This window comes from Flagellimonas sp. 2504JD1-5 (assembly GCF_053618295.1).
Genome location: NZ_JBSIOU010000002.1, coordinates 1,035,566 through 1,266,251, shown reverse-complemented (window position 1 = coordinate 1,266,251; position 230,686 = coordinate 1,035,566). Strand labels below are relative to the sequence as shown.

The window sequence follows — 230,686 nt, the reverse complement described above, 5'->3', positions numbered from 1 at the left end:
TAGGATATTATGGACTGATTTATCTTCCCTCTGGGAAAAATTTGGAAGAGGCTGCTGAAGGTGCTTATCTATTCACTCAAGACAATCCAAACACCAATGTGATTGGCGGGCTTGAAAATATCTTTCAAAAAAGATTGCGTCAACAGCGGTTAGAGGGATTAGGGGTTTCATCCAAAGAATTTTCAAATATTGAAAAGCCATTCGAGCTCAATTTATCCAGTTTTGATGGAGAAAAAAGTGTAAAGGGCATCAATGAGATAAAAGCATTTATCGGTGGAGTTTTTGGATATGCTATAATGATGTTCATTATTATATATGGCGGTTTTGTAATGCGCAGTGTAATTGAGGAAAAGACCAGTAGAATTATTGAAGTGATCATTGCCTCAGTAAAGCCCTTTCAATTAATGTTGGGAAAGATCATTGGAACTTCTTTGGCCGGAATTACACAATTTGCCATATGGATTGTTTCTGCCTCCTTGTTACTATTTATTTCCACCCTTGTTTTTAAAATTGATTTGGGTGCCCTTTCAAGTGAAGCTAATCTTACGCAGGGTATTCAGGGTATGCCACAATTGGATAGTGAAATGATGTTGTACGCCAAAGAAATATTGAACATCCCCTGGGCACTTTTAATAAGTTCCTTTTTGGTATATTTTATTTTGGGCTATTTGATCTATAGCTCCATTTATGCGGCAATAGGAGCCGCTGTTGATAACGAAACGGACACCCAACAATTCATATTTCCCATTATTTTACCATTGATGTTGGCCATTTATGTTGGCTTTTTCTCGGTTTTTAGCAATCCCCATGGACCTATAGCCGTTGGCTTTTCGTTGTTTCCACTTACATCCCCCATAGTGATGTTAATGCGTTTGCCCGGCGGTATTGGCGAAGGTGGCGTACCTTTGTGGCAATTGTTGCTGTCTATTACACTTTTAATAATCACTTTTTTAGGGATTGTTTCGTTGGCGGCAAAAATTTATAGGATTGGAATTTTGATGTACGGCAAACGGCCAACTTACAAGGAACTGTTCAAGTGGCTACGATATTAAATAACAATGCAGGACAATAACAGCGAAATAAAAGAAATCATTCAAGAAGATATTTGGGGTTCCATCAAGGAATTTCTGAATTGGGGAATCCATGTAGGGCAAGGGGAAAAATCCATCCACCTAACTATTGGATTGCTCTTGTTGTTGGTAGTGGCGTTTGTGGTCACCAAATTTCTATTAAAATGGCTTCGGCATCTGCTTACCCGTAAAATGGAAACTGAGGATAAGCAGAAATTCACTAGTGTCTTTAAGTTTACCAACTATTTGGTTTATTTGGTGGTGGTCATGATTACCCTGAGCGCCGCTGGAATTGATATTACCTTGGTCATTACGGCCTCAGCGGCACTTTTTGTTGGTTTAGGACTCGCTTTGCAGGAGTTGTTCCAGGATATTTTAGGTGGAATTTTTATCATTGTCGATAAATCACTCCAAGTAGGTGATATTGTCAAGGTGGATGGTAAGGTGGGAAAGGTATTTGAGATAAAACTCCGTACCGCTAGGGCCATTACCAGAGATGATAAGGTTATAATTATTCCCAATCACAAATTTATAAGTGATATCGTTTACAACTATACCCAAAACCATAAAACCACTCGGGAAAGTGTTAGCGTTGGTGTGGCTTATGGAAGCGATGTGCAATTAGTGACCCAATTGTTGGAACAGGTGGCTGACGAACAAAGAAGAGTGCTGAAAAACCCAAAGCCCTTTGTGCTTTTTGATGATTTTGGCGATTCTGCACTTTTGTTTTCATTGCATTATTTTACCAACGACATTTTTGGCGACCTTAAAATAAAAAGTGAGATACGATATAACATCAATTCAAAATTTAAAGACAATGGTGTTAGCATCCCGTTCCCGCAGCGCGATGTGCATTTAATTCCACCACAAAAACCTCAGTAGTATAAAAACCTCGACATGCCATACTGCTTTTAGGATGCTTATCGCTTCCATGGGATTCTTTTATGCCTCCCTGTCATATGCGCAAAGCTCTGATGTTTTTAGGATTGATTACCTGAATATCCCTGAGAACGATACAGGTATCAAAACCCAGCGATATAAATTCCTGTTCAATCTACCGATAAAGGTCAATGCCAAAAAGGACTACCTCATTACTGGTATTGAATACAATAGGTTTGATATTGGTTATTCGCAGGATTTCCCGTTTGATAAAAGAGACCTTATTCGGTTTCATGTGGTCGATCTGAATCTTGGATTTATTACAAAATGGAACCAAAATTGGAATTTGGTTACCATTCTTACCCCTAGATTGGCTTCAAATTTCACACATGGAACGGTGTCCGATGATTTCTTCATGAATGCCACCGCTACCTTTTGGAAAGAAAACACCAAAGCGGATAAACCCTATCGTATTGTTCTAGGGTTATCCTATAATAGTACCACAGGATTACCTGTTCCCTTACCGTTGGTAAGTTACTACCGGAGGTTCCATCCCAAATGGTCATTTACATTAGGAATCCCCCGATCTAACTTCAAACATCACATAACCAAAAAACATACTTTTGAAATGGCACTATTCTTGGATGGGTATTTTCTGAACATTCAGGATGATATCGCATTGCCAGCAAATCAGATTGGGTCCAAAATTTCGTTATCAGCGTTGGTAGGAGCAGTAGGTTATCAATATAATATCTCGAAACGGATGGCCCTCTATGCATTTTTCGGACGTACGTTTGAACAAGAAGGGAAGTTGAGAAATGATGATCGCGGAGATGTTTTTTTATTGAATGATGAATCAAATCTTTATATTAGGACTGGGTTCAAAATTGGAATCTTTTAAATAACAGACTATGTCAAAAATATTGGTGATTGAAGATGAATCTGCCATCAGAAGAGTATTGGTAAAGATATTGGGTGAAGAAAATGAAGCTTATGAGGTTCATGAAGCAGAAGATGGCCTAAAAGGCGTTGAATCCATAAAGAAGGACGATTTTGACTTAGTTCTCTGTGATATAAAGATGCCCAAAATGGATGGGGTGGAAGTTTTGGAAGCAGCAAAAAAAATCAAGCCCGAAGTACCGTTCATAATGATATCTGGCCATGGTGATTTGGATACAGCGGTCAATACCATGCGGTTGGGGGCTTTTGATTACATCTCCAAACCCCCAGATTTAAATCGACTTTTGACCACCGTAAGAAACGCATTGGACCGTAAAGAATTGGTTGTGGAGAACAAAATTCTGAAGAAGAAAGTCTCCAAAAACTATGAAATGGTCGGGGAAAGCAAGGAAATTGGTGTTATCAAGGACATGATCGAGAAAGTTGCTCCTACAGATGCAAGAGTGCTTATAACCGGTCCAAACGGTACAGGAAAAGAGTTGGTGGCACATTGGCTGCATGAAAAGAGTCAGCGTTCTTCAGCACCTTTTATTGAGGTGAATTGTGCCGCAATTCCCTCAGAATTGATAGAAAGTGAACTTTTTGGACACGTGAAAGGGGCTTTTACCTCTGCAGTCAAGGACAGAGCTGGAAAGTTTGAGGCAGCCAACAAAGGCACTATTTTTTTGGATGAGATTGGCGATATGAGTCTATCGGCACAAGCCAAAGTGCTGCGTGCACTCCAGGAAAACAAAATTTCCCGGGTAGGAACCGACAAAGACATTAAAGTAGATGTGCGGGTTTTGGCAGCAACCAACAAAGACCTCAAAAAGGAAATAGCGGATGGAAAGTTCCGGGAGGATCTGTACCATAGATTGGCAGTGATTTTAATTAAAGTACCTTCCCTTAACGATAGAAGAGATGATATCCCGATATTGATTGACCATTTTGCAACGAAAATAGCATCAGAACAGGGTACAGCCCAAAAAGGCTTCTCCAAAAAAGCCATTGAACTTTTAAAAGGCTATGATTGGACTGGAAATGTTAGGGAACTTCGTAATGTTGTGGAACGCCTGATTATTCTTGGAGGCAAAGAGGTCTCAGAAGATGATGTAAAATTGTTTGCGAGTAAATAAGCTTATTCTTCGGTACATTCACCAAGTCTGTTTAATGCTTCTTTGGCAATGGTTTTCACCCGTTGATGATATGTCTTTTTTGCTACGGTCAGTTCTGTTTTGAGCAATGTATTTTGGGCCTCCTCATGGATTTTGGTGATAAATCTACTCGCTTCTTTGCAGTCTACTTCTGTGACTACTTTGTCCAATGAGGTCTCAAATCCCAAAAGGCAATTGTGCACCATTTTCTTAAGATCACCTTGAGGTAAAAGTATACCCACTTCATTTTCCACAGATTCCCTGGTATTTAAAACCAAGAGGTCATTGCCATAAGTACTTGAAATATCCTGTTCAAAAACCCGAAGAACCTTAACTCCGATAATGGTGTTCTCCAATGCCAAGTGCAACCACTCCTTGGAATCCTCAAAAGATTTGGTGACAGTGGCACTTTTTAGGTGCATCGATGCCTTTTCTAGACTTTCTATTGCCGCAGAACAACCACAATCCAAAAAGTTCAATCGCGTTTTTTCAATACCATTGAGTGCTTTAAATGAGTGGTATTTGGACATTTCAAACTCATCGGCAATAATTGCCCTTTGGAGCTCATCCTTTATATATTCGATGTTGGAACTTGCATATTCGCAAGCATTTCGTGTGGCAAAGGAAGACATTAATAATAAGCCCAGAAGACCTATTATAAAGACTATAAGTAGGATAATCTTTCTTGATTTCATAGCACTGGATTTGGGACAATGCGTCTGTTGACAATCACTAAGTTACGCTGGTAGCTGGGCGAGGGACGAAAAAAATCGATAAAAAACGGTCTAAAACTATGAAACGTAAAAACGATCGTTGAACGGTTGTTTTTAGGCGATGGTTGAAGGAATGATCAAAAAAAACTATATTCAGACCTATGGAAAAAGTAGATATAAACACATATCGGGTAGAAAATACTATAAAACTGGCGGAAAAAGCCACTTTAGCTGATTTTGGAGCTTCAGATAAAGAATTAAAAAAGGAACTGGAAAATATCCGGGAGAAATTAGGGAAATTTCAAGACATATTATATGCCCATGGTAAATATGGGGTCTTGGTATGCCTTCAGGGCATGGATACCTCTGGAAAAGACAGCTTGATCAGGGAAGTATTCAAAGATTTCAACGTTAGGGGAGTGGAAGTCCATAGTTTCAAGGTTCCCACCGAACTGGAACTTAAGCACGATTACCTCTGGAGGCATTACATTGCTTTACCGGCAAGAGGTAAATTCAGTGTTTTTAATCGTACCCATTATGAAAATGTGTTGGTGACCAAAGTACATCCTGAGTATATTTTGGGCGAGAATATCCCCGGAATTGGGTCCGTGGAGGATATCAATGCAACTTTCTGGGAACACCGGTACCGTCAGATCAATGATTTTGAACGACATATTGCCGAGAACGGGACTTTGATATTCAAATTTTTTCTGCATTTGTCCAAAGAAGAACAGCGTCAACGACTGCTGCGGAGATTGCGATTAAAGGAAAAAAACTGGAAGTTTTCCCCCGGCGACCTTAAAGAGCGAAAATTATGGGACAAGTATCAGGCTTGTTATGAAGAGGCAATCAACAAAACCTCAAAAGAACACGCCCCGTGGTTTGTGATTCCGGCAGATAACAAAAGGGCCGCTAGGGTCATTGTGGCATCCATACTGTTGAAAGCGTTAAAAAAACATAAAGATATAGAGGAACCGGAGTTGAGTGATAAAATAAAAAGTAACTTAGAAAACTTTAAACAAGAATTGGAAAAAGAAATTGAATGAGAACAATCTTACTTTTAGCCTTTTTACTGATATCTACCCCATTTCTAGCACAATCGGAAGATGAAAAACAAATAAGGGCTATTTACGATCAAGCCCTTACAAATGGAAAAGCCTATGATTGGCTGAACCACCTTTCCAATCAAATTGGGGGACGACTTTCTGGTTCCGTGCAGGCCCAACAGGCCATTGACTATACGAAAAGGCAGTTGGATTCCCTTGGTTTGGACAGAGTTTGGTTGCAACCGGTGATGGTCCCAAAATGGGTGAGAGGCACTCCAGAATTTGCTTATTTTGAAACTAAACCCGGGCTCACTACCAATGTTCCCATTTGCGCCCTTGGTGGTTCGGTGGCAACACCCGATGGAGGATTAAAAGCCAATATCGTTGAAGTTGGGGGTATTGAAGATTTGGAAAAGTTGGGAAGGGAAAAAATTGAAGGAAAGATTGTTTTTTACAATCGGCCCATGGATCCTAAACTGATCAGCACCTTTGCATCGTACTCAGGATGCGTGGATCAACGGTATTCAGGTGCTGCCGAAGCTGGGAAATATGGTGCTGCAGGTATTATTGTGCGGTCCATGACGCTTCGATTGGATAATTATCCGCATACCGGTTCCATGAGTTATGGAGACACTCCGGTTTCCAGTAGAATTCCGGCTGCGGCAATCAGCACCAAAGGAGCTGAATTATTGAGTACCACTCTAAAGCTCGATCCAGATATCAAATTCTACTTCAAACAAAACTGCAAGCAATTTGACGATGTAGAATCTTATAATGTTATAGGCGAAATTAAGGGCACCACCCATCCAAATGAGGTAATGGTAGTCGGAGGGCACTTGGATTCTTGGGATTTGGGAGATGGCTCTCATGACGATGGTGCTGGCTGCGTACAGAGTATGGACGTATTAAGGTTGTTAAAAGAAACGGGATATAAACCAAAGCGTACCCTTCGGGTAGTATTGTTCATGAATGAGGAAAACGGTCTTAGAGGAGGTAATAAATATGCCGAAGTTGCCCGAAATAAGAATGAGAAACATGTCTTTGCCTTGGAAAGTGATTCCGGCGGATTTACGCCAAGAGGCTTTTCTTTTGACTGTTCCGAAGAAAATTTGGAACAAGTACAGAGTTGGAAGGGTCTATTTGAACCCTATTTGGTACATATGTTTGTTAAAGGATATAGTGGAGCGGACATAGGCCCATTGAAGAATGAAGATTTGGTTTTGGCTGGTTTACGACCTGATTCACAACGGTATTTTGACCATCATCATGCGGAAAATGATACTTTTGAGCATGTAAACAAGCGCGAATTGGAACTGGGGGCTGCAACCATGGCCAGTTTGGTCTATTTAATGGACAAATATGGTACCATTCCCAATAAGAAAATAAAAGGATAAACTTTTAGATTAGGGAACGTCCATTGCTGCTCAATTCAATAGATGTTCCACAATGACATCTGCAGCAACCTCACTCCCTTTTACCGAAGGATGGAACCCATCCGGGCCGTAATAATCCAAATTATTGGTGGTGTCAATGTATTCTTTCCAAACTTCACCCACGGGCAGTAAAATAGCATTGTTCATGGCGGCCGCATCGGTGTGGTTTTTAATTACCCCATCAAAGGTACCGTAGTTGGCTATTGAAGGCCAAACCATAAAATAGCAGAGTTTGGCATTGTTTGCTTTACAAAGGTCGCTATACAATTTTCCAGATTCAATAAGCATTTGTCTTCCCTCACTTTGTGAGGATGGCCCTTGTTGGATAATTACAAAATCGTATGCCTTGCTTGAAATGAGTTGTTGCACCTCCCCGTCAGCCCAATGATCAACTATGGCATAGTTGGGATAGGCAACCATTTTAACCACAACCTCCTTGCCTTGGGCTTCTATTCTGTTCTTCACGAGTATAGGGAGATCATTAAAGTAAGTTAGGCTATTACCTATAAACAAAATACCAATGTTTTCATCGGTTGCTGTGTTTTCTTGGTCGTTTGAGCATGAAAAGATACTCAGGACGATGAGTAGCAGTGCTGTCAGTTTATTCATATACTAAAAGATGTGGTTGATCTTCCAATATAACCAACTTCCAACAATTTTGCACCACAAATCCATTTACGCAAAAACCTATGTCAATTGAATTTCCAAATATTTGGTCCCATCTATTGGATTAAATCTGTATGGTGGAATTTCATAAAATCCGAATTTCTTATACAGCCCAAGAGCAGGGAGCATTGAAGGCAACGTATCCAATCTCATTTTGGAATACCCCAGTTCTTTGCCCAGACTTATGGCTTTTTTCATGAATATTTTACCTAACCCTTTACCTCTTGCCTCTTTTTTTAAATACATTCTTTTAAGTTCACAGATGGTGTCGTTAAGCCTTCGTATACCAAAACAACCCATTGGAAATTCTTGTTCGGAATAGGCAATAAAGAGAATCCCATCTGGTCTCGAATATTGTTTTTTCAAATTTTTTAACTCATCGTTAAAATTTTGAAATTCCAGGTCCAACCCGATATGAAGGGCGTATTCTTGGAACAATTCTGCTCCAATATCAAAATGTTCTGTTGAAAGGGCTTCTCTTAAGGTAGTCATTTCATCAATCCTTTAACCAATCAAGGGATTTTTAATACATCGTATTTGGATTTGCAGATTCTTTTGGAACCTGTTGAATGGCATCCCAGTGTTCACAGATTTTACCTTTTTCATCAAACCGAAAGAAATCCATAGTGACATATTGGTCATTTTCTGGCCAAACTTGATGGGTGTGCAAAGCAACCAAATCTCCTTCGGCAATACAGCGCACAAATTCAATGGATTTATCGGGATACTCTTGTTGCATTCGTTCAAAATAATCTATAAATCCATTTGTGCCATCGGCCACATCGGGATTATGCTGAATATATTCCTTCCCAACAAAAAGCTCCACCGCCTGTTTTGCTAGGCCTTCATAAGCCATTTTATAAAAAGCTATGGCATTTTCCTTGTTTCTTTGTAAGCTCATGTCAGTGTTTTTTTATTTTGCGCTAGGTTCAGTTGATGATGCTTCGGAGGTCAACCAATCCAAAGAAAAATGGGTAAAAACATTTCTTTGATAGTTGTCGGTTTCATAGAGCAATCCAATTTTTCCATCTCGTAAAACACATAAGGTGGAGTATGCAGACATTCCAGAGGTAATAGATTTGCCATGTTCCCAGTTTTTGCCCTCATCATAGCTGATTTTTACGGTTAGATTTTCACGTTTGTTGGTTGAACTGGGATTACTGAACAACAAGCGATTTTTGTCACTGTCTTTTACCGAACTATACCTGATGATACTAGCATTACATGCGGGGTCAACCAAAGTGGAATCTGCCCGTGTTTCCCAGCTAAGTCCATCATTGCTGGTGGTATGCACATATCTTAATCCGCCTTTGTTCACACGGCTGTTTACCATCCACCTTCCGTCCGTAAGCTCCACTATTTTTGATTCATCACCTGGAACTATCGCAGTGTTGATAAGATGCCAATTTTTGCCATGGTCGTCACTTCCAAAAATAAAAAGGCCCTTATCCAAGTTCACCAAAGTGTGCAACAAAGTTCCCGAACTGGTCTGGATACCTCTTCCAGAGGTAATAAATTGAAAATCATTCAACGAGTTTTCTGGTGCAATTTGGGAAGTGATATCCACTGGTGGAGACCAACTTTTCCCATGATCAGTGCTTTTTATTACCTTAAATAGGTATTGATTGGGTGCGATTTCCAAATTCATATAATTATACAAAAGAAAAACCTCTCCCGTATCCCTGTCCAGAATCATGGAAGGGTCAGAGGCCGACTCCCCAATGGGATAATCCACAACCGTTTCAATGGCCGACCACGTAAGGCCGTTATCTTCACTTCTGCGAATAACTATATTGATATTTTTGTTATCCCTTAGATCATTACAAGATTCCACCCGTTCATCAATAGCTGCGATTAAAGTGCCGTTGACGGTTGTGATGATCGCGGGGATACGATAACAGGCCACATTTTCATTGGTTTGAGAATCAAAGAGTACCACGGAGTGGGGTTCTTTCGTTGGAACTGATTTATTATTGGTCTTACAGCCAAGGCAAAGTGCGAGCAGGGGAATTGTAAGCACGAGTTTTGGTTTCATAGTACGCTGATTACTTTTCATAGCTTTTTCCCAACCCATGCAAAATTTTTTCCCATACTGTGTTGAAATAATCATAGATCTCGTCGCATTGTTGACCCTCCAACCACCCAATATGATAGAGGGTAACCTGTGTTCTGTTCTTTTCTGCGAAATCAAAATTGACCACGACCCAAGTTTTGTCAATCTTTTCTAATTGTAAAATAAATTAATCTTAGAAAAAGGTATATGTTCATAACAAAAAACACGAAGAGCAAAATTAGATAGTTGGTTTTATAATTGTTACCAAGAAAATTCAACGAGCCAAGCAAAGAAAATAATAGCCAGAATATTCCAATTGATAATATTATTATGGTTGATGTTCCACCAATAGCAAATTTGCCTGAGTAACGTTTGTTACGCTTTGTTCCATAGATATAATACAAAGAGGTAATTACGAAGCAAAATCCAAATGATGATCTAAAAGTAATTTCGGTATCGAAGTAACCAATTAGAATTATCGGAAGGAAACTGAATATTGAAATTAGACAAGCAACTTCAATCATCATATAAAATCGTACCAGATTGAGTTTGTCAAGGTCAGTCCATTGGCTTTCACGTGGTCTGAGAATAGAGAATAAAGCTGCGAATCCTGCGATGGTAATCGTAACTTGACTTAATGCATAAAACTCGTCCATTTTTAAAATTTGTTACAACGGTTTCGTATATGAGCCGTTTCCCTAAGAGTATGATTTATATACATTGTTAGCATTTGTTTCATTCTCTTGGTTATATTTTGTTTATGGCCATTTCCATTTATTCTGGTTTTGAATATTCGATTAATTCCTCTTCGTACATAAAATCACCTTGATTCTGAGTAAGCTTTATGAAATTTTTTATTTCAGGTGCATATAACCAAACTTCTGTTTCATTTGCATTATATCCTCTGGAATTGGTGGTTTTACCAGTGTATTTAATTGTGTAGGCCATAAATGTTCCAGCTTCTACCGTTTCTTCTTGGTACGATAGTATTTCGGCATCTTGACTTTGGTTTCCCGTTGTTCCGTCTTGACTTGTCCAATTGTTTTCATATCTCCACTTTTTGCCCACTTCCAGGGGCCAGTCGTACTTAGGTGTTTCGCTTTCTTCCGGTCTCACAATGTCGGTAACGGGAATGGTGTCCTTTCCGATGGTCATCCCTAAAACTCCTTCAGTACTGACTATTTCTCTTGTATCTTTACCATCCGAGCGGACTTCTCCTTCCGAAGTTACACCTTTATATTTCCAGACCCATTTCTCTCCAACTTGATAATCTGCTAAAGTTGGTTGTTTAGCAATATCAGACTTTTTTGGTGTGCAAGCTCCTAGTACTAAAAGTATTAACAATATTTCTATTTTAAATTTCATTTAAAGAATATTTTGAATGTTCCTATTTCTGTTTGACGTTTTTTTAAAGCTTTGGAAAGACCTTTTTAATATACGCCAACTGTTCGCGTAATGATAGTTGCGTGAACTAGTAACTAACTTAACAAAAATGGAACGAACCAGTTGAAAATCCAAAGGATTTTCCAAATAACACTAACCCAAGCAATTAATTATGCAAGGTGTTGGCAACTGTGCTTTTAATTTTTTTTATTCCACTTTCCAGTTAGAAATTCGAGTGACGCCCTTTTAAATTCTGCTTGAAAATCATCATTTAGGTGTGGTGTATGTCCTCCGTTTGGAACAACCCAAAGCCAACTGTTAGGGATACCTTGATGCATTTCCATGCCAAGTCGCAAAGGAACATGAGGGTCATTATCGCCCAATACCACTAACCAATTAGCCTTGATCGTATTCAATTGATCTGGAGTAAAGGAAGGATCACTATCAGAAAGCTCTCTAAATTCCCTGAAAGCCTTTGCCAAATATTCTTGCTTTGCGGGACCATGGTTTTTAGCAACATTCATAAAAACTTCTATTCCTGTCCTTGCAATATTCTCTCGGGACTCTGTGCTAAAGTAAATATGCCCTCCAATAGTTATAACAGATTTGAATCTATCCGGTTGCATAACATTTAGATGATGTAGTGTGAGTCCTCCAGCACTTGCCCCTATGGCACTAACTTTTTCCATCTTTAAGGAGTCAAGTAATGCAATAATCATCTTTGCATATTCTTCATGTTTAAAATTCAAATCGTTTTTATTATAAATGTCCGACCTTCCATGTCCCATCATATCAACGGCGATTGTCCTGAATTGCTTTGAATAAGCTTCCACATAAGGTTTCCAATTGTCAGCAGTGCCAAAAAATTTATGGAGAAGTAAAAGGGGCTCTCCAGTTCCTATATCTTCATAATAGATTTGTGTTCCGTTGTAGTCAAAAAACTTTCCGTTAGGATTAACTTTCATTTGCCCGTATGAGGTGTGACAAGTAATGAAAACTAAAATCAAGATTGCAAATCGTCTCATAATTTCAATGTTTAATTTATTACTGCATTGGCGCCAAAGGTCTCGGCTATGATTTCGTTGTGACGGTGTCTGAGAAGCAATGAGCGGGTTGACACGTAGGCACCGCAGGATTATTTCGGTTAGAAATCAGCCGTTGATTAATACTTTTATTTTGGTGTGGCACAAAACCGCAGTGAATTATGCCATAGTTGGCGGTGGTTATTTTTATTTTGATAGTTTGCTTATAATTAGTTATTCAGTGAGTATAAATTGCCACGATATACCGTATTTGTCTTGACACCATCCAAATTTCTTCCCAAATCCGTAATCTCCCTCACCTTTGTAGCTATCTAAGGGAACCATCACCTGACCACCATTTGAAGAAAGCTTTTCGAAAAGGGTTTGTATAACAGCATCAGAATTGTCACTTATTAAAAGTGAAATTGCAGGTGTAAATGACCAAGCGTGATTATAATTGCTTTCAGAAACCAAATAATCAGTTCCATTTAACTGAAATTCTCCATATTTAATAAGCTCGGGTGTACCTCCCGCTTCTCCTTTAGCGTATTTTTTTATGTTTTTAATTTCGGAATTTGGGAAGACGGAAGTGTAAAAGATTATCGCTTCCTCCGCCTTACCACATTGATCTCCCACAAATGTTAGAAAGGTTGTTGTTTTCATTTTTTGAAATTTGGTTTAAATGAAATGTTCGGTGTCGAATTATTGCCAGCAGTCTTGGCTATGAGTAGTTGTGTGGGTTAACACGAAACTTTACAAGTACGCACCAAACTGAAAATCCGCGAGGATTTTCAGAAGTAGGCGAGAACCAGCAATTACTTATAACCATTGTGGTGCCTTCGTTATTTATTCAATTGTATTGATTCAACTTCTAATAATTCAATTAGAGAAATTATATCTTCTTTTAACAGAACAGCTTGTCTTGTATAAAAATTAATATTATTAAACTGAATGCTCAAATCTGCCAAAATTAAACTATCATTAACTTTAACATTATTGGAATTGTATTTTCCGTATTTAAGTGTGTATGCGTATTTCCTTCTATACTCACCATATCCTCTATCAATTTCTTTCCCAATATCTTCTAAGCTTTTCATTTGTACATCGTATACATTCTGAATCAAATTGAATAGTTTACGGTTAGATATTAGGCTTGATTTACCTTCTGATATTAGTGATTTATAAGTTCCTATTTTTGATCTAAAATCTCTTTGATTGCGAAAAAAGTACGAAATATGATCTACTTTATCTGGCTCAGGTAATACTCCTATTATTTTGCTGAAACTATAGTTCAATGAACTGTCCAGGGCAATAAACCTAGAAATTCGAAGCTTACGAGCACTAATCACTTTGTTAAGTAATAATGTATCTTGAATTAGATTATTTCTAACCTCATTCAAATATGCTTTTTCAACGTTCCGTAGTTTTTTAGATTCATTCCAATTGTTAATCTGAAGTGCAATCAAAATTCCAATAACGACAAGAATGATTTCACCAATCGCATAAATCAGATACTTGCTGAGTTTATTTTCAGAGAGAAGCTTTTGTCTAATTTTCCTAAAGAATTTTAGCATTGGTCAGTGATATGTTATAATTAAGCACAACGGTTGTTTATCGAAAATAACCCTTTTTTTATTGATTGTCGGCTAACAAACAAAGTTGTGATCTACTTTTTGTTTACTATCAATCAGGCTTTTGGACTTTGGCATAAACCCGTACCTTTGCAACCTTGATTTCGAAATATCGATAATCGAATAATCCAAAAATCAAATAAGAATGCAAGAAGGAATCTACGCAAAATTCAATACCACCAAAGGCGAGATCTTGGTAAAACTTACCCACGATAAAACACCTGGAACAGTAGGCAACTTTGTGGCCTTGGCTGAAGGGAATATGGAAAATACTGCAAAACCACAGGGAAATCCGTATTATGATGGGCTCAAGTTTCATAGGGTCATTCCCGATTTTATGATTCAAGGCGGGTGCCCCCAAGGAACTGGAACAGGTGACCCAGGATACAAATTTGATGATGAGTTTCACCCTGAATTAACGCACGAAGCTCCGGGAGTACTTTCCATGGCCAACGCTGGCCCGGGAACCAACGGAAGTCAATTTTTTATCACCCACGTAGCCACGCCATGGTTGGATAATAAGCACACGGTATTTGGACATGTGGAGCAGGGACAGGAGGTTGTTGATGCCGTGGCCCAAGGAGATGCCATTGACAGTTTGGAAATTGTTAGGGTAGGAGCAGCCGCAGAAAGCTGGAACGCAATTGAGGCGTTTAGAACATTTGAAGGTGCTCGTGAAAAAAGAATAGCAGAGGCCAAAGCCAAAGCTGAGGCCGAAATGGAAAAATTAGCGGCCGGTTTTGATAAGACCGATAGCGGATTGCGATATAAAATGATACAAAATGGTAACGGTGTAAAGGCGGAAAAGGGGAAAACCGTTTCCGTACATTATGAAGGGAGCTTGACCAATGGCCAGGTTTTCGATTCTTCGTATAGTCGAAACCAACCTATTGATTTTACTTTGGGCATTGGACAAGTAATTAGTGGATGGGACGAAGGTATTGGGTTATTAAAAGTTGGCGACAAGGCACGCTTTGTAATACCTTCTGATTTGGCATATGGAAGCGCCGGCGCTGGTGGAGTCATTCCTCCAGATGCAACCTTGGTTTTTGACGTTGAATTAATGGAGGTTAAATAACAATATTTACCAGCCTAAGAAAAAGAAAGCCCCATTAAGGGGCTTTTTTATTTTGATCTATTCACACTTACCAGCAGTAAGCAGAGATTAAGAGCGAGCAGTAAAAGTAAAACTGTAAAAAAAGTACTCATTGATATGGAAATTTAGTTAGTGTTATTCGTTTAGTTACTTTGGTTTAATAACAACCGAACGCAGAAAAACCCTACTTATTGTTTCCAACGACTACAAATACAACGAAGTACAATGGATTTGTATGTGAAACTACTTTTTTGAGCTATTGACACTCACCAATAACAATAGTAAATTAATGACAAGCAAAACGGATAGAATTGCAAAAAAGGTACTCATAGTACAAGTTTATTTAGTGGTTACTGGGGGAACCTTAACTACAAATTATGTCCAATTAACTCAAATTGAGTTGCTTAATCGATAGTTGTTGTATTTGAATTGACAGATACAAGTTTTTGGTTCATAGAGAAGATTGTAAAAAGAAGATAGGTTGCGTTAAATCCGAAAAAATATTCCATAAAAAAACCCGGATGATTAAATCCGGGTTCGTTCTATAAAAAAGTGTGTTGTTGACTTAATCTGTAACTTGTACATTTACGGCGTTCAATCCTTTTTTACCTTGCTGTAGTTCGAATTCTACAACGTCACCTTCTCTAATTTCATCGATTAAACCTGAAACATGTACGAAGTGATCTGTGTTTGAACCTTCTTCAGTGATAAAGCCGTAGCCTTTAGAATCGTTGAAGAATTTTACTGTTCCTTTACTCATTATAAAAAAATTAAAAAATTAAATTGGTTGCAAAGATACAGCTAATTTGTTGGGAATTAGTGAATTTGTCATTTTTCTCTTAAAATCGGCTCCAATTAGGCAGTGGGATCAGGGGTTAAGCGCAAGTAAGGCTTTATTTCTTCCACTCCTCCCGCGAAAATACCTTTAGCTTCTTCGGTAGGAATTGCTGGGCTTACCACTACTTGGTCCCCATGTTCCCAATTGGCTGGGGTGGCAACCTTGTGATGCGCTGTGAGCTGTAAGGAATCCACCACGCGAAGCAATTCATAAAAATTACGTCCGGTGGAAGCCGGGTAGGTCAATGTTAATTTTACCTTCCTGTCAGGTCCGATAATAAAAACAGAACGTACGGTCAGTGTATCATCCGCATTTGGATGAATCATATCGTAAAGGTCAGAAACTTTTCGGTCTTCATCAGCAATAATCGGAAAGTTCACCACGGTGTTTTGTGTCTCGTTGATGTCTTTGATCCATTCGTTGTGGGATTCTGCACCATCAACACTCAATGCTATCATTTTTACGTTACGTTTCTCAAATTCTGCCTTGAATTTGGCAGCAGTTCCCAATTCGGTTGTGCAAACTGGAGTAAAGTCGGCTGGATGCGAGAATAAGATTCCCCATCCATCTCCCAGGTAATCATAAAAATTGAGGGTTCCCTGTGAAGTTTCAGCGGTAAAGTCGGGAGCGGTATCTCCCAATCGAATTGCCATAATATTGATTTTTAGGTTGACAAAATTAAAATTGATATAAAGTTAATCGATTGAAACAATCAATGATTTTTAAGACGTTAAAAGTCTATTAAACTTTCAATTTTTGCAATGACTTTGCTCATGTAAGTAGCCTTTGCAAAAGTAAAGTTCACTACTTTTATGCTATGGAAAAAGACACTTTGCAACGACTTCGATATCCTATTGGAACATACCAAATCCCAGAGACCATTTCCCAAGAACACTTGGATGAATGGATTGGGATATTGGAAAATTTACCACAACGACTTGAAGCAATGGTAGCTCCTCTGTCGGATGAGCAGTTGGAAACCCCTTATCGTCCTGATGGTTGGACGGTAAGGCAATTAGTGCACCACATATCAGACAGTCACCACCATAGTTATATTCGGTTTAAATGGGGATTGACGGAAGACAACCCCATTATTAAACCTTATTTGGAAAAAGAATGGTCCAAATTACTCGATGCGCGATCTGCTCCCATACAAATGTCGCTGGATCACCTAAAAGCGGTCCATGCCAAATTGGTTTATTTACTCAAAGGACTATCTAAGCAAGACCTAGAACGAAAATTTACCCATCCCGAAGGAAACGAAGAAACTACTTTGGCCGAAAATATTGGCCGATATGCCTGGCACGGTAGTCATCATTTTGCGCACATTGAGAATCTAATAAAAAGGGAAGGATGGTGATTTAAAGGGTCTTTGTAAGTACCCACATTGCCTTTTCAGAAGGTTTTGCACCTGGTAGGCTCAACTCGCTTTCTTTTTTTATGGTGAACCCATTTTTTAGATAAAAGTTAATTGGCCCTCCTTTTTGCATGGTATCCAACCATAATATCTGTTTACCCAAGCTTTTTGCATAACGCTCAATTTTTGATAGAACTTTTTTACCATATCCCATACCGGAAAATTCCTTTAATAGATAAATTTTCTCAGCAAGTAATGCATTTTTAGCAGAATGCATGTCAAGCTGGGCATCTTTGACCAACTTTACTATGCCTATGATATTGCTTTCGGTCTTTACCAGAAAATGGATGTTGTTTGGGTCTGATAACTCTCTTTCGACCACAGTAATGGTAAAACTCCCATTGATATACGCATCTGTATTTTCATTTTCCCATAAATGCGGATAATGCTGATCGTAAGATTTTCTACCTATTGAGATATAGGTTGTAGCGCTAGAAGAATCTACTGGTTCCAATTGGATTTCCCTTGCCATTTTATTCCTTTTCACCTCCTTCAGGACCATAAAAAATTACCCATGTGGAAAAATCGTCTGTAAAATTCTCAAATCGATGTTCCACCCCAGCAGGTACAAAAAGGAAATCCCCAGGCTCGAATTGTGTCCGAACCCCTCCATTTAAAAAGTCACCGGTACCAGAGACAACCACATAAACTTCATCTCGAGTGTGCGGTTGTTGTAGATCTACCTTTTCTGGTTTGTAGATTTCCACCGCCAATGTTCCGTGCTCAAACAGGGTTAAAAAAGGCGAATCTTGGGATGCCAATTTCTTTAAGGCGTCATGGGAATTTATCTTCATGCTATTATCAAAATAAGTGTGTCAACGTTGAATTTTAGCTTCTGTCTTGGAGCACCGCAAGGTATTTTGGCCAAGGACCTGCTTCAGTTTTGTAATTTTTTGCCATTACCCTTGTTATTTGGTTGATGTGTCCCAAATCATGCACCACCCAGGCTGCCAAAAGTTGTTTAAGTGTTACCGAACCAAACTCGGGATGTACTCCTGTTTTCATTAACGCCGGCTCATCAATTTGCAAAGCTTTTAATTTTTCAATGTTTTCTGCTCTCAATGTTTTAAATTCAAGGAGCAATTCATTTAAAGTCTTGCCATTGCTATTTGTGAACTGCGCAAATCTGTCAAAGGGCTCAAAGTCCTTGTTCATCTCATCATTAAGAATGATCTCGGCTCGAGGAATCCAATCAGTTTTCTCCCCATGGATTAAATGCCCCACAACATCATAAGGGCTCCAAGTATCCCCACCTTCGTTGGTTTTGACCCATGCCTCAGGTAGTTCCTTCAGTAAATTGGAAATTATGGAAGGGGTTTTATCAAGTATTTGAATGCTTTCTATTAGATTAAATTCCATTTGTTTGAGAGTTGGACTAATTCGGAATCCATTTTATGTTACAACCGATGCTCGGTTTTTGGTTTTTGTCAATCACATCGCCCTTCAAAAGTGAATCCATTGCATTTCGTAAATCAGTACCGGTCAAAGGAATACCATTTCCAGGTCTTGAATCATCCAATTGACCTCTATAAACAAGCTTCAAATTAGAATCAAATAGATAGAAATCAGGAGTACAGGCCGCATCGTATGCTTTAGCTACCTGCTGGGTTTCATCAAAGAGATAGGGAAAAGAATAATCCTCCTCATTTGCTTTTTGCTTCATTAAATGAGGTGCATCTTGTGGATAGTTAACAATATCATTGCTTGAAATACCAACAAAGCCAATACCTTTGGATTGATATGCTCTTGCCATTTTGGTAATCTCTGGATCTACGTGGATCACAAAAGGACAGTGGTTGCATATAAACATGACCACGGTACCTTTTTTACCTTTTACTTGACTAAGGGAGCGTTGTTCATCCGTAACAGTGTCCACTAAACTGAAATCTGGTGCACTTGTGCCCAATGGAAGCATATTGCTGGGAGTTCTGGCCATTTTTTAATTTTCTAATCTAAAATTAAGCTATTTATAGTGATTTCTGTTTTCGGAAATGTTACATCATCTGACCAAAGAATATAGCATTCATCAGTAGCTTATTGGTGCCGTACCAAAATGCCCGGAAGTTGGTGTTATCGGTAAATAGGATCACCCTTCCTTTACCCATTCGATTTACTTTAAATGGGACACTGTTCTTGATCAGTTCTGCATTTTCTTCGGAAATGTAACCGCTCAATAAGGGATTGTTGGTGTATTGAATGGGATTGTCATAGCTGTTCTTTTCAGGTTTTAGATAGATGTTGGTATTTCTGAAAAACGCCAGTTTGTTGTTCTTGTAACCATAATTAATAGGGTGAGAACGGTCTAGTTTTGCTTCAAAAATAGCACCTCCAGTGACTTGGGCTCCACTAAAACTACTTTTTTGGTCAAAGGAGATGTTTTTGGCCACCAATGTATCCGTCTTTAACTCCAAAGGCATCAATTCAGATGTTTTAAACCAATTGGCCACGGTACGATACCCGATGACGGTACCTCCTTTTTTTACCCAATCCTTTATTTTTTCGGCCCCTTTTTTGTTGAGAATATTGGCGCTCCAACCACTGGGTAAAATCAAGTCGGTGTATTTGTCCAGGTCGATAGAGTTAAAATACTCGGTATCCAATTTGGTGATTTTCATATCGTACCGTGTGTCGAACAAATGCCAAATTTCACCAGCGTCGTAAGAGCGTATACCATCACCCACCAGTATAGCGACTTTTTGTTTTTTGATAGGGTCAAAATCGTTACTTCCCAAATCAATTCCTTGAGTGAGGCCTGTGGACACCCCCGTAATTTGGATGTTACTTTCATTGGCCACTTTGGTTAAAAAACTGAATAATTTATCCGAATCCAGTTTCTGGTTTTGCACTGGGACCATGATCGTTCCATAATCATATCGTTTTCCTTCCAGCGTAAAAGGAGATTTGGCGGTTTTGGCTCGTAAACCTTTTTGCAAAATCTTGTTCAAAGCCTTTGGTGTGTAGTATTCGTGCCATTCAAAAAGGTAGGCATAGTTACTTTTTTTATCCACTGAACCCTTCGGTTGTTTGAATTCCGTAACCTCGACTCCAGCGTTCGACATGGAACTTAAATCAGCGTAATCCACGTTAAAGGCCAGAGGAAAGGTCCAGGCTGATACGTCATAAAAAAGGCTGTCTTTAAAAGTTGTCCGCTTTTCGAACATGGTATTGATCAGGCGTGGGTTTTTCTGATTCAAGGGTACGATATAGCCATATCCTTTTTTAAAGGTTTTCCCAGAAACAGAAATATCCGAAGCCAGCTCATGGAATTTTATTTTGTGCCTATTTAAAATTTCAGCCAGATGCCATGTTTTGGAAGCATCTTTACTATCACCAAAAATGATGGCTTTTGATTTATTCCTGGCACCTTCCGCACGCATATCGGCATAGAACTTTTGCTGATAGCCCAAAATCTTGGTACGCATATTTTGGGCAGCTTCAACGGTAGATAAGGCCGTGGTAAATTGATTTCTAATTGTGAACGGAAAGGTTAAAATGCCATTTTCGCTTTCTTGAATATGTCCGCGGGAACTAGCTTGTTCAAAAAGAATCCCAATACTGCCATTTACATCGGGAAAGGTGGATCCCTTTCCGTAGTAATAATCGTCAAAATTTTCTTCAGAATAATAAAGCGACCCAATTTTATCCAATGCCTTGGCATGATAAGTGGCAATTTCCCGGGTCAACTCCTGATTGATTTGCGGTGTGAGCGGGTTAACCCTTGAGGGCTCTCCGGGTTGAAAGAAAAAAGTGGAATTTGTGCCCATTTCGTGATGGTCCGTAAGAATGTTAGGCAGCCATTTATGGAATGTGGCTATACGGGCCCTACTTTCGGGCAGTTGTACGGGTAGCCAATCCCGGTTCATATCAAACCAATAATGATTGGTTCTACCTCCTGGCCAAACTTCATGGTACTCACGTTCATTGGGATCAGGATTTAGGTTTTGGCTTTTATTGGTGTTGGCCCAGTAAGCGAAACGCTGTAAACCATCCGGATTAAAACTTGGGTCTAAAAGAATGACCATATTTTTTAATAACTCATTTATTTTTGGCCCTTGAGCCGCTGCCAAATAATAGGCATAGGCCAAAGAGGCATTTGAACCACTGGGCTCATTGCCATGAATGGAAAAACCTTGGTAAACCACGATAGGCATATCTGAAGTGTTCGATGAAGCATTACCCTCGGATAAGTCCAAATGTTGCTCACGAATAGATTCAAGGTTTTGTTGGTTTTCTGGAGTGGTGATCGTGAGCAATAGAATGGGTCTGCCCTCATAGGTCTTTCCACGATCTTCTATGGTTATTCTGTCACTTGAAGCGGCAAGCTGTTGCATGTAATACACCAACTTATCGTGGGTAATATGCCATTCTCCCACTTCGTGACCGATTATTTCCGATGGTTTGGGAATATTTGGATTATAGCTTACATCGGTTGGTAGATAGTAGTCGAGTTTTACATTTTGAGCAGAAAGGCTGAAACCTAAAAAGGCAAGCCACAAAAGGCTGAGTTGCTTCATGTGATAGTTTTGAATGAATTAGTCTTTGCTAAAAATAAAAAACGGCCTGCTCAAAGCAGGCCGTTTTATCATTTTTTTAATGATCTTGATCTAAATATCGTCAAAATCAACATCAGTGAAATTCTCTGTAGTGGAGCCATTTTCGCTTGGCTTGGTTTCTTCATCCTTTTTAAAGTCTCTTTGGTGGCGTTCAGAAATTACTTCATGTCCTTTTTCATCAATGATGTAATCCATCATTTCTTCCATAATCTTTCTAAAGGAACTAAAATCTTCTTTGTATAAATAGATTTTGTGTTTTTTATAGTGAAAGGAACCATCGTCATGAGTGAACTTTTTGCTTTCTGTGATGGTCAAATAGTAGTCGCCAGCTTTAGTGCTTCTAACATCAAAAAAGTAGGTTCTTCTTCCGGCTCTTAAGACTTTGGAGTAAATCTCCTCTTGATCCATTATATCCTTATCGCTCATATGGTCTAGTGTATCTGTTTAGTGCAATGTTGTATAATTCTACCAAAAATGTAAAAAAAAAGCTAATCCAGCAACTTTTTTCCTATTCTTTCTCAGAGAGTTGGTTTAGGTAAAGTTCTTTATAGTAACCATCTATATTGTTCAGTTGTTCATGGGTTCCTTCTTGTATGATTTCCCCATTTTCCAGTACAATTATCTTATCTGCATTTTTGGCCGAAGATACACGATGGCTTACGATCAAAGTGGTTTTATTCTCCGAAACTTGTTTCAGGTTGTTCAATATTTCTTCTTCGGTTTCGGTGTCAACGGCAGAAAGACAATCATCAAAAAGATATATTCTTGGATTTTTTAATAATGCCCTGGCAATGGATACCCTTTGTTTTTGTCCACCACTCAAGGTAATTCCCCGTTCTCCCAAAATGGTATCATACTTTTTTGCGAAGCCTTCAATGTTTTCATGCACCACCGCCTTTTTGGCAACTTCGGTAATTTGGTCAAAAGACGCATTTTCATCCCCAAATCGGATATTGTTCTCAATGGTATCTGAAAATAGAAACGCATCTTGTGGTACAGCCCCAATAGAGCTACGAAGGCTGTTCAAATTAAGTTTTTGAACCGGTGTGCCATCTACAAGAACCTCACCCGATGTAACATCGTAAAGTCTTGCCACAAGATCTAAAATGGAGGATTTTCCCGAGCCTGTTTTTCCTAAAAAGGCAACGGTCTCGCCCGATTTTATGTTAAACGAAATATTTTTTAGTGCAGTAATATTGGTGTCGTCATAGGTAAAGGTCACATCTTTGAATTCGATGTTTCCGGTGATTGGCGTTTTTTGGGAAACCTCATTCTTTATAGCGGGTTCTTCCTTAAGGAATTCGTTGATGCGTTTTTGGGAAGCTTCGGCCCGCTGGATAATGGAAGTGAGCCAACCTACGATGGCCACTGGCCATGTAAGCATATTAACGTACAGTATAAATTCAGCAATAATCCCTATTGACGTGATTTCTCCATCTATATATTGCTTTCCTCCAATGTAAATGACAAAAATGTTGCTCACACCGATCAATAGAATCATTAATGGAAAAAACCAGGCATTGACCTTGGCAAGATCCATACTGGTGTCTTTTCCCTCAACCGCCAACTGCCCCAATTCACTATTGATTTTAGGCTCCAACGTATATGCCTTTATTACAGCAACTCCTGAGAATGATTCTTGGGTAAAAGTGGACAGTGTGGACAAAAACTCCTGGACTTTGGTACTTCTTTTATGTATGATTTTACTGATTTGATAAATCAAAACCGATAAAATAGGAAGCGGAATCAAGGTGTAAGCGGCCAAACTTGGGGCTTTGATGAACATGAGCGGAATTATGCAAACAAACATGGTCAAAGTGTTCATTCCGTACATGATGGCCGGACCCACATACATGCGCACCTGATTTATATCTTCGCTAATCCGGTTCATAAGATCCCCAATGCGATTCTTTTTGTAAAAGGCCAAATTGAGTAGTTGATAATGATCAAACACCTCATTTTTTAAATCGAATTCAATATATCGAGACACATTGATGATAGTCTGGCGCATTAAAAAGGTAAATAGGGCCGATAACAATGCCGCGCCCAAAATAATCAGAATGTACTCAAACAACTGTTGCTTGGCTTCCGAACCGGAAATCAGCTGAGCGAATGCATTCTCCGCGGTCTGTATGGACTTGCTCACATAAGAGGGCATGATCAGGGAAAATACACGTGCAATCACGGTGATCAGGATTCCCATGAACAGCTTGACCCAATATTTTTTAAAGTATTTGTTTAAATGTTTTAGTTCCTTCATGGAAAGAAAGGATGGGTTTTAGGGGTGGCTTTTGAATGACAATTCAGCAAATATATGCTATCGCTTACAAAGTAAATGTTATAAAACTGATAAGAAAGCAACTTTGGTAGGTTGGATTGAAATATAAGATTACTTTTGCGCAGTGAAAGCCAATCATAGACTTTAAAAGTTCTTTAAAATGCTTACCAGAAGGCATATCAGAGTAAAAGTGATGCAATGCATTTACGCATTGATCCAATCCAAGGATGATTCTTTGGAGAAGCAACAGAAGTTTCTAAAAGTCAGTATAGAGAATATGTATGTGCTCTATCTGCTGGTTTTGAGCCTATTGTCAGAATTGCATCAACTTGCTGAAAAGCACGCCAAACACGCTTCAAAAAAATATTTGGCCAGTGAAGAAGATGATTTCCCTGACCCAGAGAAATTTGTGAACAATCAATTACTTACCCAGATTTCCACCAACCAGTTGCTTCAAAAACAACTTTCCAAAAGAAAATTGAACAATTGGTACCTCAATGAAGAGTATGTAAAGATCATATACAAAGAGGTGGTTGCCAGTGATATCTACAAGAAGTACATGTACAATGGAAAAAAGGGATATGAAAATGACCAAGAAGTTATCCTTCAGCTTTATAAAGAAATCATAGCACCTAATGATAAGATCTATGAGTATTTTGAAGATGATAAACTTACCTGGGTCGATGACGTTCCAATTGTGAATACCTTTTTGGTAAAAAGGCTTCGAAAAGCCAAAGCATCATCTAATGACAGCTTCTTTTTGCCCTCTTTGCTCAAAGATGAACAAGATATGGAGTACGCAAATGAATTGCTTACAAAAACCTTGTTGAACGATGCGCAATGGGAAAAGGAAATTGAAGGCAAAACACCAAATTGGGACAATGATCGTATTGCAGAAATAGATTCCATCATCTTAAAAATGGCCATTTGTGAATTGCTGAATTTCTCATCCATTCCTGAGCGTGTTACGTTGAACGAATACTTGGAAATAGCCAAAGAATATTCAACCCCAAAAAGCAGCATTTTTATCAATGGCGTTTTGGATAAATTGGCAAAAGAATATAAGTCAACCGGAAGGTTGCAAAAAATTGGAAGGGGACTTCAATAAACAATATTTCTTTATTTTTGGAAAAATTAATTTTATCATGAAGAAAATAACAACAATTTTAAGTTTGATTATGGCAGTGGCGCTGGTAAGCGTATCCTGCAAAGACAAGGCCTCGAACAAAATAGTTGCAGACAACGTTGAAAATGCTACGGATAGGGATGAAGCTCAAAAGCAGCTTCCTATTATGAACTTTGAAAAATCTGAGCACGATTTCGGCACCATAACCCAAGGAACACCGCAGGAAACGGTGTTCAAATTTACCAATGCCGGTAATGCACCATTGATCATTACAGATGCCAAAAGTAGCTGTGGATGTACCGTTCCAGATTACCCAAAAAACACGCCGATTGCGCCAGGTGATTCCGGTGAGCTTTTGGTGAAATTTAATGGCTCTGGACAAAATCAAGTAACCAAAACCATAACGGTTACCGCCAACACCGAAAAGGGTACAGAATTGTTAAGAATCAAAGCATTTGTTAACCCAAAAGATGCAGCTCAGCAGGCTGGTCCTGTTAAATAAGAGTTAAAGTTTAAATGGAAAACCTCGGACAGTTTTTTCCGCTGATATTGATTTTTGTGGTGGCATATTTTTTTATGATCCGCCCACAAATGAAACGTCAGAAGGATGAGAAAAGATTTACTTCGGAGCTCAAAAAAGGTGATAAGGTTATCACCAAAAGTGGTCTTCATGGAAAGATAGTTGAATTGAACGACAAAGATTTTTCTTGCGTCATTGAAACTATGGCAGGTCGTTTAAAATTTGACCGTTCTGCAATCTCCATGGAGATGAGCAAAAAATTGGCAGCTCCAGCAAAAAAGTAAAAAATATTAAATAGTTGAAAAAAAGAGCACCCTAAAAGGGTGCTTTTTTGTTTTGGTCAAGAATGTAAAAAAGTAATACCTTGTTGGATATCAATTTTTATTATGGAAAACCGACGAAACTTCATTAAGAGAAATGCTTTGTTTATGGGTAGTTTGGCTGCCTCCACAGTATTCCCATTAGACCTTTTGGCAACAATTCGAAAACCCGTTGGGGCCAACGATAGAATTAATGTTGGCTTGATCGGTTGCAAAGGAATGGGTTTTGCGAATCTCACTTCCATGCTAAAAATGTCAGAGGTGAATGTTTTGGGTCTTTGTGATGTAGATAAAAATGTACTCAAACAACGCGTAGCGGATTTGGAAAAAGCCGAAATTAAAAAGCCTAAACTATATAAAGACTATCGGAAACTTTTGGAAAATAAAGATTTGGATATCGTAATTATAGGAACCCCTGATCATTGGCATTGCCTTCAATTAATTGATGCTATTGATGCCGGTAAAGATGTGTATTGCGAAAAACCCATTGCAAATTCTATCGTGGAATGTGATATGATGCTGAACAAGGTGAACGCAAATGACCGTATGGTGCAGATCGGGCAGTGGCAACGTAGTCAGCCGCACTTTGTGGATGCCATAAATTATGTCCACTCAGGAGCTTTAGGCAAAATACGTATGGCCAAAGCCTGGGCGTTCCAAGGTTGGATGAAACCAGTACCTGTGCTACCCAATGCACCAGTTCCAAAAGGTGTGGACTATAAAATGTGGTTGGGTCCCGCGCAAGAGCGCCCGTTCAATCAAAATAGATTTCACTTTAATTTCAGATGGTTTTGGGATTATGCGGGTGGATTGATGACGGATTGGGGGGTACATTTGGTGGATTACGCCCTTTATGGAATGAAAGCATCGACTCCAAAATCCGTGATGGCCTTAGGTGGAAAATTTGCATATCCCGATGATGCTTCCGAAACTCCAGATACTTTGCAAACGGTATATGAATTTGACGATTTCTCATTGTTATGGGAACATGCTACGGGCATTGATGGGGGCAATTACGGACGAAATCATGGAATCGCATTTATTGGGAACAACGGAACTTTGGTGCTTGACAGGGGAGGCTGGGAAGTGATTCCAGAAAAAAATCGTCCCAACTGGAGCGAGGATCTTGGGCCCAAAATTGAACCTGTCCCATTACAACCTAACACGGGAAACGGATTGGATTTGCATACCGCCAATTTTATTGAAGCCGTAAAACAGCGCGATAAAACCATATTAAGGGCACCTATAAAAGTAGGTTACGATGCAGCTAAAGTCTGTCATATGGGCAACATTGCCTATAAGACCGGGGAACGATTGTTTTGGGATGAAGCAAAAAACAGCTTTAGTAAATCGGATGCCGATGCCCTTTTAAAAACAACCTATCATAATGGCTGGAAACTACCAAAAATGGGGTAAGCAAAACGATGGAGATCATAGGTTGGTAAATGAAGTGAAGCATCTATATTTTCAATGAAAATTAACCTTCAAAATTTACCTGAATATGTGAACCATCACAATACGGTTTATTGTTTGATGCCCCACATCTGCAAAATGCCGTGGTTTTATTCTTCCGTTCAGATTTACCATCCTTGTCTTTTACGTTAAGTGTTCCATATACTAACAAAGGTCCGTTTTCCAAAACCTCCACTTTCGTCTCTAAAGAATGTTCTTCTTTGTTTTCTTCTCCATTCATAAAGTATGTCAGCGCTCCGGATGGACATTTATTTATCTGATTTTTTAAAGCTAAGGTATCTGCTCCTTCAGCTATTATCCATGGCTTTCTATTTGGATCGTAAACTTTTGGAAGAGCTTTTACGCATTCAGCAGCATGAATACATTTTTTTGGTTTCCAAACAATAGTTAATTCTCCATTGGTGTATTCTTTTTTAATTTCAGTCATAAATAGAATTTTTAGATTGATATTCTGTTTGTCGATTAGTGTTTGTAAAGAGTTTTTTTACCGCTACCCTTTAAGATATTGCTCGTTTTAATGAGTTCTGTCGACCGACTAGGGAAGTTACAAGTTTTAAGTTAAAAATTCCACCACAAACAAATAGGTGGGTTACACATTGATGGAACGAAAAATTAGCGCTTTCCCTTCCTTGAACAACAGTTCGATGGGCTTAGTGTGACGTAGGCTCTTATCTATATGCATCATTTAGACCAACCCCCTTTGCAATCATGGGAAGGATTTTTTCCAACCTTCGGACTTTTGTCTTTTCTTGTTTGGCGTCGGCTATATATTCGCAAAATTCTTTTTGCTTATGGGGTGAAAGTTTTTCAAATGCTTTTTTAGTTGCCTTATATTCGGTTAGCGCTTGCTCCAACAAGACAGGAACTTGTACCTCTTTGGAAGTCTTTTCAGGTACAATCGCAAGTCCTTTTTTCTGATTTTCGATGGCCTCACTTATATAGTTGAGCACTTCCTGGGAATCAATATCATCCATGGACCCCAGTTTCCAATGTCGCATGCCTTTGGTTTTTCCTTCTTGGGCATTGCTCAATAGTTTTTTTGGGTCGCTCAACAAAGCACCATTAAAGAACCAAACCCCAAAATGATTTTTGAATCTACAGATGCCAAATACATTTTTACCATTTACGGTGTACACCGGAAAGTTCCATTTGTAGGCTTCTTCACAATCAGTTTGCAAAGCCAATTTTCTTAAGGCATTAATTTCAGCCTTGAAACGATGCTCGGTTTGGTAATATGCTTCTAGTTTTTCAGCTTTTTCCATATTACTTTATTTGAATTGCGGTCAGTTCGCAGATTTTTACAATGACCTGTACAGCTTTTTCCATACTTTCTAGAGGAACATATTCATATTTTCCATGGAAATTATGTCCTCCAGCAAAAATATTTGGGCAAGGTAGGCCCATAAAACTCAATTGGGAGCCATCGGTGCCGCCACGGATGGGTTTGATAATCGGTTCTATCCCTAAAGATTCCATGGCTTCTTTAGCGATTTCTACAATATGAAAGACCGGCTCCACTTTTTCACGCATGTTTCGGTATTGGTCTTCTATTTGAAGGTCGATGCATTCGCCATATTTTTTGGTGAGCTTGTCGGCGATGTCATGCAACAACTCTTTTCGAGCTTTAAAATGTTCCTCGTCATGATCTCGAATGATCAACTCAATTTCAGCGTTTTCAATTTCACCGCTTGTTTTGTGCACGTGAAAAAAACCTTCTCTTTCGGTAGTATGCTCAGGGATCTCCCTTAAGGGAAGCAAACTCATAAATTCATTGGAAATACCAATGGCGTTTACCATTTTTCCCTTGGCATAGCCCGGATGTACACTTTTCCCTGCTATCGTGATTTTGGCACTTGCGGCATTAAAGTTCTCAAACTCCAGTTCGCCGACCTGACTTCCATCCATCGTATACGCCCATTCCGCACCAAATTTTTCCACATCAAACTTGTGTGCTCCACGTCCTATTTCTTCATCAGGAGTAAATGCAATTCTGATTTTTCCATGTTTGATCTCGGGATGTTTCACCAAATATTCCATAGCTGTGATGATTTCAGCAATTCCGGCCTTATCATCAGCACCCAATAATGTGGTACCATCCGTAGTGATCAAGGTTTGGCCCTGGTATTGCAAAAGGTCCTCAAAATAGTCCGGTGAAAGCACTATGTTTTTCTTTTTGTTGAGGATGATATCTTTTCCATCATAGTCCTTTACAATATTCGTCTTCACATTTTTACCACTAAAATCAGGAGTGGTATCAAAATGGGATATAAATCCAATAGTGGGAACGGATTTTTCTATGTTGCTGGGAAGTGTGGCCATGATATAGGCATGCTCGTCAATGGAAACTTCCTGCATTCCAATTTGATGCAGTTCCATAACCAATTTTTTGGCCAAATCCCACTGCTTTTCTGTGCTGGGTGTAGCTTTTGAGCAGGGGTCGCTTTGAGTGTCTATTGAAACATATTCCAGAAATCGGGGCAACAATTTTTCCATAATGTGCATTTCATCAAAAATAATGTTTATTCAATCGTGATTTTAGGAAAAAAATCGGTCTAAAAGGTATCTTTCCTTTCTTGAATACCAACCAAATTGAGAAAGATCTTTTTATACGTCATATTGATGTCGGGGATTTTTTGCTCCGCTCAGCAGGAATGCGCATTGGGAATAGGCGGAGGAAATGATGATGCTATAGCCGAAGTTTTCCAACTCAATGAGCTGCAACTGGAAAAACTTAAAAACTGGAGTGCGGAACTGAAGGTTAGGAATCAATATTTAAAGGATCAGGCAAAATTTCTACTAAAACGCAACGCGCAGAGTTCGCCAGAAGATCTACTTTCCATGTCCCATAAATATCGAGGCCTTTTGGACAGTATGCGACAAAATGTGAGAATGCTGGACAAACGCTTACTTTCCATTTTTAACAATAAACAATACAATCTTTATATGGAACTTTGTGAACAAATGATGTTGAGGCCTATTCATTTAGATAGGTTACTTGACGAAAAATAACCTATTTCTTACAATGTGAATTCAGAGTTTATATTTTTGTTCAAAATTTTTTAAATGTACAAGCTCCTTATCCGTCCAATGCTTTTTTTACTCGATGCTGAGGCTGCTCACCATTTTTCTTTTTGGGCAATTCGGACGCTTTCCAGATTTGGGTTTAATCGTCTTTTTAGAAAAATATGGGGCGTAAATGATCCCAAACTGGAACGAGAGGTTTTTGGATTGACATTTAAGAATCCGGTGGGATTGGCAGCTGGTTTTGACAAAGACGCCCGTTTGTACAATGAATTGTCTGATTTTGGTTTTGGTTTTGTTGAGATTGGAACTTTGACCCCCAAGCCACAAGAAGGAAATCCGAAGAAGCGGCTGTTCAGACTTTTGGATGATCAAGGAATTATCAATCGGATGGGTTTCAATAATAAAGGTGTTTTTGAAGCTGCCGAGCAATTGAAAAAGAAGCACCGCGTACTGATCGGGGGCAATATTGGTAAAAACAAGATCACCGCCAACAAGAATGCGATAAAGGATTACCTAATCTGTTTTGAGGCCCTCTTTGACCATGTAGATTACTTTGTAGTCAATGTGAGTTCTCCCAACACTCCAGGACTACGTGAACTGCAAGACAAGGAACCACTGACCAATTTGCTTGAAAAACTAAAGCGTCAAAACACCAAACAGGCTAATAAATCAGATCAGAAGGAGAAACCAATTCTTTTGAAAATTGCTCCAGATTTAAGTAATGACCAGTTAATGGATATCATTTCAATTGTCAAAGACACCGAAATAGATGGAATAATAGCCACAAATACCACAATTTCAAGGAAGGGGCTGAAATCACATCTCATTTTAACCGAAGAAAAAGGTGGACTTAGCGGAAAACCATTAACTGACCGAAGTACCGAAGTAATCCGATTCTTGGCGGAAAAAAGTAACAAAGCTTTTCCCATAATAGGAGTAGGGGGAATACACTCACCTGAAGATGCGCTTGAAAAACTGGATGCTGGTGCGGATTTAATTCAATTATATACTGGTTTTGTGTATGAAGGGCCAGCGCTAGTGAAAAATATTAACAAAGCTATTCTCCAAAGATCGTAACAGGGCGATGTGGTCATTGCCCTAGCGTTTTAAGGTAAAGTGACTTTTAAACTCCTTTCTAATACCCTCTTGATTGTCATAGGTTAATCTAAACCAATAATCTGTAGAAGGAGCTTTATTTCCTCGAAGTGTTCCATCCCAGCCCATTTCATTGTTGAATTGATGCTGGATTACCCCATATCGGTCAAAAATGGTTATTTCTGGATTTTCAATTTCAAATAGACTTACTATTTTCCAGGTATCGTTTACACCATCACCATTTGGAGTAAAGAATCGTGGATAATCCACAATAAAGAACTTTTTGGAGACGATACTGCATTCATTCGAATCTTGAACGTACGCAATATGCCCTCCTGGATCTAGATTTGAAAAAACGTTGTTTTCACTAAACGTAAATCCATCCAAACTGTACAAATAATTGCTAGGTCCTTCAACGTCGATGGATACCACATGGTTATCAGCAAATAGATCGCTTAACACATTCACTTCAAAAACTGATGGTGGTTCCGAGGTGATTACACTTGTGGCCAGCGATGTTTCGCAATTGAACGTACGATTTTCAATGACTACATGATAAATTCCCCGCTCAGATGGAATGTAAAAAGGTTGATCTTCATTTACAATGAGATTCTCCTCATTGATGGAGTTGTGATACCAACTAAAAGTATAATCTGCTATAGAAAGTCCTGTATCCAGTTGTGGACGTGGCTCAATAGGATTGCCACTACCATCTAAACATAAGACATACTCCTCTTGCAAGGTGGGTGAAAAATCAAGTTGACGCAGGTTGATGTTGAAAGAAGTTATTTCATAACAGCTTCTTCCTGAAGAAATTCGGGCATAAATTGTTTCAGTAGGCTGACTCATTAGATATTTGGCGGGTACACCAATGACATTTTGGAAGTTTTCAGCATCCTCCATAGATCTGTAATAATATACACGATAGATGCTTGGGTCTTGCAGTCCAACAATCCGAGCCGTATTTTCAGTAAGATCTACAAATCCTTGACCTTCGTTTTGAAAATCACATACATTAAGGTCAATAGGAGACTCTGCAATTTGTGGGGGAGCTACATATTCTATTTCCACCCTTCCTTCTGAAATACAAGTAGGGGAAAATTCCACCTCTACCTCGTAAACCCCACCCTCGGTAACAGAAACTATAGGAAGGTCGTCGAAGTGGTTTAAGCGAATATCATTTCTGAACCATCTATAATGTAATGCTCCAGAAGCGGTAGCATCCATTTCAAAAACTTCCCCTTCGCAAAGCGGATTACCATTCCTGACCGTTCTATTGTCCCCCAAGGATACATCTATCGAAAAACTACCTCCTTCAAGAAATACAGCAGAATCTAGTTGAGAGTCCAAATTGTCGGCGATAACCAATTTTATGGTATAGGTTTCACCGGGATTTACCTCAGATTCTGCAACCAAACTCTTGGTTTTTCCAGTCATTGAGATATTGGATGAAAGTCCGTTGATGCCTCCAAAAAAATCTCGATTTCGTGCATCGCACATATCTTGGACGCCTGGTCTGATGCTCGTGGCAGAAACACGATCTTCCGAGCCGGGAACTAGTGCCAGATTTGTCGAATTCCCGCTTGAATCTGTCAAAATAAATGCAAATACGTCGGAATAGATGCATTGATAGGCCTCTGAATATTCTTCTGAAGCAAACAGAAAGTTAAAACTTATACTATTGGTTTTGGGAACAAAATCGAATTCAATATAAGAGGCATTAAAAAGGCTTGCAACACGTGTAACCTCCGATAAATCATTATCACCCAACCATTCCAAATCACCCGATGATTTGATGTCGTTATTTGGACCTTCAGCATCCTTGGCGCTACCAGATGAAATAACAATACCTTCTTTATATGCAAACTTGCTTTCATTGGCATTGAAATAGCCAATACCATTAATTCCAAAAGCGGTACCCGTTGATGATCTGTAATTGGAGGTTTCAGCACAACTACTGTTGACCAAAACTTCGCGCACCAAGCGCTCTACAGTATAGTCAGGGTCTACCATAATTTGGCCAAAACATGGCAAACAAATGCAACAGAACAATAAATATAGGAATGAGGTTTTCTTCACAATATATTTGAACTAGCTATCCAATCATTTGCCCTACCAAAATGGGCAAGGATAAATATAATGGTTATTATTTAAAGGGAAGTCTGTGAAGAAAAGTTTGGCAGATTGTCTAAAAAATTGGCAATATACCGATGCCGCAAATGCATCGCATAAACCTTGAAAAGTGAGGGATGATGACCGTATTTATTTTGTACTTTTCAAGCTGCAAACTACTGATATTGAACTACGAAATTTTAATTGGATTTTCAATGGCCTCCGCTGCCTTGGCCATTGCACCCGGTCCCGACAATATTTTTGTTCTTGGACAAAGTATTTCAAATGGAGTGAAATCGGGACTGGCCACGGTTGCAGGCTTGGTCAGTGGGTGTTTGGTACATACTACGTTATTGGCTTTTGGCATTTCTGAAGTAATCAAAAGAAGCGATACGCTTTTTTGGGCGATCAAGTTATTCGGTGCTGCCTACCTTTTGTATTTAGCTGTAATGGTGTTGCGGAGCGATTCGGTAATTTCTGTGGATAAAAAAGAGACTTCTTCCCAAGGATTGGGTAAGTTGTTTTGGAAGGGATTTACCATGAACGTGCTTAATCCGAAGGTGACTATATTCTTCTTGGCTTTTTTTCCAGGTTTTCTGTTCAGTTCTGAACTGCACCCGGTTATTCAATTTTATGTGCTTGGTTTCCTTTTTATGTTGATTGCATTTGTCATTTTTGGGATCATAGCAATTTTGGCAGGAGCTATTTCAAACTATTTATTGAGAAACCCAAAAACTGGATTTTATCTAAAATGGGTTCAGATTTTTGTTTTTGTGGGAATAGCCATCTATTTAATTGTATCGGATAAATAGTGGTAATTTTATGCAGACTATGGCCAAAGTAAAGCTTATAGAATGTCCAAGGGACGCCATGCAGGGAATAAAGACCTTTATCCCAACGGAAGAAAAGGCAAGATATATTCAATCACTTTTGGGATGCGGATTTGATACCATTGATTTTGGCTCGTTTGTCTCGCCCAAGGCTATTCCCCAAATGGTGGATACTGCCAAAGTTTTGGAACAACTAGATCTGACCAAAACCAAAACCAAACTACTTGCAATTGTTGCCAATACCCGAGGGGCAAGTGATGCTTCCCAATACAAAGCAATTGACTATCTGGGCTATCCTTTTTCCATCTCCGAAAATTTTCAAATGCGGAATACTCATAAAACCATCGCGCAATCTGTAGAAACTTTGCAAAGTATTTTGGAAATAGCTAATGCGAACAATAAGGAGGTGGTAACTTATATTTCGATGGGATTTGGTAACCCTTACGGAGATCCATGGGATGTAGAGATTGTAGGGGAGTGGACGGAAAAGTTGGCAACGATGGGAACCAAAATACTATCCCTTTCCGATACCATTGGAAGCTCAACTCCTGAGGTCATCAACTATTTGTTTTCCAATTTGATTCCAAGCTATCCAGAGATTGAGTTTGGCGCACATTTGCATACCACTCCGACCAAATGGCACGAAAAAGTAGATGCTGCCTACAAAGCTGGTTGTAGACGGTTTGATGGTGCTGTACAAGGTTTTGGCGGGTGTCCAATGGCCAAAGATGAACTTACCGGCAACATGCCCACCGAAAAAATGCTCTCTTACTTCACTTCAGAAAAAGCAGATTCGGGCGTTAATTGGATGGTTTTTGAAGCTGCTTATAACAAGGCCACAGAACTTTTTTCTGCATATCACTAATCGCCTGAAACAGAAGGTTTCAAAGTACCCAGAATGTTAATTCTTAGACTTTATTTAAATTAAGTCTAAATAAATTTGGTCTATTCCTAAGGACGAAATATATTTGCTCCCATCAATTTATTTAAAATAAATCTAAATAATAATACCTAAACAAATGAGGAAGTACACCCTTCTTTTAGCACTGCTAATTTCGGCATCAATTTTTGCACAAACCCAAACTGATTCCATCACTTTAAACCCCCAAAAACAGATTAATGCGGCACAACGATTGCTGTCGGGAAATTATGCATCTGCGGTGACGGTGGGTGCATATGGTGAAATGCTATACAATCAACCTGAAGGTGAAAATGGCGAGATAGACGTTCAACGTTTGGTACTTCTTTTTGGATATCGATTTGATGATCGCACCCAGTTTGTAACTGAAATTGAATTTGAGCATGTGGAAGAAGTTTTTGTGGAACAAGCTTTCATTAACTATAATGCAGCACCAAATTTTAATGTCCGTGGTGGTTTGATGCTGGTTCCAATGGGAATTGTCAATGAATTTCATGAACCTACCACTTTCAACGGAACCGAAAGACCTGCGATTGACAATGTAATCGTTCCAACTACCTGGAGAGAACTTGGAGTGGGGGTGACAGGTAGATTCAATTCCATTTCCCTGGGTTACCAAGCCTATTTGTTCAATGGATTTAAATCGACAGAAGCCGATGGTGAAGGCGGAGTATCAGGTATATTAAAAGGTTCCAATGGATTGCGCAGCGGAAGACAAAAAGGGATTCGCTCCACCATTGATAGTCCAAATTTGGCCACTAAATTGGATTATTACGGAATTCCTGGTTTGCGACTTGGCTTTTCAACATACTTGGGCCGTACCCAAGCGGCAGATGATGTAGAACAGTTCGATGGTTCGGATATTGGAATGGCCATGTTTGGTTTGGACGCGAGATATGCCTACCAACGTTTTACAGCTCGTGGACAGTTTATACATGCTTCATTATCTGATACCGAGGCATACAACAATTTAACTGGCAGGGATTTAGGTAGCGCCTTGCAAGGATGGTATGTAGAAGGTGCGTACAACCTGCTTCCGACCGGAAAAAGGCAAAAACTATTTGCTTTTGCCCGCTACGAAAAATATGATACTCATGCCAATACAGATGGTACATTGGTGGAGAATGAGGCTTACGATCGTACAGATGTCACAACAGGACTTACCTACCATATTGCCCCAGGAGTGGTTATTAAAGGAGACTATCAGTTCAGGAGCAATGCTTTGGACGGTGATGACGTCACCGACCGACTTAATTTTGGAATAGGGGTGTGGTTTTAACCACACCTTTTTTATGCAGTTGAAAGATTCTTTGACTTATTTTTATTCATAATAAGTCTAAATTAATATATTTGAGGCATGAAATTGGTCAAACCATTAGCATCGCTATTTGTAGTATTACTTTTTTTTGGATTTAGCATTCCAAAAGGTGTACATAAAAAGGTGATAAAGGAGGTTGAGAAGACTTTTGAAGTGTCAGATTTTAACCTTTCATCCATGACAGTCACCAGGGAATTGAATGCGGTTCTTCCCACAAAGATTTCCGGTGATAATTTTTACAAGATTGACCTACAAGATTCAATTTTGGGCTATGCTTTTGTGGACCAGGCCCCTAGTAAGACTGCTAAATTTGATTATTTGGTAGTTTTTGATAGTGATTTAAAGGTGGTGAATTCGAAGGTTTTGATATATCGTGAAGAATATGGCGGAGAAATTGGGAGTAAGCGATGGCTCAAACAGTTTATTGGAAAAACAGGTGGTGATAGAGTAAGCCACGAGACGAATATCGATGCCATTTCAGGTGCCACCATCTCGGTGCGCTCCATGACCAAATCCATGGATAACCTATTGCAAACCATTGGCATTCTTCAGGAAAAAGGACAATTATAATGGTATATAATGGTCTTCTGACTACTTTCCCCAAGGAAATCCGACTTTTTATCGCCGTATTTGTTGTTGTGCTTTCCATTGGTTTTTTTACAGGACTGTTGTTTGTTGGGCAGACCGAATCTGTAACTCCAGCCGGATTGGAAGAAAATTACCTCGGTAATGAAGAAGATGAAAGTGCTACCGTAATGAAGTTTGAAAAAGGTGAGCGGGAGATGCTTACCATAATTCATACGCACATTTTGTCCATGTCATTTATTTTTTTCCTGTTGGGAGGATTGGTTTGGATTTGCAAGTTTCCGAAGAAATGGAAATTGTTTTTGACCATAGAACCTTTTCTTTCCGTTTTGTTGACCTTTGGTGGTATATATCTCATGTGGAAGGGAATGTTATGGATGAAATACGTCGTGATTTTTTCCGGTATACTTATGACGCTAACGTACACTTTTGCTGCCTTACTTGTTTTTTTACAGTGTATTAAACGACGTGATAAAAGGCTAAGTGCCTAGTTTTCAATAAACGTATAGTTAATATCATCGTATTCGAGAAACTCCACTCGTTTCAAATTAAAGGATAGCAACCGCTTGATTTCCAATATTTCTCGCTTGCTAACGATGATTATAAAGTGTTTTTGGCCTACAGAAATAGGTATTTTACGCTCATGAATCCAATTTTTGAACTCGTTTTCCCAGTATGAAATATCAAGTTGGGAAATGTAGGACTTGAAAGAGTCCAGCTCCCACTCGTACAATTCAAAACACAGATTATTGAAGACCAGTTGAAATAACTTGCTGTTGTTGCAAAAACTTAGGGTTCCATTCTTGGTTTGGTTTAGAATTTTTTGAGATTCGCACATAGGTCGTAAGTTTGGTGTAAATGTATTCATTATTTATAATAAGTCTAAATAAAAATAAATTAAAATTAACCGAAAAACCCAAAGAACATACACTTGAATTAAAAGTGGTATATTTGCACGCAATTAATCCGTAATTGCAATGGAAGCCCACCTAAATAAAATTGTTGGCGAAGGACTTACTTATGATGACGTCCTACTTGTGCCAGCATTTTCCGAAGTACTACCCAGAGAAGTTAACATCCAAACAAAATTTACGAGAAACATTACCATTAATGTTCCCATTGTTTCGGCTGCTATGGATACCGTTACCGAGTCGCAAATGGCCATTGCCATGGCTCGTGAAGGTGGTATTGGCGTTTTGCACAAGAATATGACCGTAGAGCAACAAGCAGTTAAAGTACGTAAGGTTAAGCGGGCGGAAAGTGGTATGATTATGGATCCCGTTACCCTTCCGAAGGATGCATTGGTTCGGGATGCCAAAGCAAGCATGAGGGAACATAGCATTGGTGGAATTCCCATAGTAAATGGGAGCAAAAAACTGATAGGGATAGTCACCAATAGGGATTTGAGGTTTGAAAAAAATGAAAATAGGCCAATTGGGGAGGTTATGACCTCTAAGAATTTGGTCACCGTAGGTGAGGGAACATCCTTGGAGCAAGCTGAAGTAATATTACAGGAAAATAAAATTGAAAAACTTCCCGTTGTCAACAAAAATGACGAGTTGGTTGGACTTATAACCTTTAGGGACATCACCAAATTGACCCAAAAACCCATTGCCAATAAGGATCAATATGGTCGGCTTAGAGTGGCCGCAGCTATAGGAGTTACCGCAGACGCTGTGGGTAGAGCAGGAGCCTTGGTCAACGCAGGAGTCGATGCCATTGTAATCGATACAGCTCATGGACATACCAAAGGTGTTGTTGGAGTGCTCAAAGAGGTGAAAAAGAATTTCCCTCAGTTGGAAGTGATCGTTGGCAACATAGCTACTGGCGAAGCAGCAAAATATTTGGTGGAAGCAGGTGCCGATGCCGTTAAAGTCGGAATCGGTCCAGGATCTATCTGTACTACACGTGTTGTTGCGGGCGTTGGATTTCCGCAATTTTCTGCGGTGTTGGAAGTGGCGGCTGCCATAAAAGGAAGTGGCGTTCCGGTAATTGCAGACGGTGGAATTCGGTATACCGGAGATATTCCAAAGGCAATTGCCGCCGGAGCCGATACTGTAATGCTAGGTTCCTTATTGGCCGGAACTAAAGAATCTCCAGGAGAGACCATTATTTATGAAGGAAGAAAGTTTAAATCGTATCGTGGAATGGGCTCTGTTGAGGCTATGAAAGAAGGTAGTAAGGATCGTTATTTCCAAGATGTTGAGGACGACATCAAAAAATTGGTACCTGAGGGTATTGTTGGTCGTGTTCCCTACAAAGGCGAATTGTATGAAAGTATACACCAATTTGTTGGTGGACTGCGTGCTGGAATGGGGTATTGTGGCGCCAAGGATATTGAAACCTTAAAAGAATCCGGTAGGTTCGTTAAAATTACGGCCAGCGGCATCAACGAAAGTCACCCGCACGATGTGACCATCACAAAAGAAAGTCCAAATTATAGTAGATAACCTTATTTACCTGCGTAGGCTTGCCAATCTTTGGTTTTGTAAATATCATCTCCAAAATAACGGGCAATTTCTAAAAAAGGCTTTGCTTTTTGATATCCGGGAACCGGGGATAACATATTCAACTTTTCATCAAGAAAAACTACCGTGGGATAGCTCATTTTTCCCTGAAGAAGTGCTGCTGCAAATTCATGGTAGCCTCTTCTGCCCGAAGGGACGAACTTAAAGGTGTTTCCTTTGAATTCAATCGGGTCTTTGCCTTCTGCATCCAACTTTACCATATAAAAATTGTCCTGCATATAGGCTGCCACTTCCGGGTTTTGAAAGGTATCCTTGTCCATTTTTTTACACCATCCACACCAATCTGTGTAAACGTCGATAAACATTTTCTTGGGATTGGAATCGGTTTGTGATAATGTAACAGCTTCGTTCCAACTGAGCCACTTTACATTTTGGGCATGGGATTGAACTCCGACAAAAAACAAAAGAAAAAAACTAATCTGGGTTAAGTAGGTAAAAACTGCACGCATCGCTCTTTATTTTGAGGGTTTAGTCAGCTGACTATAACAAAACTAACGAAAATTATGCCAAAATAGTGTTCAGTCAATGAGCTCAAGGATAAGCACAAGAATGCCCATAAGCAAACATAACGGAGAGTAGTACCTTGTGTCGAGGGCGGAAAATTTGCTGTTCCTCGCCGTTTTAAAGAAGCCTACATATTTAAAGTCACCGAATGCACGGACAATAAAAATAACTCCAATCCCTATGGAAACATAGCGCAACCAAGCAAAATCGACGTAATTAATAATTTTATTAATGAAGACAAAGGCAAAGCCAAGCAAAATTACGCCTACAAGGGCCGCCATGATTTTATTTGGTGTTTTTACTTGATTGTTTCCCACTGGGGTCGGAATTACTGCTTCGGGTTCCTTGATACCAAACAAAGCCCAAAAAAAATGAAGTATGGCCAAAATAATCAAAACAATTGAAATCAATATGGCCAATACATCCATGTTATTTTATTGCAGCTGCTTTAGGTTTTTTAAATAAATCCTTTACGTCAACTTGATTTCTGAGAATATCATCAAATGTTTCCCTTTCACGTATAAGATATGCTTTTCCCTTGTTCCAAAGTACCTCAGCGGGTCTATATCTTGAATTATAATTACTGGACATGGTAAAGCAATAGGCACCAGCATTTTTAAAACAAAGGATGTCACCTTCTGAAATCTCGTTGATTCTGCGGTTACTTCCAAAAGTATCCGTCTCACAAATATAACCAACAACGGAGTAATAACGTTCTTTGCCCTTCGGATTTGATACATTGACAATCTCATGTGAAGAGCCATAGAGCATTGGACGAATAAGATGGTTGAAACCTGAATCTACACTGGCAAACACCGTGGAAGTCGTTTGTTTTACAACATTCACCTTTGCCAAAAAATGACCTGCTTCACTTACCAAAAACTTACCGGGTTCAAAAGCTAGGGTCAATTCTTTGCCATATTCTTTGCAGAACTCATTGAATCTACGAGTCAGTTTTTTACCCAATTCCTCAATATTGGTTTCAATGTCCCCAGCCTTATAAGGCACTTTAAACCCACTGCCGAAATCAATAAACTCAAGATTTTTAAAGTTTCTGGCGGTTTCAAACAAAATTTCGGAGGCATATAGGAATACATCAATATCCAAAATATCACTACCGGTGTGCATATGGATACCGTTGATGTTCATTTTGGTAAGCTCCACAATCCGCAACAAATGTGGAATTTGATGGATGCTAATGCCAAATTTTGAATCGATATGGCCTACGGAAATTTTAGAATTACCACCCGCCATTACATGTGGATTGATTCTGATACAAACAGGAACGTCGGGATGCTTGCTCCCAAATTGTTCCAATACGGAAAGATTATCAATATTAATTTGGACTCCAAGAGCAGATGCCTCTTCTATTTCTTCCAGGGAAACACCGTTGGGTGTAAAAATGATGGACTCAGGTTTAAAACCCGCCATTAGTCCGAGCTTAACCTCTTGAATGGAAACTGTATCCAATCCACTCCCCAAACTGTTCATCAACCTTAAGATGGAAATATTGGACAACGCTTTGGCGGCATAATTCAATCGTAAACTTCCCACTCCTGCAAAAGCCTTGGTCAATCGTTGAAACTGGGAAGAAATCTTTTCAGCATCATATACATATAAAGGAGCACCGAATTGGGAGGCGAGCTTCAATAAATTTTGGGAGTTCATAAGCTATATTTGTTTCCAGCAAATCTAAACTTTGAAAGCAAGTTTGGCAAGAATATGACATCAAATCATATTAATATAACAATTTGTTTTAAAAATAACATTTATCAATTTGACAAGCTTGTTCTTTTAAAGTCCACATCGTACATTTAATCCAAATTCGCAGCATGAAATTACCCCTATTTCCGTTACAGACGGTGTTCTTTCCTGGTGAAACTGTACCGCTCCATATTTTTGAAGAGCGGTATAAGCAATTGATTCGTGATTGCAGACAGGAGGCTATTACTTTCGGAATACCTGTATTTATTGATAATACCATTGCGTACGGTACTGAAGTGCAGTTGGCAGAGGTGGTTACCACCTATGAAAATGGTGAGATGGATGTGGTTTGTGTAGCAAGGCAGGTATTTAGAATTCTATCTTTCGAAAATCAACTTGAAGGAAAGCTCTATGCTGGTGGAGATGTGGAATTTTTGGATTCTGAAAACAATACCGATGAAGAATTAAAACTGGATGTCATGCAAAAGATTGAGGGCTTGTACGAACTAATGGATGTGCCCTTCACAAAAATTCCGGAAAAACAATTCAACAGTTATATTCTTGCGCATAAAATGGGGCTCTCATTTGAGCAAGAATACCAATTACTTCAAATATCCAGCGAAAAGGACAGATTGTTATTTATTAAAAAGCATTTGGAAACTACAGCTTCGGTATTGAGCGAGGTAAACCGAACAAAGGATATTATTGAAATGAACGGTCATTTTAAAAATTTTGACCCGTTGGATTTTGAGGATTTTGGAATGTAATACACGTTGTGGATGTATATTGTACAGCTTCTGTTTTGCGGCGTACAACTTTCAATCCTAATTAATCCTTTTTCATCTTCAATTTGTCAATGTCGTTTTCTATTTTTGTCCCCAATTAAAAGTCAATTCACAAATGAATCTTCACGAATATCAAGGAAAAGAAATTTTAGCCAGTTTTGGGGTTAGAATCCAACGAGGTATTGTAGCACGCAACGCCAAACAAGCAGTTGATGCTGCCAAACAACTTACCCAAGAAACCGGAACAGGGTGGCATGTGATAAAAGCACAAGTACATGCTGGAGGACGTGGTAAAGGCGGAGGTGTGAAATTGGCCAAAAACTTGAAAGAAGTTGAAGAGATTGCTGGTAACATAATCGGAATGAACCTGATTACTCCACAAACATCCGCAGAAGGTAAAAAGGTACATCAAGTGCTTATTGCTGAAGATGTATACTACCCTGGCGATAGTGAAACCAATGAATTTTATATGTCGGTTTTGCTGAACAGGGCTACCGGGAGAAACATGGTAATGTACTCTACTGAGGGAGGAATGGATATTGAAGAAGTTGCGGAAAAGACTCCACATCTGATTTTTACCGAGGAGATTGATCCTGCGACAGGATTATTGCCTTTTCAGGCTAGAAGAATTGCTTTTAACCTTGGTTTGTCGGGAGCTTCCTTTAAGGAAATGGTAAAATTTGTATCCGCACTTTACAAAGCCTATGAAGAAAGCGATGCTAGTTTGTTTGAGATTAATCCTGTTTTAAAAACTTCTGATGATAAAATCATGGCGGTTGATGCCAAGGTCTCCATTGATGATAATGCTTTGTATCGAAGAAAGACCTATGCAGAAATGCGTGACCTTCGAGAAGAAAACCCAATTGAGGTAGAAGCTCGAGAGGTAGGTCTCAACTATGTCGATTTGGATGGAAATGTTGGATGTATGGTAAATGGTGCGGGACTTGCCATGGCGACCATGGATTTGATTAAGATGGCTGGCGGAGAACCGGCAAACTTTTTGGATGTAGGTGGTACGGCAGATGCGAAACGTGTGGAAGAGGCATTTCGAATTATTTTAAAAGATCCTAATGTAAAAGCGATTCTCATCAATATTTTTGGTGGAATTGTGCGCTGTGATCGTGTTGCACAAGGTGTTGTTGATGCCTATAAAAACATGGGCGACGCCATTCAAGTGCCTATTATTGTTAGACTACAGGGTACCAATGCCGAATTGGCCAAAGAAATTATAGATAATTCTGGATTGGCGGTTCATTCAGCCGTTCAATTCCAAGAAGCAGCGGATAAAGTAAAAGAGGTGTTGAGTTAAATTGCACCTCAATAAATGTTCAAAAGGCAGCGCATATAACGTTGCCTTTTTTATTTTGGAACAATACCTCACGTTCTATACACTAAAATGGGAGGTTTAAGAGTTATCTTATTAAGAATCAGCTCTAAACCGATATGGGAACCTTCGAGGAAAAATTAAGTATCCTTTCTGAAATGATAGCCTTTGCGAGAGTAGACCACACCTTGAAGGATTCTGAATATCAGTTTTTACTTGGGGTAGCGTCCAGTTTGGGAATTAAGGAGAAGACTTTTGAAAAACTTTTAAATCAAAAATCCCCCAAGGTTACCCTAAAGTCGCAAGCGGAACGGATTGTACAATTCCACAGGCTCCTACTTTTAATGAATATTGACGAGGAGCAACATCAAAAAGAGATTAATACCTTATATAACATTGGACTGACAATGGGACTTCCACCCTCCGCCATTGGACAAGTGCTAGAAGTGATGCACAAATACCCAAATAAGGTTGTTCCTGCCGAAGTGTTGATCAATATTTTCAAGGCGCATTACAATTAATGTCATAATGACAGCCAAAATTGTTAATAAAATGCCAAAATGGCATTAAATTCTTATTGGTATAGCGTTTGACTATATCAGGGTGATTTACATGTTTAATATAAAATTTGATCACCATGAGTTTAGTCAAAAGAAATAATTTGTTTTTCCCTTCATTAATGAACGATGTTCTAAACCCCGATTGGTTTGGAGGCGTTGATAATTGGAACAATTCGGTTCCCGCTGTAAATATAAAAGACAATGTCGATGGTTTTGAGCTGGAATTGGCGGTTCCGGGAGGAAAAAAAGAAGATTTCAAAGTTGAAGTTGACAAGGATGTGCTTACAATTTCAAGCGAAGTGAAATCTGAGAATAAGGAAAGTAAGGAAAACTACACACGAAAAGAATTTACTTATGCATCTTTCAAAAGAGCATTTACCCTGCCCGAAACCGTTGATGGTTCTAAAATCGATGCAAAATATGAAGATGGGATTTTAAAAGTGGCACTTCCCAAAAAAGAAGAAGCCTTACCTGCTCCCAAAAGATTGATTAAGATAGGATAGTTTAACTTTTATGAAGAACACCTTCCCAGGTGTTTCATGATGGTTGGTTTAGTTGGTTAGTTGAGGAAAGCCCTGCCACTCGGTGGGGCTTTCTTTTATTCTTGTTCTTGCAACATTTTTATTTCGTCCCGAAGTTTGGCGGCCTCCATAAAATTCAGCTCTTTCGCTGCTTTTTCCATTGCTTTTCGCTTTTCACGAATAAGTTTTTCCTTTTGCCCCGAGGTTAGATATTCTAAATCAGGCTCTGCCGCTCTTAGTTCTTCCTTTTGAAAATGATAGGTAGAAACTGAATTTCTTGCCAGGGCACTGTCCAGGTTTTTGTTCAATGCCTTTGGAACAATGTTGTTTTCCTTGTTGTAGTTCAACTGTTTTTCCCTTCGGTAATTGGTCTCATCTATGGTTTTTTGCATACTTTCCGTAATAGTGTCGGCATACATGATTGCTTTTCCATTCAAATTACGGGCGGCCCTACCTACCGTTTGGGTCAAGGAACGATTACTTCGTAAAAAACCTTCTTTGTCGGCATCTAAAATGGCTACAAGCGAAACTTCGGGAAGGTCTAGGCCCTCTCGAAGTAGATTGACCCCAATAAGAACATCAAATATACCCTTTCTTAAATCTTGCATTATTTCAACCCGTTCCAAGGTGTCAACATCGCTATGGATATACCTGCAACGTACATCAATTCTAGAGAGATATTTTGTCAACTCCTCTGCCATGCGTTTGGTCAAGGTGGTTACCAAGGTGCGTTCATCCAATTCGACCCTTTGTTGAATTTCCTCAACCAAATCATCAATCTGATTTTGGCTAGGTCGTACTTCTATTATCGGGTCCAACAATCCTGTGGGTCTAATTACCTGCTCCACATAAACCCCTTGACTCAATTGCAATTCGTAATCTGCCGGAGTGGCACTTACATAAATCACTTGGTTTTGAAGTGCTTCAAATTCTTCAAACTTTAAAGGCCGGTTGTCCATCGCGGCAGGCAGTCGGAATCCGTAATCCACCAGATTTTCCTTTCTGGAGCGATCACCTCCATACATGGCATGTACCTGCGGAATGGTAACATGGCTTTCGTCGATAATCATTAAATAATCATCAGGAAAATAATCCAACAGGCAGAAAGGGCGTGTGCCTGGTTCCCTGCCATCCAAATAGCGTGAGTAATTTTCAATTCCGGAGCAATACCCAAGTTCACGAATCATTTCCAAGTCAAAATTTGTACGCTCTTCCAATCTTTTGGCCTCCAAAGGCCTGCCAATTTCCTTGAAATAATCTATTTGCTTGACCAAGTCATCCTGAATTAGGTGAATTGCATTTTGAAGAATATCGGGTGAGGTGACAAACATATTGGCTGGATAGATATTTAATGAATCGTATACCTCGATTACCTTGTTATTGAATGGGTCCAATGCCTCAATTTCCTCAATCTCATCTCCAAAAAAATGAATCCTGAACGCATGATCGGCGTACCCTGGAAATACATCGACCACATCACCCTTGACTCTGAAATTCCCATTTCTGAAATCAGCAGTTGTTCTGGAATATAGGCTTTGCACCAGTTGTTTCAAGAATTTTGTTCTTGAGATTACCTGATCTCTTTTGATGGAAATGACATTTTTCTGAAATTCAATGGGATTTCCAATACCGTACAAACACGAAACAGAAGCAACAACTATAACATCCCTACGACCGGAGAGAAGGGAAGAGGTCGCACTTAATCTTAGCTTTTCAATATCCTCATTTATAGAGAGGTCCTTTTCAATGTACAGCCCGCTTGTTGGAATATAGGCTTCCGGTTGGTAATAATCATAATAGGATACGAAGTATTCCACCGCATTATTGGGAAAAAACTGCTTGAATTCAGAATAAAGTTGAGCAGCTAAGGTCTTGTTATGGGCCAAAACCAAAGTTGGGCGTTGCACTCTTTCCACTACATTGGCAACTGTAAATGTTTTCCCTGACCCAGTTACCCCCAGCAGCGTTTGATGCGGTTCATTTTCATTGATTCCATTGACCAATTCTGTAATGGCTTGGGGCTGGTCACCGGTGGGGCTAAAATCTGAAACGACTTGAAATTTCATCCCATAAAAATACTAAAGGGAGATTCCAAAACGAAGTAAAAAAAGGTATTATCTTTTAAGGGCGAAAAACCCTTTTATTTCGCGATTGGAAACATCTACTGCCTTGAACCAATAATTCCCAGAGGGCAGGGGCCGACCACTAAAATTACCATCCCACCCCCTTGAATTTTGGGAGATTTCTTTTAATAACATCCCATAACGGTTAAAAATCCGAATGGATTGAAATACAACAACTTCTGAATTTCGAGGCTGAATAAACTGCCAAAAGTCGTTCACACTGTCCCCGTTTGGAGTGAAAAATTTTGGAAATCCCTCAACGGTCAGGTCTTGGGAAAAAGTTTTTTCCGCAATACCGCATCCATTTTTGTCGCGCGCATAAAAAGTATGTGTCCCAGGTTCTATATTGTTGAACACATTGTTATTTTGGTAAGGTCCGTTGATATTGTCCACTGCATATTCATAATCTCCTGCTCCTGAAGCGTCAACGGTCACTTGCAAATTCAATCCCGAATCTTGAACATTTAGGTTGTTGATTGTTGCTATTTCTGATGAAACCACCTCAAATTCCTTGGTGGACGAACATTCGATAAGCTGTCCCGTTTGGGTAATATTGGTATAAATTTCATAGCGATAGGTGCCATTTTCGCTCAACTCAACATCTGCAGTTTCCGAAATAAGACTTTCGTTTCCAAATGGGTCAATTTTATACCATCGATAGCCATCTGCCGTATCGGTGGCAGAAACCGTATAGGGCAATTCATTTGAACATAGCGATAAGGTATCGGGGAAGGTAATTTCTGGATTCAAAGAAACAAATTCCCCCGTAGTGGTATCCAGATAAGGGCCGCAACCCAAGAGTGTCGAAAAAGTTTCTTGTCCACAGCCAATAGCATCTCCGGCGGAATTAAAGGGAACAATGGTGATGAAAAATGTCCGATTCGGCTCAAATTCCAACACAAAAGTAGAATTCGATGGGAATGCAGTATTGTCTAAAATGTCCGCCGAATCAGGTGTTGTGCCAATAGTGATGCGGTAACCACTTGCACCCGATACGGGCACCCACTCCAACAATGGGGTGAGCGGTACGTTTGTCTCCCCGTTTAATGGATTGATAAGACTGGTACATCCAGGTATACTTGCAACAGCGCCTGTTGTGAAACTAGTTCCCGTGCATCCGGTGGCTGAGCCATTTTCATTTCTTGGAACTATGGTAACATAAATAACGGTATTGGAAGGAAGTTGACTTGGCGGGCTAAATGACAATCTGTTTCCGGTTAAAGTAGGAGGTAAAATTTCGCTTCCTCCAGGCGAGGTTCCCAGGCTAATGGAATAATCGGTAGCTGTGGGAGCATAATTCCATACGATATTTGAAAATACGCTTACATTGATCGCGCCATCAACAGGGTTTCTTATAGTTGTACAGCCCGGAGGGGTAGTGACATCTTCTGTTCTGAAAGATTGACCTGAACAAACAATATCTTCGCCTCCACTGAATAGAAAATCCAAAATAATCGTTACATGGATTTGGGTATTCTCCGGTAACCCCAAAGGTGGGGTATATGAGGTAGAGGTTCCCACAGAGCGTTCTAGAATTTCGGAGCCGCCAGGGGTTAGCCCCAGTCGGATACGATACCCTGGAACTCCATCGATCGACTCCCAAGAAATCGTGGTGTCAACAGGGGCATTGGTCGCACCATCCAAAGGACTTAACAAGTTTGGACATTCCTGTGCTGACCCAATTTCAGCAACACAGAGGAAGAGAATAAGGAGCAATTTTTTTAACATTTGACCAGAATCAAACATTTTAAGTTAGTCAAATTTCTTCAATACATCATCGTTTCAAGGCAAAATGACCTTTGAAAATACGGCCGTCTTCCAGCGCGACTTTAAACCAATAATCAGCTGCAGGAAGGATACTATTGTTAAATGTGCCATTCCAGCCACCTGTTTTAGGACTTATTTGTGCCATAAGTCTACCAAACCTATTGTAGATTGAAATAATACTTTCGGATTGAAATTGCTCATCGATACCTATGATCTGCCATGTATCGTTTATGTTGTCTCCATTTGGTGTGAAAAATTTGGGATAACCAATCACAGAGACCAATTCTGAGGATACACCACATCCGTTTTTATCACGCACAAAAACCGTAATAAATCCTGGAGGTACATTTTCAAAAGTTGGAGAGTCTTGATAATTGGTCTCATCAATGATGGCGTATTCGTAATTGCCATCTCCGGAAACCAATATTTCTATTTTGTTGTTATCGGAAATATCCTCGACCCCAACATTTTCAACAATTGCCCGATTTGATGGATTTACAACAAAACCTACTTCATTCATACAATCAAAAGTGCCTTCGCTAGTAACATACCTATAACCTGCTTCTAACACATAACTTCCAACCGCAGCTATCTCAGCCACTTGTTGAGAGCTGATTTCTTGTCTAGTACCACCTTCATTTGTATACCAGCGGTAAAGGTCGAAACCTACAGGGGCTTCCAACAAAATTGGTGGTCCATCGGTACACCAAAGTACCTCCCCATCGAATGTGAACAAAGGGGTTGGGTTCACAATAAGATTGATAACATCAACATCCTCGCATACGTTCGAATTTTCTATTCTGGCATAAATGGTAGTGGACTCTGTTCTATAGTTTCCACTGATAGGTTGCTGCTCCAAAGACGCATCATCCAATGAAGTATAAAGCGCAACATTGTCATTTGGATAATCTTGATTCAATAGGGTATCTAGGTCAAAAGTTCCATCCAAGACCAAGTCATCAGGGTTATCGTCACACACATAATAATTTTTCTCGTCGTTGGGGCTAAAAACCACTGATCTCACTTGTAAATCGAGTGTGGACAAATCTTCGCAGCCTTGATCATCTACAATTTTATAATAAATGGTTTGGTCAAAGGGGTTTGTATTGGTAAAACCAATTGGATTGATGATAGGATTATCGGCATTTAAATCTGCCAATGATTCATAAAAGAAATAAGTATAATCCTGCGAGGTTATTGCTTCTTCCAAATTGAATGGAGCTATCCCATCGGTTGAATTGGCTGTGGAAGCGTCACATTGTATCAAAACAAGAGGTTCCGCCTGAGGTAACGGACTTACCGAAATAAAGGCTTCGCCAATTATTGGGCATTCTCCCGGATCTGCCAAGATAATCTCCAGACTATATCTTCCAGAATCGGAGACATTCGCAGGATCTATAGTAAGGGTATTGGTCGCTATTGCCATCGGATTTCCATCCTTTTCCCAATTGTAAATTGCATTTGGAATATTTTCAGCTTCCAAGGTGAATTGTTCTCCTTCGCATAAAGCAAGCGATGAACCGGTGGACCCATCTGCATTTTTTATGATATCGATACGGTCAAAAAATGATTGGATAAAAGGAGGGAGTCCTTGTGTCGCATTTCTTCCATTCAGAAAAACGGCGTTGTGTACATAGTTAGCCGCATTGCCAAGTTCATTAGGATTCTCAATAACGCCTAAATATGGCGTTCCTCTCAAGTAGTTTTCAGCTATGGTCCTATATATTTTACCGTTTTGGCCTAGTTGAAGTGCACCTCTGTAGATTGCCCTTCGGTCAATTTCAATCTCTGAGGCTGCAATGTTGGGAGCGGTCAAGTCATATTGCAAAAGCGATGATGAATGGACTCCTACTTCACCCGCAGGCGCATTATTGGTGGCATGGGCGTATAGGAAGCGCTGATTGGGTGAAAACTCAATCCCATATGGGAATTTATTCGGCGCGGAAACCAAAAGTCGTTCTTGGTTGGACAAAACTCCAGTGTTAACATCAAAATCATATAAATATAGACCCGCTGAAGAATTGGCGCTGGCCAAAATGCTTCCATCAGCCGAAAATTTAAGATAGCCCCGTGGATCTACAACCCTTAAATTGTTAAAGGTGCTGGCAACGGGAGTTGTATTTACCCCTGTTGTGGTAATTTCAAAAGCGTAATAGGTGTCAAAAGGGTCATCTCCATTGTTTTCCCTTCCTAAGGTTACCACCCAAATTGACTTGTCAAAACAGTTTTTGACCACGGCAGAGACTTTTTCGGAGCAGTCCCTTAAAAGATTGACGTTTTTTTCAATAACTGCCCCATTTCCATTGTTCAGAGTAAGGTCCACGGTGGAATAGTTGAGGCCGTAATCAGGATCTTCCTCAAACGTTTTGGTATCCACGGTAAAAATATAAAGGATGTTGGGGTCGTTCGGCTTTTGCACAATAATGGCCGATTGCGTGCTGGAAGGGTCGCCGAATAGCCCACTGCCATTTTGCATTATGTTGTGATTTCGGTCAAAAACCCGAATGCCATCTGTATACAATATGAGATTACCTGCGGCGTCTGAAATGGAAGCGCAACCTTCAAAAGTACTAATACGACCATTGTTCAAAGGTGTAACAGTACCATCGTTATTAAAACTGACTCCAGCTCCATTTCCAAAATACCAGTTTGCCGTCTCTCCTTGTCCCAATAGGGCATGGGAAGACAGGCAAAGAATTAATATGAGACAATTTCTATATAGCATTCTGTGAGATACAGCACCTCACAAGATACTACAAATCGCGCTTTTTCAATAATACGTGGGATAAATAGATGAAAAGGGCCGTCCAGAAGATGACAATTATAAATTCATACCAATAAACTTGATAATCAAATTTCATGTTTTCTCCAATCTGCTGACCTATATTTTGTACGGCAGAAAGTCGGGTAAAGGGTTCTTTGATTAAGTTGGTCATTGACTCAAGAGGGAAAAAATCTTTAATTATTTTGGCGTTGTCCCAACTCATTACTTTCCAACCCAACAAACCGAAAATAACTTGTTCCAGAACTGCCCACAGAATCAGAAACCCTAAGGCAAATGCGGACCGTTTCACAAAAATGCCTAGAAAGAGGCAAAACGAGAAGAACCCCACCAATTTTATAAAAAATGCCAACAAAAACTCCATGTCAGAAAAAATAATCGACATTTCGTTGTAATCGGAATAAACCAGTCCCAAGATCATGGACACCACAAAGACAAAGACCGTGGAAACCAGTGAGAAGGAGATCACCGTTAAAAACTTCGATAGGATAAATTCCTTTTTGGAAAGCCCATCTATTAAATTCTGTTTAATGGTTTTGTTGCTATATTCATTGGCCATCATAGAAACGATGACTATGGCCAAGAAAAGTTTAAAAATTGCGGTTACAAAGGTGTTGAAATGCCAGATGTAAGGAAAATTAAAAATCCCTTGGTCCGCTAGGTGGAATTGAACAGGGCCTATATCAAACTTAATCGCAGCGATCAATGCAATTGATGTTAATAAAATAAAATAAGAGGTGATGAGTATTTTACTGGCTCTGTTATTCCAAAGCTTTATAAATTCTATTTGTAGTAAGCGTACCATGTTAGTTGTTCTTGGTCAAGGTTAAAAATTGTTCTTCAAGGCTTTCTTTTCGCTTCACAAGATGCGATAGAACCATTCCGTTGTCAAATAGCATTTTGTTTAGTTCTTCCGCATTCATTTCCTCCTTTAAAAAAGCAGTCAAGGTGCCGTTCTCTTTGGTAATTTTTCCGAAACTGGCATTTTTCTCTAAGAGTTTTTCCAACTTATCCATATCGGAAGTTTTTAGTTCAAAGAAACCATGACTCGATAACATTTCGTCCACAGGACCTGAATACAACTTCTCACCTTTTCTTAAAATGACAACATGCGAACAGACTTTTTCAACCTCATCCAATAAATGGGAGGCCAACAAGATGGTGGTGCCTTGACCGGCGATTTTTTTGATGATTTGCCTAATTTGATGGATACCCTGGGGATCCAATCCGTTGGTAGGTTCATCCAAAATGAGTATTTCGGGATCGTTGAGTAGGGCAGAAGCTATTGCCAATCGTTGCTTCATCCCTAGCGAATAGGTTTTGAATTTACTATTTCGACGGTCCCATAAGCCTACAAGTTCCAATTTCTCCTCAATTTTGGTTTCTGGAACTTCCTTGATCTTGCAAACCAGTTTCAAATTTTGAATAGCGGTCATGTAAGGATAGAAATTAGGGCGCTCAATTATGGCCCCTACCTTTTTTAAAGCATCGTGGGTAGTTGTGTTACCATCGAACCAGCTAAAATCGCCAGAAGTGCGATTGACAACATTTAAAATAATGCCCAAAGTGGTCGATTTACCACTTCCGTTAGGCCCTAAAATGCCATAGACATTACCTTTTTCAATAGTAAAGGATAAATCCTTCACTGCTGTTAGATAGCCAAATTTTTTTGTTAAACTTTTTACGGTCAGTATAGTTTCCAAGATGGAATCGTTTTTTGATTTGTTTATAGTAACTTGACGAGGTATTGTAGAATTTGTTACAAAATAGGGAAAGAATGTCCGATGAAAAGTTGATGTCAAAGAAAAAACCGGCATATCCTGTCAATAAAAAGCTGGATGCATACCTTGATCGTTACAACCGAAAGATTGAGATTCCTATTTTTTATGATGATTTACTTCGCTTTGCTGGCTCCGTCGTGGTTTACGATGCTGAAGGTCATGATACGCTTTGGGTTCGGGTTTATTATTCCGATTTTGATCGCGAAGAAATAGACTTAAGCCTAAAAAAGGTGTATTCCATTTTGCATTCTGATGGTAGTAACCGCATTTTGGAATACCTTAATGTGGATGCCGTGGATTATTGCACCTTTGGAAACTCCAAACCTTTCCGAATCAAGGTTAGAAACATCCTCAACGATAATTACACTTATTTCTATGTGAAAAAGGCCGATGCTTCTAGGGTTTATGGCCTTGAACTGGAGCATATGCTGTCTCCATACAATCTTAATTTTTTGGTTTATGGGGATACATTGATTGAGGAACATATTGCTGGAATCCCCGGTGATGTTTTTATCGATGATATGCTTCCCAAGTGTACCGAACCTGAAAAAGCACAATTGGCCAAAGAATTTGTGAAATTCAATGAACGTTGTATGATTCGGTTGCTAGGCGATATGCGCTCTTACAATTATGTGATTGTGCCCACCCATGATTTTGACCATGTGGTGTACAAGATTAGGGCCATAGATTTTGACCAACAATGTTTTGAGGGAAGGCTTAAAGTCTATCGGCCTCAGTTTTTTAAAGAGAATTATAGAATGGTGGAATTGGTGCGCGAAAAACTGCAAAAACATTCCGTAGATCAATATAAAATTGAAGAACGCTCGATTGTGGCCAAACGGATAATGAGTTCTGGCGACCGAATAAAACGCCTTTTGGATGCTTGTTTGGAAGACGAAATTTCATTGGACGAAAATATTACCAAACTCAAACTTGAAATATACGACCTGGCAAAGGATGTCAATTTTAAAAAGTGCACTACTATGGGAGAAGTACTTTCCTTAGCTCTTGATTTTGTAAAGCGCAACTATCAGGATGTGAGTATGAGGGAGATTATTGATAAAAAATTCTAGGAGTCAATGTTCAATTTCCAATTAGCAATTGACAATTGACAATTGTACACTGTTAATTGATAATTGTTCCAACTAACTTTTCTGCTCTTTATTAAAATAAACCAGGTAATAGTACATCTGTCGTTCCTCGTCCCAACCTTTTTCCACAAATTTTTGTGCTGATTCTGGATTAATGAAGTCCATTTTTATCTGGATGTTGGTATCTAAATTGATGACATTCTTTATTTTTTTTCGAGCATCTGACACGGCCTTATTGGCAATATCGAAGTTGGAAACATCTTCGATGCTGTACTTTGGACCCTTTTCTACTTTGTAGTGCTTAAACTCAGGGATTAGTTCAGGATTTTCCATGACCTCATTTAAAAATGAAGTTTCCTCAAAGGCGTCATTCTTGGCGAAGTGATTTACAGCTCGGTTCATAAATAGAACCTCTTGTTGCTTGTCCTCTGCCGGTAAAACCACATCCTTGGCAAAATTCTGACAAAACTTTAAATAGTTTTTGGTGTAAAAATTCTCATCGGTCAATGGTGCTATTCCCAAAAAGTTTTCCAACCAATATTTGGCATCGTAACGATTGCTATCCACAGAAAGTACTTTATAACCTTCTTCTTTTTCAATGTTGAATATTATGCAACCCTTATCTAATTTGTTGATGTTGATACCTTGTTGAATCAGAATTTCCAAGTTTTGTCCTTGTTCTTCAAACTGCAGGAAATCATGCTTCAATTCACTTTTGAAGATTCCAATAGCATCTGTCTTTTGATTATCGACAACCATATCTGAGAAATGAACCACATACACCTCCCCACTTTTTATATGTGGATGGTTGGATTGTTCAAAAAGATGGGTCGTAATTTGTTTGGAAACCTGATATGCCGAAGAACTATCTTCAAAAAGTGTAGAAACCGATTTGTAAACTTCGTTAAACTCCAAATCCACTTCATGGGCAAACTTGAAATAGTTTTCTTCTTTCTCACGAAAAGGTTTAAAAAAATATTCTTTCAGCAAGCCGGCCATTTCATCGTTTAGTGAAAAAGGTTCAGATGATAGAAAAATGGGCTCGTTCTTACTTTTGTTTCCTACGCGATGGAGGCACACACTTTCGATTTGGGCAGGGTATAGGTTTAGCATTTTGTTTGTCAGTTATCAATTAGCAATAAACAATAATCAATTTTTTAATTGTTCATTGGTGATTGGCAATTGTTTATTGTATTTGTTAGTTCCAATTTTCGTCAAAATCCAGGTCATCATAGCTGTCCAGCGGATCGCCAAACTCTATTTCTGATTGGGATTCGAATTTTTTCTCTGGTGGGGAATCGGGAAGTTCGCCAAAACTAAAGAGGACGTTGGGGTAAGACCTACCATTTTCTTTTTCTACAATATCGGCCAATTCTACAAAAAAGGTCCACATGCTCAGAAAATCGTATACATAGATTAGTTTTGGGTTTTGTTCGGAAAGCACATCGTCCAAAGAGGTTTCGTTCATCAATCTAACATTTGAGCCGGTTTCACTCATGTCAAACAGCGCAATTTCCTCATCCTGCTTCCATTCTTCGTCACAAGTGTAAAAGGAGGCCATTTCGCTTCCGCCGAACCCAAAAGCTTGGGTGATCGCATCATGGAACTCTTCCAAGGTGTTGGAAGCTTCAATTTCGATATCTCTAAAGATATCTTCCTCAGCATCCAGAATTATCCTGATTTTATAAATCATTCAACAAAAATTAAATAGGGAACAAAGTTAAGACAAATAGTGTTTCATTTGGTGAATCTGTGCAAGGTAAAGGTCATGGATGCCAATAAAAAAAATGCACAAACCTGGTGAGCCACCCCAAGCCAAAGTGGAACGGCATAAATCAAAGTGAACACACCCAATAAAAATTGAAGCAACACAAGGATAAGCAATGATTTTATCCCCTTGCTCTGCAATATGGTCAGGTTCATGTTTTTGGTGCGGTACCATATCCATATTATAAGCGCAACAACAATATATGCCATATATCGGTGTACAAATTGAACCCCACTTTTACCTTCGATAAAGTTTTTTAGGAAAGGTTGCTGTTCAATGTATACGGTTGCATGCATTAATTTGCCTTCACTCATCATGGGCCAGTGATTGTGAATAAACCCTGCATCCAATCCTGCGACAAAAGCACCCCAAATAATTTGAAGTACCAAAACCACAAAAGCGAGACGTATCAAATTTCGGATGCCAATATTGATTTCTTTTTTCTCCGGATACTTTAGATCAAGAGCAACCCAAAGGCTATAGGCAAAGGTCAGGAAAGCTGTGGTTAAATGTGCTGCAAGTCTATAATGTGAAACATCGGGACGGTCCACGAGGCCACTTTTTACCATATACCAACCCAAAAAACCCTGAAATGCACCCAAAAAGAGTAAGACCAGACATTTTTTAATGGTTGGTTTGTCCAATTTTTTACGAACCAAAAAGAATAAAAAAGGAATGATAAAAACAACACCTATTAGTCTGCCAATTACCCGATGCAACCATTCCCAAAAATAGATGCTTTTAAAATCTTCTAGGCTAAAATGGTAATTCAGTTTTTGGTACTCGGGGTATTGTTTGTAAAGTTCAAAGGCATCTTCCCACTCCTGTTGGTTCATGGGGGGAATAGTACCGGTAATGAGTTTGTAATCTGAGATGGAAAGCCCTGAGTGGGTCAATCTGGTAATACCACCAACCACAACCATAATGAAAATAAGAACACAGCCTGTCAGCAACCAATAGATAACATACTTGTTATTTTTCATTCGATTTTTGATTTAGGTTCATTTCTTTCCCTTTTTGAAGCATAAAATCATAGGCTGCTTGGTATTCGTTTGGGATTTCACCTTCCAAAATGGCCTCCTTTATGGCGTCTTTGATGATTCCAATTTCTTTGGATGGTTTCAAATTGAACGTTTTCATGATTTCTTCGCCAGAAACTGGAGGTTGAAAATTGCGTACCTGATCCTTTTCCTCTACCTCAACTATTTTTTGGCGTACAATCTTAAAGTTGTTCTTATACTTTCTTTGCTTTTTTGGATTTTTAGTGGTGATGTCCGCCTCGCATAATGTCATAAGGTCATCGATATAATCTCCCGCATCAAATACCAACCGCCGTACCGCTGAATCGGTAACAAAGTCTTCGGACAATATTATGGGTCTTGAGCTCATTAACACCATTTTTTGTACGAATTTCATTTTGTCGTTTAACGGCATGCGTAGTCTTTTGAAAAGTTTGTACACCATTTTTGAACCTACAAACTCATGCGCATGAAACGTCCATCCAATTTTTTTGTGGAAACGTTTGGTGGGTGCTTTGCCAATGTCGTGTAACAGCGCTGCCCATCGTAACCAAAGGTTATCCGTGTTTTCAGAAATATTGTCAACCACTTCCAAAGTGTGCCAAAAGTTGTCCTTGTGCCGCTGCCCTTCAATTTCCTCAATCCCTTGGAGTGCTGTGAGCTCTGGAAGAATAATAGACAAAAGTCCAGTTTGATGCATCAATTGGAAGCCCATGGAAGGCTTTTTGCTCAATAAGATTTTATGTAGCTCATCAACTATTCTTTCCTCCGAAACAATTTTGATACGATCTTTGTTTTCTAAAATGGCTTGGAGTGACCGAACCTCAATTTCAAAATTCAATTGGGAAGCGAACCGAATCGCCCTCATCATTCGTAAAGGATCATCGGAATAGGTGATTTTGGGATCCAACGGAGTTCGAATAATCTTTCGACCTAGATCTTTTCGACCATCAAATGGGTCTAAAAGTTGCCCAAAATTAGCTGGATTAAGGGCCAAAGCCATGGCATTGATGGTAAAATCGCGACGGTTTTGATCGTCTTGTAGAGTTCCGTCCTCGACTATGGGTTTTCTACTATTGCGCTGATAACTTTCTTTCCGGGCGCCTACAAATTCCAGTTCAAGGTCTTTATGTTTGATCATGGCGGTGCCGAAATTTTTAAATACGGATACTTGTGGGTTTCCCTTGAGCTTTGAGGCTACTTTTTGGGCCAGTTGTATTCCACTTCCAATGGCTACAATATCAATATCCTTTGGAGTGCCTCGGTCTAAAAAATAATCCCGCACAAACCCGCCGATGACATAGGAATCCATGCCCAATTCGTCTGAAGTTTCTCCAATAAGCTTAAAAATAGGGTGCTGTATGGGTTTTTTATGGAATTCCTGCGTCATTTTACTCGATAATCGAGAGTTATTTTAGTACGAAGCTTGCTTCTAAACTTTAATGTTTCTCTCTTCACCAACACCTTTTGGATGATTTAGAAGCGCTTTATTCGCGAATTACCTTCACTTGGCCATCATTGCCCAATTTTATGATAGATGATGGGGAAGGATTTTTGTTCTCGTCGGGCAAATTTACCACATAGTCCACTCCTTTTAAAATTTCTTGACCTATCTCTTTGAATTGTTTTGGTGTGGGCATGCCAGAAATGTTGGCCGAAGTGGAAACAACAGGTTTACCAAACTTGTTGATGAGGTATTGGCAAAATTTATCCGAGGCCACTCGAATGGCCAGTGTGTTATCTTCTGCAATCAGATTTTTAGCCACTCCCTTAGGTTGGTCAAATATTATTGTAATTGGTTTTTCAGCTAGGTCTATAAGGTCATATGCGACTTCAGGAACCTCGTTTATATATCTTTCCAACATGGCTTGGTTGCCAACCAAACAAATTAGAGCTTTGCTATCTTCTCTATTTTTTAAAGTGTATACCTTTTTAACTGCATCGGGATTGGTGGCATCACAGCCTATTCCCCAGACAGTATCGGTAGGGTAGAGGATTAAATTACCCTGTTGCAGTTCTTTTATGCACTTATTGATTTCTTCAATCAACTTTTTATACTTTGAGATTAAAATAATCAGCCAAAGCTAACCATTGCGTCCGATTTTTATCTTCTGAAATGTTTGTCTTTTTTAAAGAGACTTTTTGTGAACCCCAAATAGGGGTGGGTTCCTTACCACTATTGGGTGCCTGTATGGATTGGGTTGCTTTTAAAAGCCCCATGGCCTTAAACCAAAGATCATCTGCTTTTGGGGCCAGTTGCATATATAACTTTTCATCGAAAACCTGATTATCCAACGAATTTGGAGGATACAAGGTTCCACCAGCTCCAATTGGTAGGACAGTATCCGGGGTAGCGCAAGGCGATTTTCCAGAGCTCCACTGTTTGTAGGATAATAAATCCCCGGATTCGTTTCGTGTGATACATCGAGTTTGGTTCGCAACAATTTTTTCGAGATTTTCCTTATGAATATGATAAAGATTGGATAACCAATTTTTTCGGTACATCATATCATCGTCGAAGGTCACGATGGTATCGTTTGGATAAATTTTTAGGGTTTCAACTAGTTTACGATGTGAACTCTTAGATTCAGAAAATTTGATACCGAAAATATCACCTTCCAAATAGGACAGCTTCCTTGGAATTTTGTTTTTCAAATCTTTATGCAACCAAAGGATGATTTTTTTAGGTAGTATGCTTTGATTTAGGATGCTTCTAATCGTAAGGTGAACTATACCAAGTCTTGAAGGGATTGAAGCAACTGAAGCTACAACGGGTATTTGTTCTTTTTTATCAATTAACTTTTCCTTGGATAGAGACGAAAGCTTAATTTGGGAATAGAGCGAGATGGGTATTTCTTTTACTTTCATCTGGAACTTTTAAGAAGTCAAAATTAAGCATATGCGATAATATTTTATATTTCTATTTTTGCCGGGATGAAATCAGTGGAAAAGGATACACCTAAAATATCGATTATTGTAAGTACTTATAATTCTGAGGAATGGTTGAAGAAGGTGCTTTGGGGCTTTAATTGCCAGATTTTCAGGGATTTTGAAGTGGTTGTTGCAGATGATGGGTCAGGGCCAAAAACCAAGGAACTGTTAGAGACGATGTCCAAAGAGGTCTTTTATAATATTGTTCATGTGTGGCAAGAGGACGAAGGTTTCCAGAAATCGAGAATCCTAAATAAAGCGGTGGTGGCCTGTAATGCCGATTATATTATTATGACCGATGGAGATTGTATTCCCCGTGAAGATTTTGTTGAGGTGCACTATATAAATAAAGAAGAAGGCTATTTTATTTCCGGTGGATACTATATGCTCCCCATGAATATCTCAAACTTGATAACCCTGAAGGATATTGAGCGGCAAAACTGTTTTAATATCCACTGGTTGAAGGAGCAGGGAGTGCCAAAGACATTCAAAAACAATAAATTGACCGCAAGCGGGTTTATCTCCAAGTTGTTGAACACTTTTACCCCAACAAACGCAAGTTGGAATGGACACAATTCTTCAGGATGGAAAAAAGATATTGTAAACGTGAACGGTTTTGACGAACGCATGCAATATGGAGGACAAGATCGGGAATTGGGTGAACGTTTGTTCAATTTTGGCATTAAATCCAAACAACTACGCTATAGTGCTGTTTGTGTGCACTTAGATCATAAAAGAGGGTATAAAACGCCAGAATCCATTGCCAAAAATCAGGCAATTCGCAGGGAAACAAGAAATCAGAAATTAGTTTGGAGCCATTATGGCATTACCAAATAATAGGTAAGTTCATTTTTCTTTTCCAACCGTTTCAATTCACGATATCTTTCCAATACGCTCAAGGCATTGAGATAGGAAATAATGATACCCTTTTTACCATCTAAAAATCCTAATCGGATGATGTAATGGTTGAAGAATTTCCAAAAAGGCTTAATGATCATCAAGGCGTAATTGAACTGCTTTTCCTTATAAAAGGACTCTTTGGCCTTTAACTGTCCATAGCGGAGCATTTTGCCTTTGTAATCCTCATAATTTTTATAACAGTAGTGGGTGAGTCTTTCCTTTAGGATGCAAGATTTTCCATCTACCTCCAGGGTTTCATGTACCAATTTCTTGTCGGTAAATTTCACCTTACTTTTTCTAAAAAGACGATGATTTTTGTCCGTTTGCCATCCACTAAAATGCAAGCGCTGGTTTTGGAACATGAAATTGCGGTAAAACCAATAAGCCTCGCATGCATTGGGATTATTGATTGTCGCCAAGATTTCACCTTGAAGCTTTTCACCAACTACTTCATCGGCATCAACAAAAAGAATCCAATCATTGGATGCTTGCCTTAAGGCAAAATTCTTTTGCGCTGTAAAATTTTCAAAAGGATTTTGAATAACCCTAACCTTCGGATGATTCTGTAAATATTCATGGGTGCCATCGGTGCTGTACGAATCAACAACAAGAATTTCATCTGCAAATGAGATAGAATCGATGCATCTTTCAATGTAACCTATCTCATTGTAGGTTATGATCAATGCTGATATTTTTTGCTTTGGGGTGCTCAAAACAGCCATATTTATCGGTACGAGGTTTGGTGACTACAAAACTATAACAAAAAAATGGGGTAAAAATTGTTTGCGGGGTTATTTTCCTACAAAACAACCAAGCATTCAGAAACCCTACTTTTCATTAAAATTTTAACAGTTTAAATCAATATTTTATAGATATAGGAAGTATAAGAAGGTTGCTTGAAGTGTCAAAAAAAAACTACAAATTGCATAAAAAATATAGGTGGATTAGATAGGAATGAGGATTTGCACAAAGGTTAAACGGCAACATCATGTTCTCTAAGTGCATTGTTGAGCGATGTCTTTTTATCCGTACTTTCTTTTCTTTTTCCAATGATCAAGGCGCAGGGCACCTGATACTCGCCAGCTGCAAATTGTTTGGTATAACTTCCTGGGATTACAACAGATCTTGCCGGAACTCTACCCTTCAACTCTATGGGTTCATCACCAGTGACATCAATTATTTTGGTTGAAGCAGTAAGCACCACATTTGCACCCAAAACAGCCTCCTTTTCCACACGAACACCTTCCACAACAATGCAACGTGAACCAATAAAGGCATTGTCTTCGATAATAACTGGAGCTGCTTGCAAAGGCTCCAATACACCTCCAATACCAACGCCACCACTTAAATGCACATTTTTGCCTATCTGGGCGCAACTACCTACGGTAGCCCAGGTATCGACCATGGTGCCCTCATCCACATAAGCGCCAATATTTACATAGCTGGGCATTAATATGGTTCCGGGTGAGATATATGCACCATGTCTGGCAACAGCATGAGGTACTACCCGAACACCTTTCTCTTTATAACCTCTTTTTAAAGGAATCTTGTCATGATATTCAAAAATTCCAACTTCGAGCACTTCCATTTTTTGGATGGGAAAATAGAGCACTACGGCTTTTTTTACCCATTCGTTGATTTGCCATTCACCTTCTTTGGGTTCAGCACATCGCAATTCACCCAAATCTATTCGATTGATTACCTCCCGAATGGCATTTTGGGTTTCTTCTTCCTTCAACAAATCCCGGTTGTCCCAAGCTTTTTCTATAAGTGCTCTTAACGCTGTCATTTCAAATAAAGTTTTGGCAAAGATACTCGGCTCAATAGAATATTCCAGCTTATTTTAAGGGCATAACATTTTTAGGTTTATTTTTGCCAAAAATTTTGAATTGGCAAGAATTTTGGCGTTGGATTATGGAAAGGTTAGAACCGGGATTGCAGTGACCGATGAGCTGCAATTGATTGCTTCGGGACTTACCACTGTGGATACCAAGGAGTTGATTTCCTTTCTTGCTGATTATTTGGAAAAAGAGAAGGTGGAAAAGTTTGTGGTGGGACTTCCAAAACAAATGGACAATACGCCTTCTGAATCGGAAGCATTGATTCAACCTTTTTTAAAAAAGCTTTCCAATAAGTTTCCGTCAGTTCCAATAGAACGACAAGATGAACGCTTTACGTCCAAAATGGCATTTCAATCCATGTTGGACAGCGGAATGAAAAAGAAAAAGAGACAGAACAAAGCGTTGGTGGACGAAATCAGCGCCACAATTATTTTACAAGCATACCTTAACAGCATTTAACCTATGATCATACCTATAGTTGCCTATGGAGACCCCGTTTTGAGGAAAGTGGCAAAAGATATCGCTGCCGATTACCCTAAATTGGAAGAGCTGATTTCCAATATGTGGGATACCATGTACAATGCACATGGTGTTGGATTGGCTGCTCCTCAAATAGGACTGCCCATTCGCCTATTTTTGGTAGACACCTCTCCTTTTGCTGATGATGAGGAATTGACGGAGGAAGAACAAAAAGCACTGGAGGGTTTTAAAAAAGTGTTTATCAATGCTAAAATTGAAGAGGAAGCTGGCGATGCATGGGATTTTAATGAAGGGTGTTTGAGCATACCCGATATAAGGGAAGATGTAAAACGAAAGCCCGAAATCACTATAAGCTACCTTGATGAAAATTTTAAGGAGCATACCGAAACCTTCGATGGACTCTTGGCAAGAGTAATCCAACACGAATATGATCATATTGAGGGCGTTTTGTTCACGGATAAGCTTTCCTCCCTGAAAAAGAGGCTTTTAAAGAATAGATTGGACAAGATTTCCAAAGGGAAAATCAATGTGGATTATAAGATGCGATTTCCCAACATCAAAAAAGCACGTTAAAAAAAATTGAGTTTCAATTAAAAGCATAATTTTGCGCGCATAAATTGTAAAAATGGCATTAGACAAAATTTTATCCATAGGAGGAAAACCAGGACTTTATAAGTTGTTGACACAGACCAGAAGTGGTTTTGTAGGCGAATCTTTGCTAGATGGTAAAAGAGTTTCCGTCGGCCTTCGAAGCAATGTAAGCGTATTGTCGGAAATTGCAATTTATACATTGGAAGAAGAAGTTCCCTTAAGGGAAGTTTTTCAAAAGATCAAAGAGAAAGAAGGCGGCAAAAAGACTTCCGTTAGCCACAAAGCCGAAAAAATCCAGCTTGAAGAATATTTTTTCGAGGTTTTGCCCAATTATGACGAGGATAGGGTGTACGCCAGCGACATTAAGAAAATTGTGCAGTGGTACAACCTTTTGGTCGATAATAAAATAGATGATTTCTCTGCATCCGATTCGGAAGACGCACAGTCCTCCAAATCAGATGAAGAAGAATAACTTTTACTCAGACCAATCTATTAATTTGGAAGGATAATAATTCACTTCCATTCGATTCAGATAAGGAACCTGCTGGGCCAACCGTTTTCTATAATCTTCCCAATTTCTATGCTCTGGTTTGGACCAGCCCAATTCGCTGTAGCCAATGGCACGTGGAAAGGCCAAATACTCCAATTCAGCACTATTTGAAATGGTTTCAGACCAAAGTGGTGCCTCAATGCCCAAAATCTGCTCTTTGGGTAAGCCTTCCACATAGTTTTCGGGACTCCAATTGTAACCAACATCCACAGGAATCATTCCTGCCCAAGTAAGTCCAAATTTGGAAAGTGAATCGTATTTCATATCCAAATAAGTCTTTTTGGCCGGAGACATTATAATTTTTGAACCACCTTCAGCAGCTTTCATGGCACTATGAGGTTCATTCCATAGCTGTGCAATACTGCTGGGGTCAAGCTTGGCTTGGGCAATCTCGTTCCACCCAATAGCTTTTTTACCATGTTTCAATACGATTTTCTCAACTTTCTCCACAAAGTGGAGGTAATCTTTTTTCTTGGTGACATGGCTCTCATCTCCACCAATATGAATGTATGGACCTGGGGTTATTGCAGCAATTTCACCGATAACGTCATCCAAAAATGCATATACGGTATCTTTTCGTGCATGAAACGAGCTATATCCTACTTTCATATCGGTTCTAACACGAGGTTTATCCGCTTTCCCTCCAGCATGTAAAAAAGGATAGCTTAATGATGCAGCGTTGGTGTGCCCTGGCATATCAACTTCGGGTATGATGATCATATGTCGGTCGGCGGCATACTGAACCAAGTCTTTATAGTCTTCCTGCGTGAAAAATCCACCTTCTCCACCACCAACTTCACTTTGGCCACCAATTTCAGTGAGTTTGGGCCATGATTTTATCTCCAATCGCCATCCCTGGTCATCTGTAAGATGTAGATGCAAGGCATTGTATTTGTAATAGGCGAGAAGGTCTATGAATTTCTTTACCTCATTCACAGTGAAAAAATGACGGGCAACATCCAACATGGCTCCGCGATACCCAAATTGGGGCTCATCGTATATTTTTCCGGTCGGAATCAACCAGAGTGGATGGTCCGTAAGCGTATCGTTGCTTTGCTCCGGAATCAATTGCCTTAGGGTTTGAACACCTCTAAATGCCCCTGCCGCCGTTTTGGCATTTAAATAGATGGAATCCTTTTTAATGTAAAGTTGATAGGATTCCGGGGTTTTTAGATCGACACTGTCCGACTGGTTGATATAAATCACGCGGTCAATTTCTTTTTCACTTGAAGTGTTGTTTACCGTCAGGTTGAAACCTAGTCTCGCATTGACTTTTTCGGCAAGAAAACGACCTGCTTTTTCAAACTTGGGGTCCGCCAGCGACGTAAATATCGCGGTATTTGAATCCAAACCAAAAGCACTGTTTGTGGGTGTCGTTTTTACAGGCTTGGGAATTAGTGCGACAGCAGATAAATCTGTTTTTGGGAAATTGATTTCCTTCTTTTGGGATTGACATGCGGCCAGTGAAATAATCACAGCAAAAATGAGGACAGCTCTTGATAACATTTTAAATGGTGTTTAATTTACATAATCTTTTAGCACATTATACCACAGTTCATATCCTTGTTGATTCATGTGCAGTCCATCCGAAATAAAAAGATGGGTTTTTAATTTTCTTTTATGGGTCATTACCGACCACACATCGGCAAAGCGTACGTTTTTTATTTCGGAAGCCAACTTATCGAGTTTCTTGTTCAGCCTTTTGTACCTTCTTTTTAAATGCCATCTGGAAATGCTTGGTTTTGCAGAAATCAGTACAATTTCCATTTGTGGCCTTTTTCGAAGTAATTCCTTAATAATATCATGAATGGTGCCTTGGATGGCCCGAGGTCTTTTTTTACTGCTGATATCATTATCACCTTCATAAATGAACACCTGTTTTGGATTATAGTCCAAAATCAATTCATTCAAATAATGCTCCAAATCCGATGATTGTGAGCCTCCGAAGCCGGTATTCAATATTTGTTTGTCGGGAAATCTATCTTGAAGGTCTTTCCATAAACGTACACTTGAACTTCCAGTGAAAACTACTGTTGGTTTGGTTGCATCCCATATGGAATTGGTATATTCTTGGATTTGTTTTACCTCATCTTTAAAAGGCAAATTATCCTGTGCGTGCAATGAAAGGGTAACAAAAAGTAAGAAAAAAATATGTCGCATCTAGCTGTTGAAAAATAGTTGATAGTGGCTCAAAATAACCCTAAAAACTATAATGCCCTAAATTAAGGTCTTTGTACTTTTAGATAAAATTTTTTAGATGAACGCAAGACCTGAGCAACTGAAGGCTTTTGATAGGCTGTTGAGCATCATGGATGAGCTACGGGCAAAATGTCCGTGGGATAAAAAACAGACCCTACAATCCCTTCGTCATTTGACCATTGAAGAAACCTATGAATTGGGTGATGCTATTTTGGACAATGACCTGGAAGAGGTAAAAAAAGAATTGGGCGATCTGTTGCTCCATATTGTGTTCTATGCCAAAATAGGTTCGGAGACCAACGATTTTGATATTGCTGACGTTGCCAATGATATTTGTGAGAAGTTGATCAACAGACATCCACACATTTATGGTGATGTAAAAGTGGATAACGAACAGCAAGTGCAGCAGAATTGGGAAAACATAAAACTGCGGGAAGGGAAGAAGAGTGTGCTTCAAGGAGTTCCGAATAGTTTGCCCGCCCTTGTCAAGGCAAATAGGATCCAAGAAAAAGTATCTGGTGTAGGATTTGATTGGGAACATCCAGAACAAGTTTTTGAAAAAGTAAAAGAAGAACTATCCGAACTGCAAACAGAAATCAGACAAGGAAACAAAGATCAATTGGAAGCTGAGTTTGGCGACGTTTTATTTTCTATGGTCAATTATGCCCGTTTTTTAGATGTAAATCCAGAGAACGCCTTGGAACGCACGAACAAAAAGTTCATCAAACGTTTTCAATACCTGGAAGGCAAGGCAAAGGAAATGGGAAAATCCCTAAAGGAAATGACGCTTGCTGAAATGGATGTTTTTTGGGAGGAGGCGAAAACGCAATAGGGATTTTTGTTGTTCATTCTTTTTTAAAAAGTAGCCCAAAAACAAGCTTTAATTCTATCCAATCCAGCTATCTTTACGCTTCCTAAATTTCAGCTTTGTTTCAACGGTATACCCAAGAATTTGCATACAATCTAAAACTGGCCTACCCTGTTATTTTGGGTATGTTGGGGCACACCTTTGTTGCTTTTGCGGACAACATTATGGTGGGGCAATTGGGTACGGCCGAACTTGCTGCGGTCTCTTTGGGCAACAGTTTTGTATTTATCGCCATGTCCTTGGGAATTGGTTTTTCCACTGCGATTACCCCTTTGGTTGCTGAAGCGGATGGAGCTGGCAACGTTGCCAATGGTAAAAGCGCCTTAAAACATGGCTTGGTGCTCTGTACACTTTTGGGAGTTTCCCTTTTTGGCATCATTTTACTTTGCAAACCGCTCATGTACCATATGAAGCAACCGCTCGAGGTGGTAGAATTGGCAATTCCGTATTTGGAATTAGTGGCATTTTCCTTGGTACCCTTAATCATATTTCAGGCATTCAAGCAATTTTCTGAAGGACTGTCCCAGACCAAATACCCAATGTATGCCACCGTGTTGGCCAATGTGTTGAATGTTGTCATCAACTATCTATTGATTTTTGGATCCTTCGGATTTCCAAAATTGGGTATCGTCGGGGCGGCTATTGGCACCCTGGTTTCCAGGTTTGTAATGGTGGGATATATCTGGCTTTTGTTAAAGCGAAAAGAAAAATTTCAACCCTATATCACCAAATTCAATTTTAGAATAATCGAGAAGAAGGTGATGCAAAAGATCATAAACTTGGGTTTTCCGTCGGCCCTTCAAATGTTTTTCGAGGTGGCCATATTTACAGCTGCGATTTGGTTGAGTGGTGTTTTGGGGAAAAATGCCCAAGCGGCAAATCAGATTGCATTGAATTTGAGTAGTATGACCTTTATGGTAGGAATGGGCTTGAGTGTGGCTGCCATGGTTAGGGTAGGAAATCAAAAAGGACTTCAAAACTTTAAAGAGCTTCGAAGAATAGCAGAGTCCATTTTTTTCCTGACATTGTTGTTGGAAGTTGTGTTTGCGGCCATTTTCCTATTGGGAAGGCATTGGTTACCCACCATTTACCTGGATGTGGACGATATTGTAAACCAAATGGACAATACCGAAGTGATCATTATTGCCGCCAAATTGTTGTTGGTGGCTGCCTTTTTCCAAATTTCCGATGGTATACAGGTTGTGGTTCTGGGAGCATTGAGGGGTCTGCAAGACGTAAAAATACCAACCTTCATCACCTTTATTGCGTATTGGCTCATTGGTTTTCCCATCAGTTATTATTTCGGATTGTTCACGGAATTTGGGAGCACCGGCATTTGGATGGGACTGTTGCTCGGGTTAACCGCATCGGCCGTAATGTTGTATATTCGATTTAACTATTTGACCAAAAAACTAATATCTAGCAAACAAGATTCCGAAGGAATCGAATAAATTACAAATGGAATTACCCAAGTTTCTTTTAGGCGACAATACGGACCATCCGGACTCAATTTTTATCGTTCATACCGAATATCCACGTTTTATTATCAACCTGGAAAATGATGAAGTGGAATGGTTGGAAGAATTTTCCAAGGAAGATGAGGCCGAATTGGCTGCCGAAGCAGAGAGTTTGATAGAAGCGGCAACGGCATTCTACGATAGGGAAGTTTCGCGATACGATAGTTAATGCTCGAAGAACTCATACAGTGGGACCAAGAAGTCTTTTTATTTCTAAATGGACTTGGAACAGAAGCTTGGGATGGCTTTTGGATGTTCATGACCAGGACTCGTAATTCCTTTCCGTTATATGTATTGCTACTTTACTTAAGCTATAAAAGTTTTGGAATAAAAGGTACAGCGGCCGTTTTGATAAGCATAGCTTTGTTGATTACCTGCACCGACCAGCTCTCCAATTTCTTTAAATATGGTATTGGAAGACTCCGTCCTTGCCATGATCCAGAAATAAGCGAGGTAATGCGATTGGTGAAAAGTTATTGTGGAGGACAGTTCGGATACTTCTCTGCCCATGCCGCAAATTCCTTTGCGCCCGCCACCTTTTTTGCTCTGTTATTTCATAAAAAAGTCAAATATATTGGACTGTTTCTTGTGTTTTGGGCTATGATCGTAGCCTACAGCAGAATATACATCGGCGTACATTATCCTTTGGATGTTTTAACAGGAATGGTGATCGGCATCTTTTTTGGATGGGTGTTTGCCAGGTTGGTTATATTTGCATTCCAAAAATTGGGAACATGATATCATCTGCCAGATATTGGTTTTTACTTTCCCTAGTTGTTCTGGTGTACATTGCCGGAATGTTCGTTACCCTTTTTGAGAACGATTCCGCCCAATTTGCGGTCATGGCCATGCGAATGGTTCAAGAAAATGATTTTTTTACCCTGATCAAAGGCACGGAAGAGTATTTGGACAAACCGCACATGCACTATTGGTTGGCAGCCTTGTCCTTCAAAATTTTTGGCATCCACGATTGGGCATATCGAATACCTGCAATTTTGGTAACCTTATTGGGCGCTTGGAGTTGTTTTGGACTTGGAAAATTGCTTTACAGCAAAGATGTTGGTAAGCTTTCCGCATTGGTTTTTATGACGGCCCAGACCATAGTGCTTTCGGCTATTGATGTACGCACCGATGCTGTATTGACCGGTTTTGCCATTTTTTCAATCTGGCAGTTGGCCGCTTATATCGAGAATAACAAATTGCACAACATTCTTTGGGGAGCTTTCGGTGCAGGCATGGCATTTTCAACCAAAGGACAGATAGCCCTTGTAGTGATTGGGATTTCAATTTTGTGTCATTTGGCATACACCAAAAAATGGAAAAGTCTTTGGAGTTGGAAGGTATTTATCGCACTATTGGTTTTTGCGGTCACCATTGCCCCGATGCTCTATGCCTACTACCTTCAATTTGATTTACATCCTGAGAAAATAATTAGAGGAAGGGACAACCGCAGTGGCATCTTTTTTATTCTTTGGGAACAAAGTTTTGAACGAATGAGTGGCCAGGGCGTAGGGAAGAATAGTAGCGATTTTTTCTTCTTTTTTCACACCTTTCTATGGGTTTTTCTTCCTTGGACGGTGATTGCCTTATTGGCATATTGGACCCAAGTAAAAACATTTTGGAAGACAAAACTAGCCTACAAACCAAAAACGGAGTTTTTGACCGTGGGAGGCATCACCATCCTATTTTTTCTGATAAGTCTGGCCCAGTTTAAGCTTCCACATTATATCAATATTCTTATCCCATTATATTCCATATTAACGGCGGCCTATCTGATGTGGATATATGAAAAATCCAAGAAAAGGACATTGAAAGTGCTGCTGGGGGTTCAATATTTTATATTGAGTTTGGTATTCATATTTACGATGTTGGCGTGCTTTTATGTCTTCGATTTCAATGGCATTCAATATTACCTATTATTGCTCGCCTTGTTTATGGTGATATGTCATTTTTGTTTGAAAAGGGAAGAATACTTTAAAAGAATTATTACACTGTCCGCTTACAGTTCAATATTGTTGAATGTAGTTTTGAACCTGCACTTTTATCCTTCACTTTTAGAATATCAAGCGGGCTCCACTATGGCCGAAAAAGTTGCAGAGCGCAATATTCCTGTGGATAATATTTACAAGATTTCCGACAGGCATACTTGGGCAATGGATTTTTACAATCAAAATCCAGTCAATATTGTTTCCGTATCCGATTTGGAACAAAAACCCAAAGCCTGGGTATATGCCACTGATGAAGAACTACAAAAACTTAGAGTGGCGGGATATCACTGGCATGATGAAATTACCGTAGACCAATTTCGAATTACAAGATTACAATTGAAGTTCCTGAATCCACTCACTCGAGAAGACAAACTCAACAAAATGCATTTAGTCCATTTGGATTAATCCAATGTTTCCAATTTCGGTTTTTTGAAGTGATAGAATATCCCAAAAAATGATATCAAGGCAGTCATCAGGAAGAATACAAAACTGATACTTATGGAAGAGCCTGCATCAAGGCCCAACCACTCCGCTCCATATAAAAACGTAATTTCCCTGCTTCCAATGCCGCCAATGGTCAACGGAATTACGGATACAATAGAGGAGACCAAAAAAATGAACAAATATTCCGCTGTTTGTAATTCTATGGAAAGGGATTTTAAAATACAGAGGATACATATGAGTTGGGATAATTGAACAAAAGCCGAATACGCCAAAGATTTCCAGAAAACTAGCAGCGAAAAGGAGAAAAACCGTTTGTTCATCCACCAAAAGACAATAATGCTCAACGGAATCCCTATGGCAAAAACCCAGCTATACGTTGTAAAAATGGGTTGTTGAAGTAATAGAGCCAATACACAGGAATAGATAAAAATCAACAACATTCCGCTTAATCGGTCGAGCAAAAGTACCGAGACCACTCTTTTTGTCCCAGATTTGTACTTTTTTTGAATGACATAGCCTTTGTAGGCGTCACCGCCAATTCCACCGGGTAAAAAAAGATTGTAGAACATCCCCAGCAAGTACAATTTTAAGTTGCTCAGTTGGGTGATTTTAACGTCTATTTGATGGAAGTAGAGATTAAGTCGAAATGAGGCCAAAACCTTGGACAATACCACCAATAACACTCCAAGGATTAGGTAAACAGGATTACTGTCCTTTAATGTTTGAACAACATCTTCAAACTGTATTTTGGTGAAAATAAAGTATATCAGTGCGGCACTGACAAGAATTTTTAAGGCCGTAATGAGTTTTTTACGCAGCTTTTCCGTCACCGATGGTTATTTTTTTAACACGATAAGGCCTTTTTTGCTGGGATTCGTAGTAAGTGCGTATGAGCAATTCCATTACAATTCCGATGGTGAATAATTGGATTCCACCCAAGATAAACATCATTCCAAAAATTAGCAGCGGTCTGCTACCAATGTCTTCACCAAAACCGAGCTTCACAATCAATAGATAAATGTTGATAAAAACTCCAAGGATGATTAGAAGCACTCCAAAAATTCCAAACAAATGTATCGGTCTTTGAAAATATTTTCTGATGAAGAGCAGAAGCATCATGTCCGCAACTACTTTAAAAACACGCTCCAAACCATATTTTGAAACACCGGCATGACGGGCATGGTGCTTCACAGGAACTTGTTTTATCTGTCCACCCTCCAAATAGGCCAAAAGGGTAATAAAGCGGTGCATTTCGCCATAAAGATTTAAACCTTTGGCAATATCTTTGGTAAAGACTTTTAAGGCACAGCCATTGTCTTTGATATCCAATTTTGTCACCCTCCGAACTAAAAAATTGGCAATTTTTGAGGGGATTTTTTTGACAAGTGAATCCTGTCGTTTTTGACGGATTCCGGTAACCACATCAAAATCGCCACTGACGGCATATTCCAACATCTGCGGAATATCGGATGGGTCGTTTTGCAGGTCACCATCCATGGTGATGATGTATTCCCCTTCGGCATAATCGATTCCTGCCGCCAAAGCCAAACTTTGACCATAATTCTTTTTAAGCTCTATCAAATGCACTAGATTGTCATCCATGTCCTTGACCACTTTCCGGGTCTTGTCGGTGGAAAAATCATCAACATAGACGATTTGATAGTTGTAACCCTTTAAGTTTTCATGGATTTTTTCGGTCAGCAAGACCACATTGTCCTCTTCGTTGTACAATGGAACCACAATGGATAACAGGGAATCGGTGACAGTGCTCATGTATTGGCTTATAATCTGGGCAAATTTACTTCTTTTATTTAAGTTCCCCGGTTAAGCATTCCAATAGCTTTTTGGCGGCATAAAAAGGAGATACTTTGTGTTCCTCGACGGCCTTCAACATTTCATTCTGAAGTTTTTTAAATGATTTCTTCTTACGGAAATATTGCTTTAACTGCTCGTCCAGCGTCTGCACGAACCAATTTTTGTTTTGCTCCTTTCTATTTGCGTCAAAATATCCTTTCTCTTTGGCTTGGGCCACAAAATCTTCAATCATTTTCCATATCTCATCGATTCCTGTGCCTTCCGCGGCCGAACAACGGAGGACTTTTGGAATCCAGCCATTTTCTTTGGGTGGATATAGGTGGAGGGCTCTTGAAAATTCGACTTCGGCCAATTTTGCCTTTTCCAGATTACCACCATCCGCTTTGTTGATTGCAATGGCATCGGCCATTTCCATAATACCTCTTTTAATGCCTTGAAGTTCATCTCCGGCCCCTGAAAGTTTCAATAGCAGAAAAAAATCAACCATACTGTGTACCATGGTCTCACTTTGGCCAACACCGACGGTCTCAACCAAAACAATGTCATAACCGGCCGCTTCGCAGAGTACGATACTTTCGCGGGTCTTTCGGGCTACCCCGCCCAAAGAATCCCCAGAGGGTGACGGTCGAATAAAAGCATTTGGGTCTTTGGAAAGCAATTGCATCCGGGTTTTATCCCCTAAAATACTGCCCTTGCTCAAGGTGCTGGTCGGATCTACGGCCAAAACGGCAACCTTTTTGCCCATTTGGGTCAAGGTTTTGCCGAAAACCTCAATAAAAGTACTCTTTCCCACTCCGGGAACCCCCGTTATCCCGATTCGGATGCTATCACCGGGTTTTGCCAGACATTGTTCAATAAGTGCATTGGCCTTTTCAAAATGCTCAGATTTTGAACTTTCAACCAATGTAATTGCCTTGGACAAGTGGGCTTTGTCTCCTTTAAAAATTCCCTTTAACAGTTGCTCAGCAGAGAGATCTTGCTTTCGGAGCTTTTTAATTTTAGAGATATGTGAAGAAATACGTTGCTCGTTTGACAAGGTGAAAAGTGCTATTGTTTTGTACTAAGGTATAAAGTTTTTGCAGGTTTATGGATTCATTTAAAATTATACACTGTATATTTATGATTTAATTTAATAGGTATGAGGGATAATATTGCAAATGGTTATGTTTTTATGGCATCTAGTTTAGATGGATTTGTTGCTCGGGAAGACAATTCTTTGGATTGGCTTATGAAATACGGAGTGGATGAAAATGACAATAGTTTTGAAGAGTTTACCAATCAAATGGATGTGTTGGTCATGGGGAGTGGAACCTTTAAAACCGTATTGGGTTTCAATCAATGGCCATACAAAATGCCAACTTTCGTGATAAGCGGCACATTGGCACAGGCAGATGTCCCAAAATCACTTCAAAACAAAGTGACAATAAAAAATCTAAATCCGATTGAGTTAATGCAATTTCTGTATAAAGAAGGCTTTAAAAAAGCATACGTTGATGGAGGAAAGTTGGTGCAATCCTTTATTAATAAAGGATTGATTTGTGAAATAACCCTAACTCAAATACCGATTCTAATAGGTAAGGGCAAAAGATTGTTTGGTGAAATTGAAAAGGACATCGATTTGGAATTGATAAATTCAAAGCGAATGAAATTTGATTTTGTGCAAAATCATTATCGAGTGGTAACATAACGACGTGATGAAAAATACCTTGGGAAGACCTACAAATGATAATTTGATATTGTCCAAAGATGAAATTCTTAAGGAGGCTCTTATAATTCTTGATAACCAGGGAGAGCGTGGACTATCTTTCAGAAAATTGGCAAAAGTATTCGGAGTTACGGCGATGGCCTTAAAGCATCATGTGGGATCGCGTCAAAATATCATAAAAGACCTCGTTGGAATTGTATACAAAAGTGTAAATGTTATAAACGCGACAGAAGATTCCAAATTGATAATACAAGAATTACTGGGTAATTATTGCGAATGTGTCTTCAAACATCCCAACGTATGCAGATTATTGTTGACCGACCATTCATTGATAAATCAGGAGTTGATTGATTTGACCAATACCGTAAGGGAGCAGTCAAAGTTATTGGTGCAAAATGAAAGTGAAGGTGTTTTATTTGCCGATATTGTTATTGATTATACCCATGGCTTTGCTTTGGCTGCAGCTTCACAAAATGATAAAACCCATATGGGAGTATTGACCATAGACGACTTTACGAAAGGTTTGGCGTGGTTGCTCTCAACGGTTTGACTTAACAATTAGCCTCCAAAACATACTTTTTAAACTGATGACACCTTCTTTTTGTTAAAAAAGAGCAAAATTCTTCTGATTTTGCAACGCGGGCTTTTTTACATCGTCCTTAACTTGAACAGCTAAAATACCAAACACAAAACCGACCATGTTTCAGATTGAACTGGTAGAAAAATGTAAGTCCAACGACCGTCAAGCGCAATTACAGCTCTATAGGCAATATTGCGATGGAATGTATGGTGTGGCCCTACGCTTTCTGAAAAACCCGCATGACGCGGAAGATGTTCTGCAGGAAGCTTTTATAAAAGCTTTTCAACGAATAGACCAATTTAAGGGCGAGGTTACTTTCGGGGCATGGTTAAAGCGAATAGTGATAAACGGCAGCATCGATTTTTTAAAGTCGAAGCACCAAAAGACGGTAGAGTTGAACGAGGGACATATTCATGTAGTGGACGATGACGATTGGAGCGTAGAGGAAGGAATATCACTCGAAACAATAAACGAGGTGATTGAAAATCTTCCCGAAAAATATAAGTACGTGGTGCAGTTGTTTCTGGTGGAAGGGTATGATCATAGCGAGATTTCCGGAATATTGGGAATTTCAGAAACGGCTTCAAGGACCAGATTGCTGCGAGGCAAAATGAAATTAAAAGAATCATTAAAGAACAGGACTTATGGCACAGGATCTTAGAGAATTGTTCGCAAAGGAAAGGGAACAGCATAAGAAGACAATGAAACTGGGGCATGAAGCCCGGTTTTTATCCAAGTTGGAAGAAAGCATGCCTACGGACCAGGTAGAGGTAGAATCTGAACCTCTGACTAAACCCACATCGTTCTTCTGGATACGCATTGCTGCCTCGGTTGTTGTGGTGTTGGGTTTAACCGCATATTTCGTATTTGGCAGAGGGGAATCCATAGACCCGAAAGTGTCCATTGCCAATACGGAGAATACCGATACGCCGCACAAGGGTATTTCATTGGGGGACCTTTCTCCCGATTTGGAAAAGGTAGAAAGCTACTACGTTACCAATATCAACCTTGAGCTTTCCGGTTTGGAATTCACAGGGGACAACAAGGCCATTATTGACAATTATATGCTACGACTTTCCGAATTGGATGAGGAGTACAGCAGGTTAAATGTTGAGCTTAATGATATTGGACCGAACGACGATACCATAAATGCCTTGATACAAAACCTGCAGTTGCGATTGCAATTATTACAAAAATTAAAATCAAAGTTAAATCAATTAAAATCATCAAAAAATGAACAGGAACCCGCAAATATTGTTTAATGTTTTTCTTTTTGGTCTGATGGGCTTCGTCTGTCAGGCTCAGGAAAAATCCAAAACATACAAAGAGACGTTCAATGTGAACAAAGAAACCGTCTTGAACATCGATACCAGTCATGCAGACATCGAATTTGAGACTTGGGACAAAGACGAAGTGGAAATTACAGCCGTAGTTGAGCTTGAGGGAGCTACAGAGGAAGAAGCCAAAAGATATTTTGAAAGAGATGTCGTTAAAATACTGGGCAATAGCAAGGAAATAGAGATTAAAACGATAGGGAATAGTTTTAGCGTCTTCTCAAGTGACATGTTGGGTCATGATTTTGATTTCGTGGCCCCGGATGTATCCTTTGTTGACCCAATCATTGAGAACTTGGTGATTCCTGAACTCCCGGAACTTCCAGAAATGCCAGAGGTAATGGTAATTCCCGAAATGCCACCCTTACCACCTATTCCACACATTGATTTTGACTATGAATCCTATAAAAAGGATGGAGATAAATATCTGAAACAATGGAAAAAGGAATTTGACAAGAATTTTGATAGGAAGTACCATAAACGCTTTGAAGAATGGAGCAAGGAAATGGAAAAAATGGCTGAAGAACGGGAAAAGCGGCGAGAAGAACTTCGGGAACAACGTATCATAATAAGAGAGGAAACAAGGGCCATAAGGGATGAAGCCCGGGCTAGACGTGATGAGTTAAGAGCAGAACGAGACGAACTTCGGGAAGAACGGGACAGGGAAAGGGACCGACACAGGGCCGATAGGGTGTTTAGATTGCAAAGTGGGGATGATTCCAATATTTTTTACTTCTCATCGGATGGAGAGCACAAAAAATACAAGGTGAAAAAGCACATCAAGATCAAGATGCCAAAGTCTGTCAAGTTGAAAATGAACGTGAGGCATGGGGAGGTAAAATTAGCGGCAAATACTAAAAATATGAAAGCAAGCTTGTCCTACGCAAGCTTGCTTGCCTCAACCATTGATGGCGATAGAACGGATATTAGGGCTTCCTATTCGCCAGTAGTAGTTCAGCGATGGAATTATGGGCAGCTAAAAACGGATTATTCAAATGAGGTGAATTTAAAAGAAGTAGGTGAGCTGACTTTAAATTCAGTGTCGTCCAATGTTACCATAGGTCGCTTAACCGATAAGATTTATGTGACCAATAATCTAGGTGCACTCCAAATAAATTCAGTTTCCAGCAGTTTTTCTGATGTGGATATCACCGTGGAGAACGGTGAAGTGGATTTTACAATTCCGTCCGTCCCATTTTCAATTTATGTGAAGGAAACCAATTCTGAGGTTAGTTTTCCTGAGGCTATTGCCGTTGGGTCATCAAAAAACTATAGCACTAATGTGCACAAAGGGTATCATATCAATGATAAAAACAATAAATCGGTAAATATAAACTCCAAGTATAGCGAAGTTGTTTTGAAAGAATAGTGCAACCTTATTCCATCAACACGCCCTGACCATCTTCTTTTTACCTCTCCAGAATTCCCACCAATAATCATCACACTTTAGTGTGAATCTTCTTTTAAATACGACTTGAAATTTTCCTTGAATCGATTCAATCGAGGTATTGAAACGTTTCGGATATAAGAATTGTTCGGATTTCTTCTTTCATAGTCCTGGTGATACTCTTCTGCCTTATAAAAAACATCGAATGCCACAACTTGCGTTACTATGGGCTTACCATATACATCTTTGGACGTTAATAGTTCGATATAGTCCGTGATGATTTTCTTTTCGGCATCATTTTTATAAAATGCAATGGAACGATATTGTGCTCCCCGGTCAGGTCCTTGTCGATTTAGTGAGGTTGGGTCATGCGAACCAAAGAAAACCTGGACCAACTGTGTAAAAGAAATCACCTTTGGGTCATAAAACACTTCTACTGCCTCGGCATGTCCGGTTCTTCCATAAGCAACCTGCTCGTAGTTCGGATTTTTTTCCGGCCCTCCGGAGTAGCCAGAATAGACCTCTTTAACACCCTTAACACTTTCAAAAATAGCCTCGACACACCAAAAACAGCCACTCGCAAAATAGGCAGTTTCATATTCTTGCAGTGCTTCTGGCGAGACAACAACCTTTTCCATGGGTTTATGCTCGGCAACAGTAGGTTGTACTTTGGCGGTTTTGGACTGACATCCGAAGGAGGTCAATAAAATCAACGGTATAAATAAATGTCTCACTATTTTGTTTTTATGCTTTGTCGCATGGAAATATAATGTATTACTGCGAGGAAAAGGAATTTTGTCAAATGGATATACTGGAGCCAATATCCAGCAGAATCAACTCTTTCCCTTTGGATTTAAAATGAGATTGCGCCTCGGCTCTGTCAAGTTTAATAGGAGGGAAGGTATCATAATGACACCCCAATACTTTACTGCACTGTACAAAATCACTGGCAATACAGGCATCTTCATAGCCCATAGTGAAATTATCCCCGATTGGGAATATGGCCAAATCCAGTGCGGAGCAGGTCTCAGGAATAAGTTTCATATCCAAGGTTAATGCAGTGTCCCCTGCGATGTAAATACATTTGGAAGCGGTGGTCAATACAAATCCACCAGGATTTCCACCATAGGAACCATCGGGCAGTACACTGGAATGTATGGCATTTACATATTTTAAGGTTCCGAAACCGAACTTAAACTTTCCACCATGGTTCAATGGATGGCCATTTATCCCCTTCGCTCCGAACCACTCTACAATTTCATAATTTGATATCAGAAGGGCCTTTGGATTGTTTTTCGCAATCGTCTCCACATCCAATACATGATCTTGATGACCATGGGTAATTAGAATATAATCAACTTTCAATGCTTTTATATCAATATGGGCTGCCAAACTGTTTCCGCTTATAAAAGGATCTACAATCAGATTGGCATTTTCAGTTTGGATTAAAAGGGTAGCATGTCCTAAGAATGTGATTTTCATGATTTGTGGTTTAAAAGAGTTCGAATAGGGTCGAAAATGTCTTGAAATTATGAAATCTATAGATTCAAAACAAAATATTTGGTCGATGTCCTTACCAAAAAATCAGACCAACTGCACAAGCTGCATCCATAGCTATTGCTGCAAACATCGATGAAATGCATAAGGAATCGATAGCCTGTTTTTTACATTGAAAACGTTTGTCGAGGATAAAATACACTTCAGCCGAAAAAAGTTCCGATACCGAAAAAAAAAGGGCGTTAAGCGAGATAAATCTGGGTCAGGGGCCGGGCTAGGGTAGATTTACAATGTAAAAACAACCCAAGTCATGAAAGCAATTTTAACCCTTATCGCAGTAATCTTCTTCGGAACTTTAGCTATGGCACAAGACGCTTCTAAGGAAGTAAAAGTTGACACTATAACTGTTGGTGTTGAATTGGATATCACAATTCAGAAAGAGACTGAAAAAGAAGTAAAGGTTGCTAGATTGTACAAGTTCAAAAACGCTAGAGTAAAAAAAGCACTTACTTTTAAAACCAAAAGAAACAAATCTAAATTGGCTTAATCATGATTATGGGCATTGCCATACCACTTGTATTGTTTTTTAGCACAGCTTTTGTCATCGCATCAATTGCTTTCTCTTTGCGAAAAAAGCGAGATCAATATTAATAATTCAGGAAAACTGACTGTGCTGTTTTACATCCCCAAACCTTAACTTCTATTATGACTTCCGCTATCTTAATCCCGGTTGCTTTATTTTGTAGTTTAATTTTTGTTTCTGTTGCTGTACTGTTTTCTTTACGTCTTGCAAAAGCGCCTGCGCATCGTAAATAATACCATCTTTAATCGTATAGCTGACACCACCAACGCGAACAACTTCATTATCCTCGGTTAGTTTGATTGCTCCGGTACCGTATAGTACCTTGAGATTTTTTAATGGATTTTCGGGAACAATGACAAAATCGGCCAGTTTGCCTACGGACACGGTACCTATTTTATCATCCATACCTAGAGCTTCTGCACCGTTTAAGGTTGCAGAGCGGATAATTTCCAAGGGATGAAAGCCAGCTTCTCTTAAAAGTTCCATTTCGCGGATATAGGCAAAGCCGTATAATTGGAAAATAAACCCGGAATCTGATCCAGTGGTTACTCTACCGCCCCTGTTTTTGTATTCGTTTACAAAGGTCATCCACAGTTTATAATTTTCTCGCCAGGCCACTTCTTGTTCCGTGCCCCAGTCGTGCCAATACGAACCGTGGGAAATTTTACTGGGCTGATAGAAATCCCACAAAGAAGGTAAAGTGTAATCTTCGTGCCATTCAGCTCTTCGAGCTCTGTGCAAATCCCGACTTGCCTCATAAATGTTTAAAGTAGGGTCCAAGGTGAAATCCAGACTTATCAATTCGTCCATGACCTTGTTCCAGTGCTCAGAGTAGGGTTTGGCGGCCTGTTTCCAAAGTTTTCCAGCTTCTTCAAATCGATGTTGTTCGTTTTGATAGTTGTAGTCCACCGGATAATCTTGCACGGTTCTATCTTCAAACAAAGCTTCTGGAAGCCCGTACCAATGCTCCATACTGGTCAAACCGGCTCGTGCGGAATGAAGCACATTCCAGCGAGCAACATCCAATTGCGCATGGTGGCAAGCAGAGCGTAAACCCAATTTTTTGTTTTCATCCAATGCGGCGGCCATAATTTCTGGTGGGGCGCCGAAAAACTTAATGCCATCCGCACCTCGTTCAGCATTAGCTCTAACCCATTTTCTGGCCTGTTCCGGGGTGCTTATTGGTGCGTCATTTAAGGGGTTAAAACCACTTGATTTTTGTCCGAAGGCAGTATACGCCAGAATTCGAGGGGCAACAATCTCATTCTTTGCACTTCGTTTTTTCAAATCCAAGGTCCAATCAACCCCCCGTCCAGCGGGTTCCCTAACTGTGGTAATGCCATGGGCCATCCACAGTTTGAATACATAATCGGAGTCAGCACCCTGTCCAATACCGCCAATATGGCCATGCATATCAACAAAACCTGGTAGGAGGTACATGCCTTTGCAATCCAATTCTTTTCCTCCGGGTTTGAGTTGTGGCCTTTTGGAATCATCAATTTTAACTCCGGGATACCCTACCACCTGAATTTTAGTGATCTTGTTCTTTTCCACTACAATATCCACGGGACCTCTCGGTGGTGCTCCATTTCCATTGATCAATGTGACTCCTCTAATAATGAGCTGGGAAAATGGGCCTTCGCTAAGGTTTTCTTGCCCGAATCCGAAACTAAATTGGAATAAGGTTAAAAGGAAAAATAGTTTTTTCATAGTATTGGTTATTCTGGAATTCTAATTTTATCACCTAAAAACAATGCATTTAAGAACAATCTGTTGGTGCCATACCATGATCCTCTAAAATTGGGATTGTCTGCAAAGAGGACTACCCTGCCGCTCCCTAATTTGCTAACAATCAAGGATGCAGAAGGTTTTAGATTATCTTCCATATTCTTTTTGGTGACAAAACCATCTATATGAGGATTTTCGGCATATTTGGCCACGGTGGCATACGCATTTTTACTTGGGGAAAGCCAAACCGTATTGTTTTTATAGACTGGAATTGAAGTGTCACGATAGCCAAATGCAAGGGGATGGGTTACATCCAAATCAACTTTAAGAATAACGCCACCGACCCTTTCTTTTCCCAAATTTTCAGGAGCGTCAACATAGGGCCTTCTTTCTACTGTGGATGTGGAATCCTTTTCTTTTTTTGTTAGTTTTTCCTCCACAAGTTCTTTGTCAATAGCCCATTTGGAAGCTGTCCCTACGGTAATGAGGGTATTGCCCTTTTCTACCCAAGCTTTTATTTTTTCTTGTTGTTTTTTATTGAAATTATAACTGCCAGAAACCATGACTAAGGTGTTGTACTTATCAAGGTTTGCACCACCAAAATTTCGAATCGGGATTTTGGTAATGGGCATGTGCACCCTAGTATCCAATAAATGCCATACTTCTCCAGCTTCATAGGAACGGACTCCATGGCCAATGATCATGGCAGCTTTTGGCTTTGTTATGGCATCTACATATCGACTTCCCAAATCAATACCTTTTACATTATAACCCGAATTCGCAGCATAAATGGGCACTCGGAACTTGTTTTGGGCTTTCTGAATGCTTTTGTACACTTCGTCCGCGTTCTTTTTTTGGAGGCTGACAGGAACAACCAAGGCTCCATAATTGAAGCTTTTGTTTCCTTCCTGCGTTTTTGCAGTAAATGGTTTAAAGGAGCTTGAAATTACCAATCCTTTGGATTGTAGGTAATTTAAAGCTGCTACGGCATTGTAATCGTCGTAATCGATGATATAGGCATAGTTAGATTTCTGAACGGCAACGGGCTTGACCAAATCGTCTATTGATGTGATTTTATCACCTAGGTTAAGAGCAGTCACCGGTTTGTATTTCATATTGTAGAAGTTGGCCACGGACCATGCGGAGGCATCATAATAGACACTATCCCGATATTTTGCATAGGTCTCGAACATGCTCTGTACCATACGATATTGCGGTTGTCCTGTGGGTACCACAAAACTGTTTCCAGATTTATAGACCTCGATTTTGTGTAATAGTAGCTTGTCAACGAAGGCTTTTACGCGATTTGGGTCATGATCATCTTTAAAGGAATATCCCCTAATCCGACTTTTGGAAGCATTGCCCAAGGCGCTTTTAAAGAAATCCTGTTGATATTTTCTCAAGTATGCTTTGTTTTCAACAGCAGCTTTTATCGTTGTGATACTTGACAAGTATTGATTGCGGATGGTGAATGCAAATGTGATTTCACCAAAATCTGTGGTTTGTTTGTGTCCCCTTGAACTTGCTTGTTCAAACAATAATCCCAATCCACCTTGTAAATCAGGGTAGGAGGAACCATAACCAGGATAGGTGCCATCAAAAGCTTCTTTGGTAAAGTAAAATGAACCGATACTATCCAGAGCTTTTGCAAAGTAGTCTCCAAACAGATTATTGAGGTCAACGTAGTTTTCCTTGGGCATTATTGGATTTAAAGACCCATTGTCCTTCATAGGTTCAAAGAAATAAGAACTTTGCGTACCCATTTCGTGAAAATCGGTCACCACATTGGGATACCACTCATGATACCATGTCAATTTCCCTCGGCTTTCAGGGTTTATTCCCAACAACCAGTCTCGGTTTAAATCGAACCAGTAATGATTGGTTCTTCCCCTGGGCCAATATTCGTTATGCTCCACATCTTGCGGGTCGGCAACCAATGGATTCCCTTGGTACATATTTGCCCAATGGGTATGTCTGTCCCTGCCGTCGGGATTAATGGTCGGATCGATGAAGATGACCCCTTTGTTCAAGTAATTTAATATTTCTGGGTTGTTGGAAGCGACCAGAGTATAGGCGGTGAGCATAGCCGCTTCGGAACTTGAAGGCTCGTTTCCATGGACGTTGTATCCCAAATTCACAAAAATTGGAATCTCATCATAGTTGGTTGGATTTTGTGCGGGATCTGTAAATTGAAGGTGCTTGGCCTTCAATTGATCAAGATTTTTAAGGTTTTCAGGTGTGGTGACGGTCAACATCACCAATTTTCGACCCTCATGGGTTTTGCCATATTCATAAATGCTTGCCCTTTCGGAAAGCTCTGAAAGTTTGGTGAGATAGCTAACGATTAAATCGTGTCGAGTGTGCTTATCACCAATACCATGGCCAAGGAATTCTTGAGGAGAGGGAATATCAGAATTGAAAGGATGGTATTTTTTATAGAAATAGTCTTGTGCGGAAACTGGAGCACTTAGAAAAAGTGCTGCCAAAAGCAGTTTTTTGAGCATTAGATGAAGAATTTGTTAGTCGGTTAAAGATAGGAAAAGCTTTACTCGATAGCATTGAAATCTTCCACAATTTCTTCAAATTCAATACGATAATAAGTTCCTTTTTTGGATAAATCCCTAGCTATGGTTCCCCTGAGCTGTCGAGTGAGGTTGTAGATGAGCTTTAAACCCAGGGATTTTGCATTTTTTGGGTCAAAATTTTCGGAATACCCGATGCCATTGTCACCTAAATAGAGCTCATAGCGATTATCTGCAAGGTTTTTGAGAGAGAGGGTGATTTTTCCTTTCTTTTCGTCCGAAATCCCATATTTTAAGGCATTCGTGATGGTTTCATTGATGATTAATCCCAACGGGATTACGGTATCAATGCTAAGCTTGTTTTCCTCAATGTTCAAATCTACCTCAATATTGGTGGCATTGCCCTTAACGGATCGTACCAGGTATTCAGTAAGTTCTTTGACATACGGTCTTACCTCAATTTTGGACAAATAATCATCCCGTTTATATAGCATTTCATGAACCATGGCCATTGAAACGACCCTGTTTTGACTACTCTTGATTATACTGCTGATTTTTTCATCAGCAATGGTCCTGGATTGCAGACTTAACAGACTGGAAACCGTTTGTAGATTGTTCTTGACCCTGTGATGTACTTCTTTTAAAAGAATCTCCTTTTCATCAATTCGCTGTTGAATTTCATTTCGGGATTTATATAGTTTATGGTGGGCTTTCAACAAGTTTTTCCCTAAAACGACTCCTAATAGATACACCGCATAGAGTGCACTTCCCAAGGCAAACCAACTTTTGGATGACTCGGGAACAAGATTCTGGGAAATTTTATAATCCCCTAAATCATAAATAAATAGAACGGCAATGACCAAAAGGTTTATTACTAGATATATCTGCCCATAAACCATTGTAATTACGTATCCTGAGAAAACCACTATTGCAAGAACAAAAAGAAAAGGACTCTGTATACCTCCACTATAAAGGGTAATTATGGTGGCCCCAACCATGGAGACAATAGAAGTGACATTATAACAAAGAATGAGGTTTTTATGTCTGGTATACAAAACCGTATTGAGCAAATTCAATAAGGCATAACCAAAAAATGTATATGGAATTATTTCTTTGATGTCCAAAAAAAACAGGCACACCAACCCAAAAATTATTGCAATGAAAGAAGAACTATAGTTTACCTTAAGTACCAAATCGATTTTTTCTTGAAAATGATATTTATCCTCAAAAGGAATTTTCATGGGCTGCGCTTGGGTTGTGCTTCTACTACAAAATCTTTAAAAGATGGTAGCAAAAATACCTTAATATGGGGAGTTTAATCTGTAAATCTAAATATGTTTTTGGTATAATCAAAAACGACAGCCACAAATGACTGTCGTTTATCACAATTATTTTTTTAGGTTACTCGTCTAGCAATACCCACTCTCCCTTATCGATTAGAGGTTCGGCCTGTTTGTATTTTACCGTTTTGCTTTCGCCGGACATGATGTTTTTGATCGTGACCCTATCGTTTCGGCCAATTTTTGGCTTTTCCCTTACAATGGTCTCCGTAACCTGGGGTCTTCTGCCCTGGGTTTGTCCTGCGGCTCTATTTTGAGCTGCAAGTTCATCACTGTTCGGTATTTCTTCCTTGGTTGTTTTTAAATTTTCCTTCGGTCTTCTTACGTTTCTAGCTTCTTGGATAGGGTTAGCGTTCTCCGAAGGCAATTCCCCTTTGAACAAGAAAGAAATAATTTCCTTGTTCACCTTATCAATCATTTCTTTGAATAGCTCAAAAGCCTCAAATTTATAGATCAAAAGTGGGTCTTTTTGCTCATGTACCGCCAACTGTACAGACTGCTTCAATTCGTCCATTTTACGAAGATGTGTTTTCCACGAATCATCAATGATGGCCAAGGAAATATTTTTCTCGAAATCCGTGATCAATTGCGTTCCATTACTGTTGTATGCTGATTCCAGATTGGTAACCACATTTAATGTCTTGATTCCATCGGTAAAAGGAACCACAATGCGTTCAAATTTGTTGGATTGATCTTCGTAGACTTTTTTGATAACAGGAAAGGCCACCGTTGCGCTTCGCTCCATTTTTTGTTGATAGAAATCGTAAGCGACCTTGTAAACCGTATTCGCGATTTCTTGAAAACTCAACCTTTTAAACTCTTCTTCATTGACCGGAGAGGTTATAGAGAAATATTTGATGAGCTCAAACTCGAAGTTTTTGAAATCATCGGCCATTTTATTGGTTTCGGCAATGACTTCGCAGGTGTCATAGATCATGTTAGCCACATCAACCTTCAATCGTTCACCCTGAAGGGCATGACGTCTTCTTTTGTACACCACCTCACGCTGGGCGTTCATTACATCATCATATTCCAATAGACGTTTACGGATACCAAAGTTGTTTTCCTCAACTTTCTTTTGAGCGCGTTCTATGGATTTTGTCATCATGGAATGCTGAATTACTTCACCCTCTTCCAATCCCATACGGTCCATCATTTTGGCGACTCGGTCAGAGCCAAACAAACGCATTAGGTTGTCTTCCAATGAAACATAGAATTGAGAGCTTCCCACATCTCCCTGACGACCGGAACGTCCACGTAGCTGTCTGTCCACACGTCTGGAGTCGTGTCGTTCGGTTCCTACGATGGCCAAACCACCTGCGGCTTTTACTTCGTCACTCAATTTAATGTCGGTTCCACGACCTGCCATGTTGGTAGCAATGGTCACAATACCACCTTTACCTGCTTCAGCAACGATATCGGCCTCTTTTTTATGCAATTTGGCGTTCAATACATTATGCGGAACTTTGCGAACACTTAATAATTTTGAGAGCAATTCTGATATTTCAACAGAAGTAGTACCAATCAAAACAGGTCTGCCCGCCTGTGAAAGTGCGGTTACCTCTTCAATAATGGCATTGTATTTTTCTCGTTTGGTCTTGTAGATCAAATCGTGACGGTCATCCCGAGCGATTGGACGGTTGGTTGGAATCTCCATCACATCCAACTTGTAGATTTCCCAGAATTCCCCAGCTTCTGTAACAGCGGTACCTGTCATGCCAGCCAGTTTGTTGTACATTCTGAAGTAATTCTGAAGTGTAATGGTCGCAAAAGTTTGGGTCATGGCCTCAATTTTTACGTTTTCCTTCGCCTCAATGGCTTGGTGCAACCCGTCCGAATAACGACGCCCATCCATAATACGTCCGGTTTGCTCATCAACGATCATTACCTTGTTGTCCATAACCACATACTCCACATCCTTTTCGAATAGGGTATAGGCCTTGAGCAATTGACTCATGGTGTGGATACGTTCACTTTTTACAGCAAAATCTTTAAAAAGTTCTTCTTTGAGCTCGGCTTCTTTTTCGATTTCCAGGTTTTGTTCTTCAATCTTTGCAATTTCACCTCCAATGTCAGGCATGACAAAGAAATCTTTGTCCTGATCACCGGAAATGTGATCGACTCCTTTGTCCGTTAACTCAAGCTGATTGTTCTTTTCATCAATGGTGAACAATAGATCGGCATCTACCTTGGGCATCTCCCGATTATTGTCCTGCATATAGAAGTTTTCTGTTTTCTGAAGCAGTTGTTTTACGCCTTCTTCACTCAAAAACTTGATGAGTGCCTTGTTTTTTGGTAAACCTCTGTGCACACGAAGCAAAAGGAAACCTCCTTCTTTGGTATCTCCTTCTTTAATCAATTTTTTGGCCTCAGCTAACACTCCTGTTAAATGTTGACGCTGCTTTTGAACGATATCGGAAACCTTTGGTTTCAATTCATTAAACTCGTGTCGGTCACCTTCAGGGACAGGTCCAGATATGATCAAGGGCGTTCTTGCGTCATCAATCAAAACAGAATCCACCTCATCCACAATAGCGTAATGATGCGGTGGCTGAACCAAATCGCCAGGGGTGTGTGCCATATTATCCCGGAGATAGTCAAAACCGAACTCGTTGTTGGTTCCGTAGGTGATATCGGCATTATAAGCGGCCCTTCTTCCTTCGGAATTGGGTTGGTGCTTATCGATACAATCCACAGAAAGTCCATGAAATTCAAAAATAGGGGCCATCCAAGCGCTATCTCTTTTTGCCAAATAATCGTTTACGGTAACCAAATGGGCTCCTTTTCCTGATAATGCGTTAAGATAGAGTGGGAGTGTGGCCACTAAGGTCTTTCCCTCACCGGTCTGCATTTCAGCAATTTTACCTTGATGTAAGGTGATACCACCGATTAATTGCACATCGTAATGGATCATGTCCCATGTAACTTCCTTTCCAGCTGCATCCCATGAATTTTTCCATACCGCACTGTCGCCTTCAAGCATAACATAATCTTTGGAACCTGAAAGAGCACGATCAAATTCTGTTGCTATAACGGTAAGGGTCTCATTGTCGGCAAATCGTTTTGCTGTTTCCTTTACAACGGCGAAGGCCTCGGGCAAAAGGGTGTTTAAGGTATCTTCAGAAATTTTATAGGCTTCCTCGTTAAGCTTATCAATTTCACTATAGATCTCCTCATTTCGGTCTATATCTGTTGAATTTTGGATTTCTTCACGAAGCTGCGCTATTTTGTCATTGATTTCTTTGCAGTCTTCCTGAATTTGTGCTTTAAAGGCAACTGTTTTTTGTCTTAGTTCGTCGTGGGTAAGTCCTTCGAGTTGTTGTTCAAAGGATTTTATTTCTTTTACCAAAGGTTGTAACGCCTTAACGTCTTTCTCGGATTTATCTCCTACAAAAACCTTTAGTACGGAATTGATAAAGCTCATGAATAATTTTTCTTTTGGATTGCAAAAGCCGTTCCATTGTAAAGAGTGGTCGGAAACCTTTTGCTAGGCTGCCAAAATTACATAAAAAAAAGCCTCAAATGAGACTTTTTAGTAGTGTTTGTGTTTTTTGAAATCTAATACTCGTCCTCATTCCAGAGGTAATCTTCCTCAGTGGGATAGTCGGGCCATATTTCCTCGATGGACTCGTAAATTTCGCCACCTTCCTCTTCCATGGATTGTAAATTTTCTACAACTTCCAACGGAGCTCCGGTACGGATGGCATAATCTATTAATTCGTCTTTGGTGGCTGGCCAAGGCGCATCACTTAAATATGAAGCTAATTCTAATGTCCAGTACATAGTAACGGTTTGATTTTAAATTTTTTGCAAAAATAATTTTTAAACCCAATTTGCCAAGCAAAATCGAAATTATTTGAAAAATATTTTCTGCATATTAATGTGTAACGTAGAAAATTCGGATTTATTAGTCCAATTTTTCAGGAATCCATTTCACCTCATGGGCCTGCAAATCCTTTGACAACTTTCGTGCCAATACAAAAAGGTAATCTGAAAGTCTGTTAACATATGAGAGCAAGTTGTGGGGCAGTGGCTCATTTTCATTAAGGTAAGAAACCATACGCTCAGCTCTGCGACAAATGGTTCTGGCGATATGACAGTATGACACGGTAGTGTGCCCACCTGGGAGTATAAAATGTGTCATTTCAGGAAGTCCTTCATTCATTTGGTCCATTTCTTTCTCTAGAAAAGTGATGTCATCTTCTGAAATTTTAGGAATCTTCAGTCGATTCTCCTTTTTTGGTTCCGTGGCCAAAATAGCGCCAACGGTGAACAATTTATTTTGGATGAGTGCCAACACTTCTTTAGAGTGAGCATCTATTTCTTGATCACGAACCAGGCCCAAAAAAGAGTTGAGTTCGTCAATTGTGCCATAACTTTCAATGCGAATGTGGTGCTTGGGTACTCTTTTCCCTGTAAAAAGTGCAGTGGTACCTTTATCTCCTGTTTTGGTATAGATTTTCATTTTTTCAATTGTCAGTTAACAATTAACAATGTCCAATTAGCAATGTGTAGATGGCTATTGATAATTGATCATTGATAACTGTTTAATTGCGATCGTCGTGTTTTCGTTTTCCATCCATGAATTTTCTGGATTTGCGCTCTCGTCTTCCCTGTTTGTTCTTGAAAAGAACCGCCAAGTAAATAATGGCCAAAACCCCAAGAACGTAATAAATTACATTGCCTTCCATATGAGAATTCTTTGTTTCTTAAAATTACTTCATTAAATCCGGATGATGAAATGTTCTTTGACCTGTTCCCTACGGATAAAAAGTGCCCCACAATGAAACATATCAATGCTGACGGTAATGTTCGAGTTTTGAGTCAAGCTTTTCCATTGCTCTTCTTTTTCTTGATTGGAATGGATGCCGTTGATTAGAATCATACTGTCGTTGTGCAGTTTTTGCCCAGAAAGAAGTTGATTAAATGTATTTTGATTCAAATCGTTGGTAAATAACATGTCCACCCTATTTGAGTTAAATTTTAATTCGGGATGGTTGTTCAGAATAATAGGCTTTAATACAGAATTCTCTGGAATTTGAATATGCTCAAAATCAAAGTAATCAATACTTTTTAACAGCACATCAATTCCTTTCTTTTTATCATATTTTTTTTTGGAGTACAAACACTTTGTCACAAAAGCAAATACAAAAGGAGAGTGCACTCCATGTTGATTGCTGGACTTTAAAAGGAATTTGAAATATGATTTTAGTTTGAAAAGCATGAGTCCATTTTAAGAACACTCTTCGACGAGCTCAGTGTGACGATCTATCCTTCTAATATTGCCGATAATTCAAACCAACGCTCTGTTTTTTCTTCTAAAGTGTTTGAGATTTCTTTGAGTTCGATGGATAATTGATTGATTTCTTCCCCGGATAAACTTGAATCAGCAAATTTGTTTTGAAATGCGTTTTTCTGTTCTTCCAACTTTTGGATTTCCTTTTCTAGCCTATTGTATTCCTTTTGTTCTGCGTAGGATAATTTTTTTGAATTATCTTTTTCCTTCCAAGATGTCTTTTCAACCTTTTCCAAGGTACTTTTGGCTTCGCGTTCAGCGATAATCCTGCTATTTTCGTAGGCCCTATAATCTGAATAATTTCCTGGAAAATCTTCGATCACCCCATTCCCTTTAAAAACAAACAAGTGGTCTACGATTTTGTCCATAAAATAACGATCGTGCGATACGACGATCAAACATCCTGGGAAATCCAATAGAAAACTTTCCAAAATATTCAACGTTACAATATCAAGATCATTTGTGGGCTCATCCAAAATCAAAAAGTTTGGGTTTTGAATGAGTACAGTACACAAATACAATCGTTTTCGTTCCCCTCCACTCAGTTTTTCAACAAAATCGTACTGTTTTTTTCGGTCAAATAAAAACCGTTCCAAGAGCTGTTGGGCAGAAATCTGCTTGCCTTTTTTTAGAGGGATGTAATCGCCGAACTCACGGATTACATCAATAACTTTTTGCCCTTCTTTAACAGGAATTCCTTTTTGCGTGTAATATCCAAATTTTAAAGTGTCACCCACAACCACTTTTCCTCCATCTATGGATTCTTGTTGGGTTAGAATATTTAGAAAAGTTGATTTTCCGGTTCCATTTTGCCCTATTATACCGACCCGTTCACCTTTGGTGAAATTATATTCGAACTTTTCTAAAATGACTTTGTCTCCATAGAATTTTGAGACATTGTGAAGCTCCAGGATTTTGGTCCCCAAACGTTCCATATTCAATTCGAGCTGAATCTGATGGTCTACCCGACGTTGATGTGCCTTTTTTTTGATTTCTTTGAAATCATCGATGCGGGACTTGGATTTTGTGGTCCTCGCTTTGGGTTGCCTTCGCATCCAATCCAATTCCTTTTTAAAAAGGAGTTTGGACTTATGTTGTTCCATCTCCTCACGCTCCATTCTACCTTCTTTTTCACGCAGGTAATATGAATAATTGCCTTTGTAGCTGTACAATTGGTTATTGTCCAATTCAATAATCTCGTTACATACCCTTTCCAAAAAATAGCGGTCGTGTGTGACCATGAAGAGTGTTATATTCTCTTTGGAGAAATAGGCTTCGAGCCATTCTATCATTTCTAGGTCCAAATGGTTGGTTGGCTCATCCAAAATAAGCAGGTCGGGCTTGTTGAGCAGTGCATTGGCAAGGGCCAATCGTTTTTTTTGTCCTCCGGAGAGATTACCAACTTTCAAATCCAATTGGTCCAGATGTAGCTTATAAAGGATTTGCTTGTACTGGGTCTCGAAATCCCAACCATTATGGCGTTCCATGGCTTCGAAAGCCCTTTGGTATTGTTCAGATTCGTCGGGATTTTGAACAGCTTTCTCGTAATCTGCTATGATTTTTAAAATGGGATTATCCGAACTGAAAATAGTTTCTTCAACCGTTAAATTGGGATTCAGATTAGGTTCCTGTTCCAAAAATGCAATTTGAATGCCCTTTCTTTGAGTAACCTGACCAGTTTCTGAGTTGTCCTTGCCGGAAATGATATTGAGAATTGAAGTCTTCCCACTTCCATTTTTGGCAACCAGGGCAATTTTTTGCTCCTTGTTGATTCCAAATGAAATATTGGAAAAGAGCACCAGCTCTCCATACGATTTAGAAATATTCTCAACGGTCAATAAATTCATTGGCTCAATTTACGGTCTAGAATCAAACCCTTAAAAATTTTAGTAAGAAAACGTAGCGAACGGCCAACGTAAGCAAAATTAGAATTAACAAGGGTGAAAAACTCTGGATATTAAAAATCCAAACCAATACAGTCAACGCTAGTAATCCTAGAAGTACTTTTAGATATTTGGAAAACCAATCGGGCAATTTGCTTTGAAAAATGTAAATGAACGCAATTGCAAAATTAAATGGAAAGGCCCAGAGCAGATTGAAATTTTTTGGAGTGGATGTGTGGTCGGCGCCAAACCAAATCAATGCGAGAACAAGGCCTATAAAACCCGTGACAAGGAAGAGTGAGAAATCCAACCACCTGCTTCGAGAACCATGCTTGTGGTCAAGATAGGTTATTGTAGCAGTAAATAAGAACAACAATGTAAACCAGAATAGGGGTGAAAGCGGAAAGAAATTGTCGACATCAAATTCATCATAATCCAAGATTGTCCGTTCTCGTTGTACCAGTGGTTTACCATTTTTGGTAGTGTTGGTCAACTGTTGCATCGCATAAGAGGGCAGAAAAGTGTGTTCTTTTACTGTGGCTTTTCGGTCCACAACGGACCCAAAGGCTACATCAATGCCAAAAGAGGACCAAGAATTGGTTGCCAAGTTTTGCCTTACCAACTCTCTAAAAGAGTATTGTTTGTCAAGGTACGATCCATCAAAAACAATCGCATCACCAAACTGTTGTTTTAGAATATCCCCAACCATGCTAGAGCAATTATTAAGCAAGGGATCGTACAAATAATCTCTGTTTTGAGGCAAATAATTGTTTTCCAAAAAGGCAAACAGTTTATTTTTTTCATGCAAATCCAAATCCAAGATCTGCTCTTTTACCCACCTTCTTTCCATTTCATAGGCAAAAAGGAATCTGTCGAACCTACTTCGGGACAGGGAATAAATCAATCTACCCTTAACAAAGTTCAGATAGAAATTGGGTCGATTAAAATCAAAGGTGCCGTAGTTGTACACCACATCAATACCCAAAGTCGAATCTTGAACCCGGATGGCGGTATGACCGAAGGATGTGATCAGATCATCGCCCTTGGCGCAGGTGAGGACACTTATTTGCGATTTGCCGGTAAGCTGTGGAATTTGGGAAATTGCCTGATGCGCAAATGACAAAAGCAAAACCCAAAAGAAAATCCAATGCCTCATTTTTAATTTTATCTGGCAAATATCAGAATAAATCGTACATGATTGAACTGGAAAACGAAACACTTTGTTTTTTGCCTTATTTTTACCCAAAGCCTGACGCATGAAGCAATATATTCCAAATTTTATCACCCTTTTGAATCTTTTTAGTGGATGCATAGCAGCGGTTTTTGCCGTGCTTAACCAGTTGGAGATGGCCGCGTTGTTTGTGTGCATTGGAATATTTTTTGATTTTTTGGATGGATTTGCAGCCCGATTGCTCAATGTAAAAAGTGAAATTGGGGTGCAGCTAGATTCTTTGGCCGATATGGTCACCAGTGGATTGGTGCCTGGCATTGTGATGTTCCAATTGTTGAATATGGCGCATACTGGGGGATGGAATGGCATTTTTTCATGGGCTGAATCTACACACACACTATGGATTGGTGGTAAGGTGGCCCCGATAGCCTTTTTTGGGTTTGTAATTACGTTGGCCTCGGCATATCGATTGGCGAAATTCAATGTTGATGAGAACCAAGTGTCTTCATTTAAAGGATTGCCCACTCCGGCCAATGCACTTTTGATTCTGTCACTGCCCTTGATTTTATTGTATCATCAAAGCGATGCGCTAAACGGATTTATCTTGAACCAATGGTTTTTAATCGGACTTACGATATTGAGTGCCTATCTGCTTAATTCCAAAATTGAGCTTTTTGCCCTAAAATTTGAAAATTGGAGTTTTAAGGATAATGCAGTTCGCTACCTCTTTTTAATTGGAAGTGTGGTCATGCTGGTTACATTACAATTCTTGGCCTTGCCGTTGATCGTAATCTTGTATATTGTAAGCTCTTTCCTCAACAAACAAAATTAGATTAATCCGGATGTTGAAGCGCATCTTTAGATGCTTCAACCTTACTTGGACATCCTTAAAACGTAAATGTTATGAAGATGGTTCTAAGTTATTCCGTATGTTTTCTTTACGTAATGTGTATGTCCTTATGCGGTTGTCCTCCGGATGATTACGAGGAACATGTGGAATATGAAGCAATTATTCCCAATGTAGTTCAAATTGAAGGCGAAAAAACAGATTTTATTCAAGGAGATACATTGTTTTTGGCGGTTGAGGTCCCAAAAGTGGTTTCTGCGGAGGGGGAATTAATAGACCTACAAGATGATTTAAGAGTTCAATCTTGCCATTTTACATTAAAATTGAGCAAAATGGGAAGTTTTGCAAACCCCGCAGTGTTATCTCTTTCGGAAAACGAATTTGTAGTATTGGATGGAGATGCATATTTAGACGACTATGATAACTCGCGGATATATTGTAGTGCGATGTTTAACAATGAAAGTTTTGTGTTTCGTTTTGGAATTTTATTAAAGGAAAAGGGAAATTTTATCCTATCGCAATATGATCAGACCAAAAACGAATGGTTTTTTGTCTTTAGTGATGAAAAAGTTGAACAAAACATTCATGAAACAGTGATTGTAAAATCACCTTTGACAAGTGCAGGAAGTACAGACTTGGGATTGGAATTTACTGTGAATTAACTGGTCTAAAAATCCAATTTCTTTTTACGGAGCTCAAAGTTTTGCCCCAAATAAACCTTTCGGACCATTTCATCTACAGCCAATTCTTCGGGAACACCAGCTTTTAAGATTCCACCTTCGAACATTAGGTAAGAGCGTTCCGTAATGGCCAAAGTTTCCTGCACATTATGATCTGTGATTAAAATACCAATATTCTTGTTTTTCAATTGGGCCACAATGCGTTGAATGTCTTCCACGGCTACGGGGTCAACTCCGGCAAAAGGCTCATCCAATAAAATAAATTTGGGGTCGGTGGCCAGGGCGCGAGCAATTTCGGTTCGCCTGCGCTCCCCGCCAGAAAGTAAATCGCCCCTATTTTTTCGGATATGCCCCAAACCGAACTCATCGATCAGGGATTCCATTTTCATATGCTGCTCCTTTTTGCTCAATTTGGTAAGCTGCAGCACACTCAAAATATTTTTTTCAATACTGAGTTTGCGAAAAACTGAAGCTTCTTGAGCCAAATAGCCAATTCCATTCTGTGCACGCTTGTACATGGGAAAGGTGGTGATTTCCATGTCGTCCAAGAAAATTTGGCCTCCGTTGGGTTTGATCAAACCAACGATCATATAAAATGAAGTGGTCTTACCTGCACCATTGGGTCCCAACAATCCAACAATCTCCCCTTGGTTTACTTCCAGGGAAATGCCCTTTACAACCTTTCGGCCCCTATAGGCCTTCATGATATTTTCGGCTCTTAACTTCATAAGAATTCGCCAAAACTAAGCATATTCTCTTTTTGGGTCATGGACTTTGGGATTTTTTTATGCCTCATTTTCTTCCAGTGCCTCCCAGTACTCAAAAGCCCTACGTAGGTGCGGAATTACAATGGTGCCTCCAATGAGGGTTGCAATACCCAATGTTTCCATAACTTCCTCCTTGGTAGCTCCTTGGTCTTTGGAACTTTCCAAATGATATTTTACGCAATCATCGCAACGCATGACTGCAGAGGCTACCAAACCTAACAATTCTTTGGTCTTGACATCCAAAGCGCCCTCCATAAACGCATTGGTGTCCAAATTGAAAATTCGTTTGATGAGCTTATTGTTTTCGGCCAACAATTTATCATTCATTTTGGCCCGGTATGCATTGAACTCTTCTACTTTATTTGGCATTTTCTTGTGCTTTTTTAGCTTCTTTTTTTACCACAACTTTTGAAATGTAAATACTGACTTGATATAGAATCAAAACTGGTATGGCCACCACAATTTGACTTGTAACATCTGGAGGGGTAATGATTGCAGATAGGATTAAAACCATAACCAAAGCTATCTTTCTGTACTTTTTTAAAATCTCCGGAGTGACCAAACCTACTTTGGTAAGAAAGAAAATGACAATAGGAAGCTCGAACATAACCCCACAGGCGATAACCGACGCCCTTACCGTGGCAATAAATGAACTAATGTCAATTTCATTTAAAACCTCTTTACTAACCTGATAAGTACCTAAAAAGTTAATTGAAAGCGGAGCTACTACATAATATCCAAACAGTACACCTAGGAAAAATAGAAAAGAGGCTACCAAAATAAATCCCCTTGAATGTTTACGCTCATTTTCATGTAAACCGGGGCTGATAAACTTCCAAAGTTCCCATAGTACATATGGAAAGGCAATAATAAAACCTGCCCAAATGGAGGTCCAAATATGGGCGGAAAATTGCCCTGCCATGGTTCGGTTTTGAATAGTAAAAGGCAACGAATCAGCGCAGAATTCAGAATCGACACCAAAAAAAGTGGCTATTCTACAAAAGAATCGATAAGTTGGAAAATCCATTTTTTTTGGACCAAATAGAACAATATCGAAAATAAACTCTCTTGCCACAAATGCCACACAGGCAACAATTACTATTGCCAAGGTGGACCTTATTAGATGCCAGCGAAGTTCTTCCAAATGGTCCAAAAAGGACATTTCGTTGGGGTCGTTGTTGATTGTTTCTGCCATTATAGGATGCCCTCGTTTATAAGGTTATGAATATGGACAATCCCTGCATATGTGCCATTATCGAAAGCCAAAAGCTGGGAAATGCCGTTGTCCTGCAATATTTTAAGTGCTTTTACAGCCAAGGTATCCGTAGGTACGGATTTGGGATTGGCTGTCATGATATCTTTTGCTGTAAGCTCGCCGATATTATCATGCTTGCTAAGCATTCTTCGAATATCCCCATCGGTGACCACACCCACCACCTCGTTGTTCTCCATTACTGCGGTTACTCCAAGCATCTTTTCAGAGATTTCCACAATTACGTCTTTTACTCCAGAAGTTGAATCTACCTGTGGTTTTTGATTATTGACTACAATGTCGGCCACACGCAGGTATAATTTTTTGCCCAACGATCCACCTGGGTGATACTTTGCAAAGTCAGCACTGCTAAACCCCCTTAGTTCCAACAGACAAATGGCAAGAGCATCTCCCATGGCCATTTGGGCCGAAGTACTTGTGGTTGGCGCCAGATTATTTGGGCATGCTTCCTTTTCAACATAGGTGCTTAAAACAAAATCGGCCTGTTTGGCCAAGATTGAATCCATGTTTCCGGTCATTCCAACTAGCTTGTTCTTTCCAATTTTTATCAATGGAAGTAATGCTTTGATTTCAGGTGTATTTCCACTTTTTGAAATACAGACCACCACATCGTTGTCCTGAATAGTGCCAAGATCGCCATGTATGGCATCGGCCGCGTGCATAAAAACTGCTGGAGTGCCTGTGGAATTCAAAGTGGCTACAATTTTTGAAGCTATAATGGCACTTTTGCCAACTCCAGATACGATCACTCTTCCTTTGGATTCCAAAATATATTGAACCGCTTCGGCAAACTGATCATCGAGCTGGTCAATTAAATTTTCAATGGCCTTGCTTTCCGTTTCCAAGGTCCTTTTTGCAATGGATAGAATAGATTGGGTATCGCTCAACGTAATTAATGGATTATCTAAGTTGTATTCCTAAAAGAATGTCTTATATTTAAGTTTACAAAACTAAACAAACTATCTCTTACAAACCATTTATGGAAGTTAGAAAGCTTTTTCCATAAAATGGATATTCAAATTTTAAAAATTTCGCGACCTTCTACTTGGGTTGTTTGGTTAAAATGAAAAAACGGAAATGGGTTTGACGAACACCGATTTGCACTCTTCTCTAAAAAAATACTTTGGTTTTTCACAGTTTAAGGGGCTTCAAGAAAAAGTTATACATAACATTCTGGATAACAAGGATACGTTTGTGATTATGCCCACTGGGGGCGGTAAATCCTTATGTTATCAATTACCGGCATTGATGAAAGATGGAACGGCCATTGTTGTTTCCCCCTTGATCGCCTTAATGAAGAACCAGGTCGACGCCATTCGTGGGGTATCGGAACAGTGCGGTATTGCCCATGTACTCAATTCTTCGTTGACAAAGACAGAAGTGCGACAGGTAAAAGAGGATATTACCAACGGTGTTACCAAGTTACTTTATGTGGCACCCGAATCATTGACCAAAGAAGAAAATGTAGAATTTTTAAAAGGGGTTACCTTGTCCTTTGTCGCAGTAGATGAAGCGCATTGCATTTCGGAGTGGGGACATGATTTTAGACCTGAATATCGAAATCTAAAAAGCATCATCAACCGATTGGGTGATAATATCCCAATAATTGGGCTTACAGCTACCGCCACGCCCAAGGTCCAAGAAGATATTATCAAAAATTTGGGAATGACGGATGCCAAGGTGTTCAAAGCATCTTTCAATAGGCCAAATCTTTATTATGAAGTACGTCCAAAAACCCAAAATGTTGACGCAGATATTATCCGATTCATTAAACAAAATCTGGGTAAATCAGGAATCATTTATTGTTTGAGCCGAAAAAGGGTAGAAGAATTGGCCCAAGTGCTACAGGTTAATGGCATTAGTGCCGTTCCATATCACGCTGGATTTGATGCCAAGACCCGCTCCAAGTATCAAGATATGTTTTTGATGGAAGAGGTGGATGTCGTGGTCGCAACAATAGCCTTTGGAATGGGAATTGACAAGCCGGATGTACGCTTCGTAATCCATCACGATATTCCTAAAAGCATTGAAAGCTATTACCAAGAAACCGGAAGGGCTGGCCGCGATGGAGGTGAAGGACATTGTTTGGCCTTCTACTCTTATAAGGATATCGAAAAGCTTGAAAAATTCATGTCGGGCAAACCTGTGGCCGAACAGGAAATAGGAAATGCCCTGTTGCAAGAAATTGTGGCCTATGCCGAAACATCAATGTCTCGTCGAAAATTCATTCTTCATTATTTTGGGGAGGAGTTTGATGAGGTCAAAGGAGAAGGTGCGGACATGGATGACAATACCCGAAACCCTAAGCAAAAAGAAGAAGCACAGGGAGAAGTTGAAAAACTTTTGAGCGTTGTAAGGGATACCAAGGAAAAATTTAAAACCAAAGAGATTGTAAAGGTTTTGGTTGGGCAGGTTAATGCCATGATTTCTTCGCACAAGACCAACGAAAAGGATTTCTTCGGTATAGGTTCGGAAAGGGATGAAGCCTACTGGATGGCGCTGACCCGCCAAGTGTTGGTTGCCGGATTGCTCAAAAAGGAGATTGAGCAATATGGCATTTTGCATGTGACCAATGCAGGAAAATTGTTCTTGGGAAAGCCAAGTTCATTTATGATGACCAAAGATCATGTGTACAGTAAGGAAAATGACGAGGCCATAATCACAGCTGCTAAATCCCGTGGAGGGGGAGCAGATGATAATTTATTAAAACTGCTACGCGATTTGAGAAAACGGGAGGCCCAAAAAATGGAGGTGCCGCCGTTTGTTGTCTTTCAAGACCCCTCTTTGGACGATATGGCACTGAAATATCCTATCACCATGCCCGAACTATTGAATATTCATGGGGTGGGTGAAGGAAAAGCAAAGAAGTACGGAAAGCCCTTTATAGACCTCATATCAAAATATGTTGAGGAAAATGAAGTTATAAGGCCTGATGATCTTGTAGTTAAAAGTACAGGTGCCAATTCCGGTTTAAAGCTCTACATTATCCAAAATATTGATAGAAAATTACCACTCGACGATATTGCCTCGGCAAAGGGATTGGAATTGCCTGCGCTGATCAAGGAAATGGAGCAAATTGTGTTTAGTGGTACCAAGCTCAATATTGCCTATTGGATTGATGAAATTTTGGATGAAGATCAACAAGAAGAGATCCATGATTATTTTATTGAAGCGGAAACCGATTCTATTTCCGAAGCGGTGGATGAGTTTGATGGAGATTACGAAGACGAAGAACTTCGGCTTTATCGACTTAAATTTATCAGTGAAGTGGCCAACTAGGGCGCCAAATACTCAAAGGGGTAGAATCTCAAATTTCTAAGGACCATAAAAAGTAGCACTATAATGAGAACTATTATAGGTGTATATCTATGACTAAGAAGACTTCTTCCTTGGTAAATTCCTGATTTTACCGCAATATGTTGAAGAATGACCAGAATTGAAGGGAGCAGCAAAAAGTTGTGGCTCAGTGCATCCGTGATTCTCAGGTGTAACAAATCGTGAATTGCCCTCTGTGTTCCACAACCGGAACAATAGATACCTGCATAATTATAAAATGGACATTTTGGGAAAAGCCCATTTTCTGGATTAATAGAAAAATAAAGGAGTATTGCCAAAACTGACAATACTCCCAATATTGCAATAAGATATTTCTTTTTAGTAGTTACCGCCATTGGCCATTGCTCCTAAAAATGCAAACCCGAATATTGCCAAATAAATAATAATGATCACAACGGAGGCTCCTGCTCCGATCAAAGCCCACATTTTTGCATTTTTAGCTGCTTTTTCTGCTTCTTCGTACTCTCCCCGAGCATAGGCCTCATTTACTTTAGAGGCATAAATAATACTTGCTATTCCTGTTGGAAGGCAGCAAAAAATAGTACTTAAAATTGCCCAAACCAGATAATTGTTCGGTTTGGGAGGCATGTTTGAATTGTTTTCCATTTTGGTTGTTTAATTATTGGTATTGTTCTAAAATTTCGCGCATTTGTTCTGGATCCTGTAAAGCTTCCCATCCGAAGAAAGATATAGCCCAGATAACATAAATAAGAAATATCACATTGAGAATAACTCCTATGATGGCCAATATTTTTCCCGTTTTCACATTTTTGAACCCGTCATACATTTCTGGGTTTTCCTGATATAATTTGGTTGCCTTATTTGCTAAGACCAGGGCTATGATTCCGAAAATCAATCCAATAATTCCATAACAACAACAGGTTACTATTGAAATAATTCCGAAAACCAAGATTAATGTTGAATTTGGGAGTTTTTGTTGTTCCATAACTTAAGTTTTAATTAAAAAAGTTGTTCATTTTAATAATATAGCTGGTTACAATCGTGGCAGCAGTCAGTAGGATTAAAAATAACTTTATCTGATGCTCATTTCGATATTTTATAAAAAAGGTCGAGCCTAAAAAAGCTAAAAGAGCAAAAATTGGATAAATAGCTGGATACATCTTGAAAGCTGCCAAAAATTCCCCTTGAAAAAGCAATTGTATCGAACGTTGCATTCCACAGCCTGGGCAATCTATTCCCAACAATTTTTTATTTAGACAGGGAAGCATCAAATCCTCTGTGCCAATCAAAAAATAAATCAGTTGTGGGTACATGATTGCGGTTATCGCCAAGAAAAATACTACTATTTTTGCTATTGATATTAAACTTTCCCAAAAAAATACTGTTGAAATCCCAAACACGAATGTTTCATTTAGGTGATAAAGTGGAGGTGCTCGATGAAGCAATCTCTGGCATAATTGATGCTATGGACGGAAACGAGATAACCGTGTTGACCGATGATGGGTTTTTACTTAAATACAGTGCAAATGAATTGGTTAAAGTGGGAGAAAACATTCATGTGTCCAATATGGATGCAGCCAAGATAAAAGAGGAGAAAGCAGAACCTAAAAAAAAGATTGGTAAAAAACCGAAAATCAAAGAAAGGAATGCTCCTAAAATGGAGGTTGACCTACATATAAACCAATTGGTCAAATCATCTAAGGGATTAAGCAATTTTGACATCCTTAATCTTCAATTGGACATGGCCAAACGACAATTGGATTTTGCTATTGGCAAAAGAATTCAAAAAGTGGTTTTTATCCACGGAGTGGGAGAAGGGGTGCTCAAAGAGGAATTGAAATATCTTTTTAACAGGTACGACAATCTAAAGTGGTACGATGCGGATTATCAAAAATATGGTTTGGGCGCAACCGAAGTCTATATCTTTCAGAAAAACTGATTTCAATCAAGGTACTGCCGTGGTCACTTCCCCAAATTCATCTATGGTCAAGTTTGTTATGCGTTCACCGTTCTCAGCAACAAAGGATACACCGGTCAATGTAATGGTATGAACAAAGCTGGTGCCGTTTGTGTCGGCTACGGTGACAATGGTAACAATTCCATCTTGCGCCTCTATTTCTTGAGCGACTGTTGGAGTTGCTGGAGGAACAGCATCACAAAAATAATTGCTGGTCACATTTTCCGAAAAGTTCCGATACGTCAACTTAGATTGTGCAGGAATTGTGCTTGTAGTGGTGATGGTTTCACCAACTACCCCATTATTGAGTGCCCCACTCTGTAAATCGAGTATAAGGGCTTCGGTGGTGTTGATTTTAAATAGAATATTGTTGGTGCTGGCAACAGGATCCGCACAAAACTGCAGTGATACATCATTAAAATCTATAGTTTCTACCTGTAGGTCACCATCACTGCAAGATACCAAGGTGCAAATCAATAGAATGGGGATGAAGAATTTTCTCATTTGCCAAATTTAATGGAATTCCATTTTAATACACCAAACTAGGGTATACTTTAAAAGAAATTAACTTTATTTCACCTATTTTTGGGGCGTTTTAAATTGATAGCTAAGTCATGCAAAAAGTGTATTTGGACAATGCGGCAACTACCCAGGTGAGGGAAGAGGTAATTGCCAAAATGCAAGAAGCGCTTGCCCTTTATTATGGAAACCCTTCATCTACCCATAGTTTTGGAAGGTCGGCAAAGACCGCTGTGGAAAGAGCAAGGAAAACCATTGCCAAAATATTGAACGCCCATCCGTCTGAAATTATTTTTACCTCAGGAGGAACGGAAGCCGACAACATGATTTTACGTTGTGCGGTTCGCGATCTTGGGGTGGAGACCATTATAACCTCTAAGATTGAGCATCATGCCGTTTTACATACCGCAGAAGAATTGGAAAAAGAGTATCCGATTTCCCTGAAGTTTGTTGATTTGGACGAAGACGGTAATCCAAAAATAGAGCACCTCAAAGAGCTTCTAACTACCGATGATTCAAAAAAATTGGTGAGCTTGATGCATGTGAACAATGAAATAGGGAACATCATAGATATTCATGCCATAGGGGAACTTTGCAAGGAGAATGGTGCTCTATTTCATTCAGATACGGTTCAAAGTGTAGGACATTATCCTTGGGATGTGCAAAATACATCAGTAGATTTCTTTACCGCTGCCGCCCATAAATTTCATGGCCCAAAGGGGATTGGTTTTGCCTTTATCAGGAAAAACTCTGGATTGAAACCCATGATTTTTGGAGGGTCTCAGGAGCGCGGATTTAGAGCCGGTACCGAGCCGTTTCATAACATTGTTGGTTTAGAGGAAGCTTTTGTGCAAGCCTATGAACATTTGGATGAGGAAATAAGCTTTGTAAAAGGATTGAAGCGTCATTTTGTTGAAAAAATACAACAAGAGATTCCCGAGGCTCTTTTCAATGGTCTTTCTGGAGACTTGGACAAAAGTACTTACACTTTGGTCAATGTACGTCTTCCGTTTGACAAGCAAAAGGCATTGATGTTGCTTTTCCATTTGGATATCAAGGGAATTGCTTGTTCCAAAGGAAGCGCATGTCAATCTGGAAGCAATATGGGGTCACATGTGCTTAACGGAATACTTTCTGGGGCAGAGTTGGAAAAGCCTTCGCTCAGATTTTCTTTTTCAATGTACAATACCAAAGAGGAGATAGATTACACCATTGGTGTACTTAAGGAATTTGCAGCGAGCTAATTTTTATTCTTTCGTTGTTTCTTTTCCTTATCATAAGGAAATTTACGTGAGGCAAGTTTCATCATTTTATCAATAAGCTCGGTGGTGTTTTTACCGGTTTTTTTGGTGATTCCCTTTTCATATTTCCAAAGAAGCTTGCCTGTGTCGCCATCACTAACCTTCACACCAATTCTACCGTAGTTTGCATTTCCGCTAAAATAATCCAGGAGACTGAAATTGGTGGGCACTCCTTTGGAAAGTAAAATGTTCAGGTTTAGGTTTCCGCTTATAATACCATCAACCTTGAGGATTTTGCACAGTTCCTTTATCGTGTATATATCAAGATTGTCGTATGTGACACCATTTTGCGAAAGTATAGCATTGGTATCCTCAATATTTTGAAATTCAACATTGAATTTTTTACGCTTCTTTCGCTTTGAAAAATAGGTTTCTAAGGCATTTTGAACAGCAAAACCTTCTTTTTTAGCCAGATTTTTGAGTTCATTTTGATCTACACTTTTTTTGAGGTCCAAATTGGTAATAAAAGGTACTATGGCCAAGAGTTCATGATGGGCACTGAGCTCATCAAACCTTCTATTTTCATATATGTTCTTTTGTGCACCAACAACGGTACACACTAAAAATGTTATAATGAACAAGCTATTTTTCATCCACTTTATTTAAAATCGCATTCCAAATTTGACATTGAGCACTCTACTGGTCAAAAAATTAGGAACAGCAAACTGTTGTTGTGTATCCACGTCACGGATCCAGGTGTTGGTAATGGAATTTTGATTGTTGAACATGTTGAAAATTTCAAAACCAAAACTAAATTCCTTAAAACTATGAAGCCAGTGCCCTTGCGGATGTTTGTTTTTACTGTCGGCAAAAATATAGGAAATTCCCATATCGGCCCTTCTATAATCTCTTAATCTATTCTGAAAATCATAGGGATCGGCATTATTGGGAGAGCCACCGGGTACTCCTGTATTATAAACCAAATTGAGATGCAGCTTTAAGTTTGGGATGGTTGGCACGTAATCTTGAAACAAAATGCCCAGCTTTAAACGCTGATCAGTAGGCCTTGAAATATTTCCTCGGTCATCCATATTTTCTTCCGTTTGAAGGTAGCCTACACTGACCCATGATTCAGCTCCAGGAACAAAAGTACCAGTCAGCCTAAAATCCAATCCGTAAGCATAGGCTGTTGCATTGTTTTGGGCTGCATATCGAATACGTACATCCTCGATGGTATAGGTGTTGACATTGTCCAAATCTTTGTAATAAGCCTCCCCTGTTAAAACAAAAGGACGATTCCATAAATTAAAGCTGAATTCACTGCCCAACACATAGTGAATGGACTTTTGGGCCTCTACATTTGGATTTATGGTGCCAGTAATGGCTCGTAGTTCCCTATAAAAAGGCGGTTGCTGATAACTTCCAATTGCAAAGCGAAATAAGAGGTCTTTTTCCCAATCAGGTTTTATGGAGAACTGAGCCCTTGGACTGAAAAGCGTTTGCGAGTTACTTTGAAAACCCTCACCATTAAGGGTCCAATGTTGAGCACGAAATCCCAGATTGAAATAAATGTTGTGCTTTCCCCATTGGGTTTGTTCACTATATTGGGCAAAGCCCGAGAATCGGTTTGTTTTGGCAAAATTTACAGCTTGTACACCTTCAAAAGCTACTAGATCTCCCGTAAAAGGCTCTTCTGGTTGATTGTTTATGACAGGAGGTTGTGAGGGACGGATGAAAAAACCGGCAGAATCTATGAATTCGGATTCTCTAAGTTGATCCCTAAAATCCTCATGGGTAAATTTTATGCCCCACTCCAAAGATTTGCCATGTTTTTTATACTGGCCTCTATGGTTCAGGTTAAAAATTAAGGCATCCAACTGGTTACGTGCCCGGTTGAATTGTGAGCCCACACCTCTTGATGTGGTGGCCTCTCCTAGATCATCTCCTAAATTAACATCCACCTCGGCCAACTCATACGAAGTAATAATATCTGAAAATTCCTCTTCTTGGATATGGTTAACGGACGAAGTAACATGCAATTTTATATTGTTGTCCACCAAAAAATCGGCTTTTACGGCTCCCAAAGCATTTATATATTTACTGTTCTCCCTGCCTTCATAAAAAACCAATAATGCCCTGGGATTGTTTATGGTTCCAAAGTTGGTTTGACGGGAAAGGGGCTCATTTTCATAGTCGTTTATGGCATAATTCCCTAAAAAGTTAAGATGGAATTTTTTCGAAAAACGGTAGGTGAGAAAACTTTGCGCATCTACAAACTTTGGGTTGAAATTACTTTCAGTCTGCTGGCTGTTGACCAAAAGCCGATTATTGCGATAGCGTAACCCGCTAATGCTACTGAACTTTCTGTTTTTTGAAATGGTTTCCAGGGTAGTGCCAGCACCCAAAAGGCTTCCTTCAACACGAAGTCCAAAATCTACGGGGGTTTTATAAGTGATGTCAAGGACAGAGGACAATTTGTCTCCATATTTGGCTTGAAATCCCCCAGCTGAAAAATCCACTTGTGAAACCATATGACTGTTGATGAAACTTAAACCCTCCTGTTGCGCGGAACGAACCAAAAAAGGCCGATAAACCTCAATACCATTGACGTAGACCAGATTTTCATCAAAATTACCCCCTCGAACATTGTATTGTGTGCTAAGTTCATTGTTAAAGGAAACACCTGGCAATAGTTTCAGGATATTTTCAACACCAGCGTTTGCTCCTGGGATTTTGCGAACAATTTCTGGCTCTATGGTAGTTACACCTTGCAAGGTTTTATCTCCAGTAGGTGTTACCTCAACCCCGGCAACCTGAATAACATCTGTTTTCATTACCGGATTGAACTCGAAGGTCTCATTGGAAGTTAAGATCAAGTTTTCAAGAACAATGTTCTTGTGTCCTAAATGCGAAAATGTGACGGTATTTTTGGTTTCGGCAACCACTTCCAACAAATAATAACCATTGGAATCAGTGGTTGTACCAACTAAACCTGAAACAATGTTCACCTGGGGAATGGGGTCGCTGTTTTCATCCAAAACGGTACCCAAAATCGTTGCCGTTTGGCTTTGGGCCACAAAAACCCATAAAATTGCCAGAGGAACAAGTAGTCGTTTTACATTGATCACGTTGTCATTTTCTGAAGAAAGTACTTTTAAAGGTAGTGGAATTACCAACATTATCGGCAACGATCACTTTTAGGTCACATTGGGTCTTATCCAATATTTTATCGTCAAAATTATAGATAATGGTCTTGGTCTTGGGTTCGTATTCCATCAATATCCATTCCCCGTTCAAAGTTGCATTGTAGGTGCTTATTCCACTTAGGTCATCAGAAATTTCCAAACTTAAATAGCTGTAATTGCTCAACCATTGCTTCTCTTTAAAGTTTTTTGCCTTGATTGTTGGGGGAACGGTATCTTTTGCCAGCGTATAAGTTCCAAAAGAGCGGGTGCGGGTGGTGAATAACCCATCACGTTTGAACGTTCTGGAATGTAGAGGTATTTTTTTATCGTTTAAACGCGCAATAAAAAGTTGTTTTCTTTCGTCATAAGAATATTTGGAAACATCAAAGCTTACAGTGAAATTACGATGGGCTGCCACGCTGTTGTCATGGATTGAAACAGTATCTTTTCCCTTTTTTAAATCGATATAAAAATCTTCATAAAAGGTATTGGCGGGAAAGTAGACCTTTGCCGCGCCCAAATCAAAATTGTTGGGTTTGTCGGCTATTACAAAATCATTTGTTGAGTTATTGTCCTTTTTTATTTTGATTGTTTCTCTGACTCCCTCGATAGGGATAACCAATTTGGTCAGATTGCCCTCAACATCTGAAATATGGATTTCGACCGTATAGGATAGGCCCTCCTTAACGGTTATTTTTCCATTGTTATGAAGATTTTTATAGATTCCCAATCGGTTATACGGCTCCTTAAAGCATTTTTGTATGCGCTGACGAAATTTCCCAAAATGTGCATAATCAATGAGTGTGTTGATGTATCGCGTTTCCCGGAAAGAAAAGGTTTCAAAATCGTATTCGGAATACACCTGCCCATTTACAACTTGTTTTACGGCGTAAACTCCATTTTTATTGGCGGCCATGTCTTGCCTGTCAAAACCATTGAAACCGAAACCAATGTCTCCGATGGCCTTCACTGGATCGGTCAAAAAACTGCCATCGGGTTGCTTTGTGTAGTTCAGTTGAATTTTTTTGGCACTCTGGTTTATCACGGAATTATTGGACAATGGATATGCAAAAAGGCCTACCAAAGAAGGATTTGTTGCATCGCGAACCTCGTATCCGTATAGTAGGGGATTGGTTGGTTTCTCTGTAACGCTGTTGCGAATTTCGAAATGCAAATGAGGTCCAGAGGACCCCCCAGTATTGCCTGAATAGGCAATAGTACTGCCTTTTGATACTTTCAATTCACCAAAGTTGGGAAAGGCCTCCACCTCGTATGATTGTTTTTTGTATTGCAGCTTTTTTATATAGGCTTCAATTTCGGGACTGAACTTGCGTAAATGTGCATAAACTGAAGTATATCCATTCGGGTGGGCAATGTAAAGCGCTTTACCATATCCCCAATGAGAAACTTTAATTCGGGCCACTGTTCCATCAGCTATGGCAATTATGGGTAAACCCTGTCTTCCTTGGGTTTTGATATCGATGCCAGAATGAAAATGGTTTGATCGTAGCTCGCCGAAAGTTCCGGCCAAAATCAAGGGGATTTCCATTGGTGAACGAAAGGCATCATTTGGATATTTTTCTTGGGCGGTTAAGAAAAGGGAAACTAAGTAGATAACTCCAAAAAAATATAAGCGCATACTGTGGTTTATAATTACTTACGAAAGTAACCAATGTTTTGATTAGTCAAAAGCAATAAAAGTGCCAGAAATAACCTGAAGAATAAATCCAAAAACTATTGCGAGGTACAGCAAGGTTGGTTAACTTTGTGTTATACGCATTGATGTTTGCATATGGGCGAACTGGTTGAGATTGTTGATTCTTTAGAAAATAAAGTTAGCAAATTGCTGCACAAGTTGGAACTGGTGCACAAGGCCAATGCTAAGTTGAAAGAAGAATTAAACCTTGCAAAAGAGGAAAACCAATTAAAGCAGAATGCCGTTACAGAATGGGAGGAAAAGTATAACTCCTTGAAAATGGCAAACACAATGCTGGGTAGTAATACGAATAAAACAGAAGCTAAGCTCAAGATAAATACGTTGATTCGCGAACTGGATGTTTGCATCGCTAAACTTGCAGACTAGCTTGTAACCAAATATGGAGGAGAAGCTCAAAATAAAGCTTTCCATTGCAGATAGGGTATATCCATTGACGATAGACCCAAAACAAGAGGAAGGATTACGAAAAGCGGCCAAGAACATTGACAATTTGGCCAAAAAGTTTGAGCAAAATTATGCAGTTAGGGACAAGCAAGATGTACTTGCTATGTGTGCACTGCAGTTTGCCTCTAAAATTGAACAGGGCGGAATTGACCGTTCGGAAAATGCCACAGCTGCAATAGAGCGGCTTAAAGCGTTGAACGACTTGGTACATTCCAAACTGGGAGAATAAGTTCTTTTAAATAAAATATTGTTACTGCCCACATTGGTAATAAATTTTTGACAAGCTCAACACTATTATAATTAGAAAGGGTGAGTTTAGGTTGTGAAAGCGGGCCCTACCTGTATAGGGATTCTTGAGCAGCTTGTTAGCCCTAAACCTGTAATTTGGAGTTTGTACAAAACTTCGGCCGATGTGGGCTTTTTTTATAACCAAACATAATCAACATGGATAACACTATCATAATTGTTGTAGCTGCCGTTGTAGGATTGGTGATTGGAATTGCCATTGCTAAAATGTTGGAGAAGGGAAAAGCGACAAAAACTATTTCCAATGCCAAAAAAGAAGCTGCAGATATCATAAAGGAAGCGAAGAAAGAAGGAGAGAGTATTAAAAAAGACAAAATATTCCAAGCCAAAGAGCGATTTTTGGAACTCAAGGCCGAGCATGAAAAGGTCATTATAAATAAGGATAAAAAGATAGCTGAATCTGAAAAGCGAACCAGGGATAAAGAATCGCAGATCAGCAACGAATTATCAAAGGGAAAGAAACTGAATGAAAAATTGGAGGCTCGAATCAAAGATGTTACTTATAAAAGTGAAATACTTGATAAGAAACAATCCGAGGTAGAGAAATTACATAAAAGTCAGGTACAGCAGTTGGAGGTTATTTCAGGACTCTCTGCAGAAGATGCAAAAAGCCAGTTGTTGGAATCCCTTAAAGAAACTGCCAAGACTGATGCCATGGCCTATCTGCAAAGCACCTTGGAAGAGGCCAAACTCACCGCCCAACAAGAAGCTAGAAAAATTGTCATTAACACCATTCAGCGTATTGGAACCGAAGAAGCGGTTGAAAACTGTGTTTCTGTGTTCAATTTAGAATCTGATGATGTCAAAGGTAGAATCATTGGACGGGAAGGACGAAACATTCGTGCCTTAGAATCGGCCACAGGAGTTGAAATCATAGTGGACGATACTCCCGAAGCGATTATCCTTTCCTGTTTTGATTCGGTGCGAAGGGAAGTCGCCAGACTCTCACTACATCGTTTGGTTACGGATGGCAGAATTCACCCGGCCAGAATTGAGGAAATTGTTAAAAAGACAGAGAAGCAGATAAACGAGGAGATTGCAGAAATCGGAAAAAGAACGGTAATCGATTTGGGAATCCATGGACTTCATCCTGAACTAATCAAGGCGGTAGGCCGCATGAAGTACCGTTCTTCTTATGGACAAAATCTTTTACAGCATTCCCGTGAAGTGGCCAAACTTTGTGGGGTAATGGCCGCTGAACTTGGATTAAACCCCAAATTGGCAAAACGCGCCGGTTTGTTACACGATATTGGAAAAGTTCCGATGACGGAAGTAGAAGTGGAGACACCTCACGCCATTCTTGGAATGCAATGGGCGCAGAAATATGGGGAGAAAAAGGAAGTATGCAATGCTATTGGCGCCCACCACGATGAAGTGGAGATGACTACCCTTATTTCACCCATTGTACAGGTCTGTGACGCCATCAGTGGCGCAAGACCCGGTGCAAGAAGACAGGTACTTGATTCCTATATCCAAAGGTTGAAGGATTTGGAAGATATCGCATTTGGTTTCAACGGTGTTCAAAAAGCATACGCCATTCAGGCCGGAAGAGAATTACGTGTTATTGTGGAGAGCGAAAAGGTAAGTGATGACAAGGCAGCTGAACTTTCTTTTGAGATTTCCCAGAAAATTCAAACAGACATGACCTATCCAGGTCAGGTAAGAGTTACCGTCATCAGGGAAACTAGATCTGTAAATGTGGCGAAGTAGCGCCTGATAAATGTCATTCTTTTATATAAGGAACCAAGGTAATTTCATGGGTGGATATTAAATCTATCAAAATGAAAAAGAACGTACCTGTTTCAAAGATAATGACCACCGATTTGGTCACACTCACTATTAAAGATGATCTTACCACGGCCGAAAAATATTTCAAGAAATATGGAATAAGGCACATACCCATTGTCTCCGGTAATGCCATTTTGGGGATGTTGAGTCTAACGGATCTATTGCGAATCAGTTTCGCTGATGCTGTGGATGAAACTGAGGAAAGTGTGGATACCATGGTGTACAATATGTTCACCATTTCCCAAGTAATGGCAAGGGATGTAGTCAGTGTTTCGCCTCAAACAACAATCAAGGAGGTCGCAGAATTTCTATCTCAAAAAGAATTTCATGCACTACCTGTAGTAGAGGACGGTAAATTAATGGGAATAGTCACCACAACCGATTTAATCAATTATTTGCTGGAGCAATACTGATTTTATGTGTGGCAAGGTTTGAGGCAAGCAAGGAGTAGGTCTATTCCTCTTCACCACTAGTTTCCTCGTCCGCTCTGTTCCGGGTATTTTTGAGAATATTGAGTTTTTTCAGCTTTGCTTTCCAGGTTTCCAAGGATTCTTTGTGACTCTCAATATTCTTGACCACGTCTTGGACCAAAGGGTTATCTTCTGACGCGTTTGAGAAAAATTGCAGATTGTTCTCCAACTGTCGAATCTCCGACTTGCTCTCATCTATTTTTTTACGGATAAAAGCCCGTTCGTTGTTAATGGCATGGTCGTCGTCGGATTTGGCAAGTTGCTGCATTTTATCACCGTACTTTAACAGCTCGGATTCCCGTGTTCCAACTCCAAGTTTTTTGAACAGGGCATCCACAATTTTGTTAAACTTACCATTGATGTGCTTTTTTCGATAGGGAATACGACCATGTTGTTTCCACTCCGCCAAGAATTCCTTTAACGTTTCCAGGTCTTTTTCCTGATTTCCACTTAACTGAAACGCTTTTAAACGCTCCAAGCACGCACTTTTCTTTTCAAAATTCTCGTATTCCTCCTTTTGCGATTCATTTTTCTCAGCATGCAAGCGGTCAAAGTAATGATTGCAGGCTTCTTTGAAGTCATTCCAGATTTTATCCGAATATTTCCTGGGAACATGTCCTATTTTCTTCCATTCGCTTTGAATACGCTTCATTTCTGGAGTGGCCATTTCCCAATCCTCACTATCTTTTAGTGATACGGCAAGACCTAATAATGCTTTTTTCTTTTCCAGATTTTCAAGCTGATCTTTTTTCTGGTTTTTATAGAAGGCATTTTTACTTCTGTTGAAATTTCTAACAGCTTCCTTGAAAGCGCTCCAAGTTTGCTCGTTTACTTTTTGAGGTACTTTTCCAGCCTTAAAAAATGCTTCACGCAGTCCTTCAACTTCCTTTATTTGCTGTTGAAGTGCTCTATGATTGTTGGACACATTTTCTGCAATAGCTGAAATGGAGACGATAATCTCCTGCTTCTTTTCCAGGTTTTTCTCGTAATCTTTTTCCAGTTCTTGGTAATGTTCCTGTCTGCGGTGGTGCATTGCCTTGGTGGCGTTGCTGAAACGTTCCCAAACCTCTTCGCGTTGCTCTTTGGCAACCGGACCTATGTCCTCTTTCCAAATTTTATGCAACATTTGAAGCTCTCTAAAAGCTTTGTTGATGTCGGGTTCTTGCGCAAGGGCTTCTGCCTTTTCTACCAATTTTAGCTTTTCTTCAAGGTTGTGCTTAAAGTCAAGGTCGCGCAATTCCCTATTTAAGTGGAGAAAATCGTAAAAGATTTCCATATGATGGTGGTAGGTTCGCCACACATCGTTATAATTTTTTCTTGGAACCGGTCCGGCATTTCGCCAATTTTCCTGTAGTTCTTTAAAGTTCTTGTACGTGGTGTTTATATCCTCTTCAACATTGACAAGACTCTTGAGTTGCTCAATGATCTCAAGGCGTTTTTGAAGATTATTTTTTAGATTTTGCTCTAGTTGCTTGTAATACTGGTCCCGTTTTTCACGGTATTCAGAATACACCTCGTTGAACTGCCTTTTAGCTACAGAATTGTATCTAAAATCAATTTCATTTCCACCATTGGCAACAAACTCCTCCTTTTTATGCTCGATAAATTCTTGGAACTTTTGATCAAACTCGTATTTAATGGAGCTTACATGCTTATTTATGGCCTGAACCTTTTCGTTTTTCACCAAGCGCTGTAATTCACCAACCAAATTTTCCATCGACATGGCATGGTAATCAAGCATGGGAATATGATGTCTTTTTTCATTTTCCACGTCCTCGGCATCCTCAGCATTTGATTCTTCTATTTCCTCGATATGCTCATCGGGCTGTTCTTCATTTTCAGAAACAGCACCATCCTTGGTTTCTTCCGAAACTTCAGGAATTTGATCCTCTTTTTCCGTATTTGACTTTACTGGCTCTTCGGATGTTGTTGGTTCAGAAATGGGGGTTTCTTTCGCTGTTGTTTCTACATTATCCGCTATATGCTCAGTACCACCTTCAGTTTCCTGAAGTTTTTGCTCCTTTTCCTGCATCAGTAGTTTCTTTTCCTATGATTGACGTAATTATAGCCAAGTTAACAACTATATTACCCATTACCAAAGGTATTAATTCTTCTTTTGAAGGAGTTTTGTTATGTATGAATCAAATAAATGTGCGTATGGGGGCAGGTACTTTTATGGACTGTTCCAAATTTCCCAAGCTTTTTCAGCTTGGAACCTGAGCATATCCATACCATTGCAAATGGCAGCATTTTTAGCTTCTCCTGCTTTTAAAAAGGCTGTTTTCTCTGGATTATAGATCAAATCGAACAAAAGATGCCGATTACTGAGAAAGTGGTATGGAATTGTAGGTTTTTCTTCAATGTTGGGGTAAGTGCCCAAGGGTGTGCAATTAACGATCAGCGCATGCGATTGCATAACAGTTTCATCCAGCTCTTGGTAAGTAAGTTGCTCCGACTTTTTGGTTCGGGACACATAGACGGGGGCAATTCCCAATGTTTGCAATACAAACTTAACGGCTTTGGATGCTCCTCCGGTGCCCAAAATCAATGCCTTACTGTGATGGGGTTTTAAAAAAGGTTCCAACGACTTTTGGAAACCATATGCATCAGTGTTGTACCCCAAAAGGCCATTTTTGGTAATTTTTACGGTATTTACAGCTCCTATTTCTTCGGCTGTGGCATCTATATCTGACAAAAACGGTATAACTTCTTCTTTGTACGGTATGGTTACATTGAACCCTTTGAGGTTATCTTGCTTTAGGATGGTGCCAAGATTGGAAATATCGCGGATGTCAAAATTCTCATAGCTGTGATCTGTTAATCCCAACGCCTTGAATTTTTCGGTGAAATATCCCTGCGAAAAGGAATAAGAAATTGATCTACCGAGCAGTCCGAACCTGTTTTCTTTCTTTTCTGTTTTTTCCATACCAATCCAAAACCAATAATACCAATATTCCGAGAAACACAAAAAGTATGGCCCACCAAGTTTCAGCGATGCCAAAATTCGGAAAATAGCGCTCGTAATTGAGCACAATTTTATCTCCATTGGAATCTATCAGGGCGTTACCCAGATCATCCAACTTAATAATGGTTCTTTTCCACGGCCATACAACCCCTAAAGAACCTGTGATGAAACCCAATATGACCGCCGTGGATATCGCTTTGAAATGCTTCAACACATAGCTTAACAAATGCGAAAAGGTAACCAGTCCCGTTGCCGAACCTAAAGTAAAAACGGCCAATATTTTAAGGGTTTCCATTCTCTTTTCGTTATTGACAAAGTCAAAATCACCAGCAAATACTTCAGATAGGGTATCGTAGAGGGCATTTACCGAATCGACCAGCAACAATACATAATTACCCAACAAAATAAGGATGAAAGAGCCTGACAAGCCTGGCAAAGTCATACCAGAAACGCTAATGATACCGCAGAAAAAGATAAACAACAGGTTGTCGTTTTGGGTAGCTGGGCTTAGAAAGCTTATGGAAATGCCTATTATCAAACCTATAATACCGGCGGGAACGGTTTTTTTATTCCAATGGTGAAAATCTTTGGCGATGTAGTAAATAGAGCCCAGAATCATTCCAAAAAATCCGGCCCACACAAATAGCTCTTTTTTGGCCAAAAAATAATCCAAGACCCTTGATACGCTAAAATAGCTGACCAGCATCCCGAAAATGAGCAGCACCAAAAATCGTCCGTTGGTATACTGATAAAAACTTTTAAACCTACCATTGAACAGTAGCTTAAAGGCTTTGGAGTTTATCTTTTGGAGGGAATAGATGAATTCTTCATAAAAACCGCCAACAAACGCCACAATCCCCCCGGAGACGCCGGGAACTTTGTTGGCCGCACCCATACAAAGTCCTTTGATCACCAAAAAGAAATTATCCAGAAATGTTCTAGGCTGATGCATTTGAAAATAGGGTTCTCTTATTTTTTGGAAGCAATTTTTTCCAAGATAAAAATAAGCGAAAAACCTATCAATGCTAAGATTACGGCCAGTATTAATTGATTGTCACCTTCAAAGGCTGTGGGCCAAACGTTTATATCATCGATGACCACTGTTTTATCGCCAAAAGTTTTTGTTTCCAGTACTTTTTTCCAGGGCCAAATCTTGTTCAGTGATCCCAAAATGAAACCGGTTAGCAAGGCAAGGGTAAAGTTTTTATAATTTTTGAACATCCATTTTAGCAATCGGGCAAAGCTTAAGAGGCCAAAAATTGCGCCTACTGTAACTGTTATCACAATTTTGAAGTCTCGTTCATGAACAGCGTCCAAAATAGTTTTGTAAGACCCCAAAAGTACCAAAATAAAGGCTCCTGAAATTCCTGGAAGAATCATGGCGCATACGGCCAATGCCCCTGAAAGGAACAAATAGGGCAGGCTATCTACATTTTCGTTGGGCGGCAGTTCTGTGATAAAATACGCCGCCGCAGCTCCGATAATAAAAATTAGTATCGTTCCCGGAGTCCATTTTTTTATTTCCTTTCCAACAAAAAATATACTGGCCAAAACGAGACCAAAAAAGAAAGACCATAATAAAATGGGTTGGTTTTCGAGCAGCCAACTTAGAAATTTTGCCAAAGACAATACACTGATGAATATGCCAAGGAAAAGCGTGAACAAAAAGTTACCGTTTACCTTGGACCAAGCAGCTTTTATTCCGTCTGTTTTAAGGACTTTGACCAAAGAAAGGTTAATGTTGTTTATAGAAGTAATGAGTTCTTCATAAATCCCGGAAATAAAGGCAATTGTGCCTCCAGATACTCCAGGAACGACATCTGCCGCGCCCATGGCCATTCCTTTTAGGGTAATGAGCACATAATCTTTAAGTTGGCGTACTTTCATGTATTTACTAGTAAATTTCTGGGGTTTTAGGTGGAGGCCTTTTTTATTTCGGAAACCAAAGTTTGTAACCAGGCTATTTTGTTGAATTCAGGAAATTCATCTTCGAATAATTGTAACTTGTCCATATCCAACTGCATAGCTGCGGCCAGTTTTTCTTTTGCCTGTAGCACCTCGCCATTTTTCAAATATAGTCCGGCGAGTTTGTACATTAATTCTGCACTTTCGGGATAAAATTCCAGTCCTTGGATTAGTACTTGAATGGAGGAACCAAAATCTCCAGAGCTTTTGAGCACATGGGCCCAGTTGTTCCAAGTGTCAAACTCATAATTCCCCAGGTCGACGGTTTGCTTGTAGGCAAAATCAGCTTCATCGAAATTTTTAAGGGCCGCATAGATTTTTGCACTTCGTTTCCAATAGGTCGGGTTATCGCCGTCAATATTAATGGCTTTGTTGATGTAGTAGAGTGCTTTTTCAAAATTGCCCAGTTTGTAATGAAAATCTGTGATGGCCAACCAACCTTTGTCTAGAAGTGGGTCTTCGTGCACCGTATTGTAATAATAATATTTAGCCAAATCGTTATTTCCCAATTTCTCATGGCATCTACCGATTCTTAGATAGGCATGTGAAGTTGGATCTTCAATGGATATGGTGGTCTCGTAGTTTTCGATTGCCTCGTTGTACTTGCCCAGTTTTTCCAGGACCTTGCCTTTTTCGAAGTACGCCCCAATAAACGAATCGTCAGAGATTATGGCAAAATCAAAAGAAGTCAAAGCTTCTTGGTACATTTCTTTGGTATAGTACATTTTTCCCAATTGGTGCCAGGCTACTTCGCAATAGGGGTTTTGTTCCAAATAGTCATTGAGGTAGTGAATAGCGCCATCATAATCCTCTAAAAATTCAAAGCAATAGACCACGTTGTATAAGGAGGAATAATCACTGTGGTCAAACCCTACACATTTCATAAAGCTCCGTTTTGCCTGTTCAAAATCATCCATAAAAAGATATTCCATACCCAATAATGAATGGATATCGAAACTATCTTCTGTAAGTTGAAGCGCCTGTAACAGCAAATTTATTGCTTCGGGGTGATTGTCTTGCTTTGACTGAATGTTTGCACGTTGAATGAAAATTTCCTCGTTATGGGAAGCAATGGTCTGAAGTTGATCTAACAGTTTTCCTGCTTCCTCATATTTATCTTCAAAAACCAAAACCTCAACCCGTAACAGCTTTAATTCCAATGAATTTGGGTGCTGTTCCAATCCAATTTGAATAGCCTTTTTTCCAAGGGATACTTTTCCGTTGTTCAAATAATAGTGGATGATTTCCTCAAAGTCCTCTGCGTCAAAGAAATACACATCATCTGTTTTGAGCATGGACTCAAACTTGCTAATGGACTTGTCAGGATTTTCGTTAGAATCTAACGCCATAGAAACGTGTTTGGTTTAACTATGGACTTAAAATTAGCCGTTTGCGGGCATCATTAAGTCGATGTTTGGGGTATGTTATCAACAATTTAGTTAACAGGGCTAGGCTTGAAGGTGTTTAAAATACTGATGATTTGGTCACATCCTTGGGCAATTTCTTCTTCGGAAATGGTCAAAGGTGGCGATATGCGAACCGCTTTGGGTTCAAAAAGCAGCCAAAAAAGAATAAGTCCATTTTTAGCAGCTTCCAATACCAAAAAATTGGCGATTTCAGAACTTTCAAACAGCAAGGCAAGCATTAACCCTTTACCTCTAATTTCTTTAATCAAAGGATGTACCAAAAGGGTCCTGAAAAGCTTTTCCTTCTTTATGGTTTGTTCAACAAGCTGGTTTTCAGTAATTTCCTTTAGAGTGGCCAAACTGGCAGCAGCAATTACGGGATTACCGCCAAAAGTGGTTATATGGCCCAACTTGGGCCCCACCTGAAGGCAATCCATTAGTTTTTTGGAAGCTACAAACGCTCCCACGGGTAATCCAGAGGCCATACCTTTACCAATGACCAAGATATCGGGTGTGCAATTGTAATGTTCAAAAGCAAAAAGTTTTCCTGTTCGGCCAAAGCCTGGTTGAATTTCGTCTAGAATAAGCAATGCACCGACTTCATCACAACGTTTTCTAACTTTTTCAAGATATCCATCTTCTGGAAGTATAAAACCCGCCCCTCCTTGAATGGTTTCTAAAATAACTGCAGCTGTTTTCTTGGTGATTTTATCTAAATCGGACTCTAAATTGAATTGAATAAAGTTGATATCGGGGATCAATGGCCTAAAAGGACTTTTACGTTCCTCGTATCCCATAAGACTAAGACTTCCCATGGTATTCCCATGGTATGCATGGTTGGCAGCGATCAATTGTGACCTTCCCGTATAACGCCTTGCCAATTTGATGGAACCTTCAATAGCTTCTGTTCCCGAATTTACCAAATAGGTGGACTCCAGGTTTTTGGGTAGGAGCGAAGCCAAGAACTTGGTGTAAGCAACGGCGGGTTGCTGTACATATTCACCATAGACCATCACATGCATGTATTTCTCCGCTTGTTCCTTGACTGCATTCACCACTTTGGGGTGGCAATGGCCCAGGGTACATGCCGATACGCCTGCAACAAAATCAAGGTGTTTTTTACCACTTATATCATAGATATAACTGCCCTGTGCATGTGAAACTTCCAAACCAAGTGGATGCGGAGTGGTTTGGGCCTGATATTTTAGGAAATCTGTTTTTGACATAAGGTTATTGTACTTTTTTAACCTCGGTCTTTTTGGGTTTTGTTGCCTTTGAATTGGGTGCTTCGGTCAAGGTTTCACCACTGTTTTTCTGTCGTTCCTGTTCTTCTGTATCGATGTCAACGGGATTATCTATGCCTCGTATTTTTACAAGTTCTATATTGTTGTCATCTTCATCAAATATGTCATCCTTTTTAAGGATTCTTTCTTCGCCGCGCCATACAAAACCTTTTAGTTTTCGACTTTCTACTGGCAGTTCCTTTTCCGGAAATATATCTCCATCCGGGTTAACAAAAAAAGTAATATCCTCTATATCGTTGTTGGCCATTTCCAATCTTATTTTACTGCAAATGGTCTTGTCGATTCCAACTAGTTCGTCGTCATCATTGTACACATAGTAAATCACCTCTGTGTTTTTGACAAGGTCAATGATTTTGAGCTCATTTTCAATGAATTTTCCAAACAAATCCTTACCCTTAGCCTGATTGTACCCTTGCTTTCCTATGGTGTCAAAAGAGATGATAAAGGCATTGTTCAATACTTTTAGCGAATCCAATTTATCGGTTTCCTTGTCGGATATTAAATGGATGCTGTCTCCTGTTATCTGGTTTTCTACGTTCCAGATAATGGGGTCTGTAATCAACTCGGTAACCCCTGTTGCTTCGTTGTAATGGATGGAATCACATTTTCCGCTTAAGTCCGTTTTGTAAAATTTAGCATTGCGGAAGGCTCTGATAATTCTTGCCTCAGGCTTGCCAGTGGCCATTAAGGTGTCTCCATGCATATAAAGAGAATCTTGCTGCACAAGACTGATAGTAACAGCTCTTTTGGTAGCAAAAACGGAGTCCTTTTCTTTAAAAACCTCGGCATAATGCGCTTTGATTACACCATTGTTTATGGTATCTGTTATTTTGATGTTGTTCGTAGCGGAGGCGAAGGAGGAAAGTTTGTCAAAATAAAGACTATCACCTTCAATAATTTTATTGTCGTAGTTGATCGTGGTGTTTTTTACACCATACCCTTGTTCGATTTTAGTATCGTAAAAACCACGTTCGCAATAGATTTGATAATCTTCTCCCACAATGGTGGAGGGACCGTACATATAGGCATTTTTGGAAATTCGATAATAATCGAGCTGTTCGGAATCTATAATATATTCCGGATTATCAATATGTACCTTTTTACGAAACTGCACTTTTTTGAGCTCCATAAAGTAGTTGCCTATAATACTGGTGAGCACATTGGCAGAATCCACAACTTTTCCTCCCGAACGGTAGTAAGACAGTTGATTTTCTCTATCAAAATACAAAGTATCGGTTGTCAAGGTCATTTGTCCATCAGTAAGATCCACATTTTCCCAAGACTTGGCTAGTTTGGTATTTCCATCGTAGTCAATTTTTCCGCTGTTCATTTCAATGGAATCTCCTTGTTGCAAACGGATGTTGCCGATAGCTCTTAAGCGGTTTTCAGCAGAATAGAAAATGGCAATGTCGCACCATAAATCAGCACCTTGGTGCTCAAACTGGACCTGACGCTCATCATCTTTGCTAAAAATGGATGCTCCAGGATATTTCTCCTCGTTTTTGGTAAAATTGGCCCCATAAACAATATTAATCTGTCTACCTTCGGTAGCTTGGGGTGCATCTTGCCCGAACGTCACAAAAAAGGACAGGACAATCATGAAAAAAGAAACGGTCTTCAATCCAGCTAATTTTGCCCAAAAGTAGGGTTTTTGGGCAAAGTATGTATGCAGATTTAGAAAGGTTTAATACTAAAACAACAATCCTTGGGTTATGATTTGGTTCTATTCCCTTAATTGAAAAAGAATGTCCATAATCTCAATATTGGGGGCTTCAGTAATCTCGTAAGCTTCAGGAATGCTCTTTGCCAAATCAGATGTTCGATATGCTTGTAATGATTCTGCAGAATCCCATATGTAGACCCCTCCATAATGTCCGGGTTGACCAAGTTTCACATAGTATTTCTGTAAAAGTCCGGTTATGGCCTTGAACTGGGATTCGCGTTCTTTGGCTCTTTTTAAAAGTTCTTCCTCTGGAAGGTTTGATTTTAGTTTGATTACTTGTATGATCATGTTTTCTAGTTATAGTGGCTAAATTGGATTATCTCAAATTTCAATCCCTAATAATCCATTGGGTCGTCTTCAACAATGGCGTAATGGTAATTGTCTTTCCATTCCCCTCTAATCGGCAGTATTTTTCTTCGTAAACCTTCCCGGGTCATTCCCGATTTTTCAAGAACTCTTATGGAAGCAATGTTTTCGGTGGCGACACCGGCCTCAACTTTATGAAGCTTAAAATCATTGAATCCTGATTTTATAAGAGCTTTTGACACTTCAGTGGCATATCCATTTCCCCAAGATGAGGGCAAGAGTTTGTAATAAATTTCACCAAGCTTAAATTTGTTCAGGGACAAAGTTATTCCAGCAACACCAATAAATTCATTGGTGTTTTTAATCATGATCTTCCAAAAAAAAGATTTTCTCTTTTCAGAATTTTGGGCATCGATAAAAGGCCGAATCACTTCTTTGGTTTCTTCAATATCTTTTGGAATGCCCAGTGCATTGTACTGATCAACTTCTGGGATGGAATGAAGTCGGTGGATGTCGGATAAATCATCCCAATTTATTTCGAGTAGTTGTAACCGTTCAGATGCTATGGTCATATGTACTTTGATTTGTCTTAAACCCCATTTTTACTTTATTGAACCAAGGGTTCAAACCCACCATACGCCATGCGTTGCGCATCAAAAGTTATTTTTGAAGCACTTGTCAAGGGAGCTATTAAATCAACCATTCTTGGGTCGGCCGCGACCTTTTTGTTTGCAAGATCACGCGCTTCACGCGAAGTGAATTCGACCCAACCAAATATAATGGCTTCATCCTTTTTTGCTTCCAAGAGTTCAGAAAATGAACGTGTCCCTTCCAATTTTAAATCTTCACCAACATACTCAAAGTAGGCAAGGGCACCATATTCCTTCCAAATCTTTGCAACCTTCTCGGCCACGTTCTTATATTGATTCAGATGGTTTCGTGGAATGGGAAGAACAAATCCATCTATGTAATTTGAGCTGTTTTCCTTCATTTTTATCCTATTTAGTTGTTCGGGAATTGAACTCCCTTTGGGTTTTATTCTATTGGAATATACAAATCCACGAGGAATTTTTTCTGTGGATGTTCCCGGTAGTCATTATGATAAATCTCGAAAGGGTTTTCTGGGCTTTTTTTGTATCCATTTTCATTCATCCAAATAAAAAGACCGGTCCAGGCTTTTTCAAATTCGTTTGGTGTGATTTCAAAGCTTCCAACAATACACTTTGATTGGTTAATGATGAATTTATGGATTTCACCTTCAGTTTTATAAGGTTTATCGCTCAGTAAAAATATGCTCATGCGTACTTTGTCCGGTGCTGTAACTTTTACACTGTCATAGAAAACCCTCCCCAATTTGGTTTCGGCATCTTTCATTAGATTTTGCGGGTTCGCCCAGCGCAGCACTTTTTCAAACGCTTGTTCAACGCCATGTATTCCGATGTGCGTTACCCCGGCAACATTCATTTCGGGAGTTTCCTTGATTTCAATTTTTGCATGCATCGCTATCCATTTTTTAAGATTAGTAATGATGCAAATGTATTTTTCATGGTCGGGGTAGGTTTGACCATTCTTGCTTTCCAATTGACGAATCTTGCTAAACTTGTTCGGGTTTTGTTTTAAAAACTCGGTCGGATTTAGTCCGTAGTACTTTTTAAACGCCCTGGTGAAGGAGGAAAGGTCGTTAAATCCATTTTTGTGGGCTATTTCTGTTGCGGTGATGGTTTTATGACGTAAATCCAACGCAGATTTTTCAATTCTTCGCCGCGTCACATATTGATTTAAGGTTTCGCCTGTGATAAATTTGAAGACTCTATGAAAATGATAAGGCGAAAAAAAAGCAACTGCTGAAACCGTGTTCAGGGATAAATCGGAATCCAGATTCTCATCTATAAACTCAAAAACCCGGTTAATTCGATTTTTATAGTCTGTTTCCAATACCTCATTACGACTGATCATCGGGCTGGATTTGTTTTAATTGGTTCGTAAGATTTTTCCATTTTTCGCCCTTTGGCCAATTCATCCACCAATTTATCCAAATAGCGGACTTGTTGCGTCAATGGATTGTCAATTTCCTCGATGCGATACCCGCAAATCACACCCGTGATAAGTTGTGCATTGGGATTTAGCTGGGCGTCTTCAAAAAATGCCTTAAAAGTCACCCTATCATCAATTAGTTTTTGGATTTTCGAGGCATCAAAACCAGTTAACCATTCAATCACCTGGTGCAACTCTTCCGTGCTTCTTCCCTTCTTTTCAATTTTTGAAACATAGTGTGGATACACCGAGGCAAAAATCATTTTTGCCATTCTTTCGTTATGTTCTGGTGTGGTTTTCATTGTTCTTTTTGATTGTAGAATTATTCCCTGATGCTCCAAACTTCATTTATGGGATTCCCTTTGCTCGACAAACCGGAGTGGTGCCAATGACCATCGACGAGTTCATAATTGAATTTTAGACTCATGCCAGCTCTGGAATCGTCCCTTGAGAAGAATTCGATGTTTTCGGTATATTCACCATCTACAGTAGTGTAAGTGCCCCCGCCAGTTCCCATAAATTGTTTGGTTTCGGTATTATAGGCAATCCATTGAAATCGCGTTCCCGACAGAATTTTCATGGTTTTTCGCGGTCTATTGGTGTTGATGGTCTGCATGCCACCCTCTCGCACCCGGCCAGATATCAGCCAAGCTCCGCTTAATTCTCCGGGCATTCCATTGTCCAAGCGGGTCAATTTAAGGTCAGAACCAGCAATCTGAATGGTATCTTCACTAATAATGACTCTAAAACTTACTTCGGAGCCAACACGTTCGGGATTGTCGGTGTCAAATTCAACCTTTTCTGTCATCATATCCCCTTCCAATTTCCAGGTACCGCCATTGGAGTGCACAAACTTTCCGGTTGTAGCATCATAAATGCTAATGGTCTGGTAACCATCCGCAAAAATGACGATGTTCTTAAGTTTGTCTCCATTTTCAGTGGTGGAATATCCCTCCCAAGCTCCGATAATATCCTGCGCTTGCATTCCAAAGGAGAGAAAAGTGCAAATAAGTAATGCTAATATTTTTTTCATGATCTGAATATTTTTTAGTGTGGCACAATCCAGTTAATTAGAGCCATTGTTGGAGGTAGTTTTCCATTTATTACCATTATTACAATTTTTTATACATAATGTAAGTGTCGACCAAGCCCAATTCGGAATGTCTAAATCCATTTGGTGTTGTTCCGATTATTTCGAATCCGTATTTTTTCCATAATTCTACAGCTCCTTTATTTGTGCTCACCACAATATTAAATTGAATACCTTCAAATCCTCTTTCTTTTGCTATTTGTAAAGAGTGTTCACATAGTTTTTTTCCAATTCCTTTCCCTTGGACATTTGGATTCACCATATAACTGCAATTGGCAATGTGATTTCCCAAATCAATTTGATTGGGCTTTATTATATAAGTTCCCAATATTTGCTCACGCTCTTCAATGACATAAGTTTCCATATATTCTGCAAACCAATGTTTTTTCAAGTCCTTTTTTGGGGTATTTGGATTAAAGAGATAGGTGTCTCCGGTTTTAATGACTTTTGAAAAGATATCCCAAACTTTGTCAAAATCAGTTTCTTTGGCTTTTCTAATATTCAATTTCAGTTTTTTAACGTCTCGGCTATGATGTCGTTGTGGAATCATCCGCAGGATTATTCCGCTTAGAAATCAGCCGTTGATTAATACTTTTATTTGGGTGTGGCACAAAACCATAATGACCAAAGTGCAGAGAAGCGGTTTTAGCAATTATAGCCATTGTCACCATAGTTTTTATTAAAACCTCAAACCTTTTGATATTATGAAAACCATTCCAGATATAAAGGTCACAAATTGTAGGTACATAACACAATATCCAGTAATTTGATAGATACTTTGCATTTTCATTAGTGTTTTAGCTTCTTTAGATAATAATCTTTTATTGCCCTTATCTTCTTCTTCGCCTAATCTTTTAAAAGTAGAAATGGTTAACTCATCGTATATTTTTCTTATATGATCAAAAAAGAATGCTAAAATTCCAAATACAATACAACAAAGAAAACTTATCCAAACATCATTCAGATTCAAATCAATTGATTCATCCACTTTCATTTTAACTGATAAAACTATTATGGCCGATGCGATAGTTATTATTAGTCTATTGAGTTGAGTAAGGTTTTCAGAATTTTTTTCCCTTAAATTTTTACTTGTTTTTCTCCTAGTTTTTATCAAAGGGATTAGTAAAACAATTAACCCTAAAATTGATATGAAGGCAATAATTCCAATTATATATTTCATTTGGTTTAAGTTGTTCAGTTAGTACATTACAACTGGTTCTGTCCCCCAATTTACCCATTTTACACGATTAACCTTAGGTTACATAAAGATAAATCCCACCATTTTGTTTTAAACTGTATATTTGGATTGTCAGCACATTTCGAAGACCTCGCAATGCGTAACCTTCAAACCATTAACTTATGTCTAATCAAAGTAGTCATAAGCGATGTCCGTGTTGCAATGCTGACCTTGCTTCGAATGATGCCCGTCACGTATCAAATCTTAGCCCCGCCCAGTTAAAATTGTTGCAATATGTAGATGCCCTCGATGGCCCTGATCGGGTAAAGGCCCTAAAATGGGTGCACGACATTGCACTTTACGAATCAAGAGAACCTTTGTATGAGGAAGAAAAAGAGGCTTTATACCAAGTAAAGGTACTCTGGGAGTTGATTGAGGATACTTTGGAGTAATGAAAAAGGCCGCGAATGCGGCCTTTCTTTAGTTGTTTAATGGAAAGATCATCGCAGTAACATCTCCTGTCTCATTTGCAACAGGGCGGTAAATCTCTACCCCTTCAGGATAATCAATGGTATTCCCATATTGTACTAGTGACAAACTCATTTTCCCAGATGTATCTTTCTGATTTAGACTGAGTCCTTGGGCGGTAATAAAATCCACAATTTCAATGGGAATTTCAAGGCTCTCAAAGGGATTACTGATCGTACTGCTATAAGCACTTCGGTAATGTCTGAAAAAATCTGTTTCGTTGGCACCCTGCACCCGCAAGGAAACCTCGGAAAGGTCATATGCTCCCTGTATGGTTATATCGCTACCAGATTGCTGTATTGAAGTTTCCGGAATGTCCACATTGGATAGATCCCGACGTTCAAATCTTACTTGCCGGCCATCGTCCAGATTGAGATTCAATATTTTTTCTGAAATTTCATATTCACCGATTTCTGGATAATTGAAGGAAAAACCAGCTGAACTTGTTTCGTCACCATAGCTGTATAACCATCTTAAATAGTCTTCCAAGTAGGCTTTCTCACTATCGTACCCAAACAAATTGAAGGAATAACTTTCCACCGAATTGGGCAATACAACACTTTTTACGTCTTCCTGGCTTAGACTGCTCAATGCATCAAAATCAATGGTTCTATCTGTAAAATCCTCTGTATATAGATAACGATAATCGGTTAAAAGATTGGCATTGTCACGAGTATGGTGAAACAGGAAAATGTCCGGAGTATCGTCTTTAATATAATTTATGGCGAACACCGGATTATTGGAACCCTCATAAGTGTAGAAAAACCCAAATGTGAAAAATGAAAAGGAAGGTGAATTTATGACGGAAAGATTGAAAGCCTCAGTTTTATTAGTAGGATTTCGTTCTAGACCAAGAGCAGATACAACCTCCGAGGGTGACAACCTGATGGTACCTGGAGCAATATTGGCATAGGAGTTTGCCGTGTAAAAGTTAAAGTCCTTTCTTATGCCATATTCGGTAATGACCAAATCTTGCTTTTCAAAATCATCAGAGGCATAAAACTTTGTATTCTCTGAGGCACTTAATTTTTTATAGGCTATGAGTTCACCTGTTTCCAAAAGATTTATGGCAACATACAAATCAACATTATCGGGAGATTCCACGGAAAAATGCTCGTATAGCAGTTTTTGTATGTTCACATTATAGGTTTTTTCAAAAACATTGTTGTCTGGGTCAACTGACCTAAACGTTATTGAATTTGCACCGTTGGGATGGTCAAAAGGGTCCAATTCAAAAGTAAATTGTTTGTTGGTTGAGCTAAAGACTTCCTCGCCATTTATTAAAATAGTGGTGGTCACGTTCCCCGAATTGTCGATTGCTGAAATATTTAATGTGGTGGACAACTGAATAGATTCTTCGATTCCTGATACTGAAACCGATGGTGGAATGGTGTCAATTTGTTCTTTAATCGGTGGATCGCTTTCTGAGGATGAGCAACTGGCACAAAATAGGGCCAGAAAAAATAGAGGTTTGATTATTTGTTTGGTCATATCGGTTTTCTTCCTTGGTTGATTAAACCATGGGTTTTAATTCATTATAAGTGTAAATAAATCATTCTTGATCTAGGTCCGAACGGTTTTACGTATTCAGACCTCCAATGTAGTTATTTCTCTAGGTATAACCTGCTAGAAAATGTTATGAAAACCTTCTTTTTAGGGAAATGGGATGTTTTACTCGTTAAATTACGTTCCCTCTTCAAATCTTAGCTAGGATTAAAACCAAAATATGGCAGATTCAATTTTAATTCTGAGTTTATCAAACATCAAGAATTTGCCATAACCTATACAACTACAGATTCCTTGATATTTCGCCCCTTGACCAATAGCCAAACCATAAATACCAGCTCACCAAAGAAGGTAAAGAACAAAAAGTCCAAATTAGTGGTCGGGCTCACAAAGGCACCCAGGGTGTGGACCACGTAGCCCAATCCGGCAATCAGCAAAAGTGCTCCGAAGATTTTGGGAACATAGTGTGCCTTCAGGACCAAAAATCCAAGTAAAATCAGGTACACCCCAAAAATGACCAATCCAAAGGACCATTCCAGTCGAAAGGAGTCTATGTGGAATTCGATTGATTCAGCTAATGGTATGCTCGTTGAATCATTGGTTTGTACAAGAGCCAGAATCTTGACCAAATTGGCCAAAGCAACAAGATACATGGCCGTATAGATCAATCGAAACCAGCCAACAAGCAACGAAAAGTAACGCTTTACCGGTTTTAGGAAAAGGTATAAGGCCCAAGCCACCACAATATCACAAAGCAGGGTAATGGTGTGCAGAAAAATGCTGGTAGTGAACAATAATTTCTCATTGCTGATATTTTCCGCAGTAATGGCGGCATCGTCACTTATCAGTTTTGGGAAAATGTAAAACTCGGCAAAAGGCACGGTAAGTGTCATGAGCAATAAGCCCAAACCGGCAATCAAAGCAGCTTTACCTATGGTAAATGTTTGGTCGGTAGTTGTTGGTGTATCCATGTGATCAGTTTTTGTTAAGACTGATCTCATCGGATTTTGTTACGGCAACCTAGCGATTTATGGTCTGTACCCTGTCCGGTCCTACGGAAACAATCTTGATTGGAACGTTCAATTGCTCCTCTAAATATGCGATATAATCGTTAAGTGCGGACGGCAATTCCTCGGCCTTGGTCATTTTGGTCAGATCCTTGGCCCATCCCTTTAACTCTGTGTATACTGGAGTGATATTCTCACTTTCGATGTTGTAGGGTAGGTGCTGAATTTCTTCACCTTTGTATTTGTATGCAGTACAAACCTTGATGTTTTTGAAGCCGCTCAACACATCGGCTTTCATCATCATCAGTTCGGTAACCCCGTTGATTTGAACCGCATATTTAAGCGCGACTAAATCGAGCCATCCGCAACGTCTGGCCCTTCCGGTTGTAGCACCGAATTCATTTCCTACGCGACCCATGGTCTCACCATCATTATCGAAAAGTTCAGTAGGGAAGGGACCGCTGCCCACACGGGTGGTGTAGGCCTTGAAAATTCCCAATACGCGTCCAATTTTATTTGGTGCTACGCCCAAACCAGTGCAAGCACCTGCCGCGGTGGTGTTGGATGAGGTCACGAAAGGATAGGTTCCAAAATCAATGTCCAATAAAGAACCTTGGGCACCTTCGGCCAGTATTTTTTTGCCCTCGGCCTGGGCCTTGAACATATATTCTTCGCTGTCGATAAAGGTCAGTTCTTTTAGCTTTTCAACGGCTTCATAAAACACTTCCTCCAATTCGGCCAGATCGTATTGGATGTCCACATTATAAAACCCGATCATGGCCTCATGTTTGTTCGCCAAGTTTCGGTACTTTGTTTTCCAATTGTCAAACTCTAAATCCCCAACGCGCATACCGTTTCTGCCCGTTTTATCCATATAGGTAGGTCCAATACCCTTAAGGGTAGATCCAATTTTTGCCTTTCCTTTTGCAGTTTCCGAGGCCGCGTCCAGCAAACGATGGGTAGGCAAAATAAGGTGTGCTTTTCTGGAAATCAACAATTTGGAAACAATGTCGATGTTAAATTTATCCAGATTGTCCAGCTCTTTTTTAAAGATGACTGGATCTATGACCACCCCATTGCCGACAATATTCAACGCATTTTTATGGAAAATACCTGAAGGAATGGTGTGGAGCACATGTTTTATACCATCAAATTCCAAAGTGTGCCCTGCGTTGGGGCCTCCTTGAAATCGGGCGATGATATCATAATCCTTGGTTAGTACATCAACAATCTTTCCTTTTCCCTCGTCTCCCCACTGGAGTCCAAGCAATAAATCTACCATGAAATGTGTTGGTTATTCGGTTAGGTTTTCTTCTTTGTTTTTTGTTCCGTAGAAATAGAGTGAGTGGTTATGAATCTTAATGTTAAAAACCTCCTCTATGGTTTTTTTGATGGATTGGATACGGGGGTCACAAAATTCCTTTACTTCACCGGTATCAGTAAGAATGACATGATCATGCTGTCGGTCAAAGTATGATTTTTCATATTGCGCCTGATTTTTACCGAATTGGTGCTTTCTTACCAGTTTGCAATCCAATAAAAGTTCGATGGTGTTGTACAGTGTAGCACGACTGACCCGATAGTTTTTGGTCTTCATTTTAATATAGAGCGACTCTACGTCAAAATGATCGTCACTGTTGTAAATTTCTTGTAAAATGGCGTAGCGCTCCGGTGTTTTTCGATGTCCTTTTTCTTCTAAAAAGGATGTGAACACATTTTTTACAATTTCTTGATTTTTGTTGTTTCCCATAGCCTTCTCACCAATGCTAAAGGACAAAGGTACAGCTAAAAATTAAATTCTGGTCACTTTGTCAATACCCTCAACCTGCTTTAGATTGTTCATTAATTTTTTGAGGATATTGTTGTTTTTGACCACCAATTTTATTTTTCCCTTAAAAGTTCCTCCGTCTGCACTAAAATTTAGATTTCGCATGTTTACGTGCATGTTGTCAGAGATGATATTCGTGATATCATTCACCAGGCCCAAATTGTCAATACCTGTCAATTCAATATCAGCAGCAAACTCTTCTTGCGTGGAGTCAATCCATTTGGCAGACATGATGCGGTATGCATAGTTGGATTGAAGCGATATGGAATTGGGGCAGTTTTTTTTGTGCACTTTAATGCCGTCGTTTACACTTACAAAGCCAAATACATCGTCACCAGGTATGGGATTGCAACATTGAGACAACTTGTAGGTGAGTTTTTCTTCCTCTTTCCCAAACACCAGCATGTCATACTTGGTGGTGATTTCTTCTTTGTCAACATCCTTTGGAGCAGGGTTTCTTCGGATTTTGTTTTTGAAGAAATTAAGAAAGGCGTTATGGTATGATGAGGCAAATTCTTTGATACGCTCATTGTCAATAACCCCGATTCCGACTCTATAAAAGAGGTCCAGACTGGTTTTTAACTTGAAAAAGGTGACCAATTTGTTTACGGTATCCTCGTTCAGTGTAATTTTTTGCGATTTCAGCTTTCTTCGCAGTACTTCTTTTCCGTCTGTTGCAATGCTCTTTTTCTCTTCACTTAAAGAGGATTTGATTTTAGACCGCGCTCTGGCTGTTTGGGCATAATCTAACCAACTTTGATTGGGTTTTGCACTTTCTGAAGTGATTATTTCGACTTGGTCGCCACTGTTCAGCTCGGAGCCAAGTGGTACAAGTTTTCCATTTACCCGAGCACCACGGGTTTTCATACCAACCTCAGTGTGGATGTGGAAGGCAAAATCAAGTGGAGTTGATCCTTTGGGCATCGATTTTAAATCTCCTTTTGGCGTAAACACAAAGATTTCTTTGGAATAGAGGTTCAGTTTGAATTCTTCCACAAAATCCACAGCGTTTCCGTTCGAAGTTTCCAAGGCCTCCTGTAACCGATTTAACCAATCTTCAATACCCTGTTCTTTCTGTTCCCCGTGCTTATATTTAAAGTGGGCGGCATAGCCTTTCTCCGCAATTTCGTGCATACGCTCGCTCCGTATCTGCACTTCGACCCATTTTCCCTTTGGCCCCATAACCGTAATATGCAGGGCTTCATAACCTGTGGATTTAGGGGATGTGATCCAATCCCGCAATCGAATGGGGTTAGGGGTAAAGTGATCTGTAACTATGGAATAAATCTTCCAGGCTAAGAACTTTTCATTCTTTTTGTCCGATTTATAAGTGATCCGAATGGCAAATTTGTCATATACCTCATCAAAAGCCACATTTTGGGCCTTCATTTTCCTTCGGATGGAAAAAATGGACTTCATCCGTCCTTTGATATCGTAATTGAGCTTTTCTTTATCGAGAGAGTTTCGAATAACATTGGAAAAATCTTCGATATAGGCCAATTGCTCTTCTTCGGTATCTTCAATTTTCGCTTGGATATCCTGGTATACCTCCGGTTCGGTATATTTTAAACTCAGATCCTCAAGATGGGTCTTAATGTTATAGAGACCAATTCTATGGGCTAAAGGAGCATAGATATACAGCGTTTCCGAAGCTATCTTCACCTGCTTGTGCTCTGGCATGGAGTCCATGGTGAGCATATTGTGGTAGCGATCAGCAATTTTGATGATGATCACACGTACATCATCGTGCAAGGTCAGCAGCATTTTCCGGAAATTCTCTGCTTGCTGACTTATATCCTTGTCTTTTTTAAGGTGGGCTATTTTGGTGAGTCCGTCTACAATTCGGGCCACGGTCTCACCGAACATGCGCTCAATATCATCCAAGGTGTAAGGTGTATCCTCAACAACATCATGGAGCAGGGCAGAGGCAATGGAAACGGCATCCAAACCAATTTTTGAGGCAACGATTTTGGCGACCGCAATAGGATGAAAAATATAGGCTTCGCCTGACTTTCTACGTTGATCTTTATGTGCATCAACGGCCACATCAAAGGCAGAGCGTATCAATTTCTTGTCCTCTTTGGTCAAGGTTTGATAGCTGATGCGAAGCAATTCTTTATATTGCTTGGCAATCTCCTTATTCTCTTTTTCGATAGCAGCCTCCGTCATAGTATATTAAAGTTACCATAATCTTTGAAGGTAAACAACAAAAACTATGCCTTTAAGTTCCGAATCCGTTCAATTAATGGGGGGTGGGAATAATGCACAAAAACGTACGCAGGATGCGGTGTCAGATTACTCAAACTGTTTTTTGACAACTTTTTCAAGGAGGTTATCAATGGGTCGGCAGAAAAGGTGCTTTTGGCATAATCATCAGCCTGAAATTCGAATTTCCGTGACAAATAATTCATAGCAAGACTTGTGATTTCCGAAATGGGACTATAAAGAAGGACAAAGCCAATAAGTCCGGCATGAAAACTTGGAGTGGAAACTCCAATGGCCAAGGAAATTTCAGGAGTGTTTATGAATAGCGAAAGAATATATAGTGTGAATCCCATCAACCCCAATGAAACTGCTAAGTTGAAAATAATATGCTTCCGTTTATAATGCCCCACTTCGTGGGCCAAAACTGCCACAATTTCATCTTCATCCAGATCGTTGATCAAGGTATCGAACAAGGTTATCCTTTTTTCCTTTCCAAATCCTGAAAAATAGGCATTGGCTTTGGTGGACCTTTTAGAGCCATCTATCACAAAAATGTTCTTGAGCTCAAATCCAACCTTTTTGGCATAGGCCTCAATGGCACTTTTTAAATTTCCATCGGTCAACGGAGTCTGTTTGTTGAAAAGAGGAACTATCAATCGACTATAAAACAGATTCATAAACAGTATAAAAACTGCCGCCAATAGCCACGCATATACCCAAAACTTAGGCCCTGTCCATTGATAGAACAGAATGAACAATGAAAGTATTCCCCCTCCAAATAGGGCCGCGAGAAACATTCCCTTTAATTTGTCCAAAAAGAACACTTTTTTGGTTGCTTTATTAAATCCGTACCGCTCCTCAATAACAAAGGTTTGGTAGTACGAGAAGGGCAATCCTAAAATGCCACTTCCCAATAGGATGATTCCAAAGAAAATCAATGCCATGGGAATAGTCTGGTCAACCCAAGAACGTGTAAGGCCATCCACCCATTCAAAACCTCCAAAGAACAGAAAGCCTAGGGTCAGAACAAGCGAAAAGCCATCTGAGAACATCCCGAAACGATAATTGGTTAGTTTGTATTCCTGTGATTTTTGATATTCATTGGCATCAAAAACATCGCTCAGCTCCGCTGGCACCACGGACCTAAAACGCCTGGCATTGAGATATTCCAAAATTTGTTGAATCAGGTATTGGATCACCAAAATTGCAATGATCACATAGAACAGCGTAGTTTTTTCCATAGCTCAAAATCCGCGTTGCCGCTTTGCCTCAAATATAAGTATTGCTGCTGACACGGAAACGTTCATGGAATCAATTTGGCCTTGCATGGGAATGATAATGTTTTGATGCGAGTTTTGCAGCCAATTCTCAGATAGACCTGTTGCTTCAGTGCCTACAACTATGGCAGATCCTGAACTAAAATCGCATTCTACGTAATTTTTGGATGCGGTAAGGGCTGCGCAAAATATTTTAATGTCTTTTTCTCTGAGAAATGAAATGATTTCTGCCGTTGTTCCCGTTCCAATGGTATTGGTAAAAACACAGCCTACACTTGATCTTATAATATTGGGATTATAAAGATCTGTTCTTGGGTTGGCAATTAAAACAGCATCCACGGCTGCGGCATCGGCTGTACGTAGAAGCGCACCAATATTACCAGGCTTTTCGGGCGCTTCTGCTACCAGAATCAATGGGTTTTTAGTTTTAAGTTGAAGGTTTTCCAAAGTAAGGTCCTTTGCCTTGGCAATGCACAAAATTCCTTCTGTACTTTCACGATAGGCTACTTTTTCGTAGACCGATGTTGATATTTGTATGAATTGGATATTTGGATTTTCGGAAATTGGATTTTTGGAAAAATGGTTTACGATTTCAGGGCAATATAAAACAGTGTCAATACTATACCCACCTTTTAAGGCCAGTTCAATTTCGCGTTGGCCTTCCACCACAAAAAGACCTGTCTTTTTTCTTTCCCGGGATTTCTCCTTAAGTAGCACTAGGTTTTTAATCAGTGGATTTTGGGTGCTGCTGATGCGTTTGGCTTCCTTCACACATCAAAAATACATATTCTTGTAATCTTGAAATGGCTTTTACGACAAAGCGGCAAACAACTACCAAAATGAGAAATTTAAGTATTATCCTTCTTGCATTTGTTGCGTTTGCTTGCAAGAACAGCCCCCAGAAGGAGTTTGGGACTGCGGAAAGCGAATCACAAGAAATGAATGCTGTAGCAAGCTATCCAGAAGCTTTAGAAATTGTATTTAACGCTCATGGCAGTTTAAAAAACTGGAAAAACCAACGAACATTGACGTATGAGATTCCTAAACCCGATCAGAAAGAATTGCATACGATAGACCTTTGGACCAGAAAGGACCGTGTTGACACCGAAAAATTTTCAATGGGATCAAATGGTGAAAAGGTCTGGTTGTTGGATGCTGGTGAAAACTATAAGGGTGATGCTGTTTTTTATCATAACCTCATGTTCTATTTCTATGCCATGCCGTTTGTTTTGTCCGATGATGGTATAAACTATAGTGAAACTGAAGCCTTGGTATATGCAGGGAAAAGCTATCCTGGAATTCGTATTTCATATGATTCAGGTGTAGGAACTTCACCCAAGGATGAATATTTTATTCATGTTGACCCTGACACCCAAAAAATGGCATGGTTGGGGTATACTGTGACTTACAGAACAGGAGAAGTTTCAGACAATGTAAAATGGATTCGATATGACGATTGGCAAGAAATTGAGGGAGTGACCCTTCCCAAATCCATAACATGGTACAATTATGAAGGAACCAAAATACTTGATGCCAGAAGTACCGTGAATTTTGAGAACGTTACCTTAAGTAAAACTGCCAAGCCTGATGGTTATTACGCTAAGCCTGATCAGGCCATTTTTGTTGAAGCCAAGAACAACAATTAAAAACGAAATCTTGCAAGATTAACTCAAAACCCTTTTCGGTCGTGGTAACTTATCAGTAAGCCCACGACCGAATTGTAACTTTGAATACCTTCTTCTTGATTGTTTGCTTTTAAAAAAGTATTGAAAATAGATTTGAAAACCGGTTCCAAAGGGTTTTCATATTGAGCCCAAAACTCTTGTAGTTCTTTAAAGTTCTTTTTGACTCCTGGATTGAGAATACCCCATAAAACCTTGAATGCTTTTTCGTCTTTTTGGGACAAATCAGATAAGCAATAGCTCAGCGCGTGACTGTAGGCCGCATATTTGAAATAGGGATCCTCATTTTGCGAAGTAACCAAAAAACCTATGAGATTAGTGGCATCTTCGGCAGAATAACCCAATTGATGTCCTATTTCATGACCACTTACCACAGGAAGCCGGAATAAGGGTGCGACTCCATTGACTTGAGCTTCATTGGAAAATGGGTTCAAATAGCCGCCATAGCCCATATAAGTCAAAGGGAGGCTAAAAAGGGAGGCTTTTATGCTCGAGGGGGTATATTCAAAATCGGGATAGGTTTTTTTGAACTTGGCATAACCTTCTTTAGTTTTTTCAAAAATTTTCTTTCTGGAATAGGGGATTTTCACGGGTTCAATGGAATCGCCGGTGATTTGTTGTTGATATTGGTTTGATTTGTGAATTAGATATTGGGTGAAATCCAACAGCTCCACTTTACCGTATTCCCTTTGTATCCCAAACTTTTGTTCTATGGGCAATCGATAGTAATTCATCCCCCAAAGTAGATGGAAGGCGAAGTAGGCAATGGATAAGACCACTAAAATATCCTTCCCGAAAAGTAGCGGTTTACTTCTTATTGATTTCCAGTTCTTGTAAATGTATTTACCTACCAGCCAAAAGAGCAACAGATAAAAAATATCTCCAACAGAAAAAGGTATCCAGCCCAGAAGGGTTCTAAAAAACTGGGAAATTGCTGGATAAATTCCGTTGCTATAATATTTTTCTATAAATAGCGGATAGCTGCCAATCCATTTTACAAGAATCACCTGTACTGGCAAAGCCAATGCGATAATAGTTTTGACCTTTTGTCCCTTCAAACCCAAATGTATGGAATTACTGAGTTCTAATCTAATTCTTAATTCCTAGAATGCCAATACGACTTCATATCTTAACAAAGCTTTATATATAAAAAGGCTGCCCAAAAAGTCATGTGAATACAAAATTGTCAGTCTGAGCTTGTCGAAGACTCTTTGAAAGTATAAAAAGTAATAAACTTCGACGGGCTCAGTTTGACAACAAAGGAATTCTTTTTTGGACAGCCTCTTATGATGCTTATGTTAGCATGATGTTACTCTTGGATTCCAGTGATTTCCAAATCAAAGATAAGGTCTGAATTTGGAGGGATGGGGCCACCGCCTTGAGGGCCATAGCCTAAATGTGAAGGAATGAATAAACGTACCTTGTCCCCAACCTTCATGGTCTGAAGTCCTTCCCTGAAGCCTGGTATTAATCTGGCTTCCGGGCTATAATCCATCGGGAAGGGCTGGTAACCGCCTTGGTCTCTTCTTCCTGGATTCAATTTATTGAATTTGGCTGCTACTTCTTCAACGTTACTGTCGAACAAGTTTCCATCAGGTAACCATCCAGCATAATAGACCATAACTTTTTGCCCAATCTTTGGTTGTTCTCCCTCACCTTTTTTCAAAGAATAAATACGAAGCCCTGATGCGGTTTCCTCGGCTTCTTCTTTTTGCTTGACTAGCTCAGCTATAAAATCGGCTTTCATTTTATTAAAGGCCGCAACTGCTTCTTCTTCCTCCTTGAAGTAATCTTGCATGATCTGGACGGCATCAAATTTTTTGGCCTCTTTTCCATTTCGTACAATTTCAACCTTGTTCATGACCACATCAACCTCAGGTTTGTCACCAGGCAGGGTTTTTACATTGGCGATAGTGTCAACAACTTCAATTCCTGTTACCACTTCACCAAATACAGTATGCTTACCATTTAACCAAGGTGTCTCTTTATGTGTGATGAAAAATTGACTTCCATTGGTTTTAGGGCCGGAATTGGCCATTGACAAAATTCCTTTTTTGGAATGGGATAGCGAATCGTGGAATTCATCCTTGAATTTATAACCTGGATTCCCTCTTCCAGTACCCAGAGGGTCACCTCCTTGAATCATAAAATCTTTAATGATTCTGTGGAAGACAATGCCATCATAGAACTTCTTTCCTTTAAGACTGTCCGCAACAAACGGATTGCTGCCCTCGGCAAGGGATACAAAATTGGCGACGGTGACCGGGGTTTTTTCGTGTTCCAATTTTATGATGATATCTCCCTGGGAAGTCTGGATATCTGCGAAAATTCCATCACCTAAATCAGCATATTTGCTGGACTTGCATCCTAATAGGACGATTGAAAATAGAGTGATTAAAACAAGTGATTGTTTCATGATATTCATGGTTTAAGATTTAAGCTATCTTGATTTATAATGATTGTATGTAATTCGATTGTTGATTTTAAAGGTGTAATGGGGCCAATTTTGTCCCCGTCCCCATGATAGCCATAAGCTTGCAACGATGGGAATAAAAAGGTGGCCCGTTCATTGATTTTGAGCAATTTTACGGCATTTTGTAATCCTGGAAATAATTGTTCCTTGTCAACAACATAGGATTTTGGGCCTATTTCTTCGGCGGAATACAAAGTGTCATTATCCATCGTGAGCAGATTGTAGGAGAACAAGATTTGGTCATCTGTTTTTGGGAAATAGGCAGATTCCTCATTTTTATTTTCAAAATAATACCAAAATCCATTTGAACTTGTAAGGTATGAATGAATGGTATCTTGAGCTATGATTTCCTGAATCAGTTTTTCCTCTTTGGCCAACAGCGCTTTGTTCCGTTCCACAGATTCTTTAAAAAAGCTTCCTGATTTTACCTTCACAGGTCTTCGGGGTTCGGGACCGCCACAACCCACAACAATAAATAGTAAAGTAAGAAGCGTCAGGATTCTCATGGATTCAATTGCGATTTATAGGTTTTAAGGATTGTGTTGAAATTCTCGATGGTCGCATCCATATGATCATCACTTCGACCTCCTGCAGCATTGTCATGCCCGCCACCGTTGAAGTGCTTTCTGGCAAATTCGTTCACTGAAAAATCACCAACAGAGCGAAAGGAAATCTTTATAATACCTTCTTCCTTGTTTTCAATAAAAATCACAGCGAAAATAATCCCTTCCAATGTCAGGCCGTAATTTACAAAACCTTCGGTATCCCCTTTTTTAAAATCATGGGCATCCAGTTCATCTTGGGTGATGGTAATGTAAGCCGTTTTGTATTCAGGCAGAATGACCATATTGCTCAATGCAACACCCAAAAGATGTAAGCGTGAAGGAGAGTTGGTATCAAAAACTTGTTGATGGATTTGCATATTATCGGCACCGCGATCTATTAAATCTGCCACTACCTTGTGTGTCCTACTCGATGTGGAACGATATTTAAAGGACCCGGTATCGGTCATGATACCAGTATACAGATTGGTGGCAATCTCTTCATCAATTTTATCCAATCCACCCAAATACTCAATGAAATTGTAGACCATTTCACAGGTGGAGCTCATGGTCACGTCGGAATAGGTAACCCGTGCATAATCTTTTGGCTGCTGATGGTGGTCGATCATGATGAAATCAGCTTCCTTTTCTTCAAGGATGGCATGCAGTTGCCCCGTTCTGGACAGGTCATTGAAATCCAATGTGAAGACCACAGTGGCTTCTTCCAACCATTTTTTAGCCTGTGAGTTTTCTTTTTCAAAATTAAGGACCACCTCATTATTGGGCATCCATTTCAAAAATTTGGGATAATCGTTTGGAGTGATAACCGCGGCTTTATGATCAAGGGATTTAAGATATCCGTACAGCCCCAAGCAGGAGCCCATGGCATCACCATCCGGGTTTTTATGGGGTATGATAACAATCTTTTGGGGTTGGGAAAGAATCGACTTTACCGTCGCAATGTCCTCTAAATTCATGCCGGCAAAGATACAATTTATGGCATAGCTAACCTATAGTGATTGAAATTTCAAGTTCAACATTTAGTATGCAATATTCAAAACTCAAATTCCAAACTACAGAATTGTTCAGTTTTCATATTTCATAAATTCCTGCATTTTCAAATCAACAAATTAATAAATTCAAAATATGTGAAGGATTCGTCAAGAATTTGATCTGGCATAGCAACTACCATTTGCCCGTTGCTCGAAAAAGTGTAAGTTTGCGCAAAATTTTAAAAAAGATGACTGGAAATAGAACATTTACCATGATTAAGCCAGATGCTGTTGAAAATGGCCATATTGGTGCAATTTTGGAAAAAATCACTGCTGCAGGATTCAAAATTGTGGCTATGAAATATACACAACTGAGCAAGAGGGATGCCCGGGAATTCTATGCCATCCACAAAGAGCGTCCTTTCTTTGGTGAATTGGTCGATTTTATGACTAGAGGTCCAATTGTCGCCGCTATCTTGGAGAAAGACAATGCTGTTGATGATTTTCGTGCATTGATTGGTGCTACAAACCCTGCTGAAGCTGCTGAAGGTACCATTCGTAAACTATATGCGACCAGTATCGGTGAAAATGCAGTACATGGTTCTGATAGTGATGAAAATGCTGCTATTGAGGGCGCTTTCCATTTTTCTGGAAGGGAAGTTTTTTAATAAAAAGGAAATATTATATCAAAAGCTGCTCAATTAGAGCGGCTTTTTTTGTTTCAATAAAACCCAATATCTTGTTTTCTTGTTAATGCGTTGCAATGATGGAAATCGTCTCCACAAAAACTAAAATTTTGTCCTTTGAAGACCGTCAAAGGCTATATCAAATTTTGATATATGCTTATGCTGAAACCGAGAAAGAAATTTGGGGTGAAAATTATCCCCGTATTTCGTTCAATGATTTTAATGGGTTGGTCGATAAAGGTGAAATCTTGGTTGCATACCATGAAGGTTTGGTGGTAGGCGGAATTCGATATTATAAACTGACTCCTGATGTTTTTGGATTTGGACTACTGTGCGCTGACCTTGATAAAAGTGGTTTGGGAATCGGTCGTGCTTTGATCAATGCCGTTGAGGAAATAACCACTACAAATGGGATAAAAACCATTAGAATCGAGATTTTGAGACCTAAAGACTCAGAAGTTGAGTTCAAAACCAGAATAAGTAAATGGTATCAGGGTATGGGGTATGCGTACACATATTCAAAGGATTTCGTTGAAGTGGATCCTGATAAGGCGCCTGACCTTATAACACCAAGTTGCTTTGATTTCTATGAAAAATTGATGCATTAGACCGCAATCGAAAAACTTACTGTTGGCCTGTTTTTAAGTTGAAAAAAGAAGCAGAAGTTCCCCATTGTCCTTTTTTGGTTCGATTGTTCCAGAATTCTTCAACCCTATTTTAGTGAGAAGCTTTTGTGATTTAATATTTTCGGGGGCGGTGATACCTAGAATGGAATCTAAATTTAGTTTCTGTTGCCCATATTTTAATAAAGTGATACAAGCCTCATACGTATACCCTTTCCCTTCAAAAGCGGGTAAAATTGCAAACCCAATATCTGGATGGTCCAGGTAATCCCGTTTTACAAAGCCACAAATGCCAATGGGTTGCAAAGATGCTTTTAAACACATTTTGTAAAGACCATATCCATTGTTGTTATAAGAGGAAATTAAGCTCGATTTGATATAATTTTCTGCATGTTTTTCGGTTTTAACACCTCTGTCGCCTATAAATTCAAGCCAATTAGGACTGTTCAACAAATTTTTGAAAAATTTGGAATCTTCAATTTCTGCTTCTGCAATGATCAATCTTTCCGTTTCAACAATTATTTTCATTGCCTTTTTATCGTAACACCAACTTTTTTATAAGCTCTTTTTTAAGTTCTTCATTGAGCATTGCAATTATTTTGGATTTTCCCAGGCTCAATTCTTCACGTAGCACGGAGGAGGAAAGAGATACATACAGCGTTTCATTTTTGAGTTCCACCGAGTTAGTGTAATTGTTTACCCCATTACCCATAAGTTTTTCCCATGCTCCCTTGGCATCGACCTTATCCATGCCTTTTTGAAGCTTATTTTCTTTGATAAACTCGTTTAGAGCTTCACCTAGCGGTAGATGGGAATTGTGTCTTTTGGCCATTATTTTGGAATTGTAATGGGTTCGTAGCGTTTATATGAATATAAAATGCCATCATTGTTCCGAACTGAAAAAGACATTGAATCCAAATGGGTCAAGGTTTCTTCCCAATCACTAAATTCATTGGAATATTGTAATATGAAAAAGGCTTCACCTTGAACTACTTTCAATAATTCCACATCATGAGAGGTTTCATAGCTTCCATTAAACTTGGGTTTTAGTTTTTTTCGAAAGCCCTGTTTGTTTTCCAATTGTATAAAATCAATACTCGGGTTGATGGTATATTTTTTTTCGGACCCATCGGGAAATGTGACCTCGGAAATTTCCCAATATCCGTTTAAATAATTGAGTTGTTCCTCGGAAACCAGTTCTTTCTTGCATCCCAACAACACTAAAACAGCGAAAAAAAGCACTATTTTCTTCATGTTACAAGGTAAAGATTTTATAGCTCTGGCGAATATTTTTAACTACATTTTCCGTTCGCTCCGCATGGGTATCACTGATAAAGATCTGACCAAAATTATCATTGTCCACCAAGCCAACGATTTGAGAAACCCGATTTTCGTCCAATTTGTCAAAAATATCATCCAATAACAAGATAGGGGTGGTTTTGGCTTGTTCTTTTATGAAATGGAACTGCGCCAATTTCAATGCAATCAAAAAAGATTTTTGCTGTCCCTGACTTCCAAACTTTTTAATCGGGTGACCGGCAATGGTAAAGCTGAGGTCGTCTTTATGTATACCCACACTGGTGTATTGTAATGCTCGGTCCTTGTCAATGGAGTCTTCTAAAAGATCAATCAAGCTTATTTCGGTTAGCTGACTTTGGTAGGACAACATGATCTGCTCATCTTTTTCAGAAATGTGGGCATACTGCTCTTGAAATATTGGAATGAAGGAAGAGATGAAGTCAACCCTTTTTTTATGGATCTCCGTGCCCAACAAATGCAATTGTTCGTTATAAACCACCAAAGTGTCTTGGTCGAAGGTATTGTTGGCCACAAAATATTTCAACAGGGAATTTCGCTGTACCAAAACCTTATTGTACTTGATCAGTGTTTGGAGGTATGCCTTATCGGATTGGGAAATGACACCATCAATGAATTTTCTTCGGGTATCGCTGCCCTCAATGATCAAATCACGATCAGACGGTGAAATAATTACCAAAGGTAAAAAGCCAATATGCTCTGAAAATTTCTCATAGGCCTTACCATTTCGCTTGATGACCTTTTTTAACCCGCGTTTAAAACTGCAGATAATCTTTTCTGTACGTCCGTCCTTTTCAAATTCACCCTCGATTACAAAAAAATCGGTGTTGTGCTTTATGTTTTGGGTAGTTACCGGATTGAAGTAGCTTTTTCCAAAAGAAAGGTGGTAAATGGCGTCTAGGATGTTTGTCTTTCCAACCCCATTATCCCCGACCAAACAGTTGATTACAGGGTCGAAATCCAGAACCTTGGAATCAAAATTTTTGTAATTAACTAAGGATAAGTGCTTTAAAAACATAAAAATATAAAGAAGAATGCTGTTTCAAATGGCCTGGTGGTCAGTTAAAGATTCCAAAAATAACGAATAAATTACCTTTTGGTTTTGGATAAAAACTTTATTTTTGCGCGATTAATAAAATCTAGAATGGCAACATACAAGAAGCGAGGCTTTAAGCCAAAAAATAAGGCTGAGGAAGCTCAACTGGACGAACAGAGTACAACGGCGGAAGTATTTAATACTTTAGATGAAAGTGCTTCCAAAACCGAAGCTTGGGTTCAGCGAAACCAAAATTATATTTTGGGTGCCATTGGTGCCATTGCTTTGGGTGTTCTGGGTTATTTGGGATACAACGAGTTTATCCAAAAACCAAAAGAAGCATCTGCGGCCAATGAACTTTTTTATCCACAACAATATTTTGACCAAGCCTTGACCAACGAGACAGCAAAAGATTCGTTGTTTACGTTGGCCTTGAACGGAGCGGAAGGTAAGTATGGATTTTTGGATATAATTGAAGAGTATAAAGGAACAAAAGCAGCCAATTTGGCCCAATATTCTGCGGGTATGACCTATTTGAACCTGCAGCAATATGATAACGCCATTTCCCATTTGGAAAGCTTTTCTTCTGATGATGCGGTTTTGGGTGCTATGGCCAAAGGAGGAATTGGAGATGCCTTTTCGCAATTGGATCAACCAGAAGACGCTTTGGACTACTATGAAAAAGCAATAGCGCACAGCGCCAACGAATTTACTACACCAAGATTTTTATATAAGGCCGGAATCATTGCCATTGATCTTGGTCAAAAAGACAAAGCTCTTGGTTTTTTTGAGCGAATCAAAGATGAGTTTTCAGCTTCCCAAGAAGCAAATGGTATCGACGCGCTTATCGGGTTGACCAAAAACTAAAGCATAATGGCCACCGAGAACAAGAACTTATCGGCCTATGATAAGACCACAATCCCAAATGCGAAGTCTCTTCGGTTTGGGATTGTTGTTTCAGAATGGAATGAAACCATTACCGAAGGACTTTACAAAGGAGCAGAAGATGCGCTTTTGGATTGCGGGGCATTACCTGAAAATATAGTTCGTTGGAATGTACCCGGAAGTTTTGAACTTACTTTTGGATGCAAAAAGATGGTGTCCACGCAAAACCTTGATGCTGTTATTGCCATTGGAAGCGTAATTCGCGGAGAGACCAGCCATTTCGATTTTGTGTGTTCCGCCGCTGCCCAAGGAATAAAAGATTTGAATCTTCAATGTGATACTCCCGTTATTTTCTGTGTATTGACTGACAACACCATGCAACAGGCGATAGACCGAAGTGGCGGTAAACATGGTAATAAAGGAGCCGAGGCTGCAATCGCTGCCATTAAGATGGCCGTCCTAGGGAACTAAGTTCAAACTTTAACTTCAAGCTCAAGTACAATATTGAACTTAAATTTTGGACTTGCACTTAAACTTCGACCCTGTTAACATTTTTTGGCAGTAAGGAGCAATCCCGTTTTTCGATTTTAAGTACCTTTGAGGTTACACGAAAAGGATGCCATGCGAAATTTTCTAAAACTTAGAAAAAATAGGACGTACGATTACTCACCAAGGTATTACAAGGGCGAAGGCAATCCATATAAAATAGAACACAAACTAGATAAATTTAGAAGTACTGCACATACACAAAGAGGTCTAAAAAATAAATTTTCCTCCGCTGTTGATGACCTAAAAACAGAAGGCGATAAGAACCTAAAACTTCGTTTTCTTATTATCGTGGCAGTTTTGATATTGTTGTTTTTGTACATCATCGACTTTGATTTATCCATATTCCTAAATCCCTAATGGCTGACATCATTAAACTTTTGCCAGACCATGTTGCCAACCAAATTGCAGCAGGGGAAGTGGTTCAGCGACCGGCTTCGGTGGTTAAGGAGCTATTGGAAAATGCCATTGACGCAGGAGCTCATTTGATAAAGCTCATTGTTAAAGACGGGGGCAAAACCTTGATTCAGGTTGTGGATAATGGTGTTGGCATGAGTGAGACCGATGCACGGCTCTCTTTTGAGAGACATGCCACATCCAAAATTTCATGTGCCGAAGATTTATTTAATCTGGAAACCAAAGGTTTTCGAGGAGAAGCCTTGGCCTCCATTGCTGCTATAGCCCATGTTGATATGCAAACCCGTACCGAAAATTCGGAAGTCGGGAGCCATATCAAAATAGAGGGCAGTAAAATTGTTTCCCAAGAGGTTGTGGCTTCGCCAAAAGGCACCTCCATTTCGGTTAAAAATCTGTTTTTTAATATTCCGGCACGGCGCAATTTTCTAAAATCCAATCAGGTTGAACTCAGGCATATTACAGATGAGTTCCATCGGGTGGCCCTGGTACACCCACAAATCGAATTCCATTTTTATAATAATGGTTCTGAGATTTTTAATCTGCCAATTACAAAACACAGACAGCGTATAGTCCACGTGTTTGGAAGTCGAATGAAGGATCGTTTGGTGCCTGTTAACGAAGAGACCGAGGTAGTCAAAATTTCTGGTTTTGTGTGCAAACCCGAATTTGCAAAAAAAAGTAGGGGAGAACAGTTTTACTTTGCGAACAATAGATTCATAAAAAGTCCATATTTGCATCATGCGGTGGTCGCCGCTTTTGAAGGGCTGATTAAAACCGACCATTATCCAGGCTATTTCTTGTTTTTGGAAGTAGATCCGGCATCCATCGATATTAACATCCACCCAACAAAAACAGAGGTTAAGTTTGATGATGAAAATACCCTTTATGCCATTCTTAGATCTACAATTAAGCATAGCTTGGGTCAGTTTAATGTCGCCCCTATTTTGGATTTTGAGCACGACCCCAACATGGACACTCCATATGCTTACAAAGAAAAAGCGGCTGTGCTTCCCCAAGTATCGGTGGATCCGTCCTTTAATCCCTTTCAGCCAAGTGGCAATAAACCTCTGGGAAAAACATCCTACCAAAAACCAGATGTAAAAGGTTGGGAAAACTTATATGAAGGTTTAACTCCTCCTTTGGAGAACGATAACTTCAGCAGTGTTGAAATTGAATCGGAAACAGGGGTGCAAGGCACCTTTTATGCTGATGATACGGACGAAACACCAGCTGCGGTCACATTTCAATTGCGACGCAAGTATGTTGTGAGCACCATTAAATCTGGGATGTTGGTCATTAACCAAAACCGGGCTCATGAGCGTGTTCTTTTTGAAAAGTTTTTGAGAGAGATTACGGTAAAGGAGGGTGTAAGCCAGCAATTGCTCTTTCCCTTGGAACTTCCATTTTCACATCAGGAAAGGGTTATTTTAAAAGAAATAAAAGAAAGTTTGTCCAACGTCGGTTTTATGTTTGAAACTTTGGACGAAGAAACGGTAAAAGTGACAGGCGTGCCCTTGGCGGTTTCAGAAAGCGGAATTGGCACGGTATTGGATCGCCTAATATCGGATTACAAAGAAGGATTTGAAGGTACAGGGATTTCACAGGCTGAATTATTGGCCAAAACCTTGTCAAAAAATTTGGCGGTAAAAACAGGCGAAGTTCTGGATCATGAATCACAGATGGCATTGGTAAACGATTTATTTGCTTGCAAGGAGCCCAGCTTGAGTCCGTTTCAAAAAATTACATATACTATTATCTCCGAAGGAGATATCGAAAAAAAACTGAACTAAATGGGAAGATTGACCGAGGCAGTAAAACATATATTGATCATAAATGTGATCTTGTTTTTTGCCACGCAAATTTATGGGGACCAAATGTATCAATGGCTGTCGCTTTGGTTTCCCAAAAACGGAAACTTTCAATGGTGGCAGGTAGTGAGCCATATGTTTATGCATGGAAATCTGATGCATATTCTTTTTAATATGTATGCTTTATGGGCCTTTGGGACACCTCTGGAACGTGTTTGGGGTAGAAATAAATTTTTGTTTTTCTACTTTTCAGCAGGGCTTGGTTCTGCATTGTTACATACTGGAGTGAATTATTATTTGTTTAGTGAAGGACTTAATGCACTCGTCAATGCGGGAATGACCGAACATCAGGTTTTGGATATAATTTCTCGAGGACAATATAGTCCGGATTGGTACAATATGGCGGACAGAGGTACAATTGAGAATTTTTTGAGCGCTTATAACACTCCAGTTGTTGGTGCATCTGGGGCTATCTATGGAATTTTGGTGGCTTTTGCCTTTATGTATTCTGAAGCAAGACTGATGTTGATATTTTTACCTGTTCCGATAAAAGCAAAGTATTTTGTACCCTTACTTTTGGCTGTCGACCTGTTTTTTGGAATAGGAAACGTAAATACAGGAATTGCACATTTTGCGCATATCGGCGGTGCATTGATCGGTTTTATTATGATGTGGTATTGGAAAAAGAATGAGTTTAACCAAAATCGATGGGATTGATCTATGCCAGAAGGACTTCAATATAATTTTGCTCGACTCAGCATTGCTGAGAAACTGATTGCTATTAATGTTTTGGTATTCATTCTTGATGGCCTGTCTTTGGCTTTGTTTGGAAACTCCGTGGTAAGGTGGTTTCAACTGCCACAAGATTTTATCGGATTTTTGGGCCAGCCCTGGTCGTTGGTGACCTATTCTTTTTTTCATGCTGGTATTGGGCATATTTTTTGGAATATGATCATGCTTTATTTTGCCGGGCGCATCTTTCTTAATCTTTTCGATAACCAAAGATTTTTGAATGTTTACTTTTTAGGGGTAATCATAGGTGGGGCGGTTTTCTTACTTAGTTATAATGTCTTTCCAACATTGTTGGATACTCAGACTGCCCTTGTTGGCGCTTCGGCGGGCGTAACTGCCGTTTTGATTTTTGTATGTGCTTATATTCCAAATCAAGAAGTACGCATTATTTTTTTCAATGTGAAACTTTGGCACGTGGGTGTCTTTTTTGTTTTGGTGGACTTGATTCAAATTCCATACGGAGGTAATGTTGGTGGACGTTTGGCTCATTTGGGTGGCGCTGCGTTGGGATATATTTATGCACGACAATTGCTGCAAGGAAATGATATTGGTGCAGGATTTACTAAACTCCGAAATGTGATTGCGCAACTTTTTAAACATCGGGAGAAAAAAGCCCCTATGAAAACCGTTTATAAAAAGCGGACAACGAAAAGTAAAAGTAAGGCCGAGTATGACAAAGAGGCCAACCAACGAAAAATTGACGCCATTTTAGATAAAATTAGCAAGTCGGGTTACGAAAGTTTATCCAAGGCAGAAAAGGATTTTTTGTTTAAAGCGGGTAAGGAGGACTGATCGGTGAAGAAATTGACTAACTTATGGAAAGTAACATTTTTCGCAATAAACATTTTTGTTGCGATGTTGTTGTTGCTCGTCAGTCTTTCCTCATATATCACCATTCAAGTCATTCCGTTGTTCGCGTTTTTGAGCTTGTTTGTCCCGGCACTTTTTCTTTTGAACCTGTTGTTCTTGGGGTATTGGGTCATTAAACGAAAAAAGAAATTCATTTGGTCTTTTTTGGCTATAGTTGTTGGTTACCTAATTTTTGGCTCATTTTATAAGATTGGAAATGTGGTCGAGAGCAAAGATGCCTTCGATTTAAAAATAATGACCTATAATGCTTGGGGATTTAATAAAAATAAATGGATAAAAGAAGCTGATGTTGGAGACCGGATCATTGATTTTGTGAAAGCAAATGACCCAGAAATTTTATGTATTCAAGAGCATCATAGAGCGCGATATAAACAATTACAGCAATATTCTTACAGAACGGAGACACCGAGGTCTGTTCCTAGAACCACTCAGGCAATATTTTCAAAATATCCCATAGTAGGAAAAGGGTCTTTGGACTTGCCAGGGACAACAAATAACATTATTTATGCCGATATTGTGGCGAAAAAAGATACCATTCGTGTTTATAATGTTCATTTGCAATCTTTTAAAATTGTGCCATCTTCCCAAACTTTTTCCGAAAAGCAAAACGAAAGAAATTATAGAAGATTGGTAATTACTTTCGAAAAACAACTGGAACAAGCAAAAATTTTCAAAGAGCATCTGGCCCAAAGTCCATATAGCAATATTGTTGGTGGAGACTTTAACAATACCCAGTTCTCCAATGTTTATCGAATATTGAAGGGAAACCTTCAAGACACCTTCCTCGAAAAAGGAAAGGGCTTTGGGAGAACATATAATTTGCTTGGCTTTCCCATACGAATCGATTATATCTTGGCTGATGAGGATTTTGAGGTCATTTCCCATCAGAACTTCGATGAAAATTTATCTGATCATTATCCTGTAATGGCAACGCTGCGACTTAAATCAGAGAAGTAGGCAATCAGCAATGTCCGCTGCAATATGAATGATCAATCCGAGGCCCAACAAGCGCATGCGTTTAAAGAAAGGTAATGCACAATAAACAAGGATGGCAATATGGCTGTGTAGCGGATGAAAACCAATACTACATCGGTTAGGGTCGAAAATGGGATTTGCCAATAGATGATCTAAATCAATCAACATACCCGCCATCAGTATAAGTAAAACTTCTACTTTTCTATCCTTAAAGAAAATAAAAACAATGAGGAGGGGAACTAGAAAGTGAATCCCATAATGGACAAAAAGCCTAAACATTTAAAAAATCCAAAGGTTGGTTCTTTAAATAGGCAAGTGCATTTGTTCCCTCATTAAACAGTAAATCCAAAATACTCAAATTGGGTACAAAACCATGTCGTTCTTCAAAAACTTGTGGATAAGCGTTCATTTCAATAGGTAATTTCTTTTTAGCCTCCACTAAAATTCGACGGTCATGATATTGTGTGGTTTTTTTTTCAAAAGAGGTCGTTTTGTTTGTTGAGACTTGAATTCCAATACAATCTGAAATAACTTGGATTGTTTTCAAATTAAAGTCGAAAAGCGAACTTGTAGTTCCTTGAAAAATGGGCTTCAAATCATCTTCATAAAACTCAAAAAAGGGAGAGGTCCTATATGCTGTTTCTAGGGTGCGCCAATGCAACTTTCGCCAAGTATAGCTATCGTCTATTTGGACTTCACTGTATTTCTGCCGGCCTTCCGACCCACCTACATGCTTAATCGGGATATTCAGCATGTGTTTTCCTCTGTCCGTGCAAATGTAACAGCGGTTTCTGTAGGTCTGTTTTTGAAAATTATCGTGTGCCTCCCAAACCACCTCTTTTTGGGCAATTATCGCAAATGTAGCTATGCTTGGGAAATAGGCTGGATGAAGCAGGATTTTAGACATACATTATGATTTCCTTCAAAACCGATAGTGTTTCTAAGGCCAAAAAATATAATCAATTTTTAACCTTCTTTCTTCGCTTTTTGATAAAATCAAAAATAAACCAACCGGCAATCACCATCAAAAAGTACTTGAAATAGGAAACAGGTTCGCCACTTCCCCCGACTGTTGTGAAAATTCGGTTCCAGCGAGGCCTCCAGCTTAACAATCCATCGTTGAAATTATCAAAACTCATCCAGAGGAATACGGGTTTTCCCACTATATGGTTGGCGGGTACATACCCCCATACCCTGCTATCTTCAGAATGATCTCGATTGTCACCCATCATCCAATAATAATCTTGTTTAAAGGTATACGAAGTGGCTTCTTGATCATTGATATAGACTTTTTGCCCCGAAACCTTAACATCGTTATGCTCATAATCCCGAATGATTTTTTTGTAAAGCGGGATTGTTCTGGAATTAATTTCTACCGTGGCACCTGCCTTTGGAAGGTAAATTGGCCCAAAATTATCATTGTTCCATGGATAAAGATTGGGTTTTTGTGGAAATGAACCGCCGTATGCCCCCTTAGGTTCCATGGTCTTTACTACAGAATCAATAGCAGGGTTGTTCCGAAGTGTTGTCACCATTTCATCGGTTAGATTGGCATTTCTGGATAAAGGTTTTTCTTCGGTCAAGGATAATCTCAACTGTCGTATCGCCTTGGTGGGTAAGCCTTTTTCATCTGTGATGATCTCAATTTTTCCATTTGCTCCCTGTCTTACACCGATAATCAAAGATGAAAGTGCATCCACCTGATTTTGGCTCATGCTATTTGCAATATATTTTCTAACATAATCGGTGGCCTCTACATCGGACAAAAACTTACTGGAAACCCCTTTTTTGGAATAAACGGTATAGTCGTACATAGGTTTGGCCCTATCGGAAAGTTGTAGTTTTTCACCATTGATATATACAAAACCGTCAATCACGGCCAATGAATCACCGGGTGTTCCTACGCACCGCTTTACATAATTGGATTTTTTATCAATTGGTTTTTCCACTTTTCGTTCCGCAACAAAAAATTGACGGACCGTATCTGCCGGCCAGCTGAACACTACAATGTCATTTTTCTTTACTTCATTAAAGCCAGGTAACCTAAAGAATGGGATTTGGGGTTTGTTCAAGTAAGATTTTGTTTTAACCAGTGGAAGCGTATCATGAACCATGGGTGCAGCAACGGCCGTCATTGGAACCCGGGCACCATAATGGAACTTGCTAACAAAAAGGAAATCACCGATACGAAGCGTCCGTTCCAGAGATGGGGTTGGTATCACATAGGGTTGAATAAAGTAGGTGTGCACAAATGTCGCGGCCACTATGGCAAAAACAATGGAACTTACCCACTCACCCAATCCGGTTTTTGGTTTTAGGTCACGATTTTCAATGTATGTGACATCTTCAGCATAGTTGATGTAATATATGTAAAAACCAAAGGTTAGTATTGCAGCCCACGTGTCTATAAGTTTGTTTTTTCCAAAGCTTCTAATGGTCTCTACCCAAACCACGGGGAACATCAATAAATTGATTATCGGAATAAACAGCAATAATACCCACCACCAAGGTCGGTTGATGATTTTCATCAATACAATACCATTATAAACCGGTATTGCGGCTTCCCATGCTTTTCTTCCAGCTTTTACATAGAGTTTCCAGGTTCCTAAAAAGTGAATTACTTGTATGATCAAAATAAATATGATCCACTGTGTTCCGTTCATAAGAAGTTTATTTTTTAGACTGAAAGTCTAAAGTGTTGTTACGTTTTATTTCAGATTTAACACATCTTTCATAGAAAAAATCCCAGTTTTTCCTTGAATCCATTCTGCTGCGATGACCGCGCCTAAAGCAAATCCTTCGCGGTTATGGGCCGTATGTTTTATTTCAATAGCATCGACGATACTTTGATAGGTAATGGTATGGGTTCCGGGCACTGTACCTTCTCTCTTGGATGTTATGGCAATCGTTTTTTCATCAGATTCATCCAGTTTCCAATTTTGATAACTAGTGTTTTCAATAACTCCTTCTGCTAGTGTAATCGCCGTACCGCTGGGCGCATCCAGTTTTTGGGTATGATGAATTTCTTCGATCGATACTTTATATTGATCTAGGGAGGACATCATCTTTGCCAAATAGGAGTTCAACTCAAAAAAGACATTTACCCCAAGGCTAAAATTGGAAGCATAGATGAAAGCTCCCTTTTTTGTATTGCAAATTTCAATGGCTTCGTCATATTTGGAAAGCCAACCTGTGGTCCCTGAAATTACGGGTATTCCATGTTCAAAACACCCTGTTATATTGTTGAATGCAGCATCTGGGGTGCTAAAATCGATGGCTACATCAATATTTTGATAATCAACCTGGGTGGTATCCACATCAACTTTAGCAACTACTGAATGCCCTCTTTGCTGCGCTATTTGCTCAATCATTTTACCCATTTTACCATAACCGAACAAGCCAATCTTCATAAACTAAAATTTTACGACCAACGCTATTCCATAATTTGGATTGTTGGTCAGGGGATTAAGATCTAAATAAGGTTTAAAGTCAATGGCCAGATCATCATCAACATTGTACTGTTTTAAATGTGCATCCACATTGGCATCGACAATATTCAATGCATACATGACAATGGTGATAAGCAATGATAAATCGCGATCACGCTGGGTACTCTCCTGTGCGTCTTGAAGAGCCTCTAAAGAAATGTCGGGTCCCGTTCCGTCACCGTTAATGTCATAAAATTCATCATCAGTAAAACCGGCACGACGTCTTTTGAAAGCATCCCTGGCCGCATTGTATTGGGTGTTATTGTAGGAATAGACATAGATTCCAGTACCTATAGCTCCCCAAACAATGGGGGCTTTCCAATACCGTTTATTGTAAATCTGACCCAGACCAGGAAGTATTGCAGAATAAAAAGCCGCTTTACTTGGTGCTAAGGGATTGATTTTCTTTTTCTGATAAGTTACTTCTTGAATAGTGATACCTTCTCCTTCAAGATCTAGTGCCAATGAATCAATTTCTTGTGGGTGAGGTTGTTCCTCTTCTGCTTCTTTTTCTTGAGAGAAAGTTGAATGAAAGGACAGTAATAAAATACAGGAAAAAAGGAGGTTTTTAATCACCTGTCAATATTTTTCTTAATCGCTGAAATTCCTCTTTGGAATGAAATGGAATCACAATTTTTCCCTTTCCGTTTGGTGAGGTGGAAATGTCCACTTGGGTCGCAAGTCGTTTTTTAAGGGCATCCAATCCTTTAGAGATAAAATTGGGAACTTCTTTCTGAACATCTTGTTTTTTGTCCGGGGATTTGCCATCCTTCGCATCTTTATATGCTTTGACCAAGCGCTCTGTTTCACGAACGGAAAGACCTTCAGAAACTACTTTTTCGTAAATGTTGATTTGGTCTTTTTTCCTTTCAATATTGATCAATGCACGTCCGTGACCCATAGTAACAAATCCGTCACGCATTCCGGTTTGGATAATGGGATGCAATTTTAAAAGACGGAGGTAGTTGGTTATGGTGGATCGTTTTTTGCCTACACGATCGCTAAGTTTTTCCTGGGTGACCTGAATCTCATCGATTAATCGTTGGTAGGATAGGGCAATCTCAATAGGGTCTAAATCTTGACGTTGGATGTTTTCTACCAAGGCCATTTCCAAGGATTCTTGGTCGTTGGCAATACGTATGTACGCCGGAATGGTCTTTAATCCGACCAGTTTGGAGGCCCTGAACCTTCTTTCCCCGGATACAAGCTGAAATTTATTGAAATCTAGCTTTCTTACGGTGATGGGTTGAATAATACCAAGTTCCTTGATGGAACTGGCCAATTCCTTCAGCGCTTCATCGTTAAAATTGGAACGAGGTTGAAAGGGGTTCACTTCAATTGAATCCACATCTAGTTCAACAACATTTCCAATGACCTGATCTGCATTTTTATCAGAAACCGACTGAATATCATTTTCAGGGTCCTTTAAAAGTGCGGACAGACCTCTTCCCAAAGCTTGCTTTTTGGTTGCTTTCGCCATTTAAACTTTCTCCTTGTTTTTCTTCAATATTTCGTTGGCCAAGTTCAAGTAATTGGTGGCTCCTTTACTGCTTGCGTCATATTTGATAATACTTTCGCCGTAACTTGGGGCCTCACTCAGCCTTACATTTCTTTGGATAATGGTGTCGAAAACCATATCCGCAAAGTGTTTTTTAACTTCCTCCACCACTTGATTGGAAAGGCGCAGTCTTGAATCGTACATGGTCAACAACATGCCTTCAATATCCAAATCATTATTATGGATTTTCTGCACACTTTTTACTGTATTCAATAATTTACCCAAACCTTCCAATGCAAAATATTCACATTGTATGGGAATCATAACGGAATCCGCTGCTGTTAAAGCGTTCAAGGTCAGTAATCCTAAAGATGGGGCGCAATCGATTAAAATGTAGTCATATCTGTTACCCAAACCCTTAAGGGCTTCCTTTAGCATATATTCCCTATTGTCTTTATCGACCAATTCAATCTCAATAGCAACTAGGTCGATATGTGCTGGAATGAGATCCACATTTGGGGAATCGGTCTGAATAATCACCTCATCAACAGATTTGGTATGTTCCAGCAACTGGTAACTACCTTGTTCAACACCATCTACGTCAACACCTAAACCGGAGGTTGCATTCGCCTGTGGGTCGGCATCTATCAACAACACCTTTTTTTCCAGTACACCAAGTGAGGCGGCAAGGTTCACCGTTGTTGTTGTCTTACCTACACCACCCTTCTGATTCGCAATAGCAATTATCTTGCCCATTTGATAGTAAGTTAGGTGCTAAAAATACAATTATTTAAGACGTTAAAAAATGAATTTTGTTAACACTAGGTGAATAACACTGTCAATGCGCGTTAAAGAAAGTTAAAGTTGTAATTACAAGCTTTTTAAGAGGGATCAGTCCATCAAAATCTTTAAGATTTCTATAGCGGCATCACTAATTTTGGTGCCCGGCCCGAAAACAGCAACCGCGCCATGGTCTAACAAGTGTTTGTAATCTTGTTTTGGGATTACCCCACCAACAATAACCAAAATATCCTCCCTTCCATAGGTTTTAAGTTCTTGGACAACTTCTGGGACCAATGTTTTATGTCCCCCGGCCAATGAAGAAATACCAAGAACATGAACATCATTTTCAACCGCTTGTTTAGCTACTTCTGCAGGAGTTTGGAACAAAGGCCCAATGTCTACATCAAAACCTAGGTCGGCGTAACCTGTAGCAACCACCTTGGCTCCACGATCGTGTCCGTCCTGTCCCATTTTTGCAACCATAATTCTTGGTCGTCTACCTTCTTCCAATGCAAAATCATCGGCCAATTTTTTGGCCTCTTCAAAGCTTTTGTTGTTTTTGATTTCTTTGGAATACACTCCCGTAAATGATTGGATTTTTGCCTGATACCTTCCAAAAGCACTTTCCATGGCGTCACTTATTTCGCCCAAAGTAGCTCTCAGCTTGGCAGCAGTTACGGCTAAAGCTAATAAATTTTCACGCTCAGCGTTATTTTGCATTGCTTTTTTGGATGCTTCGGAAATTTGCTTTAGTGCATTTTGAACCTCATCTTCATCCCGGTCGGATTTAAGTTGTTGAAGTTGAGAGATCTGTTGTTTGCGGACTTTGGCATTGTCTACTTCAAGAATCTGAAGCTCATCTTCATCTTCCAGCTGATATTTGTTTACCCCAAGAATGGTATCTTGACCACTATCTATTCGAGCTTGTTTTTTAGCTGCTGCTTCCTCAATTCGCATTTTTGGAATGCCAGCTTCAATGGCTTTGGTCATTCCACCTAATTTTTCCACTTCTTGAATCAGTTTCCAGGCTTCATCGGCAATTTCCTGAGTAAGTTTTTCCACTATGTGGCTTCCTGCCCAAGGATCCACAGTTTTGGTGATATAGGTTTCTTGTTGTAGATAAATCTGCGTGTTCCTTGCAATTCGTGCCGAGAAATCGGTGGGAAGGGCAATGGCTTCATCCAATGCATTTGTGTGCAAGCTTTGGGTACCCCCAAAAGCGGCCGCCATGGCCTCAATAGTGGTTCTGGCCACATTGTTGAAAGGGTCTTGCTCCGTTAAACTCCATCCACTGGTTTGGCTGTGGGTACGGAGCATTAAGGATTTTTCATTTTTTGGGTCGAATTCCTTCACCAATTTGGACCAGAGCATTCTGCCGGCCCGCATTTTGGCAATTTCTGTGAAATGATTCATTCCAATTCCCCAGAAAAAAGATAGACGTGGAGCGAAATCATCAATTTTAAGACCCGCTTTTATTCCAGTTCTGATATATTCAATACCATCTGCAAGAGTATAGGCCAGTTCAATAGCGGCAGGGGCCCCAGCTTCATGCATGTGATATCCTGAAATACTTATACTATTGAATTTGGGCATATGCTGACTTGTAAACTCAAAAATATCGGCTACGAGTTGCATGGATGGTGCTGGGGGATAGATATAGGTATTTCGAACCATGAATTCCTTGAGAATATCATTTTGAATGGTTCCTGAAAGCTTTTCCATGGAAACTCCCTGTTCTTCAGCGGCAACAATATAAAAGGCCATAATGGGGAGTACGGCACCGTTCATGGTCATGGAAACGGACATTTTATCCAAGGGAATACCGTCAAAAAGAACTTTCATATCCTCAACCGAATCTATGGCAACACCTGCTTTGCCAACATCACCTACAACACGATTATTGTCGCTATCGTACCCTCTATGGGTAGGAAGGTCAAAAGCCACGGAAAGTCCTTTTTGGCCTGCTTCCAGATTTCTTCTATAAAACGCGTTACTTTCTTCTGCCGTTGAAAACCCGGCATATTGGCGAATGGTCCATGGTCTGCGGACATACATGGTGGAGTAGGGCCCCCGTAAAAAAGGAGGGATGCCTGCCGCGAAGTTGGAAGGGGTCTCAGCTCTTCCTTCGACAAGCTCAGGATGACAGCCCGATAATTCTATGTTTTGAAGATTTTTTCTACTCATCATCCAATCTTTTTTGTTCCAATTCCTCGGCTAAACGTTTCTCTATGATAGGTTCGATAATGGTCTTTCGTGGTTTGGTCTTTACAAAAGGATAAAGCTCAATATCATTTTTCATGCTGTCCTGGGCATTTTGGAATTTGTTGGTGCCCACTGAAGTAATTCCACCTGAATCAAAAAGTTGCTGTTCTTTAGCCGCACTTTCCTTTACTTTTCTTTGGATTGTTCCTTTTTTCAATTCCAATAGAAATCCACCTGAATTTTCAATCTGTTTGAAAAGATTTAGGGCTTTTTGTGCCAATTGCTGTGTCAATGATTCAATATAGTACGAACCTTCGGCAACATTGGAAGCTTGATCAAAGTAACTTTCCTCTTTGAGCAACAACAACTGGTTTCTAGCAATTCGGTCCGCGAACTCATTATCTTTATGGTAGGTGGAGTCGTAAGGCATGTTAACCACAGTATCTGCACCTCCCAATACGGCAGACATACATTCCGATGTAGTCCGGAGCAGGTTCACATTGTAATCGTAAAGGGTTTTGTTTCGTTTTGAGGGTACGGTCAAAATATGGCAATCCTTATCTAAGTTGTATTCGGAGGAAATACTATTCCATAACCAACGCAATGCCCTAAGTTTGGCTATTTCAAAGAAATAGTTGCTGCCAACAGATACTTTGAAAGCAATTGGGAGAGACCTCTCGGCACTTCGACTTCGCTCAGTGTCCGCTGCCTCCGAACTTCCATGAAAATGATTAAGATATTCGTTGGCATGGGCCAAACCATAAGCTAATTGCTGAACCATGTTGGCCCCGGCATTTTGATAAAGGGATAGATCAACACTAAGTGTTGAGGTAACATTTTGTTTTTTTGTCAGGCTACATATTTCTTCCAAAAGAGAATGGTCTTTCTCCAAATTATGAAACCAGTTTCCAGTTCGGGACAAATTCCCAACAATATCAATATTGAGATGAATGCTAGCGTCCTTCCCCTCTAAAAAAGACAGCAAATTTTTAATGGGTTCCAGCGCCAAAAACTCAAAATTGAAATGTAGTGGAGTGTTTTTTAAATCGATATCGGCGAGCAATGCCTCTGCATCAAAATCTTCATGGGGAATGGTGAAAATCAAACTTTCAGCCCCTCTTTTTAGAGCGTCCAGTGCTCTTGCGTTGGCTTTTTTTGCATCCCCGATATAGATGGATTGTCCAATTTTCCAATTGTGCCCTTTCGGAAGGTGAAAGGTTTTTAGTTCTTGTAAATCCTCCGAATGGTAGAAGGGTTTTACGGCAATCCCTTCCAAGGACTCCCAAACCAAGGTCTCGTTGTAATCCGCTCCCTTTAGATCAAATTGGATTTTTTGTTTCCACTGTTTTGCAGAAACCTCGGAAAATTCATCAAGCAAACCTGATTTATTCATCCTTTTTAATTTTTAGGCTATCCTCATATTCAATCAAGAAGATTTCTTCGTTCTCTTTCTTCATGTAGAACTTTTCACGGGCAAATTTCTCCAATTCACCTTTATCTGATAGCTTTTCCAGAATGTCTTTGTCTTTACTGATTTCACCTTGGAGAAATTCTTTCTGTTTTTCCAACTTTTTGATTTCGTTCCGAAGCTCTAAATGAATCAGCAAAGAATTAGTGTCGAAAAAAGCCATCCAGATTACAAAAATGGTAAGTACCAGCACATACATATTGGTCATTACCTTAAACCATTTTTTATTTTTTAGCTCTTTGAATCCCATTTTAATGTAACCTGTCGTTTATAATGGTACGTACCATATCCACCGCAACCGTATTGTAGTGGTTGTTGGGGATAATGATATCCGCAAATTCCTTTGAAGGCTCTATAAACTGCTGATGCATTGGCTTTACCGCGGTTTGATACCTTGTCAACACTTTTTCCAAGTCATGTCCCCGTTCACGAATATCCCTTTGCAATCTTCGTATCAAACGCTCATCCGAATCTGCATGGACATATATTTTTATATCGAACATGTCACGGAGTTTGGGATTGCTAAGCACCAAAATGCCCTCTACGATCATTACCTTTCTAGGTTCTGTTGGAATGGTGTCCTCAAGTCGATTTTCTTCTACAAAGGAATAAATGGGTTTGTCGATGGATTTCCCCTCCCTTAATGCTTCGAGGTGTGAGATCAACAAATCAAAATCTATGGAATTTGGATGGTCAAAATTGATTTTTGCCCGCTCTTCCTTAGTCAAGTGGGAAAGGTCATTATAATAGGAATCCTGGGATATAACGCCAACCTCATTTTCTGGAAGTTCCTCCACAATTTGATTGACCACCGTGGTTTTTCCGCAGCCCGTACCGCCAGCAATTCCTAAAATCAGCATAATGATAATTTTAACCCCAAAAGTAAGCATTTGATAAGATTTTCAACCTGCCCGATTGCAGTTGCATAGTTAGCTTACAATTATATGTAAATGAATGACCATTATCATAATTCTTAAAAGTTTATGGGTATAGATTTGTGGTAGATTAGGTCATAATCTTATATTTATAAAGATAACCTTTGATAACTTCTCTATGGAAAATTCCTATGTGGTCAAAGTCGATGAAAGCTTTGATTTTCAATTGTCAGGAGAGGATATTTCTAAACTCGATATCCTTAAAACTGGGAACGGCACCTTCCACCTATTAAAAAACGGAACATCGTATAAGGTTGAGATCAGCAATGCGGATTTCAATAGTAGATTGTACACGGTAATGGTGAACGGCAGTGAGTTCCAAACCTCAATTGGCACCCCTTTGCACGAACTCATCAAAAAAATGGGTTTTGCTTCAAACGGCACCAAGAACATCGATTCCGTTTCTGCACCCATGCCGGGACTCATTTTGGATATTTCGGTGGAAGAAGGCCAAGAAGTTGCAGAAGATCAGCAGCTATTGGTGTTGGAGGCCATGAAAATGGAAAATATCATCACTTCGCCAAGAAAAGGAGTCGTAAAAAAGATTGCGGTGAAGCAAGGAGATGCTGTTGATAAGAAACAATTGCTAATTCAATTTCAATAAAACGGGTCATGAAGAAAATATTGGTTGCAAATCGCGGAGAGATAGCCTTACGGGTGATGCGGACCGCGAAAAAAATGGGAATCAACACCGTTGCCGTGTTTTCTGAAGTGGATAGAAATGCACCGCATGTCAGGTTTGCCGATGAGGCCGTTTGCATTGGAGAGGCACCTTCCAATAAATCCTATTTATTGGGGGACAAGATTATTGAGGTGGCCAAAAAGTTGAATGTCGATGGAATCCACCCTGGCTATGGCTTTTTGAGTGAGAATGCGGATTTTGCTGAAGCAGCAGAGAAGAATGGCCTAACATTTATAGGTCCAAAATCAAAGGCGATCCGAATAATGGGGAGCAAGTTGGCCGCCAAGGATGCCGTAAAAGAATACAACATTCCCATGGTGCCCGGTATTGATGAAGCTATCACGGATGTAGCCAAAGCCCATGAAATTGCCAATGAGATTGGATACCCGGTTTTGATAAAAGCTTCTGCCGGTGGCGGTGGTAAGGGTATGCGGATTGTGGAAAGAGAAGCTGATTTGGAATCTCAAATGGAACGTGCCATTAGTGAGGCGACCTCTGCCTTTGGCGATGGTTCTGTTTTTGTGGAAAAATATGTCACTTCACCCAGACATATTGAGATTCAGGTAATGGCCGACACCCATGGAAATGTGTTGCACTTTTTTGAACGCGAATGCAGTATTCAACGTCGTCACCAAAAGGTAGTGGAAGAAGCGCCATCGTCTGTATTGACCCCAGAGTTACGGGAAGAAATGGGAGTAGCCGCAACCAAGGTTGCCAAAGCTTGCGATTATGTCGGCGCCGGAACGGTGGAATTTTTAATGGATGCCGATTTAAATTTCTATTTTTTGGAAATGAACACCCGTTTGCAAGTGGAACACCCGGTTACGGAGCTGATTTCAGGAGTGGATTTGGTAGAACTTCAGATTAAAGTGGCCAGAGGAGAAAAGCTTTCCATTAAACAAGAAGATTTAAAGATTCATGGTCATGCTGTGGAACTTCGCGTATATGCAGAGGACCCCTTGAACGATTTTCTTCCCAGTGTTGGAAACTTGGAGACATACAAACTTCCGGTTGGCGAAGGTGTCCGGGTGGATAATGGTTTTGAAGAGGGGATGGACATTCCAATTTACTATGATCCCATGCTTTCAAAGTTGATTACCTATGGTAAAACCCGTGAAGAGGCCATCGAATTGATGCTTGATGCCATTCAAGATTATAAAATAAAGGGCGTGCAGACCACATTGCCTTTTGGCACCTTTGTTTTTGGCCATGAGGCTTTCCGGTCTGGGAATTTTGACACCCATTTTGTAAAAAATTACTATTCACCGGAAAAAATCAAAAAGAAAAAGGAGAGTGAAGCAGAGATTGCCGCGATGGTTGCACTTTATCAATATCTTGAAGACAAAAAAATAGTTCAACTACCCACAAACTAACACAGATGGATTCCAAAGTAAAAATATTAAAGGATAAGATTGAAGAAGCCCATTTGGGTGGTGGTGAAAAGCGGATTGCAAAGCAACACCAAAAGAAAAAACTGACTGCTCGGGAACGAATCGATTATTTGTTGGATGAGGGCTCTTTTGAAGAAATGGGGATTTTGGTAACCCACCGCACCACTGATTTTGGGATGGAGAAGGAAATCTATTATGGGGATGGTGTCATCACGGGTTACGGAACCATTAATGGGAGGTTGGTCTATGTTTATGCCCAGGATTTTACGGTTTTTGGAGGAGCTTTATCAGAAACCCATGCCGAAAAGATTTGCAAGGTGATGGATTTGGCCATGAAAGTGGGCGCGCCCATTATTGGTCTCAATGATTCTGGGGGTGCCCGAATTCAGGAAGGTGTAAAGTCTTTGGGAGGTTATGCCGATATATTTTATAGAAATGTACAGGCTTCAGGAGTAATTCCACAAATATCCGCTGTAATGGGGCCATGTGCTGGTGGTGCCGTTTACTCTCCAGCCATGACCGATTTTATTGTGATGGTGGAAGAAACCAGTTATATGTTTGTGACAGGTCCAAATGTGGTTAAAACGGTAACTAATGAGGAGGTGACATCCGAAGAACTTGGGGGTGCAACTACACACGCCATAAAATCAGGGGTGGCCCATAAAACTTCCAATAATGATGCTTCTTGTTTGGATGATATTAAAAGGCTTTTGGATTATCTGCCTCAAAACAATACCGAAATTCCAAAAACACTGGATTACAAATTAGGTGAGGAGATTCGAGATGAATTGACCAATATCGTACCTGACAATCCCAACAAGCCATACGACATGCATGACGTGATCAATGGGATTATCGATGCGGATTCCTTTTATGAAATCCATAAGGATTATGCAGAAAACATTATTGTGGGATTTGCCAGGTTGGGAGGCCGTAGTGTTGGAATAATTGCCAATCAACCTATGTTTTTGGCAGGTGTTTTAGGAGTGAAGAGTTCCAGGAAAGCAGCACGATTTACCCGTTTTTGTGATGCCTTCAATATTCCATTGTTGGTATTGGTAGATGTGCCAGGATTTTTACCAGGCACAGATCAGGAATGGAACGGAATCATCATGCACGGAGCGAAATTGTTATATGCACTTAGCGAAGCTACCGTTCCACGTGTTACCGTGATTACCAGAAAGGCTTACGGAGGCGCTTACGATGTGATGAACTCCAAACATATTGGTGCAGATTTTAATTTTGCATGGCCGACAGCTGAAATTGCAGTGATGGGAGCTAAAGGGGCGAGTGAGATTATTTTTAGAAGGGAAATTGCGGCTGCGGATGACCCAGAAGCCAAACTCAAGGAGAAAGAAGCCGAGTATGCTGACAAGTTTGCCAATCCGTACCGAGCTGCACAACGTGGTTTTATAGATGAAGTCATTCTACCTAAAAATACTAGGCGCAAATTATTGAAGGCCTTTGCGATGTTAGAGAAGAAACAGGTGCAGACCCCTAAAAAGAAGCATGGGAACATTCCTTTGTGATTTTTAAACTATAAAATCTTTCTATAACCCCATATCCAAATACCGTCTAAAAAAGTTCATTGCTGAATAGGGTATATGTAATTTTGCGTAATGCAAAAAGACACCCAAAAACCAAATTTCGAGTTTATTGCCTTGATGGCCTCCTTGATGTCCATCGTGGCCCTGGCGATTGATGCACTTTTGCCCGCAATTTCGGATATAGGTGCAGCCATAAATAGCCTCAATCCAACGGATAATCAATTACTGGTCACCATGATTTTCTTGGGTCTGGGCTTGGGACAATTGTTCTTTGGCCCTCTCTCTGATTGTTATGGCAGAAAACCAATTGTGTATGTAGGTTTTACGCTGTTTGTTTTGGCCAGCATTATATGCGTCTTTGCACCATCTTTAGAGATCATGATTATAGGCAGGATTCTTCAAGGTATTGGGCTTTCTGCACCTAGAACATTGGCCATTTCCATTATCAGGGACACCTATAAAGGAGATTATATGGCCAAAGTGATGTCATTTGTAGTCGCCTTTTTTATCCTTGTGCCAGTGGTGGCTCCCGCCATAGGAAAGGTTATTTTGGATAGCTTAGGGTGGAAGGCCATTTTTTATATCCAACTGGTTTTTGGTCTTTTGGTCTGTATCTGGTTTTGGAAACGGCAGCCCGAAACCCTTAAACCAGAATTTAAAATCCCATTTACCAAACATGTATTTGTAGATGGAACCAAAGAGTTTATGAAATACAAGGAAACCATCGCTTATACTTTTATGTCAGGGTTAGTGACTGGAGCCTTTTTGGTTTACCTGAGTGCGGCACAACATGTTTTCGAGGATATTTACCAAATGAAAGAAGCATTCCCTTATATTTTTGCAGGACTGGCAATTTCCATAGGGTTTTCTACATTTTTGAACGGTACATTGGTGCTTAAATTTGGAATGCGTAAACTTTCCTTGATGGCACTCATTGCTTTTTGTACGATTGCTTTGTTGTATGCATTCATTTTTTGGAATGCACCAAATCCTAACATCTTTGTTTTGGTAGGATTTCTTTCAGCTCAGTTCTTTTGTCTTGGTTTTATGTGGGGAAATTTTAGGTCTATTGCCATGGAACCCATAGGTCATATTGCTGGAATAGGAGCAGCCATTAATGGATTTATATCCACCTTATTGGCCATTCCCATAGCCTCATTCATTGGAAATTTTGTTGAAACCAGTGTTTGGCCCCTTTTTGCTGGTTTGGGTATTTGTGGGTTGGTTTCGTTGGTAATTTATATGATGATACGAAAACCTAAGAGGGTAGCCACGGCATAAAATTTCGGATTTGTTAGGTCGAGCTGTCTTCCTGAGCCTGTCGAAGGGTGAGACCAATTAAAGAGCATAGTTTTTAAGACTTCTCGACTGCGCTCGAAGTGACACATCTTAATCTCTATTATTTCGGAACGAATATTTCACCACTGCATGAATCTTGGGTTGCTCCGGTAACAGAAGAGAGTACATTGATTTTGCTTTCAGTACGAAGTACCCCCATTAAGGCAAAAACCAAAGCTTCTTTATAAGCAATCAATGTTTTGTTGGGGACAACGACTTCGATGGATGTTCCTAGTTTGGTTTGAAGGATATCCACAAAGAATTGATTCAACGCGCCACCACCTGTAACAAACAATTTGCTTTGAGGATTAACGGCATGTTTGTGTACCTCAATCGCAATTTGCTCACAGTTGTGACGGATAAATGTGTTCAGTAAATCATTCTCCGAAGCTTTGGAAGTCTCAATCAGCGGGACAATCTTTTCCGTGAACCATTCGTAGCCTGTGGACTTTGGATAGGGAAGTCTATAATATTCGAGCAGATTCAATTGTTGAAGCAATTCCATATCCAGTTTTCCTGACCGAGCCATTTTTCCATTTTCATCATAATCCAACTCAATTTTTTGGGTAATGTAGTTCAATGGCATATTGGCCAGACCGATGTCGTAAGCGATTCGTTCACCATCTTTTTCAAAGGACATATTGCTGATTCCGCCAAGGTTCAGGCAGAAATCATAATCAGAAAACAACAGTTGATCACCGATAGGAACCAAAGGCGCTCCTTGTCCGCTCAGTGAAACATCCTTGGTCCTGAAATCGCAAATGACCTGTTTACCGCTCGTATTGGCCAATAATTGCCCATCTCCCAATTGAAATGTAATTCCATCTTCCGGCCTATGATGCGAAGTGTGTCCGTGGCTCGCAATAAAATCAACTTCTAAAAGGTGTTCTTCAATAAAAGTCTTGGCCTGTTTTCCTAACCAAATTCCATAGTCCTTGTGTAATTGATCATGTTCTTCCTTAGAAAGGTAAATGGCATTTTTTAGAGCATCCCTTAATTTTTGGTCGTATGAAATGTCCTTGGTTTTTTCAATGGAAAATTCCCAATGATCATTGGATTGCCATAAATGGCAATAGGCCGAATCCAGACCATCCAATGAGGTGCCAGACATTAACCCTAAAACCTTATATTTTTTCATGATGGTTTTTGAGTTTTACTGGAAGCTTTCCTTTGGCCTCAAGTTGACCTATGAAATGCTGGTAAGCTTCCGTTTGGAATTCTGGAAAATCCTGATAGGCCACAACCATATTTGAAGATGCCCCCAGATTTAAAATATCCAGAACATAAGGATTTCCAAAAAGATAGATCAAAACGTTCTTTTGCGCTGCCATTTCATTAATGAAATCCAATAGTTCAGGTTGAAGCCCAAATAGGTTTTTAGGTTTTACGAAAGGAGGGAAGAGGGCCAATACGATATTTTCATGGTCGGCAGCGAGACTTCTGATTTCATGTATTGAATTCAATTCCAATTGATAGTGATGTTGTCCGTATTGTTTTTCAATAGCTGCTGAGAAACTGTTTTCTTTCTTGTTGTTCACCGAAAGATTCAGAAAACTGGATTCTTTGATTTGTTCAACGACTGGTGAATCTCCGTAAATCTCTGTAAGGCTATGCTGGGCCAGTTTTTTGTTTAATGTCGAAGGAGAGGAAATACTTTGCTCATGATCAGTATTTGAAAACTCCAGCTCCTTTAATCGCCAAATTCTTCTAAAGCTTGCTTCAATCCTTTTTTCAGTAGAGGATTGTAAAATGTTGTGGATGCCTTCCGTAGGGAATTCCGAAAAACACATCACGTCCATTCCAGCATTAAAAGCAGCCAATTCGAGTGTTCCTTTCTGCGGATATTTTTTTGAAACGGCATGCATATTGAGGGCATCGGAAATGATTACACCATCAAACTTCAATTCCGTTCGCAAAACATCAGTAATTATTTTAGATGAGGTTGTAGCTGGATTCTCTGAATCATCCAAAGCTGGAACAGCCAAATGTCCTACCATAACTGCATAGACTCCATGCTTTATGAGTTTGGAAAATGGATATAACTCATTCTCCCATAAATCTTCTTTGGATTTAGTTATAACGGGTAACCCAAGGTGGGAATCGGTTGCTGTATCACCGTGCCCCGGAAAATGTTTGATGGAATTTAATACACCCACACTTTTCGTCCCATTTAAATAAGCTTTTGCTTTGGAAAACACCTTGTTCTTATCGTCTCCAAAGGACCGATATCCAATCACAGGGTTGTCAGGGTTGTCATTTATATCAACCACCGGAGCCAAGTTCCAATGTATACCGGCCGCTTTGCAATCCAGGGCAATTTGTCTTCCAACTTCAAAAATCAGGTCTGAATTTTCTTGAATGGCTCCCAAAGTAATTGCGTAGGGATATTGATGGGTATTCTCAATGCGCATGGCCAGCCCCCATTCGGCATCAATGGCTACCAATAATGGAAATTGAGCTGCCTTTTGGTATCTGGAAATGAGTTGTTTTAATCGGTCGTAACTATACTCATTATGAACTACTTTCTTTTTGCCTTCAAAATTGGTGGCAGCACTGGCACGACTATGAAAAAAACAAATCGAACCAATGGCTTGGGTACGAATCAAATCTTCAATTTGTTGTACTTCTTCTTCGGTATCATTTATAAAAACAGCGGGCATGAACAGTTGTCCTACCTTTTGTTTTAGGGTGAGCTTTTCTGATGCTTCTTTATATGACAGTACGTTACGCATCTCCATTTGAATTGGACTTTTTACCATAATCCTCGGGATATTTCAAAAACCGTAAAATCAAAAATGCCGGAATGGCTGCAATGACCACCCAAAGAAAAAAACCGTCGTAACCCAACCATTCCTGGATATATCCACTCAACATTCCCGGGAGCATCATGCCCAATGCCATGAATCCTGTGGCTATGGCGTAATGGGAAGTTTTAGAAACTCCTTCGGCAATATAGATTAGATAAATGAGGAAAGCCGCGAATCCAAATCCGTAGCCAAATTGTTCCAAAACAACAGTTCCCACCACTGCGAACAGGCTTGTGGATTGTGTAAAAGCCAAAAATGCATACAGCGCATTGGGTAGGTTGAGTGCCAACATCATCGGCAGCATCCATTTTTTCAACCCGTCTCTTGAAATCAGGATTCCGCCTAAAATTCCACCTAAAGAAAGCATAATGACACCCACGGTACCATAGATTGTGCCCACAGCTTCGGTTGAATATTCCAATCCGCCCACATCCAAAGTATCCAATAGAAAAGGGGAAGCCATTTTCACCAATTGCGATTCTCCCAATCGATAGGTAAGGATAAAGGCCAAGGCAATCCAAATCTGTTTCTTCTTGAAGAAAGAGGCAAATACATCTAAAAATCCTGCAGGTTTTTCTTGGTCCAAGTTGGACGATTGTTCAAATTTCGGAGCTGCGAAAAAATTGGAAACGGTTAAAATCAACATTAAAACGGCGGCACAGATCATGGTCATTGACCAAGCTTTGGTATTGTCTCCATATTTGTTCTCCAAAAAACCAGCAAATATGACCAGGAGTCCTTGGCCAGTTACCATGGCCAATCGGTAAAAAGTACTGCGTAATCCTATAAAGAATGATTGTTTCTTTTGTGAAAGCCCAATCATGTAATAGCCATCAGAGGCAATGTCGTTGGTTGCTGATGCGAATGCGGCCATCCAGAAAAAAGCAAGGGTAATTATGAAAAATGAGTTGGAGGGAAGAAAAAGCCCTATTCCTAAAAAAGACAAGGCAACCACCAATTGCATGGCCAAAAACCATTTTCTTTTGGTTCCATTTAGGTCTACAAGTGGACTCCAAAGCGGCTTTAAAACCCATGGAAGGTATAGCCAACTGGTATACAGCCCGATTTCGGCATTGCCAATCCCCAATCGTTTGTACATAATCACGGAAACCACCACCACCATAATATAGGGGATTCCTTGTGTAAAATAGAGAATAGGTATCCAGGCCCATGCTCCTTTATCTTTGGCGACGGTACTCATTTGTATTGGTTTTTTGTCGGGGAAACGATTTGGGTTTCACTTTCATTGCCATATGCATCAATTAGCGAGATGCCAATATTGTTTTTCAATTGTTTTTTGGTCAAATTTATTTGGGTACAATGCTGTTTTTCTTCTACGGAAAGATAATGTTTTCCTAGAAGTTGTTTTTGATTGGGGTCGGACTTATTTATGGAATGTAATTGAAGAAATCTAGGAACACTGTCTTTATGCGACACACAAACCTGAAGGGTGCCTTTATCAATTTTCATTGATTCAATTTGCAAGGGGGATAAGGTTCTTTTTGTTTTTAACTGGCCAATCGGGTTTTGGGAGGGATATCGATAAAATTGTCGTTTCAGTTTTTTTGTGACTTTTTCATGTTTTCCAATAAGGGATTTGGCACTGAAAAGGACATTGCCTGTAATTTCCTTGGTGGATCTTGCCAAAGAAAGCTGTTTAGGGATCTCATTTTTTCTTTTCCAAGCCTTATCCGGGTTGTTTTTGATTTTATAAGTACCATTTCCAATGTATAAATTGGTGTTCTTTACTTTTTTCGACCACCACTGCGTAATGATGCGATGGGAAGCGGGTGGATAATCCATACTCCAATACACTTGGGGAACCAAGTAATCCAACCAGCCTTTTTCCATCCAGAGTAAAGGATCAGCATATAAATCCTCATAGTTGGTTTGTCCTGCTCTTGTATCAGAACCATTGGGGTCGGTGCTTTTATTTTTCCAAACCCCGAAGGGGCTGATACCAAATTGCACCCAAGGTTTGGTCTTTTTGATGGTTTTATACACTTTTTTTACCAAAGAATCCACGTTGCCTCTTCGCCAATCATCCAACGTTTGATTTTGTAGACCATGCGTTTGAAAAGCAAGATTGTCCTGAAAAACTTCATCTTGGATTTTATAGGGATAGAAGTAGTCATCAAAATGAATGGCATCCACATCATAATTTGTCACCACTTCTTCGATTGCATTGGTCAGTTTTTGCTGGACTTCAGGCAACCCCGGATTGTAGTAATATTTTTTGCCGTATTTGAGCATCCAATCCGGATGTTGGTAAAAATCGTGATTTTTGGATAGTTTTGTTGTATCCAAATCAAAGGTTGCACGATAAGGATTCAACCATGCATGAAACTCCATTCCCCGTTTATGGGTTTCTTTGATCATCCATTCCAAGGGATTGTTGAAATTTTTTGGCGTTTCTCCTTCCTTTCCAGTCAAATATTTGGACCAAGGTGCCAGGTCGGATGGGTAAAAAGCATCTCCGGCGGTACGAATTTGAACAATTGCGGCATTGAAATTTAAATCTTGGTAGAAATCAAGAATTTCTTGGAAGTCCCTTTGTTGTTTTTCTGCACTGTCATTGGCATTTTTTGGCCAGTCAATATTTACTACGGTAGCTACCCAAACACCCCTAAATTCTGTTTTTGGGGCTTTGTATACGGAACATGAAAAACAGAACAGAAGTAAAACGAAAAAAAGAATGCGTTGCATATGGTAAAAATGAAAAGGCCTACTTAAAACTAAAAGTAGGCCTTTTCCTGAACTTAAAATTAAATTAACTCAAAACTAAAATCATGCTGTTCAATAATTATTTGAACTTATATCGTACAAAGGCTTCAATGGCTGCATAATCGGCCATTCCTAATGCTTTATAGTGCTGTGCAGTGTCTTTGTTGCGTTCTTCGGCCCGCATCCAAAATTCTCGTGAATCGTTTCCTTGGAACATAACACCATCTTTTTGGGATTGGTGGCAGAATATGGCAAGTCTTTTTCTAAGCACCTGTCCAGGACTCATAGGTACTGCCATTTCAATCTCGTTGATGTCCCATTCGTGCCATGCACCTCTATAAAGCCATAACCAGCAATCATCCATAAAAGGTTCCTCCTTTAATTGTTCCACTGCGGCAAAAACGGCATCCAAACAAACTTTGTGCGTGCCATGTGGGTCGGCCAAATCACCAGCCGCATATATTTGGTGTGGTTTTACTTTTTTAATGATGTCTTCCATTATGGCAACGTCAGCATCGGAAAGGTCATTTTTCTTAATGGCACCAGTTTCATAGAAAGGTAAATCCAGGAAATGTACGTTGGCATCGTCCAACCCAAAATAGCGGGTTGCTGCATACGATTCGCCTCTTCTGATATTTCCTTTAAGCTTTCGAACCTCTACGGGGTCAAAATCACCATCGTTTTTGGATTTTATGGAATCTATGATTTTCTGGGCTTCAGGAGTGGCTTGTATGGAATTGGCGGTTTCAGCAAATTTTAATGCCTCAGTATCCGCTACTGCAATGTTTCCCGATGTTTGATACGCTACATGAACTTCATGCCCCTGCGATACTAACCGGTCAAAAGTACCACCCATGGAAATAACATCGTCATCGGGGTGTGGACTGAAAATGATGACTCTTTTTTTCACTGGTAAAGCCCGTTCTGGTCTGTTGGTGTCATCCGCATTGGGTTTGCCTCCTGGCCATCCTGTTATAGTATGTTGTAGTCTATTGAACATTTTAATGTTCAAGTCGTACGAATCTTGTTGGGTCAAAAGCCCCGACATTCCATTGTCGTTGTAATCCTTGTCGGTCAGGCTCAATATGGACTTGCCGGTTTTGTCACATAACCACACAATTGCTTTTGCTGTTAATTGCTCTGTCCACTCGCAAGATTCATCTACCAACCAAGGTGTTTTGTTTCTTGTAAGCTCGGTAGCAGCTCCGGTATCAAGAACGAAGGTACAGTTCTTATGTTCTTGAAGGTAGGTGGCGGGAACCTGGGAAGATATTTCGCCTTCAACCGTATTTTTAATGATTTCGGCCTTGTTTTGTCCCCAACCAAGCAATACAATTCTTTTCGCGCTCATTACCGTGGAAATTCCCATGGTAATGGCCTTTCTCGGAACATTATCAATACCTAAAAATGCTGGAGCGGCATCAACGCGGGTTATATGGTCCAAGGTGATAACCCTTGTTGCTGAATTGTAGTGTGAACCTGGTTCGTTGAAACCAACATGGCCGGTTCTACCAATCCCTAAAAGTTGAAAATCCAACCCTCCGGCTTCCTTTATCTTCTTTTCATAGGCAACGCAGTGTTCTATTACAGCTTTTCCGGTTACCGTTCCACTTGGAATATTTACATTCTCTGGTGCAATATCTATATGGTTGAACAGGTGCTCGTGCATAAAGTAGTGGTAGCTCTGCCTATTTTCCTTTTCCATGGGCAGATACTCATCCAAATTGAAAGTGGTGACATTGGAAAAGCTCAATCCTTCTTCTAGGTGCATTCTTACTAGTTCCTCATACACCCGTATTGGCGATGAGCCCGTTGCAAGACCAAGAACGCAAGGTTTGCCTTCTGCTTGTTTTTGTCGAATCAAATCAGCAATCTCGTTGGCAACGATTACTGAACCTTCTCGAGAATTGTCGAAAATGATGTTGTGGATTTTTTCAAAACGGGTTTCCTCAAACTGTCCGACAGGTTTGTAGGAAATGTCAATACTTTGCTTTTTCACTGTTGCTGTTTCCATGAAAAGTGGATTTTCAATGTGTTGTTGTTACTTTTTATTGGTTCTTCGAATGGTCAAAATCAAAACTTTACACGGCAAAAGTAGGAAATAAAAATCAATTTTGCTGTTTTTTGCTTTTTTTAATGCAGTTTTTTGCATTAAATAACAATTTATTAACTTTAAAACAGAATAAAACAGCAAACTTTGAAATTGCATATCTTTGCGAAATAGACTGGAAATATGCTTAAAGAAGAACGTCAGCGTACAATTTTAAATGAAGTGGCTCTACATAACAAAGTATTGCTAACCGATATAGCAGAGATGTTGGATGTATCTATCGATACCGTTAGAAGGGATGTAAAGGAACTGGATACGGATAGCAAACTTAGAAAAGTACACGGAGGCGCGGTTGCCTTGGGTTTTACCAATACAACAGTAAGGAATAACAATATATATGCCCTTGATGAGAAAAAGAAAATTGCTGAAAAAGCTGTAAGTCTCTTGAAAGACGGAGGGGTTGTTTTTATTGATGGAGGAACAACCTGTGTGGAACTGGCCAGGCAAATACCGGAGAATATCAAATTAACCTGCTTTACCATGAGCTTACCGGTTGCTTTGGAACTTTTGGTCAAACCAAATGTTAAGGTCATTTTAATTGGAGGTGAAGTTTCTAGAGATTCGCAAATATCTTTAGGGGCTGGTGCCATAAACCAATTATCTGAAATTCATGTGGATTATGGTTTTATTGGTACGGGATATGTGGATGCCAGCTATGGGTTAACAGAGTTTGACTGGGATATTGTTCAGGTAAAGAAGGCGGTGATAAAGGCATCAAAAAAAACGATATTGTTGTCCATTTCTGAAAAATTAAATTCCCAACACCGGTATAAAACTTGCGATATCAATGCTATTAGTACCATGATTACAGAACTAAACCCAAATAACGAACGTTTAAACCTTTTTAGAAATCAAGAGATTCACCTGTTATAATGCAAACAAACTATAAAAAGATTACCGAGAGCCCTTCGAATTATGACAATTTGGAATTAATGGATACCCAAACCATTTTGGAAAGCATGAACAAAGAGGACCAAAAGGTTGCTGTGGCAGTAGCAGAGGTCATTCCCCAAATTTCAAAATTGGTGGATGAGACAGCAGAGCGGTTTTTAAAAGGAGGTAGATTGTTTTATATCGGAGCTGGTACCAGTGGCAGGTTGGGTATTTTGGACGCTTCAGAGATTCCACCTACTTACGGGCTTCCACATGATAGGGTAGTGGGACTCATGGCCGGTGGGGACATCGCTATCCGCAAATCCGTGGAACATGCAGAAGATGACCCAAATCAAGCTTGGAAAGACTTAAGTGAACATAATATTGATGAAAACGATGTTTTGGTCGGGATTGCCGCTTCCGGAACAACCCCATATGTGCTAGGTGGTATTGCCGATGCGAAAAAACATGGAATTCTCACCGCCGGAATCACCAATAATCCAGGTTCACCTTTGGCCACTGATTCTGATATTCCAATAGAAATTAACGTGGGCCCCGAGTTTTTAACGGGCAGCACCCGAATGAAAAGTGGAACAAGCCAGAAGTTGGCGCTCAATATGATTACCACTTCCCTTATGATTAAAATCGGTCGTGTAAAGGGGAACAAAATGGTGGACATGCAATTGAGCAACAACAAATTGGTCGATAGAGGAACCCGATATTTGGTCGAGGCGTTGAATATTGAATATCAGGAAGCCGCAAAAGCCTTAAAAAAATATGGTTCCGTAAGGGAGGCAATAAAAGCGATGAAGTGATTATTGGTTTTTTGGAATCAATTTATAAATCCCTTTGCCCTCAATACCCACATAAATATATCCGTCAGGCCCCTGTTTTACATTACGAACACGACCCATTCCGTCCAATAATTTCTCTCGATAAGTGACCTTATTGTTTTCAAGAACCAAACGTTCCAAATACTGAAAGGCCAATGACCCCACCAATAAGTTTCCTTTCCATTTGGGGTATTTGTTGGATGATACGAATGTCATCCCCGAAGGGCCAATCGAGGGAGTCCATTGGTAAACAGGCTGTTCCATTCCGGGTCTTGAGGTCTCATCGGTAATTTTGGTGCCACTATAGTTAATGCCATAGGTGATTACGGGCCAACCGTAGTTTTTTCCTTTTTCAACAATATTGATTTCATCACCGCCTCTTGGTCCATGCTCATGTTCCCAAAGTTCACCAGTTTCAGGATGCAAGATTAATCCCTGCGGGTTTCGGTGTCCATAGCTATAAATTGCCGTTTTTGCTCCGGATGTTGATACAAAAGGATTGTCTTTTGGAATACTTCCATCATCGTGAAGCCTATAAATTTTACCACCATCTCGGGTAACATCTTGTGGATTAGCATCCCTGTTCCCTCGGTCTCCTACCGAAAAATAAAGATATCCCTCGTGGTCAAATTCAAATCGAGAACCAAAATGCTGCCCTTTGGTGGTATTGGGAACTGCCTTATACAAGACCTTTTTGTCAACCAGTTGATTCTGGTCAAGTTTGGCACGTAGTATTGTGGTATTCCCTCCTTTTCCATCCCCATCGCTTGAAGAATAGGACAAATACAGCCAACCATTGTTCTCATAATTTGGATGCAATGCCACGTCCAAAAGTCCACCTTGCCCGCGGACATAGATTTCAGGTAGTCCATTTATTTCGGTAATTTTTCCATCACTAAAAAGAAGTAATTTCCCTGCTTTTTCCGTAATCAGCATTGCCCCGTTTGGGAGAAAGGTCATTCCCCAAGGATTTTGAATATCAGAAATTAGCTCTTGAGCAGTAAAATCAAGGGTTTTCGGAAGATTAACGCCATTATCCCTGTTTTGGGCACAGGACGTAGATAGCATTACAACGAAAAAATAAGGAATTAGAGCACTTTTTTTCATAGATTTACGTTGAAATAATAGATTTTATAGATGAAATGCGACTTTTAATAGTCGAAGATAATTAGAATTATATAAGTTTAGATAATTACAATTAGAATATTTAGGTCCCAAATCTGATATTCTGCAAACAAGACTTAACCTATGCTCCCTCAAAAAACAAGGCATTTGCTATATGCCGTGTTATTGGTGCTTATATCAATTTGTTGTTCCACGGTACTAGCAAAAACTGAAACGAGTAAGATACTTGATTCACTTGTATCCTTAGTTTCGGATTCCAAGGAGGAAAATGCTACGGAATTGGCCGTTAAAGCTTCAACGGTCAAGGTAGATTTTTCCCCAGCTGTTTCCAGTAGCATGTTTATGACCATCATCCAAGGAGCGGATGAAGAGGTGGTCTGTCCAAACGACGGTAGTACCTTGGCAAAATTCTTTTTATGTGGTACCAGCGATATCAGAACGCTTACACTTAGCCAATCGGGGAGCAGTTATGAATGGCAACGACTGGACACCAACACCTGTGCACCAACAGTGGTGGACGACTGCCCCACCATTAATGCAGCATGTACATGGAATACTGTAGGTACAGGGGCAACTTTCAGTTTAAGTTCTGCCGGAGAGTTTAGGGTGCGTATCGACTCAGGTCAGTATTTCTATTTTAAATCAACGCTTAATCCACTTGACCCACAATTGATCAAGGATGACATTATTTGCGGAAATCCTGGTAGGGTAGAGGTAACCAATGTGCCTGCCGGATATGAATACAGCTTAAATAATTCTGCTGGCCCCTACCAAGATGACCCATTTTTTGATGTCACTACGTCTGGGAACTATATGGTTTGGGTACGATTGAAGAATGTTTCTGCAAGTGCATGTTTGTTTCCGTCAAATACAGTGAATGTCCAGGATTTGGATATTACTGTTGATGTTACTGCAAACGATATTTTATGTAGCAGTGAGCTGGGAAGCATTGATGTTGCCGTTTCAGGAGTACCGGGATTCTATACCTATCGATTGATTAAAAATGGGGTTACCGTGGATACTTTCGGACCAAATGGCGCCGATTCGTACACATTCGCCAATGTAAGTCCAGGTACTTATAGTATTCGAGTAGATACCAACGATTGTTCCGAAACTATTACCACGGATACTTTAGGAAACCCTATTGAAATAGGAAATGGTATCCTTCCATTGGACGTTTCTGCCACAGCTTCGGCAAGTTTTGGATGCGGAGCTACTTCAGTCGATGTTAACCTGACCACTTCAGGTGGTACGGCACCCTATCGTTTTAGTGTGGATGGCGGTCCGTTCAGTTCAACCTATACCGGATCAACAACATTTACTGTAACAACGGCGGGAACCTATGCCATTTTGGTGGAAGATGCCAACGGATGTCAACGAAGTGCTTCTGTGGATGTGCCCGACATTCCACCACCAATTTTTACCATTACTGAAGAAGATGCCAATTGTGGTGGTACCAATGACGGTCGAATAACCATAAACGTAACCAGTGGATTTGGGTATGAAATTGAGTATAGCATTGATAATGGTGCCAACTACCAAATAAGTAATGTATTTTCCAATCTTGCTCCAGGTACATACGATATTGTCTTACAATACGAACAAGATTCATTCACTTGTACAACCACTCCAATTGTGGGAACCATTGGAACACCTTCCAACATCAGTGCAACCGCTACGCCAGATTCCGTACCAACCTGTACCAATGAGACAGGAGGGCAAATAACCATTTCCGGAGTTTCAGGAGGAACAGGACCGTACGAGTACAGTGTTGGCGCAGGATTTGGAACGAGTTCTGTTTTTACCAATCTCGGTGTAGGAACTTATACTCCCTTAATCAGGGATGCCAATGGATGCGTGCAGCCTTTACCTGATATTGTATTTAATACGTTGGACAAGCCGACCGATCTGGATTTTTCCATTTCAAGTTTAAACTGTATCACGACCACAGCATCTGTTGGGTTGACCGTTACAGGAGGAACTGCCCCCTATAATTATGAAATAATAGCCCCAGCAGGAAGCGCTGTAAACAACGGAACAAATAATACGTTCTCTGGTTTGGGACTAGGGACCTATACCTTTAGGGTAACCGATAATGAAGGATGTTCATACGATGAAAACTATGCTATAACCGATATTAGCTCTATAGGAGTCCAGGCGCAGCAAACCAGAGTAGTAACCTGTGTGGGTGATATCGATGGTGAGGGACGCTTTTTGGTGGATGGATTCAACTCAACCTATAGCTACAGTATTGACGGAGGAACGGTCTTTACGGCCCAAAATGCAAGTATAATTCCATTAACAGGATTGGCCGCAGGAAGCTATGTGATTTCTGTTACCGATGAAGAAACCAGTTGCACCGATACGGCAACCTTGGTCATTGAAGAACCAACAACTGCTTTTGCCATTTCCAGTTTGGATGTTACAGACATGAGCTGTCAGAATGGAAATATAGGTTCGGTTCGCATCAATACCGTAGGTGGATGGGGAGGTAATCGATATACCTTAACACAACCGGATGCATCGACCAGAGGACCCAAAAATGGAAGCGTATTTTCCAATCTTTCACAAACAGGGACCTATCAAGTAAGTGTAACCGATGCCAATGGTTGTACCATAACAGATAGTTTCACATTAACCGCATTACAGGCTCCGACGTTGACTTTGGATTTAGGAGCATCCGATTTGTGTTATGATAATTTCAACGCAGCAACCTTGGTAGTTAATGCGAGCTTGGGGACGGCTCCATATCAATATAGAATCAACGGAGGTGCATTAGGCGCGAGCAATAGTTTTTCTGGTTTGACACCGGGAACCTATACCATAGAAGTTGTAGATGCCAACGATTGTAGAGATACCGTCATCCAAACCATTGAACCCCAAGTAACTGCTTTGGCAGCGACCATTCAAGAATTGGACTGTGCCGGACCTCCTGCCCAAATTCAAGTAAATATTAGTAATGGATATACATCGGGCGGGGACTACGATATTTACGAAGTAAGTATCAATGGGGCTCCCTATACTTCTAACAATAATAATATTACCGGGAATTCATTCATCTATAGCATACCAAACGATGGTTCCATTATTGTAGATACCACCTATCAATTTTTGATTACCGATAGTGAAGGATGTACAACGGAATCCAATATTGTGACCATCACTCCACCGGAAACTATAGCTGGTTCCGCCGTGGGGACGGATACACAATGCGGGGACAATACAAGCGGAATTGTAGAGTTGATTCCGGATACGACCCAGGGAATTCCGCCCTATGAATTCAGTAATGACAATGGAGTAACATTTAGCACCCAAAATATATTTTCAGGTTATGGCCCTGGAACACACGGAGGATTCATTATCCGGGATAGCAGAGGATGTGTGAGTCCGGCCTATAGTGTAACCATAGCTGCAAGCGTGGCTTTGGATGCCACTGTCACTCCCACACCTGCAGTTTGTTCCGCAGGAAATGTTCGTGGTTCCATTTCAACAACCATTAACAATGGAGTGTCTCCATTTGACTATATTTTATTGGATGCAGCTGGAAATTTGGTTGCCCAGTCGATAGGGACAACAAGTACAACGGTTAACTTCCCAAATCTTGATGTTGGAAACTATACCATTGTTACCACAGATGCCCAAGGCTGTGAAGATCGGGATGATGTGATTCTGGACCAAAATGTATTGGATTTGATTCCTTTGGATGCGCCACCAGCACTTTGTACGGACCCATTCATTTCATATAGGGTTCAGGCAACCGGCGGAACAGCTCCATATGAATTCCGATTGGTGGGTGACCCAACTTTTGTGCCTGCTAACGTAAATGGCATTGATATCCACGATTTTTCTGCAGTGGTGACTTTTGGGGTGACCTATTTTGTTGAAGTTCGAGATGCATTGGGCTGTACCTATATTGAAGAAATTGACCCCATTTTACCGCCGAGCCCAATTACGGTGACGGCAACTTCCAATACAGCGTCCTGTAATGTTTCAGGAAGCGGGGAAATAACCTACGAAGTATCCGGTTTGCCAGCTAATCCTGCAAACTTCAATGTAACACTTCAAAATACAGATACCGGAGCCGCCATTTCCGGACCGACATCATTTACAAACGAACCACTTCCGTTTAACGGTACATTTAATGGATTGGCACCGGGCAATTATCAAATTATTGTAACCGATACAGATACAGGATGTAGCGCAAGCACTTTGGTGTTTATTGGATTTAGTTCACCAACTATTGTTGTGGATAGCAACGTGGAGGCAACCTGTAATGCCGGAGCCTTTGTAACCGTGAGAGGTTTTGGAGGAACCGCTCCATTTGGATATGCCTATGTGCCCACAGGAGACCCGGCACCAACCACTTTTGGAACGGACACCACTTTTGAAATTCCGGGACCTTACCCTTCAGATTATGATTTTTATGTGGAAGATGCCAACGGGTGTACGGCCCTTACCACGGTTACCGTAACCCAAGAAGCTGGAATTCCAAATCCCGCTATCGATGTTACCAACCAGTGTACAGCAACCAGTGGTTATCAAATTGAGGTAACAGCCCCTTTAACAACCGGTTCAGGCTTACCTGAAGAAACTTTTATGTATGACATTGGCAGTGGCTTTCAGAGTAGTGTCAACTTTGTTGTGCCCAATGCAGGTAGTTATGTAATCACCATTAGGGATGGTAACGGATGTACCGATACCATTACTGCAGATGTCTTTGATTTCTTTGCTATCACCGCCGATGCAACATCATTTCCAACCTGTAATGCAGGAGACGGTGTGATTACCGTGAACACTACAGGGGGTAGTGGAAATTTTGAATACCAACTGCGAGATGCCGGAACCTTGGCCAATATTGGGCCTGCGCAAAGCTCCAATGTTTTTAATAGTGTGTTGCCTGGCGATTACAATATTTTGGTTACTGATTTAAGCTCGAACACTGCACCTTTGTGTTCCGATGAAACCGTTGTGAATGTTTCAACGGTAAATACCCCAATAATTACTGCTACGCCTATTACCGATATTAGCTGTAACGGAGCCGGTGATGCATCTATCTTTGTTGAACTCCAACCTGGTAGTGACACGGATACCCCGTTGAGTTATATTTTATATGATGGAGCCGGTTCTACAGTTCTTGCAGGACCACAAGCCTCACCATTATTCGATAATTTGGGCCCGAACACCTATCAAGTTGAGGTTGTTTCAGACAGAGGATGTACCGACCGATCAAGTGATGTTATCATCATCGAGCCAACTTTATTATTGGTAAATGCCATAAACACCCAGTTTAGCTGTAACCCTTCAAGCAATCAATTTAGTACGGCTACGATTACAGTTTATACCGATACCAACGGCGATGGTACAGGTACGGCAACAGGAACAGGTCCTTATACGTATAGTATGAACGATGGTACCCCACAATTTGATGGCACCAACTTCCAGACTAGTAATATATTTGAGGTAATAGACAATGGTACGGACCAAAGTATCATTCTTACTGCCAGAGACCAAAATGGATGTGAGCAAACTACTTCTGTAAATATCAATACTCCAACAGATATTACATTTAGCCATAATGTGGGTCCGATTACTTGTGATGCTTCTGGTACAGGAGTGAATCCAGGTTTTATAGAAATTATTGTAAACGAGGGTCCAGGAAACTACGAGGTGGAAATTCTTCCACTTGGTTCAGAACCTGCTAGAAATTCTGGAGGAACGGATAGGGTGGCCTGGCCCATTTCAACTCCGGGAGATTACATTTTTGCCGTTACAGATATTGGAAGTGGAGGATGTTCCTATCTGACCGCCACCATCAATATGCCAGAGTACAATAACATTGAAGCCGTAGTGGCGGAAGTGCAGCCCGTTACTTGTTTTAATGGGAATGATGGAGAGATCAGTTTGGCAATCAATAATTATAGTGGCATTTATAACTACGAAGTTTTCTCAAGAGATAATTCCGGTGTGGAGACTTCTACAGGAGTTACGGGAAGCTTCGACACCAATGCTCCCATTAACTCTCCAGAAATTATATCTGGAGTTCCAGCAGGTAATCTTGTGGTTCATATTGAGGCGTTGGCTTCCCCTTTCTGTGATGTAGTGAGTAATGTGGTTACGGTAAGATCTCCGGACCGTGCTCTTTCCGTCACTGCTGTACAAACCAACGAAGTTACCTGTAATGTGCCAGGGTTTGGTGAGATCACCGCTACCGGTGATGGTGGTTGGGGAACCTATGAATACCAATTGATCGCTCCAGATGGTGTTACCGTTTTGGTGGATTACCCAAACACCAATCCAATCTTTCAAGATTTGTCTACAGGAACCTATACCGTTAATATTAGGGATGTCAGAGGATGTGAGGAAAGTACCAACATTAATTTACCGCCGCCCACACCAATTACGGCCGATATTCAGGTGATTCAACCCCTTCGCTGTAACAATGACAATGATGGTATAATAGAAGCATACAATGTCGCGGGCGGGCAGGGGCCAGGCAATTATTTATATCAATTGAACAGAATTACCGATGGTACTAACAGTGGATTGCAGACTACACCTACTTTTGCTAACCTGTCTGCAGGAGAATATACCATTACCATTTTTGATGGATGGAACTGTAGCTTCACCACGGTTCCGTTAACAGTTCAAGATCCGGAGATTGTTGTTGCGGAATTGAGGGAATTACAACCTCCGGGATGTGGTGATCTGGGAAGAATGGAACTTACGGTGACCAATCCTGAAATTGGGGTGGATTATTTCTACCGTAGATCAGGTACTACAGACCCCTTTACACCTTTTGGAACGGGAATGACAAGTGTTGAGATTGCTGCAGATATCACAATAGATCCAGGACCATTCCAGTATGACGTGCAAAATTCCAACGGATGTCCTTTTGAACGCTCTAACCAAATTTCACTGGATCCAGCTGCTCCATTGGTAATCGCTTTGGATTTGACCAACGCTACGATCAATTGTGCGGGAGAGGCCACTGGGATTATTCGGTCAGAAGCTTTTGGGGGAATTGGTAGCTATGTTTACACCCTTTTAAACTCAAACACACCGCCGAATCCAACAGCAACAAATACTGTTCGCTCTGCGCAGAGTTCAGGAATTTTTAGAGAGTTGAATCCCGGTACATATTACGTTTATGCCCAAAGTGGGGGATGTGAAGCCATATCAGACCCCATTGTCATTGAACCAAAACCACCATTGGTATTGGATTATTTAGAAGCAGTTCCTGTGGTTTGTGCTGGTGATGCCAATGGTCAAATTATTATTGAGGCCAGTGGAGGAACCGGTGACATCCGATATTCCATTTCAGATAACTTGAGCGAGTTTTTTGAAGGGAACGATCCCGTGAATCCAAATAGAAGAACATTTAACGATTTGGCGCCAAGAACCTACGATATCATTATTCAAGATGATTTGGGATGCACCATTACACGAACTGTGGAAATAACCCAACCCATGGAATTGGTGGCCAGTGTTGTTGCGACAACACCTGAAACCTGTTTGGGAGATGCGGATGGAACACTGACCCTAAACGTTTCAGGAGGAACAGCCCCATATTATACCAGTGTGAATTCTGCTGACGATGCCGATTTTGAACAAAACAACAGCCTCTATTTTGATAATCTGGCCGGTGGAGAAACCTATGTAATTTTTGTTAGGGATGCCAATGGTTGTCAAACAAATGTTACCGCCGAAATTGGAATAGGCATAGAATTGATGGCAGAGCCCATTGTTGAATATGGTTGCGAAGGTATCTTTCCAAATAGCACTGCTACCGTATCCATTGCCGACGCCTCTTTGATCCCAAATCTGTTATTTTCTCTGGATGTTGATGATATTCAACTTGCCACTGATCAACGAACATATGGAGATTTACCTGCAGGCGAACACACTGTGTATATTTACCACCAAAATGGATGTATCACTTTTGTTGAATTTGAAATCGAGGCCTACGAACCCCTTACTTTGGAAGCCTCAAAAACAGGCCCCAACGAAATTACAGCTATGGCCTCAGGTGGGTTTGGAGGCTACGAATACTTCTTCCAAGGAGAATCTTTTGGAGAAGTGAATGTTTTTAATGTCAATGTAGATTCCAATATTAATATCATGGTCAGGGACCAAAACGGTTGTGTGGCCAATTTGGTGATGCCTTTTGATTTTGATGGAATGCCAGAAATACCCCCATTCTTTACTCCGGATGGCGATGGTCTAAACGATTATTGGTATCCTGAAAACCGGGAATTCTTCCCCAATATTGATGTAATCATCTACGATCGCTATGGTCGGGTGGTGGCCAGGTTAGACCAGGTTAAAAAATGGGATGGAACCTATGAGGGCAGCCCTTTGCCCACTGGGGACTACTGGTACGTGGTGAATGCCAATGATCGTGAAAAACAACAATACGTGGGGCATTTTACCCTGTACCGATAGCACGAAGGTGTTTTTTGATTATATTTATGGTATGTTAGTCCGAAATCAAAATTGTTTTGATGGGATGTTACTAAACTTAACCAAATGAACAAAAATGTAACACCCCAAATCCACTCTTTTCTTACAAATGAACCAGAGGACCTAGATTATTCCATTTTTCAACTCAACCTCTATTTAAATGGATATAATGATGCTTACAAGCCCTATAAGATTGACTATCATTTGTTGGTGCTGAGCTATCATTTATGGGAGGGAAAGGATTTGGAAGAATTTTGCCAAAAACAAACAATCAGTTATTTTCTGATGAATCCCATGAATGATTCCGCGGAAGCAAGAGAAGCCTTTTGCTTGGAAATCAGGGAATTTTTATCTGGAAGGTAAAAACAGGGTTGAGAATTCGATTTAATTTATATTTTTGCAATCCATTTTCGGGATGTAGCGCAGCCCGGTAGCGCACACGCCTGGGGGGCGTGGGGTCGCAGGTTCAAATCCTGTCATCCCGACGAACCACTTTTCAGTGGATATCAAAGCACTGTCAACTGACTGATTGACAGTGCTTTTCATTTTTGCTGTATTCATATGATATTATCTAGAACCTACTCATTTTCAAGTAAATTATAAATTCTTTTTATTAATAGAGCACGTAATTAAACGAATTCTTTAGAGTTTCATAAAATGATTTTGTGTACTTTAAATGGACAAAAGCTAATTTTGTTCAACGCGACCGTGCCAGAGAAGTACTTTTCTTTACGTTTGCTTCTACAAAATGCTTGTCAACTAACTTGGAACTAAATTTTGTGATCAAACTAAGGCATTTACTTTTACTAATTACACTTATCACATCTACTTTGGGGGCTTCACAAGAACTCCCTCCAATCCAAGCATTTTCTCCGGCCGATTACCATGGTGAAAACCAAAATTGGGCAATTTCCCAATCCTCAGATAGATTTATTTACGTGGCCAATAACCATAGTTTGATCGAATTTGATGGTGTTCGATGGAATAAATATGGCACTCCAAACGGTTCAGTAATCAGAAATGTTACAGCTGTTGAGGACAAAGTCTATATGGGTTGTTATATGGAATTTGGTTATTGGAAGAAGAACTCTAGAGGAAAATTAATCTATACCTCGCTCAAAGACCAACTGTCAGAACCACTCATTGAGGACGAAGAATTTTGGAACATTGTTGCAATTGAGGAATGGATATTGTTTCAATCACTAAACCGTATCTATGTTTATAGTTTAAGAGATGAGACTTTCAAAATCATTGAAGCAGAAACGGAGAAGGCACAGATCTTTAATCTAAAAAGCGGAGTCTATTTTCAGACAAAAAATCAAGGATTGTTTAAAATCACAGATGGCACTCCTAGTTTGGTAACAAATAACGCCCAAATAAAGAATAAAACACTGATAGGCCTTTTTGAACATGAAAATGGATTGATTTATTTAACTGATGATGCAACATTTTACCAGTCCAATGAACAAGGGGAATTGCAGCCATACGATATCCCAGTACAATCTGATTTAAGATCCTTTACTATTTATAGCAGCCTACAATTAAGCGACGGCAGCATAGTTTTAGGCACAATATCCAACGGTATATACCAAATATCAAAAGAAGGGGCATTGGTTCTTAAAATAGATCAACAGCAAGGGCTTAACAATAATACCATCCTCTCCATGTTCGAAGACCAAGATTCCAACTTATGGTTGGGGCATGACAAAGGCCTTAGCGTAATAAATCTTGATTCCCAATTTAATGAATACATTGATAGCGAAGGACACTTAGGAGTTGTTTACGCTTCGATAGTTTATGAAAATAAATTGTATTTAGGCACCAATCAGGGGTTGTTTTGGACCAGATTGAATGATGCTCCTAATTTCAAATTGATAGAAGGTACCGAAGGACAGGTTTGGAACCTTTGCAAAATTAGAGATGACTTGTTTTGTGGACACCATAACGGCACCTATCTGATAAAAGAAGATAAAGCCGAGCTTATTGCAGATTTTCCCGGTACCTGGGATATCAAACCAATAAAAGGTGAGGATGATTATCTGATACAAGGCAACTACGGTGGGCTAAGCGTTTTAGAGAAAATCAATGGAAAATGGGAATATCGCAACATTGTAGAGGGCTTCAGCAACTCCAGTAGATTTTTTGAATTCTCCGAAAACGAAGAGTTATACATTAACCATGAATATAAAGGAGTGTTCCGGTTAAAACTAAAGGATGATTTTCGGAATGCGGAGATTTTATCCAAAGAAGAAGGTAAAGGAATTGCCTCTAGTCTTGTAAAGTTCGATGACGAGATTGTATATTCCACTATTCATGCTGTTTTTACCATTGATGCTGTCAAAAACCAATTCGATGTGGACAGAGAGCTTACTGATTTGTTTCACACCAAGGAACGTAATACTTTGAGTATTTTGATGACAGATGAGGCAAGCAAAAGATTATGGCGTTTTGGAGAACAAGAAATAATGTATGCTTCTCCCTCTAAATTTGATGACGGACATAATCTAACAACGGTGCCAATCCCAGTACGTCTTAGGAATAACCTGGGAGTTTCTGGTTTTGAAAACATTGCCAATATTGGCAATGAAGTATATCTAATAGGGTCTTCCGATGGCTATGTGACCTTGGATTTGAAAAAACTTAAACCAATGGAACACCTTATTTATTTAAATGGGGTGGATAATTACACATACGGAAATCAACCCCAAAGTATGGCCTTGGATTCTGTGCCCTTGTTCGAAAACAGTGAAAACAACCTTCGCTTTTCATACAGTGTTCCAGAATATGATAAATACACAGCAGTAGAGTACCAATATATGCTGGAAGGCCAATATGACAATTGGAGCAATTGGTCGACCACACCTTCGGTTACATTTGAAAACCTCCAATATGGTGATTACAAATTCAGTGCTAGGTCCCAAATAGGAAATCAAACCTCTGACAATGTGGTTTCATATACTTTTACAATAGCCAGACCTTGGTATCTGACCAAATTAATGTTGGCGTTGTATCTATTGCTTCTGATCTTGGGGTCGATTCTCATCCATAATAGCTACAAAAGCTATTACCATAAACGTCAGGAAAAATTAATCGAAAAAAACCAACGCGAAATGGCTTTGGCCAAGGCTAAGAACGAAAAAGAGATCATTGAACTGAAAAACCTGCAACTAAAAGAAGAATTTAAGAGTAAAAGCAATGAACTTGCAGCCTCAACAATGAGCATCATTAAAAAGAATGAATTGCTTTCCAAAGTAAAAGAACAGTTGATGGCAAGTGTTGATGATAAAAATTCGGTGAAACCCATTATTCACATTATTGATAAAAACGTGAATCAAAATGATGATTGGGAACTATTTAAAGAGGCTTTTAACAATGCAGATAGAAAGTTTTTGAAAAAGCTTAAAAAAGAACATCCAAATTTATCTCCCAACGATATTCGCCTGTGTGCCTATTTGCGTTTAAACTTATCTTCCAAAGAAATTGCTCCCATGTTCAATATTTCATCGCGAAGTGTTGAAATCAAGAGATATCGACTTCGTAAAAAGATGAATCTATCCCATGATGATAACCTTACCAACTACATTTTGAGCTTGTAAAGCGATATCAAAATACCATACTACCACATCATTTAAAACGGTTTTTGACAGAAATACACCTATACTTCTTGTTTATTCAATCTCTAGGAATACAACATTATCCCCAGTTACCTCAACATCACCTATACAAACCACATTTTTCTTAATCAAGTCCTAAAAACATTAATGTTTGCGTGGATTATGTAACTACCAGTAAAATCAGGGTTTTTCTGCCAATCCTTCAATTTTTGATGCATTTTTTTGCTAACGTATATTTTTTGTTGAGGTTATTTTTAAGGATTCTCAATTATTGAAAATTAGATTGCAGCTTCAAAATTAACTCAAATGAAGCACGTCTTTTCTTTTCTGTTTTTGGTGTTCTGTTCTTCTATAGTGACAGCCCAAAGTTTTTCCGTTTCGGGGACGGTATACGACCAAGCTTTGAATGAACCCTTGCCCGGTGTTAATGTCATTCTTAAAAACTCATCAAATGGAACAACCACCGATTTTGACGGTAATTTTACCTTGACCAATGTTTCCGTTGGAGATGTTTTGGTCTTTTCATATATCAGTTTTCGCACCCAGGAAGTTGCAATTACCAACCAGAATGCCATAACAATTTATTTACGGGAAGATGTAAGTGCATTGGATGAAGTGGTGGTTATAGGATATGGAACCCAGACGAAAAAGGAAATTACCGGCGCGGTCACGGTGGTAGGTTCCGAAACCATTGAAGAATTGAACCCCACCAGAATTGAACAAGCGCTTCAAGGTCAGGTTGCCGGGGTAAATATCACTTCAGAATCCGGTTCACCAGGTAGCGGTTCTAGCATCCGAATTCGCGGTATCTCCACAAACGGGGACAACAGGCCTTTGATTCTGGTCGATGGAAATGTTATCGAAGATTTAAGTGTGCTGAACCCCGGGGATATTGAAAGCATAAATGTTCTTAAGGATGCAACAGCAGGAATCTATGGGGTGAGAGCTGCAAACGGGGTAGTTTTGATAACCACCAAGACAGGTAGAAGAAATTCGGAGCTCAAGTTCAATTATGATTTCTATGGAGGTTTTCAAGAAACATCGCGAACCATTCCGGTACTCAATGCAACCGAGTATGCCGTAATCATCAACGAAGCCTTTGCCGCAAACGGCGAACCCAATCCATTCCCTAACATTTCACAATTGGGAGTGGGCACCAATTGGCAGGAAGAAGTGTTCAAAACAGCACCAATATTCAACCATAACCTTACGGTTAACGGAGGTAGCGAAAAATCGACCTATTCTTTTGGAGCTTCACTTTTGACACAAGATGGTATCGTGGGAGGAAACAAGGCCAACTTTAAGCGATACACCACCAGAGTCAATTTCAATACAGACCTCCTTGAAAATCTGAAATTGACCACTAACCTTTTATATACGGGAACCGAAAGAAAGACACTTTCGGAAAATGCCATTGGATCAGTGCTCTTCAATGCCCTGAACAACGCACCCACATTTTCGGTAAGTGATGCAAATGGTGATTTTACGCTTGCCGAGGGATTAGGAAACGAGGTGATCAACCCTTTGGCCCAGGTTGCCAATACGTTTAATGGGACGGATGTTGACAGACTAAGCGGGAAAATTGCATTGAACTATAACTTTTTGGAAGATTTTACCGTAGAGACCAGCCTCCAATTTAATTATGCAGAGGTACAAGGGCGAGGTTTTTCACCCACCGTCTTCTATGGGTCTGGGAAAGTGTTCAATAACATTGGAAGAAATTCCTTGTCGGTAAATAAAGATATTTTTAGGGACTATACTTTCGACGCCTTTGTAAACTATAAAAAATTATTGGGAGAGAACCATAACTTCCAAGCGACCCTAGGTACATCAGTTTTCAGGACCATGGGAATTTTCTCAGGAAGCACACAAGGATTCTTTGAAAATGAAGTTAGTTTTCCCGAAGCTGATATCGCCAACACCGTTGACAGAAGAAATGGATTGGTGGATAGTGGCCTTAGTGGCAGATTTGATGAACGACTACTATCATACTTTGCGAGATTACAATACGACTACAAAGGCAAATACCTCTTCTCTGGTGTTATCAGACGGGATGGCTCTACCAAATTTGGACCCGAAAATCGGTTTGGTTACTTCCCTTCCGGTTCAGTGGGATGGGTAGTATCTGACGAAAACTTTCTGTTGGATAGCAAGACCATCAACTTTTTTAAGCTAAGAGGAAGTTATGGAATCTTGGGTAACGACCGAATCCCTTCCAATGGCTTTAGGGGAGTCCTTAGTGGTGAAGGAGCATATGTCTTGAATGGCCAATTGGTCTTCGGGCAGGCCGTTGGAGTTTTGCCCAATCCCGCAATCCAATGGGAAGAGCAAAAAACCTATGATATCGGGGTCGATTTACGATTGTTCAACAATACCATTGACATTACTGCAGATTACTTCAATAAAACTACGGAAGGACTTCTTTTACAACCACAAGTTTCCGGTATTTTGGGAGCGTCCGCCCCCGGAGCCCAGGCTCCTGTTGTCAACGGAGGTACAGTTGAGAACAGCGGATTCGAATTTGCCATTGGTTACAGCTATGATCCATCCGAAGATTTTTCATTGGGAATCAACTATAATGTCACCTTTTTGGATAATGAGGTTATGGAGGTCAACAACGAGGCCGGATTCCTTCAAGGAGGAGCTTTCGGTGTAGGGCAGGATCCACCAGCACGAATGGAGGCTGGCAAACCCATCGGTTACTTTTTTGGATTGGAAACTAATGGAATATTCCAAAACCAGTCGGAGGTTGATGCACATGCAACCCAGGCCAATACCGGTCCAGGTGACCTACGCTTCGTTGACCAAAACGGAGACGGCCAAATTGATTCCAACGACAGAATTGATATCGGAAATCCAATTCCTGATGCAACTATGGGATTAAATCTATCCATCAACTATAAAAATGTCGATTTTGGCGCATATGCTTTTGCATCCATCGGAAATGACATTGTACGAAACTACGAGCGGAACCAGCCGTTGGTAAACAAGTCGGTTTTTGCCTTGAATCGATGGACCGGCGAGGGAACCACCAACGAATATCCAAGGGTAACAACGGGAGCTACTTCAAACACCTTGTTTTCGGATTTTTATGTCGAAGACGGCTCTTTTGTCAGAATTCAGAATGCCCAAGTGGGGTATACTTTCTCGCAAGAAATGATAGAGCGGTTTGGAGCAGATAAACTAAGGGTTTATGTGTCAGCAAACAACATTTACACTTTTACAGAATACAAAGGGTACGACCCCAGCGCCTCATCCGGCTCACCGATTGGAGCAGGAATCGATCAAGGATTTTATCCGGTCCCAAGAACCTATTTGTTGGGCGTAAACCTAAAATTTTAAAAGGATGAAAATGAGCAAATACAACTTAAGATTTATGAAAAAAATTCTTTTTGTCCTGCTTTCTAGCCTTGCCGTTTGGGCATGCACGGACGATTTTGTGGACGTTGACTCCTTCAATGAGGATACGGAGAGCTTTTTTAACTCGGAAGAGGACTATCAAAGCGCATTAATCGCGGCCTACGATATGTTGCATTCCACATATTTGAACGTGATGTTGGGTGAGATTGCTTCTGACAACACCTTGGCTGGAGGAGAAAGCGCAACAGATGTGCCTGGCATCCAGGAAGTGGACAATATGACCCATACTCCTGTAAACCAACAATTAAGGGATATCTGGAATTGGATGTTCGCCGGGGTTAATAGAGCAAATTATATTCTCGAATTTAGGGACAAGACCGATTTTCCTAACAAAGATGCGGTACTAGCGGAAGCAACTTTTTTAAGGGCATACTATTATTTTGAATTGGTAAAGTGGTTTGGCGATGTTCCTTTGGCGGTGGACCAGCGATTATTGTTTGGAGATCAAAATACAGCTGAGCGTACTCCTACCGCTGAGGTTTATGCCCAGATTGAAACTGATCTGATCTTTGCTGCGGCCAATCTTCCGCCAACGCAAACTGAAGTAGGTAGAGCTACCAGAGGTGCCGCCCAAGCACTATTAGGGAAAACCTATTTGTTCCAGGGAAAATTTCAAGATGCTGCAACGGTACTCGAAGAAGTTGTCAATTCAGGGACTTATGATCTTTTGGCCGATTATACCACCATGTTCGAAAATGACAATGAGAACAACATAGAATCAGTTTTTGAAGTACAATATACTGATATCGAGGGCGCAGGATTTGATTGCTTGCAATGTAGCGAAGGAAATGTGGCAGTAGGATTCAACGGCATTCGGAACTACACGGGTCCAGTATTTGAATCAGGATTTAGCTTCAATGTACCTACCCAAGAAGTTTTTGATGCCTTTGAAGCTGGAGATTTACGTCGTGATGTGGCCATTTTGGATATTGAAGCATGGGCAACAGCTAACGCCGGCGTTTCTTACTTTGAAGGTTTTGAGCATACGGGATATTACAACAGAAAATATATAGCTCGCCAGGGAGATTTGAATACCGGCGATGCCAACTTGACCAATCCGAACAATTACAGGGCGATTCGATTTGCAGATGTATTGTTGATGGCTGCAGAAGCCCTAAACCGTGGAGGGATCGATGATACGAGGGCACTTCTTCATTTAAACCGAGTTAGGAATCGGGCTGGTTTGTCCGATGCAACGGCCACAGGTAATGCATTGACCACCGCAATTTATCAAGAAAGAAGGGTAGAACTGGTTGGAGAAGGACACCACTTCTTCGATTTGGTAAGAACAGGAAGGGCGGCAACCGAAATTGATGGTTTCCAAGCTGGAAAACATGAATTGTTTCCCATTCCGTCCATAGAAATAGAATTAGCAGGCAATCGCTGGCAACAAAACCCAGGGTATTAATAAAAACTAAACTTTGAAAAATGAAATATTTTAAACATCTATTGGTACTTTTTGTAGTACTTGGCGTATTAAATTCTTGTCAGGAAGATGACGATCAATCCTTTGCATTTCAAGATGTATCGGCACCAACTAATTTAAGTGCCCTCTTTGACATCGCAGATGATGATACAGGGACAGTATCAATAACCCCAACAGGTGTGGGAGCATCAGTTTTCCAGGTTTTCTTTGGAGATGTGGAAAATGAATCCGCAACCGAAGTTGCTCCAGGTGAAACTGTAACCCATGTTTACGGAGAAGGAGAATTTACTTTAAGAATTGTTGGTGTTGGAGCTTCAGGCTTGACCAGTGAGTTGAGCAGGATTGTAAATATTTCATTTACACCTCCAAGTGATTTGGCTGTAGATGTTACGGTCTCCACTACGAACTCCTTGGAAATTACTGTTGTACCCACTGCGCAAAATGCTACCGTTTTTGATGTATTTTTTGGAGACGTAGAAAATGAGGAGCCAACAACCATTATGAATGGTGAAACTGTTAATCATACCTATGCGGAAGCTGGTGATTATGAGGTGAAAGTTGTTGCTCGAGGAGTAGGTGCTGCTACCGTGGAATCTACACAAACAGTAAATATTCAAGAACCTGTCACCTTGGTAGCAGAAGATTTAATAGGAACATGGGTAATGGCCCCCGAAGCAGGTTCGTTGGGTGTAGGCCCAGCTCCAGGTGATACCAGCTGGTTTGCAATTGATGAAGCCGGTGTAACCGCAAGAGCTTGTTATTTTGACGACACTTATACCTTTAATGGCGATGGTTCTTTTGCTAATGCAGTTGGCGTTGAATCTTGGATTGAAGGATGGCAAGGTGGTGCCGATGCTTGTGGAGCACCTGTTGCTCCTCATGATGGCTCTGCATCAGCTACCTATACAGTAGATGGAGTTGCTGGCACAGTCACAATAAATGGTACAGGAGCTTATATTGGACTGCCCAAAGCGGTTAACGAAGGAGAACTTCCCAATGTAGCGGTACCCGCCTCTATAACCTACACCGTATCACTAACGGATAATAATGAAACCATGAATGTGGTCATCGAATCGGGTTCAGGTGTGTTCTGGCAATATAAATTGATAAAAAGTGTTCCTCCAGTTTCCCTGGCCGGAACTTGGAGAATGGCACCCGAAGCAGGTTCGCTGGGTGTTGGTCCAGCACCCGGAGACACAAGCTGGTTCGCAATAGACGCTCAAGGAGTGACCGATAGAGCTTGCTATTTTGATGACACTTATATTTTTGGTGGAGATGGTTCATTCCAGAATGTTTTAGGTGCTGATAGCTGGATTGAAGGTTGGCAAGGAGGTTCCGATGCTTGTGGAGCGCCAGTTGCACCTCATGATGGTTCTGCTTCTGCAACCTATGTTTATGATCAAGGTGCCGGTACGCTGACCATTGATGGTACAGGAGCTTATTTAGGTCTTCCCAAAGCTGTCAATGCCGGAGAATTGCCTAATGTGGCCGTTCCAACATCCATAACCTACAACATTACATTGAGTGATAACGATAATACCATGAACGTGGTCATTGAGTCTGGCTCAGGTGTGTTCTGGCAGTACAAATTGATTAAAGATGCTCCTTCTCCCTTGGAAGGAACCTGGAGAATGGCACCCGAGGCAGGTTCGTTGGGCGTTGGTCCAGCTCCTGGAGACACAAGTTGGTTTGCAATAGATGCTCAGGGTGTATCTGATAGAGCGTGCTATTTTGACGACACCTATATTTTCGGTGGTGATGGATCATTTACCAATGTTTTGGGCGCGGATACTTGGATAGAAGGATGGCAAGGAGGTTCTGATGCCTGTGGAGCACCTGTTGCACCTCATGATGGCACTGCTTCTGCCACATTCAGCTATGATTCTGGAGCAGGGACATTGATTATTGATGGCGCCGGCGCTTACATCGGACTTCCAAAAGCGGTCAATGCCGGAGAACTGCCCAATGTAGCAGTTCCAGATTCAATTACCTATAGCATAACCTTGACAGATAACGATACTACTATGAATGTGGTCATTGAGGCAGGTTCGGGAGTGTTTTGGCAATATAAATTGGTTAAGGACTAATAAAACCATAGAAGGATGAAAGAAGTTAAAATATATCTTGTCTCCCTATTCGGGTTGATACTTTTAGGGTGTCATGAAGAAGAGCCTGTTTTAGGAACCATCATCGTACCTTCCAATCTATCGGTGTCTACTCAAGTTAGCACAGATGGGTCAGGTATAGTCGTTTTTACCGCTAATGCAGAAGATGCTATAACGTATACTTTTAAGTTCAGTGATGGCGACGTTCAAGTAGCCCCAAACGGAACCGTTACCAAGCGATTTACTCTTGTTGGGCTGAACACATATAATTATTCCATTGTGGCCTATGGAACGGGAGGAGTTAGCTCTTCTGCATCCTTTCAAGTATCCGTTGAAAGTGATTTCTCCGATTTTGCAGCCATGGAATTGCTTACCGGAGGTGATGTGAATGATGAAGGCGAGGTGGTAAGTGCTTCTTCCAAGACTTGGTATTTGGCTGCAGTTGAACCAGGACATTTGGGCGTAGGGGCCACCTTGGCATTTTTGCCCGATCAATTTTGGTTTCCAGCTTTCTTTTCGGCAAATCCATTTGAAAAATGTAGTGAAGCAATCAGTAGTTGTTTTTGTGATGATGAACTTACATTTACCTTAAATGCTTCGGGTAATCCGTTGACGTATGAACAAGATAATAAAGGAGCAACATTTTTTAACGTAGGACATCAGGATGTAGTTGGTGGTGCTGCCGGAGAAGATGCCTGTTTCGACTTTGATACTTCAGGGGTGAGCAGTGTTTCACTGGCGCCGACCACTGTGGATTGGTCACAGGTACCAGACCCAGCTTTCAGCTCAAGAGGAACGGTAATGAATTTTACCAACGATGCCTTTATGGGCTATTACATCAGCACATCATCCTATGAAATTCTGGAAATCACCAATTCCTCCATGCATGTGAGGGCCATTGATGGAAATGATCCCAACTTGGCCTGGTACCTAAAATTTTCGACCACACCTGTAAGTGAACAAGGCGATAATGGAGGTGGTTCTGGAACTACCTTCGATAATCTAATTTGGTCGCAAGAATTTGACGTTGATGGTGCGCCTGATGCTGCAGTATGGAATTATGATATTGGTACAGGAGATAATGGTTGGGGTAATGGCGAATCGCAATATTACACCGATCGTCCTGAGAATGTCATAATTGAAAATGGGGTTTTAAAAATTACGGCCCAGGCAGAAAGCTTTAACGGAAGCAATTATACCTCTTCCAGAATCCAGACCTATCAAAATTTTGAATTTCAATATGGAAGGGTCGATGCAAGGGCAAAATTACCAACCGGAGGAGGCACTTGGCCCGCTATTTGGATGTTGGGAGCCGATTTTGAAACCAACATTTGGCCAGCAGCAGGTGAAATTGACATTATGGAACATGTGGGCAACAATCAAGATCAAGTATTGGGAAGTACCCATGACCCCATCAATTTTGCAGGAAGTGCCCGAAGTGTTGAAACCACGGTCAGTGGTGCATCTGATGATTTTCATGTATATAGTGTAATATGGACAGAAACCGAAATCACCTTTTTGGTCGATGATGTAGAATTTGGAACACTATCCAACGATGCCAATCGCCCATTTGACAAGGATTTCTTTTTGATTATGAATGTGGCCATGGGGGGCACCTTTGGAGGAAGTATAGATCCTGGGTTTACATCTTCCACGATGGAGGTCGATTATATAAGAGTTTATCAATAATTTGATTGTAGATTGTTAAGTTTTGTAGAAAAAGACCAGTAACTTGATATGCTGGTCTTTTTTATCTCTAAAAATCAGATTATTTCATACAGAATAACCAACAACCAAAACCAAAATCATGGGCACTACAGGTACAACTTCCAAAATGAATAGGTCTTACACCATTTTAATTAGCCTAATAGTTGCATTGGGAGGTTTTTTACTTGGGTTTGACAGTGCCGTAATCTCCGGAGCGGTCAAAGGTATTACCGTATACTTTAAAATGACCGATGCCATGCTGGGATTTGCTGTGGGATGTGTCATTTTTGGCGCCATGGCCGGCAATCTAATGGCTGGACCCCTAGCAGATAAATTTGGAAGAAAAAAGGTTTTGATTATTGTTGCTGCACTTTTTGCCATTTCGGCAAGCTGGTCGGCATTGGCAACAGGATATTTGGAATTCATCATTGCCAGAATCATAGGCGGCGTTGGAATTGGTGGCGCCATTTTAATCGCACCGATCTATATTGCTGAAATAGCTCCCCCAAAACTAAGGGGAAGTTTGGTTTCCTTCAATCAATTGAATATTGTAATCGGGATATCCGTAGCCTATTTCTCCAATTATTTCTTAGTGAATTATGGTGATGAAAGTTGGCGATGGATGCTTGGAGTGGAAGCTATTCCAGCAATCATTTATTTTGGTTCCCTATTTACGGTGCCAAGAAGCCCCAGATGGCTCATTTTAAAATTGAACCAGGTAAAACTTGCCCGAAAGATTTTACAGAAAATCGGCGGTGAAGAATATGCAGAGGTAACGGTTGCAGAAATTCAACGAGGACAGGAGAAAAAAGAAAAGAAAGGGCAATTATCAGATTTGTTTAAAAGTAAATATGCAACGATCATGATCATAGCGTTGGGTATTGCTTTTTTTCAACAGATAACGGGAATAAATGCCATTTTCTACTATGCCCCTACAATTTTTGAACAAGCAGGAGGCAGCACAGATTCTTCTTTTTTACAGGCCATTGTTGTGGGACTCACCAATTTAGTGTTTACGCTTGTGGCCATATGGTTGATCGATAGATTGGGAAGGAAACCCCTATTGCTCATTGGCACGGGTTTTATGACCATAGCTTTGCTGCTGGCCGCGATGGCTTTTAACAATGCCACCTATAATTTTAATGGGGAGACCCTAAAAAGGGTTGGAGATTCTGAAATTCATAGTGCGCTGCAAAGTATGGAAGGTGAATCTTTTGAAAGTCAATCTGAATTGTTCCTAGCGGTTAAACAAAACCTCAACGAGGAACAGTTTTTAAATTTCAAACGAAACGAGATTACCAATTTCATCAATATAAATGCAACACTTGTTTTGGTTGCAATACTGTTATATGTGGCCGCATTCGCCATATCATTGGGGCCGGTAATGTGGACCTTGATTTCAGAAATATTTCCGAATAAAATAAAAGGGATAGCCATATCGGTGGTTGGGTTTTTTAATTCATTGGTGAGTTTCTCCGTGACCCAAATTTTTCCATGGGAACTATCCAATTTAGGCCCTACCATGACATTTGCCATCTATGCTCTATTGTCATTGTTGGCTTTCTTCTTTGTTTACAAATACGTAATTGAAACCAAAGGAAAAACACTGGAACAAGTAGAACAATCCTTATTAAGGACTTAAAATTTGAAGAATACTATACTAAGATGACCGAAGAATTGATAATGCAGGATATTTCAGGAACGGATATAAAGGAAATGGAACAAGTACAGATAGGAAACGAGAGCTATTTTAAAATTTCGGACAGCGATAAAATGCGCCCATTTTTTATGAGTATTGTGAGTGATTCCAACCATTGGATGTTCATTTCAAGTAATGGGGGCCTTACAGCGGGAAGAAAAAATGCGGAGCATGCATTGTTTCCCTATTATACAGACGATAAAATCACAGAATCTATAGAAACCACTGGAAGCAAAACCATGTTTCAAGTAGGTAAAGGTTCAAATTCACAACTTTGGGAGCCTTTTTCCGATAGATTGCACGGGGTCAACCAGATCACAAGAAACCTGTATAAAAATGCACACGGGAATAAAATAATTTTTGAGGAGATCAACCATGATCTTGGGTTGACTTTTCGATACCAATGGAGTTCAAGCAACACCTTTGGATTTGTGCGGCATTGCACCCTAGTCAATACCGGAAACACTGACTTGACAATCTCGATATTGGATGGTTTACAGAATATTATCCCCCACGGAGTGGGAAGCGACCTTCAAAACAGGCAAAGTAATTTGGTCGATGCTTATAAAAGAAGTGAATTACTCAAGGATTCCGGACTGGGAATTTATGCATTGAGCGCAATTATTGTAGATAAGGCAGAGCCCAGCGAGGCCCTAAAAGCTAACATCGTATGGTCTTTGGGACTGGAAGGTTCGGAGCATTTGTTGTCTTCACGACAGCTCCCAAATTTTAGAAAAGGAATTTCACTTCAACCGGAAATGGACATAAAGGCGGAAAAAGGCGCCTATTTTTTGCATAAGAGCATTGTGTTGCCTTCACAGGATGTGAAAAAATGGATGTTTGTGGCCAATGTCAACCAAAATCAAGCTGCCATTGTCAAGATTTCAAACCAAATAAAACGGGATGATCAACTCTGGCAAAAAGTCGAAGCGGATATCGAACTGGGAACAAATCGATTGATTCATTTGACAGCGTCATCCGACGGATTGCAGATGACGGCTGATGGACTTCGTGATACACGGCATTTTTCCAATACGCTCTTCAATATAATGCGAGGCGGAATTTTCGATAACAATTACGAAATTGAGAAATGGGATTTTTCCAATTACATTTCCAAAGCGAATAAAGCTGTCCTTGAGTCTTCAAAACAGTTAATTGAGGAACTTCCCGATGTATTTTCGGTTTCTACTTTAAAAGAATTGGCCAATAACAGCGGAGATGTAGATTTCAAACGACTTTGTCTGGAATATATGCCTTTGAAATTCAGTAGAAGACACGGAGATCCAAGTAGACCTTGGAACAGGTTTTCCATTAATACCATAAATGAAATTGACGGATCCAAAATTTTGGATTATGAAGGCAATTGGCGCGATATTTTTCAGAATTGGGAAGCGCTTGCCCATTCCTACCCAGAGTTTATTGAAAGTATGATCAATAAATTTCTGAATGCCACAACATTTGACGGATATAACCCTTATAGGGTTACCAAAGACGGTTTTGATTGGGAGATTATTGAACCCGATGACCCTTGGTCCTACATTGGGTATTGGGGAGATCACCAGATTATCTATCTCCTAAAATTCTTGGAGTTTATGCAGGGCCACACTCCCGGAAAAATGGAAGACTATTTTGACCAGGAACTTTTTGTTTATGCCAATGTACCCTATCGAATAAAAAACTATGGGAGTATTCTCAAAAACCCAAAGGACACCATAACATTTGACCATAAACTGGATGGCTATATTCGGGACAGAAGGGATGTGGTCGGAGCAGATGGAGCTTTGTTGCAGGACAAAACAGGCAGTATCTATCGCGTAAATTTTATAGAGAAGATTTTAGCAACCGTTTTGTCCAAAATGTCAAACTTCATTCCCGAGGGAGGTATATGGATGAATACCCAACGTCCCGAATGGAACGACGCCAACAATGCCTTGGTCGGAAATGGGGTTTCTATGGTGACCTTGTACTATCTCAGAAGATTTTTAAATTTTTTCAAGGAGGTATTAGGCGCATCACAAACAAATGAAGTTTCGATTTCTGAAGAAATAGTGCAACTGTTTAATGGGGTGTACATGACCTTGGCAGATAACATTGACATGTTGTCCGGAATCTTTGATAACAGGCCCCGCAAAAAAATCATGGATGGCCTTGGAAATGCGGGCAGCAATTTCAGGGAGAAAATCTATGAAAATTCCTTCAGTGGCAAGAAAAAAGCGATTTCACTGGATGAACTGAAACAATTTGTCACCATATCTATCCAATATTTGGAACATTCGATAAGGGTCAATAAGAGGGATGATAATTTATATCACGCCTATAATCTAATGACCGTCGAAAATGATAATGAGGTTTCAATATCGCACCTAAGCGAAATGTTGGAAGGCCAGGTGGCGGTATTGAGTTCGGGCTATCTGTCGTCCAAAGAGGCCCTTGAAGCATTGGATGGGTTAAAAAACAGCAAGCTCTTTAGGGAAGATCAGTACAGTTATCTGTTGTATCCAAATAAGGACTTGCCACTGTTTATAGAAAAAAACAATGTATCCCCACAAGCCGTCGCCAATTCAAAGCTTCTTTCACAACTGTTGAAAGATGGCAATGCTCAACTTATTGAAAAAGATGCCAATGGGGAATATCATTTTAATGGGGATTTTAAAAATTCCAATGACCTTGAAACTGCCCTGGACCAACTTCAACAAACCCCATATGCAAAGTTAGTAGCAAGTGAAAAAGAGAATATTCTACAAATTTTCGAGGATGTTTTTGACCATAAGGCCTTTACCGGAAGATCGGGAACTTTTTATGGCTACGAGGGGTTGGGCTCCATATACTGGCATATGGTTTCCAAGCTTTTGCTAGCTGTGCAAGAATGTTGTTTAAAAGCTATTGATGAAAAGGAAAGTGATGAAGTTGTGGGGAGGTTATTGGAACATTTCTATGAGATCAACGAAGGTATTGGTGTGCATAAACCACCATCCTTGTACGGAGCCTTCCCCACCGACCCTTATTCCCATACACCTGCCGGCAAAGGGGCACAACAACCCGGTATGACAGGACAGGTTAAGGAAGATATATTGAGCCGATTTGGTGAGCTAGGCGTTTTTGTGAAGGAGGGAAAACTCTGTTTTGACCCTTGTTTACTTCGTAAAGATGAGTTTTTGAAAGCCCCAAGGATTTTTAACTATGTAGATGTAGAAGGTACAACCCAACAGTTGGAACTTGGCAAAGGATCACTTTGCTTTACCTATTGTCAAGTACCAATAGAATATGTACTGTCCGATGAAAAAAGTTTAGTGGTAACCCATAAAAACCTAACCACAACAAACTTTGGCTTTTCATCCTTGGACGAGACCATCAGCAACAAGGTTTTTAAAAGATCAGGGGATATAGATCATATTCGGGTGTATGTTGACGCAAAAGAACTAAGATGAAATCAATAATGAAAATTAGCATGCTTGCCATGATCCTAATTTTTGGCGCCGCATGCAAGAACAAGACAGAGAGAAATGAACATCAATCCCAAATACAAAAAGAAGTGACAGCAAAAAATATATTGGGCAATCCGGATTATTTGGCCATTTCCTACGGAGGTTACCGAGAAATCAACCGCGAAATACAACCTACCGTGGAAGAACTCAAGGAGGACATGAAGATCCTGTCGGCAATGGGGATAAGAATTATCAGGACATATAATGTGCAGTTCCAACAAGCTTCCAACCTATTAAAGGCCATAACAGAGTTAAAGCAAGAAGATGGGAGTTTTGAAATGTATGTGATGCTGGGTGCCTGGATAGATTGCAAGAACGCATGGACCGAATTGGAACCTGACCACAATGCCGAAAGTGAACAAAATGAATCCGAAATTGCCAGAGCCGTTACCTTGGCAAATCAATATCCTGATATAGTAAAAATTCTTGCCGTTGGCAATGAAGCCATGGTTAAATGGGCTACAAGTTACTATGTGCAACCGGGAATCATTCTAAAATGGGTCAATCACCTTCAAGAACTTAAGCGAATCGGTGAATTACCTAAAGACCTTTGGATTACCAGTTCGGACAATTTTGCATCCTGGGGTGGTGGCAGCGAGGAATATCATGTTGACGATCTGGAAAAGCTATGGAAGGCTGTGGATTACGTGTCAATGCACACTTACCCAATGCACGATACACATTACAATCCAAGTTTCTGGGGTTTGACCGAGGAGGATAAGGATCTGACCAAAATCAAAAAAATAGAGAACGCCATGTTAAGGGCAAGGGATTATGCCGTTTTCCAGTTTGAAAGCGTTCGAAATTATATGAAATCCTTGGGAATTGATAAACCCATCCATATTGGAGAAACCGGCTGGGCGTCTGTGTCCAATGGTCATTACGGGCCTGAAGGTTCCAAAGCGACCGATGAATACAAGGAAGCGCTCTTTCATGATCTTATGCGCGAATGGACCAACGAAAATGGGATTTCCTGTTTTTATTTTGAAGCCTTTAACGAAAAATGGAAAGATGCAAACAATCAAAGTGGGTCAGAAAATCATTTTGGGCTGTTCACATTGGACGGGCAGGCGAAATATGCACTTTGGGATTTAGTGGATGAAGGAATCTTTAATGGACTGACAAGAAATGGAAATCCCATAACAAAAACCTATAACGGAAACAAAGAGGCGTTAATGAAAGATGTTTTGATACCTCCATCACAAAAAGAAGTCGTAGCCAATTAAACAACAAATGATTCGAAGAATTACAGTTATTATAATCGCCATAACATTACTGGCTTGCAATCCTCAATCCGATGCAGGGCTAATAACTGTATCCGGTCGTTCAATCCAAATCGAAGGTCAACCCTATAGCATCAAAGGAATTTGTTATCATCCAGTGCCCAAGGGAAGTACGGTTAGGGATTTTGGCAACCTAGATGAAGATTTGGCATTAATGATTGAGGCAGGGGTGAACACCGTAAGGGTATACGAACCAATAACTGAGATAAAGGTGTTGGATGCGTTTCACAAAGCCGAAATTAAAGTAATCATTGGATTTGGATATGACCAAGACGGCAAATATGATATTAAGTCGGGAACATTCTTGGATTATGTTAAAAAATACCAAGATCACCGGGCCATTTTAATGTGGGAGCTTGGCAACGAATACAATTACCATCCAAAGTGGTTTAAGGGAGATTTAAAAAATTGGTATCGGACTTTAAATCATTCGGCAAAAGCCATTCATTCGGTGGATAAGAAACATCCGGTGACCACTGCCCACGGAGAATTACCTGATTCACTTGCTTTGGCCACCTGCCCTGACATCGATGTTTGGGGCATGAATGTATATCGCTGGGATGATCCTGAAGAGATTTTCACCCAATGGAAGGCCATCAGCAAAAAACCCATGTACCTATCGGAAGCAGGCGGAGATAGCTATATGACTATTTCAAAAAGTGGATACCAAAAAGGAGTCAACCAAAGAGCCCAAGCCGACGCCAATGCCAAAATATTGGATGCTGTTTTTAGAAATGAAGCTATTTGTTCAGGAGTTACATTGTTCTCCTTCACAGATGGCTGGTGGAAAGCTGAAAACCCTCACGAACAAAACACTGGCGGGTGGGCCCCAAATAGCAGTGGAGTTCCCTATGATGGAACACCCAACGAAGAGTATTGGGGCATTGTAGACATAGAACGAAATAAGAAATTGACTTTTGACGTAGTCAAACAAAAATACCATCAATGATTAACTAAAAACATCATGTTGATAAATTAACACCCAAAACCAGGAATTATGAGCAATACAGAGAATACTATTGTAAAAAAAGTGCCCTTTGCAGACAAAGTGGCCTTCGGAATAGGCATGTTGGCCAATCAAATGTTTCCTGCAGTATTGGGAATTTTCATGGTAGTACTTGTGCAAGATTTGGGTTTTCCGGGATGGATGTGGGGAGTACTGTTTTTTCTTCCGAGAATATTCGATTCGATTACGGACCCCATTATGGGATTTATTTCAGATAACACAAAATCACGTTGGGGTAGACGAAGACAATATGTGTTTCTGGGTGCAATAATCATGGGAATATCATTTGTGATCATGTGGCAGTTGTATCGTGAAAATGGAATTGATTACAACTTTACCTATTTTCTGCTTTGGTCCTTTGTGTTTTATTTGGGATTGACCATTTTTAGTGTTCCCTATGTGGCAATGGGCTATGAAATGAGCACCGATTTTCATGAACGAACCGATATTATGGCGGTGGCCCAATGGATTGGACAGTGGGCTTGGGTAATTGCTCCATGGTTTTGGGTAATTATGTACGATCAAGGTTGGTTCAAATCAGCAGATGTGGCCACCCGCGAATTGGCCATATGGGTGGGAATTGTTTGTATGATTTTTGCCATGGTACCGGCAATTTTCCTAAAAAGTGAGTCTACCTTGGAAAAAAATTATGCACCACTTACCCTTAAGAACATGAAAGGTAGCCTAAAGGAAATTTTGGATGGCTTCAAAGAAGCGTTTAAGTCCGTTCCTTTTAGAAAACTCTGTATTTCAACGTTTCTAATCTATAATACCTTTTATACCATTGCCAGTTTTTCATTTTTTATAGTTGTCTATCATTTGTTTAATGGGGATGCTGGCGCCGCAGGCATTTGGCCAACACTATTCGGAAGCATTGGCGCCATGATCACCACCTTTTTGGTTATTCCCATAGTGGCTTGGATGTCAAAAAAAATGGGAAAGAAAAAAGCTTTTACCGTTTCCCAGGCCATTTCCATTGTGGGTTATATCATGCTTTGGTTCCTGTTTATTCCGGGCAAGCCTTATATGTTCATTTTTGCCCTGCCTTTTTTCTCCTTCGGAATTGGAAGTTTGTTTACATTGATGATGTCGATGACCGCAGATGTGATTGATTTGGACGAACTGAATACAGGTTTACGAAGAGAGGGCATTTTTGGAGCCATTTATTGGTGGATGGTCAAATTCGGCTTTGCAATCGCGGGCTTATTAACAGGAACTATTATGACGGTGGTAGGCTTTGACCCTGAAGCCGCAGTGCAACCCGAAGGAGCCATTACCGGTTTAAGGGCTTTTTATTCAGGATTTCCCATTTTAGGAACCCTAGTGGCCATATATGTGATGCGAAACTATGACGTTACCGAAGCGCGTGCCGCTGAAATTAGGGAAGCATTGGAAAAAAGGAAAGAAGAAATAAAATAACGGAACATTAATTACATCAAATCAGAAAATACAAATGTCTTCACGCAGAAAAGAGAAATTTTTGGCACTGGCCGCTCTCGATTACGATGGCAAGTCGGTAAAGGAACTAAAAAAATTATGCAGGCAAGTTCTTGAGAACGGCATGCATGGGCTGTGCTTTAGCCCTTACACAGAAGGGCAGCATCCGGGAAACCAGATTACCGAGGCCCAGATAAGACACCGAATGGAAATAATTCAACCCTACACCAAATGGATCAGGTCTTTTTCCTGTACCGACGGTAATGAGATCATTCCAAGAATTGCCAAAGAATATGGAATCAAAACCATGGTCGGGGCTTGGTTGGGCGATGATTTTGAGATTAATGAAAGGGAGATAGCGGGCCTTGTGAAATTGGCCAATGATGGTTACGTTGATATTGCAGCCGTTGGCAATGAGGTCTTATATCGGGGAGATTTGGAAGAAGATCAATTGCTTAACTATATAAACCAAGCAAAAAATGCAATTTCAGATGTACCTGTAGGCTACGTTGATGCATACTATGAATTTACCGACCATCCTCGGATTACCGATGCATGCGATGTGATTTTAGCTAATTGCTATCCGTTTTGGGAAGGATGTGATTTTGACTACGCTATGTTATATATGAAAGACATGTATCGACAAGCGCAACGTGCTGGAAATGGAAAAAAAGTCATCATTTCTGAAACCGGTTGGCCTAGCCAAGGCACCAATTTAGAAGGAGCGTTTCCATCCTATGAAAATGCCTTAAAATACTTTATGAATACCCAAAAGTGGTCCGAAGATGAAGATATTGAAATATTCTATTTCTCTTCTTTTGACGAGTCGTGGAAAGTTGGGGCAGAAGGTGATGTGGGCGCCTACTGGGGGCTTTGGGATAAGGATGGTGATTTAAAATTCTAAAAAGATATGTTCGATAGAATTCTTGTTTTGTGGATACAACTTTTTTTCAGAGTTAATTTTGTAATTTTATAAAAACAAAACACCCATAAATTTTGCATCAAAATGTGCTGATTTGATTCTAGTTTAGAGTTCGGTTAATCAATTTAGAAGATAAGTTTAAAATTCGGATATACAATTAATTGTGATGACTATTTAAATCCTGTCATCCCGACGAATGAAATCCAAACACTTTTGTGTTTGTTTTTTTTGTTTTAGGATTAGGAAAGTCTAAACTTCTGTTAAACAAAGCAATAATTGTTAACATTTTGTAGTTTTGTAGTGAAATGAAGGACATTTTACATCAAATACTGTCATCAATTCTGGCCCTATTGGTCTTGCTGTCAACGGTTTCATGGACCGTGGATAAGCACCTATGTATGGGGAAAGTGGTGGATGTGGCATTTTTTGCGAATGCAAAAATATGCGATATGGAGGCTGACTCCAACAGCATGAATACGGAATTTGAAAAATCTTGTTGCGATGAAGTATCCTTTACCATGCAAGGACAGGAAGATTTAAAGACCTCATTTTTTGACCTAGACCTGAAGCAACAGGTATTCATTGTTAGTTATGTCTATTCCTATATCAACTTATTTCAGGATATAGACCCCGTTACAACTTCTTTTATTGGGCATCCGCCCCCCTTGCTCAACAAGGACTATCAAATCCTTTACGAGACTTTTTTGATTTGATGTATTAGATATTCAAAGTGCGCCCTGCAGATTTCTGTTTTGGGCATTATGTGCTGTTGCACTTACTGTAAATATCTAATACATTAAAACAATGCTGAATAAAGCGATAAAATTCTTAATCGAAAATAAACTGGTGGCAGTTCTGTTACTGGCCCTATTTGTGGGGTGGGGAATTGTACACGCACCCTTTAAATGGGACATTGGTTTTCTACCAAGTAATCCAGTTGCGGTGGATGCCATTCCGGACATAGGGGAGAACCAGCAGATTGTCTTTACCAAATGGGACGGTCGCTCACCACAGGATATTGAAGACCAGATTACCTATCCTTTGACTACCTCCCTGCTGGGAATTCCTGGGGTAAAGACCATCCGAAGTTCCTCGATGTTCGGATTCTCTAGCATCTATATCATTTTTGAAGAGGATGTGGAATTCTATTGGTCAAGAAGTCGAATTCTTGAGAAATTGAATTCCCTACCGGCTGGATTACTTCCAAATGGTGTAAATCCATCCCTCGGACCCGATGCTACAGGTTTGGGACAAATTTTCTGGTACACTTTGGAGGGGCGTGACGAAGATGGTAATGTTACGGGGGGATGGGATTTGCATGAACTACGTAGTATTCAAGACTACTATGTGAAGTATGCGCTGTCCTCAGCTAGCGGTGTTTCTGAGGTAGCCTCCATTGGTGGTTATGTCCAGGAATATCAAATCGATGTGGATCCGGAGCTGATGCGTCAATACAATATTCAGTTGGGCGATGTGGTTAAGGCAGTCAAGCAATCCAATCAAGACATTGGGGCGCAGACCCTTGAAATTAATCAGGCGGAGTATCTGGTACGTGGATTGGGTTATGTAAAGTCCATAGCAGACATTGAGAATGCCGTAGTAGATACCGAAAATTATACCTCCATTCGTATCAAAGATGTGGCACGAGTACATCTAGGTCCCGCCGCTCGACGTGGAATATTGGATAAAGAGGGAGCAGAAGTTGTAGGTGGAGTTGTGGTTGCCCGATATGGTGCTAATCCATTAGATGTCATAAACAATGTAAAGGAAAAGATAGCTGAGCTTTCATCAGGACTGCCCACAAAACAACTGATAGATGGACGCACTTCCCAAGTAACTATTGTTCCCTTTTATGACCGAACCGAATTGATTCAAGAGACCTTGGGAACGCTCAATGAAGCTTTGACCCTTGAAATTCTAATTACCGTACTTGTCATTATTGTGATGGTGTTCAACCTACGTGCTTCCATCTTGATTTCAGGTCTGTTGCCGGTCGCAGTGTTGATGGTATTCATCTCAATGAAACTTTTTGGAGTGGATGCGAACATTGTTGCCTTATCGGGAATTGCCATCGCCATCGGAACTATGGTGGATGTAGGAGTTATTCTATCAGAAAACATCATTAGACATCTCGACGAAAACGATGAGCGGAGTGCTAATGAACAGCTTGCTATCAATAACGTAGTATACAATGCCACAGCTGAAGTTTCAGGAGCGATTCTGACCGCAGTGCTGACCACCATCATCAGTTTTATTCCGGTTTTTACTATGATAGGTGCGGAAGGAAAGTTGTTTCGTCCATTGGCTTTCACCAAGACCATGGCTCTTACAGCTTCAATTATTGTTGCACTCTTTTTAATACCGCCTTTTGCCGCCATTTTCTTTAAGAGGAAACAAAGCAAGAGTATCGTAGGTTATATTTTTAGTGCAGTACAGATCATTGTAGGTCTTGTGGCCGTAGTTTATGGATATTGGATTGGTTTGGTGTTGATGGCTTTTGGAACCTTAAGACCTTTAAAGAATCCAGCGCTGGCCTCGCGTTTGTTAAATGGTTATACGCTTTCAGGAAAACAGGTAAACCGTCTGAATATCATCATTTCCATTAGCGCAATAATAATTCTTTTGGCCAACTATTGGAGACCTTTGGGCTTTGACAGAAGCATTGTAATGAACCTACTTTTTGTAAGTGTCATTTGTTTTGGGCTCTTAGGGACATTTTGGGCATTCAGAAAATATTATACAAGGATTCTTCAATGGGCGTTACAGAATAAAATGCTATTTCTATCAATACCTGCCCTTATATTGATTCTGGGTATATTGATAATGAGAAACACCGGCAAAGAGTTTATGCCGGCGCTCAATGAAGGCTCGTTCCTGTTAATGCCTACCTCATTACCGCATTCCGGGGTGGAAGAGAACAAGCGGGTTTTGCAGCAATTGGACATGGCGGTTGCCAGTGTTCCTGAAATCCAAACGGTAGTAGGCAAGGCCGGACGAACGGAATCCGCTTTGGACCCTGCGCCACTTTCCATGTACGAGAACGTGATTCAATATCGAGCGGAATATCAATTGAATACTGATGGTGAACCCCAACGTTTTAGAATTGATGAAGAGGGTTATTTCGTGTTGAAAGATGGGAAAAAAGTTGCAAATCCCAATTTGAACGGAAATGTAACCTCGAGCGCAGTCGATAACAAAAGAACTCTAGATGACCCCTACAGTATCGACAGAAATCTACTCATTGAAGATAATGATGGGGAGTACTACCGAAACTGGCGACCAGAAATTAAGTCCCCGGATGATATTTGGAATGAAATCGTAAGAGTGACAAAGCTTCCCGGGGTGACATCCGCACCTAAATTGCAACCCATCGAGACCCGTTTGGTCATGCTACAAACCGGAATGCGCGCACCAATGGGCATCAAGGTAAAAGGTCAGGACTTAGAGGAAATAGAGGCTTTTGGCCTACAATTGGAAAACATTTTGAAAACAGCCGAAGGTGTTAAAGAACAGGCGGTTTTTGCAGATCGTATAGTAGGAAAGCCTTATTTGCTCATTGATATTGACCGAGAAAAATTGGCGCGCTACGGTGTCACGGTCGAAGCAGTACAAAGGGTTATTTCCATAGCAGTAGGCGGAATGCCGTTGACCCAAACGGTTGAAGGCCGGGAACGCTATGCAGTAAGGGTGCGCTATCCCAGGGAACTACGGAGCAATGCAGATGATTTGAAAAACATTTATGTTCCGGTGTCCAAAGGAAGCCCTGTACCGCTCAGCGAATTGGTAAACATCCGATATGAACAAGGCCCACAAGTTATCAAAAGTGAAGACACCTTTTTGGTAGGCTATGTGTTGTTCGACAAGTTGGACGGCTTTGCCGAAGTGAACGTGGTGGAGAACGCTCAGGCGGCTATTCAAACCAGGATTGACAGCGGAGAACTTACGGTGCCCAAAGGGATTAACTATGCTTTTACCGGAACCTATGAAAATCAGTTGCGGGCTGAAAAGACTTTGTCCGTTGTTGTGCCATTGGCACTCATCATCATCTTTTTGATCTTGTATTTCCAGTTTAGAAGTGTTGCCACGTCTTTAATGGTATTTTCGGGGATTGCGGTAGCCTTTGCAGGTGGATTTATCATGATTTGGCTCTATGGACAGGATTGGTTTTTCAATTTCAACCTATTCGGTGAAAACTGGCGAGACCTTTTTCAAATGCATACTATCAATCTCAGCGTTGCCGTTTGGGTAGGTTTTATAGCACTCTTTGGAATTGCCACTGACGATGGCGTTATCATGGCCACATATCTGACTCAGACCTTCGACAGAAACAAACCCATGGATTTAAAAGGAGTACACGATTCAGTAGTGGAAGCCGGGGAAAAACGAATTCGACCTTGTTTAATGACCACAGCAACAACCATTTTGGCTTTACTGCCTATACTGACTTCCACTGGAAGAGGAAGCGATATAATGATACCGATGGCCATTCCAAGTTTTGGTGGAATGCTCATTGCGTTGATCACCCTTTTTATTGTTCCGGTCTTGTTCGGTTGGCGAAAAGAAGTTCAACTCAAAAAAGCAAACAAATGAAAAAAGTAAAAATCATAATTGGAATTTTGTTTGTTTCCGCTTTCGGAAATGCGCAACAGTTGCAATCCTATATCGACGAAGCCGAGGCGAACAATCCAAATATCCAGGCTATTGAAGTACGCTATACCATTGCCCAAGAGAAGGTCAACGAAGCCAATTGGCTACCCAATACCGAGTTTGGAGCAGGATATTTTGTAAGCGAACCTGAAACAAGGACAGGAGCCCAGGTAGCACGATTTTCGGCCAAACAAATGCTGCCCTGGTTTGGTACTGTTTCCACACGTCAAAAATATGCCACTGCAATGGCTGAATCCGATTATGTGGATTACGTTGTTGCTAAACGAAAACTGGCCTTGTCTGTTACGCAATCCTATTACAAATTGTATAGTTTGAACGCCAAACAAGATGTATTGGATAGGAACATCCAACTGCTCAAAACCTATGAAACCTTGGCATTGACCTCGGTGGAGGTGGGTAAGGCCTCTGCAGTGGATGTGTTGCGATTACAGATTCGCCAGAACGAATTGCAGCAACAAAAGTTGATGTTGCACGAACAATTTATGGCTGAACAAGCTGCCTTCAATGGATTATTGAATCGAAAAACGGGTTTGGCAGTGGAAGTAGTTGAAGCAATGGATATTCCTGAAAATGATGCTATGATTGCTGATAGCTTACAGTTAAATCCAGAACTCCTTCGTTTTGATAAGATGTATGAGTCGGTTACCCAGGCAGAATTGCTCAATCAAAAAGAGGGAGCACCAATGCTTGGTTTTGGACTGGATTACGTACCCGTACAGGAGCGACCAGACATGACCTTTAGCGATAATGGCAAGGACATCGTGATGCCGATGGTATCGTTTTCCGTTCCGATTTTCAATAAGCGATACGATTCCAGAACCAAACAGAACGAACTCCGGAAACAGGAAATTACATTCCAAAAACAGGAAAGGTTGAATGTCCTGGAATCAGCGTTAGCGAAAGCGGTATCCATCCGTAACCAAGCTCGTATTGCGTTTAGCACCCAAACAAGAAACTTGGATCAAGCAAAGGATGCGGAACAAATCCTGACCAAGAATTATGAGACTGGCACCATCGATTTCAACGATGTGCTGGACATTCAGGAATTGCAATTAAAATTTCAACTCAATCAAATTCAATCGGTGCAGTTGTATTATATACAATCTGCCCTCATCAATTATTTAATAAACAAGTAAATTCAAGAACAATGAACACAAAAATCAAAACTTTCTTAGCAATCACTTTTGTAGCAACACTATTACTTTCAGTATCGTGCAAGGGCAAAACAGAACAAAATACTGAAACTACAACCGAGCAAATAGAAACTACCGAAAAGGAGGGTAAGGAATATGCTTCGGCCTATGTGTGCCCAATGCACTGCGAGGGTAGTGGCAGTGACACGGAGGGCACATGTCCAAAATGCGGAATGGACTATGTCGCCAATGAAGAACACCAAAAAGATGGGCATACCCATTAAAAAGAAAAGCTGATCCGACCACGATGACTTCGATTAAAGTGAAAAATATGGTATGTGACCGATGTAAATCGGTTTTGAAATCCGAGCTGGAAAAAAAGGGATTTCGAGTGGCCCATATTGAATTGGGAGAAGTTCTATTTGAGGAAGACTCGGAAATTGAAATGAAGAAGATTCGAGAGATTTTGGACCGGAATGGTTTTGAATTGGTAATTGATCAGAAAGAACAACTGATTACCCAAATCAAGAGCCATTTGATTGTTGGACTACAAGAACAAAATTTGAACCAGAATCTCTCTGAATATCTTGTTGACAAGATGAACAAGGATTATTCGGTGCTGAGTAAATTGTTCAGTGCCCATGAAGGAATTACCATTGAGAAGTACTTTATCGGACTGAAAATCGAAAAGGTGAAGGAACTTATTCAAATGAGGGACAAAACATTTTCCGAGATAGCCTATCAATTTGGCTACACCAGCAGCAGTCACTTGGCAAGGCAATTTAAATCAGCAACTGGAATGTCAATGGGGGCATATCAAAAAGCAAGGGAATGGAATAGAAAACCGTTGGACCAAATTGTATAAATGAAACCCATAATTGTGCAATACTTTTGAAATGATAACAGGTAGTTTTGATGGTTAATATGAAAATATGAAACACACCTATCACATACATGGAATGACCTGCAATGGTTGCCGAAATCACGTTGAGAAAACACTCAAAATGGTTGATGGCGTGACCAGTGCGGCCGTTGATTTGGAAAGAAAGGAAGCCATCATCGAAATGGAACACCATATCGAAATAGATACGTTTCAGCAAGTACTGGAAAAGGAGGGGGCCAACTATAGCATCCATCCGCCAGGGGAACACCATCACCCTGAAAAAGATGATAAAATGAAACCGAAGGGCAAAGGAACGGGAACTTTTTACTGCCCAATGCACTGTGAGGGCGACAAGACCTATGATAAACCTGGTGACTGCCCGGTATGTGGCATGGATTTGGTCGAGGAACAAAGTTTGAATGTTGGCGCAGCCAATAGCCAATGGACTTGTCCCATGCATCCAGAGGTCGTAAAGGACAGACCTGGTAGCTGTCCCATCTGCGGAATGGAATTGGTGCCCATAGAACCAGATCTCTCCACAGAGGAGAAGACCTACCTCAAATTGCTTAAAAAGTTTTGGGTGGCAGTGGCATTTACTTTGCCCATTTTTCTGATTGCAATGAGCGAGATGATTCCGAATAATCCGCTGTATACTGTTTTGGAACAGAAATACTGGAACTGGGTGCAATTTATACTTTCAATCCCAGTGGTATTCTATGCTACATGGATGTTTTTTGAGCGCGCCTATCGGAGTATCAAGACTTGGAATTTGAATATGTTCACCCTCATTGGTATTGGAGCAGGAGTTGCGTGGATTTTTAGTGTAATTGGAATGTTTTTGCCCGATGTATTTCCAGAGCAATTCAAAACGGAATCAGGAACCGTACACGTCTACTTTGAAGCGGCAACGGTTATTTTGACTTTAGTACTATTAGGACAATTGTTGGAGGCAAGGGCGCACAGCAAAACCAACTCTGCCGTAAAGGAACTTTTGAAATTGGCCCCGAATATAGCGGTAAAAGTAGTAGACGGAGAGGAATTTGAGGTAAATATCGATACAATAGAAATTGGCGATACCCTAAAAGTAAAACCAGGGGATAAAATCCCGGTGGATGGGACAATCATTGAAGGATACAGTGCCATAGATGAATCAATGATCTCTGGAGAACCCCTACCTGTTAACAAAACCAAGGGTGACAGGGTTAGCAGCGGAACCGTCAATGGGAATCAGTCCTTTTTGATGAAAGCTGAAAAAGTGGGGAGTGACACGCTACTTTCCCAAATCATCACAATGGTGAACGATGCGAGTCGCAGTCGAGCACCCATTCAAAAATTGGCAGACACTGTTTCTGCTTATTTTGTACCCATTGTTGTCCTGATTGCAGTTGTGACCTTTATGGTTTGGGCCATTTGGGGGCCAGAACCGGCTTATGTGTATGCATTGGTCAATGCCATAGCCGTATTGATTATTGCCTGCCCATGTGCTTTGGGATTGGCTACCCCCATGTCCGTTATGGTGGGAGTGGGGAAAGGTGCTCAAAATGGAGTGCTCATCAAAAATGCTGAAGCTTTGGAAAAAATGGACAAGGTAGACACCCTGATTGTCGACAAGACAGGAACCATCACTGAAGGAAAACCAACGGTGGAAAAGGTAGGTTCATTCAGTCCGGATTTTAGTGAGAATGCTATTCTTGAAATGATAGTTGCCATTAACAGCAACAGTGAACACCCATTGGCCGAGGCGACCGTGGTTTACGGAAAAGAAAAAGGAGCGAAAACAAAAAAAGCCGAACAATTCAGTGCCGTAACAGGAAAAGGGGTTGAAGGAATAGTGGATGGAAAACAATTGGCATTAGGAAATCCCAAAATGATGGAATATGCCAATGCAACTATTTCTGTTAGTATGAATGCAGAAGCGAGGGAATATCAGCAAAAAGGAAAGACAGTTTCGTTCTTATCCACTGATGGGAAAGTTGTTGGCTATGTGGTCATCGGCGATAAGATTAAAGAGACGAGCGCTAGGGCAATAAATGAGCTGCAACATAAAGGGGTAGCTGTGATTATGCTCACAGGTGATAACCAGGATACAGCAAAAGCTGTTGCGGAAGAGCTTGGCTTGGCCGATTTCAAGGCAAGTATGTTACCAGAAGATAAGCTTAGGGAAGTGGAACGACTACAATCTGAAGGCAAAGTGGTGGCAATGGCTGGTGATGGTATCAATGACGCGCCTGCTTTGGCCAAAAGTGATGTGGGCATTGCAATGGGTACGGGTACGGATGTGGCTATTGAAAGTGCTGCAATCACCTTGGTAAAAGGCGACCTGCATGGTATTGTCAAAGCCAGAAACCTTAGTGGTTCGGTGATGAAAAACATCAAGCAAAATCTGTTTTTTGCTTTGATTTACAATACATTGGGTGTACCTGTTGCAGCAGGAGTGCTATATCCTGTCTTCGGAATATTGCTATCTCCCATGATTGCGGCGCTGGCAATGAGTTTTAGTTCGGTATCGGTCATCGCAAATGCATTGCGACTAAAAAATGTAAAAATTTAATTGAATATGATAAATAGGCACACAGCAAAATGGATTCGAAAATCGCATAGATACCTTGGTATCTTTTTGGGCATTCAATTTTTGTTCTGGACTATCAGTGGTCTTTACTTTAGTTGGACGAACATTGATGACATTCATGGTGACCATTTTAAAAATATGGAATACCAATCGAAGGCGTTTTCCGATTTAATGACGCCTTCCCAATTAAATATCAACGAAGGAATCCGATCTATTGAAATTAGGGATATCAATGATGTGCCTTACTATTGGGTCAACAAGAGCCAATTGTTCAATGCTGTGGATGGAACACCCAAGTCATCCATCAATGAAAAAGAGGCGCTTTATGTTGCTGGTAACTATATGAGGGACGGGTTGGAAATTTCCAATATTTCTTTAATAGAAAAGACAGGAAAACACCATGAGTACAGAGAAAAACTTTTGCCCGCCTATGTGATTACCTATAAGAGCAACGAAAACATAAAAGCTTATGTATCCGCTATAGATGGCAAATTTCAAACGGTTCGCCATAGGGATTGGCGGATTTTTGATTTTCTATGGATGACCCATACGATGGATTATGAGGGTCGGGATAATTTCAATACCACGGTACTTAGGGCTTTTTCATTATTGGGACTGATAACCGTGCTGAGTGGATTTTTACTTTGGTTTACCAGTTCACCTTCAATAATAAAAATTAAAAAACGATTTAAAAAAGAGAGATGAAAAGAAGTATCATTTATATCGGAATCGCGGCTATTGTTGGCTTGGCTGTCGGATATTTTCTGTTTGGAAATTCCGGGACGAAGACTATGGAAATGACAGAACATGATCATAGTTCGGAAGCGGGCCAAATGTGGACCTGTTCCATGCACCCACAGATTATGCAGCCAGAAGCTGGGGATTGCCCTATCTGTGGAATGGATTTGATTCCAGCGGAGGCTGGAGCTGATGGATTGGCTCCTGAACAGTTTAAAATGACGGCAAATGCACTGGCTTTGGCAAATATCCAGACCACTGTTGTGGGAAGAGCCGAAGGCAATAATGACAACACAATTTCCTTATCAGGTAAGATTGCCGTCAACGAAGAAGCAATGGCTGTGCAAGCCAGTTATTTTGATGGGAGGATAGAGCAATTGAATGTAAATTATGAGGGTCAGGAGATACAAAAGGGGCAATTATTGGCAACTATTTATTCCCCCGAATTAGTGGCCGCGCAACAAGAATTGTTGACAGCAGCTTCTCTAAAAGAATCCCAGCCACAATTGTATAGCGCTGTTCGCAATAAGCTAAAGCTTTGGAAACTATCGGACAATCAAATCAACACTATTGAAAGTTCGGGCAAGGTAAAGGAGAATTTCCCGGTGTACGCAACAGTTTCAGGAACGGTCTCTGAAGTAATGAGTTCCGAAGGTGATTATTTAAAAAAAGGTCAACCCATTGCCAAGGTCAGTAATTTGAGCACAGTTTGGGCAGAGTTTGATGCCTATGAAAGCCAATTGTCCCAATTTAGAAAAGGACAGAAAATAAACATTACCACCAATGCTTACCCCAACAAAACTTTTGATGGCCAAATAAGCTTCATTGATCCAGTTCTGGATAATGCCACTAGAACGGTAACCATACGTGCCACACTCAGGAATCAAAAAGATTTGTTTAAACCGGGTATGTTCGTTACCGGCAAAATTGAGAGCGATCTGGCCAACACCGAAACGGCATTATTTGTACCCTCCAGTGCGGTAATGTGGACCGGGGAGCGCTCCTTGGTCTATGTAAAGGTAAGCGGAGATGAGTCCATCTTTGAAATGCGTGAGGTACTATTGGGTGCAAGAAAAGGAGAAAATATCGAGGTCACTCATGGACTTGATTCTGGAGAAGAAATCGTGACCAATGGAACCTTTACCGTAGATGCAGCGGCACAATTGAAAGGTAAAAAAAGCATGATGAACAAAACGGGAGGTAAGACCATGACAGGTCACGAAGGGCATACGGGAATGCAGGAAGATATGGGTTCAGACAGTTCGGGAGAAATGATGAAAATGGAATTTTCGGATGGTTTTCAGAATAATTTTGAAGCCGTATTGCCATTCTATTTAAAATTAAAGGACGCTTTGGTTGCCAGCAATGCACACCAAACATCCAAAGAAGCCAAAGTAACTTTAGAAGGTTTAAAAAAAATCGACCTTTCTAGTACGGGTTCTATGGAAAAAGCACACGTAAATAAGAGTATTGAAATGTTGGAAGCAATCGCCAATAAAGAAAATTTGGAAAACCAACGTACGCATTTTGTGATTTTGAACGAAAATATGGTTGCAATTGCCAACAACTTAGATTCATTGGATGATACGATCTATGTGCAAAAATGTCCTATGGCAAATAACAACAAAGGAGCTGTCTGGTTAAGTGCAGAAAATGAAATTCGAAATCCGTATTATGGTGATAAGATGTTGAAATGTGGAAGTGTTGTTGAGGTTCTGAATTAGTTTTGGAGCAAAAGGAAGGAGGTAACAGAATAACGACTTTAATGAGCAAAGGTGACTGTCACTTCGACACTACTTCTCTACGGATATCATAACATGATCTGCTGCCCAAAATCTATATTGAGTATCGAGTTCATACCAACTATCAAGAAGTTTATCAGATAAGTTTTCTTTGATAATGTATTGCCTAGGTTTGCAGCAAAGTGGGTATCTTCTTAGGGCTTTATTCCATTTTTTGGATAAAAATTGTAGTTTCCAAATAGCGTTTTCCAGTACGGTAATTTTTTTGCGTCTTAAAATCTAAATGGGCAATTTGTCCAAAGTTGGCCTGTTGCTCAAGCGTATAAATGAGTTTTACAATGGCATTAAATGAACCTCTTACCGTAAAATTATACACATTGGAAATGCCTCCATTCATTTCGGAAATATGGGGCGGGTTGAAATCAATGACTTTTAGGTCATTTTTATCAACTTCGCGGTTTACCGTTCTCAAAAGGTCGTTTTCAAGTGAGGTGTCATTAAGGTTCAATTGCAGTAATATGGAATCTAAATGGACCTCTTTTTTGGATAGTAGCGATAATTGATGGGGGACATTATTAAAACGCTGCTCTTCCTCACTCAGTGAAATGTACTCTTTTCGCAAATCCAGGGTTTTGGAAATGGCCAATTTATAGCATAATAAAAAGACCAGACATAAACCCAGTAGCAGCAAGGTATTTTTATTTTTAAGTCCTTTCAACATATATTTTTATTTTAAATGTTGAACTATAGGAATTTTTGTAATCGTAATCCATTGTCTCCACAGATTTGATCCAGTCCAAACCCTCCAAATGATGAATCCATTCTGAAAAATCCTCACTTTGCTTACAGTTACCGGTAACCAACAGCGTATTTAAATCCAATTCGATGGGCTTGGATGCCTGCATCGGTTTAATAAGCGGTTGGTACTGTAATTCAGTCAATAGAATAGTTGGAGGTACCCCAGAGGCCAATCTATCCAAATAGAACGATGTTCGAGTATTGCCAGCGGAAAGCACAGCTTCCACCTTCCTTTCTTTTTCTTCAACACGATCCCTTACGATGGTGAGATTTTTTCGAGCTTCATTATCTATGGCCAAGCTTTCCTTTGCGGCCTCTACCTTACCAAAATATGAATTGAAGACCAAAAAATTGGACAGCAGCAATACCAACACCACAACTAAGGAGGTGCGAAGTAAAAGACCAAAGATGCGTTGGTTTTTGAACTCGGATAGGAGACTTTGGACAGTATCATCAAAATTGGTATTTCCATAATGGGAGGGAGTCAAAAAATCCAATATCCCAGAAAATGCGAGCAAAAAAGGACTTTTAATATTTAGTCCATTAATATCATAACCTACTGGCGTATGTGTATCCGATTTTGTGATGGCTAGGCCTTCATTTGGTCCATTGTCAAAAGCCACCTTCTCGGTATTGGTGTATATGATTTCATCATCAAGATGGTCGACAATAAACTCCATTCCACTTATACCTATGGACATGCCAGCAACATGAAGTTTTTTTTCCTTCAATTGTGCAAGGAGGGTTTCTACAGCATCTCTTTTGGCAATACTTACCACTTGGTACCCTTTTAACTGTGAAACCTGATAATAAAAGTTCTCAAAATTCAGTCCGGGGAATAATTGTTCAACCGCAGCTCTACCTTTTAAGGTAGAATTCTGTTGTGAAATTTTGGTAATGACCCCATCTACATTATAAGCGACATAAAGTGGTATTGACGGGTGGGCAAGCTGTTGCAGTTCGGAAATGGAAGCTAACGGACATTGCCGTGAGATAATTAGTTCTCTTCTTTTGACGCGCCCCTCCAAAAACTGAAACTCAATAGCATCGTTTGCACCATAAATCTCAACGGCATGGAATATATTCCCCTTTTCAAAATATGTTTTTAGAGCACGAATCACTAGTAAATCACTGTTGGCTTTATCAAAATGGTCAACTTTTGTTTGGAATCTTCCCGTCTTCTTTTACTGAACAACCACTTTATAACGGGAATCCTGGCCAAAAAGGGTACACCACTGCCCGTATCATTTTTTACCTTTTCTTCCAATCCCCCCAATATCGCCAAATCTTGATTTTGCATACGGATTATGGAACTGAATTCTCGTGAAGTCAAACCAGGAGGTGCATCATCATCAATACGTTCCGAGCTAAAATCGGATTGTATCACATTGATATCCAAAGTAACCTGACCGTTTCCGGAGACCAAAGGTTTTATGCTGACTGCCAGTTCTGCATCAATGGGTTGAAAGTTTCGTATTTCAGAAGCTGTGGGTATTTGAGACCCAAAGAAATTTTGACTGGTTACCACATAGTAGGTTGTTTCCCCAATGGAAAGATTGGCACGGTGCCCATTTAATGTGGAAAGTTTGGGCGTGGATTTAATCTTGATGTTGCCATTGGCTTCCATGGCCTTTATGGTGGCAAAAAACTCAGGGACCACACGTCCAATATTGAAAGAACCAAACCCATCAAAACCTCCAATAATTTTATTGACAGTTTTTGCGCCAAGCGTTAGATCGGTTTCAGGAAAGATACCCCCTTTGGTTTCAACCGGATCATCTCCTATTCCCCAACTGATACCTGTTTCTATGGTTGCAGATTTTCTTACTTCAATGAGCATTACTTCAATCAATACCACCGGAACGGGCCTGTCAATCTGTTTGATGAATTTTTTAAATCGATTAATGTTTGCTGCTGGTCCGCTTATCAAAAAGCTATTCAGTTCATAATCGATTTTGATGTCCAAATCAGCGACCACATCATCCGGTAAAATACTTACAATGGCCTCGGCATTTGAGGAATAATCCCCAAATTGGTTGTTTTGGGTATTAATTCGTCGCGTGTTGTTTGAGTTTTGTCTGAAATTGTTTCCCTGATTGTTCCCAAAAGTGTTGGCCCCATTTTGGAAGCCTCCTCCCAAATAATTTACCCCGCCTTGAATAGTCCTTCCGGCCGACCTTCCATAACCTGTTGCCTGCATGGGGTCTCCTAAAAGTTCTACGGAGCGATGCATCATTTGCACAATTTCCAGCTTTCTTACACTTAACTGATCTGCAGTACCAAAAAAATAGCGGTCGTTTTCTTTTTTAAATGTAAAATTGGTGCGGTTTTGGGAAGGTGCTGAGGATGTTGATGCCCTGCCCTGGTTTTGATTTCGATTTCTGTTTTGAGGCTGTGTGTTTTGTTGTCCATTTGTAGCCGTACCTGGATTAGAAGGCTGAACGGCCTCACTTTCAAATATTTTGGTCAACAATTCATCATAATAGATCTGCTTTGCCTTAAATGTAACACTACCGGCCTCAATTAGGGGAGTGGCCATATAAACATCCAAATCCAAATCTAAACTGATTTCCTGTACAATATCCACAATCGGCACATTCTTGAAATCTACATCCAAAATCCTGTTTATGGTATCCAATACCTGATAATAAAAATTATCACCTGCGATACCGTTCCGGGAACGTCCTTGCTTATTTCCATCGTTTGTAGTTGCTTGGTCAAAAAGATGAAATCCATCCCGTGATTTGGAATAGGTAAGATTGTTGGCCTCTGCAATGTTTTTCATGGCAAGGTCCAAGGGTACATCCTTAATGTAGATGGATAACGGAATATTCTCCATTCCTTTGGAATACAGAAGATTTTGTCCAGAAACATCTATGATTTTCCGGAACGCCTTACCCAATGGGTCTCCTTTTAAATCCATGGAGACTAAATTGTTTAAAGCATCAAAACTCACAAGTACTTCTTTTTCTGGGATAATTTTTGGCGGGGGTTGATATTTATGAATGGAAAGAATATTTCCCGTAAAATCGATATCCAAATCATATTGTTTGCACAAAAAGACCAATAAATCGGCCACGGTAACATTGGAGAAGTTGTTGACAATGTTTGTTCCTTGTAAACTGGGATCAATGTTGATGTTGATTTTATGAACCTGCGAAACGGCCAAAAGGAAATTGGACAAGGAAACACTGCTAACGTTGATGTCCAGTTTTAGATTTTCTGAAAGACCTGGATTATCTACGGCCAATGCCTCAAGATTGTTCTGAATATTTTGTATGCGGGTCCCTTCTTGTTGTGAAAAAGCTAAGATCGAGAGGGACAAAAAAATCAATGTGAGGTTCTTCTTCATGCGATCAGTTGGTTAACAGTGGATAGATTTCTTCCACCGAGGTAATGCCTTCTTCCATGAGGTTAAGGGCATTATCCTTTAAGGTCATTATTTGTTCTTTTTCTAAATGTTCTTGTATGTCCAGTACATTGTTCCTTATATGAGGCACTAGGCTTTTGTTTATGGGTATAATCTCATAAATGGCCTTTCTGCCATTATAGCCAGTATGGTGGCATTCTTGGCATCCGACAGGCGAAAAATGAAATTTCAGGTCCTTGGGAGGATCAAAATCTTCGGGAAACAAGTTCTTTTCAATAGAGCTTTTTCTTTTGCAATGCGGACATAGTTTTCTAACCAAACGTTGGGCAACACTAATGTTCAGGGTACTTGCAATTAGAAATGGAGGCACACCCATATCTATTAACCTGGAAATAGTGGCCCAGGCCGAATTGGTATGTATGGTAGAAAGTACCAAATGACCTGTCAATGCAGCTCTGATGGCCATGTTAGCTGTTTTTACATCACGTATCTCACCGACCATGATAATGTCTGGATCTTGACGCAAAAATGTGCGCAGCGCATTGGCAAAGTCCAATCCGATATTTTCTTTCAGTTGTACTTGATTGACCCCTTCCAAGGTGTATTCTATAGGGTCTTCAATGGTTAGTATGTTGGTTTTGGCATCGTTCAACAACTTTAGAGTAGCATACAGTGTTGTGGTCTTTCCAGAACCGGTAGGCCCGGATATCAATATAATCCCATTGGGATTTTTGATTCCCTCTTTGTAGCGGCGAAGTTCGGGCACATTGAAACCCAGATCTTCCAAACTTACCGCTTGGGTGTCCTTGTTCAATATCCGAAGTACAATTTTTTCACCAAAAAGTGTGGGAAGTGATGAAACTCTGATATCGAACTCCACTTCATTATACTTTACGGTAATTCTTCCATCTTGTGGTAGTCTTTTTTCTGCGATATCGAGATCAGCCCTTATCTTGATTTTGTTAACAATAGTTGGATATTCGTGAATCGGAACAATGAACTGTTCAACTAATTTTCCATCCAATCGGAAGCGAACCCGGCATAATGTTTCGTATGGTTCAAAATGAATATCACTGCTCCCAATGGCTTTGGCATTGATCAATATCTTCTCCAGAAAATCGGGGGTATAATGTAACTCACTATTTTGATTAAGCTTTGCCCTTCTAAAATTGGCGGTCAAAAAATCTTGAAGCTCCGAGCTTTCCAATACCTCTAACTTCACAGGGAATTCCAGAACAATTTGTAGTTCTGCAAGCAAGTCATCCAAGGATGCTGAATCCGTATAAAAAGTCACGATTCCATCCGATAGTTCTTTGGGAACAATCCTATAATGAAAAGCTTGTTCAGCAGAAATACGCTGCGCAAGCTCTGGAGCCAATTTTAGTCGCTTTTCCTTAATATCCATATAACGATGGGGATTGAACGGTTAAACTACAACCGAAAACTAAAATGAGAAAAAGCCCCATCAATCCGGCCAAGGGAACGGTTTTGAGACTCATTTTTCTTTTGGTGACCAAAAACACAAACAGAGCGAACAGAATGGCGTTGGCAAATAGGATGATAAATGTTAATGTGGGAAAACCTAGTGCAAAAGCATAAAAAAAGAGGATATCCCCAAGTCCCAAGCTATGGTCTAGAAATCTCTTTCTTGCAATAATCTTTGTGAACAAGTAGAGTATGCATAGAATCAAGGTAACAAAAAGGACATTTAAGCCGATGTAACTTAAAAAGACCGAGGGCACCACAGTATTCAGGAAATGGATAGTACCCAAGAACAACATGACCAGCAAAAACAGCCACCAATACACTTTTCTTTCCTTAAAATCTTGAAACGCAATATATGCTAAGCAAACCATGGTCAAAATTGTTAGCGTAGTGATCAATCTTTTACAATTTGTTTTGGGTTTCCATTTTGATCTACTTCCCATACATTGAACACCCCATCTCCATCAAAATCGGTTATGGCTTCGGCCCTTGCCGTAAAGTTGGCGTTGTCAGCACTTAAAATTTCATAAACGTAATTGGCGGTCCCATTTTCCTTTACGGTCAAAGGTGGTTCAAAATCCAGTTCGCCCATCACGTTGGAATATTTGCTGTGCATATAGCGATAGGTGGTCTGGGCATTGTAGATGGCCTTGAGCTGCACTTGGGCCTCCACACTTTTGGCCTTGGAGATCAAGGGCATCAGGTTGGGAAGCGCCAACAAAAGTAAAATCCCGATTATGGCGAGCACAATCAGGGTCTCTTGAAGGTTGATGGCTTTGACTTTTATTTTAAGTGATGGTGGGGTTATTGAATGCTTCATCTTGTTTTTTTGTTCCAATGGCTCTGTTTCCGCACGGTAAAAGGTATCATTTACATCTTACTCGAAATGTAATTTTTTTCTTGTAATTATCTATGGAATATTCAATAAATATTTTCAGATTAAAAATTCAAAAAGTTATCAACAGTTTGTAAGATATTTAAGTTTTTAGTTTTCAGGGAGTTGAATTCCAAAAAAAGGCGCTTATAGTTAACGAAAGAAAAGTATATCACAAAATATCATGAAAACATGTAAAATAAATCTATAATTTTCTTACAGAATTTATAAACGTAACCTCAAATGATGCTGTAAAAATGCCAACAACCTCTTCCAAAAAACCTGCACGAACAACTTTCTTCATTAAAACTTCTTACTTCAATCACCACTGTAGTCCTACTTTCCAATTACAATCGGGATAATTACTATACGAGTTTATCATTTTACCAGGGTAAAAAGAAACCCTTGCCCCAAAAATTTGCGTCAATTTATAAATCGAACCAAAAAATCCCTTGATTTTTTTCAACACGCTTACAGAATCTTGTAAAATTACTTACAGTAAAAACAAACCATGAAATCTTGATTATGCAATGACAGTTAAACAAAATTTATTAGCAGTTTTTTTGATTATCCCGCTTTTGGTTTTTTCTCAAACCAACAATTTCCCGACCAATGGTAATGTGACCATCAATGATGGTCATCTCATCCAAACAGGTTCCTCAAACTACATATCTACCCAAGGCCCGATCAAGTTGAAAAATTATTTGTTGTTTGACAGCGATGGTGATTTTACAGGAAGCAACTATTACACCATTCAGGATGACCCATCCGGGAATTTCCTTAGAATGGGCTATGGATTTAACAACCATTTGACAATAGGTTCTACTGGCAATGTTGGAATTGGAGCTCCCTCTCCGCAGGAGAGGCTGCATATTGAAGGTGCAGGGGAAACCAAGCTGAGGATACACACTGAGTCAACCACATTAAATTCTGGAATTTCTTTTACGGGAAAAAGGGATTCTGGCATCAATTCCAACCATTATATAGGTACTTCTGGAACAAACAATTATAATTTGTCAATTGATGTGGATGAGCATCTATTCTTTAAAACAAATGGTTCCACAAGAATGTTCGTTCATGGCAATGGTAATGTTGGTATTGGAACAACTTCTCCTTACGATAAGCTTGAGGTAAGGGACGGTAGCATAAGAGTTTCAGAGGGAACTGATAGGATGTATTTCAAAGTTGAAGAAACGAATACAAGATCTTTGATTGCATTTGGTGATGATTCAAACGATAGGTTGAGTTTTTATTATGACCATTGGAATGGAACTTCCAGTGATGTTGAAGTCATGTCCATAATGGCTTCTGGAAAAGTCGGCATCGGCACTACCTCGCCCGACTCCAAACTCACGGTAAAGGGCAACATCCATGCCGAGGAGGTCAAGGTGGATCTTTCGGTTCCCGGACCCGATTATGTTTTTAAGGAAGATTATGACCTCAAATCCTTGGAAGAAGTCCAAAACTATATCAAAGAAAATGGGCACTTGCCCAATATTCCCTCGGCCAAGGAAATGGAGGCCAATGGTATTGATTTGGGAGAAATGAACATGAAACTCTTAGAAAAGATTGAGGAGTTGACACTCTATACTTTGGAGCAGGAGGAAAAGCTAAAACGTATGGCTGTTTTAGAAAAGAAGATAATCCAAATGGAAAAATTAATGAAGGAACTACAAAAAGATAAATTATGAAAAAAACAATGCAGGTTTTTGGATTCCTATTGTTCTGTTCTGGGATTCATGCACAAACTTCTGATCCTGGTGTTACTTCAACGGCGGCAGCTTCAGGTAACCATGCGTTTACTGGAACTTATGTTGATAGCACTTTTCCAAATTGGTTAGGTACTGGATATCCTGCTACTGCTTATAACCTGTTGGGTTACAACAGTAGATACTGGGGTTTTGGCGGGGCAACAGGGAATAATATAGAATCTCCCATCATTTGGATGTACGCAAACCCAAGAAGCGCATTGAGGGTTAGGACAATGAACTATAATGGGGATATGACCACAGGTACGGATTTACTTACCGTTAGGGCAGATGGGAATGTGGGTATTGGAACAACCAGCCCAAACCTAAAATTAGAGGTTTCAGGGAGCGATAGCGCAATTGGAGTCGGGCATACAACATATAATTGGAATTCTTCTCTATTAATTGGGTCTGAGCATGCAGTATGGAGTAGCTCAAGGACAAATGCCCCGGGCACTTATTTTTATAGGTGGAAAGGTGTAGGAAGTAATCACGATGTTGCATATCTAGGACAGGAACAAGGAGTGAACGGGACTTGGGGCTTGGCCTTTAAGACCGATACCAAAACATCTAAAACATACGCTACATCTACTAGAATGTATATCCAAACCGATGGAAAAGTGGGAATCGGAACGACTAATCCAGACTCCAAACTCACGGTAAAGGGCGGTATCCATGCCGAGGAGGTCAAGGTGGACCTTTCGGTTCCCGGACCGGATTATGTGTTCAAAGAAGGGTATGAGTTGAGGAGTTTGGAAGAAGTCCAGAACTATATAAAAGAAAATGGGCACTTGCCCAATATTCCCTCTGCTGAGGAAATGGAAACGAACGGCATACAATTGGGTGAGATGAACATGAAACTTTTGGAGAAAATAGAGGAACTCACACTTTATGTTATTGAGTTGAAAAAGGAAATAAATCAACTAAAATCATTATCCAAATGAAACAACTGATTTTTTGTTCTTTCATTCTTCTATCATTTTCTCTTCAATCTCAGAATAATTTTCCATCGAGTGGAGATGTCAAGATTCAAAATGCCAAAGCACTTATTGAAACTTCTCAATGGTTACCAAGCCTGATTACATTAAAGGATACCCATTATAGCCCCAATCAGGTTTACCATTTTCAGATTGAGAGCGATGGTTTAAAGATAAAACAAGACGATAATGTTAACTATCAATTTAAATCGGGGGGCAATTTCATCGTCAGGAATGGAAACGTACTTTTGGGGCAGGGAACACCGCTATACAAACTACACATCAAAGACCCAGCAGGGGGAGCAGCACTTGGGTTGGAAAGAGGAGGCAAATTATGGCGGTTTGATTTAGAGAATGATTCGGACAGACTTTTTATTGGACATAGTGACAATAGCTCGTTATTCACTTTTGATAAAAATGGAAAATTTGGTATAGGAACTACCAATCCAACAGAAAAACTTGAGGTTAGCGCATCAAGTTCCACTCATACATTATTTAAAGGCAGTTTTACTGGGATTCAGGGAATACAGGTTGAAAGAGAAGCTGGGGACAGAATTAGACTTGTCACGAATTATTCTGGTTATGGTGGTGGACTGGAGTCCAGTTCAAAACTCCGCTTTGCCGTAAACGGAAATAATGTTGATTCACCCTCGGTATTAATAACTGAGGTTGGTAATGTTGGTATTGGCACTCAATCTCCTGGGACATACAGATTGGCAGTAAATGGAAATATAAGAGCCAAAGAGATTAAAGTAGAGACCGGCTGGGCCGATTATGTCTTTAAAGAAGGTTATGACCTCCCCACATTAGAGGAAGTGGAAAAACACATCCAAGAAAAAGGACATCTTATCAATATTCCCTCAGCAAAGGAAGTCGAAGAAAATGGCGTCCAACTAGGCGAGATGAACAAACTACTCTTGGAGAAGATCGAGGAGTTGACGCTTTATACTCTTGAACAGGAAAGAAAAATTGAACAATTGGAAAAGGAAGTTGAGGCAAACAAGAATCAAGAAGAACGAATATCGAAACTTGAGAAATTATTAATCAAAAAATAGACCACCGATGAAAAGAATTGCGACAACCTTATTATGCCTGTTTGTATTTTCAGTAGGACTTTCCCAAACTACAGGAAATCCCAATACAGGTGATGCTTATTTGCTTTTTGGACCCAACACAAGTTGGGGACAATATCTAAAAATTGGGGGTAATGGACGTGGAACAACACACGCATCGGTTGTGGCAACCAATGGCAATCTGCACTTGGATTCTCGGGATGGGTCATATTCCACTTATATCAACCATTATAGCCAAGGAAAAACCCTTATTAATCCACAGAGTGGTAATGTGGGAATTGGAGTTACCAATCCAACTGCAAAACTACATGTTGAGGGTGATGGAGTGAGGGCCTTAAGGTTTTCTACATCCAATATAAATGATAGAACAAATGATAGCCCTTGGTATGGGATGGGTAATAGTAATTTCATGGGGCTCTCCAATGATGGGACAAGGACATCGGTCCAATTGGCCGGATACTATGGCATATTACTCAAATCAGCCTATGGTTCTATTGGGATACACCAAAATGGCAATGTTGGCATAGGGACTACTGGGCCATCAGGCAAATTGCATGTTTTCAATAATGGAAACAAAAATGGCCTAATAGTGGAAAATAGTTCACCATCTATGACAAACTATGGGCTTACTGTCAATAATACTTCCACAACAAATGGCCACTTGCTAAGATTAAGGTCTTCTGCCATAGATAGGGTCATTGTCCATGGAAATGGTAACGTGGGCATAGGAACTTCCAACCCTGGCACATGGAAACTCGCAGTCAAAGGCAAAATCAGGGCAGAAGAGATAAAAGTGGAGACGGGTTGGGCAGATTATGTCTTTAAAGAAGACTATGACCTCCCCACTTTGGAGGAAGTAGAAAGGCACATCAAGGAAAAAGGCCATCTCATCAACATCCCATCA

The 230,686-nt window shown here is 40.1% G+C and carries 212 protein-coding genes, 1 tRNA gene and 1 other RNA gene (2 of these 214 cut by a window edge); 93 read left to right on the top strand and 121 right to left on the bottom strand.

Annotated features, from left to right (window positions below):
- The 4 genes in view from ACULLG_RS15225 to ACULLG_RS15210 are tightly spaced (at most 34 nt apart) and all read left to right on the top strand, a layout consistent with a single transcriptional unit that may run on beyond the window.
- Positions 1 to 1,052: the 3' portion of an ABC transporter permease gene (locus tag ACULLG_RS15225; RefSeq protein WP_452127983.1), read on the top strand. The gene continues 274 nt to the left of window position 1, outside the view; 1,052 of the gene's 1,326 nt are visible here — the last part of the coding sequence; the start codon falls outside the window, past its left edge; the stop codon is at positions 1,050 to 1,052.
- A 6-nt stretch (positions 1,053 to 1,058) separates the two neighbouring features.
- Positions 1,059 to 1,952 (top strand): mechanosensitive ion channel family protein, encoded by an 894-nt coding sequence (locus ACULLG_RS15220; RefSeq protein ID WP_452127657.1) that lies wholly within the window; start codon positions 1,059 to 1,061, stop codon positions 1,950 to 1,952.
- Positions 1,953 to 1,986: 34 nt separating this feature from the next.
- Positions 1,987 to 2,850, top strand: coding sequence for a DUF6268 family outer membrane beta-barrel protein (locus ACULLG_RS15215; protein ID WP_452127656.1), 864 nt, complete (start codon positions 1,987 to 1,989; stop codon positions 2,848 to 2,850).
- Positions 2,851 to 2,860: 10 nt separating this feature from the next.
- Positions 2,861 to 4,024 (top strand): sigma-54-dependent transcriptional regulator, encoded by a 1,164-nt coding sequence (locus ACULLG_RS15210; RefSeq protein ID WP_452127655.1) that lies wholly within the window; start codon positions 2,861 to 2,863, stop codon positions 4,022 to 4,024.
- Between the two features lie 2 nt (positions 4,025 to 4,026).
- Here the strand turns inward: ACULLG_RS15210 and ACULLG_RS15205 are convergent, their stop codons facing one another.
- Positions 4,027 to 4,737, bottom strand: coding sequence for a hypothetical protein (locus ACULLG_RS15205; RefSeq protein WP_452127654.1), 711 nt, complete (start codon positions 4,735 to 4,737; stop codon positions 4,027 to 4,029).
- A 179-nt stretch (positions 4,738 to 4,916) separates the two neighbouring features.
- On the opposite strand from ACULLG_RS15205, the gene ACULLG_RS15200 reads away from it, so the two are divergent.
- Positions 4,917 to 5,801 carry a PPK2 family polyphosphate kinase gene (locus ACULLG_RS15200; RefSeq protein WP_452127653.1) on the top strand — a complete coding sequence of 295 codons (885 nt, stop codon included), beginning with the start codon at positions 4,917 to 4,919 and terminating at the stop codon, positions 5,799 to 5,801.
- Positions 5,798 to 7,195, top strand: coding sequence for a M20/M25/M40 family metallo-hydrolase (locus tag ACULLG_RS15195; RefSeq protein WP_452127652.1), 1,398 nt, complete (start codon positions 5,798 to 5,800; stop codon positions 7,193 to 7,195). The genes ACULLG_RS15200 and ACULLG_RS15195 overlap by 4 nt, the downstream gene beginning before the upstream one ends.
- A gap of 30 nt (positions 7,196 to 7,225) precedes the next feature.
- Here the strand turns inward: ACULLG_RS15195 and ACULLG_RS15190 are convergent, their stop codons facing one another.
- From ACULLG_RS15190 to ACULLG_RS15155, 8 genes are all read right to left on the bottom strand, one after another.
- Positions 7,226 to 7,843, bottom strand: coding sequence for an SGNH/GDSL hydrolase family protein (locus tag ACULLG_RS15190; protein WP_452127651.1), 618 nt, complete (start codon positions 7,841 to 7,843; stop codon positions 7,226 to 7,228).
- A 78-nt stretch (positions 7,844 to 7,921) separates the two neighbouring features.
- Complete coding sequence (locus ACULLG_RS15185; RefSeq protein ID WP_452127650.1) at positions 7,922 to 8,392, bottom strand: GNAT family N-acetyltransferase; 471 nt, start codon at positions 8,390 to 8,392, stop codon at positions 7,922 to 7,924.
- Between the two features lie 31 nt (positions 8,393 to 8,423).
- Positions 8,424 to 8,801 (bottom strand): nuclear transport factor 2 family protein, encoded by a 378-nt coding sequence (locus tag ACULLG_RS15180; protein WP_452127649.1) that lies wholly within the window; start codon positions 8,799 to 8,801, stop codon positions 8,424 to 8,426.
- Between the two features lie 12 nt (positions 8,802 to 8,813).
- Positions 8,814 to 9,935 (bottom strand): sialidase family protein, encoded by a 1,122-nt coding sequence (locus ACULLG_RS15175; protein ID WP_452127648.1) that lies wholly within the window; start codon positions 9,933 to 9,935, stop codon positions 8,814 to 8,816.
- Positions 9,936 to 10,727: 792 nt separating this feature from the next.
- Positions 10,728 to 11,318, bottom strand: coding sequence for a hypothetical protein (locus ACULLG_RS15170; protein WP_452127647.1), 591 nt, complete (start codon positions 11,316 to 11,318; stop codon positions 10,728 to 10,730).
- 215 nt (positions 11,319 to 11,533) lie between these two features.
- On the bottom strand, positions 11,534 to 12,361 hold the full coding sequence (locus tag ACULLG_RS15165) for an alpha/beta fold hydrolase (protein ID WP_452127646.1): 828 nt from the start codon (positions 12,359 to 12,361) through the stop codon (positions 11,534 to 11,536).
- 231 nt (positions 12,362 to 12,592) lie between these two features.
- Positions 12,593 to 13,021, bottom strand: coding sequence for a VOC family protein (locus ACULLG_RS15160; protein WP_452127645.1), 429 nt, complete (start codon positions 13,019 to 13,021; stop codon positions 12,593 to 12,595).
- Positions 13,022 to 13,200: 179 nt separating this feature from the next.
- A complete protein-coding gene (locus ACULLG_RS15155; protein WP_452127644.1) occupies positions 13,201 to 13,932 on the bottom strand; it encodes a DUF6090 family protein in 732 nt (243 codons plus the stop codon).
- Positions 13,933 to 14,134: 202 nt separating this feature from the next.
- Here ACULLG_RS15155 and ACULLG_RS15150 point away from each other — a divergent pair, with 202 nt between their 5' ends.
- Positions 14,135 to 15,067, top strand: a complete 933-nt coding sequence (locus ACULLG_RS15150) for a peptidylprolyl isomerase (protein ID WP_452127643.1) — start codon at positions 14,135 to 14,137, stop codon at positions 15,065 to 15,067.
- 583 nt (positions 15,068 to 15,650) lie between these two features.
- Here ACULLG_RS15150 and ACULLG_RS15145 read toward each other — a convergent pair.
- Positions 15,651 to 15,845, bottom strand: a complete 195-nt coding sequence (locus ACULLG_RS15145) for a cold-shock protein (RefSeq protein ID WP_299174505.1) — start codon at positions 15,843 to 15,845, stop codon at positions 15,651 to 15,653.
- A gap of 95 nt (positions 15,846 to 15,940) precedes the next feature.
- The gene (locus tag ACULLG_RS15140) at positions 15,941 to 16,579 is read right to left on the bottom strand and encodes a peroxiredoxin (RefSeq protein WP_452127982.1); all 639 of its coding nucleotides are present in this window, start codon (positions 16,577 to 16,579) and stop codon (positions 15,941 to 15,943) included.
- 161 nt (positions 16,580 to 16,740) lie between these two features.
- On the opposite strand from ACULLG_RS15140, the gene ACULLG_RS15135 reads away from it, so the two are divergent.
- Positions 16,741 to 17,283, top strand: coding sequence for a YfiT family bacillithiol transferase (locus ACULLG_RS15135; RefSeq protein ID WP_452127642.1), 543 nt, complete (start codon positions 16,741 to 16,743; stop codon positions 17,281 to 17,283).
- A 1-nt stretch (position 17,284) separates the two neighbouring features.
- Here ACULLG_RS15135 and ACULLG_RS15130 read toward each other — a convergent pair whose 3' ends face one another.
- The 7 genes from ACULLG_RS15130 to ACULLG_RS15100 all read right to left on the bottom strand — a co-directional run bounded on the left by ACULLG_RS15130 (position 17,285) and on the right by ACULLG_RS15100 (position 24,153).
- Entirely contained in the window at positions 17,285 to 17,812 is a 528-nt protein-coding gene (locus ACULLG_RS15130) for a GNAT family N-acetyltransferase (RefSeq protein ID WP_452127641.1), read from the bottom strand.
- Between the two features lies 1 nt (position 17,813).
- Entirely contained in the window at positions 17,814 to 18,134 is a 321-nt protein-coding gene (locus ACULLG_RS15125; RefSeq protein WP_452127640.1) for a cupin domain-containing protein, read from the bottom strand.
- Positions 18,135 to 18,168: 34 nt separating this feature from the next.
- Positions 18,169 to 18,699 (bottom strand): DinB family protein, encoded by a 531-nt coding sequence (locus ACULLG_RS15120; RefSeq protein ID WP_452127639.1) that lies wholly within the window; start codon positions 18,697 to 18,699, stop codon positions 18,169 to 18,171.
- A gap of 16 nt (positions 18,700 to 18,715) precedes the next feature.
- On the bottom strand, positions 18,716 to 19,276 hold the full coding sequence (locus ACULLG_RS15115; protein WP_452127638.1) for a thioredoxin family protein: 561 nt from the start codon (positions 19,274 to 19,276) through the stop codon (positions 18,716 to 18,718).
- Between the two features lie 58 nt (positions 19,277 to 19,334).
- Positions 19,335 to 21,854, bottom strand: a complete 2,520-nt coding sequence (locus tag ACULLG_RS15110; RefSeq protein ID WP_452127637.1) for a M14 family metallopeptidase — start codon at positions 21,852 to 21,854, stop codon at positions 19,335 to 19,337.
- 90 nt (positions 21,855 to 21,944) lie between these two features.
- Positions 21,945 to 22,319: a PUR family DNA/RNA-binding protein gene (locus tag ACULLG_RS15105; RefSeq protein WP_452127636.1), complete on the bottom strand. Its 375-nt coding sequence runs from the start codon at positions 22,317 to 22,319 to the stop codon at positions 21,945 to 21,947.
- Positions 22,320 to 22,401: 82 nt separating this feature from the next.
- Positions 22,402 to 24,153 (bottom strand): ABC transporter ATP-binding protein, encoded by a 1,752-nt coding sequence (locus tag ACULLG_RS15100; RefSeq protein ID WP_452127635.1) that lies wholly within the window; start codon positions 24,151 to 24,153, stop codon positions 22,402 to 22,404.
- A 178-nt stretch (positions 24,154 to 24,331) separates the two neighbouring features.
- Between ACULLG_RS15100 and nusB the strand changes: the two genes are divergently transcribed.
- From nusB to ACULLG_RS15080, 4 genes are all read left to right on the top strand, one after another.
- Positions 24,332 to 25,279 carry a transcription antitermination factor NusB gene (gene nusB / locus ACULLG_RS15095; protein ID WP_452127634.1) on the top strand — a complete coding sequence of 316 codons (948 nt, stop codon included), beginning with the start codon at positions 24,332 to 24,334 and terminating at the stop codon, positions 25,277 to 25,279.
- Positions 25,280 to 25,316: 37 nt separating this feature from the next.
- Positions 25,317 to 25,799, top strand: a complete 483-nt coding sequence (locus tag ACULLG_RS15090) for a DUF1573 domain-containing protein (RefSeq protein ID WP_452127633.1) — start codon at positions 25,317 to 25,319, stop codon at positions 25,797 to 25,799.
- A 14-nt stretch (positions 25,800 to 25,813) separates the two neighbouring features.
- On the top strand, positions 25,814 to 26,101 hold the full coding sequence (yajC, locus tag ACULLG_RS15085) for a preprotein translocase subunit YajC (protein ID WP_452127632.1): 288 nt from the start codon (positions 25,814 to 25,816) through the stop codon (positions 26,099 to 26,101).
- 102 nt (positions 26,102 to 26,203) lie between these two features.
- Positions 26,204 to 27,553, top strand: coding sequence for a Gfo/Idh/MocA family protein (locus ACULLG_RS15080; RefSeq protein WP_452127631.1), 1,350 nt, complete (start codon positions 26,204 to 26,206; stop codon positions 27,551 to 27,553).
- Between the two features lie 61 nt (positions 27,554 to 27,614).
- On the opposite strand, the gene ACULLG_RS15075 is transcribed toward ACULLG_RS15080, so the two are convergent.
- The 3 genes from ACULLG_RS15075 to pepT form a co-directional block, all read right to left on the bottom strand.
- The gene (locus ACULLG_RS15075) at positions 27,615 to 28,037 is read right to left on the bottom strand and encodes a (4Fe-4S)-binding protein (RefSeq protein WP_452127630.1); all 423 of its coding nucleotides are present in this window, start codon (positions 28,035 to 28,037) and stop codon (positions 27,615 to 27,617) included.
- 241 nt (positions 28,038 to 28,278) lie between these two features.
- A complete protein-coding gene (locus tag ACULLG_RS15070; RefSeq protein WP_452127629.1) occupies positions 28,279 to 28,872 on the bottom strand; it encodes a YdeI/OmpD-associated family protein in 594 nt (197 codons plus the stop codon).
- A gap of 1 nt (position 28,873) precedes the next feature.
- The gene (gene pepT, locus ACULLG_RS15065; RefSeq protein WP_452127628.1) at positions 28,874 to 30,103 is read right to left on the bottom strand and encodes a peptidase T; all 1,230 of its coding nucleotides are present in this window, start codon (positions 30,101 to 30,103) and stop codon (positions 28,874 to 28,876) included.
- Positions 30,104 to 30,199: 96 nt separating this feature from the next.
- Between pepT and ACULLG_RS15060 the strand changes: the two genes are divergently transcribed.
- Together ACULLG_RS15060 and ACULLG_RS15055 are read left to right on the top strand one after the other, a co-directional pair.
- Positions 30,200 to 30,619, top strand: a complete 420-nt coding sequence (locus ACULLG_RS15060) for a hypothetical protein (RefSeq protein ID WP_452127627.1) — start codon at positions 30,200 to 30,202, stop codon at positions 30,617 to 30,619.
- Positions 30,620 to 30,673: 54 nt separating this feature from the next.
- Complete coding sequence (locus ACULLG_RS15055) at positions 30,674 to 31,711, top strand: quinone-dependent dihydroorotate dehydrogenase (protein ID WP_452127626.1); 1,038 nt, start codon at positions 30,674 to 30,676, stop codon at positions 31,709 to 31,711.
- A gap of 21 nt (positions 31,712 to 31,732) precedes the next feature.
- Here ACULLG_RS15055 and ACULLG_RS15050 read toward each other — a convergent pair whose 3' ends face one another.
- A complete protein-coding gene (locus ACULLG_RS15050) occupies positions 31,733 to 33,742 on the bottom strand; it encodes a choice-of-anchor L domain-containing protein (protein WP_452127625.1) in 2,010 nt (669 codons plus the stop codon).
- 284 nt (positions 33,743 to 34,026) lie between these two features.
- Here ACULLG_RS15050 and ACULLG_RS15045 point away from each other — a divergent pair, with 284 nt between their 5' ends.
- From ACULLG_RS15045 to ACULLG_RS15025, 5 genes are all read left to right on the top strand, one after another.
- Entirely contained in the window at positions 34,027 to 34,653 is a 627-nt protein-coding gene (locus ACULLG_RS15045) for a LysE family translocator (protein ID WP_452127624.1), read from the top strand.
- 19 nt (positions 34,654 to 34,672) lie between these two features.
- Positions 34,673 to 35,536, top strand: coding sequence for a hydroxymethylglutaryl-CoA lyase (locus ACULLG_RS15040; protein WP_452127623.1), 864 nt, complete (start codon positions 34,673 to 34,675; stop codon positions 35,534 to 35,536).
- Between the two features lie 154 nt (positions 35,537 to 35,690).
- Complete coding sequence (locus tag ACULLG_RS15035) at positions 35,691 to 36,869, top strand: hypothetical protein (protein ID WP_452127622.1); 1,179 nt, start codon at positions 35,691 to 35,693, stop codon at positions 36,867 to 36,869.
- Positions 36,870 to 36,947: 78 nt separating this feature from the next.
- Positions 36,948 to 37,478 carry an FMN-binding protein gene (locus ACULLG_RS15030; RefSeq protein ID WP_452127621.1) on the top strand — a complete coding sequence of 177 codons (531 nt, stop codon included), beginning with the start codon at positions 36,948 to 36,950 and terminating at the stop codon, positions 37,476 to 37,478.
- Positions 37,478 to 37,984, top strand: a complete 507-nt coding sequence (locus ACULLG_RS15025; RefSeq protein WP_452127620.1) for a hypothetical protein — start codon at positions 37,478 to 37,480, stop codon at positions 37,982 to 37,984. Before ACULLG_RS15030 ends, ACULLG_RS15025 begins: the two co-directional genes overlap by 1 nt.
- Here the strand turns inward: ACULLG_RS15025 and ACULLG_RS15020 are convergent.
- On the bottom strand, positions 37,981 to 38,331 hold the full coding sequence (locus ACULLG_RS15020; protein WP_452127618.1) for a DUF6686 family protein: 351 nt from the start codon (positions 38,329 to 38,331) through the stop codon (positions 37,981 to 37,983). The two genes, ACULLG_RS15025 and ACULLG_RS15020, sit on opposite strands and share 4 nt — an antisense overlap.
- A 139-nt stretch (positions 38,332 to 38,470) precedes the next feature.
- Here ACULLG_RS15020 and guaB point away from each other — a divergent pair, with 139 nt between their 5' ends.
- Positions 38,471 to 39,943: an IMP dehydrogenase gene (guaB, locus tag ACULLG_RS15015; protein WP_452127617.1), complete on the top strand. Its 1,473-nt coding sequence runs from the start codon at positions 38,471 to 38,473 to the stop codon at positions 39,941 to 39,943.
- 2 nt (positions 39,944 to 39,945) lie between these two features.
- Here the strand turns inward: guaB and ACULLG_RS15010 are convergent, their stop codons facing one another.
- The 3 genes from ACULLG_RS15010 to lysA all read right to left on the bottom strand — a co-directional run bounded on the left by ACULLG_RS15010 (position 39,946) and on the right by lysA (position 42,193).
- A complete protein-coding gene (locus ACULLG_RS15010; RefSeq protein ID WP_452127616.1) occupies positions 39,946 to 40,470 on the bottom strand; it encodes a thioredoxin family protein in 525 nt (174 codons plus the stop codon).
- A gap of 69 nt (positions 40,471 to 40,539) precedes the next feature.
- The gene (locus tag ACULLG_RS15005) at positions 40,540 to 40,953 is read right to left on the bottom strand and encodes a DUF3995 domain-containing protein (protein WP_452127615.1); all 414 of its coding nucleotides are present in this window, start codon (positions 40,951 to 40,953) and stop codon (positions 40,540 to 40,542) included.
- 1 nt (position 40,954) lies between these two features.
- Complete coding sequence (gene lysA, locus ACULLG_RS15000) at positions 40,955 to 42,193, bottom strand: diaminopimelate decarboxylase (RefSeq protein ID WP_452127614.1); 1,239 nt, start codon at positions 42,191 to 42,193, stop codon at positions 40,955 to 40,957.
- A gap of 164 nt (positions 42,194 to 42,357) precedes the next feature.
- On the opposite strand from lysA, the gene ACULLG_RS14995 reads away from it, so the two are divergent.
- From ACULLG_RS14995 to ACULLG_RS14980, 4 genes are all read left to right on the top strand, one after another.
- Entirely contained in the window at positions 42,358 to 42,996 is a 639-nt protein-coding gene (locus ACULLG_RS14995; RefSeq protein ID WP_452127613.1) for an LON peptidase substrate-binding domain-containing protein, read from the top strand.
- Positions 42,997 to 43,129: 133 nt separating this feature from the next.
- Positions 43,130 to 44,323 carry an ADP-forming succinate--CoA ligase subunit beta gene (gene sucC / locus ACULLG_RS14990; protein ID WP_452127612.1) on the top strand — a complete coding sequence of 398 codons (1,194 nt, stop codon included), beginning with the start codon at positions 43,130 to 43,132 and terminating at the stop codon, positions 44,321 to 44,323.
- Between the two features lie 134 nt (positions 44,324 to 44,457).
- On the top strand, positions 44,458 to 44,859 hold the full coding sequence (locus ACULLG_RS14985) for a TerB family tellurite resistance protein (protein WP_452127611.1): 402 nt from the start codon (positions 44,458 to 44,460) through the stop codon (positions 44,857 to 44,859).
- 116 nt (positions 44,860 to 44,975) lie between these two features.
- Positions 44,976 to 45,401 (top strand): Hsp20/alpha crystallin family protein, encoded by a 426-nt coding sequence (locus ACULLG_RS14980; protein ID WP_452127610.1) that lies wholly within the window; start codon positions 44,976 to 44,978, stop codon positions 45,399 to 45,401.
- A 95-nt stretch (positions 45,402 to 45,496) separates the two neighbouring features.
- On the opposite strand, the gene uvrB is transcribed toward ACULLG_RS14980, so the two are convergent.
- The 5 genes from uvrB to ACULLG_RS14955 are packed head-to-tail and all read right to left on the bottom strand — an operon-like array spanning position 45,497 to position 53,794.
- A complete protein-coding gene (uvrB, locus tag ACULLG_RS14975) occupies positions 45,497 to 47,485 on the bottom strand; it encodes an excinuclease ABC subunit UvrB (RefSeq protein ID WP_452127609.1) in 1,989 nt (662 codons plus the stop codon).
- A 48-nt stretch (positions 47,486 to 47,533) separates the two neighbouring features.
- A complete protein-coding gene (locus ACULLG_RS14970) occupies positions 47,534 to 49,270 on the bottom strand; it encodes a T9SS type B sorting domain-containing protein (RefSeq protein ID WP_452127608.1) in 1,737 nt (578 codons plus the stop codon).
- Between the two features lie 46 nt (positions 49,271 to 49,316).
- Positions 49,317 to 52,034: a T9SS type B sorting domain-containing protein gene (locus tag ACULLG_RS14965; RefSeq protein ID WP_452127607.1), complete on the bottom strand. Its 2,718-nt coding sequence runs from the start codon at positions 52,032 to 52,034 to the stop codon at positions 49,317 to 49,319.
- A gap of 28 nt (positions 52,035 to 52,062) precedes the next feature.
- Entirely contained in the window at positions 52,063 to 52,896 is an 834-nt protein-coding gene (locus ACULLG_RS14960; RefSeq protein ID WP_452127606.1) for an ABC transporter permease, read from the bottom strand.
- Between the two features lies 1 nt (position 52,897).
- Positions 52,898 to 53,794, bottom strand: coding sequence for an ABC transporter ATP-binding protein (locus ACULLG_RS14955; protein ID WP_452127605.1), 897 nt, complete (start codon positions 53,792 to 53,794; stop codon positions 52,898 to 52,900).
- Positions 53,795 to 53,868: 74 nt separating this feature from the next.
- On the opposite strand from ACULLG_RS14955, the gene ACULLG_RS14950 reads away from it, so the two are divergent.
- A complete protein-coding gene (locus tag ACULLG_RS14950; protein ID WP_452127604.1) occupies positions 53,869 to 54,945 on the top strand; it encodes a hypothetical protein in 1,077 nt (358 codons plus the stop codon).
- A gap of 72 nt (positions 54,946 to 55,017) precedes the next feature.
- On the opposite strand, the gene ACULLG_RS14945 is transcribed toward ACULLG_RS14950, so the two are convergent.
- The 6 genes from ACULLG_RS14945 to ACULLG_RS14920 form a co-directional block, all read right to left on the bottom strand.
- Positions 55,018 to 56,076, bottom strand: a complete 1,059-nt coding sequence (locus ACULLG_RS14945) for a nucleoid-associated protein (RefSeq protein WP_452127603.1) — start codon at positions 56,074 to 56,076, stop codon at positions 55,018 to 55,020.
- A gap of 85 nt (positions 56,077 to 56,161) precedes the next feature.
- Complete coding sequence (locus ACULLG_RS14940) at positions 56,162 to 56,656, bottom strand: IS1096 element passenger TnpR family protein (protein ID WP_452127602.1); 495 nt, start codon at positions 56,654 to 56,656, stop codon at positions 56,162 to 56,164.
- Between the two features lie 44 nt (positions 56,657 to 56,700).
- Positions 56,701 to 57,714, bottom strand: a complete 1,014-nt coding sequence (locus tag ACULLG_RS14935; RefSeq protein WP_452127601.1) for a COX15/CtaA family protein — start codon at positions 57,712 to 57,714, stop codon at positions 56,701 to 56,703.
- On the bottom strand, positions 57,704 to 59,140 hold the full coding sequence (locus tag ACULLG_RS14930) for a CCA tRNA nucleotidyltransferase (RefSeq protein ID WP_452127600.1): 1,437 nt from the start codon (positions 59,138 to 59,140) through the stop codon (positions 57,704 to 57,706). Before ACULLG_RS14930 ends, ACULLG_RS14935 begins: the two co-directional genes overlap by 11 nt.
- Positions 59,141 to 59,237: 97 nt before the next feature.
- Positions 59,238 to 59,798, bottom strand: coding sequence for an L-threonylcarbamoyladenylate synthase (locus ACULLG_RS14925; protein WP_452127599.1), 561 nt, complete (start codon positions 59,796 to 59,798; stop codon positions 59,238 to 59,240).
- Positions 59,799 to 59,802: 4 nt separating this feature from the next.
- Positions 59,803 to 60,618 (bottom strand): zinc-binding alcohol dehydrogenase, encoded by an 816-nt coding sequence (locus tag ACULLG_RS14920; protein WP_452127598.1) that lies wholly within the window; start codon positions 60,616 to 60,618, stop codon positions 59,803 to 59,805.
- A gap of 66 nt (positions 60,619 to 60,684) precedes the next feature.
- Between ACULLG_RS14920 and ACULLG_RS14915 the strand changes: the two genes are divergently transcribed.
- Positions 60,685 to 61,518: a glycosyltransferase family 2 protein gene (locus ACULLG_RS14915; RefSeq protein ID WP_452127596.1), complete on the top strand. Its 834-nt coding sequence runs from the start codon at positions 60,685 to 60,687 to the stop codon at positions 61,516 to 61,518.
- Here ACULLG_RS14915 and ACULLG_RS14910 read toward each other — a convergent pair.
- Positions 61,500 to 62,303 (bottom strand): glycosyltransferase family 2 protein, encoded by an 804-nt coding sequence (locus ACULLG_RS14910; RefSeq protein WP_452127595.1) that lies wholly within the window; start codon positions 62,301 to 62,303, stop codon positions 61,500 to 61,502. The two genes, ACULLG_RS14915 and ACULLG_RS14910, sit on opposite strands and share 19 nt — an antisense overlap.
- 251 nt (positions 62,304 to 62,554) lie before the next feature.
- Positions 62,555 to 63,370 (bottom strand): 2,3,4,5-tetrahydropyridine-2,6-dicarboxylate N-succinyltransferase, encoded by an 816-nt coding sequence (locus ACULLG_RS14905; protein ID WP_452127594.1) that lies wholly within the window; start codon positions 63,368 to 63,370, stop codon positions 62,555 to 62,557.
- A 100-nt stretch (positions 63,371 to 63,470) separates the two neighbouring features.
- Between ACULLG_RS14905 and ruvX the strand changes: the two genes are divergently transcribed.
- From ruvX to ACULLG_RS14890, 3 genes are read left to right on the top strand one after another with little or no spacing between them, the layout of a single operon-like run.
- Entirely contained in the window at positions 63,471 to 63,881 is a 411-nt protein-coding gene (gene ruvX / locus ACULLG_RS14900; protein ID WP_452127593.1) for a Holliday junction resolvase RuvX, read from the top strand.
- Positions 63,882 to 63,884: 3 nt separating this feature from the next.
- Positions 63,885 to 64,475, top strand: coding sequence for a peptide deformylase (def, locus tag ACULLG_RS14895; RefSeq protein WP_452127592.1), 591 nt, complete (start codon positions 63,885 to 63,887; stop codon positions 64,473 to 64,475).
- Between the two features lie 52 nt (positions 64,476 to 64,527).
- Positions 64,528 to 64,965, top strand: a complete 438-nt coding sequence (locus ACULLG_RS14890; RefSeq protein WP_452127591.1) for a DUF5606 family protein — start codon at positions 64,528 to 64,530, stop codon at positions 64,963 to 64,965.
- A gap of 3 nt (positions 64,966 to 64,968) precedes the next feature.
- Here ACULLG_RS14890 and ACULLG_RS14885 read toward each other — a convergent pair whose 3' ends face one another.
- Both ACULLG_RS14885 and ACULLG_RS14880 read right to left on the bottom strand, forming a co-directional pair.
- Positions 64,969 to 66,549 carry a beta-N-acetylhexosaminidase gene (locus tag ACULLG_RS14885; protein ID WP_452127590.1) on the bottom strand — a complete coding sequence of 527 codons (1,581 nt, stop codon included), beginning with the start codon at positions 66,547 to 66,549 and terminating at the stop codon, positions 64,969 to 64,971.
- A gap of 12 nt (positions 66,550 to 66,561) precedes the next feature.
- The gene (locus ACULLG_RS14880) at positions 66,562 to 67,203 is read right to left on the bottom strand and encodes a GDSL-type esterase/lipase family protein (protein ID WP_452127589.1); all 642 of its coding nucleotides are present in this window, start codon (positions 67,201 to 67,203) and stop codon (positions 66,562 to 66,564) included.
- A gap of 97 nt (positions 67,204 to 67,300) precedes the next feature.
- On the opposite strand from ACULLG_RS14880, the gene mazG reads away from it, so the two are divergent.
- The 5 genes from mazG to ACULLG_RS14855 all read left to right on the top strand — a co-directional run bounded on the left by mazG (position 67,301) and on the right by ACULLG_RS14855 (position 72,020).
- Positions 67,301 to 68,074, top strand: coding sequence for a nucleoside triphosphate pyrophosphohydrolase (gene mazG, locus ACULLG_RS14875; protein WP_452127588.1), 774 nt, complete (start codon positions 67,301 to 67,303; stop codon positions 68,072 to 68,074).
- A 95-nt stretch (positions 68,075 to 68,169) separates the two neighbouring features.
- Positions 68,170 to 69,561, top strand: coding sequence for an MATE family efflux transporter (locus tag ACULLG_RS14870; protein WP_452127587.1), 1,392 nt, complete (start codon positions 68,170 to 68,172; stop codon positions 69,559 to 69,561).
- Positions 69,562 to 69,568: 7 nt separating this feature from the next.
- Positions 69,569 to 69,796 (top strand): hypothetical protein, encoded by a 228-nt coding sequence (locus tag ACULLG_RS14865; protein WP_452127586.1) that lies wholly within the window; start codon positions 69,569 to 69,571, stop codon positions 69,794 to 69,796.
- Positions 69,796 to 70,365, top strand: coding sequence for a phosphatase PAP2 family protein (locus tag ACULLG_RS14860; protein ID WP_452127585.1), 570 nt, complete (start codon positions 69,796 to 69,798; stop codon positions 70,363 to 70,365). Before ACULLG_RS14865 ends, ACULLG_RS14860 begins: the two co-directional genes overlap by 1 nt.
- The gene (locus ACULLG_RS14855; protein ID WP_452127584.1) at positions 70,362 to 72,020 is read left to right on the top strand and encodes an ArnT family glycosyltransferase; all 1,659 of its coding nucleotides are present in this window, start codon (positions 70,362 to 70,364) and stop codon (positions 72,018 to 72,020) included. Before ACULLG_RS14860 ends, ACULLG_RS14855 begins: the two co-directional genes overlap by 4 nt.
- Here ACULLG_RS14855 and ACULLG_RS14850 read toward each other — a convergent pair.
- Genes ACULLG_RS14850 through meaB form a run of 3 tightly spaced genes read right to left on the bottom strand, consistent with a single transcriptional unit; the run spans position 72,017 to position 74,910 of the window.
- Entirely contained in the window at positions 72,017 to 72,889 is an 873-nt protein-coding gene (locus ACULLG_RS14850; RefSeq protein WP_452127583.1) for a lysylphosphatidylglycerol synthase transmembrane domain-containing protein, read from the bottom strand. The two genes, ACULLG_RS14855 and ACULLG_RS14850, sit on opposite strands and share 4 nt — an antisense overlap.
- Positions 72,870 to 73,832: a glycosyltransferase family 2 protein gene (locus ACULLG_RS14845; protein WP_452127582.1), complete on the bottom strand. Its 963-nt coding sequence runs from the start codon at positions 73,830 to 73,832 to the stop codon at positions 72,870 to 72,872. The genes ACULLG_RS14850 and ACULLG_RS14845 overlap by 20 nt, the downstream gene beginning before the upstream one ends.
- 34 nt (positions 73,833 to 73,866) lie before the next feature.
- Positions 73,867 to 74,910 carry a methylmalonyl Co-A mutase-associated GTPase MeaB gene (gene meaB / locus ACULLG_RS14840; protein WP_452127581.1) on the bottom strand — a complete coding sequence of 348 codons (1,044 nt, stop codon included), beginning with the start codon at positions 74,908 to 74,910 and terminating at the stop codon, positions 73,867 to 73,869.
- 102 nt (positions 74,911 to 75,012) lie between these two features.
- Between meaB and ACULLG_RS14835 the strand changes: the two genes are divergently transcribed.
- The 5 genes from ACULLG_RS14835 (at position 75,013) to ACULLG_RS14815 (ending at position 78,862) form a co-directional block, all read left to right on the top strand.
- Entirely contained in the window at positions 75,013 to 75,561 is a 549-nt protein-coding gene (locus ACULLG_RS14835; protein WP_452127580.1) for a dihydrofolate reductase family protein, read from the top strand.
- 7 nt (positions 75,562 to 75,568) lie between these two features.
- Positions 75,569 to 76,129: a TetR/AcrR family transcriptional regulator gene (locus tag ACULLG_RS14830; protein ID WP_452127579.1), complete on the top strand. Its 561-nt coding sequence runs from the start codon at positions 75,569 to 75,571 to the stop codon at positions 76,127 to 76,129.
- Between the two features lie 148 nt (positions 76,130 to 76,277).
- Positions 76,278 to 76,820: an RNA polymerase sigma factor gene (locus ACULLG_RS14825; RefSeq protein ID WP_452127578.1), complete on the top strand. Its 543-nt coding sequence runs from the start codon at positions 76,278 to 76,280 to the stop codon at positions 76,818 to 76,820.
- Positions 76,804 to 77,421 carry a hypothetical protein gene (locus tag ACULLG_RS14820; RefSeq protein WP_452127577.1) on the top strand — a complete coding sequence of 206 codons (618 nt, stop codon included), beginning with the start codon at positions 76,804 to 76,806 and terminating at the stop codon, positions 77,419 to 77,421. Before ACULLG_RS14825 ends, ACULLG_RS14820 begins: the two co-directional genes overlap by 17 nt.
- Positions 77,393 to 78,862 (top strand): hypothetical protein, encoded by a 1,470-nt coding sequence (locus ACULLG_RS14815; RefSeq protein ID WP_452127576.1) that lies wholly within the window; start codon positions 77,393 to 77,395, stop codon positions 78,860 to 78,862. The genes ACULLG_RS14820 and ACULLG_RS14815 overlap by 29 nt, the downstream gene beginning before the upstream one ends.
- 77 nt (positions 78,863 to 78,939) lie before the next feature.
- On the opposite strand, the gene msrA is transcribed toward ACULLG_RS14815, so the two are convergent.
- Positions 78,940 to 79,518, bottom strand: a complete 579-nt coding sequence (gene msrA / locus ACULLG_RS14810; RefSeq protein WP_452127981.1) for a peptide-methionine (S)-S-oxide reductase MsrA — start codon at positions 79,516 to 79,518, stop codon at positions 78,940 to 78,942.
- A 160-nt stretch (positions 79,519 to 79,678) separates the two neighbouring features.
- Entirely contained in the window at positions 79,679 to 80,362 is a 684-nt protein-coding gene (locus ACULLG_RS14805) for a metal-dependent hydrolase (RefSeq protein ID WP_452127575.1), read from the bottom strand.
- 325 nt (positions 80,363 to 80,687) lie between these two features.
- Here ACULLG_RS14805 and ACULLG_RS14800 point away from each other — a divergent pair, with 325 nt between their 5' ends.
- A complete protein-coding gene (locus tag ACULLG_RS14800; protein ID WP_452127574.1) occupies positions 80,688 to 80,924 on the top strand; it encodes a hypothetical protein in 237 nt (78 codons plus the stop codon).
- A gap of 168 nt (positions 80,925 to 81,092) precedes the next feature.
- Here the strand turns inward: ACULLG_RS14800 and ACULLG_RS14795 are convergent, their stop codons facing one another.
- The 10 genes from ACULLG_RS14795 to ACULLG_RS14750 form a co-directional block, all read right to left on the bottom strand.
- Entirely contained in the window at positions 81,093 to 82,670 is a 1,578-nt protein-coding gene (locus ACULLG_RS14795; RefSeq protein WP_452127573.1) for an amidohydrolase family protein, read from the bottom strand.
- Between the two features lie 8 nt (positions 82,671 to 82,678).
- The gene (locus ACULLG_RS14790) at positions 82,679 to 85,192 is read right to left on the bottom strand and encodes a M14 metallopeptidase family protein (RefSeq protein WP_452127572.1); all 2,514 of its coding nucleotides are present in this window, start codon (positions 85,190 to 85,192) and stop codon (positions 82,679 to 82,681) included.
- 41 nt (positions 85,193 to 85,233) lie between these two features.
- Positions 85,234 to 86,451: a sensor histidine kinase gene (locus ACULLG_RS14785; RefSeq protein WP_452127571.1), complete on the bottom strand. Its 1,218-nt coding sequence runs from the start codon at positions 86,449 to 86,451 to the stop codon at positions 85,234 to 85,236.
- 160 nt (positions 86,452 to 86,611) lie between these two features.
- Positions 86,612 to 89,974, bottom strand: a complete 3,363-nt coding sequence (gene secA, locus ACULLG_RS14780) for a preprotein translocase subunit SecA (protein WP_452127570.1) — start codon at positions 89,972 to 89,974, stop codon at positions 86,612 to 86,614.
- A 134-nt stretch (positions 89,975 to 90,108) separates the two neighbouring features.
- Positions 90,109 to 90,333 carry a DUF2795 domain-containing protein gene (locus tag ACULLG_RS14775; RefSeq protein ID WP_013551418.1) on the bottom strand — a complete coding sequence of 75 codons (225 nt, stop codon included), beginning with the start codon at positions 90,331 to 90,333 and terminating at the stop codon, positions 90,109 to 90,111.
- A gap of 124 nt (positions 90,334 to 90,457) precedes the next feature.
- Positions 90,458 to 91,015 (bottom strand): cob(I)yrinic acid a,c-diamide adenosyltransferase, encoded by a 558-nt coding sequence (locus tag ACULLG_RS14770; RefSeq protein WP_452127569.1) that lies wholly within the window; start codon positions 91,013 to 91,015, stop codon positions 90,458 to 90,460.
- A gap of 82 nt (positions 91,016 to 91,097) precedes the next feature.
- Positions 91,098 to 91,241 carry a hypothetical protein gene (locus ACULLG_RS14765; RefSeq protein WP_452127568.1) on the bottom strand — a complete coding sequence of 48 codons (144 nt, stop codon included), beginning with the start codon at positions 91,239 to 91,241 and terminating at the stop codon, positions 91,098 to 91,100.
- Positions 91,242 to 91,273: 32 nt separating this feature from the next.
- Positions 91,274 to 91,774 carry a hypothetical protein gene (locus tag ACULLG_RS14760; protein WP_452127567.1) on the bottom strand — a complete coding sequence of 167 codons (501 nt, stop codon included), beginning with the start codon at positions 91,772 to 91,774 and terminating at the stop codon, positions 91,274 to 91,276.
- 44 nt (positions 91,775 to 91,818) lie between these two features.
- A complete protein-coding gene (locus ACULLG_RS14755) occupies positions 91,819 to 93,693 on the bottom strand; it encodes an ABC-F family ATP-binding cassette domain-containing protein (protein WP_452127566.1) in 1,875 nt (624 codons plus the stop codon).
- A 22-nt stretch (positions 93,694 to 93,715) separates the two neighbouring features.
- Positions 93,716 to 94,885, bottom strand: a complete 1,170-nt coding sequence (locus tag ACULLG_RS14750; RefSeq protein ID WP_452127565.1) for a lipoprotein N-acyltransferase Lnb domain-containing protein — start codon at positions 94,883 to 94,885, stop codon at positions 93,716 to 93,718.
- 100 nt (positions 94,886 to 94,985) lie between these two features.
- On the opposite strand from ACULLG_RS14750, the gene ACULLG_RS14745 reads away from it, so the two are divergent.
- Complete coding sequence (locus ACULLG_RS14745; RefSeq protein WP_452127564.1) at positions 94,986 to 95,732, top strand: CDP-alcohol phosphatidyltransferase family protein; 747 nt, start codon at positions 94,986 to 94,988, stop codon at positions 95,730 to 95,732.
- A 71-nt stretch (positions 95,733 to 95,803) separates the two neighbouring features.
- Complete coding sequence (locus ACULLG_RS14740; RefSeq protein WP_452127563.1) at positions 95,804 to 96,409, top strand: hypothetical protein; 606 nt, start codon at positions 95,804 to 95,806, stop codon at positions 96,407 to 96,409.
- Between the two features lie 5 nt (positions 96,410 to 96,414).
- On the opposite strand, the gene lptB is transcribed toward ACULLG_RS14740, so the two are convergent.
- The 4 genes from lptB to ACULLG_RS14720 are packed head-to-tail and all read right to left on the bottom strand — an operon-like array spanning position 96,415 to position 99,354.
- Complete coding sequence (gene lptB / locus ACULLG_RS14735) at positions 96,415 to 97,155, bottom strand: LPS export ABC transporter ATP-binding protein (protein ID WP_452127562.1); 741 nt, start codon at positions 97,153 to 97,155, stop codon at positions 96,415 to 96,417.
- Between the two features lie 57 nt (positions 97,156 to 97,212).
- Complete coding sequence (locus ACULLG_RS14730) at positions 97,213 to 97,563, bottom strand: carboxymuconolactone decarboxylase family protein (RefSeq protein WP_452127561.1); 351 nt, start codon at positions 97,561 to 97,563, stop codon at positions 97,213 to 97,215.
- On the bottom strand, positions 97,553 to 98,389 hold the full coding sequence (tatC, locus tag ACULLG_RS14725) for a twin-arginine translocase subunit TatC (RefSeq protein WP_452127560.1): 837 nt from the start codon (positions 98,387 to 98,389) through the stop codon (positions 97,553 to 97,555). Before tatC ends, ACULLG_RS14730 begins: the two co-directional genes overlap by 11 nt.
- The gene (locus ACULLG_RS14720; protein ID WP_452127559.1) at positions 98,389 to 99,354 is read right to left on the bottom strand and encodes a KpsF/GutQ family sugar-phosphate isomerase; all 966 of its coding nucleotides are present in this window, start codon (positions 99,352 to 99,354) and stop codon (positions 98,389 to 98,391) included. Before ACULLG_RS14720 ends, tatC begins: the two co-directional genes overlap by 1 nt.
- Before the next feature lie 190 nt (positions 99,355 to 99,544).
- Here ACULLG_RS14720 and recQ point away from each other — a divergent pair, with 190 nt between their 5' ends.
- Positions 99,545 to 101,746, top strand: coding sequence for a DNA helicase RecQ (gene recQ / locus ACULLG_RS14715; protein ID WP_452127558.1), 2,202 nt, complete (start codon positions 99,545 to 99,547; stop codon positions 101,744 to 101,746).
- Here recQ and ACULLG_RS14710 read toward each other — a convergent pair.
- Genes ACULLG_RS14710 through ACULLG_RS14695 form a run of 4 tightly spaced genes read right to left on the bottom strand, consistent with a single transcriptional unit; the run spans position 101,743 to position 103,164 of the window.
- Positions 101,743 to 102,138: a DUF2752 domain-containing protein gene (locus tag ACULLG_RS14710; RefSeq protein ID WP_452127557.1), complete on the bottom strand. Its 396-nt coding sequence runs from the start codon at positions 102,136 to 102,138 to the stop codon at positions 101,743 to 101,745. The genes recQ and ACULLG_RS14710 overlap by 4 nt on opposite strands.
- Positions 102,122 to 102,409, bottom strand: coding sequence for a CD225/dispanin family protein (locus ACULLG_RS14705; protein WP_452127556.1), 288 nt, complete (start codon positions 102,407 to 102,409; stop codon positions 102,122 to 102,124). Before ACULLG_RS14705 ends, ACULLG_RS14710 begins: the two co-directional genes overlap by 17 nt.
- A gap of 13 nt (positions 102,410 to 102,422) precedes the next feature.
- Positions 102,423 to 102,749, bottom strand: a complete 327-nt coding sequence (locus ACULLG_RS14700) for a CCC motif membrane protein (RefSeq protein WP_452127555.1) — start codon at positions 102,747 to 102,749, stop codon at positions 102,423 to 102,425.
- 10 nt (positions 102,750 to 102,759) lie between these two features.
- Positions 102,760 to 103,164: a DUF2752 domain-containing protein gene (locus ACULLG_RS14695; protein WP_452127554.1), complete on the bottom strand. Its 405-nt coding sequence runs from the start codon at positions 103,162 to 103,164 to the stop codon at positions 102,760 to 102,762.
- Between the two features lie 2 nt (positions 103,165 to 103,166).
- On the opposite strand from ACULLG_RS14695, the gene ACULLG_RS14690 reads away from it, so the two are divergent.
- On the top strand, positions 103,167 to 103,703 hold the full coding sequence (locus ACULLG_RS14690) for a Smr/MutS family protein (RefSeq protein WP_452127553.1): 537 nt from the start codon (positions 103,167 to 103,169) through the stop codon (positions 103,701 to 103,703).
- 6 nt (positions 103,704 to 103,709) lie between these two features.
- On the opposite strand, the gene ACULLG_RS14685 is transcribed toward ACULLG_RS14690, so the two are convergent.
- Positions 103,710 to 104,225: a hypothetical protein gene (locus ACULLG_RS14685; protein WP_452127552.1), complete on the bottom strand. Its 516-nt coding sequence runs from the start codon at positions 104,223 to 104,225 to the stop codon at positions 103,710 to 103,712.
- A 110-nt stretch (positions 104,226 to 104,335) separates the two neighbouring features.
- Here ACULLG_RS14685 and ACULLG_RS14680 point away from each other — a divergent pair, with 110 nt between their 5' ends.
- Positions 104,336 to 105,484 (top strand): cysteine desulfurase family protein, encoded by a 1,149-nt coding sequence (locus ACULLG_RS14680; protein WP_452127551.1) that lies wholly within the window; start codon positions 104,336 to 104,338, stop codon positions 105,482 to 105,484.
- Here the strand turns inward: ACULLG_RS14680 and ACULLG_RS14675 are convergent.
- Genes ACULLG_RS14675 through ACULLG_RS14665 form a run of 3 tightly spaced genes read right to left on the bottom strand, consistent with a single transcriptional unit; the run spans position 105,481 to position 110,305 of the window.
- Entirely contained in the window at positions 105,481 to 106,134 is a 654-nt protein-coding gene (locus ACULLG_RS14675) for a hypothetical protein (protein ID WP_452127550.1), read from the bottom strand. The two genes, ACULLG_RS14680 and ACULLG_RS14675, sit on opposite strands and share 4 nt — an antisense overlap.
- A gap of 9 nt (positions 106,135 to 106,143) precedes the next feature.
- The gene (locus ACULLG_RS14670; RefSeq protein ID WP_452127980.1) at positions 106,144 to 108,660 is read right to left on the bottom strand and encodes a TonB-dependent receptor; all 2,517 of its coding nucleotides are present in this window, start codon (positions 108,658 to 108,660) and stop codon (positions 106,144 to 106,146) included.
- Positions 108,614 to 110,305 carry a M23 family metallopeptidase gene (locus ACULLG_RS14665; protein ID WP_452127549.1) on the bottom strand — a complete coding sequence of 564 codons (1,692 nt, stop codon included), beginning with the start codon at positions 110,303 to 110,305 and terminating at the stop codon, positions 108,614 to 108,616. Before ACULLG_RS14665 ends, ACULLG_RS14670 begins: the two co-directional genes overlap by 47 nt.
- A 153-nt stretch (positions 110,306 to 110,458) precedes the next feature.
- On the opposite strand from ACULLG_RS14665, the gene ACULLG_RS14660 reads away from it, so the two are divergent.
- The 5 genes from ACULLG_RS14660 to ACULLG_RS14640 all read left to right on the top strand — a co-directional run bounded on the left by ACULLG_RS14660 (position 110,459) and on the right by ACULLG_RS14640 (position 113,334).
- Positions 110,459 to 110,749 carry a hypothetical protein gene (locus tag ACULLG_RS14660; RefSeq protein WP_452127548.1) on the top strand — a complete coding sequence of 97 codons (291 nt, stop codon included), beginning with the start codon at positions 110,459 to 110,461 and terminating at the stop codon, positions 110,747 to 110,749.
- Between the two features lie 13 nt (positions 110,750 to 110,762).
- Complete coding sequence (locus ACULLG_RS14655) at positions 110,763 to 111,056, top strand: cell division protein ZapA (protein WP_452127547.1); 294 nt, start codon at positions 110,763 to 110,765, stop codon at positions 111,054 to 111,056.
- 54 nt (positions 111,057 to 111,110) lie between these two features.
- A non-coding RNA gene (gene ssrS, locus ACULLG_RS14650) (6S RNA) lies at positions 111,111 to 111,220 on the top strand.
- Positions 111,221 to 111,271: 51 nt separating this feature from the next.
- The gene (gene rny, locus ACULLG_RS14645) at positions 111,272 to 112,843 is read left to right on the top strand and encodes a ribonuclease Y (RefSeq protein ID WP_452127546.1); all 1,572 of its coding nucleotides are present in this window, start codon (positions 111,272 to 111,274) and stop codon (positions 112,841 to 112,843) included.
- A gap of 71 nt (positions 112,844 to 112,914) precedes the next feature.
- Positions 112,915 to 113,334 (top strand): CBS domain-containing protein, encoded by a 420-nt coding sequence (locus ACULLG_RS14640; protein ID WP_452127545.1) that lies wholly within the window; start codon positions 112,915 to 112,917, stop codon positions 113,332 to 113,334.
- A 40-nt stretch (positions 113,335 to 113,374) separates the two neighbouring features.
- Here the strand turns inward: ACULLG_RS14640 and ACULLG_RS14635 are convergent, their stop codons facing one another.
- The 15 genes from ACULLG_RS14635 to ACULLG_RS14565 all read right to left on the bottom strand — a co-directional run bounded on the left by ACULLG_RS14635 (position 113,375) and on the right by ACULLG_RS14565 (position 127,364).
- Complete coding sequence (locus ACULLG_RS14635; protein ID WP_452127544.1) at positions 113,375 to 115,423, bottom strand: DUF349 domain-containing protein; 2,049 nt, start codon at positions 115,421 to 115,423, stop codon at positions 113,375 to 113,377.
- Between the two features lie 141 nt (positions 115,424 to 115,564).
- On the bottom strand, positions 115,565 to 116,317 hold the full coding sequence (locus ACULLG_RS14630) for a shikimate dehydrogenase family protein (protein WP_452127543.1): 753 nt from the start codon (positions 116,315 to 116,317) through the stop codon (positions 115,565 to 115,567).
- Entirely contained in the window at positions 116,271 to 117,308 is a 1,038-nt protein-coding gene (locus tag ACULLG_RS14625; protein ID WP_452127542.1) for a DUF368 domain-containing protein, read from the bottom strand. The genes ACULLG_RS14630 and ACULLG_RS14625 overlap by 47 nt, the downstream gene beginning before the upstream one ends.
- Positions 117,309 to 117,325: 17 nt before the next feature.
- The gene (locus tag ACULLG_RS14620; RefSeq protein WP_452127541.1) at positions 117,326 to 118,243 is read right to left on the bottom strand and encodes a DUF368 domain-containing protein; all 918 of its coding nucleotides are present in this window, start codon (positions 118,241 to 118,243) and stop codon (positions 117,326 to 117,328) included.
- 26 nt (positions 118,244 to 118,269) lie between these two features.
- On the bottom strand, positions 118,270 to 119,670 hold the full coding sequence (locus ACULLG_RS14615; RefSeq protein ID WP_452127540.1) for a tetratricopeptide repeat protein: 1,401 nt from the start codon (positions 119,668 to 119,670) through the stop codon (positions 118,270 to 118,272).
- 86 nt (positions 119,671 to 119,756) lie between these two features.
- Positions 119,757 to 120,953: an aspartate aminotransferase family protein gene (locus ACULLG_RS14610; protein WP_452127539.1), complete on the bottom strand. Its 1,197-nt coding sequence runs from the start codon at positions 120,951 to 120,953 to the stop codon at positions 119,757 to 119,759.
- Between the two features lie 4 nt (positions 120,954 to 120,957).
- Positions 120,958 to 122,631: an OstA-like protein gene (locus ACULLG_RS14605; RefSeq protein WP_452127979.1), complete on the bottom strand. Its 1,674-nt coding sequence runs from the start codon at positions 122,629 to 122,631 to the stop codon at positions 120,958 to 120,960.
- Positions 122,632 to 122,754: 123 nt separating this feature from the next.
- Complete coding sequence (locus tag ACULLG_RS14600; protein WP_452127538.1) at positions 122,755 to 123,042, bottom strand: hypothetical protein; 288 nt, start codon at positions 123,040 to 123,042, stop codon at positions 122,755 to 122,757.
- Positions 123,043 to 123,089: 47 nt separating this feature from the next.
- Positions 123,090 to 123,632, bottom strand: a complete 543-nt coding sequence (locus ACULLG_RS14595) for a GNAT family N-acetyltransferase (RefSeq protein WP_452127537.1) — start codon at positions 123,630 to 123,632, stop codon at positions 123,090 to 123,092.
- A 35-nt stretch (positions 123,633 to 123,667) separates the two neighbouring features.
- Positions 123,668 to 124,051, bottom strand: coding sequence for a DUF1428 domain-containing protein (locus ACULLG_RS14590; protein WP_452127536.1), 384 nt, complete (start codon positions 124,049 to 124,051; stop codon positions 123,668 to 123,670).
- Between the two features lie 44 nt (positions 124,052 to 124,095).
- On the bottom strand, positions 124,096 to 125,016 hold the full coding sequence (locus tag ACULLG_RS14585; RefSeq protein ID WP_452127535.1) for an AraC family transcriptional regulator: 921 nt from the start codon (positions 125,014 to 125,016) through the stop codon (positions 124,096 to 124,098).
- Positions 125,013 to 125,396 carry a DUF2200 domain-containing protein gene (locus ACULLG_RS14580; RefSeq protein WP_452127534.1) on the bottom strand — a complete coding sequence of 128 codons (384 nt, stop codon included), beginning with the start codon at positions 125,394 to 125,396 and terminating at the stop codon, positions 125,013 to 125,015. Before ACULLG_RS14580 ends, ACULLG_RS14585 begins: the two co-directional genes overlap by 4 nt.
- Before the next feature lie 20 nt (positions 125,397 to 125,416).
- Complete coding sequence (locus ACULLG_RS14575; protein ID WP_452127533.1) at positions 125,417 to 126,127, bottom strand: membrane or secreted protein; 711 nt, start codon at positions 126,125 to 126,127, stop codon at positions 125,417 to 125,419.
- Between the two features lie 79 nt (positions 126,128 to 126,206).
- Positions 126,207 to 126,689 (bottom strand): N-acetyltransferase family protein, encoded by a 483-nt coding sequence (locus ACULLG_RS14570; RefSeq protein ID WP_452127532.1) that lies wholly within the window; start codon positions 126,687 to 126,689, stop codon positions 126,207 to 126,209.
- Positions 126,690 to 126,863: 174 nt separating this feature from the next.
- On the bottom strand, positions 126,864 to 127,364 hold the full coding sequence (locus tag ACULLG_RS14565) for a hypothetical protein (RefSeq protein ID WP_452127531.1): 501 nt from the start codon (positions 127,362 to 127,364) through the stop codon (positions 126,864 to 126,866).
- A gap of 179 nt (positions 127,365 to 127,543) precedes the next feature.
- On the opposite strand from ACULLG_RS14565, the gene ACULLG_RS14560 reads away from it, so the two are divergent.
- A complete protein-coding gene (locus ACULLG_RS14560; protein ID WP_452127530.1) occupies positions 127,544 to 127,813 on the top strand; it encodes a hypothetical protein in 270 nt (89 codons plus the stop codon).
- Between the two features lie 28 nt (positions 127,814 to 127,841).
- Here ACULLG_RS14560 and ACULLG_RS14555 read toward each other — a convergent pair whose 3' ends face one another.
- The 7 genes from ACULLG_RS14555 to ACULLG_RS14525 all read right to left on the bottom strand — a co-directional run bounded on the left by ACULLG_RS14555 (position 127,842) and on the right by ACULLG_RS14525 (position 136,483).
- Positions 127,842 to 129,380 (bottom strand): hypothetical protein, encoded by a 1,539-nt coding sequence (locus tag ACULLG_RS14555; RefSeq protein ID WP_452127529.1) that lies wholly within the window; start codon positions 129,378 to 129,380, stop codon positions 127,842 to 127,844.
- A 290-nt stretch (positions 129,381 to 129,670) separates the two neighbouring features.
- A complete protein-coding gene (locus ACULLG_RS14550) occupies positions 129,671 to 130,366 on the bottom strand; it encodes a DUF4386 domain-containing protein (protein WP_452127528.1) in 696 nt (231 codons plus the stop codon).
- 49 nt (positions 130,367 to 130,415) lie between these two features.
- Positions 130,416 to 131,684, bottom strand: a complete 1,269-nt coding sequence (locus ACULLG_RS14545; protein ID WP_452127527.1) for an adenylosuccinate synthase — start codon at positions 131,682 to 131,684, stop codon at positions 130,416 to 130,418.
- Between the two features lie 12 nt (positions 131,685 to 131,696).
- Positions 131,697 to 132,152: a Fur family transcriptional regulator gene (locus tag ACULLG_RS14540; RefSeq protein ID WP_452127526.1), complete on the bottom strand. Its 456-nt coding sequence runs from the start codon at positions 132,150 to 132,152 to the stop codon at positions 131,697 to 131,699.
- Between the two features lie 42 nt (positions 132,153 to 132,194).
- Positions 132,195 to 134,399, bottom strand: a complete 2,205-nt coding sequence (locus ACULLG_RS14535; RefSeq protein ID WP_452127525.1) for a RelA/SpoT family protein — start codon at positions 134,397 to 134,399, stop codon at positions 132,195 to 132,197.
- Positions 134,400 to 134,443: 44 nt separating this feature from the next.
- Positions 134,444 to 135,676: a M48 family metallopeptidase gene (locus tag ACULLG_RS14530; RefSeq protein WP_452127524.1), complete on the bottom strand. Its 1,233-nt coding sequence runs from the start codon at positions 135,674 to 135,676 to the stop codon at positions 134,444 to 134,446.
- A gap of 3 nt (positions 135,677 to 135,679) precedes the next feature.
- Entirely contained in the window at positions 135,680 to 136,483 is an 804-nt protein-coding gene (locus ACULLG_RS14525) for a TrmH family RNA methyltransferase (RefSeq protein ID WP_452127523.1), read from the bottom strand.
- 68 nt (positions 136,484 to 136,551) lie between these two features.
- Between ACULLG_RS14525 and ACULLG_RS14520 the strand changes: the two genes are divergently transcribed.
- Positions 136,552 to 137,358 carry a DUF6503 family protein gene (locus ACULLG_RS14520; protein WP_452127522.1) on the top strand — a complete coding sequence of 269 codons (807 nt, stop codon included), beginning with the start codon at positions 136,552 to 136,554 and terminating at the stop codon, positions 137,356 to 137,358.
- A gap of 23 nt (positions 137,359 to 137,381) precedes the next feature.
- Here ACULLG_RS14520 and ACULLG_RS14515 read toward each other — a convergent pair whose 3' ends face one another.
- From ACULLG_RS14515 to ACULLG_RS14500, 4 genes are all read right to left on the bottom strand, one after another.
- Complete coding sequence (locus ACULLG_RS14515) at positions 137,382 to 138,452, bottom strand: DUF3810 domain-containing protein (protein WP_452127521.1); 1,071 nt, start codon at positions 138,450 to 138,452, stop codon at positions 137,382 to 137,384.
- 251 nt (positions 138,453 to 138,703) lie between these two features.
- Positions 138,704 to 139,810 carry a peptidylprolyl isomerase gene (locus ACULLG_RS14510; RefSeq protein ID WP_452127520.1) on the bottom strand — a complete coding sequence of 369 codons (1,107 nt, stop codon included), beginning with the start codon at positions 139,808 to 139,810 and terminating at the stop codon, positions 138,704 to 138,706.
- Positions 139,811 to 139,815: 5 nt separating this feature from the next.
- Positions 139,816 to 140,373, bottom strand: coding sequence for a gliding motility-associated peptidyl-prolyl isomerase GldI (gene gldI / locus ACULLG_RS14505; RefSeq protein ID WP_452127519.1), 558 nt, complete (start codon positions 140,371 to 140,373; stop codon positions 139,816 to 139,818).
- Complete coding sequence (locus ACULLG_RS14500) at positions 140,370 to 141,386, bottom strand: DHH family phosphoesterase (RefSeq protein ID WP_452127518.1); 1,017 nt, start codon at positions 141,384 to 141,386, stop codon at positions 140,370 to 140,372. The genes gldI and ACULLG_RS14500 overlap by 4 nt, the downstream gene beginning before the upstream one ends.
- Before the next feature lie 263 nt (positions 141,387 to 141,649).
- On the opposite strand from ACULLG_RS14500, the gene ACULLG_RS14495 reads away from it, so the two are divergent.
- Positions 141,650 to 142,069 carry a nucleoside-diphosphate kinase gene (locus tag ACULLG_RS14495; protein ID WP_452127517.1) on the top strand — a complete coding sequence of 140 codons (420 nt, stop codon included), beginning with the start codon at positions 141,650 to 141,652 and terminating at the stop codon, positions 142,067 to 142,069.
- 95 nt (positions 142,070 to 142,164) lie between these two features.
- Positions 142,165 to 142,695, top strand: a complete 531-nt coding sequence (locus tag ACULLG_RS14490; protein WP_452127516.1) for a GNAT family N-acetyltransferase — start codon at positions 142,165 to 142,167, stop codon at positions 142,693 to 142,695.
- 33 nt (positions 142,696 to 142,728) lie between these two features.
- On the opposite strand, the gene ACULLG_RS14485 is transcribed toward ACULLG_RS14490, so the two are convergent.
- From ACULLG_RS14485 to recF, 4 genes are read right to left on the bottom strand one after another with little or no spacing between them, the layout of a single operon-like run.
- The gene (locus ACULLG_RS14485) at positions 142,729 to 143,238 is read right to left on the bottom strand and encodes a GNAT family N-acetyltransferase (RefSeq protein ID WP_452127515.1); all 510 of its coding nucleotides are present in this window, start codon (positions 143,236 to 143,238) and stop codon (positions 142,729 to 142,731) included.
- A gap of 7 nt (positions 143,239 to 143,245) precedes the next feature.
- Positions 143,246 to 143,542, bottom strand: coding sequence for a DUF721 domain-containing protein (locus ACULLG_RS14480; RefSeq protein WP_452127514.1), 297 nt, complete (start codon positions 143,540 to 143,542; stop codon positions 143,246 to 143,248).
- Positions 143,542 to 143,964, bottom strand: a complete 423-nt coding sequence (locus tag ACULLG_RS14475; RefSeq protein WP_452127513.1) for a hypothetical protein — start codon at positions 143,962 to 143,964, stop codon at positions 143,542 to 143,544. Before ACULLG_RS14475 ends, ACULLG_RS14480 begins: the two co-directional genes overlap by 1 nt.
- A gap of 1 nt (position 143,965) precedes the next feature.
- Positions 143,966 to 145,045: a DNA replication/repair protein RecF gene (recF, locus tag ACULLG_RS14470; protein ID WP_452127512.1), complete on the bottom strand. Its 1,080-nt coding sequence runs from the start codon at positions 145,043 to 145,045 to the stop codon at positions 143,966 to 143,968.
- Between the two features lie 126 nt (positions 145,046 to 145,171).
- Between recF and ACULLG_RS14465 the strand changes: the two genes are divergently transcribed.
- The 7 genes from ACULLG_RS14465 (at position 145,172) to ACULLG_RS14435 (ending at position 151,338) form a co-directional block, all read left to right on the top strand.
- Positions 145,172 to 145,930 carry a tetratricopeptide repeat protein gene (locus tag ACULLG_RS14465; protein WP_452127511.1) on the top strand — a complete coding sequence of 253 codons (759 nt, stop codon included), beginning with the start codon at positions 145,172 to 145,174 and terminating at the stop codon, positions 145,928 to 145,930.
- Positions 145,931 to 145,936: 6 nt separating this feature from the next.
- Complete coding sequence (ribH, locus tag ACULLG_RS14460; RefSeq protein WP_452127510.1) at positions 145,937 to 146,419, top strand: 6,7-dimethyl-8-ribityllumazine synthase; 483 nt, start codon at positions 145,937 to 145,939, stop codon at positions 146,417 to 146,419.
- Between the two features lie 150 nt (positions 146,420 to 146,569).
- Positions 146,570 to 146,854 carry a riboflavin synthase subunit beta gene (locus ACULLG_RS14455; protein ID WP_452127509.1) on the top strand — a complete coding sequence of 95 codons (285 nt, stop codon included), beginning with the start codon at positions 146,570 to 146,572 and terminating at the stop codon, positions 146,852 to 146,854.
- Complete coding sequence (gene mutL, locus ACULLG_RS14450; protein WP_452127508.1) at positions 146,854 to 148,701, top strand: DNA mismatch repair endonuclease MutL; 1,848 nt, start codon at positions 146,854 to 146,856, stop codon at positions 148,699 to 148,701. Before ACULLG_RS14455 ends, mutL begins: the two co-directional genes overlap by 1 nt.
- The gene (locus tag ACULLG_RS14445) at positions 148,702 to 149,436 is read left to right on the top strand and encodes a rhomboid family intramembrane serine protease (protein WP_452127507.1); all 735 of its coding nucleotides are present in this window, start codon (positions 148,702 to 148,704) and stop codon (positions 149,434 to 149,436) included.
- 3 nt (positions 149,437 to 149,439) lie between these two features.
- A complete protein-coding gene (locus ACULLG_RS14440) occupies positions 149,440 to 150,303 on the top strand; it encodes a rhomboid family intramembrane serine protease (RefSeq protein ID WP_452127506.1) in 864 nt (287 codons plus the stop codon).
- A gap of 63 nt (positions 150,304 to 150,366) precedes the next feature.
- Entirely contained in the window at positions 150,367 to 151,338 is a 972-nt protein-coding gene (locus ACULLG_RS14435) for an endonuclease/exonuclease/phosphatase family protein (RefSeq protein ID WP_452127505.1), read from the top strand.
- Here the strand turns inward: ACULLG_RS14435 and ACULLG_RS14430 are convergent.
- The 11 genes from ACULLG_RS14430 to udk all read right to left on the bottom strand — a co-directional run bounded on the left by ACULLG_RS14430 (position 151,327) and on the right by udk (position 161,655).
- Complete coding sequence (locus ACULLG_RS14430; protein WP_452127504.1) at positions 151,327 to 151,635, bottom strand: DUF6122 family protein; 309 nt, start codon at positions 151,633 to 151,635, stop codon at positions 151,327 to 151,329. The genes ACULLG_RS14435 and ACULLG_RS14430 overlap by 12 nt on opposite strands.
- Positions 151,628 to 152,263, bottom strand: a complete 636-nt coding sequence (locus tag ACULLG_RS14425) for a WbqC family protein (RefSeq protein WP_452127503.1) — start codon at positions 152,261 to 152,263, stop codon at positions 151,628 to 151,630. Before ACULLG_RS14425 ends, ACULLG_RS14430 begins: the two co-directional genes overlap by 8 nt.
- A gap of 52 nt (positions 152,264 to 152,315) precedes the next feature.
- On the bottom strand, positions 152,316 to 154,019 hold the full coding sequence (gene lepB, locus ACULLG_RS14420) for a signal peptidase I (protein WP_452127502.1): 1,704 nt from the start codon (positions 154,017 to 154,019) through the stop codon (positions 152,316 to 152,318).
- 45 nt (positions 154,020 to 154,064) lie between these two features.
- On the bottom strand, positions 154,065 to 154,766 hold the full coding sequence (gene dapB / locus ACULLG_RS14415) for a 4-hydroxy-tetrahydrodipicolinate reductase (protein ID WP_452127501.1): 702 nt from the start codon (positions 154,764 to 154,766) through the stop codon (positions 154,065 to 154,067).
- Positions 154,767 to 154,769: 3 nt separating this feature from the next.
- Positions 154,770 to 155,420: a DUF5683 domain-containing protein gene (locus ACULLG_RS14410; protein WP_452127500.1), complete on the bottom strand. Its 651-nt coding sequence runs from the start codon at positions 155,418 to 155,420 to the stop codon at positions 154,770 to 154,772.
- Positions 155,413 to 156,324, bottom strand: coding sequence for a ParB/RepB/Spo0J family partition protein (locus tag ACULLG_RS14405; protein ID WP_452127499.1), 912 nt, complete (start codon positions 156,322 to 156,324; stop codon positions 155,413 to 155,415). Before ACULLG_RS14405 ends, ACULLG_RS14410 begins: the two co-directional genes overlap by 8 nt.
- Complete coding sequence (locus tag ACULLG_RS14400) at positions 156,325 to 157,098, bottom strand: ParA family protein (RefSeq protein WP_452127498.1); 774 nt, start codon at positions 157,096 to 157,098, stop codon at positions 156,325 to 156,327. It lies immediately after the preceding gene.
- 135 nt (positions 157,099 to 157,233) lie between these two features.
- The gene (scpA, locus tag ACULLG_RS14395; protein WP_452127978.1) at positions 157,234 to 159,309 is read right to left on the bottom strand and encodes a methylmalonyl-CoA mutase; all 2,076 of its coding nucleotides are present in this window, start codon (positions 159,307 to 159,309) and stop codon (positions 157,234 to 157,236) included.
- A complete protein-coding gene (locus ACULLG_RS14390; RefSeq protein WP_452127497.1) occupies positions 159,302 to 160,720 on the bottom strand; it encodes a methylmalonyl-CoA mutase subunit beta in 1,419 nt (472 codons plus the stop codon). Before ACULLG_RS14390 ends, scpA begins: the two co-directional genes overlap by 8 nt.
- On the bottom strand, positions 160,713 to 161,045 hold the full coding sequence (locus ACULLG_RS14385; protein ID WP_452127496.1) for an FtsB family cell division protein: 333 nt from the start codon (positions 161,043 to 161,045) through the stop codon (positions 160,713 to 160,715). The genes ACULLG_RS14390 and ACULLG_RS14385 overlap by 8 nt, the downstream gene beginning before the upstream one ends.
- 1 nt (position 161,046) lies before the next feature.
- On the bottom strand, positions 161,047 to 161,655 hold the full coding sequence (gene udk / locus ACULLG_RS14380) for a uridine kinase (RefSeq protein ID WP_420602298.1): 609 nt from the start codon (positions 161,653 to 161,655) through the stop codon (positions 161,047 to 161,049).
- Positions 161,656 to 161,848: 193 nt separating this feature from the next.
- Here udk and ACULLG_RS14375 point away from each other — a divergent pair, with 193 nt between their 5' ends.
- The 4 genes from ACULLG_RS14375 (at position 161,849) to ACULLG_RS14360 (ending at position 166,631) form a co-directional block, all read left to right on the top strand.
- A complete protein-coding gene (locus ACULLG_RS14375) occupies positions 161,849 to 162,334 on the top strand; it encodes an acetyl-CoA carboxylase biotin carboxyl carrier protein subunit (RefSeq protein ID WP_452127495.1) in 486 nt (161 codons plus the stop codon).
- Positions 162,335 to 162,342: 8 nt separating this feature from the next.
- Positions 162,343 to 163,785 carry an acetyl-CoA carboxylase biotin carboxylase subunit gene (gene accC / locus ACULLG_RS14370; protein ID WP_452127494.1) on the top strand — a complete coding sequence of 481 codons (1,443 nt, stop codon included), beginning with the start codon at positions 162,343 to 162,345 and terminating at the stop codon, positions 163,783 to 163,785.
- A 5-nt stretch (positions 163,786 to 163,790) separates the two neighbouring features.
- Positions 163,791 to 165,332: an acyl-CoA carboxylase subunit beta gene (locus ACULLG_RS14365; protein ID WP_452127493.1), complete on the top strand. Its 1,542-nt coding sequence runs from the start codon at positions 163,791 to 163,793 to the stop codon at positions 165,330 to 165,332.
- A gap of 90 nt (positions 165,333 to 165,422) precedes the next feature.
- The gene (locus ACULLG_RS14360) at positions 165,423 to 166,631 is read left to right on the top strand and encodes a multidrug effflux MFS transporter (RefSeq protein ID WP_452127492.1); all 1,209 of its coding nucleotides are present in this window, start codon (positions 165,423 to 165,425) and stop codon (positions 166,629 to 166,631) included.
- 118 nt (positions 166,632 to 166,749) lie between these two features.
- On the opposite strand, the gene ACULLG_RS14355 is transcribed toward ACULLG_RS14360, so the two are convergent.
- The 5 genes from ACULLG_RS14355 to nagB all read right to left on the bottom strand — a co-directional run bounded on the left by ACULLG_RS14355 (position 166,750) and on the right by nagB (position 174,233).
- Positions 166,750 to 167,826 (bottom strand): anhydro-N-acetylmuramic acid kinase, encoded by a 1,077-nt coding sequence (locus ACULLG_RS14355; protein WP_452127491.1) that lies wholly within the window; start codon positions 167,824 to 167,826, stop codon positions 166,750 to 166,752.
- Positions 167,813 to 169,420 (bottom strand): glycoside hydrolase family 3 protein, encoded by a 1,608-nt coding sequence (locus ACULLG_RS14350; protein WP_452127490.1) that lies wholly within the window; start codon positions 169,418 to 169,420, stop codon positions 167,813 to 167,815. The genes ACULLG_RS14355 and ACULLG_RS14350 overlap by 14 nt, the downstream gene beginning before the upstream one ends.
- On the bottom strand, positions 169,413 to 170,696 hold the full coding sequence (locus ACULLG_RS14345) for an MFS transporter (protein ID WP_452127489.1): 1,284 nt from the start codon (positions 170,694 to 170,696) through the stop codon (positions 169,413 to 169,415). The genes ACULLG_RS14350 and ACULLG_RS14345 overlap by 8 nt, the downstream gene beginning before the upstream one ends.
- A complete protein-coding gene (locus tag ACULLG_RS14340) occupies positions 170,693 to 172,201 on the bottom strand; it encodes a glycoside hydrolase family 10 protein (RefSeq protein WP_452127488.1) in 1,509 nt (502 codons plus the stop codon). The genes ACULLG_RS14345 and ACULLG_RS14340 overlap by 4 nt, the downstream gene beginning before the upstream one ends.
- A 97-nt stretch (positions 172,202 to 172,298) precedes the next feature.
- Positions 172,299 to 174,233, bottom strand: a complete 1,935-nt coding sequence (nagB, locus tag ACULLG_RS14335) for a glucosamine-6-phosphate deaminase (RefSeq protein WP_452127487.1) — start codon at positions 174,231 to 174,233, stop codon at positions 172,299 to 172,301.
- Positions 174,234 to 174,452: 219 nt separating this feature from the next.
- On the opposite strand from nagB, the gene ACULLG_RS14330 reads away from it, so the two are divergent.
- Both ACULLG_RS14330 and murQ read left to right on the top strand, forming a co-directional pair.
- Complete coding sequence (locus ACULLG_RS14330) at positions 174,453 to 175,202, top strand: DeoR/GlpR family DNA-binding transcription regulator (protein ID WP_452127486.1); 750 nt, start codon at positions 174,453 to 174,455, stop codon at positions 175,200 to 175,202.
- Positions 175,202 to 176,017, top strand: a complete 816-nt coding sequence (murQ, locus tag ACULLG_RS14325; RefSeq protein ID WP_452127485.1) for an N-acetylmuramic acid 6-phosphate etherase — start codon at positions 175,202 to 175,204, stop codon at positions 176,015 to 176,017. The genes ACULLG_RS14330 and murQ overlap by 1 nt, the downstream gene beginning before the upstream one ends.
- On the opposite strand, the gene ACULLG_RS14320 is transcribed toward murQ, so the two are convergent.
- A complete protein-coding gene (locus tag ACULLG_RS14320) occupies positions 176,018 to 177,142 on the bottom strand; it encodes a PQQ-dependent sugar dehydrogenase (protein WP_452127484.1) in 1,125 nt (374 codons plus the stop codon).
- A 141-nt stretch (positions 177,143 to 177,283) separates the two neighbouring features.
- On the opposite strand from ACULLG_RS14320, the gene ACULLG_RS14315 reads away from it, so the two are divergent.
- From ACULLG_RS14315 to ACULLG_RS14210, 22 genes are all read left to right on the top strand, one after another.
- Positions 177,284 to 185,602, top strand: coding sequence for a T9SS type B sorting domain-containing protein (locus ACULLG_RS14315; protein WP_452127483.1), 8,319 nt, complete (start codon positions 177,284 to 177,286; stop codon positions 185,600 to 185,602).
- Positions 185,603 to 185,686: 84 nt separating this feature from the next.
- Complete coding sequence (locus tag ACULLG_RS14310; protein WP_452127482.1) at positions 185,687 to 185,983, top strand: hypothetical protein; 297 nt, start codon at positions 185,687 to 185,689, stop codon at positions 185,981 to 185,983.
- 48 nt (positions 185,984 to 186,031) lie between these two features.
- Positions 186,032 to 186,105: transfer RNA gene (locus ACULLG_RS14305), tRNA-Pro, on the top strand.
- A gap of 294 nt (positions 186,106 to 186,399) precedes the next feature.
- Positions 186,400 to 189,216 (top strand): two-component regulator propeller domain-containing protein, encoded by a 2,817-nt coding sequence (locus ACULLG_RS14300; RefSeq protein ID WP_452127481.1) that lies wholly within the window; start codon positions 186,400 to 186,402, stop codon positions 189,214 to 189,216.
- A 324-nt stretch (positions 189,217 to 189,540) separates the two neighbouring features.
- Complete coding sequence (locus tag ACULLG_RS14295; RefSeq protein ID WP_452127480.1) at positions 189,541 to 192,576, top strand: SusC/RagA family TonB-linked outer membrane protein; 3,036 nt, start codon at positions 189,541 to 189,543, stop codon at positions 192,574 to 192,576.
- Between the two features lie 34 nt (positions 192,577 to 192,610).
- Positions 192,611 to 194,062: a RagB/SusD family nutrient uptake outer membrane protein gene (locus tag ACULLG_RS14290; RefSeq protein WP_452127479.1), complete on the top strand. Its 1,452-nt coding sequence runs from the start codon at positions 192,611 to 192,613 to the stop codon at positions 194,060 to 194,062.
- Positions 194,063 to 194,082: 20 nt separating this feature from the next.
- Entirely contained in the window at positions 194,083 to 196,167 is a 2,085-nt protein-coding gene (locus tag ACULLG_RS14285; RefSeq protein ID WP_452127478.1) for a PKD domain-containing protein, read from the top strand.
- A gap of 15 nt (positions 196,168 to 196,182) precedes the next feature.
- Positions 196,183 to 197,874 (top strand): family 16 glycosylhydrolase, encoded by a 1,692-nt coding sequence (locus tag ACULLG_RS14280; RefSeq protein WP_452127477.1) that lies wholly within the window; start codon positions 196,183 to 196,185, stop codon positions 197,872 to 197,874.
- A gap of 118 nt (positions 197,875 to 197,992) precedes the next feature.
- On the top strand, positions 197,993 to 199,534 hold the full coding sequence (locus ACULLG_RS14275) for a sugar porter family MFS transporter (RefSeq protein WP_452127476.1): 1,542 nt from the start codon (positions 197,993 to 197,995) through the stop codon (positions 199,532 to 199,534).
- A gap of 23 nt (positions 199,535 to 199,557) precedes the next feature.
- Positions 199,558 to 203,019, top strand: coding sequence for a hypothetical protein (locus ACULLG_RS14270; RefSeq protein WP_452127475.1), 3,462 nt, complete (start codon positions 199,558 to 199,560; stop codon positions 203,017 to 203,019).
- Entirely contained in the window at positions 203,016 to 204,302 is a 1,287-nt protein-coding gene (locus tag ACULLG_RS14265) for a glycosyl hydrolase family 17 protein (protein WP_452127474.1), read from the top strand. Before ACULLG_RS14270 ends, ACULLG_RS14265 begins: the two co-directional genes overlap by 4 nt.
- Before the next feature lie 7 nt (positions 204,303 to 204,309).
- Positions 204,310 to 205,308, top strand: a complete 999-nt coding sequence (locus tag ACULLG_RS14260; protein ID WP_452127473.1) for a hypothetical protein — start codon at positions 204,310 to 204,312, stop codon at positions 205,306 to 205,308.
- Between the two features lie 48 nt (positions 205,309 to 205,356).
- A complete protein-coding gene (locus ACULLG_RS14255) occupies positions 205,357 to 206,784 on the top strand; it encodes an MFS transporter (protein WP_452127472.1) in 1,428 nt (475 codons plus the stop codon).
- Positions 206,785 to 206,818: 34 nt separating this feature from the next.
- Entirely contained in the window at positions 206,819 to 207,706 is an 888-nt protein-coding gene (locus ACULLG_RS14250; protein ID WP_452127471.1) for a glycoside hydrolase family 17 protein, read from the top strand.
- Between the two features lie 323 nt (positions 207,707 to 208,029).
- Positions 208,030 to 208,437, top strand: coding sequence for an HYC_CC_PP family protein (locus ACULLG_RS14245; RefSeq protein ID WP_452127470.1), 408 nt, complete (start codon positions 208,030 to 208,032; stop codon positions 208,435 to 208,437).
- Positions 208,438 to 208,528: 91 nt separating this feature from the next.
- Positions 208,529 to 212,314 carry an efflux RND transporter permease subunit gene (locus tag ACULLG_RS14240; protein WP_452127469.1) on the top strand — a complete coding sequence of 1,262 codons (3,786 nt, stop codon included), beginning with the start codon at positions 208,529 to 208,531 and terminating at the stop codon, positions 212,312 to 212,314.
- Entirely contained in the window at positions 212,311 to 213,528 is a 1,218-nt protein-coding gene (locus tag ACULLG_RS14235; protein ID WP_452127468.1) for a TolC family protein, read from the top strand. The genes ACULLG_RS14240 and ACULLG_RS14235 overlap by 4 nt, the downstream gene beginning before the upstream one ends.
- 11 nt (positions 213,529 to 213,539) lie before the next feature.
- Positions 213,540 to 213,809, top strand: a complete 270-nt coding sequence (locus ACULLG_RS14230; protein ID WP_452127467.1) for a heavy metal-binding domain-containing protein — start codon at positions 213,540 to 213,542, stop codon at positions 213,807 to 213,809.
- A gap of 23 nt (positions 213,810 to 213,832) precedes the next feature.
- Positions 213,833 to 214,390, top strand: a complete 558-nt coding sequence (locus tag ACULLG_RS14225; RefSeq protein WP_452127466.1) for a helix-turn-helix domain-containing protein — start codon at positions 213,833 to 213,835, stop codon at positions 214,388 to 214,390.
- Positions 214,391 to 214,457: 67 nt separating this feature from the next.
- The gene (locus tag ACULLG_RS14220) at positions 214,458 to 216,959 is read left to right on the top strand and encodes a heavy metal translocating P-type ATPase (RefSeq protein ID WP_452127465.1); all 2,502 of its coding nucleotides are present in this window, start codon (positions 214,458 to 214,460) and stop codon (positions 216,957 to 216,959) included.
- A gap of 6 nt (positions 216,960 to 216,965) precedes the next feature.
- Positions 216,966 to 217,682, top strand: coding sequence for a PepSY domain-containing protein (locus tag ACULLG_RS14215; protein ID WP_452127464.1), 717 nt, complete (start codon positions 216,966 to 216,968; stop codon positions 217,680 to 217,682).
- Positions 217,679 to 219,439 (top strand): efflux RND transporter periplasmic adaptor subunit, encoded by a 1,761-nt coding sequence (locus ACULLG_RS14210; RefSeq protein ID WP_452127463.1) that lies wholly within the window; start codon positions 217,679 to 217,681, stop codon positions 219,437 to 219,439. The genes ACULLG_RS14215 and ACULLG_RS14210 overlap by 4 nt, the downstream gene beginning before the upstream one ends.
- Before the next feature lie 220 nt (positions 219,440 to 219,659).
- Here the strand turns inward: ACULLG_RS14210 and ACULLG_RS14205 are convergent, their stop codons facing one another.
- From ACULLG_RS14205 to ACULLG_RS14180, 6 genes are read right to left on the bottom strand one after another with little or no spacing between them, the layout of a single operon-like run.
- Complete coding sequence (locus tag ACULLG_RS14205; RefSeq protein ID WP_452127462.1) at positions 219,660 to 220,178, bottom strand: hypothetical protein; 519 nt, start codon at positions 220,176 to 220,178, stop codon at positions 219,660 to 219,662.
- Positions 220,162 to 221,376 (bottom strand): hypothetical protein, encoded by a 1,215-nt coding sequence (locus tag ACULLG_RS14200; protein WP_452127461.1) that lies wholly within the window; start codon positions 221,374 to 221,376, stop codon positions 220,162 to 220,164. The genes ACULLG_RS14205 and ACULLG_RS14200 overlap by 17 nt, the downstream gene beginning before the upstream one ends.
- Complete coding sequence (locus ACULLG_RS14195) at positions 221,376 to 223,607, bottom strand: type II secretion system protein GspD (protein ID WP_452127460.1); 2,232 nt, start codon at positions 223,605 to 223,607, stop codon at positions 221,376 to 221,378. The genes ACULLG_RS14200 and ACULLG_RS14195 overlap by 1 nt, the downstream gene beginning before the upstream one ends.
- Before the next feature lie 4 nt (positions 223,608 to 223,611).
- On the bottom strand, positions 223,612 to 225,030 hold the full coding sequence (locus ACULLG_RS14190) for a GspE/PulE family protein (protein WP_452127459.1): 1,419 nt from the start codon (positions 225,028 to 225,030) through the stop codon (positions 223,612 to 223,614).
- Positions 225,020 to 225,508 (bottom strand): hypothetical protein, encoded by a 489-nt coding sequence (locus tag ACULLG_RS14185; protein WP_452127458.1) that lies wholly within the window; start codon positions 225,506 to 225,508, stop codon positions 225,020 to 225,022. The genes ACULLG_RS14190 and ACULLG_RS14185 overlap by 11 nt, the downstream gene beginning before the upstream one ends.
- Positions 225,505 to 225,930 carry a hypothetical protein gene (locus ACULLG_RS14180; RefSeq protein WP_452127457.1) on the bottom strand — a complete coding sequence of 142 codons (426 nt, stop codon included), beginning with the start codon at positions 225,928 to 225,930 and terminating at the stop codon, positions 225,505 to 225,507. The genes ACULLG_RS14185 and ACULLG_RS14180 overlap by 4 nt, the downstream gene beginning before the upstream one ends.
- 584 nt (positions 225,931 to 226,514) lie before the next feature.
- Here ACULLG_RS14180 and ACULLG_RS14175 point away from each other — a divergent pair.
- The 4 genes in view from ACULLG_RS14175 to ACULLG_RS14160 are tightly spaced (at most 7 nt apart) and all read left to right on the top strand, a layout consistent with a single transcriptional unit that may run on beyond the window.
- Positions 226,515 to 227,675, top strand: coding sequence for a hypothetical protein (locus tag ACULLG_RS14175; RefSeq protein WP_452127456.1), 1,161 nt, complete (start codon positions 226,515 to 226,517; stop codon positions 227,673 to 227,675).
- Positions 227,672 to 228,676, top strand: a complete 1,005-nt coding sequence (locus tag ACULLG_RS14170) for a hypothetical protein (RefSeq protein ID WP_452127455.1) — start codon at positions 227,672 to 227,674, stop codon at positions 228,674 to 228,676. The genes ACULLG_RS14175 and ACULLG_RS14170 overlap by 4 nt, the downstream gene beginning before the upstream one ends.
- A complete protein-coding gene (locus tag ACULLG_RS14165) occupies positions 228,673 to 229,764 on the top strand; it encodes a hypothetical protein (protein ID WP_452127454.1) in 1,092 nt (363 codons plus the stop codon). Before ACULLG_RS14170 ends, ACULLG_RS14165 begins: the two co-directional genes overlap by 4 nt.
- 7 nt (positions 229,765 to 229,771) lie before the next feature.
- Positions 229,772 to 230,686, top strand: partial view of a hypothetical protein gene (locus ACULLG_RS14160; protein WP_452127453.1) — the 5' portion only. It continues 171 nt past the right edge of the window; the window shows 915 of its 1,086 coding nt (coding positions 1–915); it begins with the start codon at positions 229,772 to 229,774; the stop codon falls past the right edge of the window.

Bases quoted from the DNA above. Each gene is read 5' to 3' on its own strand.
- ACULLG_RS15220 (WP_452127657.1), top strand. From the start codon at position 1,059: ATGCAGGACAATAACAGCGAAATAAAAGAAATCATTCAAGAAGATATT.
- ACULLG_RS15215 (WP_452127656.1), top strand. From the start codon at position 1,987: ATGCTTATCGCTTCCATGGGATTCTTTTATGCCTCCCTGTCATATGCG.
- ACULLG_RS15210 (WP_452127655.1), top strand. From the start codon at position 2,861: ATGTCAAAAATATTGGTGATTGAAGATGAATCTGCCATCAGAAGAGTA.
- ACULLG_RS15205 (WP_452127654.1), bottom strand. From the start codon at position 4,737: ATGAAATCAAGAAAGATTATCCTACTTATAGTCTTTATAATAGGTCTT.
- ACULLG_RS15200 (WP_452127653.1), top strand. From the start codon at position 4,917: ATGGAAAAAGTAGATATAAACACATATCGGGTAGAAAATACTATAAAA.
- ACULLG_RS15195 (WP_452127652.1), top strand. From the start codon at position 5,798: ATGAGAACAATCTTACTTTTAGCCTTTTTACTGATATCTACCCCATTT.
- ACULLG_RS15190 (WP_452127651.1), bottom strand. From the start codon at position 7,843: ATGAATAAACTGACAGCACTGCTACTCATCGTCCTGAGTATCTTTTCA.
- ACULLG_RS15185 (WP_452127650.1), bottom strand. From the start codon at position 8,392: ATGACTACCTTAAGAGAAGCCCTTTCAACAGAACATTTTGATATTGGA.
- ACULLG_RS15180 (WP_452127649.1), bottom strand. From the start codon at position 8,801: ATGAGCTTACAAAGAAACAAGGAAAATGCCATAGCTTTTTATAAAATG.
- ACULLG_RS15175 (WP_452127648.1), bottom strand. From the start codon at position 9,935: ATGAAACCAAAACTCGTGCTTACAATTCCCCTGCTCGCACTTTGCCTT.
- ACULLG_RS15170 (WP_452127647.1), bottom strand. From the start codon at position 11,318: ATGAAATTTAAAATAGAAATATTGTTAATACTTTTAGTACTAGGAGCT.
- ACULLG_RS15165 (WP_452127646.1), bottom strand. From the start codon at position 12,361: ATGAGACGATTTGCAATCTTGATTTTAGTTTTCATTACTTGTCACACC.
- ACULLG_RS15160 (WP_452127645.1), bottom strand. From the start codon at position 13,021: ATGAAAACAACAACCTTTCTAACATTTGTGGGAGATCAATGTGGTAAG.
- ACULLG_RS15155 (WP_452127644.1), bottom strand. From the start codon at position 13,932: ATGCTAAAATTCTTTAGGAAAATTAGACAAAAGCTTCTCTCTGAAAAT.
- ACULLG_RS15150 (WP_452127643.1), top strand. From the start codon at position 14,135: ATGCAAGAAGGAATCTACGCAAAATTCAATACCACCAAAGGCGAGATC.
- ACULLG_RS15145 (WP_299174505.1), bottom strand. From the start codon at position 15,845: ATGAGTAAAGGAACAGTAAAATTCTTCAACGATTCTAAAGGCTACGGC.
- ACULLG_RS15135 (WP_452127642.1), top strand. From the start codon at position 16,741: ATGGAAAAAGACACTTTGCAACGACTTCGATATCCTATTGGAACATAC.
- ACULLG_RS15130 (WP_452127641.1), bottom strand. From the start codon at position 17,812: ATGGCAAGGGAAATCCAATTGGAACCAGTAGATTCTTCTAGCGCTACA.
- ACULLG_RS15125 (WP_452127640.1), bottom strand. From the start codon at position 18,134: ATGAAGATAAATTCCCATGACGCCTTAAAGAAATTGGCATCCCAAGAT.
- ACULLG_RS15120 (WP_452127639.1), bottom strand. From the start codon at position 18,699: ATGGAATTTAATCTAATAGAAAGCATTCAAATACTTGATAAAACCCCT.
- ACULLG_RS15115 (WP_452127638.1), bottom strand. From the start codon at position 19,276: ATGGCCAGAACTCCCAGCAATATGCTTCCATTGGGCACAAGTGCACCA.
- ACULLG_RS15110 (WP_452127637.1), bottom strand. From the start codon at position 21,854: ATGAAGCAACTCAGCCTTTTGTGGCTTGCCTTTTTAGGTTTCAGCCTT.
- ACULLG_RS15105 (WP_452127636.1), bottom strand. From the start codon at position 22,319: ATGAGCGATAAGGATATAATGGATCAAGAGGAGATTTACTCCAAAGTC.
- ACULLG_RS15100 (WP_452127635.1), bottom strand. From the start codon at position 24,153: ATGAAGGAACTAAAACATTTAAACAAATACTTTAAAAAATATTGGGTC.
- nusB (WP_452127634.1), top strand. From the start codon at position 24,332: ATGCTTACCAGAAGGCATATCAGAGTAAAAGTGATGCAATGCATTTAC.
- ACULLG_RS15090 (WP_452127633.1), top strand. From the start codon at position 25,317: ATGAAGAAAATAACAACAATTTTAAGTTTGATTATGGCAGTGGCGCTG.
- yajC (WP_452127632.1), top strand. From the start codon at position 25,814: ATGGAAAACCTCGGACAGTTTTTTCCGCTGATATTGATTTTTGTGGTG.
- ACULLG_RS15080 (WP_452127631.1), top strand. From the start codon at position 26,204: ATGGAAAACCGACGAAACTTCATTAAGAGAAATGCTTTGTTTATGGGT.
- ACULLG_RS15075 (WP_452127630.1), bottom strand. From the start codon at position 28,037: ATGACTGAAATTAAAAAAGAATACACCAATGGAGAATTAACTATTGTT.
- ACULLG_RS15070 (WP_452127629.1), bottom strand. From the start codon at position 28,872: ATGGAAAAAGCTGAAAAACTAGAAGCATATTACCAAACCGAGCATCGT.
- pepT (WP_452127628.1), bottom strand. From the start codon at position 30,103: ATGGAAAAATTGTTGCCCCGATTTCTGGAATATGTTTCAATAGACACT.
- ACULLG_RS15055 (WP_452127626.1), top strand. From the start codon at position 30,674: ATGTACAAGCTCCTTATCCGTCCAATGCTTTTTTTACTCGATGCTGAG.
- ACULLG_RS15050 (WP_452127625.1), bottom strand. From the start codon at position 33,742: ATGGTAGACCCTGACTATACTGTAGAGCGCTTGGTGCGCGAAGTTTTG.
- ACULLG_RS15040 (WP_452127623.1), top strand. From the start codon at position 34,673: ATGGCCAAAGTAAAGCTTATAGAATGTCCAAGGGACGCCATGCAGGGA.
- ACULLG_RS15035 (WP_452127622.1), top strand. From the start codon at position 35,691: ATGAGGAAGTACACCCTTCTTTTAGCACTGCTAATTTCGGCATCAATT.
- ACULLG_RS15030 (WP_452127621.1), top strand. From the start codon at position 36,948: ATGAAATTGGTCAAACCATTAGCATCGCTATTTGTAGTATTACTTTTT.
- ACULLG_RS15025 (WP_452127620.1), top strand. From the start codon at position 37,478: ATGGTATATAATGGTCTTCTGACTACTTTCCCCAAGGAAATCCGACTT.
- ACULLG_RS15020 (WP_452127618.1), bottom strand. From the start codon at position 38,331: ATGTGCGAATCTCAAAAAATTCTAAACCAAACCAAGAATGGAACCCTA.
- guaB (WP_452127617.1), top strand. From the start codon at position 38,471: ATGGAAGCCCACCTAAATAAAATTGTTGGCGAAGGACTTACTTATGAT.
- ACULLG_RS15010 (WP_452127616.1), bottom strand. From the start codon at position 40,470: ATGCGTGCAGTTTTTACCTACTTAACCCAGATTAGTTTTTTTCTTTTG.
- ACULLG_RS15005 (WP_452127615.1), bottom strand. From the start codon at position 40,953: ATGGATGTATTGGCCATATTGATTTCAATTGTTTTGATTATTTTGGCC.
- lysA (WP_452127614.1), bottom strand. From the start codon at position 42,193: ATGAACTCCCAAAATTTATTGAAGCTCGCCTCCCAATTCGGTGCTCCT.
- ACULLG_RS14995 (WP_452127613.1), top strand. From the start codon at position 42,358: ATGAAATTACCCCTATTTCCGTTACAGACGGTGTTCTTTCCTGGTGAA.
- sucC (WP_452127612.1), top strand. From the start codon at position 43,130: ATGAATCTTCACGAATATCAAGGAAAAGAAATTTTAGCCAGTTTTGGG.
- ACULLG_RS14985 (WP_452127611.1), top strand. From the start codon at position 44,458: ATGGGAACCTTCGAGGAAAAATTAAGTATCCTTTCTGAAATGATAGCC.
- ACULLG_RS14980 (WP_452127610.1), top strand. From the start codon at position 44,976: ATGAGTTTAGTCAAAAGAAATAATTTGTTTTTCCCTTCATTAATGAAC.
- uvrB (WP_452127609.1), bottom strand. From the start codon at position 47,485: ATGAAATTTCAAGTCGTTTCAGATTTTAGCCCCACCGGTGACCAGCCC.
- ACULLG_RS14970 (WP_452127608.1), bottom strand. From the start codon at position 49,270: ATGTTAAAAAAATTGCTCCTTATTCTCTTCCTCTGTGTTGCTGAAATT.
- ACULLG_RS14965 (WP_452127607.1), bottom strand. From the start codon at position 52,034: ATGCTATATAGAAATTGTCTCATATTAATTCTTTGCCTGTCTTCCCAT.
- ACULLG_RS14960 (WP_452127606.1), bottom strand. From the start codon at position 52,896: ATGGTACGCTTACTACAAATAGAATTTATAAAGCTTTGGAATAACAGA.
- ACULLG_RS14950 (WP_452127604.1), top strand. From the start codon at position 53,869: ATGTCCGATGAAAAGTTGATGTCAAAGAAAAAACCGGCATATCCTGTC.
- ACULLG_RS14945 (WP_452127603.1), bottom strand. From the start codon at position 56,076: ATGCTAAACCTATACCCTGCCCAAATCGAAAGTGTGTGCCTCCATCGC.
- ACULLG_RS14940 (WP_452127602.1), bottom strand. From the start codon at position 56,656: ATGATTTATAAAATCAGGATAATTCTGGATGCTGAGGAAGATATCTTT.
- ACULLG_RS14935 (WP_452127601.1), bottom strand. From the start codon at position 57,714: ATGAAAAATAACAAGTATGTTATCTATTGGTTGCTGACAGGCTGTGTT.
- ACULLG_RS14930 (WP_452127600.1), bottom strand. From the start codon at position 59,140: ATGACGCAGGAATTCCATAAAAAACCCATACAGCACCCTATTTTTAAG.
- ACULLG_RS14920 (WP_452127598.1), bottom strand. From the start codon at position 60,618: ATGAAAGTAAAAGAAATACCCATCTCGCTCTATTCCCAAATTAAGCTT.
- ACULLG_RS14915 (WP_452127596.1), top strand. From the start codon at position 60,685: ATGAAATCAGTGGAAAAGGATACACCTAAAATATCGATTATTGTAAGT.
- ACULLG_RS14910 (WP_452127595.1), bottom strand. From the start codon at position 62,303: ATGGCTGTTTTGAGCACCCCAAAGCAAAAAATATCAGCATTGATCATA.
- ACULLG_RS14905 (WP_452127594.1), bottom strand. From the start codon at position 63,370: ATGACAGCGTTAAGAGCACTTATAGAAAAAGCTTGGGACAACCGGGAT.
- def (WP_452127592.1), top strand. From the start codon at position 63,885: ATGATCATACCTATAGTTGCCTATGGAGACCCCGTTTTGAGGAAAGTG.
- ACULLG_RS14890 (WP_452127591.1), top strand. From the start codon at position 64,528: ATGGCATTAGACAAAATTTTATCCATAGGAGGAAAACCAGGACTTTAT.
- ACULLG_RS14885 (WP_452127590.1), bottom strand. From the start codon at position 66,549: ATGTTATCAAGAGCTGTCCTCATTTTTGCTGTGATTATTTCACTGGCC.
- ACULLG_RS14880 (WP_452127589.1), bottom strand. From the start codon at position 67,203: ATGCGACATATTTTTTTCTTACTTTTTGTTACCCTTTCATTGCACGCA.
- mazG (WP_452127588.1), top strand. From the start codon at position 67,301: ATGAACGCAAGACCTGAGCAACTGAAGGCTTTTGATAGGCTGTTGAGC.
- ACULLG_RS14865 (WP_452127586.1), top strand. From the start codon at position 69,569: ATGGAATTACCCAAGTTTCTTTTAGGCGACAATACGGACCATCCGGAC.
- ACULLG_RS14860 (WP_452127585.1), top strand. From the start codon at position 69,796: ATGCTCGAAGAACTCATACAGTGGGACCAAGAAGTCTTTTTATTTCTA.
- ACULLG_RS14855 (WP_452127584.1), top strand. From the start codon at position 70,362: ATGATATCATCTGCCAGATATTGGTTTTTACTTTCCCTAGTTGTTCTG.
- ACULLG_RS14845 (WP_452127582.1), bottom strand. From the start codon at position 73,832: ATGAGCACTGTCACCGATTCCCTGTTATCCATTGTGGTTCCATTGTAC.
- ACULLG_RS14835 (WP_452127580.1), top strand. From the start codon at position 75,013: ATGAGGGATAATATTGCAAATGGTTATGTTTTTATGGCATCTAGTTTA.
- ACULLG_RS14830 (WP_452127579.1), top strand. From the start codon at position 75,569: ATGAAAAATACCTTGGGAAGACCTACAAATGATAATTTGATATTGTCC.
- ACULLG_RS14825 (WP_452127578.1), top strand. From the start codon at position 76,278: ATGTTTCAGATTGAACTGGTAGAAAAATGTAAGTCCAACGACCGTCAA.
- ACULLG_RS14820 (WP_452127577.1), top strand. From the start codon at position 76,804: ATGGCACAGGATCTTAGAGAATTGTTCGCAAAGGAAAGGGAACAGCAT.
- ACULLG_RS14815 (WP_452127576.1), top strand. From the start codon at position 77,393: ATGAACAGGAACCCGCAAATATTGTTTAATGTTTTTCTTTTTGGTCTG.
- msrA (WP_452127981.1), bottom strand. From the start codon at position 79,518: ATGGAAAAGGTTGTTGTCTCGCCAGAAGCACTGCAAGAATATGAAACT.
- ACULLG_RS14805 (WP_452127575.1), bottom strand. From the start codon at position 80,362: ATGAAAATCACATTCTTAGGACATGCTACCCTTTTAATCCAAACTGAA.
- ACULLG_RS14800 (WP_452127574.1), top strand. From the start codon at position 80,688: ATGAAAGCAATTTTAACCCTTATCGCAGTAATCTTCTTCGGAACTTTA.
- ACULLG_RS14795 (WP_452127573.1), bottom strand. From the start codon at position 82,670: ATGAAAAAACTATTTTTCCTTTTAACCTTATTCCAATTTAGTTTCGGA.
- ACULLG_RS14790 (WP_452127572.1), bottom strand. From the start codon at position 85,192: ATGCTCAAAAAACTGCTTTTGGCAGCACTTTTTCTAAGTGCTCCAGTT.
- ACULLG_RS14785 (WP_452127571.1), bottom strand. From the start codon at position 86,451: ATGAAAATTCCTTTTGAGGATAAATATCATTTTCAAGAAAAAATCGAT.
- secA (WP_452127570.1), bottom strand. From the start codon at position 89,974: ATGAGCTTTATCAATTCCGTACTAAAGGTTTTTGTAGGAGATAAATCC.
- ACULLG_RS14775 (WP_013551418.1), bottom strand. From the start codon at position 90,333: ATGTACTGGACATTAGAATTAGCTTCATATTTAAGTGATGCGCCTTGG.
- ACULLG_RS14770 (WP_452127569.1), bottom strand. From the start codon at position 91,015: ATGAAAATCTATACCAAAACAGGAGATAAAGGTACCACTGCACTTTTT.
- ACULLG_RS14765 (WP_452127568.1), bottom strand. From the start codon at position 91,241: ATGGAAGGCAATGTAATTTATTACGTTCTTGGGGTTTTGGCCATTATT.
- ACULLG_RS14760 (WP_452127567.1), bottom strand. From the start codon at position 91,774: ATGCTTTTCAAACTAAAATCATATTTCAAATTCCTTTTAAAGTCCAGC.
- ACULLG_RS14755 (WP_452127566.1), bottom strand. From the start codon at position 93,693: ATGAATTTATTGACCGTTGAGAATATTTCTAAATCGTATGGAGAGCTG.
- ACULLG_RS14750 (WP_452127565.1), bottom strand. From the start codon at position 94,885: ATGAGGCATTGGATTTTCTTTTGGGTTTTGCTTTTGTCATTTGCGCAT.
- ACULLG_RS14745 (WP_452127564.1), top strand. From the start codon at position 94,986: ATGAAGCAATATATTCCAAATTTTATCACCCTTTTGAATCTTTTTAGT.
- ACULLG_RS14740 (WP_452127563.1), top strand. From the start codon at position 95,804: ATGAAGATGGTTCTAAGTTATTCCGTATGTTTTCTTTACGTAATGTGT.
- lptB (WP_452127562.1), bottom strand. From the start codon at position 97,155: ATGAAGTTAAGAGCCGAAAATATCATGAAGGCCTATAGGGGCCGAAAG.
- ACULLG_RS14730 (WP_452127561.1), bottom strand. From the start codon at position 97,563: ATGCCAAATAAAGTAGAAGAGTTCAATGCATACCGGGCCAAAATGAAT.
- tatC (WP_452127560.1), bottom strand. From the start codon at position 98,389: ATGGCAGAAACAATCAACAACGACCCCAACGAAATGTCCTTTTTGGAC.
- recQ (WP_452127558.1), top strand. From the start codon at position 99,545: ATGGGTTTGACGAACACCGATTTGCACTCTTCTCTAAAAAAATACTTT.
- ACULLG_RS14710 (WP_452127557.1), bottom strand. From the start codon at position 102,138: ATGGCGGTAACTACTAAAAAGAAATATCTTATTGCAATATTGGGAGTA.
- ACULLG_RS14705 (WP_452127556.1), bottom strand. From the start codon at position 102,409: ATGGAAAACAATTCAAACATGCCTCCCAAACCGAACAATTATCTGGTT.
- ACULLG_RS14700 (WP_452127555.1), bottom strand. From the start codon at position 102,749: ATGGAACAACAAAAACTCCCAAATTCAACATTAATCTTGGTTTTCGGA.
- ACULLG_RS14690 (WP_452127553.1), top strand. From the start codon at position 103,167: ATGTTTCATTTAGGTGATAAAGTGGAGGTGCTCGATGAAGCAATCTCT.
- ACULLG_RS14685 (WP_452127552.1), bottom strand. From the start codon at position 104,225: ATGAGAAAATTCTTCATCCCCATTCTATTGATTTGCACCTTGGTATCT.
- ACULLG_RS14680 (WP_452127551.1), top strand. From the start codon at position 104,336: ATGCAAAAAGTGTATTTGGACAATGCGGCAACTACCCAGGTGAGGGAA.
- ACULLG_RS14675 (WP_452127550.1), bottom strand. From the start codon at position 106,134: ATGAAAAATAGCTTGTTCATTATAACATTTTTAGTGTGTACCGTTGTT.
- ACULLG_RS14670 (WP_452127980.1), bottom strand. From the start codon at position 108,660: ATGTTGGTAATTCCACTACCTTTAAAAGTACTTTCTTCAGAAAATGAC.
- ACULLG_RS14665 (WP_452127549.1), bottom strand. From the start codon at position 110,305: ATGCGCTTATATTTTTTTGGAGTTATCTACTTAGTTTCCCTTTTCTTA.
- ACULLG_RS14660 (WP_452127548.1), top strand. From the start codon at position 110,459: ATGGGCGAACTGGTTGAGATTGTTGATTCTTTAGAAAATAAAGTTAGC.
- ACULLG_RS14655 (WP_452127547.1), top strand. From the start codon at position 110,763: ATGGAGGAGAAGCTCAAAATAAAGCTTTCCATTGCAGATAGGGTATAT.
- rny (WP_452127546.1), top strand. From the start codon at position 111,272: ATGGATAACACTATCATAATTGTTGTAGCTGCCGTTGTAGGATTGGTG.
- ACULLG_RS14640 (WP_452127545.1), top strand. From the start codon at position 112,915: ATGAAAAAGAACGTACCTGTTTCAAAGATAATGACCACCGATTTGGTC.
- ACULLG_RS14635 (WP_452127544.1), bottom strand. From the start codon at position 115,423: ATGCAGGAAAAGGAGCAAAAACTTCAGGAAACTGAAGGTGGTACTGAG.
- ACULLG_RS14630 (WP_452127543.1), bottom strand. From the start codon at position 116,317: ATGGAAAAAACAGAAAAGAAAGAAAACAGGTTCGGACTGCTCGGTAGA.
- ACULLG_RS14625 (WP_452127542.1), bottom strand. From the start codon at position 117,308: ATGCATCAGCCTAGAACATTTCTGGATAATTTCTTTTTGGTGATCAAA.
- ACULLG_RS14620 (WP_452127541.1), bottom strand. From the start codon at position 118,243: ATGAAAGTACGCCAACTTAAAGATTATGTGCTCATTACCCTAAAAGGA.
- ACULLG_RS14615 (WP_452127540.1), bottom strand. From the start codon at position 119,670: ATGGCGTTAGATTCTAACGAAAATCCTGACAAGTCCATTAGCAAGTTT.
- ACULLG_RS14610 (WP_452127539.1), bottom strand. From the start codon at position 120,953: ATGTCAAAAACAGATTTCCTAAAATATCAGGCCCAAACCACTCCGCAT.
- ACULLG_RS14605 (WP_452127979.1), bottom strand. From the start codon at position 122,631: ATGATTGTCCTGTCCTTTTTTGTGACGTTCGGGCAAGATGCACCCCAA.
- ACULLG_RS14600 (WP_452127538.1), bottom strand. From the start codon at position 123,042: ATGATCATACAAGTAATCAAACTAAAATCAAACCTTCCAGAGGAAGAA.
- ACULLG_RS14595 (WP_452127537.1), bottom strand. From the start codon at position 123,632: ATGACCATAGCATCTGAACGGTTACAACTACTCGAAATAAATTGGGAT.
- ACULLG_RS14590 (WP_452127536.1), bottom strand. From the start codon at position 124,051: ATGAAGGAAAACAGCTCAAATTACATAGATGGATTTGTTCTTCCCATT.
- ACULLG_RS14585 (WP_452127535.1), bottom strand. From the start codon at position 125,016: ATGATCAGTCGTAATGAGGTATTGGAAACAGACTATAAAAATCGAATT.
- ACULLG_RS14580 (WP_452127534.1), bottom strand. From the start codon at position 125,396: ATGAAAACCACACCAGAACATAACGAAAGAATGGCAAAAATGATTTTT.
- ACULLG_RS14575 (WP_452127533.1), bottom strand. From the start codon at position 126,127: ATGAAAAAAATATTAGCATTACTTATTTGCACTTTTCTCTCCTTTGGA.
- ACULLG_RS14565 (WP_452127531.1), bottom strand. From the start codon at position 127,364: ATGAAATATATAATTGGAATTATTGCCTTCATATCAATTTTAGGGTTA.
- ACULLG_RS14560 (WP_452127530.1), top strand. From the start codon at position 127,544: ATGTCTAATCAAAGTAGTCATAAGCGATGTCCGTGTTGCAATGCTGAC.
- ACULLG_RS14555 (WP_452127529.1), bottom strand. From the start codon at position 129,380: ATGACCAAACAAATAATCAAACCTCTATTTTTTCTGGCCCTATTTTGT.
- ACULLG_RS14550 (WP_452127528.1), bottom strand. From the start codon at position 130,366: ATGGATACACCAACAACTACCGACCAAACATTTACCATAGGTAAAGCT.
- ACULLG_RS14545 (WP_452127527.1), bottom strand. From the start codon at position 131,684: ATGGTAGATTTATTGCTTGGACTCCAGTGGGGAGACGAGGGAAAAGGA.
- ACULLG_RS14540 (WP_452127526.1), bottom strand. From the start codon at position 132,152: ATGGGAAACAACAAAAATCAAGAAATTGTAAAAAATGTGTTCACATCC.
- ACULLG_RS14535 (WP_452127525.1), bottom strand. From the start codon at position 134,399: ATGACGGAGGCTGCTATCGAAAAAGAGAATAAGGAGATTGCCAAGCAA.
- ACULLG_RS14530 (WP_452127524.1), bottom strand. From the start codon at position 135,676: ATGGAAAAAACTACGCTGTTCTATGTGATCATTGCAATTTTGGTGATC.
- ACULLG_RS14520 (WP_452127522.1), top strand. From the start codon at position 136,552: ATGAGAAATTTAAGTATTATCCTTCTTGCATTTGTTGCGTTTGCTTGC.
- ACULLG_RS14510 (WP_452127520.1), bottom strand. From the start codon at position 139,810: ATGAAACAATCACTTGTTTTAATCACTCTATTTTCAATCGTCCTATTA.
- gldI (WP_452127519.1), bottom strand. From the start codon at position 140,373: ATGAGAATCCTGACGCTTCTTACTTTACTATTTATTGTTGTGGGTTGT.
- ACULLG_RS14500 (WP_452127518.1), bottom strand. From the start codon at position 141,386: ATGAATTTAGAGGACATTGCGACGGTAAAGTCGATTCTTTCCCAACCC.
- ACULLG_RS14495 (WP_452127517.1), top strand. From the start codon at position 141,650: ATGACTGGAAATAGAACATTTACCATGATTAAGCCAGATGCTGTTGAA.
- ACULLG_RS14490 (WP_452127516.1), top strand. From the start codon at position 142,165: ATGATGGAAATCGTCTCCACAAAAACTAAAATTTTGTCCTTTGAAGAC.
- ACULLG_RS14485 (WP_452127515.1), bottom strand. From the start codon at position 143,238: ATGAAAATAATTGTTGAAACGGAAAGATTGATCATTGCAGAAGCAGAA.
- ACULLG_RS14480 (WP_452127514.1), bottom strand. From the start codon at position 143,542: ATGGCCAAAAGACACAATTCCCATCTACCGCTAGGTGAAGCTCTAAAC.
- ACULLG_RS14475 (WP_452127513.1), bottom strand. From the start codon at position 143,964: ATGAAGAAAATAGTGCTTTTTTTCGCTGTTTTAGTGTTGTTGGGATGC.
- recF (WP_452127512.1), bottom strand. From the start codon at position 145,045: ATGTTTTTAAAGCACTTATCCTTAGTTAATTACAAAAATTTTGATTCC.
- ACULLG_RS14465 (WP_452127511.1), top strand. From the start codon at position 145,172: ATGGCAACATACAAGAAGCGAGGCTTTAAGCCAAAAAATAAGGCTGAG.
- ribH (WP_452127510.1), top strand. From the start codon at position 145,937: ATGGCCACCGAGAACAAGAACTTATCGGCCTATGATAAGACCACAATC.
- ACULLG_RS14455 (WP_452127509.1), top strand. From the start codon at position 146,570: ATGCGAAATTTTCTAAAACTTAGAAAAAATAGGACGTACGATTACTCA.
- mutL (WP_452127508.1), top strand. From the start codon at position 146,854: ATGGCTGACATCATTAAACTTTTGCCAGACCATGTTGCCAACCAAATT.
- ACULLG_RS14445 (WP_452127507.1), top strand. From the start codon at position 148,702: ATGGGAAGATTGACCGAGGCAGTAAAACATATATTGATCATAAATGTG.
- ACULLG_RS14440 (WP_452127506.1), top strand. From the start codon at position 149,440: ATGCCAGAAGGACTTCAATATAATTTTGCTCGACTCAGCATTGCTGAG.
- ACULLG_RS14435 (WP_452127505.1), top strand. From the start codon at position 150,367: ATGTTGTTGTTGCTCGTCAGTCTTTCCTCATATATCACCATTCAAGTC.
- ACULLG_RS14430 (WP_452127504.1), bottom strand. From the start codon at position 151,635: ATGTTTAGGCTTTTTGTCCATTATGGGATTCACTTTCTAGTTCCCCTC.
- ACULLG_RS14425 (WP_452127503.1), bottom strand. From the start codon at position 152,263: ATGTCTAAAATCCTGCTTCATCCAGCCTATTTCCCAAGCATAGCTACA.
- lepB (WP_452127502.1), bottom strand. From the start codon at position 154,019: ATGAACGGAACACAGTGGATCATATTTATTTTGATCATACAAGTAATT.
- dapB (WP_452127501.1), bottom strand. From the start codon at position 154,766: ATGAAGATTGGCTTGTTCGGTTATGGTAAAATGGGTAAAATGATTGAG.
- ACULLG_RS14405 (WP_452127499.1), bottom strand. From the start codon at position 156,324: ATGGCGAAAGCAACCAAAAAGCAAGCTTTGGGAAGAGGTCTGTCCGCA.
- ACULLG_RS14400 (WP_452127498.1), bottom strand. From the start codon at position 157,098: ATGGGCAAGATAATTGCTATTGCGAATCAGAAGGGTGGTGTAGGTAAG.
- scpA (WP_452127978.1), bottom strand. From the start codon at position 159,309: ATGAGTAGAAAAAATCTTCAAAACATAGAATTATCGGGCTGTCATCCT.
- ACULLG_RS14390 (WP_452127497.1), bottom strand. From the start codon at position 160,720: ATGAATAAATCAGGTTTGCTTGATGAATTTTCCGAGGTTTCTGCAAAA.
- ACULLG_RS14385 (WP_452127496.1), bottom strand. From the start codon at position 161,045: ATGGGATTCAAAGAGCTAAAAAATAAAAAATGGTTTAAGGTAATGACC.
- udk (WP_420602298.1), bottom strand. From the start codon at position 161,655: ATGCTGATTTTAGGAATTGCTGGCGGTACGGGCTGCGGAAAAACCACG.
- ACULLG_RS14375 (WP_452127495.1), top strand. From the start codon at position 161,849: ATGGAAAATTCCTATGTGGTCAAAGTCGATGAAAGCTTTGATTTTCAA.
- accC (WP_452127494.1), top strand. From the start codon at position 162,343: ATGAAGAAAATATTGGTTGCAAATCGCGGAGAGATAGCCTTACGGGTG.
- ACULLG_RS14365 (WP_452127493.1), top strand. From the start codon at position 163,791: ATGGATTCCAAAGTAAAAATATTAAAGGATAAGATTGAAGAAGCCCAT.
- ACULLG_RS14360 (WP_452127492.1), top strand. From the start codon at position 165,423: ATGCAAAAAGACACCCAAAAACCAAATTTCGAGTTTATTGCCTTGATG.
- ACULLG_RS14355 (WP_452127491.1), bottom strand. From the start codon at position 167,826: ATGAAAAAATATAAGGTTTTAGGGTTAATGTCTGGCACCTCATTGGAT.
- ACULLG_RS14350 (WP_452127490.1), bottom strand. From the start codon at position 169,420: ATGCGTAACGTACTGTCATATAAAGAAGCATCAGAAAAGCTCACCCTA.
- ACULLG_RS14345 (WP_452127489.1), bottom strand. From the start codon at position 170,696: ATGAGTACCGTCGCCAAAGATAAAGGAGCATGGGCCTGGATACCTATT.
- ACULLG_RS14340 (WP_452127488.1), bottom strand. From the start codon at position 172,201: ATGCAACGCATTCTTTTTTTCGTTTTACTTCTGTTCTGTTTTTCATGT.
- nagB (WP_452127487.1), bottom strand. From the start codon at position 174,233: ATGGAAACAGCAACAGTGAAAAAGCAAAGTATTGACATTTCCTACAAA.
- ACULLG_RS14330 (WP_452127486.1), top strand. From the start codon at position 174,453: ATGCTTAAAGAAGAACGTCAGCGTACAATTTTAAATGAAGTGGCTCTA.
- murQ (WP_452127485.1), top strand. From the start codon at position 175,202: ATGCAAACAAACTATAAAAAGATTACCGAGAGCCCTTCGAATTATGAC.
- ACULLG_RS14320 (WP_452127484.1), bottom strand. From the start codon at position 177,142: ATGAAAAAAAGTGCTCTAATTCCTTATTTTTTCGTTGTAATGCTATCT.
- ACULLG_RS14315 (WP_452127483.1), top strand. From the start codon at position 177,284: ATGCTCCCTCAAAAAACAAGGCATTTGCTATATGCCGTGTTATTGGTG.
- ACULLG_RS14310 (WP_452127482.1), top strand. From the start codon at position 185,687: ATGAACAAAAATGTAACACCCCAAATCCACTCTTTTCTTACAAATGAA.
- ACULLG_RS14295 (WP_452127480.1), top strand. From the start codon at position 189,541: ATGAAGCACGTCTTTTCTTTTCTGTTTTTGGTGTTCTGTTCTTCTATA.
- ACULLG_RS14290 (WP_452127479.1), top strand. From the start codon at position 192,611: ATGAAAAAAATTCTTTTTGTCCTGCTTTCTAGCCTTGCCGTTTGGGCA.
- ACULLG_RS14285 (WP_452127478.1), top strand. From the start codon at position 194,083: ATGAAATATTTTAAACATCTATTGGTACTTTTTGTAGTACTTGGCGTA.
- ACULLG_RS14280 (WP_452127477.1), top strand. From the start codon at position 196,183: ATGAAAGAAGTTAAAATATATCTTGTCTCCCTATTCGGGTTGATACTT.
- ACULLG_RS14275 (WP_452127476.1), top strand. From the start codon at position 197,993: ATGGGCACTACAGGTACAACTTCCAAAATGAATAGGTCTTACACCATT.
- ACULLG_RS14270 (WP_452127475.1), top strand. From the start codon at position 199,558: ATGACCGAAGAATTGATAATGCAGGATATTTCAGGAACGGATATAAAG.
- ACULLG_RS14265 (WP_452127474.1), top strand. From the start codon at position 203,016: ATGAAATCAATAATGAAAATTAGCATGCTTGCCATGATCCTAATTTTT.
- ACULLG_RS14260 (WP_452127473.1), top strand. From the start codon at position 204,310: ATGATTCGAAGAATTACAGTTATTATAATCGCCATAACATTACTGGCT.
- ACULLG_RS14255 (WP_452127472.1), top strand. From the start codon at position 205,357: ATGAGCAATACAGAGAATACTATTGTAAAAAAAGTGCCCTTTGCAGAC.
- ACULLG_RS14250 (WP_452127471.1), top strand. From the start codon at position 206,819: ATGTCTTCACGCAGAAAAGAGAAATTTTTGGCACTGGCCGCTCTCGAT.
- ACULLG_RS14245 (WP_452127470.1), top strand. From the start codon at position 208,030: ATGAAGGACATTTTACATCAAATACTGTCATCAATTCTGGCCCTATTG.
- ACULLG_RS14240 (WP_452127469.1), top strand. From the start codon at position 208,529: ATGCTGAATAAAGCGATAAAATTCTTAATCGAAAATAAACTGGTGGCA.
- ACULLG_RS14235 (WP_452127468.1), top strand. From the start codon at position 212,311: ATGAAAAAAGTAAAAATCATAATTGGAATTTTGTTTGTTTCCGCTTTC.
- ACULLG_RS14230 (WP_452127467.1), top strand. From the start codon at position 213,540: ATGAACACAAAAATCAAAACTTTCTTAGCAATCACTTTTGTAGCAACA.
- ACULLG_RS14225 (WP_452127466.1), top strand. From the start codon at position 213,833: ATGACTTCGATTAAAGTGAAAAATATGGTATGTGACCGATGTAAATCG.
- ACULLG_RS14220 (WP_452127465.1), top strand. From the start codon at position 214,458: ATGAAACACACCTATCACATACATGGAATGACCTGCAATGGTTGCCGA.
- ACULLG_RS14215 (WP_452127464.1), top strand. From the start codon at position 216,966: ATGATAAATAGGCACACAGCAAAATGGATTCGAAAATCGCATAGATAC.
- ACULLG_RS14210 (WP_452127463.1), top strand. From the start codon at position 217,679: ATGAAAAGAAGTATCATTTATATCGGAATCGCGGCTATTGTTGGCTTG.
- ACULLG_RS14205 (WP_452127462.1), bottom strand. From the start codon at position 220,178: ATGTTGAAAGGACTTAAAAATAAAAATACCTTGCTGCTACTGGGTTTA.
- ACULLG_RS14195 (WP_452127460.1), bottom strand. From the start codon at position 223,607: ATGAAGAAGAACCTCACATTGATTTTTTTGTCCCTCTCGATCTTAGCT.
- ACULLG_RS14190 (WP_452127459.1), bottom strand. From the start codon at position 225,030: ATGGATATTAAGGAAAAGCGACTAAAATTGGCTCCAGAGCTTGCGCAG.
- ACULLG_RS14180 (WP_452127457.1), bottom strand. From the start codon at position 225,930: ATGAAGCATTCAATAACCCCACCATCACTTAAAATAAAAGTCAAAGCC.
- ACULLG_RS14175 (WP_452127456.1), top strand. From the start codon at position 226,515: ATGACAGTTAAACAAAATTTATTAGCAGTTTTTTTGATTATCCCGCTT.
- ACULLG_RS14170 (WP_452127455.1), top strand. From the start codon at position 227,672: ATGAAAAAAACAATGCAGGTTTTTGGATTCCTATTGTTCTGTTCTGGG.
- ACULLG_RS14165 (WP_452127454.1), top strand. From the start codon at position 228,673: ATGAAACAACTGATTTTTTGTTCTTTCATTCTTCTATCATTTTCTCTT.